The following is a 220,940-nucleotide window of genomic DNA, read 5'->3' as shown; positions in this document are numbered from 1 at the left end:
AGACAATGGCGGTTACCGTATCCTCGGAGCGCGACACCGTCGCCTCCCCCGTGCAGCGCGCATTTCGTGAGGCGCTCTATGCCGGTGCCATCTCGCTGGGCCTGTTCGTTCTGTTCATCGGCCTGAAGACCGACCAGAACATCAGCAACCAGTTGATCCTGGTGACGCGCTGGTGGCTGCTCATCACCGTGGTCGTGCTGACCATGCTTGGCCGCTTCTTCTACATTGCCTATGGCCAGCCCTTCATGGCCAATCAGAAGATCGCCAATGTCGCCACCGGCCTGTTGCCGGCCAGCGTGGCGTCGCGCTTCTTCCTGCTTCCGGCCTTCATCGTGGCCATCGTGCTGGCAGCGATACTGTTTGTGTTCGGCGGCGCCTTGCCGGGGCTGGTAGGTGATGGTCTGGCCGGCTATCTGCAGTTCCTGCGTGCGCTGGCCGTCATCTATGCGCTGGCCTGTGTGATCTTTTACTTCCGCGCCTACATCCACGATAATTTCACCAAGCTCGGGGTCACCGCATTGGTGCTCTATCCGATCCTGGTCGTGGGGGTGTTGTCGCTGATGTCGTGGTCGTTCGTCGGCGGGCTGCAGGGCTCACTGAAGTGGATCGACAATTTCGGCATCCAGATCCTGATCTATGTGATGCTGGCCTGGGGGCTGAACATCGTCGTCGGCCTCGCCGGCCTGCTCGATCTCGGTTACGTCGCCTTCTACGCGGTCGGCGCCTATGCCTATGCGCTGCTCGGCTCTCACTACGGCCTGTCGTTCTGGATCCTGCTGCCGGCGGCCGGCGCCATGGCCGCCTTCTGGGGCGTGATGCTCGGCTTTCCGGTGCTCCGACTGCGTGGCGACTACCTGGCGATCGTCACTCTGGCCTTCGGCGAGATCATCCGCCTGGTGCTGATCAACTGGCGTGAAGTCACCAACGGCTCGGCCGGCATCTCTGGTATTCCGAAGGTCACGTTCTTCGGCCTGATGACGTTCAATTCGACGGACCCGAACTATATCGGCAAGGTGCTGCACATCGCCCAGTCGAGCGCCTACTACAAGATCTTCCTCTACTATCTGATCCTGGCGCTGGCGCTGTTGACTGCCTTCGTCACGATCCGGCTCAGGCGCATGCCTGTCGGCCGCGCCTGGGAGGCACTGCGCGAGGACGAGATCGCCTGCCGCTCGCTCGGCATCAACACCACCACCACCAAGCTCACCGCCTTTGCCACCGGCGCCATGTTCGGCGGTTTTGCCGGCGCCTTCTTCTCCGCACGGCAGGGCTTCGTCAGCCCTGAATCCTTCGTCTTCCTGGAATCGGCGATCATCCTGGCCATCGTTGTGCTCGGTGGCATGGGCTCGCTGGTCGGTATCGCGGTCGCCGCAATGGTGATGATCGGCGGCACCGAGGCATTGCGGGAGCTCGACTTTCTCAAGCAGGTCTTCGGCAAGGACTTCACGCCGGAGCTTTACCGCATGCTTCTGTTCGGCATGGCCATGGTCATCGTCATGCTGTGGAAGCCGCGCGGTTTCGTCGGTAGTCGTGAGCCGACTGCCTTCCTCAAGGAGCGAAGAGCGGTCTCCAGTTCCTTCACCAAGGAAGGACACGGCTGATGAATGCGAGTTCGATTCAAAAGGCCAATCCGGGCATGAAAGACGCCATTCTCCAGGTCGAGCATCTGTCGATGAAGTTCGGCGGCCTGGTCGCCATCGGCGACCTGTCGTTCCAGGCCAAGCGCGGCGAGATCACCGCGCTGATCGGACCCAACGGCGCCGGCAAGACCACCGTGTTCAACTGCATCACCGGCTTCTACAAGCCGTCGGAAGGCATGATCACGCTCAACGGTGCCGACGGCTCGAGCTTCCTGCTCGAACGGCTGCCCAATCACGAAATCCCGGCGCGCGCCAAGGTGGCACGCACCTTCCAGAACATCCGCCTGTTCTCGGGCATGACGCTGTTGGAGAACCTCTTGGTTGCCCAGCACAACAAGCTGATGAAGGCATCGGGCTATACGATCCTGGGCCTGTTCGGGATCGGCGGCTACCGCAGGGCCTCGGCCGAATCGGTGGAGCTTGCCAAGCACTGGCTGGAAAAGGCAGATCTCGTCGATCGCGCCGACGATCCGGCCGGCGATTTGCCCTATGGCGCACAGCGGCGCCTCGAGATCGCGCGCGCCATGTGCACGGGGCCCGAGCTTCTGTGCCTCGACGAGCCGGCGGCCGGTCTCAATCCGAAGGAATCGGCCGCGCTCAATTCGCTGCTGATGGACATCAAGAGCAGCACCTCGATCCTGCTGATCGAGCACGACATGTCGGTGGTCATGCAGATTTCCGACCATGTCGTGGTGCTCGAATATGGCCGCAAGATTTCCGACGGCAGCCCGCAATCGGTGCGCACCGACCCACGCGTCATCGCCGCCTATCTCGGCGTCGACGACGAGGAGGTCGAGACGGTGCTGACCGAGGTCGGCGATGAAGACGTCATCGAGCAGTTGGACATAGGGCCTGATACGGCACACGGACCAGGCACGTCGTCTTCCTATCTCGCCGGCCCGGTGAGCGACACGATCGGCCACAGCGAGGGCGAGCGGGTCACGGTGTCGAAAGGCGCCTCGAAGGCAGCTCAATTCGATGCAAAGGCCAACGTCGCGCCGAGAAAACCAACCGAGCGGGCCACGGCCAAGCCCGCCGGGAAATCCCCGACATCCAAGCCGCGCGGAGGGCGTAAGTGATGGCCGAGACAACGTTGCTCGACATCAAGGGCGTCGAGACCTACTACGGCAACATCAAGGCGCTGAACGGCGTCAATGTCCACGTCAACCAGGGCGAGATCGTCGCGCTGATCGGCGCCAACGGCGCCGGCAAGTCGACGCTGATGATGACCATCTTCGGGGCGCCGCGGGCCCGTTCCGGCACCATCACTTTCGCCGGCACCGACATCACCCAGATGCCGACGCACGAGATCGCGCGCATGCGCATCGCGCAGTCGCCGGAAGGCAGGCGCATTTTCCCGCGCATGACGGTGATGGAAAACCTGCAGATGGGCGCCGGTCTCGACAACCTCAAGCACTATGACGAGGATGCCGAGAAGGTGTTCACACTGTTCCCGCGCCTCAAGGAGCGCATTGCCCAGCGTGGCGGGACGCTGTCGGGCGGCGAGCAGCAGATGCTGTCGATCGGACGCGCGCTGATGGCGCGGCCGAAGCTGCTCCTGCTCGACGAGCCGTCGCTTGGCCTAGCGCCGCTGATCGTCAAGCAGATCTTCGACGCCATCCGCGAGCTGAACCGCACGCAAGGGCTGACCGTGTTCCTGGTCGAGCAGAACGCCTTCGGCGCGCTCAAGCTCGCCACGCGCGGCTATGTCATGGTCAACGGCAACGTGACCATGAGCGGCACCGGCAAGGAATTGCTCGCCAATCCGGAAGTGCGCGCGGCCTATCTCGAAGGCGGCCATCACTGAGTTTGGAGCGGAATCTATGCATACAGTATTCCGCTCCAATTTGTTTGTTTGTCGCATGACCTTTGTCCGAAAAGTCTGCAACTTTTCGGGATCATGCTAGGGAGTCTTCACCATGCAAGGCATTCTTCACGAGGAACCTTCCATCTGGCAGTTCTTCTTCGTCACCTGTCTGCTCGGCGGCTGGGCGGCATGGATGACCGGCAAGGCAAGCGCCCAGACATGGCGCAGCCTGCCGGCGCTGTTCGCCTACCTGCTGGGGCTCGGCATCGGCATAAGGTTCATTCATCATGCCCTGTTCGGCGGCACGATGTTTTCGCTGCAATACTATGTCGTGGACACAATCGTGCTCATGATATTGGGGTTTGTCGGCTATCAATACACGCGCACCAACCAGATGGTGACGCAGTATAATTGGCTTTACGAACGTGCTTCGATCTTAAGCTGGAAGCCGAAAGGTTGACGTTCACCATTAACGCCGTCTCGGGGATGAATCGGCGTGACAAGGGCCTGAAAATCGGCAAAGTACGCTTTCTGCGATAAGGGTGGGCATCGCATGAAAGTATCATCCACGCCCACCTCGTAAATGGGAGCGTTTAAATGAAGAAATCACTTTTGTCCGCCGTTGCCCTGACCGCGCTTGTCGCGTTCGGCGGTAACGCATGGGCTGACGTCCTCGTCGGCGTCGCCGGTCCGATCACCGGCCCGAATGCGGCCTTCGGTGCGCAGCTGCAGAAGGGTGCGGAAGCGGCTGTCGCCGATATCAACGCAGCAGGCGGCATGAATGGCGAGCAGATCAAGCTTGAAGTCGGCGACGACGTCTCCGATCCGAAGCAAGGCATCTCGGTCGCCAACAAGTTCGTCGGCGACGGCGTCAAGTTCGTGGTTGGCCACTTCAACTCGGGCGTCTCGATTCCTGTGTCGCAGGAAGTCTACGTCGACAACAATATCGTCGAAGTGACCCCAGCGGCGACCAACCCGAAATTCACCGAGCGCGGCCTGTGGAACGTGTTCCGCACCTGCGGACGCGACGACCAGCAGGGCGGCATCGCCGGCGCCTATATTGCGGCCAACTTCAAGGACGCCAAGGTTGCCGTCATCCACGACAAGACCCCCTACGGTCAGGGCCTTGCCGACGAAACCAAGAAGGCGATGAACGCAGCCGGCCTGACGGAAGTCATGTATGAAGGCGTCAATGTCGGCGACAAGGACTTCTCGGCGCTGATCGCCAAGATGAAGGACGCCGGCGTCACCCTGATCTATTGGGGCGGCCTGCACACCGAAGCCGGCCTGATCATCCGCCAGTCGGCTGACCAGGGCCTCAAGGCTACCCTGATGTCGGGCGACGGCATCGTCACCGACGAGCTGGCTGCGATCGCCGGCGACGCGGTTATCGGTACGCTCAACACCTTTGGTCCGGATCCGCGCCTGATCCCCGAGAACAAGGCACTGGTCGAGAAGTTCCGCGCCCAGGGCTTTGAGCCGGAAGCCTACACGCTCTACGCCTATGCCGCCATGCAGGTCATCGCCGAAGCCGCTGCCGTGGCCAAGACGAACGACCCGGTGGAAGTGGCCAAGGCCTTGCATGAGAAGGGTCCGTTCAAGACCGTTCTGGGCGACCTCGCCTATGACGAGAAGGGCGATCCGAAGCTCCCGGGCTACATCATGTACGAGTGGAAGAAGGGTCCGGATGGCAAGATCACCTGGCTGCCGAAGTCCTGATCGGATAACGCAATCCCTACGAAATGCCCGGCGCTTGCGCCGGGCATTTTTCTTTAACCTGCCGGAGCGCGTAGCGACGGCATTGGCTAAAAAAGAACCATTAGCCGGGAGCGGATTGTGCGCGGGATGACAATTCGCGTCACTTGGCGACGCCATTCGCACGCAGTCTCTCGCTTTGCAGTGCTAGAATCTATTTAAATCGGTTTAATCGCCTCCCGATTTTGGTTGCACTGCAGCATTTTCGCGTTAATCATTGCTGAGCCCCCATCCCTCCCTGTCCGGAGCCTTCTTCCTTGGCCATCACGAAGATCCTCGTCGCCAACCGGTCCGAAATTGCCATTCGCGTGTTTCGCGCGGCCAACGAGCTCGGCCTCAAAACCGTGGCGATCTGGGCCGAGGAGGACAAATATTCGCTGCATCGATTCAAGGCCGATGAAAGCTACCAGGTCGGGCGCGGGCCGCATCTGGCCAAGGACATGGGGCCGATCGAAAGCTATCTGTCGATCGAGGAAGTGATCCGCGTCGCCAGGCTGGCCGGCGCCGACGCCATCCATCCGGGCTATGGCCTTTTGTCGGAAAGCCCTGAATTCGCAGATGCCTGCGCCGAGGCCGGCATCACCTTTATCGGCCCGAAGCCAGACACGATGCGCCGGCTCGGCAACAAGGTCGCCGCGCGCAATCTCGCCATCGAGGTCGGCGTGCCGGTGATCCCGGCAACCGACCCGCTGCCGGACGACATGGACACGGTCAAGAAATTGGCCAAGGAAATCGGCTATCCGGTGATGCTCAAGGCATCGTGGGGCGGTGGCGGGCGCGGCATGCGCGCCATCCGCGCCGAGGCTGATCTGGTTCGCGAAGTCACCGAAGGCAAACGTGAGGCCAAGGCCGCGTTCGGCAAGGACGAGGTCTATCTCGAAAAGCTGATCGAGCGCGCCCGCCATGTCGAGGTCCAGGTGCTTGGCGACACGCACGGTAATGCCGTGCATCTGTTCGAGCGCGACTGTTCGATCCAGCGCCGCAACCAGAAGGTCGTCGAGCGGGCGCCGGCGCCCTACCTCAGCGAGGCATTGCGCCAGGAGCTTTGCGGCTATGCGCTCAAGATCGCGCGCGAGACGAGCTATATCGGCGCCGGCACGGTGGAATTCCTGCAGGACGCCGACACCGGCAAATTCTACTTCATCGAGGTCAATCCGCGCATCCAGGTCGAGCACACCGTCACCGAGCAGGTGACCGGCATCGACATCGTCAAGGCGCAGATCCACATCCTGGACGGCTTTGCCATCGGCACGAAAGAGTCGGGCGTGCCGGCGCAGGCCCACATCAGGCTGAACGGCCACGCCCTGCAGTGCCGCATCACCACCGAGGATCCGGAGCATAGTTTCATTCCGGATTACGGCCGCATCACCGCCTATCGCGAAGCCGCCGGTTTCGGCATCCGCCTTGACGGTGGCACCGCCTATTCGGGCGCGGTCATCACCCGCTTCTACGATCCGCTGCTGGAGAAGGTGACGGCCTGGGCGCCGACACCGGCCGAGGCGATCGCCCGCATGAACCGGGCCTTGCGCGAATTCCGCATCCGCGGCGTGGCGACCAACCTCACCTTCCTTGAGGCGATCATCAATCACCCGCGCTTCGCCGACAATTCCTACACGACCAGGTTCATCGACACGACGCCGGAGCTATTCGCGCAGGTCAAGCGCCAGGACCGCGCCACCAAGCTGCTCAACTATCTGGCCGACGTCAGCGTCAACGGCCATCCCGAAACCCGCGGCCGTCCGATGCCGAAGGCCGATGCGGCAGCGCCCGTCGTGCCCTATCTCAACGGCAATGTGCCGGGCGGCAGCAAGCAGAAGCTCGACGCGTTGGGGCCGGAGAAATTCGCTGCCTGGATGCGTGAGCAAAAAGAGGTGCTGGTCACCGACACGACGATGCGCGACGGCCACCAGTCGCTGCTCGCCACCCGCATGCGCACGCATGACATTGCCGGGATTGCCGGCACCTATGCGCGGGCACTGCCGCGGCTGCTGTCGCTGGAATGCTGGGGCGGCGCCACTTTCGACGTCGCCATGCGCTTCCTCACCGAGGATCCGTGGGAGCGGCTGAGCAAAGTGCGCGAGGCCGCCCCCAACCTTTTGCTGCAGATGCTTCTGCGCGGCGCCAACGGCGTCGGCTACACCAACTATCCCGACAATGTCGTGCAGCATTTCGTCAAACAGGCAGCGGCTGGCGGCGTCGACCTGTTCCGTGTCTTCGACTGCCTGAACTGGGTCGAGAATATGCGTGTCGCCATGGACGCGGTGGGCGCCGAGGGCAAGCTGGTCGAAGCGGCGATATGCTACACCGGCGACATCCTCGATCCGGCGCGCGCCAAATACGATCTCAAATACTATGTCGGGCTGGCGAAGGAATTGCAGGCCGCGGGCGCCCACATCATCGCCGTCAAGGACATGGCGGGGCTGTTGAAACCGGCCGCCGCACGCGTGCTGTTCAAGGCGCTGCGCGAGGCGACTGATTTGCCGATCCACTTCCACACCCACGATACGTCAGGCCTGTCGGCGGCGACGGTGCTGGCGGGCGTGGAAAGCGGCGTCGATGCCATCGATGCGGCGATGGATTCTTTCTCCGGCAACACCTCGCAGCCTTGCCTCGGCTCGATTGTCGAGGCGCTGAAGGGAACCGAGCGCGATCCCGGCCTCGATCCGCAATGGATCCGCAACATCTCGTTCTACTGGGAAGCGGTGCGCAACCAGTACGCCGCCTTCGAAAGCGACCTCAAGGGGCCGGCCTCGGAAGTCTATTTGCACGAAATGCCGGGCGGCCAGTTCACCAACCTCAAGGAACAGGCACGCTCGCTCGGGCTGGAGACGCGCTGGCACGAGGTGGCCCAAGCCTATCACGACGTCAATCTGATGTTCGGGGACATCGTCAAGGTGACGCCGTCATCCAAGGTGGTCGGCGACATGGCGCTGATGATGGTGAGCCAGGACCTCACCGTCGCCGACGTCGAAAACCCGGCCAAGGACATCGCCTTCCCGGACTCGGTCATCTCGATGCTGCGCGGCGATCTCGGCCAGTCGCCCGGCGGCTGGCCTGCGAAGCTGCAGAAGAAGGCACTGAAGGAAAGCAAACCGATCACCGTGCGGCCGGGCTCGCTGCTCAAGCCGGCAGACCTCAAGGCCAGCCGCAAGGAAATTGAGGAGAAGCTGGAGCGCAAGCTCTCGGAATACGAATTCGCGTCCTGGCTGATGTATCCGAAGGTGTTCACCGACTTTGCCGCCGCGCAGGAGACCTACGGGCCGGTCAGCGTGTTGCCGACGCCGACCTATTTCTACGGCATGAAGTCCGAGGACGAGATCTTCCTGGACATCGAGAAAGGCAAGACGCTTGTGGTGCGCTGCCTTGCCATCGGCGATGTCGATGAGAAGGGCATGGTCACCGTGTTCTTCGAGCTCAACGGCCAGCCACGCCGCGTCCGGGTGCCGGACAGGGCGCATGGCGCCTCGGCGGCCAAGGCACGGCGCAAGGCCGAGCCCGGCAACGAGGCGCATGTCGGCGCGCCGATGCCGGGCGTGGTCTCCGCGCTTGCGGTTGCCGCCGGCCAGGCGGTCAAGGCTGGTGACGTGCTGCTCTCCATCGAAGCCATGAAGATGGAGACGGCGCTGCATGCCGAACGCGACGGCACGATCGCCGAAGTGCTGGTCAAGGCCGGCGATCAGATCGACGCGAAGGATCTGCTGATCGCCTTTGGCTAAGGCGTACTGATATTCAGGTGAGGCCGGGCCTGCAAACGGCGGCTTCCTGCGCTTCCGGTGCTCACGTACTTTGAGTACGCTCCGCTCCGGTTCTCGGAAGCCACCATTTTCGGCTCGGCCTGACCTAAATCTCAACACGCCTTAAGGCGTGCGGAACTCTTCATGCCGCATCGATAATGGCTTGACCCGCCGCGCCCGCTCGGGCATCGAACCCGCTCCAATTTTGCCGCGCCAGAATCGCGGCGCCTAAAAAGAAGCGGAGAAAAACATGGCCGACGACATCACCGAGACCAGCCAGACTGTTGCCGCCGGCCAGTTGCGCGCCTTCATCGAGCGCATCGAGCGGCTCGAGGAAGAAAAGAAGACCATCGCCGACGACATCAAGGAGGTGTTCGCCGAAGCCAAGGGCACCGGCTTCGACACCAAGGCGATGCGCTCGATCATCCGGTTGCGCAAGAAGGACCAGGCCGAGCGCCAAGAGGAAGAATCCATCCTCGACCTGTACAAGGCCGCGCTCGGCATGGTGTAAGGCCGGGGGCAGCCTCCGGGCGTCGATAGCGGCGCCTTTCGACGGGTTGAACCATGAGCGAATTCGACTTTGGCGCCCGCCGCGCCTCTGAATTCCGCCAACGCAGCTTCTGGGCGCTGTTCGCCGAACGGCATCCGGAGGAACGCGCCTCCATGGCGCGGCGCGGACCCTGGTTCTGGCAGCGCGGGCTGCCGGACTTCGCCCTGGTCCTGTCCATGTATGTCGCGCCGGCGCAAAACCATGTTGGCGTCTTCTTCGGCCGCAACGCGAAGTTCGGCGCCACTGAAGCCTGGTCGCGGCTGAAGCCTTTCCAGCCGGCGATCGAAGGCAGGCTGAAACTCAGGCCCGAACAGAGCTGTGAGGGGCTCGGCATCAATTCGATGTGGCAGGTGAACTGCTACGCCGAGGACAATTGGCCGGCCATGGCCGACTGGCTGGTGACCGAATGCTCCCGTTTCGAGCGCGCCGTCACCGATGTGCTGGGACAGAGGTAGGTCGCCCATGTCCGCCGTCGGATACTTCTTTGGCTCCCGCTGGCACGGTGCCGTGTCGCTCGATCGTCTGTTCTGGCGCGACCTGGTCGTTGTCGGCACTGCGATCAACGTCGCGTCGTCGGTGGTCGCGCTCATCCTGCTCGGGCTGAAGCTGCCGCTGGCCGTGGTGCTGGCCGTGCATTTCGCGCCGGTACCCTACAACATATTCCTGACCCTGGCCGTCTGGCGAGTCGCGGAAAAGGCCGGCGGCGCCAAGGCCTCGCTGATGATGCTCGGTTCCGCGCTATGGTTGATCCTGGTGGTCGTTGCTTGAGACGTCGGCAGGGCACGAAAAAGGGCGGCCGGAGCCGCCCTTTCCAAGAGATGATGACCGCGCTGCGGTTTAAGCCGCCGGCTCGAATTTCAGCGCCACGCCGTTGATGCAATAGCGCAGGCCGGTCGGCGGCGGGCCGTCCTCGAAGACATGGCCGAGGTGGCTGCCGCAGCGGGCGCAGTGGCATTCGGTGCGGACCATGCCGTAGCTGCGGTCGACGGTGTTTTCGACCGAACCCGGCACCGGGTCGTTGAAGCTCGGCCAGCCGGTGCCGCTCTCGAACTTCAGCTTGGATTCGAACAGCGGCTGGTCGCAGCCGACGCAGGAAAAGGTGCCGGCGCGCTTTTCGTAGAGCAGGGCGCAGCTTCCGGGCCGTTCGGTGCCGTGGCCGCGCATGACGGCATACTGCTCCGGCGTCAGCCGGGCACGCCATTCGGCGTCAGTGCGGGTAACGGGGTAGGTGTGGGTATCCATCCAATCTCCTCAGCCTTGGCGGCTTGTTGTTGGTTGCAGCCAGTATTCGCACCAACATAAGCATTTGTTACACGCCTGCCCAGCGCAGAGGCGTGTTTGGGGCTCAATGCTTGCGTGAGAGCTGCTTGGTCGCGGCTTCGAGCCCGGCCAGCGTCAGCGGGAACATGCGGCCGCCGAAGATATCGCGGATCATCGCGATCGAGTGGGTGAAGCCCCAGTTCTTCTGGTTTTCGGGGTTCAGCCAGACCGCGTTCGGCCATTGTTGCAGCAGGCGGCCGAGCCAGACGGTGCCGGCTTCCGGGTTCCAGTGCTCGACCGAGCCGCCGGGATGCGCAATCTCGTAAGGGCTCATCGAAGCGTCGCCGACGACGATCACCTTGTAGTCTGGACCGTATTTGTGAAGCAGGTCGAAGGTGGGGATGGTCTCGGCGTGCCTGCGGCGGTTGTCCCTCCACACGCCCTCGTAGAGGCAATTGTGGAAGTAAAAATATTCGAGCTGGCGGAACTCGGCGCGGGCTGCCGAAAACAGCTCCTCGACGCTTTTGATGTGGTCGTCCATCGAGCCGCCGACATCGAAGAACATCAGAAGCTTCACAGCATTGCGCCGTTCGGGGCGCGTCTGCACGTCGAGATAGCCGTGCTCGGCGGTGGCATGGATGGTGCCGGGCAGGTCGAACTCTTCCTCCGCGCCCTCGCGCACCCAGCGGCGCAGCCGCTTCAGCGCCACCTTGATGTTGCGGGTGCCGAGCTCGACGGCGTCGTCGAAATTCCTGAACTCGCGCTTGTCCCACACCTTCACCGCACGGCGGTTGCGGCTTTCGTGCTGGCCGATGCGCACGCCTTCGGGATTGTAGCCATAGGCGCCGAAAGGCGAAGTGCCGCCGGTGCCGATCCATTTCGATCCGCCCTGGTGCCGGCCTCTTTGTTCATCGAGCCGCTGCTTCAGCGTCTCCATCAACTTGTCGAAACCACCGAGCGCCTCGACCAGTTTTTTCTCTTCCTCGGTCAGGTGCTTTTCGGCGAGCCGGCGCAGCCACTCCTCGGGGATGTTGGCGACATCGACCGCATCCGGTCCGCCCAGAGCTTCAATGCCCTTGAAGACATGCGCAAACACCTGATCGAAGCGGTCGATATGGCGCTCATCCTTCACCAGAGCGGCGCGGGCGAGGTAATAAAAACCCTCGACGTCATAATCGACCAGACCGGCTTCCAGCCCCTCCAGCAGCGACAGATATTCCCTGAGCGAAACGGGTACCCGCGCGGCCTTCAGTTCGAGGAAGAAGGGCATGAACATGGGCTATCTACAGCAGATCGTACTCGATGAAGCCAGTCCGCCGGGCAACGCCGTCGTAGAGCTTGCGCGCGGTGGTGTTGGTTTCGTGGGTCATCCAGTAGACGTTCTTGACGCCGATCTTGCCGGCCTCCTGCTTTACCGCTTCGATCAGCGCCGCACCCACGCCCTTGCTGCGCACATCAGGGTCGGCGAACAGGTCCTGCAGGTAGCAGTTGTTTTTTTCGGACCAGCCGGAGCGATGGTACAGATAGTGGGTCAGGCCGACCGCCTTGCCGTCGAGCGTGGCGATAAAACCCTTCGGCTCGAATTCTCCGTCAGTGAACAGCCGTTTCCAGGTGATGTCATACACCTCGTCCGGCAGCTTGGTTTCGTAGAAGGTGAGGTAGGCGGTCCACAGACGCCGCCAGTCGGCATGGTCGGCCTGCGCCAGCGGGCGGACGGTGATCTCTGTCATTTAGGTTCCTCCAAAGCCCGATCCCTTGCGATGGAATCAGATCGCACAGCTTGGCCTAGGCAGCCGCAGAATTGTACTCGCGAAATGCGGTCGCCAGCACATACAGGGCCTCGCGCGCCCGCGGCGCCAGCGTGTGTGAATGCAGGACCACTTCGGACGGGTCAAGCGGTGGCAGGCCAAGCTTGCGGCCAACCTCGACCAGGCCGGGAGGAACGACCCGGTGGGCCAGCGCCGAAATGGCAAAGCCCGCCGATACAGCAATGTTGACGGCCGCCCCGCCGCCGCCGACGAAGGCCTCTTCCCAGGCTATGCCTGCCTTGTCCAGCGTCTCGACCGCCCGTACGCGATCCGGGCAGCTGCATATCGTGCTTAGAAGCGCCAGGCGTAACGGCGTTCCGCGCTGCCATTCGAAGGAAGGCGATGCGAACCAGCCATAGTGGTTGCGCGACAAGGTCCGGCCCGGACGGCTGTCGCCTTCGCGGTGTACGATGATCGCATCCAGTTCGCCGCGATCGAACGCTTCCTTCAGAATGGTGCTGGTGTCGATCCTCAAACTGAGCGTGAGCGAGGGATCGTGCGCATGGAGCTGGGCAATCAGGACGGAAAGCTCGGGGCCGGCGACATGATCGACAAAGCCGAGCGCGAGCCGGCAAGGTGCTTCGGCAAACTCAGCCATGGCGCGCTCATGCGCGGCCAGGAAGTCGCGCGCGGAGGGCAGGAAAACGGCGCCCTTCGCCGACAGGCTGACGCGGCGCGGCGTGCGTTCGATCAGCCGCGCTCCGAGCTTTTCCTCGAGACGGCGCAGCTTGACACTGATCGTGGCCTGGGTGCTGCCGAGCGCTGCGGCGGCACGGGTGAAGCTCTGCAGGTCGGCCACCATCACGAAGGTGCGGACCGCATCGACATCAAGGCTGGTCATTTACAAGCTCCCATTGGGCAGCATGCCAATTTGTCATTTCTGATATAGCCAACCATAGCCTTTTTCATGATCAAGTCTCCTCTATCTCAACCTGATCGCGGTTTGAAGAGCGCCGCCCCGTGTTCCGATGGAGAGAGATCGATATGCCGTTGCCCATTCAACGAAACACCATTGCGCTCACCGGCGTGTGCCTGGCCTCGCTGCTGTTCGGGCTCGAAATCTCCAGCGTGCCGGTGATCCTGCCGAAACTGGAAAGCGTGCTCGCCGCCGACTTCAAGGATTTGCAGTGGATCATGAATGCTTACACCATTGCCTGCACCACGGTGCTGATGGCCACCGGGACGTTGGCCGACCGGTTCGGCCGAAAGAGCGTGATGGTGATCACCACCATTGCCTTCGGCCTCGCCTCGCTGCTGTGCGGCCTGGCTCCCAGTGCGCCGCTGCTGATCGCCGCCCGTTTCCTGCAAGGTCTTGCCGGCGGCGCGATGCTGACCTGCAGCGTCGCCGTCCTGTCGCACCAGTTCCAGGACGGACGTGAACGTGGCAAGGCTTTCGTCGCCTGGAGCGTCGTCGCGGGCATCGGGCTTGGCTTCGGTCCCGCCATCGGCGGCCTGATCGTGGCACTGTCGAATTGGCAGTGGGTGTTCCTCATCCACGTGCCGCTGGCGATCCTGGCGCTCGCCTTCATCGGCGCCGGTGTCACGCAATCGCGCGATCATAATGCCCAGACGCTCGACTGGGCCGGCATGCTGACGCTTTCAGCCGCAGTGTTCGGCTTCTCTTATCTGATCACGCAAGGTGCGGACCTCGGAGTCAGCGCCCGCATCGGCGTGATTGCCGCGTCGGTGGCGGCCTTCATTGCTTTTCTCGTCGCCGAGAGGGTCAATGCCTATCCGATGTTCGATTTCTCGGTCTTCCGCATCCGCCAGTTTTCCGGTGCGATCATGGGCGCGATCGGCATGAATTTCAGCTACTGGCCGTTCATCATCTATCTGCCGATCTATTATTCGGGCGTGCTCGGCTATGACAGCACGACGACCGGTCTTTTGCTGCTCGTTTACACGCTGCCCTTCATGGTGATGCCGCCAATCGCCGAGCGCATCCGCGCACGCTACCAGGCGCGGATTGCCATCCCGCTCGGCCTTTTGACTTTGGGGATCGGTTTCATCGCCATGTGGATCGGCTCCGGGCTCGAAGGGGCGACCTGGCTGACCATGCTGCCCGGCACGCTGATCGCCGGCATCGGCATTGGTCTCACCAATTCACCGACCACCAACACCACGACCGGCGCGGTGTCGCCGGATCGCGCCGGCATGGCGTCCGGCATCGATATCAGCGCACGCCTGATCACGCTCGCCATCAACATTGCGGTGCTCGGCCTGTTGCTGACGCAGGGTATCGTCTCTTATCTCAGCAGCGCACTTGGCACAGCTTTGAGCCCAGGCGCGGTGCGCGCGCTGGCGGAAAGGATCGCCACCGGCAATCTCCACGACCTTGCGCAAGGGACGCCTGAGCTCGCAACCCTCGACCCCTCCGGCGCCATCGTGCACGACGCTCTGGTCAATGGCTTCGGCTGGGTCATGCTCTATTGCGGGATTGGTGTTCTTGCCCTGTCGGTCATCGGCTTTGTCATCTTCGGACCGAAGCGCGTCGCGCCGCAGGAGACAGAGTTTGCTCCCGCCGAGTGAGCGGTGGAAACCGGCTCACAGCTGTCAACTCGGCCGAATGATCCTCATCCCTGCCGCCTGGCCATGAAAGCCAGGCGTTCGAACAGATGCACATCCTGCTCGTTCTTCAACAGCGCGCCGTGCAGCTTGGGCAGCGCGTTCTTGGGGTCGGCGCGCAGATCCTCGGGTGCTATGTCGTCGGCGACCAGCAGGCGGATCCAGTCGAGCGCTTCCGAGGTCGACGGCTTCTTCTTCAGGCCGGGCACCTCGCGGATTTCGTAGAACTGGGTGAGTGCCGCGCGCACCAGATTCTGCTTGATGCCGGGATAGTGCACGTCGACAATTTTGTGCAGCGTGTCGACGTCGGGGAAGCGGATGTAGTGGAAGAAGCAGCGGCGCAGAAAGGCGTCCGGCAGTTCCTTCTCATTGTTGGAGGTGATGATGACGATCGGTCGGACCGCGGCGCGGATCGTTTCGCCGGTCTCGTAGACGAAGAACTCCATCCGGTCGAGTTCCTGCAGCAGATCGTTGGGAAACTCGATGTCGGCCTTATCGATCTCGTCGATCAGCAGCACGACCTTCATGCCGGCCGCGAACGCCTCCCACAGCTTGCCGCGCTTGATGTAGTTCCTGATGTCGTTGAAGCGCTCGTCGCCGAGCTGGCTGTCGCGCAGCCGCGAGACCGCGTCATATTCATAGAGCCCTTGCTGCGCGCGCGTCGTCGACTTGACGTGCCATTCGATCAGGTCGAGGCCGAGTGCCGCCGCCACTTGCCTGGCAAGTTCGGTCTTGCCGGTACCGGGCTCGCCCTTGACCAGCAAGGGCCGCTCCAGCGCGATCGCCGCATTGACCGCCACCATCAGATCCTTGTCGGCGACATAGGCCGCCGTGCCTTCAAAACGCATGCTTGCTCCTCGGTTGGTCATCGCGACCGTAAGGACGCCGCCCGGCCTGTGCAAGGGCGAGCCAGTCGCGTCGAAAAGGGCGTGCATCCGAAATGGAAACATCGGCTCGTGTCACTGGCGCTGGACCGACCAGCGGCCTATATTGGGGGCGACGATCTGTGCTTCCCGGCAGGAGGACATTTTCCCCGGGGCCTTAACGATCCTTAGGGAGCTGTCCCTGGGAAGACCCGTGGGTTTTCTCATACGGCGCCCACCTACTTTGTAGGTTCCCGGGATCGCTCTCTCCACCGGTTGTGTGGATCGTCACTCACACGCTGGGGTTCACTGACATTTCGGTGGATCGTGCGGTAGAAAACGTCGCTACTGACACTCCGCTCAAATCCGACCTTTTCTACCTTGGCTCCATGACCTCTCTGAAAGAACTCAAAAAACATCTCCGCAAGGAAGCCCTCGGTCGCCGCGATGCGCTGAATGCGTTCTGGCGGGTGGAGGCCGCGCTGGAAATGGCCGAGACGGCGCGCGATCACCTAGCGGTCGAGCCGGGCCAGATCGTCTCCGGCTTCTGGCCAATGCGCTCGGAGGTCGACGTGCGGCCGCTGATGTTCGCTTTGCGCGAGCAAGGGGCAAGGCTTTGCCTGCCGGCCATTCTCGACAAGACCACAATCGTCTTTCGCGAGCTGGTGCGCGGCGCGCCGATGGTCGAGATGGGTTTTGGCACGGTCGGTCCGCATGAGGAAGCCGAGGTTCTCGATCCCGCGGTGATGTTGGTGCCGCTCGCTGCTTTCGATGCCCGCGGCCATCGCCTTGGCTACGGCGCCGGCCACTATGACCGGGCGATCGCGCGCCTGCACGCCATGGGGCGCCAACCCCGATTGATCGGCATCGCCTTCGACTGCCAGGAGGTAGCGCGGGTTCCCGACGAGCCACATGACGTCGTCATTCCGGAAATACTCACCGAGAGCGGCTTACGCCGCTTCGATATCGCTTAAAAAGTCGCGATCCGCTTAACGCGTTTCCAAGACATGCCGGGGTAGTATTTTGCTCAATACGACCCGAGTCGATGGCGGCCATGATGTTTGTCTTATCGCGCTTCCTGCTGATGCCGTTCGTCCTCATCGCGGTGACGCTGTTCGCGATGGGCTTGCACATTGTCGGAACCGCCCTGCATCACCAGTTCGCCTGGCATCAGACGGTTGCCACCGTGACGGACGTCAGCTCCTATACCGAAACGCAGAAAAACGGCATGGCCACGAAAGGCATCAATGTCGCCATCGGCTATGTCGCCAACGATGCGCCGATGAGCTGGTCCGGCAAGGGAAAGGACGTTGGTCTCTACACCGCGTCCAAAGGCGACCAGGTGGAACTGTACTACGACCCCACCGATCCATCGTCCCTCGATACCGCCGCAATGAAGGGCTGGCGCGGCGGGTTGCTGCTCTTTGCCGTTACGGGCGGGTTCACCGCTTTCTACGTCTGGTTCTTCTGGCTGCGCGGACGCAACGCGCCGCCGGTGTCGCCGATGATGCCGCCACCTGTCCGCGTTGCGGGCGCGAACACAAAGCCGTCTCAACAGCAGCGTGATACTTTCGGCCGGCGTTAGCGCCAATCGCCCGGGTAGCGCTTGCCTAGCGTCCGTGCCTCTGGATAGAAGTGGGCATGAGACTTCTCTTCCTCGGCGACATGGTGGGCAAATCGGGACGTACGGCAGTGTGGGAACAACTGCCCGGCCTGATCTCCGATTTCAAACTCGATTTCGTCATCGTCAATGGCGAGAACGCCGCCGGCGGCTTCGGCATCACCGAAGACATTTTTCGCGACACCATCGCGGCCGGTGCCGATGTCGTTACCACTGGCAACCACGTCTGGGACCAGCGCGACGCGCTGATCTTCGCGCCGCGCGAGGAGCGTTTTCTTCGCCCGTCCAATTTCCCCAAGGGCACGCCGGGGCGCGGTTCCGGCGTCTACATCGCCAGGAACGGCGCGCGCGTGCTGGTCGCCAACATTATGGGGCGGGTGTTCATGCATCCCGAGCTCGACGATCCGTTCCAGGCCGGCGAGCGCGAGTTGGCGGCGTGTCCGCTGGGTGAGCAGGCCGATGCGGTGGTCATCGACTTCCACGCCGAAGCGACCTCGGAGAAAATGTGCTTCGCGCATTTCGTCGACGGGCGCGCCAGCCTTGTCATCGGCACCCACACGCACCAGCCCACCGCCGATCATCAGATCCTCAATGGCGGTACCGGCTACATGTCCGACGCCGGCATGTGCGGCGACTATGATTCCTCGCTCGGCATGGACAAGGAAGAGCCGCTCAACCGGTTCCTGTCGAAAGTGCCGAAAGGCCGCTTCGAGGCGGCGACCGGACCGGCGACATTGTGTGGCATCGGCGTCGATATTTCCGACCGCACCGGCCTGACCGAGAAGATCGCGCCGTTTCGTCGCGGGCCGCGGCTTGAAGAAACCGCACCATCCTTCTGGTCATGACATTGATATGCTGGACTATAGTACCTAACTGGCGACGAAACTGCTCTAGATCGTAGAGGGGACGACCTCCATGCAGCTCGTTGAATTCCTGGCGCCACATTTTCAATTTGTCTCTGACCCCACCGCCTGGGTCGCGTTGCTGACGCTGATCGTGCTCGAGGTCGTGCTCGGCATCGACAATTTGATCTTCATCTCGATCCTGACCAACAAATTACCGGAAGCGCAGCGCGCCCGCGCCCGCCGTCTCGGCATCTCGGCGGCGCTGGTCATGCGGCTGGTGCTGCTTGCCACCATCTCGATCATCGTCCAGCTGACGACGCCGGTGTTCACCGCTTTCGGCCACGGCTTTTCCTGGCGCGACCTGATCCTGATCGCCGGCGGCCTGTTCCTGGTGTGGAAGGCGACCAAGGAAATTCATCACACGGTCGACCCGGAAGACCACAAGGACACGATGATGGGCGAGACACTACAGATCTCGCTTGCCGGCGCCATCTTCCAGATCTTGCTGCTCGACCTCGTCTTCTCGATCGATTCCATCATCACCGCCGTCGGCATGACCGACGAGATCGCCATCATGTATATCGCCGTGATCGTGGCGGTGAGCGTGATGATGCTGGCGGCCGGGCCGCTGGCCAATTTCATCGCCAAGAACCCGAGCATTGTCATGCTGGCGCTGGGCTTCCTGCTGATGATCGGCATGACGCTGATCGCCGACGGCATGGGCTACCATGTGCCCAAGGGCTACATTTACGCCGCGATGGGTTTTTCGGCCTTGGTCGAAGGCCTCAACATGCTGGCGCGGCGGCGCAGGAAATCCGGTGGTGGGCATTGAAGCTGCTCGCCGGGGCGCTGTGAACGCGGTGTCTGGACGAATTGAGCCGATTTATCTATAAGCCGGCCATTCCGACAGAGAACGCCGTAAGCCTTCGCAGGCATGCGAGAGACGTTCCGAATTTAAATTCGAGCATTTGCGGGAAGGCCGGGTATCGTCGCCTCGCTTCGCGATGCTCTAGCCGAAGACGACAGGGGTGCCATGGCTGGCCATTCACAGTTCAAGAACATCATGCACCGCAAGGGCCGCCAGGACGCGGTGCGGTCGAAAATGTTTTCCAAGCTGGCGCGCGAAATCACCGTCGCCGCCAAGAGCGGGACGCCGGATCCGTCGATGAACCCGCGCCTGCGCCTAGCCATCCAAAACGCCAAGGCGGTGTCGATGCCGAAGGACAATATCCAGCGCGCCATCAACAAGGCGTCGATGGGCGATGCCGAGAATTACGAAGCGGTGCGCTACGAAGGCTATGGGCCGGGCGGCGTGGCGCTGATCGTCGAGGCGCTGACCGACAACCGCAACCGTTCGGCCTCGAACGTACGTGCCGCCTTCACCAAGGCCGGCGGGGCGCTCGGCGAAACCGGCTCGGTGTCGTTCATGTGGAACCGCGCCGGCGAAATCTACTATCCGGCCTCCGTCGGCAGCGCCGACAAGGTCATGGATGCGGCGATCGAGGCCGGCGCCGATGACGTGGAATCGGACGAGGAAGGCCACACCATCTATTGCGCCTTCGAGAGCATGGGCGAAGTGTCGAAGGCGCTGGAAGCCTCGCTCGGCGAGGCCGAATCGGTGAAGCCGATCTGGCAGCCGCAGAACAATGTTCCGGTCGACGAAGAACGCGCCCAGTCGCTGATGAAGCTGGTCGCGACGCTCGAGGACGATGACGACGTGCAGAGCGTCTACGCCAATTTCGAGGTCGACGACGAGACAATGGCCAAGCTCAGCGCGGCGTGATCGAAACTCGGACATGAGCCAGCTGCCCACCATCCGCATCACCTATTGCACGCAGTGCCAGTGGCTGTTGCGCGCCGGCTGGATGGCGCAGGAACTGCTCTCGACCTTCGGCACGGATCTGGGCGAAGTGACGCTGGTGCCGGGCACCGGCGGCATCTTCACCATTTCCTGCAACGATCAGCTGGTCTGGGATCGCAAGCGCGACGGGGGTTTCCCGGAAGCAGCAAAACTCAAGCAACTGGTTCGCGATGTGATCGATCCGGACCGCGATCTCGGCCACTCCGATCGCAAGGGTCACACCTCAAAGGACCCCACGCAAAAAGACCCCGCCTGAGCGAGGTCTTTTGCATTTGCAAAGTGCCATCTTCACAGCAATGCGAAGATGAAGCAGGCCATCGACACGATGGCGGTGATGGTGCGGACGTGGTTCCACATCACCCATTGGTTCAGATGGTTCGCCCACACGGCGGCGCCATTGGCGCTGGCTGGGTCGACGGCGGCAAGCGCATCGTTGAGCGGCACATTGAAGACCATGGTCACGATCGGGTTGCCGATCAGATAGATCACCGCGCCGGCAAGCAACCAGTACGAGCCGGACTGGCTCCAGCCCATGATGGCGGCGGCGATAAGCACCAGGCAGAGCAGGCCGGTGCCGAACAGCGCCGCCATGAAGGTCGGGGTGATCACCGTGATGTTGATCGAATTCATCGCCGCAATGCCTTGAGGGACGGGCAGCCGGGCAAGCGCCGCCATGACGAAGTTGGAAAAGGCGAAGAACACGCCGCCGACGACGCCCGAACCGATTGCGGCAATGATGGTGAGGGTGGGAAGAAGCTTGATCATCTCAGTTGCTCCACACGCCGGTTGCGGCGGTTTCATGTGCGTAGGCGGAAAAGTCTTTCGGCGCACGGCCGAGCACACGCTGGACGCCATCGGTCAGCGTCTCGTTGCGGCCGTCAAGCACTTCGGTGAACAGCTCGTTGAGCAGCCAGGCGAATTCGGGCGGCAAGTCATGCGCCGCGACAGAGGTGGTGAATTCGTCATGCGAGACCTTGACGTAACGGATGTCGCGCCCGGCCGCCTTGGCGATCTCGGCGACCGCGTCGGCGAAGCTCAGCAGCCGCGGCCCGGTCAGCTCATAGAGCTGGCCGACATGGCCCGGCTCGGTCAGCGCAACGAAGGCGGCATCGGCGATGTCGTCGGCATCGATGAAGGGCTCACCGACAGTACCGACAGGCAGGGCAACTTCGCCCGCGAGCAAAGACTCGATGAGAAAGCCTTCGCTGAAGTTCTGCGAAAACCAGGCACAGCGCAGGATCGTCCAGTCGGCGCCCGAGGCTTTGACCATCTCTTCGGCGCGCTGGGCCTCCGTCTCGCCGCGTCCGGAGAGCAGCACCAGGCGGGTGATGCCGCTGGCCACTGCAAGCCTGGCGAAGGCGTCGACGGTCTCGGCCGCGCCCGGCACGGCGATGTCGGGATAGTAGCTGATGTAGACGGCACGCACGCCTTGCAGGGCCGGCCCCCAGGTCGCCGGAACCTCCCAATCGAAGCGTGGGCTGCCGGAGCGCGAGCCGATGCGCACGGGAACGCCCTGTACGGTCAGCCGCTCGGCGAGGCGACGGCCGGTCTTGCCGGTGCCGCCGAGGATCAGGATTGGTTTGGTGTCAGTCATTGTGGTTTTTCCTCTGTTAATATGAGTAATCCTCACATTTGCAAAACGTGATAAACCCTCGTATTTTGCGAGTCAAGCCGTTGTTGGCAATTTTCTCGAGACCGGAGACAGTCATGGAAGACACAGCAGCGCCCGCATCTGCCCAGGAGCAGGTCGCATCGCCGCGGCGGGCGCCGACGCAGCAACGCAGCCGCGAGCGGGTCGAACGGATGCTGGCCGCAGCCTCTGCTTTGATTGCCCAACAAGGCAGCGACGCCATGCGCATGGGCGAGGTGGCAGAACGGGCCGGGGTGTCGATCGGTTCGCTCTACCAGTTCTTTCCCGACAAGCGGGCGATCGTCTGGGCGCTGGCCGAGCGTTACACCGCCGAAAGCCAGGCCTGCATCTCCTCGGCACTCAAGGATGTCACCGACGCCGAAGGCCTGCGGCAGGCGTTTTCGGAGCTGGTCGATATCTACTACCGGCTGTTCCTGGCCGAGCCGGTGATGCGCGACATATGGTCGGGTACCCAGGCCGACAAGGCGCTGCGCCAGCTCGAACTCGCCGACAGCCGCGCCAATGCCGAATTCCTGACCGCGGTCCTCAAGCGGCTGCAACCCGGCGCCGATCCGGTCGCACTGGAGACGACGGCGTTTCTGGTCTGGCAGATGGGCGAGGCCGCAGTGCGGCTGGCGATCTCGGTCGACCGGCAGGAGGGCGACAGGCTGGTGGCCGCCTACAAGCGCATGGCGCTACGGGAGTTATTGGAAGGGTAGTGACGACCCGAGCTTGGGCTTGTACGGCAGCGCTGGCGATTGGCGAAACCATAGGCGAGAGCGCCCCTCTCCCCGTCACTATACGGGGAGAGGATGCCGGCAGGCAGGTGAGGGGCAGCGCTGACCTATGATTTGACGTCGCTTCGTCGCAAACCGTCACTGAATTTCTCAGGCCGGCTATTTTGCTGATGATCAAACTTGCCAATGCTGGCACTGCCCCTTGTGTCTCTAGAATCATGCAGGATTGGGCTGGCGGGTGATCCGGATCACGACCGGATCACCCGCTGCGACGGAAGCCCGTATACCCCTTGGTATAAGCCCGTGGATGAGCAAGGAGCTCCGCCGCATCTTCCATAGCCCGAACGGTTGCAAGGGATTCGACCCCGCACCAGCAAGGAAGGGATCAGAAGATGACACAAATTGCGCTTCATGTCGGCATCGATGTAGCCAAGGATCGGCTGGACATAGCCATTCTGGAAACAGGGGAGTTGTTCACGCTCGACAATGACGAAGCCGGTCATGCGGCCTTGATCGAGCGGCTGTCGGGTAGCGCGATCGACACGATCGGTCTCGAGGCGAGCGGCGGCTATGAACGGGCCGCGCTCAAGGCGCTATGGCGGGAGGGCCTTCCGGTGCGTCGCATCAACCCGCACAGGCTGCGCCAGTTCGCACGGGCAGCCGGCATCAACGCCAAGAATGATCGCATCGATGCACGTCTGATCGCTCGCTTCCTGGCGACACTGCCGGTCCACCCGACCGATCTCGACCCTCGCCTTGAGCTGGTGACCGAACTGGTCACGGCACGGCGCCAGCTCCACGCCGAACTCGGCCGCGTCAACAACCAGCTTGAGCATGTGCGCGATACGGCTCTCCAGCGCCTGGCCAAGCGGCGTGCGACCCGGCTCCATGCCGATATCCTGCTGCTCGACAAACGGATCGCACAGGCGATCGCGGGCGACCGCAGCTTGGCACATCGCGACCGCCTGCTGCGTTCCGCACCCAGCGTCGGCCCGGTTTTAAGTGCCACTCTGATTGCGCTGCTACCCGAACTGGGTCGCTTGTCCAATCGGCAGATCGCCGCTTTGGTCGGGCTTGCTCCCTATGACCACGACAGTGGCAAGCTCAAAGGCAAGCGATCCATCTGGGGCGGCCGAGAGTCCGTCCGCAACGTCCTCTACATGGCTGCGCTCAGCGCCGGAGTGCATAATCCCGTCTTCGCCACCTTCCGCCGGCGCCTGCGTGAAAACGGCAAGCTGGCAAAGGTCGCCATCGTCGCCGTCATGCGAAAGCTCATCACAACCCTCAACGCCATGGTCCGAGACAACAAACCCTGGAGCCCAGCTTCAATCTGAAACACGGTTGCTCATCCGCCTGCCGGCACCTTCTCCCCGTATAGTGACGGGGAGAAGGGGGCTGTGGCCAATAAAAAACCCGCCTTTGGGGGCGGGTTCTTTAAATTATTCTGCAGGGCTTGTCCGGCTTAGAGGCCGAAACCTTCGAAGCGCTTCTTGAACTTCGACAGGCGACCACCGCGGTCGAGCAGGGTCTGCTGGCCGCCGGTCCAGGCCGGGTGCGTGGTCGGATCGATATCGAGGTTCATCGTATCGCCTTCCTTGCCCCAGGTCGAACGGGTCATGTATTCAGTGCCATCGGTCATGACGACCTTGATGGTGTGGTAATCGGGATGGATGTCGGCCTTCATTGTCGTGCTTCCTGGCTTGTGGCGCTGCCGACGGGCCCGTGGCCTGCGTCGATGCGCCCCTTTTTAAAACTCGAAGCCGCAGCTATTGAAAGGCCACGGCTTCTAAAACGGTCGGCGAGCCTATACATCAGCCGGAATTGAATCACAAGGCCGCGGCAGGCGCATATTGAAAGCGCCCACCTGGAAGCGGCCAGAGGAAACGGTCATGGCGGATATCAGCGGCGGACAGGACGAGCGCAGACGCTCGCTCGGACCGCTCAGGCGCCTCTCTCCCTACATCGCCCGCTACCGCAAATTGGTCATCGGCGCCGTCATCTCGCTGGCCATCGCGGCGGCGACGACGCTCACCCTGCCGCTCGCCGTGCGGCGCATGATCGACCACGGTTTCAGCGCGTCCAGCACCACCTTCATCGCCGAATATTTCGCGGCCCTGGTGGCGATGGCAGCCATTCTGGCGGCGGCATCGGCCGGCCGCTATTATTTCGTCATCACGCTCGGTGAACGGGTCGTCGCCGACATCCGCAGCGATGTGTTTTCGCATGTCACGACGCTGTCGCCATCCTTTTTCGACACCGCGCAGTCGGGTGAGATCGTCTCGCGGCTCGCGGCCGATACGACGCAGGTGAAATCCGCCGTCGGCGCCACCGCCTCGGTGGCGCTGCGCAATGTCATCCTCGGCCTCGGCGCGGTGGCGATGATGGTCGTCACCAGCCCGAAACTGTCCGGCCTGGTCATCGCGGCCATTCCAGTGATCGTGCTGCCGCTGGTCGCCTTCGGCCGTTCGGTCCGGCGCCGGTCGCGGCAGGCGCAGGACACGCTGGCGCAAGCCACCGCCTATGCCAGCGAGCAGATCGGCGCGGTGCGCACGCTGCAGGCCTTCACCAACGAGACGCTGGTCACCGGGCGGTTCTCGGCCGCAGTGGAAGCCGCGTTCCAGGCGGCGCGCTCGTCGATTTTCGCCCGCTCATTCCTCACCTTCTTTGCCATCTTCATGATCTTTTCCTCGGTCGTGGCGGTGCTGTGGTTCGGTTCGCGCGACGTACTTGCCGGCACGATGTCGCCCGGCACGCTCGGCCAGTTCCTGCTTTATTCGGTGTTTGCCGCTGGCGCGCTCGGCGCGCTGTCAGAAGTGTGGGGCGAGCTCTCCCAGGCGGCGGGTGCTGCCGAACGGCTGACCGAGATCCTGGACGAGACGCCGGCGATCCTGGCGCCTGCCAAGCCATTGCCGCTGCCGGCCAAGGCGAAAGGCGCGATCAGTTTCGACGACGTCTCCTTCTCCTATCCGGCGCGGCCCGACCGCGCCGCCGTCCATGGCTTGAGCTTCCAGGTGAAGCCGGGCGAGACGGTGGCGATCGTCGGCCCCTCGGGCGCCGGAAAAAGCACTGTCTTTTCGCTGATCCTGCGTTTTTACGACCCCGAGGCCGGCCGCATCGCCATCGACGGTGTCGACGTGCGCGAGGCCGATCCGGCCGATGTCCGGGAGCGCATCGCCATCGTGCCGCAGGATGTCACCATCTTTGCCGCAAGCGCACGCGACAATATCGGCTTTGGCCGGCCGGGTGCGTCAAATGCCGAGATCGAGGCAGCCGCCAGGAATGCGCTGGCCGACGAGTTCATCCTCAGGCTCGACAAGGGCTATGATGCCCAAGTCGGCGAGCGCGGCGTGACCTTGTCCGGCGGCCAGCGCCAGCGCGTGGCGATCGCCCGGGCCATCCTGCGTGACGCGCCGATCCTGTTGCTCGACGAGGCGACCTCGGCGCTCGATGCCGAAAGCGAAACACTGGTGCAGACGGCTCTGGAACGGTTGATGCAGGGCCGCACCACCATCGTCATCGCCCACCGTCTTGCAACGGTGCTGAAGGCCGACCGCATCCTGGTCATGGATGGCGGCCGCATCGTCGAGGAAGGCACGCATCAGAGCCTGGTTGCCAAGGGCGGTATCTACGCGCGGCTGGCCAAGCTGCAGTTCGAAACCGGAGCCAGCGCGTTCAGGGGTGCCGCGGAGTAGGTGCTGCGGCGCAAATTGAGTTCAGCCGCGGGCAGGCTGGCGCCGGCCACGCCGGACAGCGATGAATACCGGGACGCCGACGAACAAGGTCAACAGGAACATGCTGGCGATGACCTGTCGCTGTTGCGTGTCCGGATCGCTGACCTTCACTTCGGCGGGCGGCGGATCGATGTAGGTAAAGTCATACTGCCACTGAACGTCCTTTGAGATGTCCTCGACGGATTTGAGATAATCCGCAATCGCCGTGGCAGGAACTTCCGTCGCCAGTGTCAGCAAATTCCATTCCACCCGGAATTCGGTTGCCGTGTTGCTCCACGACGTCTTCAGCGACACATATGGTGTCGCGATGTTCTTTATTTCCTCGCCGGAAAACCTCGCCTTGAGGTTGCGCACCGTCACGCTGTGGCGACGGTAATACGGAGTGCCGAGCGATATCGGGCCGCGACGGCCGACGATGGTCGGGGCCGGGAGATAGTTGCCGAGATCCGCCGCCTGGATAGGGAAATTCTTGGCAAGATCGTTGGCCGCCAGCGCCTGCGCCGGCAATGAATAGCTTTCTTTAACGCTGACGACGTTGCCGTCGCGTTGATCCAGGATTTCCAGCTTTGCGACGCTTTGAATGCCCGGATACTGCTTGCTGTAATATTTCAGATAGTTGTCCGACAGCTCGGTCAGCGACTGGCCAGCCAGCCTGTTGCGCATCGAGTCGGCGTCGGCGCCTTCGTACATGGAAAAGACCGTCAGCGACAAAGGATCGCCCGGCTTCTCGGGAAAGTCGAATTCTTCGGCGACCTGGATCGACGGGCTGGTCAGTTCCGGGGTCGGCATCTTCTCCAATCCGCCGGTGCTGGAAAGCGGCAGTGCGAACCCATAATCGGCCTGCGCAAGGTTGTATGCCTTGCCGCCCTGAAGGTCGTTGGTGGCATCCAGCCAGTATGTCTGGCTTCCGATCTTCGCCTTGACGATGGCGTGGTCGAAATCGCGCAGCGCCGGCAGGTGCTGGTCGAGAGCCCGCCCATGGTCGAGATCGGCCAGGGCGACTTCGGCAGAAATGCCAAGTCGCACAAGCGACGAGGCAAGCAGCAGTGCCTTGTCCTTGCAATCGCCAAACCCGCTTTGCAGGACAGTCGCCGGATCGCGTGGAATGTAGGATCCTGCACCGATCGACAGGCTGACATAACGGATCTGGTCCTGCACCAGCCGCGTCGCGTGGATCATCCGGTCTTCGGCCACGGGATGCTTGACGGCGATGTCGTCGAGCCTGGCTGCGAAGTCGGCGGGAAAATCGGTCACCGGCCTGTAGTGGGGCGCAATGGCGTCGACGACGCTTTGCCAGTCTGCGGTCGAGGCCACGTCGACGGAGCCCCAGGCCGGATATTGCACCGGCAGGTTGTCCTCGACCTTGACCGGTTTCGGATTGCGGATCTCCCACAAATAGACTGTGTCCGATCCCGACGACGAGATTCCTGGCTTGAGTTCCGTTCCTCTTGCCTTGATCTGAAGCGGCTGACTGGCGGGCCAGGTGATGTTTGCGCGGATGAGTGCCACCGGCTCTTCCCACTCGGTCGCAAAGCTGAAAAAGAAAAGATCCTTGCCGACGAGCGGCGTGATTTCGTAGGTCGTCGCATAGTCGACAATGTCGCCGACACGCACATCTTCGACGTTGACATGGGCCGTCAGCCAGCCGTCGTACAGGCCTTTCTCGGCATCCTTCTCCTGCCTGAAAATATCGAATTTCGTGCTTGCCAGCCGGTCGATCACGGCGCCATCGCGGATGATGTGCAGATGGTTCAAGGTGACTTTGTGCCGCGACGGATCGAACTGCAGGTTGATTCCGGCGCCCTGCTCAAGGCCGGGCCGGTCGACGATCTTATAGACCGTGCGGGAGTATTGGTCGTAGCCGCCGGTGCGGTGCACGATCTGGTCGTCCGAGAGCAGCCACGAGATGCCGTTCCTGATCTGGTCGGATCGGGTGGCGTCAGCCGAGGGAACGTCGATCAGCCTGGTCCAGGCCGGCGCTGGTCCGATAAGGACGACGTCGTCGGACAGGGCGGGAGAACTCAAGCTGACCAGAAACAGGGCGAAAGCAATGAGCCGCCAGTAAGATTTGATCACACAAAAATCAATACAGACCGACATCCCAGTTTCGCCAGCGCCCCAAAGAGCCCCTTTTGTCAAAGGCTTTCCGGCAGAAGTAAAGACCATGCCCTATGTTTTTGGATGCCGTGCCAGCCGAAATGGCTCAAGCCCCGTATCGCTGCTGCAGGTGACGGGTGAAATGCGCGGCGTTGAGTTTCTCGCCCGTGGCGCGTTCGAGCAGTTCGGGCGTCGACCAGTGTGAGCCCTGCGACCAGATCTTGTCGCGGCGCCAGCCGTTGATGGCCTCGAAGTTTCCCTTCGCAAGGTCGTCGTCGGCGGAAGGATGCTTGCTGGTCAGGGCCGCCCACTGCTGCGCTGCCATCATGGCGCCCAGCGTATAGGACGGGAAATAGCCGAAGGCCGCACCTGGCCAATGCACGTCCTGCATCGGTCCGTCGGCCGGGTTGTCGATGGTCGACAGGCCAAGATACTCCCGCATCTTGGCGTCCCACGCCTCGGGCAGGTCGGCAACCTGCAGTCGCCCCGAGACAAGCTCCTGCTCCAACTCGTAGCGCAGGATGACATGCAGCGGGTAGGTGACCTCGTCGGCGTCGACGCGGATCAGGCCGCGCTCGACCCGGTGTACATGGGGCAGGATGTCGTCGAGCGACCAGGCTTCGCCGAGATGCTTTTCGACCACGGGCAGCGCCCAGCGCCAGAATTCGGGGTTGCGGCCGATCTGCTTCTCGACGAACAGGCTCTGGCTTTCATGCACCGCCATGCCGCGCGCCTTGCCCAGCGGCCAGTGCGCCCAGGCCTTCGGCAGGTTCTGTTCGTAGAGCGCGTGGCCGGTCTCGTGCAGCACGCCCATCAATGCCGACAGGAAATCCGAGGTCTTGTAGCGGGTGGTGATGCGCACGTCGCTCGGCACGCCGCCGCAGAAAGGATGATGCGACACCGACAGCGAGCCATGGGTGAGGTCGAAGCCGACCGCCGCCATCATGGCGAGGCCAAGCTCGCGCTGCCGGTCTATCGCATAGCTGCCCGAGAGCGGCTTAAGCGGATGGCTGGCCAGCCGCGCTTCCTGCACGGCCAGCGCCTCAGGCACGAAGCCTTTCAGGAACGTCTTCAACTCAGTGAAGACCGGCGTAATGTCGGCGGCGCGGTTGCCGGGATCGTATTGCTCCATCAGCGCGTCGTAGGGATCAAGGCCGAGCGCATCGGCGCGCAGTGCGGCCTCCTCGCGGACCAGCGCGATGACACCTTCGAGTGCCGGCAGGAAGCCGGCCCAGTCGTTCTTGGCGCGCAGGTCACGCCAGAGCTGCTCGGAGCGCATGCGCGCCACCGTCTGGTGCTCGACGAACTCGACCGGCAGGCAGGTCAGGTTGGTGTATTGCCGGCGCAATTCCCGGACCGCCGCCTGCTGCTCCTCGTTCAGCACCTCCTGTTCGGCGGCAGCGAGCCAGTCGGCGATTTCCGGCGCCGTTGCCCGGGCATGCAGCATGCCGGCCAGGGAAGACATGGCTTCGGCGCGCTTCTCACCGCCACCGACGGCCATGTGGGTCGCCTCGTCGGCGCCGAGGATGGCGAGCGCATGTTCCAGCGCTTCGAGCTTGTGGCCGAGATCATCGAGTTTCTGAAAGGACATGGCAGGTTCCGCGTTTTGGACGGCGGGAAAAGATACCAATGCGCCAGGCTTGGCAACCCTGCACAAGTGTCGGTCAATGGGGGCAAGGCGGCGCAAGCTTGCACGCCGTGGCGGGCGTGCTCAATATGGCCCGACGGCGTGATGCCGCCTGGGGGAGAAAGACATGATCGCCAACATACTGGTCGGGCTGGTGGCGCTGATCCACTGCTACATCGTCTATCTGGAGATGGTGGCGTGGGACACGCCACGTGGCCACAAGGCGTTCAACCTCAAGCCGGACTTTGCCAGTGCCTCGAAAGTGCTTGCCGCCAATCAGGGGCTCTACAACGGCTTCCTTGCCGCCGGGCTGATCTGGGGCCTTTATCTCGGCGCGGACGGATTCCAGATCAAGGTGTTCTTCCTGCTTTGCGTCGCCACCGCCGGGCTCTATGGCGCGGCGACCGCCAGCAGGAAGATCCTGTATATCCAGACCGTGCCAGCGGTGGTTGCGCTCGTCGCGCTCTTGCTCGGCTGGTAAAAAGACGCCCCCGGACCAGATCCCGCGGGCGTCAGACTGTCCCGTCCCCATTCTTTGGATATCCGAGGATATCGCAGCGGGTTCTCAGCCGTTCGGATAATTGCCGCCGTCGGAACCGTCACCGATCATGAAGCCACTACCGGTATCGGACATCAGAGCTTGATCGACATTGTCGAGCCGGCGCAGCAGGTCGTGATATTGCGCGGCCGGGATCCGGCCATGATCCGAGCCAGCGACCCGTTCGGCGGCCTGGCTGATATGCGCCGCGCGCAGATGCAGCCGATGCGCTTCGGCCGATGTGATCGCGTTGGCCTGCCTGGCATCAGTGATGCCCTGGTCGATGCCCTGTATCTGCTCGATCAGGCCAGTCACGCGCGGACCGGTCATGTCGGTCGGGTCGCTGGCGTCGAGGGCGCCCTTGTGATGATGTCCGGCGGCATAGGCGCCGGCGAGCGGAACGGCGATCAGAAGTGTCGTAAGGGCTGCAGTCCTGAGAGTCTTCAAAGAACGCATGATGTGCGTCTCCTCCTGCTTTGGAAGGGGTAAGCGCTTTCGCTCCGCCTTCCCGACGCGGGCCGTCGGGTTCCGTCGCGTCGCGATGGGAGGCATCGCCGGCGGTTCTCGGCCCTGCGCGGCAAATTAGGAGCCCAGAAACGTGAAGTGTAATTAAAAAAAGATAATGTTTTCAGGCCTTGCCGAGGCTGCCTTGCGCCCTAGAGTTGAGACGTCGAACAAATTCGCGTGACCAACAATCAACGTTCGGTGAGCTTCAGTTCAATGCGGCGGTTCTTGTTGCGGGCCTCTTCGGTGTCGGCGGGGTCGAGCGGCTGAAATTCGCCGAAGCCGGCGGCGACCAGCCGATTGGCGGGCACACCATTCTCGATCAGGAACTTGACCACCGACGTCGAGCGCGCCGTCGACAACTCCCAATTGTCGCGGTAGCGGCCGGTGCCCGACAGCGGCTTGTTGTCGGTGTGGCCGTCGACGCGCAGCACCCAGTTGATCTCCGGCGGAATTTCCTTTTGCAGTTCGATGATGGCGTCGGCGAGCTTCTTCATCTCGACTTTGCCGGCATCGTTGATCACTTCGGAGCCGGTCGGAAACAGCACCTCCGACTGGAAGACGAAGCGGTCACCGACGATGCGGATGTTCTCGCGGTCGGCGAGGATTTCGCGCAACCGGCCGAAGAAGTCCGAGCGGTAGCGGTTCAGTTCCTGCACGCGCTGCGCCAGCGCGACGTTCAGCCGACGGCCGAGATCGGCGATCTTGGTGTTGGAATCGCGGTCGCGGGTTTCAGAGACGTTGAGGGCGTCCTCGAGCGCGCCGATCTGCTTGCGCAACGCCGCGATCTGCTGGTTGAGGATCTCGACCTGGCTCAGCGCCTGCTGGCTGATCTGGCGCTGGTTGTCGAGTTCGCCGCCCAGTTGAGCCGCACGCTGGTTGGCGGCGTCGCCGGCACCCGCACCTTGCGCCAGCAATTGCTCCAGCCGGCTCTTCTCGGCTTCCGCCGCCGACAGCGAGGCCTGCAGATTGGCCAGCGAATCGTCCTTGTCCTGCGCGCTCGATCGCTCCAGCGCCAGCAACTGCGTCAGTTCGTTGATCTGCGAGTTGAGGCGCGAGAGCACGGTGTCTTTGCCGGAGAGTTCGCGGCCGAGCAGGAACTGCGCCAGCACGAAGACGGTGAGCAGGAACATGATGGCGAGCAACAGCGTCGACAGTGCGTCGACGAAGCCCGGCCAATAATCGATGCGGCGGTCGGTGCGACGGCCCCTGGCGAGCGCCATGCTAGTGCACCCCGGGCTTCTTCAGCGCGTCGGCGATCTTTTCCAGCGTGTTGCGCATCGCCTTCTGCTCGTCCGACTGGGCTTCGACCCAGTCGCGCATGATCTGCTGCTCGGAGCGCATGTTCTTGACCAGGCCGGAAATGCCGTCGGCGAGATTGGCCATCGCGGTGGCGACGCGCGGATTGGAGCCGCCGCCGTTTTCCTGCATGCTGCGCAGCCGCTCCGACAAAAGGCGGATCTCGTCGGAAGGCTCGTTCTTGGCCGGATCGGCAACGACGATGTCGGAGGAGAGATCGGTGACCGAGGACAGCCAGTTTTCAAGCTCGGTGTAGAAGCGGGTCTGAGCGCGGCCGGCCTGCAGGTCGAGGAAGCCGAGCACCAGCGAACCGGAAAGGCCGAACAGCGAGGACGAGAAGGCCGTGCCCATGCCGGCCAGCGGCGCCGACAGGCCCTGTTTCAACGATTCGAGCACGGCGGCGGCGTCGCCGGTGCCGGGATCGAGCGATTCGATGGTCTCGCGGATCGAGCCGATGGTGTTCAAAAGACCCCAGAAGGTGCCGAGCAGGCCGAGGAACACCAGCAGGCCGACGAGGTAGCGCGAGGTGTCGCGGCTTTCGTCGAGGCGGGTGGCGATCGAATCCAGCATGGTGCGCATCGAGGAGGTCGAGAAGGCAACGGTCGATGAACGGCCGATCATCGCCTTCATTGGCGCCAGCAGCACCGGTTCGGTGGTTTCGGAGCCGGCGCGGAAGGAATTGACCCAGCGCACTTCGCGAAACAGCCGTCCGACCTGGGCGAAGGCCAGCAGGATGCCGACCGCCAGCACACCGATGATAAGGCCGTTGAGGCCGGGATTGGTGGTGAAGGCGCTGGAGATCTGGCGGGTGAGGATGGCGGCGATGAAGGCGACGATGAACAGGAAGATGACCATGGTCAGGAGGAAGACCTGTGGGCTCGACAGCTTGTGCGGATCGTACATCAGGACATCAGAGCGCCTGCCCACGCCGAAAGATCTGAGAAAAGCCATCCGTGCCCCGTTTCCGATGCTCTTTATTTGCCTTGACGCAATTCCGAACGGGAAACCGCTCACACTTTCCCGGAATTACTCCACTGCCGCCGATCACGTAATTCGCGACTCTAAACGGAATTGTGACCAAATTGAATGGCGCTTGGCAATATTGCCCGACAGATCGGGCCGCGCTCCGCCTTTCAGAGGCGGTTGATAACCAGGCAGTCGACCATGGCGGCAAGATGCAGCCCGGCACCGGTGATGACGAAGCCATGCCAGACGGCATTGTGGAAGCGCAGCCCCTTCCAGGCGAAGAAGATGACGCCGCAGGAATAGACGATGCCGCCGGCGACGATCAGCGCGATCGACGTTGTCGGCAATGTCTCGATCAGCGGCTTGACCAGAACGATGCCGCTCCAGCCGATGGCGAGATAGAAGACGATGGCCAGGCGGTCGAAGCGGCCGGGCAGAAATACTTTAATGGCGATACCGGTCACAGCTGCCGTCCAGACTAGGACAATCATCGGCAGCGCCAACGGCGAGCCGTCGAGCTGGGTCAGAAAGGGCGTGTAGGTAGCGGCGATCAGTAGGTAGATCGCTGCATGGTCGAAGCGCCGCAAGATCCATTTTGCCGGCGATGTCACCGGCCACAGATTGTAGGTGAGCGACACCGACAGCACGGTCAGCAGCGATACCACATAGAAGGCTACGGCGATGTATTCGCCCGGACCGGCATGGAAAGCGGCCAGCGCCAGCAAGGTCGAGCCCGCCGCTATCGCCAGCACGATACCGACCGCGTGCACAACGCCGTCGGCGATCATCTCCGCACGCGAATACTGCCAGCGCCCGACAAAGGGGATATCGATTGGCGTTTCTGGCGGGGATAGTGGCGGCATGCGCGAAGGTCCTTCGTCCCCCCTTTATCTGGGCGGTCGCCGGGCAGTATTTCAAGCTTTGGTTGCGGTTTTGCGACTGCGGCGCTTCAGCGCGCCGAGATCGGCTTCTTCACCGCCTTGAGCAGCGCGCGCTGGATGACCTCGTTGCCGGCAACGACCGAGCCGGCGTTGAGCATGTCCTGGCCGCCATCCATGTCGGAGATGAAGCCGCCGGCTTCGCGGACCAAGAGCAGACCGGCGGCAATGTCCCAGGCCGACAGGCCGGTTTCCCAGAAGCCGTCCATGCGGCCAGCGGCGACATAGGCGAGATCGAGCGCGGCCGAACCCAGGCGGCGCACGCCGGAGACCTCGGCCATCACATTGCGCAGCTCGACCAGGAAATTGCCGTGCTGGCCGCGGCCGAGATGCGGGATGCCGCAGCCGATCACGCAGTCGGTGAGCTTGATACGGCCGGCAACGCGCAGCCGGCGATCGTTCATGAAAGCGCCGCCGCCGCGCTCGGCGGTGTAGAGCTCGTCCATCGCCGGATTGTAGATGACGGCGGCGACGAGCTGACCCTGGCGCTCCAGCGCGATCGAGATGGAAAAGATCGGAATGCCATGCAGGAAATTGGTGGTGCCGTCGAGCGGGTCGACGATCCAGCGGTGCTGGTCGTCGTCGCCTTCGACCGCGCCGCGCTCTTCCATCAGGAAGGCATAGCCCGGCCGCGCCTTCGATAGTTCGGCAAACAGGATGTCCTCAGCCTTGCGGTCGGCCTGGCTGACATAGTCGCCTGGCCCCTTCATCGACACCTGCAGGTTCTGCACCTCGCCGAAGTCGCGCGACAGCGAGCGGCCGGCCTTCATGGCGGCCTGGACCATGACATTGAGAAGTGCTGAGCGTGCCATCGTGTTTCTTCCTGCTGCTGCGCCTTAAGATCAGTCTGCGCGGCGCATGTAGGTGAGCTCGTTGGTGTCGACGACGATGCGTTCGCCGGCGCCGATGAATGGCGGGACCAGCACGCGAATGCCGTTTTCCAGCACCGCCGGCTTATAGGAAGACGCAGCCGTCTGGCCCTTCACCACCGGATCGGCCTCGGTGATGGTCAGCGTCACCTGGTCGGGCAGCGAAATGCCGATCGGCCGGTCCTCATAAAGTTGGACGGTCACCATCATGCCGTCCTGCAGGAAAGCGGCGCGATCGCCGACGAAATCCTTCGCCAGTTCGAGCTGCTCGTAGCTCTGGGTGTCCATGAACACCAGCGCGTCGTCCTGTGCGTAGAGGAAGGAAAAATCCTTCAGGTCGAGCCGGATCTGCTCGACGGTCTCAGCCGAACGGAAGCGTTCGTTGAGCTTGGTGCCGTTGATCAGGTTCTTCAGTTCGACCTGGTTGTAGGCGCCGCCCTTGCCGGGCTTGACGGTGTTGGTCTTGACCGCCACCCAGAGGCCGCCATCGTGCTCGATGACATAGCCGGGACGGATTTCGTTGCCATTGATCTTGGCCATGATGATGTTGATCCGGGAATGAGATGGTCGCTGGACAAGCGATTTCGGGCTCCCAAGACCACAAATCACCCGAAGAGGCAAGGGAGCGGGCAGGTCGGCGCCGACCGGAAGGCATCGATACGCGCACGTCGGGCACCGGATACGGCGCCGACGCAGGCACGATCAGCCCGGCTGATTGACAACCGAGCCGACCGCGTCGGCGATGGCCTGGGCGACCTTCGCCAGCCGATGGATGTGCGGCGAGCGCAGGGCGACAACTTGCATGGACAGGTCGAGGCTCTTCGTCTCCACAAGTGTCACGCCCTGCGGCAGCTGCTTGCCGAAAAGGCGCATTGGCATCAGGCCAACACCATGGCCGCGGCGCACCCATTCCAGCTGCATGGTCGGGTCCTGGATTTCGGCGGCAATGGATAGTCTGCGGCCGTCATCGCCAAGAGCGGCAAGCAAAAGCTGGCGCGCATCGCACGGCGCCGGGCTCAAGATCCAGGCAGCATTTTTGAGGTCGGGTATCTGCCGCGCCTGCTCGTTCGTCACGATGCCGAGACGTTCGATGCCGATGCAGGCATCGCCGTCATCGTTGCCGCCTGCGCGCAGCACGATGGCAAGGTCGATCTGCCCGCGGTCGAACTGATCGACAAGTTCGGCGCTCCAGCCGGTCTTGAGCCGCAACGACACTTTCGGGAACATCGCCGCAGCATTGGCAATGGCCTCCGCCACGCCCCGGTCAGAAAGGCCATGGGCGAGGCCAAGGCGAAGCAGGCCTTCCGGCTCGGTCTTCCCGGCAAAGGATTTCAGTGCCTCCACGGAAGCGAGAATGTCGCGGCCGCGCGCCAGCACTTCCAGACCCACCGGGGTCAGTCGAGGCGGCTTTTGCCGGCGGTCGAGCAGCGTCGTGCCAAGCATGTCCTCCAGCCGCTGGATCTGCCTTGTCACGGCCGGCTGCGTCAGCGGCAGGCGCCGGGCGACTTTCTGGATCGAGCCTTCCTCGGCAAACAGGGCGAGCGTGCGCAGTTCCTCAAGCATCACCGCAACCATGTTCTGCAAGCATAATCATGTTGAACATTATGAATTTGAAATCCATCGCCTGACAAGCGATTTCCTTTCAAGGAAAGGACGACGAAAATGAAGGCAATCGAACTGCAGAGCCCCGGCGGCGTCGACAATCTCAAAATGGTCGAACGGCCAATGCCGGAACCCGGCCGTCAGGAGATGATCATCAGGGTCAAGGCGACGGCCCTCAACTACCGCGATGTCGAGATCGCGCGCGGCAGCTATCACACGACATTCCCCTTGCCGCTGGTACCGCTTTCCGACGGCGTCGGCGAGGTCGTTGCGCTTGGCTCCGAGGTCAGCCGCTTCAAGGTCGGCGACCGGGTCTGCGGCACGTTCTGGCAGCGCTGGGTCGGCGGCAGCTTCGCCATCGCCGAACCTTCCTACCAGCGCGGCGGTCCGATCGACGGTTTGCTGAGCGAATTCGCCCGGCTGGACGAACAGGCGGCTGTCATCGTCCCGGCGCATCTCAGCGACGCCGAGGCGGCGACATTGCCTTGCGCTGGCGTGACCGCCTGGCATGCGCTGTTCACGGAAGGCAAGCTCAAGGCAGGCGAAACCGTGCTCAGCCTCGGCACCGGCGGCGTGTCGCTGTTTGCCGTGCAGTTCGCAAGGGCCGCCGGAGCGCGCATCATTGTTACGTCGAGCAGCGATGAGAAACTTACCCGGGCGAAAGAGCTAGGCGCGCATGACGGCGTCAACTACCGCGACAATCCGGACTGGTCGTCGGCCGTGCTGGCGCTGACCGATGGCCGGGGCGCCGATCACATCATCGAAGTCGGCGGTCCGCAAAGTTTCGCGCAGTCGCTGAAGGCGTCGGCGCGCGGCGCCCAGATCAATGTCATCGGCTATCTCGGTGGCAGTGAAGGAGCGATCAATCCGCTCGACATCTTCCACCGCCAGGTGAAAGCACGCGGCATTCCGGTCGGCTCGCGCGAATCCTTCGAGGCCATGAATCGGGCGCTTGCCGTCAACCGGCTGCGGCCGGCAATCGACCGGGTCTTTCCCTGGGCAGAGGCGAAAGAAGCCTTTCGGCATCTCGAACACGGCTCGCCCTTCGGCAAGGTCGTGCTCGATCATGTCGGGTGACATCGCCCGTCAAGGCAGGCGGTTTGCCTTCTGCAAGGCCTGCTTGGTCTGGTCGTCGGTCAGCCCTTGCAGGAAATCGTCCATCTCCGGATCGATAAGGCCGGCGCGGCGGGCGACCACGTACCAGGCTCCAGCCAGGATCAGGTCGGGATCGGTGCCGATGCCGCCCATGTAAAGCTTTGCCAGCCGGTTCTGGGCGGCGACGTTGCCGCCTTCGGCCGCCTGCTTCATCCAGTTAAAGCCGGATTTCAGGTCGCGGACACCGCCGCGGCCCTCGATCATCCAGGCGGCAAGATCGATCTGCGCGGTGTCGTAGTTCTGCCTTGCGGCCTGCGCCAGCAGGCGGCGTGCCTGGGCATCGTCGTGCGGCTTGCCGCCGACGCCATTGGCATAGACTTGCGCCATCGCATACTGGGCGTCGGCAAGGCCGGTCGCCGCGGCGCGCTCATAATAAGGCATGGCTCTGGCAATGCCGGCATCGCCCGGATCCTGCTGCACAAGCAGCTGCGCGAAGTTGAACTGCGCCAGGCGATTGCCGGCTTCGGCGGCGGCCTGCATCAGGGCGTAGGCTCCCTTCTCGTCCTTCTTGACGTAGCGGCCGTCGAGCAGCATCAGCGCGTACTGGAACTGCGATTCCGGGATGCCCTGTTCGGCGGCCTGCGCATACCATTTGGCGGCCTCCGCCGGGTTGAGCGGCACACCCAGCCCGCGCGACAGGATCTCGGCCACCAGCGTTTGTGCCGCCGGGTCGCCATTCTGGGCCCGTACCAACGCCAGATTGTAGGCGGTCTTGTAGAGGCCGCGCTGGAAAGCGCCATAGGCCGGGTCCGCCGGCTTGGCGCCGAAACGCTCAGGATTGATGGCGTCGGCCGACGGCAGCGGCGCGGTCGTCGCAGGCTGCGGCAGCGGGGTGTCGATCGGCTTGTCGACATGAACGCCAGAACCCGTGGCGCCGGTGTTTGAGGCGCCGGCCTTTGCGGCAGCCGCATCGGGGGCCTTCGCATCCGGTGCGCTGATGTCGGGTGCGCTGGTATCAGGCCTGGGCTGCGGCAGCGGAATGGGTTCCGCCGCCATCGCCGCCCCGCTCATCAAGGCCGCAACGAAAACCGCGATAGCAAGTCCTGGTCGGCGCACGTCAGTCCTCGAAGCGCGGCGCGGTTTCGTCGAGCAGCGCATTGGCGGCAGCAATCGCCGCTTTCGGATTGGCGCCGTCGGCGAAGACAGCGCTGGACAATGCCACGAATTCGGCGCCGGTATCCGCCACCGCCTCGACCGAGGCCAGGTCCGACCCGGCCATGACGATGCAAGGGATCTGGATCATGTCGGCCCACCAGCGGCCGAGTGACAGATTGCGCGGATGCGGCTCCGGCTTGTTGTCGTAGCCGAAGCGGCCGAAGAAGATGTAGTCGGGCCTGGTTTCGCCGAGTTCCAGCGCGTCGTCGCGGGTCTTCGCGCCACCGGCGCCGACCATCATCTTGCCCTCGAAGTGTTCGATGGTCTCGGCGAGCGCGTCCTTGGAGACCTCGACATGAATGCCGTCGGCCTGGACGCGGCCGGCAATGCGGGTGTCGCCGGCGATGATGACGGCGATGCCGGCCGCCTGCGCCACGGGTACGATCTGTTCGGCAAAGGCCTGGAAGGCAGCCTCGTCCATGCCGTTTTCAGGCAGGATCAGCGAAGCGACGTCGCCGCCCTCGAAGGCAGCTGTAATGCGCTCGGCCGGTGCGTTCTTGGGCGCGATCAGCACGATGCGGCAGCGATTGGGGGGTGTTGCGTCGTTCATTGGCTTTCGATCCCGGAATTCGCCTATGCCGGGCGAAGATGGTTGCATTGCGGCATAGAGCAAAGCGCCCGCCTTGAACAGGCGGGCGAGGATCGATGCGATGGCTTGGTTTACGATCGCCGGCGAGCGGCCGGTCTGCGGCTCATTTGACGGCTTGCGGGCTTTCGGCCGGCGATTTGGCCTTCCACAAAGTCCAGCCGAGATTCATGCCGGCGGCGGCAATCAGGATGGCGGCGGCGCCGACGAGCTGGGCCGGATGCAGCCGGTGACCGAAAGCAACGACATCGACCAGGATCGCCACGACCGGATAGATGAAGGACAGCGACCCCTGCACATGCGTCGGCAGTTTCTGGATGGCGCCATACATCAATATGTACACCAGGCCGGTGTGGACGACGCCAAGTGTGACCAGCATGGCCCAGCTCCAGCTATCGGCGGGCAAATGGGCGAGGTTGGCAAAGGGCGCCAGCATGACGACGCCGACGCAGACCTGGATCAGCGCGATCAGGTGCGGCGGGGTGCCCTTCAGCTTCTTGGCGACGATGGCCGCGACGGCCCAGAAGAAGGCAGCACCCAGCGCCATGCCGATGCCGGTGACATAATCGCTGCCGACGATGCCGGAACCCGCATCGGGCCCTGTCTGCACGATCAACAGCATGCCGGCGAAGGCGATGCCGAGCCAGGTCAGCTTGGTCAGGGTCAGCCGCTCGCCGAAGAACAGCGCGCCGAAGCCGACCAGCATAAAGGGCTGGGTGTTGTAGACCGCCGTGGCGATCGAGATCGAGGCTCGCGAGAAGGCGCTGAACAGCAACAGCCAGTTGATGACGATGGCCGCGCCGCCGAGCGCGGCGATGGCAACGATGCGCAGCGTCAGCTTGCCGCGCAGCAGCCCGAGTGCTGCGCAGGTGATGAGCAGCGCCACCGCACCGAAGGCGCAACGCCAGAACACCACGTCCATGACGGGCTGGCCCGACATGACAACGAACCAGCCGATGGTGCCGATGATTGTCATCGCCGCCGTCATTTCGATCGTGCCGCGCACCGTGCTGTCCATGACAATACCTCTGATATCTCTTGAGGCGAGATAATCTCATGCGATCCCGAGGGTTTATATGACTTCTGAAAGGTGATATGTGGTCGCAACCTAATTTACTAAGGCGATCTCTGCCTTTTGCGAGGAAATGAAAAATGCTGGACGAGCTGGACAGAAAGCTTCTCGATATCCTGGTCAAGGATTCCCGGACCTCATTGAAGGATCTGGCGCAGCAGGTCGGGCTGTCGTCGCCCAGCGTGTCCGAGCGGCTGCGGCGGCTCGAGGAGCGCGGGGTCATCCGCGCCTTCACTGTCGAGATCGACCCGGAGGCGCTGGGCTATCCGCTGCAGGCGATCGTGCGTATCCGGCCATTGCCGGGCAAGTTGCATATCGTGCAGCAGCTGATCGAGGAGATCCCCGAGTTCGGCGAATGCGACAAGGTCACCGGCGACGATTGTTTCGTGGCGCGACTTTATGTGCGTTCGATGAGCGAGCTCGACAAGCTGCTCGACCGCATCGCCGACAAGGCCGAAACCAGCACCGCCATCATCAAGGCGCAGCCGATCCGGCGCCGCCCGCCGCCGATGGGAAATGCTTAGAGTTCCAGCTTGTAGCCGATGTGGCTGGCCTTGAAGCCGAGCCGGTCATAGAAGCGGTGCGCGTCGTGGCGGCTCTTGTTGGTGGTCAGTTGGACAATTTTGCAGCCGCGTGCACGGCATTGTTCGACCGCCCATTCCAGCAGGCGCTGTCCCAGCCTTTCACCGCGCCGGTCGGCGGCGACGCGGACAGCCTCGATCTGGCCGCGCCAGGCGCCCTGCAGCGACAGGCCGGCAAGATAGCTGATCTGCAGCGTGCCGATGACGCGGCCGCCGTCCGTCATCACGGCCAGAAGCAGGTTGGGGTCGGCGTTCACAGCCGCAAAGGCGTCGCGATAGGCTTTGGCCAGCGGTTCGCTTGCGTCTTCGCGGCTGCGGCCGAGCGGATCGTCGGCAAGCATGGCGACGATGGCCGGCAGGTCAATTTCCTCGGCGCGGCGGATCTGGACTTCGCTCATTCTCGAAACCTCATGCGGGGACGGTGCCTTATGCATCGACGGCAATCGTGCCGCAAATCCGACGCCGGTGCCTTACGCACAATTGATCGCCACAGCCGGCATTTTCATGGTCGCGGTGCACGGGTTTCTGGGCTATTGCAGCGCCAGTCTTCCCTCCAGCCTCCCTCACTTCATGTCAGGTCTGCTCGCCGATCCGTGGTTCTATGCCGCCGCCATTCCGGCGGTGATCCTTGTCGGCCTGTCGAAGGGCGGCTTCGGCGGCGCTGTCGGCTTTGTCGGCGTGCCTTTGATGGCGCTGGCCATGCCGCCGGTGCAGGCGGCCGCCATCCTGCTGCCGATCCTGTGCCTGATGGACATCGTTTCGGTGTGGACGTGGTGGGGCGTCCATGACCGCAAGATGCTGGTCGACATGATGCCTGGTGCGGTGATCGGCATAGGGCTGGGCTGGCTGACGGCAGCGCTCGTCACCGAAGAGATGGTGCGGCTGATCGTCGGTGCCGTCGCGCTCATCTTCGTGCTGCGCTGGCTCTATCTGCAGTTCCGCCATGGTTCCGACCATGCGGCGGCGCCAAACCGCATCGCCGCCGCCTTCTGGGGCACCGTCGCCGGCTTCACCAGCTTCGTCGCCCATGTCGGCGGCCCGCCCTTCCAGGTCTATGCGCTGCCGATCCGGCTCGATCCGAAAGTGCTGTCGGGGACATCGGCGATTTTCTTTGCCGCCACGAACGCGCTGAAGCTGATCCCTTATTTCGCGCTCGGCCAGTTCGACACCGCCAATCTGACGGCGTCCGCCGTGCTGATGCCGCTGGCACCGCTGGCCACCATTGCCGGCGCCTGGCTGGTACGGCGCATGCGGCCGGAGATCTTTTATCCCTTCACCTACGCGACCGTGGCCGTGGTCGCGGTCAAGCTGCTGTGGGACGGGATCGCCGGCCAGCTGTAAAGCAGCGCGAGGCGGCCGTACGGTCGCCTACATATTCTCGGTGTTAGATAGCGCTCGGCACGAGACGGCGACTGCCGCCAAAGGCCAGTGCGGCGCCGGCGATGACGACCAAAATCATGCCGGCGAGAATGCCGATGTCGTGCTCGGTCGGTTTGAGCACCATGTCCGCGACCACGACCAGCATCACTGCATAGTCGAAGCGTGCCACGCTCATCATGCGCTGGCCCATGGCAAGGACAGCAGGTGACATTCCCTCCTTGGCGACCACCGCTCCCATGCGCTCGCCGATTGGTTTGAAGACGAACATGCCGATCGAAAAGGTCGTGGCATAGCCGACGAGACCGATGACAATCCACAAATCTGCGAATCCCACCCAGAAGCTGCACATGATCAGGCCGAAGATCAGCGTCAGCATCGACATCGGTGCGAAAAACCTGCCGCCCAGTTGTCCGCTGCCACGGATCGCCTGCAGCTTTTCCTCGATGTTGCCGGCGCGCTCGGCAAGCATGCCGAGCAGGAACAGCACGAACCCACCTCCGACCCACAAAATGGCTGTGACGACGTGGAGGAATTTGACGATCGAATACCAGTCCATAGGTTGCTCCTGGGCAGTTCCGGTGGGTTGCGGCGGCACGGATCTGTGCGCGACGGTGTGAGGAACGGGCGTTTAGCGCAACGCGTGTTTCGGAACGATGTCGCGTCGGCGCTCCAGTCTGTTACCGCGGTTTGATCATTCATTTTGGTGGCAAGCCGCGGCGACGGGCGGCTGTCATGGCAAAAGAGGACAGGTTCTGCGGCATGATCCTGAAACGTCCCGAGATTAAGCCGCTCGCGACCGACGTTCCATTCTGGCCGCGCGCGATCGAACCAAGTCTGCGGCAATCAACGAGGGCATCCCATGCAAGGCGTAGCACGAAATTTCTTCACCCTGGCCGTCATCTACGCGCTGTGCGGCATGGCTTTGGGCCTGCACATGGCGATCACCAATGACCATGGCAGATGCCGACCCACGCACACACCATGGTGGCGGGCTGGCTGATGTCGGCGGTGTTCGCTTTCTTCTATCATTTGTTCCCGGCCATCGGGCAAAAGACGATTGCCGTCATCCATTTCTGGCTGACGGCAGTCAGCGGCATCGCGCTGATGATCGGGCTCTATTTTGAACTTGCGGGCCATCCGGAGATCGAGCCGGTACTGGCCTCTTCCTCGATCGGTTTTTATGCGGGAATGCTGTTGTTCGCCTTCATTTCCTTGCCGGCGATCTGGAAGAAGGCTGGAGCAAGCTGACGATCAGGTTCTGAGGGCCGTTGTGCTGATACGGCACAGAACGGCAGCGGTCGATCAAGAAATATCCGCTCCGTTAAGGGTTCATTAAGCTTTACAGGTGTTTACTATGTCCATCCAGTTATCTGGATTCTTACCGAGTGGTTGGAGCCACTTCGTTTGACGCCTCCCTGTTAAACTCCTGAGAGCCGCCTTATCCGCGGCTCTTTTTTTGTCCGCATTTTGGGCTGCCTCGCGCCCATCCGCCGGCGTTAACCGTTTGTTAAACATGTGCTTGCCTTCAACGGCGGCGAAGCGCATTTTCAAGCTTCAGTCATCTAGGGTGCCGGCGTGACGGCGAAGAAGCCGAATCAGCCGACGGGGTAGTGCAGGGGCGTATCGATGAACGAGCCTTCGAAGGGCATCGCGAAAACCATCAAACTGGCGGAACGCCGGGTTTTCTCCCAATCCTTCAAACCGCTTTACCAGGAAGGCATGGGCCTGGTTGAGCAAGCAGCCGAATATCTCGACGGCAAGGGCCGGGCCGAGGCCAAAAAGTTGTCCAGGCTGGCGGCGACGCTCTATGCGGCCGAATCGATGCGGCTGACCACCAGGCTGATGCAGGTTGCCTCCTGGCTGCTTTTGCAGCGGGCGGCAAACTCCGGCGAGATGACCCGCGACCAGGTTGCTTCGGAAAAATCCAAGGTTCGCCTCGACACCGCGTCGGCGCATGACGAGGCGGCCGGCTGGAACGAACTGCCGAAGGATTTCCTCGATCTCGTCACACGCTCGCTGCGCCTCCAGGCTCTGGTGCGCCGTATGGACGAGGAGATCTATGGCGGCGCGTTTACCGAGACGCCGTCCGCCGTCCGCCGCGTCAATCCGGTTTCCGACCAGATCACGCTGCTCAACACGGCTTTCGCCCGGGGTTAAAACGCCTCCCGTTTCCGGTTTGTTCACATTTCGCTGGCATCGCTGTCCGCCGGAGGTAAACTTGGCGGATGGGGGAAGCGATTCGCATCATCGGTATCGACCCGGGGCTGAGGCGCACCGGCTGGGGCATCGTAGAAAGCCTCGGCAATTCGCTGCGCTTCGTCGGCTCCGGCACCGTGCGCTCCGACGACAAGGCGGCGCTTGCGACACGGCTTTGTCAGTTGCATGACGGGCTGGCCGAGATCCTGCACGCTGCCATGCCGCAGGAGGCGGCCGTCGAGCAAACCTTCGTCAACAAGGATGCAGTGGCGACGCTGAAGCTCGGTCAGGCGCGCGGCATCGCCATGCTGGTGCCGGCGCGCGCCGGCCTTGTCGTCGCCGAATATGCCCCCAATGCCGTCAAGAAAGCGGTGATCGGCGTTGGCCATGGCGACAAGAAGCAGATCCACATGATGGTCAAGGTGCTGTTGCCGAAAGCCACTTTCGACACCGAACATGCCGCCGACGCACTGGCCATCGCCATCTGCCATGCGCATCACCGGCAAAGCGTCGCCTACAGGATGGCGGCTTTGGCATCATGAAAGGCTATTGAGCATGATAGGCAAGCTCAAGGGCACGCTGGACGAGATCGACGAGGATTTCTGCCTCGTCGACGTGCATGGCGTCGGCTATGTCGCTTATTGCTCGGCGCGCACTCTGGCCTCGCTGCCTTCGCCGGGCGAAGCGGTGGTGCTGTTCATCGAGACCTATGTGCGCGAGGACATGATCCGGCTTTACGGCTTTCAGTCGATACTGGAGCGCGAATGGTTCCGGCTCTTGATGACCAATGTGCAGGGCGTCGGCGCCAAGGTGGCGCTGGCGATCCTGTCGACATTGGCGCCGGCCGACCTCGCCAACGCGATCGCACTGCGCGACATCGCCATGGTCAGCCGCGCGCCCGGCGTTGGCAAGAAGGTGGCCGAGCGCATCGTCACCGAATTGAAGAACAAGGCGCCGGCCTATGCCGGAACCGCCTCCGGCACGATCGGCCTGAAGCAGGAGCTCGGCGAGGGTGTGGCACCGGCGCCGATCACCGACGCCGTCTCGGCGCTGGTCAATCTCGGCTATTCGCGCGACACAGCAGCCAATGCCGTGGCGGCGGCGCTGAAGACCGCCGGCGAGGATGCGGATGCCTCGAAGCTCATTCGTTTCGGGTTGAAGGAATTGGCGCGGTGAGCGGTTGCTTGCCCCCTCCTTTACCCTGTGCGAGGAAGGCGGCATGAGCCTTTCCCCTCGCCTCATTGCCCCGGAAAAGCGCGGCGAGGATGCCGAGCAGACTTTGCGGCCGCAGACGCTCGCCGATTTCGTCGGCCAGGCGGCGGTCAGGGCCAATCTCAAGGTCTTCATTGAGGCCGCAAAAGGCCGCAGCGAGGCGCTCGACCATGTGCTGTTCGTCGGGCCGCCTGGGCTTGGCAAGACGACGCTGGCGCAGATCATGGCGCGCGAGCTCGGCGTCAATTTCCGTTCGACCTCGGGGCCAGTGATCGCCAAGGCCGGTGACCTCGCGGCGCTGCTCACCAATCTCGAAGACCGCGACGTGTTGTTCATCGACGAGATCCACCGGCTGAACCCGGCGGTGGAGGAAATCCTCTATCCGGCGATGGAGGATTTCCAGCTCGACCTGATCATCGGCGAAGGCCCGGCGGCGCGCTCGGTCAAGATCGACCTTGCCCGCTTCACGCTGGTCGCCGCAACGACAAGGCTTGGCCTTTTGACCAATCCGCTGCGCGACCGTTTCGGCATTCCGGTCAGGCTCAATTTCTATTCCGTCGAGGAACTGGAGCAGATCGTGCGCCGCGGCGCACGCATCCTGCAAATGCCGCTCGGCGACGACGGTGCTCTGGAGATCGCGCGCCGCGCCCGCGGCACGCCGCGCATCGCCGGCCGGCTGCTGCGCCGGGTGCGCGATTTCGCCTCCGTTGCCGGTGACGGCCATGTCGACAGGCAGATTGCCGATGAAGCCCTCACCCGCCTTGAGGTCGACGCGCTCGGCCTCGACGCGCTCGACCGCCGCTATCTCTCGATGATCGCCCGCAATTTCGGCGGCGGGCCGGTCGGTATCGAGACCATCGCCGCCGGCCTGTCCGAGCCGCGCGATGCTATTGAGGACATTATCGAGCCCTATCTGATCCAGCAGGGTTTCATCCAGCGCACGCCGCGTGGCCGCGTGCTGACCGCCAATGCCTGGCGCCATCTCGGCCTCGACGCGCCGAAGGACCTGGCCCAGCAGCAGATCAACCTGTTCCAGGAAGAGTAACGGAGATTTGTTCTTCGGAACGGTTTGTCTGCGCAGAATTTCCTCAAGCCTGCCAGCGTGAAGGCGCATTCCTGGATTTTATCGTGCGTCTTAATGTCGGCGCGGAACCGCTCCGATCAGGGTCGGAGCGGGGAAAGTGATCACCAGACGCGGGTTCCTGAAATTCGTCGGCGGTTCGTTCCTCTCGCTGGTTTCGCTCAGCGCCTATGCGGTTGGCATCGAGCCGATGCTGCTGACGCATGTGAAGCGCTATCAGCTGACGCCGCCGCATTGGCCTGCGGGTTTGAAGCTGCGCGCCGTCGTGCTTTCCGACATCCATGCCTGCCACCCCTGGATGACGCCGGAGCGGATCGCTTCGCTTGCGGCCGAGGCGAATGCGCTCAAGCCGGATGTGATCCTCATGCTTGGCGACTATCCGGCTGGCACTCGAATAGTGACGGGCTGGGTGGATGCCTCGGAATGGGCGCCGGCACTTTCCGGCCTCAAGGCGCCACTGGGCGTCTGGTCGATCCTCGGCAACCATGACTGGTGGGAAGACCGTACCGCCCAAAGGGTTGGCGTCGGACCGACGATTTCACGCAAGGCGCTGGAGACCGTCGGCATTCCGGTGCTGGAAAACGATGTCGTACGCCTGGAAAAGGACGGGCACGGCTTCTGGCTCGCCGGTCTTGCCGATCAGTTGGCGTTGCTCCCCGGCCGGGCCTGGGGCCGCAGTCACTTCAAGGGCCTGGACGATCTCGACGGCACGCTGGCCAAAGTCAGCGACCAGGCGCCCATCATCCTGCTCGCCCACGAGCCGGACATTTTCCCGAAAGTGCCGTGGCGGGTTTCGCTGACGCTGTCGGGCCACACCCATGGCGGACAGGTCAGGCTGTTGGGCTATTCGCCGGTGGTGCCGTCCCGCTTCGGCAACCGTTTCGCCTATGGCCATGTCGTCGAGAATGACCGCAACCTGATTGTGTCGGGTGGACTCGGCTTCAGCATCGCACCGGTGCGGTTCGGCATGCGCCCGGAGATCCTGCAGATCGATCTTGGTTCCACATAGACCTCGCCTTCAGTGAAGCGACCGGATCGCATCCATCACGGCAGGCTCGGCCTTTTCGCCGTTGAAAGCGTCGACGATGCCGAAGGCGCCACCAAAACTCCACACCGACCATGAGAAGCCATGCGCCTCGGCGCGCGCGATCACGTCCTTGACGTAAGCCGCGCGGTATTGCGGCGGCATGACATAGGGGTTGCCATACTCCTGGCGGATCATGCCGAATTCGCCCAGCGTGATGTTTTCCGGCTTGATGCCGTTGGCCTTGGCCCAGGCCTCGACCTTTTCGAACGGCGCATCCATAACGCCGAGCAGCTTCTCGTCCGTGTCCATGCTGGCCACCTGTTCGTCGAGATAGGCGAGCAGGCCGCTTCGCCTGGTCCACGGCGCCTCAGCCTTCATCTTGGCGCGGATCGCGTCCAGTTTTGCATCGAGCTCGGCGCGCGGCACCGCGGTCAGCGGATAGGGCAGGCCGGTGACATAGGGAATGAAATCGCCGGCCCAGGTCGCGCCCTGATGGGTGAGCAGGAAAGGGTCGTAGGAGTGGAAGGTCCAGATGATGTTGTCGTCGGGGATCGTCTTCGGGTCTATCCTGACCAGCGAGGCCGCATTGGAATAGCAGGCGCCGGTCAGGATCAGCGTCAGCCTGGTGGCGGAGGCGCGCGCGGCCGCGAACAATTTCTGCTGGCGCTCGGGCCACAGGCTGGTGCCGTCGCTATCGCAATCGACGATCGGCTCGTTCATCGGCTCGAAAGCGACCTGCGTCGGGTCCTCAGTGGCAAGCGTGCGCGCCATTTTGCGGATGACCTCGACATAGGCGTCGAAAATGGCGGGATCGTCCATCACCTGGCCCATGCCGATCTCGCGGCCGCCCCCGGCGGGGATGAGGTGCATGTCGACGATCACTTTCAGGCCAGCGCGGTTGATCATGCGGGCCGAGTCCCGCACGCTGGCATAAAGGTCGTCGCGCAGCGCCAGCGTCTGGTCCGACATAAACGGCGAGGGGTCGACCGGCATGCGCAGGAAGTCGAAACCGGCGGCCTTCAGCGCCTTGAGGTCGTCCTCGTTGAGAAACTTGCGCCATTCCGGATAGGGCAGGATGGCCTTGGGATCGTTCCATTTGTCTTCCCCGACCCAGGTCGTCCACTGGTCGAGGTTGAGGCCGCGCTTCATCGAAAAGCTCGCGGCGTGGCCGGGCAGCGCAGACGCCGCCAGCACCAGCAGCGCCGCCATCAAGGTCTTGATCATCGCCTTCAACAGTGCCATCCGGTTTGCTGCGCTGGTGATTTTGACAGGACAGGTGCCCCGCCAGGGGCAAAAAGGAAAGCGCGATGGACGATCATGGTAAATCGGCGGCACTCACTGCCGGGCTTTCCGGCGCGCTGACGGAATTCGGCCATCGGCTGATGGCACGGGTCTATTATGCCGACACCGACTTCTCCGGCGTCGTCTACCACGCACGCTATCTCGAATTCTTCGAGCGCGGCCGCTCGGACTATCTAAGGCTCGCCGGCGTCCATCACACCGAACTTCACCAAGGCAAGCACGGCGAACGGATCGTCTGGGTGGTGCGGCGCATGGAGATCGATTTTCGTTCGCCCGCCCGCATGGACGATATCCTTACCATCGACACTCGCACCGAAGACATTTCCGGCGCCCGCATCGTCATGGCACAGCAATTGAAGCGCCGCGCCGAGGTGTTAGTCGAGGCGAAGGTCCAGGCGGCGATCATCGGTGAGAACGGCCGGCCGAAACGCTTTCCCAAGGAATGGATCGCGGCCTTCATACCGAGAGCAAGTTGATACCAGGGCCTACCAGCCTGCAACGAGCGGCCTGATTGGCAGCGTTTTCGATCGTTGTGAACAGCCTGCCCGCGTGCCGAGGCGCGGCAATGCGCCGCGCCATATTTCCTAACCCATCCTTAACCATAACGGTTCATGAAGAGATTGGTGAAGATTGGAAGAATCCGCGCGCCTTCCTTTCACCAATATTTGCCCTGAAAAGGCCGCTAACGGTGCATTTTGGGGTAATCCGCAAGCCTAGCGCGAACGGACCACAAGGGATGCCCATGGGCCAGCCGCCAGCGATGCCCGGAAAATCTTAAGGACTTGAACGATGGAAAATATCGCACTCGCCGACCCGGCAGCGCATTTGTCGATTTGGGCGCTGTTCATGCAGGCCGGCTGGGTGGTCAAGCTGGTGATGATAGGGTTGCTCTGCGCTTCGATCTGGACCTGGGCGATCATCGTCGACAAGCTGGTCAGCTATGCCCGCATGCGGCTGTCGCTCAACCGCTTCGAACAGGTGTTCTGGTCGGGACAGTCGCTGGAGGAGCTTTACCGGACGCTCGCGGACCGCAAGACCACCGGCATGGGCGCGATCTTCGTCGCAGCCATGCGCGAATGGAAGAAAAGCTTCGAGAAGGGCGCCAAATCGCCGCTCGGCCTGCAGACCCGTATCGACAAGGCGATGGATTTGGCGCTGACGCGCGAGATGGAGCGGCTGGAGGGACGGCTCGGCTTCCTCGCCACCACCGGTTCGGCGGCACCCTTCATCGGCCTGTTCGGCACCGTCATCGGCATCATGACGTCTTTCCAGGCCATTGCCGCGTCCAAGAACACCAGTCTTTCGGTGGTGGCGCCCGGCATCGCCGAGGCGCTGCTGGCAACGGCCATCGGCCTGCTCGCCGCCATCCCGGCCGTTATCGCCTACAACAAGCTGTCATCGGACGCGAACAAGATCGCGGTGCGCATGGAAGGGTTCTCGGACGAGTTCTCCGCCATACTCTCGCGCCAAATCGATGAAAAAGTCGCACCGAAGGCCTGAGGAGCAGCAAGATGGGTATGTCCGTAGGCATCTCGGGACGCGGCGGGCGCGGCCACAGGCGGCGCGGCCGCCATCACGCGCTGATATCGGAAATCAATGTCACGCCGATGGTCGACGTGATGCTGGTGCTGTTGATCATCTTCATGGTCGCGGCACCCTTGCTGACGGTCGGCGTGCCGATCGACCTGCCGGACACGCAGGCCAAGGCGATGAATGCCGACACGCAGCCGATCACAGTCTCGATCAATGCCGCCGGCCAGATCTACCTGCAGGAAACCGAAATCCCGATCGAGGAACTGGTGGCCAAGCTGCAGGCGATTTCCAAGACCGGCTATGAGGAACGCATCTTCATCCGCGGCGACAAGTCGACCGACTATGGCACCGCCATGAAGGTGATGGCCCGCATTTCGGCCGCTGGTTACAAGAACATCGGCCTGGTTTCACTGCAGGAACAGGAACAGTAGCACCAAGATGCGGACCGGCCTCACCACATCGGTGATCTTGCACACGGTAGCGTTGGCCTTCGGGCTGTTCACGCTGTCGTCGCCGCCTGCCATGCCCGCGTCCGATGCCGAATCAGTTTCGGTCGCAATCGTGCCGATGGAGGCCGTCGCGCAGACGTTGCAGGGCGACAAGAAAGCAGTGATGCGCGAAAAGCCGGCGCCCACCCCGACCAAGCGCCCCGATATCGTGCCCGAAGCACAGAAGATCGGTGAGAACAGCGCCGACACCGACAAGCCGGTGACGGACGAGGCCAAGCCGAAGCCGGTGGAGCTGGCGTCGGCCCCGCCGCCGGCGCCGACACCGAAAGAGAAGCCTAAGACCGAGGACGCGCCGAAGCCGAAGGAAGAGCCGAAGCCGACACCGGCGACGGAAGTGGCGCCGGTGCCGCAGCCGAAGGAAGAGGTCAAGCCCGAGCCGGTCAAGCAGACGGAACCGAAGCCCACCCCGGCGAAGGAGCCGGCGCCAGCGCCACAACCGGACACGACCGCAGCCATCGAACCGAAGCCTGAGGTCAAGCCCGACGCGGTAGCCGAGGCCATATCGGAACAGCAGCCTCCGGAGGAGGCGCAGCTGCCGAATTCCGCACCCGCGCCCGAAGCGCGACCGAAGCCGCAGCCGGCGCAGGCTGAAAGCGCCAAAGCGCCGGATCGCAAGGATGCGGACAAGCCGGTCAAGGAAGCATCGTCCAAGCCGAAGTCCGAGGACAAGCAGTTCAACGCTGACGAGATTTCAGCTCTCCTCGACAAGCAGAAGCCATCCGGCGGCGGCGCCAAGCGCTCGACGCAGCAGGCGTCGCTCGGCGCCGACAAGACCCAGGGCCAGAAGCTGTCGCAAAGCGAAATGGGCGCTTTGTCGGATCAGCTCGGCGGTTGCTGGACCCTTCCCGTGGGGCTCGAGGGTTCGGAAAACTTCGTCGCCGTGGTCCTGTTCAACCTCGACGCCTCCGGCAAGCTCGATGGCCGGCCGACCGTCGAGAAATCGAGCGGAAACCAGCAGTTCGACGAGAGTGCGGTGCGTGCCGTCCAGAAATGCAACATGGCCGGCCTGCAGGTTCCTGCCGGCAAGCAGGATATCTGGGCCCAGGTTCGGGTCACTTTCGATCCCAGAGAGATGCTTGGGCTTTAAGTCTGGCGTCCACAAAATCAGTTAAGAGAAGCGAGACGACATGAAATCCATCCTCAAGCCGCTCCTGACGATTGCAGCCATGGCGCTGGGCATGACTGCCGTTGCCACCTTGCCGGCGCGAGCACTCGTCGAGATCAACGTCAACAAGGGCAATGTCGAGCCGTTGCCGATCGCGATCACCGATTTTCAAGGTGAGATTGGCGCCCAGATCTCCGATATCGTCAGCGCCGATCTGAAACGCTCCGGTCTGTTCGCACCGATAGACAAGAGCGCCTTCATCGAGAAGATCGCCAATCCGGATGCGCAGCCGCGCTTCGACGACTGGAAGGTGATCAACGCGCAGGCGCTGGTAACCGGCAGCGTCGGCAAGGAGGCGGACGGCCGCATCCGCGCCCAGTACCGGTTGTGGGACACTTTTGCCGGCCAGCAGATGTCCGGCGAGCAGTTCTTCGCCAACGATGCCAACACCAGGCGCGTCGCCCACATCATCGCCGACGCGATCTATGAGAGGCTGACCGGAGAGAAAGGCTATTTCGATACCCGCGTCGTCTTCATTGACGAGTCCGGCGCCAAGAATGCGCGCAAGAAGCGGCTCGCCATCATGGACCAGGACGGCGCCAACGTCCGCTATCTCTCGGACGGCAAGTCGATCGTGCTGACGCCGCGTTTCTCGCCGAACCGGCAGGAAATCACTTACATGTCGTACGAAAGCGGCCAGCCGCGGGTCTATCTGCTGCAGATCGAGACCGGGCAGCGCGAACTGGTCGGCAATTTCCCCGGCATGACCTTTGCTCCGCGCTTCTCGCCCGACGGCCAGAAGGTGATCATGAGCCTGCTGCGAGATGACGGCAATTCCAACATCTTCGCCATGGACCTGCGCAGCCGCTCGACGACGCGGCTGACCAACTCGACCGCCATCGATACCTCGCCGTCTTATTCGCCGGACGGCAGCAAGGTGGTCTTCACGTCCGACCGCGGCGGCCGCGCGCAGATCTATGTGATGGGCGCCGACGGTTCGGGCCAGACCCGCATCTCCTTCGGCGACGGCGTCTATTCGACGCCGGTGTGGTCGCCACGCGGCGACCTCGTCGCCTTCACCAAGCAGACCGGCGGCGAATTCCAGATCGGCGTGATGAAGACCGACGGCTCTGGCGAGCGCATCCTGTCGTCCGGCTTCCAGCAGGAAGGACCGACCTGGGCGCCCAACGGCCGCGTGCTGATGTTCTTCCGCGACTCTGCCGGTGGCCCAAAACTGGTTTCCGTCGATCTCACTGGCCGCAACGAACAGTCGATCCCGACGGCGAACTTCGCTTCCGATCCTGCCTGGTCGCCGCTGCTCGAATAAACCAAGTTTTGGCCCAGCCTTCGCTTGCCACGTTGCAACTTGGCAACAGTGCCCTAAAAGCCCCGTTTTGGGGCTTTTTTCACGCCGAAGTCGCCTTTTGGCCGCATTTCCGCCTACGGTCCGCGACCATTGTGGCATCAGGTTATTTCGGCTGCGGACGGGCGCTGAAACCAAATTTTAACCGTGTTTCTTGAATGCCGGTTAACCCAAACGTGGTTACTGGGTGATCAACGAAATCACTCGAATACGAAGGAGAGGCGGCATGGGCCGTATCGCAGCACTTACCAGAAACCCGGCGATGATTGCGCTGATCGCGATGCTCGCCATCACCGGTTGCGCCTCGAAGAAGACCCCGAACAGCGCCGCCGACCTCGGTCTCAATGGCGCGGGTGCCGCAACGCCGGGCTCGGCGCAGGACTTCACTGTCAACATTGGCGATCGCATCTTCTTCGATACGGACTCGTCTTCGATCCGCGCCGATGCGCAGACGACGCTGTCGCGCCAGGCGCAGTGGCTCAACCAGTACAAGCAGTATGCCATCGTCGTCGAAGGCCACGCCGATGAGCGCGGCACGCGTGAATACAATCTGGCGCTCGGCGCCCGCCGCGCCGCCGCCACCCGCGACTTCCTGGTTGCCAGGGGTGTTTCGGCAAGCCGCCTGAAGACGATTTCCTACGGCAAGGAACGTCCGGTCGCGGTTTGTGACGACATCTCCTGCTGGTCGCAGAATCGCCGCGCGGTCACCACGCTCTCCGGCGCCGGCTCCTGATAGGCAAGACGGCGACGCGCCTATCCTGACGCAATTCCGGACGGAAAACCGTGTCACACTTTTCCTGGAATTGCTTGTGTCGCAAAATTGCAACACCTCCATGCGAAAGGCGGCCATTGGCCGCCTTTTTCAGTTCCAGGCCCGGAAACAAAATTGGGAAACAAAATTTGGCCGAAGTCTCGCCTCCTGCTAAGAGCCGAGGGCGTCTGGCTGGTTCCTGTGATTGGAAGGCGCGAACAGGCTCACGAATTACACGGCGAGAGGCACATGCATTTCAGATCGATCTTGAGCGGCACGCTTGCGCTGCTGCTCGTATCAGGCTTCGCGGCTACTGCGAGCGGCACCGGACAACCCGCGGATAGCGGCTTTTCCTTCCATCTGCCGACGCTCGGCATTTTCGGCAACAAAGAGAAGCCGGACCAGCAACAGATCGCACAGCAGCAAGACGGCACCACCGCCGCCAGCCTCGAAGAACAGCTGCGCCAGATGAACGGCAAGATCGAGGAACTCAATTTCCAGGTCCTGCAGATGCAGGAGCAGATGCGCAAGCAGCAGGAAGACAACGAGTTCCGCTTCCAGCAGTTGGAAGGCGGCTCTAGCGGGCAGCCGCCGGCGCAGAAGAAATCGGAGGCGGCGCCGCAGGATGGCGATACCGGCAACAGCGTCGCCGAGGCCCCGGCAAGCCAAGCGCCGGCCGATTCGGGTGCACAATCGGATGGCGGCCAGAGCGTCGGCGAAGTGATCGTCGAATCGCAGACCGGCGATCCCGGCAAGGTGATCACCGGCACTCCGCCAAAGACGTTCGGCACCATCACTGTCGACAAGAACGGCAATGTGGTCGACGCCGGCGGCAACACGCAGGCGACCGCGCCGGCGGAAGGTGCGGCTCCCGCCGCCGAAGCGCCGGCGACCGGTCCCAAGACCGGCAAATCCGACGGCACGGTGGTGGCGGCGCTGCCTGCCACGAACAACCCGGAAGAGATCTACCGCAACTCCTACCAGTTCATCCTGTCGGGCGATTACAGCACCGCCGAGCAGGGTTTTCGCGATCACATCGCCCGCTTCCCCAAGGACGCCAAGGCGGCAGACGCGCATTACTGGCTGGGCGAATCCCTGCTTGGCCAGCAGAAATACCACGACGCGGCCGAGGTTTTCCTCTCCGCCAGCAAGGACTATCCGAAGGCCAAGAAGGCGCCCGACATGCTTTTGAAGCTCGGCGTGTCGCTGGTCGGCCTCAAGCAGAAGGATGTCGCCTGCGCCACCTTCGGCGAGATCGGCAAGCGTTATCCCGATATTTCGGCCGCGCTCAAGGAACGCGTCAAACAGGAAAGGGCGCTGGCGGCGTGCTAGTCTTCCCCTCGCATGTCGGCGTCCGGGAACCACTTTTGGGCGACATGCATTGATGCTCGATACCGAGCCTGACCTTTCGGATTTTTCAACGATCGACTTTTCCAACGGCGCTGTTGCAGCCGTGTCCGGCGGGAGCAACTCGACCGCCCTCCTTCTTCTCCTCAAAGCTCACCTCGACCGCAGCGCCCCGACAGCCAGGCTGCTGGCGGTGACGATCGACCACGGTTTGCGTCCGGAAGCGGCGGCGGAAGCACGCGCCGTTGCCAAGCTCTGTGCCGAGCGCGGTATCGCGCACCGCATACTTAGCTGGTCCGGCGACAAGCCGTCGACCGGTCTGCCCGCGGCGGCGCGCGAGGCACGCTACCGGCTGCTGGCCGAGGCCGCGCGGGCGCGGGGCATCGGTGTGATCGCGACCGGCCACACCGCGGACGACCAGGCCGAGACCGTGCTGATGCGAGCCGCGCGGAATGATGGCCACGAGCTTGGTGAAACGGCAGGCCGCGGGCTCGCCGGCATGGCGCCGGCCACCCTCTATGACTGGCGGATCTGGATCACGCGGCCGCTGCTCGGCGTACGGCGCGCGGCATTGCGGGCCTTCCTGCGGCGCGAAAATGTCGGCTGGACGGAGGACCCGACCAACACGGACGCGCATTTCGAACGGCCGCGCATTCGCGCCGTGCTCGGCGAAGACCGGGGCGGCCAGCGTTTTGCCGAGGCGATCGGCCTTGCTGGACGGGCGGCCAGCGAGCGCGAGCAACTCGGACGCCGCGCCGCCGCGCTGATCCGGCAATTTGCCAGCCAGCCGGCACCGGGTCTCATCCGCCTCGAACCCGGTTTCGCCAACGCAGACGACACGCAAGCCGCGGTCTATGGGCTGCGTGTCCTGCTGGCGGCGACGGGCGGTGTCGCCCTGTTGCCGGACCAGGCGCGTAGTGAAGCGCTGTTCCAGCAAATGCAGGCCGGGCCGCTTTGCGCCACATTGTCGCGGACGGTCGTCGATACCAGGCGCACCGGCATCTTCCTGTACCGTGAATCGCGCGACCTGCCTGCTGCCGCACCGTTGGCGGTCGGACTCTGGGACGGTCGCAGGCGGATCACCGAAGCAGAGGCAATCACATTGGGCGACAGTTCTGGTGCATTGTTGATCGCGCCGCTCGGCGCGGCTGCCGCGGCCAAACGGAGTGCCGGGAATGGCGCGCCAGCAAGCCTTGTCCGCGTCGCTTTGGCTGCGGAACCGGCGCTGTGGCGCGGCGGCGAATGCCTTGGTTTTGCAGGCGATGTAACGACGGCGCCGGCAATCGCCCTCAGCCCGGCCGTCGCGCCTTTTGCACGCTTCCTGCCCAGCTTCGATCTGGCGCTGGCCGGGGCCGTCGCCGAACTGACCGGCGCGCCGCCCATCCCGGCCTTGCCTTCCAGCCGCCACAGTGCCGGTTGATGGTGGCGCGAAAGCTTAACCCAGACGTGCTGTTATGCTTGGCAAGGGGAGGCGCTCTCCCTATGTTAGGCCCAAGTTTCCTCTCATACGCGTGCCCCACAGGGTGCCAACGGGACAATTGATGAATCCGAATTATCGCAACCTCGCGCTCTGGGCGATCATAGCGGTCCTGCTCATCGCTCTCTTCAATCTGTTCCAGACGCCGCAGACGCGTGGAGCCTCGCAAGACGTTCCCTACTCGCAGTTCCTGCAAGAGGTTGCGGCCGGCCGGGTCAAGACGGTGACCATCGCCGGCGACCGCATCATGGGCACCTACACTGACAACGCGAATGGCTTTCAGACCTATTCGCCCGGCGATCCGCAGCTGGTCTCGCGGCTTCAGGACAAGAACGTCGTCATCAATGCGCGTCCTGAATCGGACGGTTCCACCTCGCTGTTCAGCTATCTCATCTCTTACCTGCCGATGATCCTGATCCTCGGCGTGTGGATATTCTTCATGCGCCAGATGCAGTCCGGCTCCGGGCGCGCCATGGGCTTCGGCAAGTCGAAGGCCAAGCTTCTGACCGAGGCGCATGGCCGTGTCACTTTCCAGGATGTCGCCGGCGTCGACGAGGCCAAGGAAGATCTGGAAGAGATCGTCGAGTTCCTGCGCGATCCGCAGAAGTTCCAGCGCCTGGGCGGCAAGATTCCGCGCGGCGTGCTGCTCGTCGGTCCTCCCGGCACCGGCAAGACGCTGCTCGCCCGTTCGGTTGCCGGTGAAGCCAATGTGCCCTTCTTCACCATTTCGGGTTCGGACTTTGTCGAGATGTTCGTCGGCGTCGGCGCGTCCCGTGTCCGCGATATGTTCGACCAGGCCAAGAAGAACGCGCCCTGCATCATCTTCATCGACGAAATCGACGCCGTCGGCCGCCATCGCGGCGCCGGCCTCGGCGGCGGCAATGACGAGCGCGAGCAGACGCTGAACCAGCTGCTGGTCGAGATGGACGGTTTCGAGTCCAACGAGAGCATCATCCTGATCGCCGCCACCAACAGGCCCGACGTGCTCGATCCGGCGCTGTTGCGTCCGGGCCGCTTCGACCGCCAGGTGGTGGTGCCGAACCCCGACATCGTCGGCCGCGAGAAGATCCTAAAGGTGCATGTGCGCAACGTGCCGCTGGCCCCCAATGTCGACCTCAAGGTGGTCGCGCGTGGCACGCCGGGCTTTTCCGGCGCCGATCTGATGAATCTGGTCAACGAATCCGCTCTGATGGCGGCGCGCCGCAACAAGCGCCTCGTCACCATGGCCGAATTCGAGGACGCCAAGGACAAGATCATGATGGGCGCCGAGCGCCGCTCGTCGGCCATGACCCAGGCCGAGAAGGAGCTCACCGCTTACCACGAGGCCGGCCACGCCATCCTGGCGCTCAACGTGCCGTCCGCCGACCCGCTGCACAAGGCGACCATCATCCCGCGCGGCCGTGCGCTCGGCATGGTCATGCAACTGCCGGAAGGCGACCGCTATTCGATGAGCTACAAGTACATGGTCTCGCGGCTTGCCATTATGATGGGTGGCCGGGTCGCCGAGGAGTTCAAGTTCGGCAAGGAGAACATCACTTCGGGCGCTTCCTCCGACATCGAGCAGGCGACCAAGCTGGCGCGCGCCATGGTTACGCGCTGGGGCTTCTCCGACAAGCTCGGCCATGTCGCCTATGGCGACAACCAGGAAGAGGTTTTCCTCGGCCATTCGGTAGCGCGCACGCAGAACATCTCGGAAGAGACCGCGCAGATCATCGACGCCGAAGTGCGCCGGCTGATCGACGAGGCCTATGTCTCGGCCAAGTCCATCCTGACCAAGAAGAAGAAGGAATGGATTGCGCTGGCACAGGGCCTGCTCGAATACGAGACGCTTTCGGGCGAGGAGATCAAGCAGCTGATTGCTGGGCAGAAGCCCGCACGGGATTTGGGGGATGATACCCCTCCGAGCCGTGGCTCAGCCGTGCCGAAGTCCGGCCGCCGCAAGAAGGGCCCGGAGCCCGAAGGCGGCATGGAGCCTCAGCCGTCTAGCTGAGCTGAAATCACTCGATTTAAGAAAACGCCGCGGCTTCAATCCGCGGCGTTTTGCTATTCAGGGTTGATCAAAGAACGTGTGGTGCGATTGCACTGGCTCTGCCGGGGCGCACACCGTCAGACCGGCCAGCATGTTGCTTGCCCCATCTGGCCAGCGGGATCAGGGCATTGTCCAGCTCGATGCCGAATTCGGTGATCGAGTATTCGACCCGGGGCGGCACTTCGGGGAAGACTTCGCGGTGAACGATGCCGTCAGCCTCCATTTCGCGCAGCTGTTGGATCAGCATCTTTTCGCTGATGTCAGGCACCAGCCGCTTCAACTCACCGAATCGGGCCGGCGCCTTGTGAATCTGCCAGAGCAGTAACGCCTTCCATTTGCCGCTGATGACCTCCAGCGCCGGCCCCAATCCGCAACTATCTGGCTGTTTCTTTCCCATGTTTCATCCAATTCTGAGCAATCGGTGGGTAGCTTACATTTTTGTCGGTACTTGAGAAAAACCAAGCCGGTCCATAGCTTCAAACCAGCTCGCCGGCATTGGCGAACACCACAACATCATATCGGTACCTCGCTTCGACCTGCAAAGGCCGTCGGCGGCCGGATTTTGTCAAAAAAGGGATGGATCATGACACGATACGCAAACAAGAAGGCCGTTGTCATCGGCGGGACGCACGGCATGGGGCTCGCCGTCGCCGAAGCTCTGATCGAAGGCGGCGCCGAGGTCCTGGTCACCGGCCGCGACCAGCGCAACATCGAGGCCGCCCGCAGAGAGCTGTTTTCGCGAGCTCATGTCGTGCGGTCCGATATCAGCGACATGGCCGATATCGTCACGCTCGGTGCCGAAGTGGGGCAGAAGCTCGGCCAGATCGACTTCCTTCACATCAATGCCGGGGTGGCCAATCTCGAACCCGTGGAGCGGGTCACCGAGGACAGCTACGACCGCGCCTTCAACATCAATACCAAGGGCGCCTTTTTCACCGTGCAGCGCCTGCTGCCGCTCATCAGGGATGGCGGCGCCATCGTCTTCACCTCGTCGATCGCTGACGAATCCGGCACTGGCGGCATGAGCGTCTATTCCGGTTCGAAGGCGGCACTTCGCGCCTTCGCCAAGGTGCTCGCCGCGGAACTCCTGCCGCGCCTGATCCGGGTGAATGTCGTCAGTCCCGGTTTCATCGATACGCCGACCATGGGAGTGGCCGGCGCATCCGCGGAAGAACGGGCAGCCTTCATGAGCATAGGCGATGCGGTCACCCCCATGAAGCGTCATGGCACGGTCGAGGAGGTGGCGCGTGCAGTACTGTTCCTGGCGTTCGACGCGACCTTCACCACGGGCGCGCGGCTGACCGTCGACGGTGGCCTCGGCCAGGACCTGAGCCCGATGCCGGCGTAACCGCGCAACCAAACGAAGGAGCAGCAAGATGAGCGAAATAACTGTAATCGGCCTTGGCGCCATGGGTACGGCGCTTGCCGAAGCCTTTTTGAACCAGGGTTATTCGGTGACGGTGTGGAACCGTTCTCCGGCTAAGGCTGAAGCTTTAGCAGCCAAGGGTGCCATCGTGGCCGCGAGTGTCGAGGAAGCCGTCAGGTCGAGTCCGCTGATCGTGACGTGCCTGCTTGTCTATGACACTGTTCGTGAGGCGCTCGGCCCCGTAGCGGCTGCTTTGTCGGGTCGCACAGTGGTCAACCTCACCAACGGCACGCCCAAGCAGGCGCGCGAGATGTCCGACTGGGCGGTAAGCCACGGCGCCGACTATATCGATGGCGGCATCATGGCGGTGCCGCCGATGATCGGCGGGCCGCACGCCTTGATCCTCTACAGCGGCTCGAGCCAGGCGTTCGACGCCTGTTCAGGGCAGCTCGGAGCGCTCGGCACCAGCAAATATCTCGGTGAGGATGCTGGCCTCGCGCCGCTCTACGATATCTCGCTTCTGACCGGCATGTACGGAATGTTCGCGGGCACTTTGCAAGCGTTGGCATTGACGGGCGCGGCCGGGATCCCTGCCGGCGCGTTCATGCCACTGCTGGCCTCCTGGCTCCAGGCGATGCAAGGCCTGCTGCCGAAATGGGCGGAACAGATCGACAGTGGCGATCACACCAGCGATGTCGTTTCCAATCTGGGCATGCAGGCTGATGCCTATGTCAATCTGATCGACGCCAGCAGGTCCGCTGATGTCAGCACGGAACTCGTCCTGCCGATGCAAAGCCTGATGAAGCGCGGGGTGGCTGTCGGCCAGGCCAATGCCGATCTTTCAAGCCTAGTCGCGCTCCTGCGGCTCTCGAAACAAGGCGCTTGAGGCTGGCAAGACCTCAACAAAAGCCCGCCAACCATGAGGTTGGCGGGCTTTTCGATCTTCAAACGCTGCTGGCCGATCAGCTCTTCAGCTTGGCATTGCAGAGGCTGTAATAGCCGCCGCCCTTCTGGATCCAGCGAAGGCCGTTCAACGTACCTGCGTCCTTGTTGCCGTGGTAACCCTGCAGGCAGGTCTTCATCCGCGCCTTCGCGGGCTTTTCGGTCTTGAACTCGGCGGCGAGGGTGGTCGGGAATGTCACGCCCGCCGGCGCTACAGCGGGGGCGACCGCCGCGCTGGTTTCCGTCTTCGGCTGCGGCTCGGTTTTGACCGTATCCGCGCTGGCACTCTCCGCAGCTGACGTCGCGCACTTCTCCGTGCGGAAAGCGGTCCAATCCATGCCGTTCAGAGTGCCGCCTTCCTTGGCTGTGCGATAGGCCTCGCCGCATTCCTTCATCGTCAGTGCGCTTGCAGGGGCGACGCTCCAAGCAACCCATGCCGTCACAGCCAATGCCGCCAATTTCAATCTGGACATAAGACCCTCCTTGGTTGACAAAAGTTCGATGTCCTTTTGTATACTGTTTGTTCCGTATATGTTCAATTGGAATCTTTGCGTACCACCGATAAGTCTGGCGGTGGGCAGTGTGGGCGAATAGATGATGCCGACAGCTTCCGCGGTATGTAGACCGCGAGCAAACCGGGCGTCTTCGAGCGCAACAAAAAGGCCCGCGCATGTTGCGATGCGCGGGCCTTTGTCTGGAGAAAATGGCTACGCGATCAGCTCTTCAGCTTGGCATTGCAGAGGCTGTAGAAGCCGCCGCCCTTCTGGATCCAGCGCAGGCCATTCAGCGTGTCGGCATCCTTGTTGGCGTAGTAGAGCTCGAGGCAGGTATGCATGCGGCCCTTGGCCGGCGTCTCGCTGGCGTATTTCTTCGAGATGGCGGTCGGGAACTTCACGCCCTTGGGAGCGGTGACCGAGGGCTTCTCGGGCTCGCTGGTATAAGTCGCCTCGCTCGGAGCCGGGACGGTGTCGTCGTCATCGGCGCCGGCGCCGCACTCGGCCTTGCGGAAGTCGTTCCACTTCTTGCCGCCCAGTGTGTTGGCAGACTTGGCCGCCTGATACTTGGCGCTGCAATCGGCCATGCTCAGACCCTTGCCGCTGCTGTCGGCAGCTGCCTTGGTCGTGGCCTTGGCCGGTTTTGCCGCCGCGGATGCGCCAGCGGCGCATTCGGTCTTGCGGAAGTCGTTCCACTTCACGCCGTTGAGCGTGCCAGCGGCCTTTGCCGCCTGGTATTTGGCGCTGCATTCCTTGGCCGTCAGGCCCTTGGCGCCATCGTCGGCTGCGGTTGCAGCCTTGGTCGTGGCCTTGGCGGGTTCTGCCGTGGCGCTGGCGCCGGCGGCGCATTCGGTCTTGCGGAAATCGTTCCACTTCACGCCGTTGAGCGTGCCGGCAACCTTCGCAGCCTGGTATTTGGCGCTGCATTCCTTGGCCGTCAGGCCCGTGCCGCCGTCGTCGGCGGCAGCAGCGGCCTTGGTCGTGTCCTTGGCCGCGGCGGCCTTCTTGGCCGGCTTGGCGGTCTCGGTGGTGGCGGCCGCGTCGGTGCCGCATTCGGCCTTACGGAACTGGTTCCAGGTCTGTCCGTTCAGCGTGCCGCCGTCTTTGGCGGCATTATACTTGGTACTGCACTCGGCCATGGTAAGCGCGTTGGCGGGCGCCGCCATGAACAAGGTTGCGACGGCAAGACCCGTCAAGGTTGCAAGTTTATGGATGAGCATGGCGTTTCTCCCGTTGCTGCGCCGATGGTGTCCCTTTGGTGAATCAATAGCTCTCAACGCTAGGCTGCGCCAGACGCTAGCTCAGGCCGATACCCTCGCAAAGCGCGTCCTCCCGACAAGGTGATGAAATCATTGCGATCTACGGCCTCGAAAAGAAGGGTTACCGGACAACCTGCGCAGAGCGGCTTAGTGTGACTGCTATATTGCGGCAAGACCGTGTCACCGTTTTAGGTTGTGGAAACACTTGAACAGATCGCTACAATGATTTTCTAAGGATTGGTAACATACGATCATACATTGTGATGATTTGTGGTGCCCAATTTTGTGGCATTACGGGCAGCTGAAAAACCGACGGGGATTCTGGCTAGCATGGCAGGGCACTATTTCGGCACCGACGGCATTCGCGGGCGCGCCAACAAATTTCCGATGACGGCTGAGATCGCGATGCGGGTCGGCATGGCCGCCGGCCTGTCGTTCCAGCGCGGCAGCCACCGCCACCGCGTCGTGCTCGGCAAGGACACGCGGCTGTCCGGCTACATGATCGAGAATGCGATGGTGGCCGGCCTTTGTGCCGCCGGGATGGATGTTTTCCTGCTCGGCCCGATTCCGACGCCGGCGGTGGCCATGCTGGTGCGCTCGCTGCGCGCCGATATCGGCGTCATGATCTCGGCCTCGCACAATCCTTACTTCGATAACGGCATCAAGCTGTTTGGGCCTGATGGCTACAAGCTCTCCGACGAGATCGAGGAGCGGATCGAGAGCATGCTCGACAAGGACATCGAGCTGGCGCTCGCCGATTCCGACGGGCTCGGGCGCGCCAAGCGCGTCGACGGCGTGCATGACCGCTACATCGAATTCGCCAAGCGCACGCTGCCGCGCTCGATGTCGCTGTCGGGTCTCAGGATCGTCGTCGACTGCGCCAATGGCGCCGCCTACAAGGTGGCGCCGGCCGCCCTTTGGGAATTGGGCGCCGAGGTCATTGCCATCAATGTCGAGCCGAACGGCTTCAACATCAACAAGGAATGCGGCTCGACCCATCCGGCCGGCCTGCAGAAGAAGGTGCATGAAGTGCGCGCCGACATCGGCATCGCGCTCGACGGCGATGCCGACCGCGTCGTCATCGTCGACGAGAACGGCACGATCGTCGACGGCGACCAGATCATGGCGCTGATTGCCGAATCCTGGCATCAGAACGGGCGGCTCGCCGGCGGCGGCGTCGTCTCGACGGTGATGTCCAATCTCGGCCTCGAACGCTTTCTCGGCGACATGAAGCTGCAGCTGCACCGCACCAAGGTCGGCGACCGCTATGTCGTCGAACATATGCGCGCGCATGGGTTGAATGTCGGCGGCGAGCAATCGGGCCACATCGTGCTGTCCGATTTCTCGACTACCGGCGACGGGCTCGTCTCGGCGCTGCAGGTTCTCGCCTGCATCAAGCGGCAGAACCGCCCGGTGAGCGAATTGTCGAAGAAGTTCGAGCCCGTGCCGCAGCTGTTGAAGAATGTCCGCATCGCCGGCGGCAAGCCGCTTGAGGAAGCCCCGGTCAAGGCGGCGATCGAAGATGCGCGCAACCGTCTCGGCAGGGCCGGTCGACTGGTCATCCGGCCCTCCGGCACCGAGCCGCTGATCCGCGTCATGGCCGAGGGCGACGACCCGCAGCTGGTCGAAGCCGTGGTCAACGACATTGTCGACATCATCTCGGAAACGCGCAGCGCCGCCTGATCGCGCCGCCTCCAGCGGCAGGCGCGAACTGCCGGCTCGAAGACCTCAAGGCCCGCCTCCAGGCGGGCTTTTTGTTTCGGGCGGGGTGGCCCCAGCATGATGCCGGCAGAGACTGTTTGCTAAAATATCGAGAATTCGTGGTTAATCGACAGGGTTAAACGCGTTTTAACTTTTGCAATTCATTATCCACAACTGAGGTCAATCATATTCGGGCGGGTTGGATTTTTCCCGACGGTTCTCAGGGGTGACAAGCATGTTCAATACAGCAAAAATGGCTCTCCTTGCCGCGCTGTTCGCAGGCGTGGCCGGGCCGGTTTTCGCCGCCGATCTGGCGGAACCGCCGGTGGTCGAGGAAGCGCCTCCGCCGGTTGCCTATGAGCCGCCCGCCGATTTCGGCGGCTGGTACATCCGCGGCGACATCGACTATCATAAGTCGGATTTGCGCGGCATCGACTATATCACCTACGGGCCGCCTCCCGGCAGCAATGTTTTCGATTCCGGCGAGCTTAAGGGCGGCTTCTCACTCGGCGCCGGCATTGGCTACAAGATCAACGATCATTTTCGTACCGACCTGACAGCCGACTATTGGTTCGCTTCGGACTTCAACGGATCAACCAACGATGGCGTTACGACATCGGTCGAAGTGTCGAAAATGAGCGCATTGCTGCTCTTGGCCAACGCCTATTACGATATCGGCACCTGGCACGGCATCACGCCTTATGTTGGCGCTGGCATCGGCGGCGCGCACGTCAAATGGGATACCGTCCACGACCCGAACACAACCGAGACCAACCCCGGGTCGAAGAATTGGCGCTTTGCCTACGCGCTCATGGCCGGCGCGTCCTATTGCCTTACCGACAGGGTGATCCTGGATGCCGGCTATCGCTACTCTCACATTGAGGGAGGCCGCATGTTCGACTTCGACGTGAGCAGTTCCGGGCCAGGCTTCGACCATGGCATCAACACACATGAGGTACGCGGCGGTCTGCGCTATCAGTTCGGCGGCAATAATGGTTGCACATCGCCGGAACCCTACGTTCCCGAGCCGGAGCCGATCTACACCAAGTAGTCGCTTCGAAATCCTGGAATTCGCGAACCGCCCGGTTATGCCGGGCGGTTTTCGTTTGGCGATTGCGGTGCATTTCCATCCGCCGCCTGCGCTGAAGAAAGCCTGCCGAAATCAATTCGGTAACGCCGCGTTATCCTTAACCCGCACTTAACCACTATGGTTAACAATGCCTACTGAAACGGCGCTTGCAATCAAATGACGCGCGCCAATTTCAGGAGCCGGGGACCCATGAATTTCAAATCGCTGACAGCGCCGGCGCTAGCCGCACTCGTGCTTGCTCCGCTGACGCCCGCGCAGGCCGCCGACTACGATCCGCCGGTCTATGTCGATCAGGCGCCGGACTATCAACCGGTCGAGGTCGGTTCGGGCTGGTATCTGCGCGGCGACGTCTCCTATCTGGCGCAGAAGAGCTACCAGGATCAGGATTTCACCTTCGCGCCTTCGCCGCCAGGGAGCTTCAGCGAAAAGCAGGATCCGGCCTTTGCCAGCATCGGCTTCGGCTATCATTTCAACGACTATCTGCGCGCCGATATCAATCTCGGCTATCTGCCGGGCAACAAGGTTGGCATCCACTATGACGACACCGCGACCGTGATACCGCCGGCCACGGCAACGGTGGCGTCGGCGTCCCTGGAGAATTATTCCCTGTCGGGGATGGTCAATGGCTATGTCGATCTTGGCACTTATGTCGGGATCACACCCTATTTGGGTGCCGGCATCGGGCTGGTCCGGAGCAAATACAAGCTGTCGGCGAGTTACTTCACCGACAATCTCGACGCCACCGATGATTTCGTCCGGAGCGACAACAAGACCCAGTATGCCTTGGCCTATACGCTGGATGCGGGCCTGGCCTATCAGATCACCAAGAATGTCTCCGTCGATCTCGGCTATCAGTATTTTTCGGCGCCGGATGCCGAATATGTCACGGCCGCGAGCCTGACGTCGTATCCGATCCGAAAGGGCATCAGCAATCATCAGGTCAAACTCGGGCTGCGTTACGACCTCTGGTAGGCTCGCTATAGACACGAAGCCTGACGGCGGATCTTTTCGATCCGCCGTTTGCGTTTGGGCTCACGACATCCTGATCGCGGATCGCTTGTATCTTGTCCGCGACAAAAACTTTCCTCTTGACGCCTGATGGCTGAACGCATATCGCCGTCCGTGGGCCACCCCTCCCCAACGAGGGGCCACTATCTGGAAGGATAGACCACGATGACGACGCATACGAAGCCCGGACTCCGTCCGGCAAACCCCAATTTCTCCTCAGGTCCCTGCGCAAAGCGCCCCGGCTGGTCGGTCGAGGCGCTGAAGAACGCTGCGCTCGGCCGTTCCCACCGCGCCAAGATCGGCAAGACCAAGCTCGAACAGGCGATCGAGCTGACGCGGGAAATTCTCCAGGTCCCAGCGGACTACCGCATCGGCATCGTGCCAGCGTCGGACACCGGTGCCGTCGAGATGGCGCTATGGTCGCTGCTTGGCGAGCGCGGCGTCGACATGGTCGCCTGGGAAAGCTTTGGCTCCGGCTGGGTGACCGATGTCGTCAAGCAGCTGAAGCTCGCCGATACCAGAAAGATAGAAGCGGGTTATGGCGAGCTGCCTGATCTGGCGAAGATCGATTTCGACCGCGACGTGGTCTTCACCTGGAACGGCACGACCTCAGGCGTTCGGGTGCCGAACGGCGATTTCATTCCGGCCGACCGCAAAGGGTTGACGATCTGCGACGCGACCTCGGCCGCATTCGCCCAGAGGCTCGATTTCCAGAAGCTGGATGTCGTCACCTTCTCCTGGCAGAAAGTGTTGGGCGGCGAGGGCGCGCACGGCATGCTGATCCTCAGCCCGCGCGCCGTCGAGCGGCTGGAAACCTACAAGCCGGCGTGGCCGCTGCCAAAGATCTTCCGCCTGACGTCGGGCGGCAAGCTGATCGAAGGCATCTTCAAAGGCGAGACCATCAACACGCCGTCTATGCTGTGCGTCGAGGATTATCTCGACGCGCTCAATTGGGCGAAGTCGATCGGCGGTCTCGACGCGTTGATTGCCAGAGCGGATGCCAACGCCGCTGTGCTCGACGGCTTTGTCGACAGATCCTCATGGCTCGGCCATCTCGCAGTCGATGCGGCGACAAGGTCCAACACTTCCGTGTGTCTGTCCTTCACCGACGCTCAAGTCGCGGCACTCGATGCCGACGGACAGGCGGCTTTCGCCAAGGGGCTCGTGTCGGTGCTCGACAAGGAAGGCGTTGCCTATGACATCGGCGCCTATCGCGACGCACCGCCCGGCCTGCGCATCTGGTGCGGCGCGACTGTCGAGACAGCCGACCTCGAAGCGCTGCTGCCCTGGCTCGACTGGGCCTTTGCCGCGCAGAAGGCGTCGCTGAAAGCGGCGGCCTGAGATTTCTTGCGGCGGCCTTCGGGCCGCCTATTCCCACGGATCAAATTCCATTTGAAGGAGGTCGCCATGGCGCCCCGCGTTCTCGTCTCAGACAAACTCTCCACCACCGCCGTGCAGATCTTCAAAGACCGCGGCATCGAGGTCGACTACCTGCCCGATCTCGGCAAGGACAAGGAAAAACTGCTTGAAGTCATCGACCAATATGACGGTCTTGCCATCCGCTCGGCGACCAAGGTCACCGAAAAGCTGATCAACGCCGCCACCAGGCTGAAGGTCGTGGGCCGTGCCGGCATCGGCGTCGACAATGTCGACATCCCGGCGGCGAGCCGCAAGGGCATCATCGTGATGAACACGCCCTTCGGCAATTCGATCACCACCGCCGAGCATGCGGTGGCAATGATCTTCGCGCTGGCCCGCCAGATTCCGGAGGCCAACGCCTCCACCCATGCCGGCAAATGGGAAAAGAACCGCTTCATGGGCATCGAGATCACCGGCAAGACGCTGGGTGTCATCGGCTGCGGTAACATCGGGTCGATCGTCGCCACGCGCGGCGTCGGGCTGAAGATGCATGTCATTGCCTTCGACCCGTTCCTGTCGGACAGCCGCGCCGAGGAGCTCGGCGTCGAAAAAGTAGAGCTCGACGAGCTGTTCGCCCGCGCCGACTTCATCACCTTGCATACGCCGCTGACCGACAAGACGCGCAACATTATCGACGCCGCCGCGATCGCCAAGATGAAGACCGGCGTGCGCATCATCAATTGTGCGCGTGGCGGGCTCATCGTCGAGGCCGATCTGGTCGCGGCGCTGAAGAGCGGCAAGGTGGCAGGCGCCGGCATCGACGTGTTCGAGATCGAACCGGCGGAGAACCACGAATTGTTCGGTATGGAGAATGTCGTGGCAACGCCGCATCTCGGCGCTTCGACCACCGAAGCGCAGGAGAATGTCGCGCTGCATGTCGCCGAGCAGATGTCGGACTACCTGATCAAGGGTGCCATTTCCAACGCCATCAACATGCCGTCGATCACCGCCGAGGAAGCGCCGCGGCTGAAGCCTTTCGTCAAGCTGGCCGAAGTGCTCGGCGCCTTCGTCGGCCAGGTCACCGAAGATCCGATCAAGGAGGTCGAGATCCTGTTCGACGGCTCGACCGCGACGATGAACACACGCGCGCTGATCAGCGCCACGCTTGCCGGCCTGATCCGGCCGCAGGTCTCCGACGTCAACATGGTGTCGGCGCCGATCATGGTGAAGGAGCGCGGCATCATCGTTGCCGAGGTCAAGCGCGACAAGTCGGGCGTGTTCGACGGCTACATCAAGCTGACGGTCAAGACCGAGCACATGACGCGCTCGATCGCCGGCACCTGCTTCTCCGACGGCAAGCCGCGTTTCATCCAGATCAAGGGCATCAATCTCGACGCCGAAGTCGGCCAGCACATGCTCTACACCACCAACGCCGATGCGCCCGGCATTATCGGCCTGCTCGGCACGGTGTGCGGCGAGAACGGCGTCAACATCGCCAATTTCCAGCTGGGACGTAACCGGCCAGGCGGCGACGCGATTGCGCTGCTCTATCTCGATGCGCCGTTCCCGGAGAATGTGCTGGAACAGGTCAAGGCGCACAAGTCGATCGACTCGGCCAAACGGCTGCAGTTCGACGTCAACGCGATGTGATCCTGACGTAGCGACGGAATCGAAGGCGCGGGCTTTGTTGGGCGCAATCCCAAGGGAAAGCGCTGCGCGCTTTTTCCCGGGAAAACCGGTTCCCACTTTCCTGGGATTGCTCTAGTCCGCGCCTTCTTCGTTTAAGACCAGCGGCAGGTCCGCCATCTTGCGCCCGCTATATTCGGCGAGCGAGATGCCGCCCAGCACCAGGACGAGCGCCAGCGCCTGGTAGAGCTGGAATGTCTCACCGACGATCAGCACGGACAGCAGCGTGCCGAAGATCGGCACCAGGTTGATGAACAGGCCGGCCCGGTTGGCGCCGATCAGTTCGTTGCCCCTGATGTAGAGGATCTGCGAAATGACCGAGGCGCCGACCGCGGTGTAGACAATGATCAGCCAACCGCTGACATCGGGGACGATGACCTTGCCAGCCGCGGCTTCCCACAGGACAAAAGGCAGCGAGGTGATCAGCGCTGCGATCGACAGCGCCAGCATCAGGCTTTGCCAGCGCATCTCCGGTTTCAGCCGCAGCCCGACCGAATAGCCGCTGTAGAGGATGACGGCGATCAGCATGATGGCGTCGCCGAAATTGAGTTCCAGCGTCAGCAGCCGGCGCGGGTCGCCGTGGCAGGCGGTCAGCACCACGCCCGCTATGGTCAGCACGACGCCGGCGACCTGCGCCCAGTTCACCCGCAAGCGGAAAAAGATGAAATTGGCGACGATGATCACGATCGGCATCGCCGCCTGTTCGATCGAGACGTTGATCGCGGTCGTATAGTTGAGCGCCGTGTAGAAGATGGTGTTGAACAAAGTGAAGCCGCAGGCGCCAAGCACGCCGAGCAGCAGCCAGTGTTTGCGCACCACCGGCCAGTCTTCACGGATCGTGCGCCAGCCGATCGGCAACATGATCGCCACCGCCAGAACCCAGCGCAGGAAGACCAGCATCATCGGCGAGACATGATCGATCGCCAGCTTGCCGGCGACGGAATTGCCGCCCCACAGCAAGGTGGTGATCAGCAGGAACAGGTAGGCGCGTCGATGCATGGCAGATTCCGGCAGCCGCAGAAGCTGCGGTGTTGCCGGCCTAAGGCTCCCGCCAGCCCAAGTAAATGATGTCAAAGCCGAAAATTGTTGTGCCTCAGGGCATTTTCGGCGGCAAAGAAAGGTCGCACTTGCGAGGTCTTGACGCTATAGAGGCCTGTCGTTTCGAACCATATCCAGGCCGCCAGGGCGGCATTTCAAGGGAAAAGAAACATGGCCAATGTGGTGGTCGTCGGCTCGCAATGGGGCGACGAAGGCAAGGGCAAGATCGTCGACTGGTTGTCGGAGCGCGCCGACGTGGTCGTGCGCTTCCAGGGTGGCCACAATGCCGGCCACACGCTGGTCGTCGACGGCAAGGTCTACAAACTGTCGCTGCTGCCGTCGGGCGTGGTGCGGCAAGGCAAGCTGTCGATCATCGGCAATGGCGTCGTCTTCGACCCGCACGCCTTTGTCGCCGAAGTGGCGAAACTCAAGGCGCAAGGCGTCGAGGTGACGCCGGACCGCCTGAAAATAGCCGAAAACACCGCGCTTATCCTGTCGCTGCACCGGGAACTGGACGGATTCCGCGAGGACGCCGCCTCCAATTCCGGCACAAAAATTGGCACGACCCGTCGTGGCATCGGCCCCGCCTACGAGGACAAGGTGGGCCGGCGCGCGGTTCGGGTGATGGATCTGGCGGATTTGGAAACGCTTCCCGTAAAGGTCGACAGGCTGCTGACGCATCACAATGCGCTGCGTCGCGGGCTTGGCCATGCCGAAGTCACCCATGAGGCGATCATGACCGAGCTGACCTCGGTCGCCAATGAGATCTTGCCCTATATGGACCGCGTCTGGAAAATCCTCGACGACAAGCGCCGCGCTGGCGAGCGCATCCTGTTCGAGGGCGCGCAAGGCACGTTGCTCGACATCGACCACGGCACCTATCCGTTCGTCACCTCGTCCAACACCGTCGCCGGCCAGGCCGCGGCCGGTTCGGGCGTCGGCCCGGGCGCCATCGGCTATGTGCTGGGCATCACCAAGGCCTATACGACGCGTGTCGGCGAAGGCCCGTTCCCGACCGAGCAGAAGAACGAAATCGGCGAGTTCCTCGGCACGCGCGGCCACGAATTCGGCGTCGTCACCGGCCGCAAGCGCCGCTGCGGTTGGTTCGATGCCGTGCTGGTGCGCCAGGCCGTCGCCGTCAACGGCATCAAGGGCATCGCGCTGACCAAGCTCGACGTGCTCGATGGTCTGGACGAAATCAAGGTCTGCACCGGTTACCGGCTCGACGGTGAAATGATCGACTATCTGCCGGCCAGCCAAGGCGCGCAGGCGCGCGTCGAGCCGGTCTACGAGACGCTGGAGGGCTGGAACGGCACCACCGCCGGCGCGCGCAGCTGGAACGACCTTCCGGCGCAGGCCGTCAAATATGTCCGCTACATCGAGGAGCTCATCGGCGCACCGGTCGCGCTCCTTTCCACCAGCCCGGAGCGGGACGACACAATACTTGTGACCGATCCGTTTCAAGACTAGTTTTCTGAAGCCTTTCCGGGCATCGCGGCTGATTTGCGGGGGCCGGCGCGGAAACAAAATACAGGTCGACTGAAGCATGGCAGATTTCGTTGCTATTCTGAAAAGGGCGCTCGACAAGCACGGCGACGAGACGCCCGAAAAGCGTACGCGCATTTATGACAGCGTTCGTACCATGCTGGCGAAGAAGCTTGCGGACTATTCGCCGCCGCTGGCCACCGAAGCCATAACCACGCAGAAACGCTCCCTGGAAGACGCTATTGCAAGTGTCGAGCGCGACTATGCCAAACCGGCGCCGGCATCCGATCCGCTGGCCGAGCTCGAGCACATCTTCTCCTCCATCGACCGCAACAAGAACCAGTCCAGCCATGTCAAGCCGCTCGCCGCGCCTGCACCTGCCTGGCAGCCGGCGAAACCCGTGCAGCCGGCGCCTGCCACCCGGGCGGAGCCGAGCTGGCAGCGGCCCGCGCCGACACCGCCGCCGCCTGCGGCGCGTGCAGAAACCATCAACGAGCAAGCCGCGGAGCTGGATGCCGAAGACGATAGCGCCGATGCGTTTGCCAATGACGAGCAGCCGGCCGCGGATACGTTCCAGCGCCTGCGCCCAGCCGAGCGCAAGCGCAGCTATGGCGGGCTGATCGCCGCTGTCGTCGCACTGCTGGTTGTCGCCGGCGGCGGCTATGGCATCTGGCTGAACAAGGATGCGTTTGGCTCGATGCTCGGTCTTGGCGACACCAAGACTGTTTCGACCGAGCCGCTGGTCAAGCCGGCGCCGGCCAAGCCCACGGCCGAGGCGCCCGCACCGGCAGCTGCCGGCGAAGGAACGAAATTCACGCAGCGCCTTACGCCCGAAGGCGGTGAGACCGACCCCGGTCCCGCGGCCGGTCAAAGCGGCATTGGCGAGGGCGAATCCGTCGCCGCGCTGACCACGCCACCGCCTCCGGCTCCGGCACCTCCGGCTCCGGCCCCTGCGGCGCCAGCGCCGGCGACCCCAGCGCCCGGCGATACCGCAGCCACGGTGGCGCCCGCCACGCCGGCGCCTGACGCTTCCGCCACGCCACCGGCAACGCCGCCAGCCGATGGCGCCGCGCCGCCGGCCAATGGGGCAGCACCGGCTGATGCCGTGGCCACGCCGCCAGCGCCCGCAACCGGCACGCCGCCCGCGGCACCGACGGCCGCCGCTCCGGAGCCAACCGTTGCGGTCGGCCAGAAGGCGATCTTCTATGAGGAACGCACCTCGACCGCGCAGGGCTCGGCCGAACCCGGCAGCATCGTCTGGTCGCTGGTGCAGGAATCGCCCGGCGGGGACCTGCCGCCGGAACCGGCGATTCGCGCCGAAGCGAGCATTCCCGGCAAGGACATCCAACTGCGCATGACCATCCGCCGCAACACCGACCAGACGCTGCCGGCCAGCCACATCATCGAGATGATCTTCCTGACACCCGAGGGCTTTGACGGCGGCGGCGTCGACAACATCCTGCGCGTTGCCATGAAGAGCTCGGAGCAGGATGCCGGCAGCCCGTTGATCGGCATCCCGGCCAAGATCGCCGACGGCTTCTTCCTGGTGGCGCTCAACGACACCAAGGCCGACGAGGACGCCAATCTGACCTTGCTTCGCGGCCAGGACTGGATCGACGTGCCGGTGGTCTACAAGACCGGACGCCGGGCGCTGCTGACCATGGAAAAAGGCATCCCCGGCGAGAAGGTGTTCGACGAGGCGCTGAAGGCCTGGCAGGCGAAGACTGCGGGCTGATGGGGCAGCGTTAAAGCTGCCTGCTCTTTCCCCGAGCGGCGAGCGGGCCTAGCTCAAAACGGGCGATGCTTGGCTAGCGGCAGCCCGTTTCGCCTGACGTAGTCGTTCCAGCTTTCGATGGCATCCTTGTTTTCTTCTTGCCATCGGCGTGTCTTTTCCGCAGCGATCACCTTTGCAAGGCCGGTCTCGGCGGCGCGACCGATGTCGATCCCCAAGGCCCTCGCTTCTTCGATCAATCGGAGGTCAATGGAAAGTTTGAGCGATTTTCGCGACGACTGAGCATCAGCCATTTGAACAGCCCTATCCATACCTACGGACAAGAGCATGGCAGCGCGCTTGAAAGACTGCAAGCTCAGCCTTCCATCTCCTCGCGCAGCATTTCCAGTTCCAGCCATTCCTCCTCGAGTGCTGCCAGCGTGGCGCGTTCCTTGTCGAGGGCGGCGATGGTTTTCTGGAATGAGGCGGGGTCGCGCTCGTAATAGGCGGGATCGGCGATGTTGTTCTCCAGCCGCGAGATCGAGGCCGTCACTGCCTCGATTTTCTTGGGCAACGTTTCCAGCGCGAATTTCTGCTTGAACGACAGTTTCTTCGCGGGGCCTTTCGGTGCTGCCGCCTCGCTTTTGGCTGATGTCGGCGCTTCGCCAACCTCAGCCTTTGGCCTAGCCTTGCGGTCGTCGAGCCGGGTGCCGCCGCGCTGCGCCAGCATGTCGGAATAGCCGCCAGCATATTCGATCCAGCGGCCGCCACCATCCGGCGCGATGATGCTGGTGACGGTGCGGTCGAGGAAGTCGCGGTCGTGGCTGACCAGGATGACGGTGCCGGCAAAGCCGGCGACCAGTTCCTGCAGCAGTTCCAGCGTCTCCATGTCGAGATCGTTGGTCGGCTCATCCAGCACCAGAAGGTTCGCCGGCCGCGCCAGCACGCGGGCCAGGATCAGCCGCGCCCGCTCGCCGCCGGACAGCTCACGCACCGGCGTGCGCGCCTGTTCGGGCTTGAACAGGAAATCCTTCATGTAGGAGACGACATGGCGCTGCTCGCCATTGATGACGAGGTTCTCGCCGCGTCCGTCGGTGAGATATTGCGCCAGCGTCTCCTGGGGATCGACCGCCTCGCGCTTCTGGTCGAGCGTGGCGATCTCCAGATTGGTGCCGAGCCGCACCGAGCCGGCATCGGGCTTCATTTCGCCGGTCAGCATCTTCAACAGCGTCGTCTTGCCGGCGCCGTTCGGTCCGACCAGGCCGACACGATCGCCGCGTTGGATGCCGGTCGAGAAGCCCTTGACCACCGTGACGTCGCCAAAGCTCTTCTCGACGTTCTTCGCCTCAATCACCAGTTTGCCGGATTCGGCGGCGTCGCTGGCCACCATGGTGGCCGAGCCTTCGGCGCCGCGATGGCCGCGAAAACGCTGGCGCATGGTCTGGAGTTCGCCGAGGCGGCGCATGTTGCGCTTGCGCCGCGCCGTCACGCCGTAGCGCAGCCAGTGCTCCTCGCGCACGATCTGACGGCCAAGCTTGTGCTGCTCGCGCTCTTCCTCTTCCAACACCTGGTCGCGCCATTCCTCGAAATGGCCAAAGCCCTTGTCGAGGCGGCGGGTCTGGCCGCGGTCGAGCCAGACGGTGGCGCGCGAGACGCGTTCGAGGAAGCGACGGTCGTGCGAGATGACGATTAGCGCCGACGAGGTGCGGACAAGCTCCTCTTCCAGCCATTCGATCACCGACAGATCGAGATGGTTGGTCGGCTCATCAAGCAGCAGAATATCAGGCTCCGGCGCCATCACACGAGCAAGCGCGGCGCGGCGCGCCTCGCCGCCGGAGAGGTCGTTGGGGTTTTCCGTGCCGGCGAGGCCGAGATGCTCCATCAGATAGGTGGCGCGGTAGGGATCGTCGGCCGGCCCAAGCCCGGCCTCGACATAGGCGCGCACATTGGCAAAGCCATCCATGTCGGGCATTTGCGGGAGATAGCGAACCGTTGCCGAAGGCTGGCGGAAGACTTCGCCGTCCTGCGGTTCGATCAGCCCTGCGGCGATCTTGAGCAGCGTCGACTTGCCGGAGCCGTTGCGGCCGACGAGCGCAATCTTGTCGCCGGCGGATGCGGTGAGTTCGGCGCCGTCGAGCAGCGGCGTGCCGCCGAAGGTCAGTCTTATCCCGTCGAGGTTGAGAAGGGGCGGGGCCATGTCAGCTTTCAGGCAAGGGATAGGGATGAGCGAGCAACAGCGCGCGGCCATGGCCAAGTGCGATTTCGAGCCGGCCCCCGGTCTTCTCTGACTTGACCTCGTTGGAGATGGTGAGCGACGAGCCGAAGGCAACCTCGACATGGTCGAGCGGCCATTTGGCGCTGGACACGGTCAGGCCCGAAAGATCGGAAAAGCCGAGCACGGAAAACAACGTGCCGTCGGCGTAGTCGAAGCCGGCCTTGCCCGGCAGCAAGGGAACCCCCTCCTGCGCGCCGCTGGTCAACAGCACTTTCGTGCCGGTCTCGGCCAGCCGCAGGCTGAGCGCCAGATGAAGGTACGCATGGTCGGCGCGCTTGCCACCGAAAGCGCCGGCCAGCACCAGGCTGGTGGCGCCGCGCTCCAGTGCGGCGGCGATGGCCAGCTCCCCGTCGGTCTTGTCCTTTTCGGGCGGAAATACCTGGCGCGGCACGGCGGCGAGATCGACGGGAAGCTCCGCGGGCACGGAATCGAAGTCGCCCACCCAAAGCTCCGGCATCAGGCCGAGCATCCGGGCATGGCCGATGCCGGCGTCGGCGGCGATGACGCGCGCGCCTTCGACCTGGCGGTCGAGCCGCGGCGTGCGGATGAGATCGCCGCCAAGCAGGATGGTGAATGTGCTCATATCCGGTGGCCCTTACCAGCCCCGCCGGCGAAACGGAAGGCCGAGCCTTGGCTAGCTTTTTGTTGGAGCATGATCTCCGGACAAAACGGTTCCCGTTTGTCCGAGAAAACCGGTTCCCACTTTTCGGATCATGCTCTGGCAAAGTTCCGCTTGCGTGGCACCTTGGCCGGCCCTATGTGTCGAAACGCTCTAACGGGGTGCCGAACGCGATGTTTCGCGGGTCGGCTGAGAGGCAGTCTCGCCAACCCGCTGAACCTGATCCGGTTTGTACCGGCGGAGGGATTAGACGCTTCGGACAGACCGACGCCTCAATTCCTTTCAAACACGAATGAAGGAGGTGCCGATGCGCATGTTTTTGTCCCGTCTTGTCCCAGCCCTGGGTCTTGCTTTTTCGCTTCTCGCCGTGCCTGCGTCCGCGCAGGAAAAACTCACCGTCTACACCTATGAGAGTTTCACTGCCGATTGGGGCCCGGGTCCTGCGGTGAAGAAGGAATTCGAAGCCGAATGCGGCTGCAGCGTCGACTTCGTCTCGGTCGCCGACGGCGTCGCGCTGCTCAACCGCGTCAAGCTCGAGGGGGCGTCGACCAAGGCCGATATCGTGCTTGGCCTCGACACCAATTTGACTGCCGAGGCCAAGGCCTCCGGCCTGTTTGTCCCGCATGGCGCTGTGGCTGAAAACAGCGTGCCGGGCGGCTGGAGCGACGATACTTTCGTCCCCTATGACTATGGCTATTTCGCTGTCGTCTATGACACCGAGAAGCTGAAGAACCCGCCCAAGAGCCTGAAGGAACTGGTCGAAGGCGATGCCGCCGACAAGATCGTCATCCAGGATCCGCGCACCTCGACGCCGGGCCTTGGCCTGCTTCTGTGGGTGAAGTCGGTTTATGGCGACAAGGCGCCGGAAGCCTGGGCCAAGCTCAAGCCAAAGGTGCTGACGGTGACGCCGGGCTGGAGCGAAGCCTATGGCCTGTTCACCAAGGGCGAGGCGCCAATGGTGCTGTCCTACACGACGTCGCCGGCTTACCACATGGTGGCCGAAAACACCGATCGCTACCAGGCGGCATCCTTCGAGGAAGGCGAGTATCTGCAGATCGAGGTCGCCGGCATCACCACCACGGGTGCGAAAAACCCCCTGGCGGCAAAGTTTCTCGCCTTCATGACCGGGCCGAAATTCCAGAATGTCATTCCGGAGACCAACTGGATGTTCCCGGCGGGGAAAATCGACAAGCCGCTCAATCCGGCCTTCGACAAACTGGTCAAGCCGGTGAAGACGCTGCTGTTCAGCCCGGAAGAGGTTGCGGCCAACCGCAAGGCTTGGGTGGATGAGTGGCTGGCGGTGATGAGCAAGTAGATTTGGCTGGATGATCGGAAGATGACCGCTCTACGGCGCCCCCCTCTGTCCTGCCGGACATCTCCCCCACGAGGGGGGAGATTGGGTGTCGCCTCGGCTTTCGCCAACCTCCAACGTTTTGAGCGGAGCGCGGAAACTGCTGATCTCCCCCCTCGTGGGGGAGATGTCCGGCAGGACAGAGGGGGGCGCGAAGGAACGCGACGCCCGCCAAAGATCTTTTGGGCGGTCCGGCGTGCAACGCTCTGACCCCCGCGTCACCGCCGGCATTGTCGCGCTCGCGGCAATCGCGCTGCTGATCGGCGGCGCCTTTGCCGGGCTTATCCGCGAAGGCGCGCACGACCTCCGCGGTGCTGCGTCCGCCTTCGATCTCTATCTCCTGCGCGTTGTCCGCTTCACGCTCTGGCAAGCAGTCCTTTCGACGCTGCTTTCCGTCGTGCCGGCGCTGTTCGTGGCGCGTGCTCTGTCGCGGCATCCGCGCTTCTTTGGCCGCGGTTTCATCCTGCAACTGTTCACCGTGCCGCTGGCACTGCCGGCCATTGTCGCGGCGCTCGGCATACTGGCGCTCTATGGCCGGGCCGGCTACTTCGCCGCGATCGGTGGTCAAAGCTGGCCCGATATCTATGGCCTGTCGGGCATCCTCGTCGCTCATGTCTTCTTCAATCTGCCGCTGGCAACACGGCTGTTCCTTGAGGCACTGGGCACGGTGCCTGCCGATCAATGGCGGCTGGCAAGCCAGCTCGGCATGGGGGCGAGACCAGCCTTCCGGTTGATCGAATGGCCGGTGCTGCGATCGGCTCTGCCGGGCGTCGCCGGCCTTGTCTTCATGCTTTGCATCACCTCCTTCACCATCGTGCTCATCCTCGGCGGCGGGCCGGCGGCGACGACGCTGGAGGTCGCCATCTACCAAGCGCTGCGCTTCGATTTCGATCCCGCGCGGGCAGTTACACTGACAGTGCTGCAAATTGCCCTGACCTTTGCCGTCGTGCTGGCGCTGACGCGGCTTGGCGCCAATGTGACCGGGGATGCGAACCTGCCTGTGGCGCGGCGCCGCTATCTCTCGGCCGGCCCGGTCGAAACGGCGCTTAATGTCGTATTGATCGCGCTCGCTTTGCTGTTCGTCGCCGGGCCGATGGCGGCAACCGTCGCATCCGGCCTTGGCGCCGATCTCGGCCGGCTGGCCGGCGAGAGCGCGGTGCGCCAGGCGACGCTGACCAGCGCCTGTCTCAGCCTCCTGGCGGCGCTGCTTTCGGTGTCGCTATCGCTGTCGCTGATCATGGCACGCCGGGCGCTGTCCCTACACCGCCGTGGCGGCGCCCGCTCGCTGCTCGAACATGCCACCGACACCGGCGCCGGTTTTGTCCTCGTCGTGCCGCCCATCGTCATCGGCGCCGGCTGGTTTCTCCTGCTGCGCACGGTCGCCGATGTCTTTGCCATCGCGCCGGTCATGGTCGTCGCCGTCAACGCGGTGATGGCGATGCCCTTCGCCATCCGCGCGATGCGTCCGGCCTATGATGCGGCAAGCGAACGCCATGAAAAGCTGTGCGCACAGCTCGGCATTTCGGGCTGGAGCCGGCTGCGGCTGGTCGACTGGCCGTCGCTGCGGCGGCCGCTGGCCACCGGCTTTGCCTTCGCCATGGCGCTGTCGCTCGGCGATCTTGGTGTCATCGCACTGTTCGGCAGCGATTCAGTGCAGACATTGCCCTATCTCCTCTTGGCGCGCATGGGCAGCTACCGCACAGCCGACGCCGCCGGGCTGGCTTTGCTGCTCGGGGCGGTCTGCCTGGCTCTGGTGGTCGCCGCGGATTGGTTGGGACGAGGAGAAAGATCGTGACTTCCGCCGTGGAAAAAGGCGCGGTCGTGCGGCTGGACAAGGTCTCGTTCAGCTATGGCGAGGCGCCGTTCCTGTTCGATGTCGAATTCGCTGCCTCGAAAATCACCGCCATCATGGGGGCGAGCGGTTCGGGAAAGTCGACCCTGCTCAACCTGGTGGCCGGCTTCGAGACGCCACAATCCGGCCGCGTTCTGATCGGCGGCGCCGATGTCGGCGCTTCCGCGCCATCGGCGCGACCGGTGTCGATGGTGTTCCAGGAAAACAATCTGTTTGCCCATCTCTCTGTCGAGAAGAATGTCGGGCTCGGCCGCTCGCCGTCGCTTAGCCTGACGCAAACCGACCGCGCCGCAATCGCCGAGGCCCTGAGCCGTGTCGGCCTTGCCGGCAAGGAAAAGCGCCTGCCGCGAGAACTCTCCGGCGGCGAAAGGCAGCGTGTGGCGCTCGCCCGCGTGCTGGTGCGCGACCGGCCGGTGCTGTTGCTCGACGAGCCGTTCGCCTCGCTTGGGCCCGCACTGCGCGACGACATGCTCGACCTCGTGGCCGGCGTCCATGCCGAGCGGGCGATGACGGTGTTGTTCGTCACGCATCAGCCAGAAGACGCGCGCCGCATCGGAGAGCAGATGGTTTTTCTGGACAATGGCAGGGTTGCCTCAACGGGATCTGCCGCCGATTTTTTCGACGGCACTGGTCCCGAAGCGTTTCGGCGCTATATCGGCGCAAGTTCGGGCGGATCACGCGATATTGCCCGGAAGCGGACATAATTTACGACCAAACCGGCGACAGGTGATGTGGCGCTTGCTTGCCATGGTCCAACTGATGTGGCTAGGTCCGCCCTGTATTGGTCCGGCACGAGCCGTGATTTGCCCCCTACAGCGCCGCATCCATCCGGATGCGTAAAACGCTGTAGGTTTTTTGATTTGTGCAGGATTGCCACCGAAAAATTCGATTTTCGCTGGCGCGGACCCCTGGGTCCAGGTCATGCGCCGAGAGCTGAAGGGACGCCGTACTGTCGACCGGCACTGATACTTTGAGACGCAGGCCGCTGGCGCGCTTCCTCGCGCTGGCCGGCCTTGCCGTGGCGCTGGCCAGTTGCCAGATGTTCACGCCTCCGGAAGTGCAGGAATCCGGCTTCCAGCCGTCCGACAAGCCGATCACGGTCGACAATGTCGCCGCCAACAGCAAGCTCGCCGAACTCGCAAAGGCGCAGCATCCGCGCATCCTCGCCACCTATGGCGGGGAATATTCCGACCCCAAGCTCGAGCGCATGGTGGCCAAGGTCGTCGGCAGCCTGACCGTGGTGTCGGCCAATCCGACCCAGACCTATCGCATCACCATCCTCAATTCGCCCAACGTCAACGCCTTCGCGCTGCCGGGCGGCTATCTCTACGTCACCCGCGGCCTCTTGGCGCTGGCCAATGATTCGGCCGAACTCGCCGCCGTCATCGCGCATGAGATGGGCCACGTCACCGCCAACCATGGCCTGCAGCGCCAGCAGCTCGAGGCCGAGGAAGGCCTAGCCACCAAAGTCGTCTCGGATGTGCTCGGCGACAGTCCGACCGCCAAGGCGGCCCTGATCCGCGGCAAGCTGAGGCTGGCGCAGTTCTCGCGCAACCAGGAGCTGGAGGCCGACGCCATCGGCATCAAGTCGGTCGGCGAAGCCGGCTACGATCCCTATGCCGCCGGCCGCTTCCTGCAGTCGATGTCGGCCTATACCGATTTCCGCTCGATCAGCGGCGCCACCGATGCCAGCCTCGACTTCCTGGCCACGCACCCCAACACGCCGCAGCGCATCGATCTGGCGCAGCGCCACGCCCGCCAGTTCGGCGCGCCGGGCGTCGGCACACGCGACCGCGATTCCTTCCTGGCTGGCATTGACGGCCTGCTGTACGGCGACACGCCGGAAGAAGGCTATGTGCGCGGCCAGACCTTCCTGCATCCGGGGCTCGGCGTATCGTTCACCGTGCCGGACGGTTTCATCATCGACAATACGGCCGCGGCGGTGACGGCGACCGGCCCCGGCGACATGGCGGTCCGCTTCGACGGCGTGTCGATCGACAAGGATCGGGCGCTGACCGACTATATCAGAAGCGGCTGGGTGGCCGGTCTCGACGAGACCAGCGTGCGCCAGGAGACGATCAACGGCAACGAGGCGGCGACCGCGCATGCCGGCGCCGACGGCTGGCAGTTCGACATTGCGGTGATCCGCGCCGGCGGCCAGGTCTACCGGTTGCTAACGGCGGCCCCCTCAGCCAGCACCACGCTCGATCCGGTGGCGCGTTCCGTCAGCGGCTCGTTCCGTATCCTGAGTGCGGCCGAGAAGGCGGCGCTGAAGCCACTGCACATCCGTGTCGTTACCGTTCAGGCTGGCCAGACCATGGGTTCGCTGTCGGCGCAGATGGTCGGCGTCGACCGCAAGCTCGATCTGTTCAGGGTGCTCAACGCGATGTCGCCGGGCGCCTCGGTTTCGGCCGGCGACAAGGTCAAGATCGTTACGGACAAGTAGCAGCGCAGTCCGGTTTCGATGGCGCCTGCCCGTGCGAAGCAGGACTGCGGTCACTGCCACTCTCAGAGGTTGCTGTCGGTGTTCGTGTCGGTATCGGTACCGCTGTCGGTGCCTTCGCTACTGGTGTTCTCACCACCACCAGGATTTGAAGCACGGCGCTCGGAACCATCACCGTTGTTGCCGCTCCAGGCCGCCCGGCCGGTTTGCGGCACGGGTTTCGGGGCCTTCGGTCTTGGCGCGGGTATGGGAACCACCTTTATTTTCGTGATGATTTTCGGGGGCCGGACCTTGCACGCCGGAATCGCCAAGGCGACCCGCTTCGGGGTGCTGAGAACACCCAGGGAATACATCTCTTGCCGCTCCATTCCGGCTCTGAAGAAGGCGAGCGCGCGGTCCGGATCAGCTGGAACACCATTGCGACCTTCCATGAAGATCGATGCGAGATCGTTTATGGCATCGATATGCCCCATCGCCGCCGATTTGAGCAGCAAGTCCAACCCCTTGGCGGCATCGCGCTGGACGCCACGCCCATTGAACAGGGTGCGTCCCCACGCGGTCATGGCGTAGGGGTCACCCTTTTCGGATGCTTCTGAATAGAAGCGGTTGGCCTGTTTAGGATCCGCGACCGTCCCTATTCCCGACGAGACGATGGAGCCGAGCGCGAAAGCCGCGCGGACGTATCCCTTGTCGGCGGCCTGCTGGATTGCCTGCCTCGCCTCATTGACCTTGCCCGAGGCCAGCAACGCCCGTCCGAGTTGGTAATGGAAGCGGGCAATCTCTGGATAGGTCTTCACCGAGGCCTGGCAGAGCTCGACCGCGTCGTCGCCAATCTCGTTCGCCAACCGGCCCGGGACAACGCCTTGCAGGTCGAGAGGTTCGCCCGCCGCTCGATCGCAGGGATCGACGCTTGGCGACAGCTTCAGCGTCGCCTGCTTCGATGCGTTGTCGGCACGGATCTGAAAGCCGATCTCGACCGGCGTCGCGGAGCCGATCTGCGCCTCGTAGCGCAATTTGTCGACATCGTCGGCCATTAGACTCGATTGAGGCGACAGAATGCGGTCCGGCAGGGAAAGCGTCCCGGTTGCCGGATAGCTTGCGAGCCTCAAGCTGATCGACGGGTCCTTGGCCGGGAAATCCAGCTTGAGCGGAATCGGGCCGACGCCGACGGGGATTTCGATGTCGCGGTTTTCGATCGCTTCGGCGGCGCCGGCGATACGAATGCCGCGCTCAACCACCGCCTGCTTTTGCTCGGCGGCGATTGAGGCCATGAGTTGCTTGCCCTCGGCGCCCGCGCCGTTTCTGATCCGCAACAACAGAACGCCTTGGGATTCGCCACCCCACTCGTTGTGCGTGGTGTAGGCCAGCGTATCCACCTGTTCCTGCCAACCCGCCAATTCGGGGGCGTCCATGCGCAGACGCGGCAGGTCGGTACCCTCGATCCTTTCGCCCATGGCCAAGGGCTTGCCATCAAGCGTCAGCCGTCCGAGTGCCGGCAGGCTTTCGATGCTGACGCTGACCGCGCCACCATCGACGTCTACTGGCGCCGGCAGATCCAGCGCGACTGGCCCGATGCCGGACGGCACGATTTTCTCCAGCACCGGCGGCAGCGCCGGGCGGTTGGCGCGAGGCATCAGAAAGACATCGTCGAGAAGCGAGGAATTTTCCCATGGAACCTGCTTGCCACCGGTTGCCTTGACCACATCGCGGCGCACGGCGGCCATGACAGCCCTGATCTCCTGGTTCGGCGCCAACGCACGACGGGAGAAGGCGGAGGAAAATGGGCTGAGATTGCCGCGCCCGTCATAGGCAACGGCCCCCGGCTCGGTGGCAAAGGCGATCAGCGCGTTCTCAGACCCCTTCACCTGCGCCAACCCGCTACCGCTGGCGACGATCAGCTGGTCGCGAAGCCAATAGTTCTTACGCGGAAAAGGGTTGTTGCGGCAGGCGTCGAGGATGATCACCTGGATTTTCGATTTCGAGCGCAACTGCTGCAACATGTCGTCGAGCTTGATTGCCTGGACTTCCACGTCGGCCGCATCCTTAAGCGTGGCGTCGACCGGGATGAGAAAGTTCTCGCCGCCGATCTGGAAGCCGTGACCCGAATAATAGACCACCGCGAGATCAGCGCCGTCGGCCGCCGCGAGATAGGTGCGGAAGCGCACCTCGAACTGAAGCCTGGTCAAATCCTTGGCGACGAAAACGTCGAAGCCGGCCGTCCGGAACGTGTTTGCGATGTCTCCGGCGTCCTTGTCCGGGTTCTTGAGCGCCGGAAGCTCCCGGTATTCGGAATTGCCGATCACAAAAGCAACCTTTCGATCGGCACTAGCCTCTAAAGTCGTCAGGGTCACAAGGATCAAAGCTGCAAGAAACACGCAGAGTCGCGACATGGCAAAATCCTCATCCGCTATGATCTGGTGAACCCCAACAAACACCCTGCAGCTCAGCAGGTCTGTTAAAGAATTCACAATCTGCGAATGAGAGGCGAGGAAATCTGATGTGCTGGTCTTATATCCTGATCGGAAAATATCTTAATACTGCTGCCAACCGGAAATTTCAGGCTGCCTGCGTCTGAAATTCCGGGTTCTGCTTGACCAGCGCGACCTTCAGCTTTTCCATGGCGCGGGCCTCGATCTGGCGGACACGCTCCTTGGAAATGCCGAGCGTCTCGCCGAGCGCTTCCAGCGTAGCGCCCTCGTCGGTCAGCCGGCGTTCCTCGATGATCCTGAGTTCGCGGGCATTGAGCGCGCCAAGCGCTGCTCTCAGCCAGAGCAGGCGGCGTTCGAAATCGATGGTATCGCTGGCGACTTCGTCCGGCAGCGGATCGTCCGAAATCAGGAAGTCCATGCGCTCGGTGGTGCCGCTGTCGTCGGCGAGCGGCGCGTTGAGCGAGGAGTCAGGCGCGGAGAGCCTGGAATCCATCATCGCCACGTCGGCCTCGGAGACGCCGAGCGCTACCGAGACTTCGCGATAGAGCGTGGCGTTGGAGATCGGCTCGGCGCCATTGGCCAGCCGGGCGCGCAAGCGCCGCAGATTGAAGAACAGCGCCTTTTGCGCCGACGAGGTGCCGCCGCGCACGATCGACCAGTTGCGCAGGATGTAGTCCTGCATCGAGGCGCGGATCCACCAGGTCGCATAGGTCGAGAAGCGCACCTCGCGCTCCGGCTCGAAGCGCGCCGCCGCTTCCAGCAGCCCGACATGGCCTTCCTGGACCAGATCGCCGAGCGGCAGTCCGTAGTGGCGGAATTTCGAAGCCATGGAGATGACCAGCCGCATATGCGCGACGGTGATCTGGTGCAGCGCCTGCTGGTCCTGGTCTTCCTTCCAGCGCAGGGCGAGAACATGTTCCTCGTCGCGCTCGAGATAGGGGGCCTTCATCGCCGCGCGGACCATGGTCCGTCCTGCCGTGTCTTCGATCATGCCGCGCTCCTGCTCCCGGACATTTTCGGACGGCCTGCCGGCCGCTGGCTCTATCTTGACGCAATGCCGGACGGAAAACCGGTTTCCCACTTTTCCTGGGAATTGCTTTGGGTCTGGCGCAGCTAGGGTTCTTGAAATGGAAACGCAGCGCCCTACAACAGGGCATGAACGTGCCACACCGGGGATTGGTTCCGCCGCCGATGGTGGTTGTTTTATGCTATCCGACAGCGCGCGCCGACAGCACAAAACGGGGCGATCGGCACCAATCTGAGTTACTTTGAGAATTCTGATTTCTGGATCGCCATTTTTTTGAAATCTGGTTCCTTATTTTGCGGCTCTCTATCTGTCAGTTTCCGGCTCTCACAAGCGCCGGACACCGGCCATCGACGGGATCACAGAAAAATGAAATGGCTCAATTCGCTCATCGTCGCCGGAACGCTGCAGGTTCTGGCTGTCACAGCCGGCCATGCCGGCGCCAACCTCGATCAGATCAAGCAGGCCGGCACCATCAAGGTCGGCACCGAAGGCACCTACGCACCCTTCACCTACCATGATGATGCCGGCGCGCTGGTCGGCTTCGACGTCGAGATCGCCAAGGCGATCGGCGACAAGCTTGGCGTGAAAGTCGAGTTCCTCGAAGGCAAATGGGACGGGCTGATCGCCGGTCTCGACGCCAACCGCTACGACGCTGTCATCAACGAGGTCGGCATCACCGACGCACGCAAGGCCAAGTACGACTTCTCCGATCCGTACATCGCTTCCAAGGCGGTGCTGATCGTGCGTGGCGACGACACCGCCATCAAGACCTTTGCCGATCTCAAGGGCAAGAAGGCGGCGCAGTCGCTGACCTCGAATTTCGGCAAGCTCGCCGAGACCAACGGCGCCGAACTCGTCGGCACCGACGGCTTCGACCAGTCGATCCAGCTTTTGCTCACCGGTCGCGCCGATGCCACCATCAATGACAGCCTGTCCTTCCTCGACTTCAAGAAGCACAAGCCCGACGCCAATGTGAAGATCGCCGCGCAGGAAGAAAACGCCGACTATTCCGGCGTCATCGTGCGCAAGGGCGATCCGGAGCTGGTGGCCGCGATCAACAAGGCGCTGGCCGACATCAAGGCCGACGGCACCTACAAGAAGATCGCCGACACCTATTTCGGCCAGGACGTTTCGCAGTAACGAAGGTCTCCCGGCGGTTTGCCGGCAATGACACAATACAGCGGCGGGCCGTCTTTGATGGCTCGCCGTTTTTCGCATGATATGACAACCGCACAATTGCACTGCCGGACCGGTCTAGACGGCGTTTGCAAGGAGAGGAGCCGCTCGTGCCGCACTGGCTGCAACTGATGCTGGACTCGTTGCCGACGCTGTTGTGGGCGGCGCTGATCTTCACCGTGCCGCTGACTCTGCTGTCGTTTGCGCTCGGCCTGTTCGTCGGCCTGGTTGTCGCTTTGGTGCGGCTGTTCGGGCCGAAGCCGCTGGTCGCGGTGGTGCGCTTCTATGTCTGGATCTTTCGCGGCACGCCGCTTCTGGTGCAGCTGTTCCTGATCTTCTACGGCCTGCCCTCGGTCGGCATATTGCTCGACGCCTTTCCGGCGGCGCTGATCGGTTTCACCCTCAACATCGGCGCCTACAGTTCCGAAATCATCCGCGCCGTGATCGGCTCGGTGCCGAAGGGCCAGTGGGAGGCAGCCTATTCGATCGGGATGACCTGGAGCCAGGCGATGCGGCGCACCATTCTGCCACAAGCCGGCCGGGTCGCGGTGCCGCCGCTGTCCAACACCTTCATCTCGCTGGTCAAGGATACGTCGCTGGCTGCGGCCATCACCGTGCCGGAAATGTTCCAGGCAGCGCAGCGCATCGTCGCCACCACCTATGAGCCGCTGATCCTGTATGTCGAGGCGGCGATCCTCTATCTGGCAATGAGCTCGGTGCTGTCTGCCCTGCAGACGCGGCTGGAGGAACGGCTCAACCGTTACGGCGGCTTCCTGGAGGCGCGCTCATGATCGGCCTCACCGACATCGAAAAGCGCTTCGGCGACAATCTCGTGCTGAAGGGCGTGACGGTCACAATTGCCGAGGGCAGCGTCACGGCGCTGGTTGGTCCGTCCGGCGGGGGAAAGAGCACGCTGCTGCGCTGTATCAACCTCCTGGAGATCCCGACCTCGGGCACGGTGCGCATCGGCGACGAGGCGCTGGAATTCCGTCCCGGCATCAAGATCCCCAGTCGGGACATCCAGCGCCTGCGGCTGCAGACCGGCATGGTGTTCCAGAATTTCCAGCTGTTCCCGCACCGCACCGCCATCGAGAACGTCATGGAGGGGCTGGTGACGGTGCTGAAATGGCCAACGGCAAAGGCGCGTGAGCGGGCGCTGGCGCTGCTCGAGAAGGTCGGCATGGCGCACAAGGCCGATGCCTGGCCGGCGACTCTGTCGGGCGGCCAACAGCAGCGCGTGGCGATTGCCCGCGCGCTGGCGCCGTCGCCCAAGGTGCTGCTCTGCGACGAGCCGACCTCGGCGCTCGATCCTGAGCTGGCACAGGAAGTCGTCGACGTGCTGGGAAAACTCGCCAGCGAAGGCACGACAATGGTGATGGCGACGCACGACCTGCGCCTCGCCTCGAAGATCGCTCAAGAAGTGGTGTTTCTCGACGCTGGCGTGGTCGTCGAGAAGGGGCCGTCCGCCGTGGTGTTCAGCAATCCGGAGCGCGAACGGACGAAGCGCTTTATCGCAACACTGAAGCAGGAAGCGGCGAAGGAAGCCGGGGGCTGAGCCCTCTACCTCCCCTTGTGGGGAGGTCGGACCGAAGGTCCGGGTGGGGGCCGTGCCGCACCTCAGGCCCAAAAACAAAAACCCGGCGCGAGGCCGGGTTTTTCATGAATTCAAATGTGAAAGCGATCAGGCAGCTTCTTCCTGTTCGGATTCCTCATTGTCGGCCTTGGCGCCGCGCTTAGGGCCCTTGTTGAGGTTGACCTCGATCAGGCGCACGGCTTCGGTTTCCGACATGCGGTTGACCGCGGCGATCTCACGGGCCATGCGGTCGAGTGCCGCCTCATAGAGCTGACGCTCGGAATAGGACTGCTCCGGCTGGTTGTCGGCGCGGTAGAGGTCGCGCACGACTTCCGAGATCGAGATCAGATCGCCCGAATTGATCTTGGCATCATATTCCTGGGCGCGGCGCGACCACATGGTGCGCTTGACCCGGGCGCGACCCTGCACGACCTTCAGCGCGCGCTCGACATAATCCTCTTCCGACAGCTTGCGCATGCCGATGGAGGTCGCCTTGGCGACCGGCACTTTCAGCCGCATCTTGTCCTTCTGGAAGTCGATGACGAACAGTTCCAGCTTGTGGCCCGCAACTTCCTGCTCGTCGATCGAGACGATCTGGCCGACGCCATGCGCCGGATAGACGATGTACTCGCCGGTCTTGAAACCGTGACGTGCCGCGGTGGACTTCTTCTGCGGGGTGATCGTAGCCATTACGCCCTGAACTCCTTGTTGTGGCACCGGCGGCCTGCCGGTCCGAACGCGTGCGATCGGGGACGCCGATCGTTAGCCGCACAACAGATGAACCCATCGGAAAAAGCCGGGACCGGCAAACCGCATACATAGCGACTGCCTGGCCCAGATCGCTCTGGTCCGATTGGGGAGTTCACCTTTCAGTGATTTGGGGCGCTTGCGCCATAAATCGACGTTGTGTCACCGGCATGTTTCAGCAGATGTAGCACAAAAAGTAGGAAGAATCAAGGTTTTGCTGCAAACGCGAAGGTCGAGCGACATCACCGCCTGTCAAGGCCGTTGATGTATGATGCGCGTTACGCTGCGTTATGACGGCCAAGTCGGCCGTAGCATCAGTCGCCTTCGCCTGGCTCAGCGGAGAAATATTTCTCGAACTTGCCGGCCTCGCCATCGAAGGTCTTGGCGTCTGCCGGAGGCTCCTTCTTGGCGGTGATGTTGGGCCACTTCTCGGCGTATTCGGTGTTGACCTGCAGCCATTTGTCGAGACCCGGTTCGGTGTCGGGCTTGATCGCATCGGCCGGGCATTCCGGTTCGCAGACGCCGCAGTCGATGCACTCGTCGGGATGTATGACGAGCATGTTCTCGCCTTCGTAGAAGCAGTCGACCGGACAGACCTCGATGCAGTCCATGTACTTGCATTTAATGCAGTTGTCGGTCACGACATAGGTCATTGGTCGGCTCCGGGACGTCCCGTTCTTGTCAGGCTTTTTTGGTGAGGTAACCCCTTTGCCTGCCGCTTGCAAGGGCGGCTGTGCCTGGCGCGACCGGCGCTTCCGAAATGGGATTGCAGATCAGCGGCATGGCAAACACCGACAAGGCTTCAGTCTTCGCCGAACAGGCGGTCGGTTTGCCTGCGCTCTTTCTTGGTCGGACGGCCGCTGCCGGCCTCGCGCAGCGCGGGAATGGCATCGGCAACAGCCTCGCCTTTCGGCGCCGGCGGCGGGGACAGATCCTCATAGAGCGTGCGCGCTTCCTCGGCCGGGCCGCGTCGCGCACCTGTAGCCAGCACCTTCCAGACGAAGATGCGGCGCTCGTGCGTGATGGTCAAAACATCGCCGGCCTTGACCAGATCCGACGCCTGCGCTGCTTTGTCGCTGTTGATGCGGACGCGTCCGGCGACCACCAGCTTGGCCGCCAGCGAGCGCGATTTGACCGCGCGCGAGAAGAACAGCCATTTGTCGATGCGCTGGCGACCCTCAGCAACCATCGAACCGTGCCGGGCCTACTTCTTCAGCTGGTCGCGCAAGGCGGCGAGCTTGGCGAAGGGCGAGTCCGGATCGAAGCGCACCGGCCGTTCCTCCCGCGGCTTGGCCTGGAAGGCCGGCTTGCCGCCCTGCGGACCGCCTTTGCCTTCCGGCCTGCCGCCCTTCCAGTCGGGCCGGCCTTCGCGACGCTCGCCTTGCGGCTTGCCATCGCGGCGCTGTTCGCCTTCGGCCTGCGGCTTGGGCTTGAACTTCGAGCGGTCGAAGCGCGGCTTGGCCGCACCGTCGCGCTGGTCGCGCCGGCCCTGATAGGCCGGCCGCTCGCCCTGTGCCGGCTGTCCCGCGGCATCGGCAGGCGCACCGGTGCGGGCAGCCTGGCCGTTGCGCGGGCGATTGTCCCTGCGGTTTTCGTGGCGATGACGCGGGCGCTGCTCGAAACGGCCCTGCCGCCACAACAGGATTGGTTTTGGTTCTTCAGCCTCTGGCGCGGCTTCGCCAGTTCCACCCTCCCCCTCGTGGGGAGGGTCGGCGCGCAGCGCCGGGGTGGGGGTAGCGCCGGCGTCGCCGGTTGCATCTTCAGCGTCGGCGGCGTCAGCACGACCTGCTTCGTCAGCGCCGTCACCCCCACCCGCGTCGCTTCGCGCCGCGACCTCCCCCATCGAAGGGGAGGTAAGGGCATCGGCGCCTTCGGTGACAGTGACGTCGGCAACAGCTTCTGTAACGGGCGGGACTTCTTCCGCGATTTCCGCGGGAGCTTCGATTTGCTCTTCAGAAACAGCCTCCGCTGCCGGTTGGGCGACGGACTCTGCGGTATCCTCTGACGTAACTTCTGCGGCGGTAGCTTCAACAGCCGCATCCGGCTCCGCACCCTCGGCCGGTGCTTCGGTGACAGCATCCGCTGCGGCGGCTTCCGCCGCAGCCTTTGCAGCCGCTTCCGCCAGCTTTGCCGCAGCCGCTTCCCGCGCCGCATTATCCTGCGCTTCCAGCCGCGCCTTCACCTCTGCAGGCGGCTTCGGCTCGGCGCGGTAGCCGAGACCCTTCAGGATCTCTTCCATGTCGTCGGCGGTGGCGCCGAGGATCGACATCATCGGCGGCGTCACCATGAAGGACTGGCCGTCATAGGCGCCATCCGGGCGCTGGCCGAGGCCGGGCTTCCAGTTGGTCGCGGGGCGGATCAGGTCGGCCAGCCGTTCCAGGATGTCGATGCGCACGGCGCGGCGGCCGAGATTGCGGTAGCCGGCGAGCTTGTAGAAGGTCTTGTCGAAAGCCGGGTCGATGACCACCGAGGTGCGGCCGGAGGCCAGCGCGTGCACCACGTCGCCGAAGCCGGGCTTGTCCTTGCCGTCATTCTTCAGCGCCCACAAAAGCGTAATCAGGCCGGCGGGTGCGGGCTTGATCAGCGCCGGCACGAAGACGTGGTAGGCGCCAAAACGCACACCGAGCCGGCGCAGGGCAGCGCGTCCCTCCTGGTCGAGCGATTTCATCTCTTCGGCGATGTCGCGGCGGTTGATGAGGCCGAAATGCTCGACGAGCTGGAAGGCGATGCCACGGCCGATGCCGGTGATCTGCTCGGCATTCTTCAAGTCGACCAGCGGCTTCAGCAGCGACTCGATCTGGAAATTGACGAAACGCTCGGCGCGCGCAGCAACCTTGTCGCGGGCGGGGCCGGTCAGCTGCTCGTCGGCCAAAAGCACCAGGCGCGGCTTCAGCGCGTCCTCACCGGCAACCAGCGTGCCGATCGGCGCGCCGATCCAGCGCAGCGTGCCGTCGGAGCCGAGCGCCAGGTCGCCATTGGCGCAGGCGCCGAAGCGTTCGGCGCGCGCCTCGAACTCGGCGGCCAGCGCCTTTTGCGCTGCCGTGCGCACGGCCTTGGCGTCTTCGCCGCCGGCGCTCTGGTCGGCGGTGAAGCGGAACCCTTGCAACTCGCCGACATGATGGCCTTCGACAAGGACGGTTCCGGTTGGAGTGATTTCGGCTTCAGGCATTGTATTTTCTCTAAGGCGCCGCATGAGGACGGAAGTCCTGCGGTCTACAAACCGTTTCGTCAACCGCTCATGCAGCGCATCCGACAATCTGTCTTCGATTTCGCGCGTCTTTTCCTGCCAGTGTGCCTGATCGGCCAGCCAGCCAGGCCGATTGGACACGAATGTCCAGGTGCGGATCTGGGCGATCCGGTGCGACAGCGTGTCGATATCGCCTTCGGTCGTGTCGGCCCGGCGCACCTGCTCGGCCATGTAGTTCTCGTCGACATGGCCGTGTTTGGCGAGGTCCGTGTAGATCGAGGCGATGAGGTCGGAGTGCTGGGCCGGCGCGATCTTGCGGTAGTCCGGCAGCGCGCAGGCTTCCCACAGCAGCGCCACCCGCTTGGCGTTGGTGGCGAGCGCGCGGATGTCCTCGTCGCGGGAGAGATGTTCGAGCGCCTGCGCATCGACCGCCGGCAGCGCCCGCGTCAGCCCTTCGACCGGGGCGTTGGTCTCGATCGAACGCTTCAGTGCGTCGAGGCTGGCGAAATCGAAATGCGCGGTGCGCCATTGCAGCACCTTCACCGGGTCGAACTCATGGCCCTCGATGCGCTTGACCAGTTCCTCGTCCAGCGGATCGACCTGGCCGGTGACGCCGAATGTGCCGTCACGCAAATGCCGGCCGGCGCGGCCGGCAATCTGGCCGAGCTCAGCCGCCGTCAGATTGCGGTACTGGTAGCCGTCGAATTTGCGGTTCTGGGCAAAGGCGACATGGTCGAGATCGAGGTTGAGACCCATGCCGATGGCGTCGGTGGCAACGAGATAATCGACGTCGCCCGCCTGGAACATTGCCACTTGGGCGTTGCGGGTGCGTGGGCTGAGGGCGCCGAGCACGACGGCAGCGCCGCCCTGCTGGCGGCGGATCAGTTCGCCGATGGCGTAGACCTCGTCGGCGGAGAAGGCGACGATGGCGGTGCGACGCGGCAGGCGGGTCAATTTCTTCGAGCCTGCATAGGCGAGGTGCGACAGCCGCGGCCGCGTCACCACCGAAACGCCCTTCAGCAGGCGCTGCAGAATGCCATGCATGGTGGCGGCACCAAGCAGCAGCGTTTCCTGGCGGCCGCGCAGGTGCAGGATGCGATCGGTGAAGATGTGGCCGCGTTCGAGGTCGCCGGCAAGCTGCACCTCGTCGATGGCGACGAAGGCGGCGTCGGTCTCGCGCGGCATGGCCTCGACGGTGCAGACCGAATATTTCGCGCCGGGCGGCTGGATTTTTTCCTCGCCGGTGATCAGCGCCACCTTGTGGGCGCCGACCTTTTCACAGACGCGGGCGTAGACTTCTCGCGCCAGCAGCCGCAGCGGCAGGCCGATGATGCCACTCTCATGCGCGACCATGCGCTCGATGGCGAGATGGGTCTTGCCGGTGTTGGTCGGACCCAGCACGGCGGTCACGTCGCGGCCCGACAGGATCAGCGGCTGGGTGTGTTTCGGCTGGATGTTCATCGGCCCGGAAATGAGGCTTTCTGCATCGTGTTGTCGGGAGCGCGCCTCGCATGGCGCGTATGACACGCGACACATAGGGATTTCGGGCGCGAAGCGAAAGCGGAATGTTCCGGCCGTCAGTTCGCGAGTCTCGTTCGAGGTCCGGATTCGCTCCCGATTAACAGTTGGAACGAGTCTGGAACGAATCGGCTACGAATCAGTGACTCCAGCAGATTCAGCTTTTGTTCACGGCTACATGTGGATTTTGCGACCGGGAGTCTCACCACATGCTGAATCCATTGAACTGGCCCGATTCATGCAGGGCGGGCCTTGCCATTAACCTTCGCCAGCGAAGAATGGCCACTGCTCAGCGGTCATTGGCCAAGGTTATGAAATTATTGTCTTTTCTTAACCCAGCTTTAATCATTTGGCAGAGCTTTTCGGCCTTCGCCCCTAACGTTTCGGTCAAAGCCGGAACGAATCGGAGACGAATCAGCGATGGGCGGGTTTTCCCGATTTGTTCACCCCAATATGTTGTGTTATCCACAGCTTGCCCACCGAGAATTCACAGCTTGTGAAGCGAGTTTCGCACAGCCTGAGCCGGCGCCGTTAATCTTTGCGTGCCGGAACGGGGCAGTGCCGACATGGAAGCCTGAGAGCGTTGCCTGTCGACGACGAAAAAACGGGCGCGAGCCGGCCCGTTTTTTCTCTCAGGCGAAATGCTGTCGCTCAGGCGAAGTACTGGCCGCCATTGGCGGTGATGGTCGAGCCGGTGATGAAGCCGGCGTCCTCGGAGGCGAGGAAGACGACGCAGCGCGCGATCTCTTCCGGTTCGCCGAGGCGGCCGACCGGGATCTGCGGCAGGATGCGCTCGTTGAGCACCTTCTCGTCGATCGCTTTGACCATCTCGGTGGCGATGTAGCCGGGGCAGATGACGTTGACGGTGATGCCCGCGCGAGCGCCTTCCTGGGCAAGCGCCTTGGAGAAGCCGATGTCGCCGGCCTTGGCGGCGGAATAGTTGACCTGGCCGGCCTGGCCCTTCTGGCCGTTGATCGAGGAGATGGTGATGACGCGGCCGAACTTGCGGTCGCGCATGCCGCCCCACAGCGGATGCGTCATGTTGAAGACGCCGGAGAGGTTGGTGTCGATGACTTCTTTCCACTGCTCGCGCGTTAGTTTGTGGAACATGGCGTCGCGGGTGATGCCGGCATTGTTGACCAGCACCGAGACCGGGCCGAGATCGGCCTCGACCTGTTTGATCCCGGCGGCGCAGGCATCGTAGTCGGCGACCGACCATTTGTAGGTCTTGATGCCTGTTTCCCCGCTGAACTTCCCCGCAGCCTCGTCATTGCCGGCATAGTTGGCAGCAACCGTGTAACCCGCATTCTTAAGGCCGATCGAAATGGCGGCGCCGATGCCTCGCGATCCACCGGTGACGAGCGCTACTTTGGTCATGAAGTTCCTCCTCCCTAAAGTTTTTGGTGAATGGTCAATTTGGTGAATGGTCAATTTGGTGAATGGTCAATAGTGAATGGTGAATGGCGAGCGATGTGCCGCCTTCGACCATTCACCATTGCCTATTCACCATTCACTCTTTTCACAGCGCTTCCACGCACAAGGCGACGCCCATGCCGCCGCCGATGCAGAGCGTGGCGAGGCCCTTCTTGGCGCCGCGGCGGCGCATCTCGAAAACCAGCGTGTTGAAGACGCGCGCGCCGGAGGCGCCGATCGGATGGCCGATGGCGATGGCGCCACCATTGACGTTGACGATCGACGTATCCCAGCCCATGCCCTTGTTGACGGCACAGGCCTGTGCGGCGAAGGCTTCATTGGCCTCGACAAGGTCGAGGTCCTTGACCGACCAGCCGGCCTTCTCCAGCGCTCGCTTCGAAGCGGGAATAGGTCCGGTGCCCATGATCGCCGGATCGACGCCGGCGGTCGCCCATGACGCGATGCGCACCAGCGGGGTGATGCCGCGCCGCGATGCTTCGGCCTCGGTCATTAGCAGCGCGCCGGCGGCGCCGTCATTGATGCCGGAAGCGTTGGCAGCGGTCACCGTGCCGTCCTTGTCGAAGGCCGGCTTCAGCTTGGTCATGGCGTCGATGGTGGCGCCGTGGCGGATGTATTCGTCCTGGTCGACAATGGTGTCGCCTTTCCTGCCCTTGATGGTGACGGCGACGATCTCGTCCTTGAATTTGCCGGCCTTCTGTGCGGCCTCGGCCTTGTTCTGCGAGGCCAGCGCGAACTGGTCCTGATCGTCACGGGTGATCTGGAACTGGCGGGCGACGTTCTCGGCGGTGTTGCCCATGTGGTAGCCATTGAAGGCGTCCCACAGGCCGTCCTTGATCATGGTGTCGATCATCTTGTAGTCGCCCATCTTGACGCCGGCGCGCAGGTGCTCGGCGTGCGGCGACAGCGACATCGATTCCTGGCCGCCGGCGATGATTACCTTGGCGTCGCCGGTGGCGATCTGCTGCATGCCGAGCGCGATGGCGCGCAGGCCGGAGCCGCAAACCTGGTTGAGGCCCCAGGCGGTGGTCTCCTTGGGCAGGCCGGCATTGATCGACGCCTGGCGGGCTGGGTTCTGGCCCTGGGCTGCCGTCAGCACCTGGCCAAGAATGACCTCGTCGACTTCGCCCGGCTCGACGCCAGTGCGCGACAAAAGCTCCTTGATGACGACGGCGCCAAGCTCATGCGCCGGGGTGGCGGCGAAGGCGCCGTTGAAGGAGCCGACAGCGGTGCGCGCCGCACTGGCGACGACGATTGAATTGGAAGCGGACATGTTTCTCTCCAGACTTCGAGGTCGTATTCTCTAGTGTTGTTGGGACTTTTCTTGCCCGTTCCACACCCCAAGTCAAACCGGAAATGGGCATGCCGGCCATGCGCCGCAAGCAGGGCGCGAGCGGCCAGCGCGGTCGCCGGGCCTTTGCTGCGCAGCATATTTAGCCTGCCATGCAGCATTAAATGATGCCGCACTGCACAAACCGCTTGGAATTATGGAGCTTTTGCGGATATCCTTAAAAATGGCGCAATCGTTACCGGCGGCTTACTCAGGCACGCCGGTGTCCCGGGAGGATGCTGATGGCCGCGAAAGACGACCCAATCATTATCAAGAAATATGCCAACCGCCGGCTCTACAACACCGGCACCAGCACCTATGTGACGCTCGAGGACCTGGCCGAAATGGTCAAGAAGGGTGAGGAGTTCACGGTGCAGGACGCCAAGACCGGCGACGACATCACCCATCCGGTGCTGACCCAGATCATCTTCGAGCTGGAGAACAAGGACGGGCAGAACATGCTGCCGATCCCGTTCCTGCGTCAGCTGATCGCGTTCTACGGCGACCAGATGCAGATGATCGTGCCAAGCTTCCTCGAACAGTCGATGATCGCCTTCTCCAAGGAGCAGGAGCGCTTTCGCGAGCAGATGAAGGGCGCGATCGGCAAGTCGCCGCTCGATGTGATGAAGATCGCCACGCCGATCAAGGCGCTGGAAGAGCAGACGCGGCGCAACATGGAAATGTTCCAGAACGCCATGCGCCTGTTCACGCCGTTCCCGCCAGCCGCCTCGAATGGCACTGCCGCGGCTGCGCCCGAGCCGGCCCGCAAGGAAGTGCCGGAAAAGAGCGGCGACGACCTTCAGGAGTTGAAGGAACAGATCGCCGCCATGCAGCGCAAGCTCGACACGATGTCGTAAGACGGGCGCGGCCTGGCCTGACCGGCCCTACCGGTCGGGGCCTTGCCCTCACGGGTCGATTTTCAGCTGCCACGATTCCCAGATCTCGTCGGGCTGCCCGCTGAGTGAGCGGTAGAAGGCCTTCGCCGGCATGTTGGATTTCAGCACCGTCCATTTGATGGCGGACGCGCCGATGCCGGCGGCGTATTGGCGAAGCTGTTCAACAAGCGCATGGCCGACCGCCAAGCCGCGCGCTGCCTCGGCGACGTAGAGTTCCTTAAGCCAGACAACCGGCTTCAGGTCGTAGGTCCACGGGATGATGTAGTGGACGGCGATGCCGACGATCACGTTCTCTCGCTCTGCCACGAGCACGCCGAACCGGGGCGATGGCCCCAGCCCGTGTTCGACAAGGTCCGCTTCGGTGAGGTGGAACTTGTCGTCATAGCCCTCGAAGATGGCCAGCGCCCGCATAAGCGCGAGCACCGCGCCAACATCCTGCCGTCCGAACGGACGGACCATAATCGCCGCCATGTGCATTCTTTCGCTTGTCTGCAAGGTCGACCATATCGCGCACACGCTCCCGCGCCAGCCTAGAGCATGATCCCGAAAAGTGGAATCCGGTTTTAGGAAAAGATCATGCTCAAACAAAGAGATAGAGTGGTTCGGCGTTTCCGTGAAACGATGAACCGCTCTGGTGCTGAACCAAGGCTCATGCGTGCAAGACGCCTGGCTCCTTGCCGGAAGTGAAGGGGAGTTCCTCGTCCTGCCAGCCGGTAATGCCGCCGATCATGATCTTCACGGGACGACCGAGGCCGGCCAGCTTGAAGGCGGCTCGATCCGCGCCATTGCAATGCGGTCCCGCGCAATAGACGACGAACAGCGTCTCTACCGGCCACTCTGCCATCCGTTCGGCCGATATTTCGCGGTGCGGCAGACGCAGCGCGCCCGGCACGTGCCGGCGTTCATAGGCTTCCGGCGAACCGACCACATGCAAAAGGACAAAATCTTGATCGCCGCTGCGCAGCGCCGCGGCGACGTCGGAACAGTCGGTCTCGACGGAAAGCCGGCGCAGGAAATGGTCACGGGTGATTTCCGGCGATGCCGCCGGAATGTCTGTCACGTAGCTCATTCGCGTATCTCCATTGCTGATGGGTTGGAGATAAAGCAGGAAGCAGAGCGATTGCAGCTGGCAGCTTTGCCATATATCGTCAAGATCATGCCAAATATGCCTTCCGCCAATCCGCGCCCTGCGAACCCTCTCGTCGTTGCCATTGCCTATGACGGTCTGTGCACGTTCGAGTTTGGCGTGGCGGTTGAGATCTTCGCCTTGCCCCGGCCGGAAATGGGAACGGATTGGTACCGTTTTGCCGTTGCCGGGATCGATGCCGGCGAAATGCGCGCGCTGGGCGGTGTGCGCATCGTTGCTGACGGCGGGGCTGATCTGATCGGCCAGGCCGACACGGTGATCGTGCCTGGCTGGCGCGGATCGGAGGCGCCGGTGCCGCCGGCGCTGATCGAGGCGCTTCGCAAGGCGAACGAGCGCGGCGCCCGCATTCTTTCGATCTGCTCGGGCGTGTTCGTGCTTGCCGCCGCGGGCCTGCTTGCCGGCAAAAGGGCGACAACGCATCGGCGCTATGGCGATAAGCTGACGGAGATGTACCCAGACATCACCGTGGTTCCAGATGTTTTGTACATCGATGAGGGAAATGTCCTGACATCGGCCGGGAGTGCCGCGGGCATCGACCTTTGCCTGCATCTGGTGCGGCGCGACTTCGGTACCAAAGCGGCAAACATGGTGGCGCGTCGTCTGGTGGTGCCGCCGCACCGTGACGGCGGCCAGGCGCAGTATGTCGAGAGTTCCGTTCCCGAGCCGCATGAGCGCAGCCGGCTCGGGCCTTTGATCGACAGAATGCGCGCCGATATTTCGGCCGACTATCCCGCCGCCGTCCTGGCCGAACTAGCCGGGATGAGCGAGCGGACATTTCTGCGCCGGTTCGCGGCCGCAACCGGCGTTACGCCGGCGCGCTGGCTGCTCTCGGAACGGCTTTCGCGGGCGCGCACGCTGCTGGAAGACACCGCCATGCCGATCGAGCGGATTGCCGAGACCGCCGGCTTCGGCGCGGCAGGCACGTTGCGGCATCACTTCCGTCAGCAGTTCGCCACGACGCCCGTCGCGTACCGTGCGCGGTTCGGGAGCACTTCCAGGTCGGGCTGAGGGGGTTCTATTTTACGCAATTCCGGACGGAAAACCGCTTCACACTTTTCCTGGAATTGTTCAGGTCAAAGACCTTCATAGCGGCCACGCGGCCTGATGATGCTGCCGCTCATGATCTGCTCGACCGTATGCGCGGCCCAGCCGACGCTACGCCCAAGCGCAAACAGCTGGAATGGTGCATCGCGCGGCAGGCCAAAACTACGCGTCAGCGCGGCCAGGGCGAAATCGATGTTCGGGTGCGTGCCGGTCGCGGCGATAGCGGCCTTTTCCAACTGTTGCAGCGTCTCGTCGACGGGGATGACTGCCAAAAGTGCGGTGGCACGAGGATCGCCGTCGGGATAGAGCGGATGGCCGAATGCCGGCAAGGGCCGGTCGTGGCCGAGCCAGCGCCGGATCGCCGCCTCGGCGCCGTGCCGAGCCGCATCCTCCGCCAGCTGCATCACCGCTTCGCCGGCGCCGCCATGGCGCGGGCCGGTCAGCGTCGCCAGGCCAGCCAGCAGGCATGCGGCGGGCGAGGCCCCGGTCGAGGCCGCGACGCGGGCAGTGAAGGTCGATGCGTTGAGTTCATGATCGGCAAGCAGGACAAGGGCGCAGCGGATCGCCTCCGCGCCGATATCGTCCGCCGACCAGCCCCGCGCCAGACGCCGATGCATAGGCGCCGTGCCGCCCGCGGCGCCTAGTGATTGCGCCAGCGCCCCTATTGTGTGCGCGGCCTCGGTACACAGCGAGGCGGCGCTGCGTCCGAGCGACGGCCGCCCCTGGCTTGCAAGCATGGCAAGCTGCGCGAAAGCCGAAGCGCGACCGGCTGGATGAGGCGCCTCAGACGATGGTGTTTTGAAAGCCACCGGTTCGGGCAGGGCCCAGAGCAGAGCGGCGGTTTCCTCCAGCGTGGCGGATTTGGACAGCGCGACGGCATCCTGCCCCCGGTAGATCAGGCGACCGTGCACCACGGTCGAAATCGCCGTTGCGATCGACGGCTCGCCCCAGGCGATCGCACTCTCGGCGATGGCCGAGGGACTGCGGCCGCGCGCCCGCCGGGTGGCAAGTGCGGCGATGTCGTCAAGGCGATACTTGCTGCGGCGCGGGTCGGTCTCATCGGGGCGCATGCCGATGCGGCCACGGCTGACATAGGCGTAGAGCGTCTGCGGCCGGACCTTGAGCCTTTCCAGCGCCTCTTCCCGCGACAGCCATTCGGACATTTTGATCCCTGATATTGATTATGTTGATCAAGATTGATGAGCGCGTGGTCAACTTTTATATTTCACTGGGCAAAGCTGCAAGGAGATGAGACATGACGAACGGGCTCGATGATGTGGTGGCGGCGGAGACGGTGCTCTCCGATGTCGATGGCCTCGGCGGCCATCTGACGATAAGGGGCCATGCCTTGCCGGAATTGGCCGGCCGGCGGCGCTACGCGCAGGTGGTTCGCCTGCTGCTGGACGGTTTCTTCGACGATCTGCCAAGCGATGCGGAACTGGCGGCAAGACTGGGCGAAGCTCGCGTCGAGGTGTTCGAGCGGCTCAAACCTTCGCTGCCGCTTCTGGCGCCGCTTGACGTCTACAGCGCCATGCGCGCCGGCATGGCGCTGCTGCCGGACGGCGAGAGCCTGACGGATGCTTTGCGGCTGATCGCGGCGCCCACGGTGCTGACGCCGGCCCTGCTGCGCTTCAAGCGCGGCGAGCAGCCGATCGCACCGGACGCCAAGGCCGATCATGCAGCCGACATGTTGCGAATGCTCAAGGGGGCGGTCCCGTCGCCGGCTTTGGCAAAAGCGCTCGACACTTATCTGGTGACCGTCTGCGACCATGGCCTCAATGCCTCGACTTTTGCTACCCGCGTCGTCGCTTCGACGCAGGCCGGGCTGACATCTTCTGTTTTGGCCGGACTAGGCGCGCTCAAGGGGCCGCTGCATGGCGGCGCGCCCGGCCCGGTGATCGAGATGCTCGATGCAATCCAGGCGCATGGCGATGCCGCCACCTGGCTGCGCGACGAAGTCCAGCATGGCGAGCGCATTATGGGCTTCGGCCATCGCATCTACCGCGTGCGCGATCCGCGCGCCGATGTGCTGAAAGCGGTGGTGCGGCAACTTGGCGGTGAAGGCGATACCGGTCGCCGGCTGGCCTTTGCCGAAAAGGTCGAGCAGACCGCGCTCGAGGTGCTTCGCATCGCCAAGCCGCAACGCTCGCTACAGACCAATGTCGAGTTCTACACCGCGTTGGTGCTGGAGGCGGCGGGCTTTCCGCCTGCGGCGTTCAGCAATGTCTTTGCTGCCGGGCGCGTCGCCGGCTGGATCGCGCATGCGCGCGAACAGCAGATCACGGGCCGGCTGATCCGGCCGCAGTCGCGCTATGTCGGGCCGGTGCCGAAGCTTGTTGCCTGAGGCTCCGGGTTTCGGAAGAACATGGCCTCTCCGCCTCACGGCGGAGAGGCCTTTCTTTTATGACCAAAATTTCATGTGATCACGCGACCGTGTTCGTGTTCTTGCATCGGCCATCCCTTATATGCTGCACTGCAACATAAGTCCGCTGCATTCGAACCCGCCCGATTCCCGGGCGGAATAAGGCAGTAGCGACCAAACCGATACAGGAACGCCATGACGAAGAACGGCAAGGCGGAGGAAACCAAGAAGATCAACATCGCGCTGCAGGGCGGCGGCTCGCATGGGGCTTTCTCCTGGGGCGTGCTCGACCGGCTGCTGGAGGATGGCAGGCTCGACATTGCAGCGGTGTCCGGCACCAGCGCCGGCGCCATGAATGCGGTCGCGCTGGCCGACGGCTTCGTGCGCGGCGGCGTCGACGGCGCGCGGCAGAAGCTCGACGATTTCTGGCGTGCGGTGGCGGCGAAAGGCCGCTTCAGCCCGGTGCAGCGCATGCCGTGGGACGTCGCCTGGGGCAACTGGTCGATCGAAAACACGCCCGGCTATTTCTTCTTCGACACCATGTCGCGGGTGTTTTCGCCCTATGTCGCCAATCCGCTCGGGCTCAACCCGCTGCGCGACGTGGTCGAACAGGAGATCGATTTTGCCAATGTCCACGCCTGCAAGTCGATGGAACTGTTCATCTCGGCGACCAATGTCGAGACCGGACAGTTGCGCGTCTTTTCCGACGGCGAGATCGATCTCGACACGGTGATGGCCTCGGCTTGCCTGCCGCAATTGTTCCGCGCCGTCGAGATCAAGGGCGTGCCCTATTGGGATGGCGGCTATGGCGGCAATCCGGCACTGTATCCGTTCTTCAAGACGGCGGCGACCGAGGACGTGCTGCTGGTGCAGATCAATCCGGTGGTGCGCGAAGGCACGCCGAGAAGCGCCAACGAGATCCAGAACCGCATCGACGAGATCACCTTCAATGCCGGGCTGCTGAACGAATTCCGCTCGATCGCCTTCGTCAAGGAACTGATCGCCGCCGGCCGCCTGCCGCCTGGCGAATACCGTGACATCCGCATGCATCGCATCGATGCCGACGAGGCGTTCAAGGATCTGTCGGCGTCGTCGAAGGTCAATGCCGAATGGGCTTTCCTGACCTATCTGCGCGATCTTGGCCGCATAGCGGCGAGCGACTGGCTGGAAGAGAACTACGAAGCCGTCGGCAAGCGCCCGACGCTCGATCTTTCCGGCGAGCTCGACGACGGCTTCAAGCCGGTGCGCGGGCCGGCGCCGGGTCGGCGGGTCAAGGAATTCCTCGCCGCGCGCAAGAAGCCCGAGGCAGAGCGCCGTCAGGCCTGAAGGGCGAGGTCGATCACCTTGACCAGCGCGGCCACGGCCGTGCGCTGTTCGTCCGGGTCGCTGATGCGCGCCTTCATGCCTTCCAGGCCGTCAAGCAGCATGTCGGAGAGCAGCCGCGCCGACAGGCCCTTGGCCGCCAGGTCGGTGCCATTGCGCCTGGCCTCGTTCTCGATCGCCGTGCCGATATGCGCGCCAAGGCCGTCGCGCCAGCAGCCGACGAGATCGGCAAGGCTCGACTTCATGTCGAGCAGTTCGGCGCCGTGCGGCGAGGCAATGACGGTGCGCATCATCGAGATCAGGGCTTCGTCAATGGCTTGCGTCATCCGCTCGGCGAAGGCGCGATCGCCGGCCAGCGCCACTTTTGCCGCCTCGACCGATCGCGACAAAATCATCATCGCTATGGCGCGAAAAATGTCGGTCTTGTTCTTGAACAGCAGATAGAGCGCCGGCCGCGACATGTCGGCGGCGCGCGCAATGTCGTCCATGGTGGTGCGCGAAAAACCATAGGCCAGGAATACCTTCAAGGCGCCGTCCAGAATGCGGGTGCGCCTGGGGTCTGTGGTGGTGATGTCTTCGATCTGATTCACGGCTGCGACACTATCTGCGGAACCTCTATTGACAAAATTACGAAATTTGTCAACTTGTAAGGCGAGATGGCAGTCGATCATTTCGTCCGGGCTATGGACGACAACGAAGGGTATCCCCATGCGCCTCACAGTCGACGGCCAGTCGTTCGACATCGATGCCGATCCCGAAATGCCGCTGCTGTGGGCGCTGCGCGATCTCATCGGCAAGACCGGGCCGAAATTCGGCTGCGGCATCGCCGCCTGTGGCGCCTGCACGGTGCATGTCGACGGCCAGCCGGTGCGTTCCTGCTCGCTGCCGGTCGGCCAGGCGACAGGCGCCATCACCACCATCGAGGGCATCGGCACGCCCGGCAAGCTGCATCCGGTGCAGCAGGCCTGGCTGGAGGAGCAGGTCGCGCAATGCGGCTATTGCCAGGCCGGCCAGATCATGAGCGCGGTGGCGTTGCTCGACGAAGTCGCCGATCCGACCGACGCCGACATCGACAATGCCATGGGTGGCAATCTCTGCCGCTGCGGCACCTATCCGAAGATCCGCGCCGCCATCAAGAAGGCGGCCGTCCTCAAGACGGCGGGGCTCTGATCATGGCCAGTGTCGGAAAGATCGCGCGGCGCAGCTTTCTCATCGGCGCGGCTGCCATCGCCGGTGGCGTCGCCGTCGGCTATTATTATTACCGCAAGCCCTACCCGAACCCGCTGGAAAGCGATCTCGCCACCGGCGAGGCGACTTTCAATCCCTATGTGAAAATCGGCGCCGACAACACGATCACCATCGTCGCCCCGCGCGCCGAGATGGGACAAGGCATCTCGACCACACTTGCCGTCATGGTCGCCGAAGAGCTCGATGTTGGTCTCGAACAGGTCAAGGTCGAACACGGCCCGGCCTCCTACGCCTATTACAATGCGGCGATCCTGGAAGAGGGCGGCCCGTTCGCTTTCTTCGACGAGAGCATGACCGCGGAGGCGGTGCGTTCTGGTCTGGGTGTGGTCGGCAAATTCCTCGCTTTGCAAGGCACCGGCGGCTCGGCCTCGACGCGCGATGGTTTCAATAAGATGCGGCAGGCGGGCGCCGCCGCGCGGCAGATGCTGATCGCGGCGGCGGCGCAGAAGCTTGGCGTCACTGCTGCCGATCTGGAAACGGCCAACGGTTCAATCCTGCACAAGGCCTCAGGCAAGTCGTTGACCTATGGCGACGTGGCCGCCAGTGCTGCCGCGATGGCGCCGCCGGCGGAAGTCCGGCTCAAGGACAAAGCCGATTGGAAACTGCTGGGCAAGCCGCAAAAGCGGATCGACATGCTTGCCAAGGTCACCGGCGCGCCGATCTTCGGAATCGACGTCAGCCTGCCGGACATGGTCTATGGCACGGTGAAGATGAGCCCGCGCTTTTGGTCGAAGCCGGTCAGCGCTGACCTCGCCAAGGCCGAAAGGATGCCTGGCGTGATCAAGATCGTGCCGCTCGAAACCAACTATGGCCATGGCTTCGGCATCATCGCTGAAAATACCTGGGCAGCGTTCAAGGCGGCCGACGCAATCGACGTCAAATGGGCCGATGCCGAATATCCGCCGGACAGCGCAGCGATTGCCGGGGTGCTGAAGCAGGCGCTTGGCGCCGAGGGCTCGGCGATGCGCGACAATGGTGATGTCGCCAAGGCCTTTGCCGGCGCACCGCCCGAAAAAATCATCGAGGCCGACTATGCCGTGCCCTATCTGGCGCATGCAACGATGGAGCCGATGAATGCGACGGCGCGGCTGAAAGACGGCGTGCTCGACATCTGGTGCGGCAACCAGGCGCCAACCTTGGTGCGCCAGCTCTGCGCCAATATCCTCGGCATCGAGCAGGACAAGGTGACGGTTCACACCACCTTCATGGGCGGCGGCTTCGGCCGCCGAGTCGAGATGGACTATGCATTGTGCGCGGCGCTGATGGCGAAAGCGACCGAGGGACGGCCGGTCAAGGTGACGTGGATGCGCGAAGAGGACATGCGCCACGACGCCTATCGGCCGGCGGCTGTCGGCAAGTTCCGGGCGCGGCTCGGCGATGACGGCCTGCCGGTCGCCGTCGACATGACGATCGCCTCGCCATCGGTGATCGCTGGCACCTTGCGCCGGCTGTTCCCTTCGATATCGCCGATCGGGCCAGACAAGACCATCGTCGATGGCGCCTACGACCAGCCCTACACCATCCCGAATTACCGGGTGAGCGCCATTGCCGCCCCGGTCACCATCCCTGTCGGCTCGTGGCGCTCGGTCGGCAGTTCGATCAACGGGTTCTTCCACGAAGGATTTCTGGACGAAATCGCGGTGGCCGGAAAGACCGATCCGGTCGCGTTGCGCAAGACACTGATGGCCGCCTATCCGGCGGCGGTTGCGGTGGTGGAGAAGGTCGCCGCGATGGCGAAGTGGGATGAGGCGCTGCCGCCCGGCAAGGCCAGGGGTATGGCCTTCTCGCTGTCCTTCGGCAGTTGGGTCGGCGAGATCGTCCAGGTCGCCGACACGCCCGCCGGCATCCGCATCGAGAAGATGTGGATCGCCGCCAATGTCGGTACCGCGCTCGACCCAGGCATCATCGAGGCGCAGCTTATCTCGGCCGCCATTTACGGGCTGTCGGCGGCCATGGGTCAGGAAATCACCTTCGCCGATGGCATGGTCGAACAGTCGAATTTTCACGACTTCGATGCCATGCGCATCTTCCAGTGCCCGGCGTTCGAAGTCGCGATATTAGAGAATTTCCACAAGATGGGCGGTGTCGGCGAGATCGGCACACCGCCGGCGGCGCCGGCACTGGCCAATGCCATTTTCGCGCTCACCGGCAAACGCATCCGGACGCTGCCGCTATCGAAGGCGGTGGCCTTCGCATGAAAAAGCTCCTCATCATCCTGACGTCTGTTGCCACCCTATTGTCAGCGGCGCTCTTCGCGACCGCACAAGAAAGCCAGACACCGGCGCCGATGGCGGTCGACCCTGCCAAAGGCTTGCCCGAATGGGACAAGATCTACGCCGTGTTCTCGCATCCGCGCTGCGCCGACTGTCATGTCGCCGACGACCGGCCGCGCTGGTCCGGCGCTCATTATGGCGGTACGCGCGTTCATGCCTTCAACGTCCAGCGTGGCGCCGACGGCTCCGGCTTCGGCAATCCGGGCCTGCGCTGCACCACATGTCATTTCGCCAGCAATTCCAGTGCATTGCACGGACCGCCCGGTGCCGAGAACTGGCATCTGGCGCCGGCCGAGATGGTCTGGTTTGGCAAATCCTCGGCGGAAATCTGCGCCCAGATCAAGGATCGCAACCGCAATGGCGACCGCAGCCTGGAGGATGTTGCGCTGCATGTGCGCGACGACAAACTGGTCGCCTGGGGCTGGGCGCCAGGTGCCGATCGTGAGCCGGCGCCCGGCTCGGCCGAAGCGACCTATCAAGCAATCGAGAACTGGATGGCGGCAGGCGCGCCGTGTCCCTGACGCAATGATCGCGCAACTTTTGTGACTATATTGCGCTGCAACTTTGATGTAGAAGCACGCTTCGCCGTTCACGGCAAATTGAAGACGGCCTGACGCGCACCCATATCGGCGACGCGCCCGAGTTGGAAGACACGATAGCCCCTCAAAAGACGGGCCTTGTTAGAAAACGGTCTGGCCGAACCTCACAGTGGAAAAACGATGATGCCGAAAATCAGGTTTCACAAGCTTGCCGCTATAGTCGTGCTCATCGGCTTCGCCGCCTGGATGGGAACAGGTGCGTTCTCGTCTGTTGGCAGCGCCGCTGTCGAAGGCGCAGCCAAGCCAGGCGATCAGGTTAAGCCAGACGATCAGGCCAAGGCGCCGGATGCAGCCAAGTCGAAGGCCGCCGAGGCCGAACCGAAGGCGCCGCTGCGCACCGTCGCGGTGGTGACGCCGCCGCGCAAGACCTATGCCCGCGCGATCCGCATTTCCGGGCTGACCGAGGCCGACAAGCGCGCCGTGCTTGCGACGCGCGTTGCCGGTGTCATCGAAAAGCTGCCGGTCAAGCAGGGCGATCACGTCAAGACCGGCGATCTGGTGCTGATGCTGGCGGCGGAAGAGAAGATCTCGATGGTCGACAACGCCAAGCAGCTCGTAGTGCAGCGCCAGGCCGAACTGGACGCATCGCTGCGGCTGATGAAGTCAGGCAATTTGCCTAAGCTGCAGCTCGACACGGCGCGCTCGAACCTGACCGCGGCGCAGTCCCAGCTGGAAACAGCGCAGGCGGAGCTCGACCGCAATCTGGTCAAGGCGCCCTTCGATGGCGTCATCGACCGGGTGCCGGTGGAACTCGGCAGTTCCGTCATGCAGGGCGGCGAAGTCGCCACCATCCTCAAGCTCGATCCGGTGATTGCGCGTGGCGAAGTCAGCGAGCGCGACCTCGGCTATCTCAAGCTCGGCGACAAGGCCACTGTCCGGCTGGTCAGCGGCCAGATCGTCGAAGGCACCGTGCGCTACATCAGCCGCGACGCCTCGTCGGCAACCCGCACCTTCCGCGTCGAGATCGCCATTCCCAATGGTGACGGCTCGGTGCCGGCCGGCATGACGGCCGAGATTGCGCTCAGCGCGCTGCCGACCGACGCCGTCATGCTGCCGCGCTCGGTGGTGACGCTCGGCGACAAGGGGGACCTCGGCATCCGCGCCGTCGACAAGGACAACAAGGTGGTGTTCTTCCCGATCGACCTGGTCGACGATTCACCGAAGGGCCTGGTGCTTGGCGGAATTCCCGCCGATGCCCGCGTCATCGTCGCCGGCCAGGAACTGGTCAAGGAAGGCGACATCGTCAAGCCGGTCGAGGCCGACCAGGCGACCATCCAGAAACTGTTGGGCGAAGCGACAACGCAGTAGCGCCGGGATGGCCCCGGGCGGGGACAACCGGCCGCAAATGCGGCTCCTGAAATCTTGAGAACAGGCGTTAGCCATGGATATCGTCAAACTCGCGATCAACAATGCCCGCCTGACCATTTCGGTCCTGGTCTTCCTGCTGCTGGCGGGCTGGGTCGCCTATGAGTCGACACCGAAGGAAGCGGAACCCGACGTTCCGATTCCGATGATGTATGTCAGCCTGATCTATCAGGGCATTTCGCCTGAGGATTCCGAACGCCTTCTGCTGCGTCCGATGGAAAGCAAGCTGAAGAGCCTGAAGGGCCTCAAGGAAATGCGCTCGGCCGCCTTCCAGGGCGGCGGCTATGTTCTGGTCGAGTTCCAGCCGCAGACCAACCTGGCGACAGCATTGCAGGACACGCGCTCCAAGGTGCAGGACGGCAAGGCCGACCTGCCGCAGGCGGCCGAAGAGCCTGTCGTCACCGAGGTCAACATTTCCGAATTCCCGGTGCTGGTGGTGACGCTGTCGGGCGAATTGCCCGAGCGCGTGCTGACTGCCGCCGCGCGCGAATTGCGCGACCGTATCGAAGAAGTGCCCGGCGTTCTCGAAGGCTCGCTGCAGGGTTCGCGCGACGATCTCGTCGAAGTCGTCATCGATCCGATGAAACTGTCGTCCTACGGCCTGCAGCTAGACCAGCTGATCGGCGCGGTCGGCGCCTCCAACAGCCTGGTCGCGGCCGGCAACATCGAGGGCTCGGAAGGCAAATACGCGGTCAAGGTGCCGTCGCTGATCGAGACGCCCGAGGATGTCGCGTCCCTGCCGGTGGTCGCCGGACCCAATGCCGTTGTCCAGGCCAAGGACATCGCCACGGTCCGTTCGACCTTCGCCGACGCCGAGACGATCACCCGCCTCAACGGCAAGCCGGCCATCGCCATCGAAGTCAAGAAGCGCATCGGCGCCAATCTGATCGACACGCTGGCCAAGGTGCGGGAAGTGTCCGACGCCTACGTCAAGACCATGCCGGAAGGCATGAATATCACCTACACGCAGGACAAGTCCGTCTTCGTCAACCAGCTGCTGGGCGACCTGCAGAACCACGTGATGATTGCGGTCATCCTGGTGTTCATCGTCATCCTCTATGCGTTGTCGGGCCGCGCCTCGCTGCTGATCGGACTTGCCATTCCGTCATCCTTCCTGATCGGCATCCTGTTGCTCGCGATGATGGGCTACACGATCAACATGATCGTGCTGTTCAGCCTCATCCTGGCGGTCGGCATGCTGGTCGACGACGCCATCATCGTCACCGAATTCGCCGAACGGCGCATGGGCGAAGGCATGCCGAAGGCCGAAGCCTTCGCGCTTGCCGCCAAGCGCATGGCCGGTCCGGTCATCGCCGCGACCATGACGCGCATCGCGGCCTTCTCGCCGCTGCTGTTCTGGCCCGGCATCATCGGCGACTTCATGAAATACATGCCGATCACGCTGATCGTCACGCTGTCGGCCTCGATGCTCTACGCGCTGGTCTTCGCGCCGACGCTGGGCGCGATCTTCGCCAAGGCGCCGGAACATCACGAGGACGACAATCGCGACGGCTGGTACATGGCGCTGGTCAGGCAGGCGGTGCGCTTCCCCATCACCGTGCTGGTGCTCACCGCCGTCCTGTTGACCGGCGTCGGCTTCGCCTATTCGAAATATGGCGCCGGCGTCGAGTTCTTCCCCAGCGTCGAGCCCGATTACGGCCTGCTCTATGTGCATGCCCGCGGCAATCTTTCGCTGGACGAAATGGACACCGCAACCAAGATCGCGGAAAACCGGCTGCTCGGCTGGCCCGGCGTGAAATCGGTCTACACCCGCGTCGGCAAGACGCAAGGTGGCGGTCAGGATGTGCCCGAAGATGTCGTCGGCGTCATCCAGTATGAGTTCATCGACTGGCGCGAGCGCAAATCGGCGAACCAGATCCTGGACGAGTTGCGCGCCGTCATGGCCGGCATTCCCGGCGTTGATGTCGAGGTGCGGGTTCCGGAAGCCGGTCCGCCCACCGGCAAGGCGATCCAGCTCCGGCTTTCGGCCATCGATCCCAAGGGGCTCGACGACCAGGCCCGTGCCGTTGCGGCGCGCATCGCCAAGGTGCCCGGCGTCATCGATATTTCCGACGGTCTGCCGCCGCCCGGCGTCGACTGGGCGCTCGAGGTCGACCGCGCCAAGGCGGCGCAGTACGGCATCAGCCCGACCTCGGTCGGCACCGTGGTGCAGTTGGTGACCAACGGCTTGAAGCTGTCGGAATATAGGCCGGCCGGCGCCGACGATGCAGTCGACATCCGGCTGCGCCTGCCGGAGGACCGGCGCACGCTGTCGACGCTCGACGAGCTCAGGGTGCAGACCTCGCAAGGCTCGGTGCCGATCTCGAACTTCGTCGTTCGCAAGCCGGAGCCGACGGTCGGCATCCTCAACCGCATCGACGGCGCCCGCACCGTGGTGGTGCAGGCCAACGTCGCCGCCGGCACGCAGGTTGCGGCGGTGCAGGCGGAGGTGGCCAAGGCGGTCACCGACATGAAGCTCGACAGCGGCATACGCTGGAAGCTCGCCGGCTCGAACGAGGACAGCGCCGAAGCCAGCGCCTTCCTCGGCAAGGCCTTCGGTGCGGCGATCTTCCTGATCTTCCTGGTGCTCTTGATGCAGTTCAACAAGTTCACCAGCGTGCTTCTGGTGCTGTCCTGCGTGGTCATGGCGACGATCGGCGTGTTCTTAGGCCTGCTTCTGACAGGCGAGGCGTTCGGCATCGTCATGTCGGGCATCGGCGTCATCGCGCTGGCCGGCGTGGTGGTGAACAACAACATCGTTTTGATCGACACCTATGACCGGCTGCGTGAGGAAGGCTGGGACAAGATGGAGGCGGTGCTGCAGACTTGCCGCGAGCGTGCTCGCCCGGTCGTGCTGACGGCGGTATCGGCCATCCTCGGCGTGCTGCCGATCGCCTTCGGCCTTGGGCTCGAAATCTTCCACCACGAGACGACGATCAACGCGCCGTCGACGCAATGGTGGATATCGCTGTCCTCGGCGATCGTCTTCGGCCTGTCCTTCGCTACTTTGCTGACGCTGGTGGTAACGCCATCCATGCTGATGATCTTCACGCGCAGCAAGAACAGCCGCTTCTATGCGTTCTTCCGCAGGATATCCGGCCGCGACAAGAAACCCGATGCCCCCTCGAGTCAGAGACCCGGTCCGCTCGACGAGCCGGCAATCGCCTTCCCGAAAGCCGCCGAATAGGCCAGCTTCGGTCAGTCGGACAAAAGGCCGTCCGGAACAACCGGGCGGCCTTTTGCATTGTCCCATCATATCCGCATTTCGCGGCGAGGGATTCTTAATGACCGTCAGCACCATCCTCATCATTGTTTTGATCCTGATCCTGATCGGCGCCGTGCCGGCCTGGCCGCACTCCCGCTCCTGGGGTTATGGCCCCTCGGGCATCGCCGGCATCGTCCTAGTGGTGCTGCTGATCCTGGTGCTGATGGGCAGGATTTGATTGGAGGCAATCGAGGTAGCGGGTCTCTATGCAGCTAAGCCGGAGGCAGCATGGTTCGCTGCAGACGACAAGCACGCGCTACGCCCCCTTGGCCGGGTAGCTCCCTTGTGTATACGCTGTCCGCAGGACAATCATCGAGGGAGCCATCGAGGTGAACGCAGACGCCGCCAGCCCGCCAAGGCCTCTCGCCGAGATCGCCAGCTATCACGCCCATATCTACTATGACGGGCCGGCCGAGCGGCAGCATGCCGAATGGCTGCGCCTGCGCATCGGCGAACGTTTCCGCGTGCGGCTGGGAAATTGGCGCGACGAGCCGGTCGGCCCGCACGAGCAGGCCATGTACCAGGTCTCCTTCGCCACCGAGATTTTCGCTACGCTGGTTCCATGGCTGATGCTGAACCACGGTGGTCTCAGCATCCTCATCCATCCAAACACGACAAACCCCAAGCGCGACCACCTGGTCGACCCGATCTGGATCGGCCGACCGCTGGGGGTGCATGGCGAGGTGCTGGGCGAGGAGGATGAGGCGGAAGAGGCGCTGGAGGTGAATACCGAGCCGACGCTGGGGGCTTAGGGATAGGCAGCATTCGGCGTGTAACGGCTCGGCCTTGGATTGTATTCGCCCAGAGGCCGAGGGGCCTTGGCTGCGGCGGCACAGGTTCCGCGCTGAACCTACCGAGCGGCTATAAGTCCCGACAGGTTTTAGAAGGTGGTAAAAATTTCGATCTATCACTCACTTGAATGAACCATTTGTCGCCTACACCCCATACATTGAGAAAACCGGGGCGATAAATGTGTTGCAGGAAGCTAGAGGGCTGCGCGGTGGATCTGAGCGAAGACGAAGCGCGGCTTGCTGAACGCTATCGCCTTCTTTGCAGCCAGAACGATGCGTCTTCAGGTTATAACCTGGTCGCCCTGATCGCCCTGCTTGCAGGCGGCGTGTTTATCGTCACCGCGCTATTCTTTGGTGGCGGAGAGGAAGGCGACCCTCTCTTCATACTCGGTGTCGGCTTATGCTGTCTTATCGGTGGCGGCGGCCTTTGGTTCCAAAGGCGCCAGGCCGAGAAGCGCCGCTGGAAGGAAATCAAGTCGATCATTCACAGGTTTCGCAGTCGCGGGCTTGGCGTCCAGTTGAACGGCCAAGTGCATCGCCTGTTCGGATAGCAATGCAGCAGCGCGGTTGCAGAGAACCTGCACACCACGCGTCGTGGCGGTACCTTAGGCCGAATGAGCACGGCCGTTCTACTGCGCCGTGTTATGTGCCTTGAACGCCGCGCGAAGGCTTAGTGCCTCTGGGCTGGTACTGCCCAGCTTGGTGTCCCCGTTCTGTGATCCCCACGCATAGGCAAAATCAAACACGGGATTGGGTGAGTAAACGGCCCAGCGCGCGAATATCTGGTTCGCCTGGTCCGGTGTCGGTAGTTCATAAACGTCCATGGACGCGCCGGTATAGGTCTTCCATTTGCCGCCGCCGAAGGCTTGGAACACAGGCACAATTCTGTCGATCGGAATGCCGGCAGCAACGGCCGCCTCGACGGTCCGGTCGATGAAATCCAAATCGAAAGCTTTGCCGCGTACGGGATATGGATCAAGACCGAAGAAATCGATCCCGGTGTTGGCCGGATTAAATGTGTTCATGAAACCGGGGGCATCGAAAGACCCCATGTCCATAAGGGTGATAAACGTCACCGCTCCTGGGACATTGGCCTTTATCCACTCGGCTTCGGCCTTGAGCGCGGCCGGGCTAACTGCCGGAGGATGATACTTGCCGGTGATATCCGGCTCATCACAGAGGCGAAAACCAAACAGCCTCGGGTTGCCTATAAAGGGCTTGACCTTCGCGATAAAGCGCGGCGTCACTCCGCCGGATTCGTCCAGCCATATCAGTCCCTTCATTCCCGCAGGCAGGGCATTGAGCTGCTCGACATATTGTACGTCAGCGAGGTTGAAGCCTGCGGTCACGATTGCAGCTCCTGAGCCGCCAGAGGTGTAATGAAGGGTCTTGTCGTGCTCCTCAGCGGACAGGGTGGATTGGCCGTAAATCAATATGATGAGCAATGCCGATACGCACAGCTTGCTCATGCGTGTGAGCGTTGATGGCAGCGTTGTTGGCATGGCACGTGCCTATTTTCTGGTCCGCGCGGGTGGGGACGCCGAGGAATGCCTGCAGGTTGAGCTAGCGGCAGGCCTAAATTATCCAGCAATTCGTCCCGCATCGTTCGCCTTATAGTCTGTGCGAACGAACCCGGCTTCATCTGTTCGGCCGATGGCTCAACTTCGGGCGACTCCTGCCCTTCCAAGACAAAGTTTGTGCTAGCCATCTGGCTTCGCCTCTCATGGGCGCTGGCGATGAATGGCACGACAAACAGATCGGCGCGCAGAGTAGGTCATGTACAAGATCACCTTCGCGACCGGGACTGCAGTACGGGTCAAGCCGTCGGCGCTGCGCTGCGCCGCTCGAGCGCGGTCTTGCGAATGATCTCCGCGATCTCCGGGCTGCTGCTGCACAGCATCTGGAAATCCACCGCGTGCAGCGACAGGAGGGAGACCGCCGTTGCGGCGCTGACGGTCGCCATACGCGGTTCGCCGCTGATCAGCGCCATCTCGCCGAAGAAGGCGCCAGGGCCAAGCTCCACCGGCTTCGGCGTCGCGACGGTGACGCGACCCTCCACGACGAAGAACATTCGATCACCGGGCTCGCCAACGCGGCAGATCACGGCGCCCGCCGGCACCGTGCGAGGTCTTAACGCGGCCACGATCTCGACCAGCACGGCCGGGCCGAGCTTCTGAAACAACGGCACGCCGGCGACCAATTGCCAATTGCGGACGAATTCCCCGCGACGAACTTCCTGATAGAAGCCCGTGGCAAGAATGCCGGCCCAGAGCGCGAAGATGCCGATGCCGCTCATCATGACCGCCCCGGCTAGGACGCGGCCGGCGAAGCTTTGCGGAATTTCGTCGCCATAGCCGGTGGTGGACAGCGTGACCACCGCCCACCACATTGACTGGGGGATACTGCCGAACTTTTCCGGTTGGATGCCGCGCTCGATGACATAGCCCGCGAGCGCGACACCGAACAGAACGACGCCGAACAGCGTGGTGACACCGATCAGGTTGCGCGCTTCGTTGGCCAGCACCCTGCCCAGCACCGGGAAGAAGGTCGAGTCGCGCAGCGGTTTCAGCAGCCAGACGGCACAGTAGAGGCTCCAGTCGGGCGTGCCGACGAGCACAAATGCCGCGAGTGGAACCAGGACCGCGAGCACATCGATGGCGATTGCCGGCGTCCTGTCCTGAAGGTCTCCCGCCCGGCGCTTGAGCAGCGTCGCGACCATCTGCACGAGATAGGCGCCCCAAATGACAGCGAGCAGGGCAACCAGGGCCAGTCTGGTTCGTCCCGAAATGTTCGGTGTCGTGAGCGCAGCCACCGCCAGGAGCCCGGGCGCAGCCAGCGCCGCGTTCAGCGGTGCGTAAATTCTCAGGAAAGGCAGTACCGACATTTCAAGCCCACAACCGGCCACTACCCTGCAGAATAGGATGGCTTCAAGGCAAGCGCAAAGGTGCATGCTGCCGCCGCGATGCGCATCACCAACGCTGAGATAAAATCCGCGCCGGAACCGTGCTAGGATGCCTGCCGCACGCGACTTGGCGTGCTTCACATTGGCCAGGAACGATTGTCATGCTCAATCCGATTTCCATCATGGCCGACCGGCTCGGCGACCATCTGTCGGAACTCTATCTGCAGTATTTCTCGCATCGCAATTCGGAGTATGCGGCCTACATAGGCGGCGCGGCCCGCCTTGTCCTGGAGCGCATCGGCAATTCGAACGCCCTCTATCACAACATCGAGCACACGCTGATGGTTACGCTCGCCGGCCAGCAGATCATCCGCGGCCGGCTGCTTTCGGAGTCCCTGACCCCCGATGACTGGCTGCATTACACCTGTGCGCTGCTGGTCCACGACATTGGCATGGTGCACGGCATATGCCCGGGCGACACCGACGACAGCTTCGTCATCAACGAGGCCGGCGAGCGCCATACGCCACCACGCGGCGCCTCCGACGCGGTGCTCGCGCCTTATCATATCGAGCGCGCCAAGATCTATGCGCGCCAACGCTTTGGGTCCTCGAAGTTCATCGACGAGGAGCGCATTGTCGCGGCGATCGAGATGACGCGCTTTCCGGTACCGGACGATCCGGCCTACCAGGCCACCGACACCGAGCCGGCGCTGGTCAGGGCCGCGGATCTCATCGGCCAGCTCGCTGATCCCTTCTACCACCGCAAGCTGCCGGCGCTGTTTGCCGAGTTCTCCGAGACCGGGATGGTGGAAAAGCTCGGCTGCAAGACCGCCGCCGATCTCAGCGCCATCTTCAGCGATTTCTTCACGCTGAAGGTCGAGCCCTATATTGGCGACGCGATCCGCTATCTGGAGCTGACGACCGAAGGCAAGCAGTGGGTCGCCAACCTCCACAGCAACCTCTTCCAGTCCGGGCACCGCCCTGCCAGGATCGGCCCGTTCCCCGGCGTGTTGCAGCCGGCGAGCCTTTCAGTGGTGACTTAAGCGCCGGGGGTTGTTTCCTTTCCGCCGGTTCCGGCTGGCAGAACGCCGGCGCCGAGGTACCTTACCCCGATTCCCGGCGCCCAATTGGCACGACAAACAGGTCGGCCCGCATGAGCAGGCCATATGGGCCAGGTCTCCTTCGCGACCATTGCGGATTGTTATACTGGTTCCCAGAAGCAGACGTCATAATTCCTTCGAATTGCCCGAGAGCCTCGGGCAGAGGCGCTTGATAGACGTCAGACTCGTTTCTCCCACGTGATGATCTGTGTTGGTGCCGGGGTGTGGGCCGATGCAACGCCGGAAAGCGGCGTCACGATCACTCCCGAGTCAGAGATCTTCGACGGCTGGGGTTTCGATGAATTCCATATCCTGCGTCAGCCCTCGCCGCGACGTTCGTGATCTTCCGCTGTTGGTGGAAATGTCGAGGATGACCGGCTGTCCATGAAAAATCTCGATCGGGTGCTTCTACGCGGTTCAATTCAGAACTGTCACCGGCTTTATCTGTATCTGATCTGCTGATACATAACCCGTGTGACGAGTGCGGGCCATATGTCGAATGAAATCATGGTTGTCGATCCGCTTGAGCGGCTCGACTTATTGAAGAGCCTTGCGAGCGAGGTCCGGGTCAGGATTCTCGATCTGCTGCACCGCAAGGGGCCGAAAAACGTCAATCAGGTGGCTGAAGAATTGGGTCTTCCGCAATCGACAATTTCCGCAAACATCCAGGTTCTTGTCGATGTCGGTTTGATCGAGACGAAATCACAGAAGGCGCGCAAGGGAAGCCAGAAGGTCTGCTATTCGACCTTCTCCGAGTTGGTTGTCGTCTTTAAGGACCGCACCCCGGCGCAGGATCTCGGCGTCATAGAAGTGGCGATGCCGCTTGGACTCTACACGAGATGCGAAGTTTCCGCCCCCTGCGGCCTGTGTTCAAAGGACGGCGTCATCGGACTTCTCGATGTGCCCGACACCTTCCTAGATCCTGACCGTATGCGGGCTGGGCTGCTGTGGTTCACGCGCGGCTTCGTCGAATACCAGTTTCCCAACAATGCGACGCTTGCCAATGCCAAAGTCGGCGGGTTGGAGCTGGCGATGGAGCTTTCGTCCGAGGTGCCGGGCACCTCGAAGGATTGGCCATCGGACATCACGGTCGCGATTAACGGACACGAGATAGATACCTGGACGGCGCCGGCCGACTATGGCGACAAGCGCGGCAAGCATACGCCCGGCTGGTGGAAGCTAGCCGGATCGCAGTATGGCGACCTCGTACACTGGCGCGTCACGAATAACGGCACCTATCGCGGCGATGACAAGGTTTCCAAATGCTCGCTGGCTGATCTGGAACTCGAGCGGCACCGCTCGATCCGGATACGAATCGGCGTGAAGGAAGATGCGCGTCACCCAGGCGGCATAAACATCTTCGGCAGCGGCTTCGGCAATTACAGCAACGACATCGTTCTGCGCCTGCTCAAGGCTTGAGAGCATACTGGACCCTTGACGGGCGGATGAACTCCGCCCTTAACTGACCCACGACCCGGATACAAACCGGAAAGTCGGATTGATAGTCCGCAGTGGGAGGGATCATGAAAGCCAGAGTCACGGCGAACGCGGCCTACGCCGTCGCGGATATCGACAAACGTCTTTACGGATCGTTTCTCGAGCATCTTGGCCGGGCGGTCTATACGGGCATCTATGAGCCCGGACATCCGCAAGCGGACGCAGAGGGGATGCGCAAGGGCGTGATCGAGTTGGTGCGTGCGCTCGACACTCCGATCTGCCGTTACCCGGGTGGCAACTTCGTGTCCGCCTACAATTGGGAAGACGGCATAGGCCCAAAGGAGAACCGCCCACGGCGCCTCGATCTTGCGTGGCGCACCACGGAGCCGAACCTGGTTGGAATCCACGAATTCGCCGACTGGGCCGAAAAAGTCGGCACCGAGATGATGCTTGCGGTCAATCTCGGTTCCCGCGGCCTCGACGAGGCGCGGGCCTTCGTTGAATATGTCAACCACCCGGGCGGCAGCTACTGGTCCGACCTGAGGGTCAAGAATGGACGCACGCAGCCCTGGAACTGCCGCCTCTGGTGTCTCGGCAATGAAATGGATGGTCCCTGGCAGGTCGGCCACAAGTCGGCGAGCGAATACGGCCATCTCGCCAACGAGACCGCCAAGGCGCTGCGCGGCCTCGATCCGACAGTGGAACTGGTCGTCTGCGGCTCGTCGCATTCCAATATGCCGACCTATCCGCAGTGGGAAGCAACAGTGTTGGAGGCGACCTACGAGCAGGTCGATTACATCTCTCTCCACATGTATTTCGAGAATTACGAGAAGAATACGGCCGAATATTTGGCTCTTTCAGCCAAGCTCGACCGCTACATTGGCACGGTCGCGGGCATCATCGACTACGTGAAGGCCAAGACCCGCTCGAAGCGGGACGTGAAAATCTCCTTCGACGAGTGGAACGTCTGGTACCATCAGCGAAAGCTGGACGCCGAGCGTATGCGCGCCTGGGACTGGCCGGAAGCGCCCAGGCTTTTGGAAGACATCTACAATTTCGAGGACGTGCTGCAGGTCGGCTGCATCATCAACACCTTCATCCGACGGTCGGATATTGTTCGCATCGCCTGCATTGCGCAGCTGGTGAACGTTATCGCGCCGATCATGACCGATCCCGGCGGCGGCGCCTGGCGGCAGACGATCTACTGGCCTTTCATGCTGGCCTCCAAGCATGGCCGCGGCACTGCGCTGCAGCTCGCGGTCGAGGTGCCTACCTATGATGCGGCCGCGGCCGACAAGGTGCCATGGCTCGACATTGCAGGCGTGCATGATTCGAACGCCGGCACGCTGACCTTCTTCGCAATCAACCGGCATGGGTCCGAGACGATAGAGGCCGACGTCGCCCTCGAGCGGTTCGTCGCCAAGTCCATCGAGCATACGATCATCCGTCATGACGATCTCGAGGCCTGTAACACCAAGGACGCGCCGGACAACGTGTCACCAGTCAAAGGCAACGGGGCAGCGCTCAGCAGCAAGGGAATGACGTTGAACTTGCCGCCGCACTCTTACTCGATGGTGCGTGTGACACTCTGAGTTAATATCCGACTATCAGATATATACCGTAAAATCCGTTGCAGGGGGTTTGGTTTGGTGTAGCATTGAAACGTTCAAGGCGGATCTAACCGCCGTACTCGGGAGGAAGCTGAGATGAACTTTCGCAGGATAATGGCCATAGCGGTGGTTGCGGCCGGAGGATTTTGGGCCGTCGCGGCCCAGGCCGAAGAAACCGTCATATGGTGGGATTTCCTCGGCGGCGGTGACGGTGTGCGCATGAAGCAGATGATCACCGACTTCAACACCGCCCACGCTGGCAAGATCAAGATCGACGCCACGACGCTGGAGTGGGGCACGCCCTTCTACGCGAAGGTGCAGACCTCGGCCGCGGTCGGAGAGGCGCCAGACGTCATGACCTATCATGCCAGCCGCATCCCCTTGGCGGTGAGCCAGGATATTCTCGAAGAAATCACAGCCGACGACATGAGCAAGATGGGCCTCTCGGCCTCGGACTTTGCCCAGACGACGATGGGCGCCGTGACGGTCGACGGCAAGCAGTACGCAGTGCCGCTCGATACCCATCCAATCGTCCTGTACTACAATCGCGCCCTCCTGAAGAAGGCAGGCGTGCTCGGCGACGACGGTCGTCCCGTGGGCATGGGCAACAAGGAGGAATTCACCGCAACACTGCAGAAGTTGAAGGACGCCGGCGTCGAGTTCCCGCTGGGCAGCGTCACCGCCGACGGCAACTTCATGTACCGCACCATTTACTCCGCTGGTGTGCCAGCAAGGTGGCGAGCTTCTGACGGGCAACGAGTTCCTCGCCGGCGACAACGCTGAAAAGCTGGCGAAAGCGTTAGCGGTTCTGCAAGGGTGGACGAAAGCTGGGCTGCAGTCGACCTATACGGACTATCCCGCAACCGTCGCCCTATTCACCTCAGGCAAGGCCGCAATGATGATCAACGGCGTCTGGGAAGTTCCTACGATGACCGACCTCGCCAAGCAAGGCAAGCTGTTCGACTGGGGCGCCGTCGAGATCCCGGTGATCTTCGACAAGCCATGCACCTATGCGGACAGCCACTCGTTCGCGATCCCGAAGAACAAGGGCAAGGAGATCACTCCTGAAAAGCGTGCCACCGTTCTCGAGGTGATCTCATGGATGGACAAGCACTCGCTTTTCTGGGCCACGGCAGGCCACATCCCGGCCTACAGGCCAGTCACCGAGACGGCGGAATACAAGGCAATGGGGCCTAATGCGACCTACTCGACGCTGACGGCCAACATGATCTTCGATCCGAAGTCGCCCAAGGCTGGTGTCGCCGGGCCGATCTTCGACATCATGTCCAATTATTTCGTGCCGACCCTCAATGGAGAGATGGACCCGGGCGAGGCGGTGAAATCCATCAAGGAAGAGCTGAACAGCATGTAGGGCTCAAAGGCTGGGACCGCCTCGCCCAGGACGGTCCCAGCCATATTTGAGGAAGAGCCATGCTTCGCAACTCCCGAACTGAACGTCTTGTCGCGCTGGTGCTGGTCGCTCCCTTCCTTGCGATCTACTTGCTGGCGTTCGTCTATCCGACGGTTCAGATGTTTCGCATCTCCTTCACCGATGCGCCGCTGATCGGCGAGGGTCGGTGGGTTGGTCTCGACAACTACCTGCGGCTCGACAACGACCCGATGTTCCGGCGCGCGGTCTGGAACACCGCTTACTTCGTGCTGATGACGGTCGTCCCGGGAACACTCATCGCCCTGCTGATCGCGCTTGGCGTGTCACGCCTCAAGGGCCGGTTCCAGGCGACCGTGCTGGCGCTGTTCTTCCTGCCCTACATCCTGCCGGTGTCCGTGGTCTATTTGATCTGGGACTGGACGCTGAATTTCCAGTTCGGGATTGCGATGCATGTGCTGGACTGGCTGGGAATCCCGCGCGTACCGGTCTTTAAGTCGCGCGCCTGGTTCCTGCCGGCGGTGGCCGGGGTGACGATCTGGTGGACCGCAGGTTTCTCGATCCTCCTCTTCCTCGCCGGACTACGGTCCATACCAGTGGAGATCTACGAAGCCGCGGCGCTCGACAACTCGACGCGATGGACCACGTTCCGGCGTATCACCTGGCCACTGCTATGGCCGATCACCTCGCTGGTATTGACCATCCAACTCATCCTGCAGCTCAAGATTTTCGATCAGGTCTATCTGTTCTCGATCGGCGGCCGGCCGAACGACAATATGGTGCTCGTCTACTACGTCTTCCAGAAGGCCTTCCAGCAGAACCAGGGAGGCAGGGCTGCGGCTGTCGCCGTCACCCTCTTCGTGCTTGTGGTCGTCGTCTCGGTCCTGCAATTCCAACTGCTCCGGCTCGCCGAAAGGCGGCGCCGATGAACGCCATGGCTGCGCAGCGCTGGAACTTTTGGGGCGGGATAATCACGGCACTGACGCTCGTCTGGGCCATCCTATGGGCATTCCCGCTTTATTGGGGTGTGATCTCATCGCTCAAACCGGACGACGAAGTCGTCCGGCCTTACATCGAACTCTGGCCGGAGACGCCGACGCTGGAGAACTATATTTCCGCCGTGACCACCACACAGATCGGCACCTGGTACATCAATTCGGTGGCGGTCGCGGTCGGCGTAACGGTCATCACCATCTTCATCTCGATGCTGTGCGGCTACGCGATCTCCCAGTTGCGGTTCCCGGGGCGGATCGCGCTATGGTGGCTGATCCTCGCCTCCTTCATGGTGCCAACTTCGGCGCTGATCATCAATCATTTCGTGCTGGTCGCCAACCTTGGCCTGCTCAACAGCTGGGCTGGAATCATGTTGCCGCAGCTCATCCATCCCGTCATCATCATCGTGTACAAGCAATTCTTCGATCAGGTCCCGAAGGACTTCCGTGAGGCCGCGGTCATGGACAATGCGTCTGAATTCGGGATCCTCTTCAAAATCTACGTGCCGATGAACTGGGGGGTAACGACGGCGCTGTCGATCGTCTGCTTCATCTGGACGTGGAACGCGTTCTTGTGGCCGTTCCTCTCTGTTACCCGCACCGAGATGATGACGATCACCGTCGGCATCACGCAGGTCAATGACGCCTTCGGCGTCTACTACGCGCGCCAGCTGTCGGCAGCTGTACTGGCCGGCCTTCCCGTGGCACTGGCCTACCTCTTCTTCCAACGCCGAGTAACCGAAGCGATAACGCTCTCAGCAGGCATCAAGGGCTAGCCTCGGCCCGCAAGCGAAGCGCAATGCCAGGGGGCACGACCCCGGTCGGCGGATTCAGGCCCGGTCAGCGCGCGTGCCAGGTCGATCCGTCCGCGGCGAAAAGATGGAGGGCGGCGGTGTCGAACTTCAGCCGAACGGCGTCGCCCGGTTTGACGCTCGAGAGCCCGCGATCCTGTGCTGTAACCTGCGTCCCATCCGCGAGCCGCGCATAGACGAGCGTTCGCTCGCCAAGGCGCTCGACAACCGTGGCCGTGGCGGATGTATCACTGCCCTCGGAGACGACAGTCAGCGATTCCGGCCGCACTCCCAGTTCGCGCCAATCCATGTTGACCGGCGCGCCGGGAAGGTCGACGAGCGATCCATCCGTCAAGCGCGCCTTGAGCCTGTCGCCTGAGCCTGAAACCGTAACAGGTAGAAGGTTCATCGCTGGAGACCCGACGAAGGTCGCGACGAATCGCGATGCCGGACGTGCATAGACCTCGTCGGGTCTTCCCATCTGCTCTATCCGGCAATCGTTGAGGATCACGATACGGTCGGCGAGGGTCATCGCTTCCACCTGGTCGTGGGTGACGTAGATCATCGTCGACTTCAAACGCTGATGCAGTTCGGCAAGCTCGACGCGTGTACGAGCTCGAAGCGCCGCGTCCAGATTGGAGAGTGGCTCGTCGAACAGGAATGCCTTGGGCTCCTTGACGATCGCACGCCCGATGGCCACGCGCTGGCGCTGCCCGCCGGAGAGTTGCGACGGCCGCCGGTGGAGCAACGCTTCGATCTCCAAGATACGCGCAGCCTCAGCGATCCGTTGGCGTATAACATCCGGGGCGACCCGAATGTTCCTCAGCCCAAAGGCCATGTTCTCCGCGACTGTCATATGTGGGTAAAGCGCATAGTTCTGGAAGACCATCGCAACGTTGCGCCTGCCCGGCGCCAGGTTCTCCGAGCGCACCCCGTCGATCGTCAGCGTGCCCTCGTCAATGCTTTCGAGACCGGCGATCATCCGGAGCAGCGTCGTCTTGCCAGAACCGGACGGGCCGAGAAACACGACCAGCTCTCCTGGCTCAATGTCCAGGCTAACCTCGCGGATCACTTCGACTGCGCCAAAGTGCTTTGATACGCCCGACAGCGCGATTCCCGTCATGCCTGCGATCCTTCTTTCCTCCATAATTTCGGATAAATACCCGATGTCAAGGAACGTGGGGAGCTATGGCACAAGGTTTCCAAGCTATCTTGCCAAAAGCCGACCGTCTCCAGTCGGTCCCATTCACGACGTTTCGAGACCTTGATGCTAGGCTATGGTGGCCCCGACATTACCCCCCAGAAAGCTGATGCGTCCGAACGACAGGACGGAGCCATTCCCTGGTTCGAAATGAAGAAGTGCTCATTCTCGGAGGAACGCCGCCGGAGGTATTGCGACGAGCACCAGGCAATCCTGGATTGTCTGGTTCGCCGCGCTCCGGAATGTGCGAAAAATGCGATGCTGGCGCAGCTGAAAACCGTCGAACAAAATCTACTGGGGCGGTAAGCCGGCGCATCGCCGCAGACCTGCAGCAAGAGGCCGATGAGCCCGCAGCGCGGACGCCGCTCGGTTCGCACTGGTAGTAGGGCGGCTGGACGACCGCGCCCCCCGGGTTCATGGCAGGCGAGTGCGGTGCCGATTGTAGGGCCCCATCAAGCGACGGCGGCCAACTTCGCGCCTAGCCCCCTACCGAAGCTGCTCCTTACCTTCCGATTTGCGACGCGACCGACATCATCGCCTCAGAGTTCGGGCGGGCGCCCAAGCCGCCATCGAAAACCTCGGAGAACGTCCAGCGAACGACGCCGTTGCGGTCGAGCAGGAACTGGCCCATGAGCTGGCCCACGCCGGTCGCCATCATTTGCTGGTCCGCTTCAGTGATATCGTAGTTGTCTTTTTTGTTCAGATATTCGAGCGTGGCAAACGGATCCATCGGCTCAGGCATTTCGCCCGGCACGTTGAGCCGCATCGCCTTCACATCGCTCATTGAGGCCTTGTGCGGCCATGCGCTCTCGCCCTCGGTGATCTGCATATTGGGGAGCCCAAAAGCGCGGTGTGAAGCCCGCTCAGGATCAGACGCCGCGAGCAGAGCCGGCATCGGATGATAACGGAGATAAAGGCGTGCCCGTTCGATGGGCGTGTTCACCACCGTCAGGGTTTCGATGCCCTTTGCGTTAAGGGCTGGTGTGAGCAGCGAAACCGTCGCGATATGACGCCTGCAAAAAGGACAATGGAGACCTCGATACAGTCCGACCAGCACTGGCTTCTCGCCGCGGAAATCGTCGATAGCTATCTTGCCCTCGCGAGTAATCGCGTCGAGCACGAAATTGGGCGCCGTTTCGCCAAGTTGCAGCGGGCCTATGTCGAGACGCTCTGACATGCTGATCACTCCTCGCGGGCCAATCGACAACAGATGTGCGGGCGGGTGGCTTGAGCCCATGTTGCGGCACATACGTCTTTCGGCCTGCTGAAATGGCGGTCGGCCTAGGGCGGCGTCGACAATCCATTTATAGCACGGAGGCACCGCCTTTACACTAGATGGCGCCCCACGAACGCTGCACCTTCTCGGGCAGACGATCCCACAGCCAACTGCTGGCCTCGTCACTCCATAACTCATTTCAAGTGCGCACCCGGCCGATATCCATTCTCACGGCCGCTCTCGCCCCAAAGCCCAAATCGCTCCGAAAGGCAAAGTTCGACGACAACGATGACCTCATTGTCCGCATCGCGAATGGCAGCAAACGGTACTAGAGGGCCTGTCAGCTTTGCGCCGCATGTCGGCCGTTGAGGCGAACTTTGCCTCCGCCCGGAAGCAGACACTGCAATTGACCACGGTGAAGGTCGTGGTCGCGCCAGAGCCTGCAAAGGCGCAACTCGGTATACGAGGGCGACCATGCCTGCGCGGAAACACCTTGTAGAAACGCGTCGCTGCCCATACCATGTCAGGTCATGGTGAAATCTGATCAGGAGGTCAGTGGAATCGGTCGGGTTTTTGAGCCAGTGCAAGGTAGGGAGGATAATAATTATGGCTTCCGAAGTACAGGCAAACAACGGCGTTAACGTAGAGGCGCTGCTCGCCGCAAAAGAAGCGCTTACCAACGCCCCGGAGGCTGCGCAGTTCAAGTGGCGCGCGGCCTGCGAATGGAAGGACGGCACCCACAGCCACTCGACGGTCGAGAGTTTTTACGGTCTCGGCCAGGATCAGCATCGCAAGACCACCTTCGCATTCGACGCCGACCATCCGGAGGTCTTCGCTTCCCTGGATCAGGGCGCCACGCCGGTCGAATACGTGCTGGTCGGGCTGGCGAGTTGCCTGACCGCCGGCATCGCCGCGGTTGCCCAGAACCGGAACATCCAGTTGAAGTCGGTGAAGGCGACCATCGAAGGCGACATGGATATCGCTGGGATACTTGGTATCGACAGCGACGTCCGCAACGGCTTCAGTGGCATCACGGTGAAATACAACATCGACGCTGACGCCAAGCAAGAAGACATCGAGGCGCTCGTCGCCCAGTCGCAGAAGCGGTCGGCGGTCTATGACATTGTTACCAATCCGACGAACGTCACGGTCGTGGTGAATTGAAAGGCGCTTCGAGCCGTAGACTCTCCCGATGAGAGGGCGCGATTAGTTCCGTCACCACAGTGATCGTCGGCGCAGGGCACGCGGGGCTCGCGATGAGCCGCTGCCTGGCGGAGCGCTCTATCGACCATGTGCTGCTGGAGCGCGGCGAGGTCGCCCATACCTGGCGCACAGAGCGATGGGATTCGCTGCGGCTGCTCACCCCGAACTGGCAGAGCCGGCTGCCGGGCTTCCGCTATGACGGCGACGACCCCGACGGCTACCGGACGATGCCTGAAGTGATCGACTTCCTCGGGAACTATGCCAGGGCGATCTCGGCTCCGGTCAGAACCCACACGACCGTTACCTCGGTTCGCAGCGACGGGGCGGGATATCTCGTACGCACCGACCGCGGCGAGTGGCGGTGTCGGACCGTCGTGCTGGCGTCGGGCGCGTGCAACATCGCGCGCCTGCCCGACGTCGCCACCCGCGTGCCGCCGTCGGTCGCCATGCTGACGGCACAGTCCTACCGCAATCCGCGTCAGGTCGCCGACGGTGGCGTGATGGTGGTGGGCGCGTCGTCGAGCGGCACCCAGATCGCACAGGAGCTGCAGCGTTCGGGGCGTCAAGTGACCCTGTCGGTGGGCGAGCACATAAGGGCGCCCCGCGTCTATCGCGGCAAGGACCTCGAATGGTGGATGGACGCCGCCGGCGTGCTCGACGAGCGTTACGACGAGGTCGACGACATCAGGCGGGCGCGACGGGTTCCTTCGCTGCAGCTTGCCGGCACTCCCGACCGCACCACCCTCGACCTCAACGCGCTCGACGACCTCGGCGTCCGGCTCATCGGTCGTCTTGCCGGCATCACCGAAGACGGCAAGGCCCAGTTTGCGGGGTCGTTGCGCAACATGTGCGCGCTTTCCGACCTCAAGATGGCCCGGCTGCTCGACCTCATCGACGAATGGGCGCGCGCCAACGGCCTGGACGCTACGGTCGGGCCGCCGGATCGCCCGCCGCCGACCCGTGTCGAGGACAACCCGCCGCTCGGCCTCGATCTTGCCGGAGGCGCTATCAGGACGATCATCTGGGCCACCGGCTACCGGCCGGACTACTCCTGGCTGGAACTGCCGGTCCTCGACCGCAAGGGCCACGTCCGTCACGACGGCGGTGTAGTGGAACATCCGGGCCTGTACCTGATGGGGACGCAATTTCTGCGCCGCCGCAAGTCTTCGCTGATCGACGGCGCCGGCGACGACGCGCGTGATCTCAGCGACCATCTGGCATCGCACCTCAGGCAAAGTACTATCGCCTAGCCAACGCAGGCCCGTAGCAGCAGTTGCACAAGATACCCTCGAATCAGGGCAGCGGGATCGGCTTGTCGCTGAGTGTGCGCAAGTAGGCGATCAGGTTGACCCGTTCGGTGTCGTCCGGGACACCAGGAGTCTCCATCTTGACGCCCGGCGTGGTGAGCATGGGCCCGAAGAGATATCTGTTCAGGTCCTCGTACGTCCATACACCCTCCCAGCCCAGCAACGTGTCGGAGTAACGCATATTTGCCACAGATGCCTTGTCGCGGCCGACGACGCTCCACAAGTTCGGTCCTATTTTATTCCCTCCCTGTGGCTCGGCGTTGTGGCAATTGGTACACCGGCCGGTGAAGTAGGTTCGGCCTTTCTCGACATCGGCAGAAGCCAACTTCATTGAGATTGGGGCTGGTGTTGGCAAGACGACGCCGTGCGACAAGAGATAGTCGGCAACTTCGCGTTGCCCCCTGCTTTTTACCAGATGGAGGGGTGTCTTGCCGTCCATTGTCTTCGCATTCACGTCTGCGCCGGCCTCGACCAGTGCCTTCACGCAGTCGAAACAATCGAGAGCGACGGCGACATGAAGGGCGAATTCGCCACCACGGTTGGTATTTGGATCTGCGTCCCGCTCCAGCAACAGCTTTAACAGATCGATCTTGCCTGGCCCGACGGCCGCCATCAGCGGGGGACCCCCAGTCGTCTGGGCGTTGACGTCCGCCCCACGTTCTATGAGCAGTTTTGCCGCTTCGATGTGGCCCATCCAGACCGCAAGATAGAGCGGCGTCGCAGTTCCATCACTCTCATCTATACCGGCGCCTGCATCGAGCGCCGCCGTGATCGCCGCGACATCGCCCGCCATGGCGGCGTCGTGAATGTCGGCGGCATGCGATACAATCGGTGCAAGCAGCAGTGGAATGAAGAGCAAGGGCATGCGCATTTGGCATCTCCCAAGGCAAACCGTGGTGTGTCACGCTTTCAAGCCGACAAAAGTACCACGACTGCCTGATCGTAGCCACTTCCAACCAGTGCCTAACAGATTGTGGAAGCCCCCGAGAGAATGAAAGTTTTCAGCAAGGCCGGCCATGTCCTTGCTGGCCGTCTGGTAACGGGCCGTAAGGTCTCATCCGGATCGTGAGCGCATGTTGCGCCAGACGTCCGCTTTGAGAGCGAAAACAACCCCGAATTCTGCGCCCCTGCAATCATATCCCCAGGTGCAACTTAGGCTTCCAGAAGGGGCGGAACAACTCAATCTTGGGACAGCGGTTCATCACCACTTTCAAGCCCGCTTCCTCCGCCAACTGGGCGGCAGCGTCATCGCGCACCCCAATCTGACCCCACAGAACCTTGGCATTGATTGCGATGGCCTCCTGTGCAACTTCCAACAGATCTTCGGAGCGGCGAAAAACCTCAACCATGTCCACAGGCCGGTCGATGGCCGCTAGTGACGCGTACACCTTAAGCCCTCGAATCTCATCCAGACCGGGACTGGGGTTGACCGGGATCATGTCGTAGCCGACTTCGTGCAGCACCCTGAGTACCCCATAGGAAAATTTGGTCTTATCGGGGCTGGCCCCCACCATCGCGATGGTTTTGACCGATTTCAGAATGTCTTGCAGATAAGCCTCCGAATAGGGCTCATCATGATTCATATGGGTCATTTCTTTGCTTCCAGCGGGGTCGCAATATCGGCTTTCAATTCATGAGCGGCCAGCGGGTCAAGGAAAGGGTTGCGATAGAGCTTGTCGTGGCTCTCAACGCCGACCTCCAGCGTGCAGTCGCTCATAGGGCGGGCGACGCAGAGGATTATATAGCCATTGTTGATCTGACGGTTGTTCAGCGCTCGCTGCGCTTTTTGATCGACTTTGCCGCTGATTATTTTGGCTGCACAGGTTATGCAGCCGCCATACTTGCACCCATACGGCAGATCCACGCCCTGCTCGCGCAAGCTTTGCAAGAGGGGCTTGCGGTGATCGACGTCAAAGGCCGCACCGCCTTGATTGGCGAGAGTGATGGTGAAGCTGGTCATACCCAGATGTCACTCGTGCAATCACCGCCGGGATAACGGGTTTCGTGGCAGCGGCTTGGTCCATTTGGTTCCTTACCAAAATCAACAACGAATAGCGGATCGATTTCCATGCCGCCGTTTTCCGTATCGCAATTGACCATTAGCATGCATCCGCCATTGGTGCGGATTTCCGGATAGAACTGATTATCCCACGTCGAGAAGAGTGAGGTCGTCACATAGAGGCGCTTGCCGTCGAGGCTGAGCTGTATCATCTGAGGCCCGCCAGTCACTTTCACGCCATTGACCTCAGGCGCACGGCCGAGAAGTCCGCCCATCCACACTTGTCCGGTAAGCTTGGCGTTATGAGGGTCAGAGATGTCGTATTGACGAATGTCGCCATGCAACCAGTTGCACAGATAGAGGTATCTATCGTCCATGCTGAGCAGAATGACCGAGATCACGCCCGGTATTGGTATCGGCCAATCGGGATGCGGCTCATTGCCGACGTCGATAATTTTTTCCCATTGCCAGTCACCCGCCGCGTCCTTCCACCAATGGATGATATTTGCAGAAAGGGCAGCGCCAACAAAGCCGTGACTGCTGTCGGGATTGTGATGGAATCGCACTTCCAGTGGGATCAAGCCATCTTCACCGAGATAGAATGTTTGCTTTGGCTCCTTCTTTTCAAAATCCCAGAAATGGATCTCTCGGCCATATTTCAGATGACCAACCTCTTCCAGGTCAAAGCCAGGCATGAAGGTATTGGGCGCGGCCCATTCCGAACTGACCATTACGTTGTGTCGCGGCTGGTACCAGAAATCATAACCAAACTTGATACTGCCCATGGAGTTTTCCCAGCGGCCGACAACCTCGAACTCCTTGCTGAGTTGCAAATAGCCGCCGGGGGCATTGCCCTGGGCGTCACCAAGCATGGAAACGATGATGTCCGAGCCGAGGCAATGCACCGTGTGTGGCGCCGACAGGTTGGTCCTAGCTTTGATTTCAGCGCCGTCTATCACCTTGAACAGTGTCGGGCGGCGCGGATCGGTACCGCAATCGACAATATGCAGATTTGACGAGCGCACACCCGGCACGATCAGATATTTCCGCTCCATGCTCGCATCGCCATGGCACGACGAACAGGCATTCCAGCCCGAGTGATGAAGCTCATCGCCAATGCCCGGCATTTGCAAACGCGAAATCACCTGGCTGTAAGTCGAACTCTCCGGGTCGACATCGATGGTGCACAGATAGTCCGGCTTCTGAATGCCCGTGCCGGTGTAGATGGCAATCGTATAGAGCAGCTTTTCGCGAGGTGCCGTCATCGCCTCGGCTGGAGAAGCATAGCCCGGTCCACAGCAATGATTGGTCATGGGTACTTCCCTTTGAACAGATCACTGGCCAGCCCCAACGGGGTCGAGTTGGAATGTTAGTGCATGGTTGGCATTGGCGCTATGGCCGGGGTGGCTTGTGAAGTGCGCACGTGATGTACAACTTGGCGACAGAGCCCCCGTGGGACGCCACGTATTGACCGCCCGAGGGTTTGAGAACCCTTGCAGCGGCCCGGCGCTTAAAGGTCCGCTTCTGGCCTTCCGAGCCTCGAAGCCGCCGGAAGAGTCTAACACCTCGGTCCCAGGCCAATTTTCCGCCTGCTGCGCTCCACGTTATTGCAAGACGTTCAAATTTGAGCTTCCGCACTCATGCTTTGTCGAGAGAATCTCCTGTAATCATTTAAACCTTCTGCGTCGTAATTTTTAGCCGTTCTGAATCGCCGCAGCGACGATGACGACGAAATAGGAGAACGCAATGACTCGCAATCACGTTGAACGTCTTGAAGAGTTTAGGGAAATCCTGGTCGCAACTCGACGCGAAGGAGTCCGTAACGTGCACCATACTCGCGACGCAATGCGGGCAAGTGGCTTTCAGATCGGGGACAGCGATGGCTCCAGCTACGGAGCCGAGCTGAAGGCGCTCCAAGAGGAAATCGAGGCAGTAGATCGCGCCATCGAAGAAGAGAAGCGGTTGGCCTTGGTCCTCGAGAGCGCGGCTCAATCCCGCCGATCGACTAAACCGAGAATTGTGAAGCGAGCATAGGGTCAGGTACGGCCCTTTGGCGCCTGTCGCTTCGATCGCCTGCGGTCGGGTGTCGGGCTTCCCGCCGCCGTGGCGGTGCAGGCGACGGTGACGGTGGAGACCACCGCGATCACGGCTGAGAATGCCAAGCAACTGATGGGGAAGTGAGGGACGGAACCGCTCTACGGCAGCGTTTGATACGGCAAGGCCCGCGAGGGGCCTTGTTGCGTTCCGGCAAGTTACGGTGAATGGCCGCTTCGCGCCTCATGTCCGCCACTGATGGCTCCTTCGTCGTCTCCCGAAAGCAGGCATTCGGCTCAGGCGGCATGATGGTCGGGTTTGACCCAAACATTCAAAACCCGGTCCTAGACAGGCTGTCTCCCCTGGTGGATCATGCGTGGGTAGGCAAGCCAGGGGCGCCACCATGGACGTCGGAGGTTGGCTGCGGAGGCTTGGCCTTGAACAGTATGAGGCCTCCTTCCGCGAGAATGAGATCGACGACACGGTCCTGCCGAGGTTGACGGCCGAGGACTTGAAGGATCTTGGTGTCGGATTTGTCGGACATCGTCGTAAGCTGCTCGACGCCATCGCAGCCTTGCGCGCTCAAGTAAGCGCACCAACATCGCTGTTATCCGATGCGCCTCAGGCAATCGAAAACGCCGCGAAAGACACCGCCGAGCGCCGCCAGGTCACCGTGATGTTCTCGGACCTTGTCGGCTCGACTGCACTCTCCGCGCGAATGGACCCTGAGGATTTGCGTGAGGTGATTGCGGCCTATCAGAAGTGCGTTGCCGAGGCCGTGCGTCGCTTTGGCGGGTTTGTGGCTAAATACATGGGCGACGGCGTGCTGGTGTATTTTGGCTATCCGAAAGCGCATGAGGACGACGCAGAGCGAGCCGTGCGCGCGGGGCTGGCGGTCGTTGATTCGATCGCAAGGCTCGCGACCCCGGCACAAGCGGCGCTGGCGATACGTGTCGGCATCGCAACGGGGCTGGTGGTGGTGGGCGACCTCATCGGCGAAGGAGCGGCGCAGGAGGAAGCGGTGGTCGGCGAGTCGCCAAACTTAGCGGCTCGGCTGCAAGCATTGGCGGCGCCCGGCCAGATCGTGATCCCGCTCGCGACGCGCCAACTACTCGGTGGGCTGTTCGAGTTCGCCGACCTGGGCCTGCACGACCTGAAAGGGTTCGACGCCCCGATCCGCGTGTGGCGCGTGCTTCGCGAGAGTACCGCCGAGACCCGGTTCGAAGCGCGCGCGACGAGCGGCCTCGCCCCCACAGTTGGGCGCGAGCACGAGCTTGCTCTGCTCGCGGAGCTCTGGGGCAAGGCCACGTCCGGCGAGGGGCAGGTGGTCCTGCTCTCCGGCGAGCCCGGCATCGGCAAGTCGCACCTGATTCAGGCGCTCCGCGAGCGCCTGCGGGACCGGTCGCACATCCGCATCCGCTGCCAGTGCTCGCCGTTCCACGCAAATAGCGCCCTTCGCCCGTCGATTATCCAGCTCACCCGCGCGGCTGGCTTCCATCCAGACGATTCGCCGAGCGTAAAACTCGACAAGCTAGAGCGTCTCTTGGCACGGTCCACAGACAAGGTCCGGGAAGTCGCCCCTTTGTTGTCGGCGTTTCTTTCGCTTCCGGTAGGCAGCCGCTACGCACCCCTGAACCTCAGCCCTCAGCGCCAGAAGGAGCTGATCCTCGATGCTCTGGCCCGGCAGCTTATTGGCTTAGCGGCCCGCCAGCCCGTACTGATGGTTTTCGAGGATATCCACTGGATTGATCCAACTTCGCTAGAGCTTCTCGACCGATTGGTCCAGCAGATCCCCCGCCTTGCAGTACTGGCGATCTTCAGTTTCCGCCCTGAGTTCGAGCCGCGGTGGATCGACCACCCGCAGGTCACCTCGCTCACGCTGAACCGCTTAAGCCGCCGACAGGGCGTGGCCCTGGTGGAGCGGTTGACCGGGGGCAAGGCGCTTCCGGGCGGGTTGCTCGAGCAGATGGTGGCCAAGACAGACGGCGTGCCCCTGTTCCTTGAGGAGGTGACCAAGGCCGTAATTGAATCTGACGTGCTGACCGATGAAGGCGACCGCTACACACTCTCGGGCCCGCTGCCACCGTTGGCGATCCCTGCAACCCTGCAGGATTCTCTGCTGGCGCGGCTCGATCGGCTAATGACGCCAGCGCGGGAGGTCGCGCAGATTGGCGCTGCCATCGGCCGCGAATTTTCTTATGAGCTGCTGGCGGCGGTTGCGCAGCGCGAGGAACAGGAACTGCATGGCGCACTCGACCAACTAATCAGCGCCGAACTCGTGATCGCGCGCGGTCGGCCGCCGAACGCGACGTTCATCTTCAAGCACGCATTGGTGGGAGATGCCGCCTATTCCACCTTGCTGCGCAGTCGCCGCCAGCAGCTGCACACCCGGATCGCCCACGCGCTCGAGCAGCATTTCGGCGAGGTCGTCGAACACGAGCCCGAGATCGTGGCTCAGCACTATACGGCTGCAGGCCTCTCCCTTCAGGCCATCAGCTATTGGCAGCGCGCGGGAGAGAGCGCCAACGACCGTTCGGCCAACGATGAGGCCCAGAGCCATCTGCAGAAAGCGCTGAACTTAATCGAAACGCTCCCCGCGGGCCCGGAGCGCAAGCGACGGGAGCTCGCAGCGCTAACGGTGCTGGGCCGCGTGCTCACCGCCAAGAATGGCTACGCAAATGCCGAGGTCGAGCCGATTTATTCTCGCGCGCGCCGCCTTTGCGAGGTGATGCCAGAAGATGCGGTTGTCTTCCCGGTTCTGCTCGGCCTGGCCATCTACTCGGCCACGCGCGCCGAACTCACGGCGGCGCACGAGCTGAGCGGACGGCTTCTCGACCTTGCCCTGCAGAGTAACGATCCCGTGTGGGTGGTCGAAGCGCATTATGCTCGGGGGGTCAGCTGTTCTTGGCGCGGCGACTTCAGGGAGGCACGGAAACATCTAGAGCTGGCCTCCGAAGCGTATCGCCCACAGCGACATCGAGCTCATCTCGCCCTCTACGGCCAGGATCCCGGACCGATTTGCTTATGTCGTGGGTCAGCGGTGCTTTGGCACCTCGGCTACCCCGACCAGGCGCTGACCCGGATGGAAGACGCCCTTGTCTTGGCCGAGCGATTGGCGCACCCCTTCAGCCGCGCTTACGTGCTGGTATGGGCAGCGTGGTTACGAATTTTCCGACGCGAGGTGGCCGAAGCCGAGGAGCGGATCGACCGTGCGCTCACTTTCGCGACCGAGCAGGCGTATCCCTTCTGGGTTTCCATGGCCGCCCAGCAGAAGGGATGGCTCTCGGCGAAGCAGGGCCAGAAGGAGCGAGCGATCGCCCAAATTGAGGATAGCCTGGCCCGGATGCAGGCCGTCGGAACGCAAGTGACGCAGGCGTACACGATGGGATTCCTCGGGGAGGTGCTCGGGAGTGTCAATCGCGCGTCGGACGGCGTGCGCCTGATTGATCGGGCTCTCGACCAGGTGAGCCGGACCCGCGAGCAGTGGTGCGACGCCGAATTGCTGCGGCTCCGAGGTGCTATATTGGCTGCCGCGGAACCAAGCGATTGCCAGGAGGCTGAAATCTCGTTCCGCCATGCGATCGAACGGTCTCGCAAGCAAGGTGCCAAATCCTGGGAGCTGCGCGCCGCCACATCGCTTGCGCGCCTTTTGGCCGAACAGGGCAAGCGCGCCGAGGCGCACGACCTGCTCGCGCCGACCTACGGCTGGTTCACCGAAGGCTTCGACACGATCGATTTGAAAGAGGCTAAGACCTTGCTCGACAAGCTGCGGGCATGATGACGCACATGCTAGACATGCAATGTCCGGTCCAGGCGCAAAACAGCCGCCGATGTGCTGGGCGCGAAGGTGGGCTTTCAGTTCAATCCGCCCAAAAGCGGTTCTTCCGCTTCCGTGAAGAGTTTCGGGCGCCGGCAGGCGTACGAAAGTCCCCGAGGAAGGAACCCGTGGGCCACAGTCGATGGCTATGGGGATTTCGATTTGCGGCTGGTGTCGGCGACGGCGCGACCGCCGCCGGCAAGCGTCGGTTTTGATGTGGACGGACCGCTTCGCCTTTCAGCCACGCGGTATTGTCGGCTCGGCGCGCGGCCGGACGCGACCCGTTCGGCGTCGATGATCACCATGGACACGCGTGGGTCCGTTGCCGGAGGCTGGGCGCCTGCGGCTGAACGCTGGAGCATGCCATGCCGGGTCATGGAGAGTTCTCCCGGTTCGTCGCGGTGGTGTCCGGCGGTCCGCGCGGCTGTCGCCACCGTTCGAACGTCTCGATGATGATCATGCTTCCGCCGCAGCATCGGCATGGCGGACGGAAGTCAGTCGGTTCTACCGAGTTGTCGTCCTCCGACGGCGCAGCAACGTTCAGCAGTTCGCGGGCGCGTGCGAGGCTGCCTTTGCGGGAGCCGCCGGCGAGCAGGCCGTAGTGACGGATGCGGTGGAAGCCGCGCGGCAGGATGTGGAGCAGGAATCGGCGGATGAACTCGTCGGTGGCGAGTGTCATGACCTGCTGCCGATCGGTGCCGTCACGACGATAGTCCTTGTAGCGGAACGTGACCCCTGCTTCATCGAACCGGATGAGGCGGCGGTTCGAGATCGCAACCCGGTGGGTATAGCGGGACAGATAGGCGAGCACTGCCTCCGGCCCGGCGAACGGCGCCTTGGCGTACACCACCCAGCGCTTCTTGCGGACCGGCGACAGGTGCCGCACGAATGCCTGCCGCGCGGACAGGTGCGCCATAAATCCGAAGAAGGCGAGCCGTCCTGCGTCGTGCAGAGCGACCAGCCGGGTGAGGAAGAGCCGTCGGAACAGCTTGCCGAGTACGCGCACCGGAAGCAGGAAGGCCGGCCGAGAAGATATCCAGCGGCTTCCGTCCGGCGCGATGCCGCCGCCCGGCACGATCATGTGGACATGCGGATGGAGCGTCATCGCCGAGCCCCAAGTGTGAAGGACGGCGGTGATGCCGATGCGCGCGCCGAGATGCTTTGGATCCGCCGCGATCGTCAGCATCGCCTCCGCTGCCGCCTTGAACAGCAGGTCGTAGACGAGCGCCTTGTTCTGGAACGCGATGTCGGCGACCTCGGCGGGCAGCGTGAACACGACATGGAAGTAGCCGACCGGCAGCAGGTCGGCCTCGCGCTCGGCCAGCCACGTCCGCGCCGCCGCGCCCTGGCACTTCGGGCAGTGCCGGTTGCGGCAGGAGTTGTAGGCGATCCGCCATTGGCCGCAGTCCTCGCAAGCCTCGACGTGACCGCCAAGGGCTGCGGTGCGGCAATACTCGATCGCCGACATGACCTTGAGCTGCTGCAGGCTCAGATGACCTGCGTGGGCGGCCCGGTAAGCGGGTCCGGCAGCACGGAAGACGTCGGCAACCTCGATCGAGGCGCGCACGCTCAGCCGTCGGATGAGATCTCTTCCGGCTTGAACAGGCCAAGCTTGTCGAGCGGGCTCGTGACCGTGCGCACCGTTCGGGTCGCCACCTTCGCGTAAAGGGCGGTGTTGTTGAGCTTGGCATGCCCGAGCAGGACCTGGATGATCCGGATGTCGGTGCCGTCCTCCAGCAGGTGGGTGGCGAAGCTGTGGCGCAGCGTGTGCGGCCCGACCCGCTTGGCGATGTCGGCGGCCTGGGCCGCCTCGACGACGATGCGATAGAGCTGCCGCGTGCTGATCGGCTTCATCGCGTGCTGTCCGGGGAACAGCCAGCCGTCACGGTGCATCACGCCCTGCTGACGTCCGACCTTCCACCACTCACGCAGAAGCGTGAGCAGGTCCTCCGAGAGCATGGCATTGCGATAGCGCCCGCCCTTGCCACGCTCGACGCGCAGCAGCATGCGCTCGCTGTCGACGTCGGCAACCTTCAGCATCGACACCTCGGCGACACGCAGGCCCGCGCCATAGGCGACTGACAATGCGGCCTGGTGCTTGAGACACGTGGTGGCGTTGAGCAGCCGGGCCACCTCGTCGCGGCTGAGCACCACGGGCAGGTTGCGCGGATGCGCCAGCCGGACAAGCCTGCGCGCCAGGTCCGGGCGGTCGAGCGTGTGGGTGAAGAAGAAGCGCAGTGCCGACACGATGCTGTTCATCGTTGGCACGGGAACGCCGTCCTCCTGCTGCTCGATCTGGAACCGGCGCAGGTCGTCGGCGGTAGCGGTGTCTGGTGAACGCCCGAGGAATGTCGCCAGGCGTCCGATGTCGCGGAGATAGTTGCGCTGCGTCTCGCGTGAGAAGCGCCGCATGTTCATGTCGTCGATCAGCCGCTGGCGCAGCGGGCTGACGGGTGCATCGAGAACGGGATGGTGCATGGTCAGGCTCCTTGTTGAAGAAGCCCGCCATGCTCTGCCGCTGCCGAACCACCCTCAATGCGAGCGCGACGTCCGGGTCGTGATCGCTACCTCACCCCACGCGCCCATCCCGCGCAGCGGGTTCGTTCTCCGGCCCAAACCACGACGTTCGAGGCCTTGATGCTAGCCGATGGCGGGGCGGTCCCGTCACCCCCCAGCCAGCCGCGGCAGCAGAAAAATCTCCGCCCCCTGTGGCAATTCCTTCGACCAGGTATCGCGATAGATCGTCCCGTCGATGGCCACCGCGATGCCCTTCTCGATCCAGGGCTCTATGCCGGGATACTGTTCAGCCAGCTTCCTGAACAGCTCCCTTATGTCCTTGGCCTCGACCTCGACCTTGCTCTGGCCGCCGGCGAGCTGGCCGAGGGCGCCCCAGAGGGTGACTTCGACCATTGCGAGACCTCGCTCTAACCTTGCCGTTCCGCCTCGATCGCGGCGAGCACGCGGGGCGGCGACATCGGGATGTGGGTCATGCGCACGCCGGCGGCATTCGACATCGCATTGGCGATCGCCGCCAGCGGCGGCACGATCGAGGTCTCGCCGACGCCGCGCACGCCGTAGGGGTGGTTGGGGTTGGGTATTTCCAGGATCTGGGTGTCGATCATCGGCAGGTCCGAGCAGACCGGGATGCGGTAGTCGAGGAAGCCGGCGTTCTGGAGACGCCCGTCTTTGCCGTAGATGTACTCCTCGTTGAGCGCCCAGCCGATGCCTTGCGCGGCGCCGCCCTGGTACTGGCCCTCGACATAGGTCGGGTGCACAGCCTTGCCGGCATCCTGGATCACCGTGTAGCGCACGACGCGCGCAGCGCCGGTCTCGGGGTCGACCTCGATATCGCATATATGGGTGGCGAAGGAGACGCCGGCGCCGTCGGCGACGAGCTCGCTGTGGCCGGCGATCGGCCCGCCCGTCTTGCCGGAAGCGGCCGCGATCTCCTTCAGCGACAGTGCTGCGAGGTTGCCGTATTTCTCGCCCTTGGCGATGGCGTGGCCGTTTTCCCAGACCACGTCGTCGACCGGGATGTCCCACATCTGCGCGGCGCGGTCGCGCAGGATTTTGATCGCGTTGCGGGCGGCCGAGATGGTCGCCATCGAGGACGAGAAGGTGCCGCGGCTACCATCCGTCATGTCGTTGTAGCCGAGGGAAGACGTGTCGGCGACAACAGCCTTGACCTGCTCATAGGCAATGCCGAGCTCTTCCGCCGCCACAAGCGACAGCGACGCGCGGGACCCACCGACGTCGACGGTGCCGACGGCCAGCGACACCGAGCCGTCCATGCCGATGTTGAGGTCGGTGCAGGTCTGGCCGCCGAAGTTGAACCAGAAGCCGCAGGCCATGCCGCGGCCCTGGTTTTTGGCCAGCGGCGCCTTCATGTGCGGATGGGTCTTCGCCGCCTCCAGCGTCGGGCCGATGCCGATCGGGCCGTAGACCGGGCCGTAGGAGGATCTCGTGCCTTCCTGCGCGGCGTTCTTGATGCGGAACTCGACCGGATCCATGCCGAGCTCCTTGGCCAGCTCGTCGACGGCGCTTTCCACGGCGAACGCCGCCATGGGTGCTGACGGCGCGCGGTAGGCGGCGGTCTTCGGCCGGTTGACCAGCACTTCGAAGCCGACGGTTTTGACGTTATCGAGCTTGTAGCAGGCAAACGCCGTCATGGCGCCGATCTCGGCCCAGGTGCCGGCATAGGGGCCGCTGGAATAGCGCAGCGTCGCCTCTGCCGCGGTGATGGTGCCATCCTTGCGGGCGCCGATCTTCACGTCGATCGAGGTCGCGCTGGTCGGGCCAGAGGCGCGGAACACTTCATCGCGGGTCATGACGAGCTTGACCGGCCGGCCTGCCTTGCGCGACAAAGCCAGCGCCACCGGTTCTGCCCAGACATGGGTCTTGCCACCAAAGCCGCCGCCGATCTCCGACGAGGTGACGCGCAGCTTCGAGGCTTCCAGCCCGAGCAGCTGGGCGCAGTGCTGGCGGTAGACGAAATGTCCTTGCGTGCAGACCCAGAGGTCCGCGGTGCCGTCGGACGAGACGTTCGCCACGCAGGCATGCGGCTCGATATAGCCTTGATGCGTCTGCTCGGTCTTGAACGAGCGCTCGACGATGAAATCGGCATGTCCGAAACCCTGATGGACATCGCCATGGCCGAACTGGCTGCGCTTGGTGACGTTGGACGGTTTTTTCGGCTTTTCCTCGAGGCCCTCGGTGAAGATCGTGTCGTTGATCAAGGGGGCTGTGTGCTTCATCGCCTCGTCGACATCGGTGACATGCGGCAAAAGCTCGTAGTCGACCTGGATGAGCTTCAGCGCCTGCCGCGCCGTGCGGGCATCGACGGCCGCGACCGCGGCCACGGCATGGCCGTCATAGAGCGCCTTCGTGCGCGCCATGCAATTGTCGAGGACGTCAAACATGGCGGCGTCGCCATCGGTGAGATCGGGCAGGTCGGCGGCGGTGATCACCGCTTTCACGCCGGCCAGCTTTTCCGCCTTCGAGGTGTCGATCTTCAGGATCTTTGCGTGGGCATGCGGGCTGCGCAGAACACGCCCGACCAGCTGCCCCGCCATGTTGAAGTCGGCGCCGTAGCGCGCACGTCCCGTCACCTTGTCGATGCCGTCGGGCCGGATAGGGCGGGTGCCGACGGATGCGAATTTGCGGCCTGAAAAGCGCGGATCGAAATTCATGGCTTACGCTCCCTTCATCACATTAGCCGCGTCCTGGACGGCGCGCACGATCTTGTCGTAGCCGGTGCAGCGGCAGAGATTGCCGGCGAGGCCGAAGCGGATTTCTTCCTCGGACGGATCGGGGTTCTTGGCCAGAAGGTCCTTCGCCGCGATCAAAAAACCCGGCGTGCAGATGCCGCATTGCAGGGCCGCATGCTCGAGGAATTTCTGCTGCAGTGTGTGCAGCTGGTCGCCATGCGCCATGCCCTCGACGGTCTCGACAATTCGGCCCTCGGCTTCCGCGCCGAGCACCAGGCACGAGCAGACCAGCCGGTTGTCGAGGATAATGCTGCAGGCGCCGCAGTCGCCGGTGCCGCAGCCTTCCTTGGCGCCGGTCAGCCCGAGCCGGTCGCGCAGGACGTCGAGCAACGTCTCGTCGGGTTGGCAAAGGTACTCGACGTGATCGCCGTTGATTGTCGTTGAAACTGCTACACCGGCCATCATTTGCCTCCTGCACGTGCATAGGCGGTCGTCGCGGCTCTCGTAGCCAGCACGCCCGCAACTTTCCGTCTGAACTCGATGGTGCCGCGCTTGTCGTCGATGGGCCGGCAGGCCCCCGCGCAGACCTTGGCCAGCCGCTCAAGCGCTGCTTCGTCGAGCTTCCTGCCGATGAGAGCCTCGGCTGCCTCTTCGACCAGAAGCACGGTCGGGGCCGCGGCGCCAAGCGCCACGCGGGCGGCTGTGATGACACCATGTTCGTCGAGCGTCAGGTTCACGCCGGCGCTGACCACCGCAATGTCCATCTCGGTGCGCGGAATGAATCTGAGATAGGCATCGCCCGAACGCGGCGCTTGGCTGTCGAGCAGGATCGCCTCGATGATCTCGCCCTTGGCGAGCGAGGTCTTGCCGGGCCCGATCGGCACGGCCTCCACGGCAATGGTGCGCTTGCCCGAAGGACCGGCAACCACAGCCCTGGCGCCGGCGGCCACCAAAGCCGGGACGCTGTCGGCGGCCGGCGAAGCGTTGCACAGATTGCCAACGATGGTGCAGCGTCCCTGCACCTGCTTCGAACCGATCAGCTTCGCCGCTTCGACGACGCCGGGCCAAGCCTTCTTCAGAGCTGAGTTCTCGCCCAGCACGGCGCAAGGAACAGTCGCGCCGATGCTGAAGCCGTCGGCGGTCTGCCGGATCTCGCTCAAGCCTTCGATTGCCTTGATATCGACGATCAGGTCGGGCTCGACGAAGCCGCCCTTCATCCTGACGAGGAGGTCGCTGCCTCCGGCTAGAATGGCTGATGTGCCGGAAGAGCCGGCCAGCAGGCCAACGGCATCTTCGATTGAAAGCGGACGTATGTAACGCATCGTCTCCCCTTGGTCATCGTGATCTCGCCGACCGTTATAAACAGTCTCCTCACAATGACCATCCGGTTGCTCATTTCCGCGATTGGGCCAGGTGCGAGTTGGGTTCCATACCAAGCGTGGCTGACGCCCTACACTGTATGCCTACGCTGCGTCTTTTGCACGAGGGGCGGTGATGCCGATGTCATCGAGCGCCTCTGCCACAGCCTGATCCAACGGGGTGTGCGGAATCTCGCCGATGATGCCTTCCAGCCGGTCGGACACGAGCCGGTGCGGTTCGAAGCGGAGATAAGACATCGAGACGATCTCGCGCCACATTGCCACGAACGAGCTGCCGGCGCGCAGCACCCACCAGGGCATGAAGGTCAGTTTCAGCGGACGTCCCAGCGCCTTCTCGGCGGCTTCCTTGATGTCCATGTCGGTGACGGCATGGCCGGGGAAGTTGAGCGCTTCGTAGAAGCCGAGCTTGTCCAGATTGCGCGCCAGGCCGACGAAGCCGACGGCGAAGTCCGGCAGGTAGGCCCATTCATGCACGAGGTTGGCCGGGCCGGGCGCGGTATAGACGCCCTTGTTCATCTTTGCGGCGACGACGAGGTCGAACCACGATCCGCTGCCGGTGCCGCCGAAGAAATCGCCGGCCCGCAGAATGATGGTGCGCACGCGGCCGGCATCCGCCTCGCGGCCAAACAGCGCTTCCATGGCGCAGCGGATGCGGCCCTTCTCGGTGGTCGGGCGGAACGGCGTATCTTCTGTCACCACCGGAGGCATCGGTGAGCCGTAGTTGTAGACGGTGCCGGGGAAGAGATGCAGCGCGCCGTTGGCATGGCAGGCGGCCATGACGTTTTCGGCCATCGGCAGGCATTTGCCCCAGTCGGTGTAGATCGGGTTGAGGCCGTTGAATACGATGTCGACGCCCTCGGTCGCGCGGATCAGCGACTGGCGGTCCATGGCGTCGCCCGCGACGGCCGCCGCGCCGTTCAGTTCGGCTGGCACCCTGCCGGTGCGGGTGACGGCGCGGACGTCGAAGCCGGCGTCGATGAAGGCCTTGCCAACCACGCGGCCGAGCCGGCCATTGGCGCCCAGAATTGCGATCTTGGTCATTTTTCGTCTCCGTGTTTGTGTCTGCAGGTCGAATATGATGCCTCCACATTCGAATGAAAATTGACTACGGATGCAGTTTTGATATTCATGAATGAATGACAGAGATCGACTGGAACCTGATCAAGAGCTTCGTCACCGTGGCGGAAACCGGCAGCCTTTCGGCCGCCGCGCGAAAGCTGTCGGCCAGCCAGCCGACGCTTGGCCGTCACATTGGCGAGCTCGAACAGGCGCTCGGCGTCACGCTGTTCCGGCGCGGACGGCGCGGCTATGCGCTGACGGAAGCCGGCGCCACGCTGTTCGAGCGCGGCAAGGTGGTGAGCGAGCAGGCGAGCGCCTTTTCGCTACTGGCGCTGGGCTCGGTCGAGGCGATCGAAGGCACGGTGCGCATCGCCGCAAGCGAGGTGGTGGCCGCCTATGTGCTGCCGAAGATGACGGCGCGGCTCGGCATCGAGGAGCCGGGCATCGAGGTCGAGATCGTCGCCTCCAACCAGGTCGAGAACCTGCTAAGGCGCGATGCCGACATTGCCATCCGCATGGTCAAGCCGGCACAGAACGAGCTGACGGCGCGCAAGGTCTGCGATATTGCGCTGTGCTGCTGCGCGGCCAAATCCTATCTCGACCGGCGCGGCCGCCCGCTCAAGCCCGCCGACCTTGTCGACCATCCGCTGATCGGCTTCGACCGTAGCGACGAAATGATCCGCGGCTTTACCCAGTTCGGCATCCCGGTCACCCGTGGCAATTTTCGTTTCAGGACCGACAATCAGATCGTCCTGTGGGAGGCGTTGCGGGCGGGAAACGGCATTGGCCTCGGCCAGGAGCCGCTGGCCGACAGCGACCCATTGCTGGAAAAACTGCTGCCGGGCATGCCGTTGCCCAGCCTGCCGGTGTGGCTGGCCATGCATCGCGACGTGCGCACCAGCGTGCGCATCCGTCGCGTCGCCGATTTCCTCTACGAGGAGCTGAAGCGCTATTCGGCGGGAGCGGCCGCGAATTCGGCGCGGTGAGCGAGCCCGGCCATCAAGAGCACGACGATCAATAGCCCCGACATGGCGACAAAGATCGGCCCAAAGCTCAAATGCTCGGCGACGAAGCCGATCGCCGACGGCGCCACCAATATGCCGGAATAGCCCATGGTGGTGACGACGCTCATGCCGGTGCCCGACGACATGCCTTCCTGGTTGCCGCCGGCCGAGAAGATGATCGGCACCATGTTGGCGATGCCGAAGCCGCAGAGAGCAAAGGCCGCGATGGCGACCCAGGGCGAAGGCGACAGGCCGGCGATCAGCATGCCGGCGGCGGCGACGATGGCCGAGCCGCGCAGCGTCGCTACCGCGCCGAAGCGGTTGCGCACGCCGTCGCCGAAAAAGCGCATGATCGCCATGACACCGGAGAAGGCGGCGTAGGCAAGACCGGCAATGGCAAGGTCGGCGCCAAGCTCTTGGCGGAGATAAAGCGCCGCCCAGTCAAGCACGGCGCCTTCGGAGATCATGGTCAGCAGCGCCATCAGGCCGACCAGATAGACCAGCGGGTTGGCCGGCAGCGCAAATTTATGATGCTCGGCGGCCTGCGGCTTGTCCTCGGCGATGAGGTAGCCGACCGCCACGGCTATGACGGCAAAAGCGATGACCGTGACGACAGCCGCATGGGCGAGATGGCCATAGGTCTGTATGGCGTAGCCGCCCAGGCCGCCACCGGCGAAACCGCCAAGGCTCCAGAAGCCATGCGACGACGACATGATGGCGCGGGACAGCCTTCTTTCCACCACCACCGCATTGGCGTTCATGGCGACATCCATGCCGCCGATCGAGCCGCCGAAGATGACCATGGCGATCGCCGCCAGCGGCACGTTGGGCGCCAGCGCCACGACCAGCAGGCCGAGGCTGCCGCACAGGCCGAACCAGCGCAGCACCGTGCGCGAGCCATGTTTCGAGATCAGATGGCCGCACCAGCTCATGGCCGCGACCGCGCCGACGCCGAACAACAGGATCAGCAGGCCGAGCGTGAATTTTGTGATGTCGAGCCGGGTCAGGAACACCGGAATCTGCGGCGCCCAGCTGCCAGTCAGGAAGCCGTTGGCGAGGAAGATGGCAGCTACGGCCCATCGCCCGCGAATGGCGCCCTGCATGGTGTTTTGCGCGTCCATGGGTTCGAATCCGGTCAAAAATGGCTTCGCGCGGCAAATTAGATCGATTCAATTTGCAGTCAAGCGCTGTGGTTGAGGAAATGCTTGGACCAAAGCGGCAATGGAGTCGGTACCGTTCGGTGGACCATCAGACGTTGGAGATTGGCGAAAACGCCCCATCCCTTCGTCATCCACGGGCGGAGCAAGGAGCGTAGCGACGCGGCGCAGACCCGAGGATCCATTCCGTGCCGTCTGTGCGATGCGACGGCGCAGAATCAGGCCTGGTGGGCGCAACCATCATTCTGAGCCGCTGTGTCCGTGCCGGCCCCTCGCGGCATGGATCCTAGGGTTTCCGCGACGTCGCTGCGCGACTGCTCCACCCTAGGATGACGAAGTCGCGTAGGGCTCCGCCAATCGCGGGCGCGTGGACGCCTATAAGCGTTGCCCGCCGGGCGCTAGTGATCCCTCGGCCGCCTCGCCTCGAACTCGGCCTTCTTGGCGTCCGAAGCCTCTGTCTGGTTGAGCGCCTGCCAGTCGGCATAGGGCATGCCGTAGACGATTTCGCGCGACTGATCCTTGCCGAGGTCGACGCCCTCGGCATTGGCGGCCTCGCGATACCAGTTCGACAGGCAGTTGCGGCAGAAGCCGGCGAGGTTCATCAGCTCGATGTTCTGCACATCGCTGCGTTCGCGCAGATGCTCGATCAGCCGGCGGAAGGCGGCGGCTTCGAAATCGCGTTTCTGTTCGTCGCTGAGCTCGGTCATGTCTTGATCCTCACAGCGGCCCGGTGCGCGAGCCGAACATTTTCACCTGATGTATATCGGGACGACGATCGATGGCGTCAACGATCGGCGCCAGCCGTTCAGCCCACGCGATCGCACCCTTCTGATCAGCGATCAGGTCCTGACGGATCTCGATCAGCGCATGGGGAAAGCCGTTGACGATGGCGTGCTTGAACATGGTGTCGCCGCGCAGCGCGCCATCATAGGGTTCGTTGTCGCCGACGACGAGGTTTGTGTCCTGCGCCAGCATGTCGATCAGCGGCCGCGCCACGCGGTCGTCGAGGTCCCAAAGGATGCCGACATGCCAGGGCCTCGCAATGCCTTGCATGGCCGGGGTGAAGGAATGCACCGAGAAGATGAAAGGCGCTTTGCCTGAAGCCTGCGCCACCGAGGCGATCATGGCGCCGACCGCGTCGTGATAGGGCCGATAGAAGCCGTCGAGCCGCCTTTCGCGTTCTTCCGATGCCATCGGGTAGTTTCCCGGCACCACGGTGCCGTCATAGAGCTGACGGATCAGCGTCGGGTCGTCCTCGCCGCGATTGGGGTCGATCAGCAGGCGCGAATAATTGGCGATCACCGCCGGCACGTCGAGCGCTGCCGCCAGTTCGCGTATCACCGTCTCGACGCCGATGTCGTAAGCGATGTGACGCTCGAGTTGTGCCGCCGGCAGGCCGAGGCTGCCATACTCCTCCGGCAGGTCGCGGCGGGCATGGTCGGCGACAAGCACGATGCCTCGCTTGCGGTCGCCTTCGACAAGATCGAAAGGCGCGAAAACTGTGGATCGGGTCATTGGCTGAAAAGGTCTGTTCGCTGGCTTCCGGGGAGGGTGGTATCGTCATTCCACGAAGAGGACGCTGGCGCAATGCCGTTGTTTGGCCACGGTTTCTGCGAAAATCCGGTCACGCGCGGCAGATTGCGTGTCGGGGGCCTTTCTAAATCGATTGGAATTGGACAGAACGGCGCGTTGACATGCGCCCGGACTTTTCCGAAAAGGGGCGTTGAGAGATGCAGATGACGTTGTTGAGGGGTTTCGGGATGGGTTCCGCCGGCAGGCCGCGTGCGCGCAGCGCCTTTGCCGTGCCGCTCCTGGCCTTGACGGTGGGACTTACCGCGCTGGTCGCGGCCTCGCCCGCCCGCGCCGATTTCCGCGTCTGCAACGCCACGCAGAACCTGGTCGGCGTCGGCATCGGCTACCGCGCCAAGGCCGGCTGGATCACCGAGGGCTGGTGGCACATCGAAGGATCGAGCTGCAAGACGCTGATCGAAGGGCCGCTGTCATCAAGGTTTTACTATCTTTATGCAGAAGACGCCGAGCGTGGCGGGCGTTGGGATGGCCCGATCAACATGTGCGTGGCCGAAAAAGAGTTCAAGATCGCCGGCGTTACCGATTGCGTCGCCCGGGGCTTCCAGCGCGCCGGATTCCAGGAATATGACACGGGCGAGCAGGCAAGCTGGATGGTCCAGCTGACCGATGAGTCCACAACGGGAGGCGCACCAGCCGCCCCGGGAACAAACAGTCAATGAGACGTAGCCGCAAGGTCAAGATCCTCGCCACCATCGGTCCAGCCTCCTCGTCCGAGGAGATGCTGCAGAAGCTGTTCGAAGCCGGCGCCGATGTCTTCCGCATCAATATGAGCCACACCGACCACGAGCTGATGCGCACGCTGGTCGCCCGCATCCGCGCCGTCGAGGAAAAGGTCGGCCGTCCGATCGGCATCCTGGCCGATCTGCAGGGGCCGAAGCTGCGCGTCGGCAAGTTCGCCAACGGCAAGGAGGTGCTGACGGCTGGCCAGACCTTCACGCTCGACAACAATCCCGAGCCCGGCAATTCGACCAGGGTCTACCTACCGCATCCCGAAATCCTGAGCTCGGTCGAGGCCGGCCACCGTCTGTTGATCGACGACGGCAAGCTGGAGCTCAAGGCTCTGAAGAGCGACGGCAAGTCGATCACCTGCACGGTCGTCGCCGGCACGACGATCTCCGACAAGAAGGGCGTCAGCCTGCCCGACACCGACCTGCCGGTCGGTGCGCTGACCGAGAAGGACCGCAAGGACCTCGATGCGGTGCTGGCGGCAAGCGTCGACTGGGTGGCGCTGTCCTTCGTGCAGCGGCCGGAGGATCTCGCCGAAGCCCGCAAGATCGCGCGCGGCCGGGCGCTGATCATGGCCAAGATCGAAAAGCCGCAAGCCGTCGCCCGGCTGGCCGAAATCATCGAACTGTCCGACGCGCTGATGGTCGCCCGCGGCGATCTCGGTGTCGAAATGCCGCTCGAAGCGGTGCCCGGCATCCAGAAGCAGATCACGCGCGCGGCGCGCCGCGCCGGCAAGCCGGTGGTCGTCGCCACGCAGATGCTGGAATCGATGATCACCGCCCCGGTGCCGACCCGCGCCGAAGTCTCCGACGTGTCGATCGCCGTGTTCGAGGGCGCCGACGCCATCATGCTTTCAGCCGAGTCGGCGGCCGGCGCTTATCCGGTCGAGGCGGTGGCGATGATGAACCGCATCGCCACCAAGGTCGAAACCGACCCGACCTATGCCGGCATCATCAACGCGCAGCGCTCGGAGCCGGAAGCGACCGGCGCCGACGCCATTTCGCTCGCCGCGCGCGAGATCGCCGAGACGCTGAAACTGTCGGCGATCATCACCTATACGGCGTCGGGCACCACGGGCCTGCGCGCCGCGCGCGAGCGGCCGCAAGTGCCGATCATCGCGCTGTCGCCGATCCTCAACACGGCGCGGCGGCTGTCGCTGCTGTGGGGCACACATTGCGTCGTCTCGCCCGATGCCGTTGATCTCGACGATATGGTCGACCGCGCCTGCCGCATCGCTTTCGAAGAGGGGTTCGGCCAGCCGGGCGACCGCGTCATCATCACGGCCGGCGTGCCGCTGAGGACGCCGGGCTCGACCAACATGCTGCGCATCGCTTATGTCGGATCGGACGCGCAGGTCAGCCGCAACATAGGCTGAGAGAGGCTTCAACGCGTCACAGTTCGCAGCGCTCTTGCCGCGGCTTCGGCGTGATCGAGGCGCCGAAGGAAGTGGCGAGCCCGGGGAACGGGGTCGTGCAGGTACTGGTCCGGACCCAGTATCTTTCGCCGGTTGAGTTCGACCGTGTCGAGCAGATCGAAATCGACCCTGGTGATTGCGCAGTGCCATCCGGGGCTGTGCGATGCCCAGCCTCTTCCATGGTGTTCCAGCAGCCGCTCACGGGCTGAATAGCCATGGTAGTCGAACGCGATAACGCCGTTGGTCACATAGATATGGTTCCCGGAAAAGCCCTCGCCTGGAAGGATACGTTCGCCGTAAAATCCTTCCAGAGGAGGGTGCTCGAGAAAGGCGCCTGCGAGAATGGCGCAGCCGCCATGGCCGAAGAAGACGCGGTCCGGCAATGCCCATCGCTTCTCCGGGTTTTTCTTGATGCCGTGTTTCAGGACGTACATGAGGCGATCAGGTCGGGGCGAGTTCCGCGTCGGGCACCGTGATGTCGGGGCATTGCCCCTCATTGTAGGCGTCGCCGGCGATCCGCGTCTCCACGGTTTTTGCCAGCGCCTTGAGGTCGACGTCCTTGCCGGCGACTTTCTCGATGGCGCCGACGACGAGGTCTGGTGCGATCCAATCCGGCTTGTGGCCGAGATTGTGGACCCAGATCAGCTCGGCGCCCGGAATGTCCTTGACCAGGCCGACCGAATGGATCGAGGCATAGACCACCTTGTCACGATCGCCCGAGATGACGATCGTCGGCGCCTTGATGTCGCGGTAATGCGGCGCGGCCCTGAGCGCATAGTCGTAGAGGCCGGCGACATCGATGGCATTGGCGCGAAAAGCGCCGGGACGCAGCACCAGCGGGATCGAGGCGTTGCCGACATAGAAGTCCGGCACCTTGTTGGGCGAAAACACGCAAGCCGTGGCGCCGTTCATCTGCAGTGTGCCGGCCGGATAGGCCAATGTCTCCGAGAACAGCCAGCCAATGATGGGGGTGGCGGTCAGCTTATAGTACCAGGCGGTCGCGCCGCCCGGCCAGGGGTGGCTGACCGGCGACAGGAAGACGAGGCCGAGCGTCTTGTCGGGGTGCTCGCGACCAAAGGCGGCGGTGACCACGCCGCCGAAGGAATGGCCGACGATGATGGCCTTCTGAATGCCGAGGCGGTCCATCAGCTTGGCGATGGCGTTGGCTTGCGCCGACGGGCTTTCATTGTTGCCGGGGCCGCGTTCCGACCAGCCGAACCCCGGCCGGTCGACGAACACCATTTCGGCGCGGCCCTCGAGCAAAGGCCGGATCGGCAGCATTTGATCCCTAAGGTTGGCGCTGGCGCCATGGATGAAGACGATCGCCGGCAACTCGGCATTTCGTGGCGCCGGCACGTGGACATAGTGGATGCGAGCGTCGTCAATGTCGGCAAATTCGCCGGCAGGCGGATTGCGCCACTCGATCAGCCATGCGCCGGCGCGGGTGACACCGGCAAGGGCAAAGACGAGCGCGAGGAGAAAGGCACAGGCGGCGTAGATGAGGTTCATGAGGAGAGGTACGGGGGTGGAGGGGGATAAGTTTTGGGCAGTAGGGCAGTAGGGCAGTAGGGCAGTAGGGCAGTAGGGCAGTAGGGCAGTAGGGCAGTAGGGCAGTAGGGCAGTAGGGCAGTAGGGCAGTAGGGCAGTAGGGCAGTAGGGCGAGCCATTCCCGGCACTTCACATACTGCCTTACTGCCCTACTGCCTTATTCCCCTGACTCAAATGCCTTCGCCGGCAAGCTCTTCCGAAAGGGTTGCGACCTGGTCCTGGGCGCTGCGCATCATCGGGTAGATGGCCAGCACCTTCTGCCAGGCTTCGAGCGCCGATTGCTTGTGGCCGGTGGCGGCCATGATCTGCGCCAGGCCAGAAAGCGCGCCGAAATGGCGTGGTTCCAGCTGCAGCGTCTGGTCGATGTCGGACATCGATTTCCCGAAATTTCTCATCATGTAGTGCACGGTGGCGCGCCGGTTCCAGCCTTCGGCATATTTTGGCTGCAGGGTGACGACCTGGTCGAGGAAGTCGAGGGCGACGTCGAACTTCTGGTCATCCATCGCCTTTTGCGACCATTGCATCATCAGGTCGATCGAGGCGCTGCCTGACTGGAACCATTCGCCCCAGATGCGCCCGGCGATGCGCTCGGCAGCCTTTTCGTTGCGCTCGCGCTTCAGGTCGGCAAACAGCTGGTCGAGCCGGGCTTCCTTGGTCACGGCAACCGGCGGCGTCGTGGCGGCCGGTGGATCATCCGCTCGCACTGCTGTGGCGCTGAACAGGAAGAGGGTCGCGAAAAATGCAAAAAGAATCCGCATCGCCGGAATCTAACCCCGGACGGCGGATCGTCAAACTGAAATTAGCGTGAAAGTGCCGGATCTCCGGCAAATAACATCACAGGGACGGAGGCAACGAGCCTCCGGCCGAAAACTCAGCCCTGGCGCGCCTTGTAGCGCGGAGCGGTCTTGTTGATGATGTAAATGCGGCCCTTGCGGCGAACCAGCTGGTTGTCGCGGTGACGCGCCTTCAACGCCTTGAGCGAATTCTTGATCTTCATGGTCTTGCCCGTCGGTCTGGGCCCTGTCCGGGCCGAATTATTAAGGCGCGCCAGAAGACGCGCCTTTGAACTTGCGTGGCTCATAAACGAGGAGCCTTGCCCGTGTCAACCGCAAGCGTGCCGCATAGAGGCTGAGAACGGCTTTGGCCATCAAATATCCGCCATCTCGGCTCGACGCCATTGCGCCGCCGAAGGCGGGCTGGAATGGTGCGGCGCCCGCAAGCTGATTTGGAGAGGTCCGTGCGCCTGTTGTTTGTGTTCGCCTGCCTTGCCGTTCTGGCAGCGGCCTCCACCACACAGGCGCAGGAATGCGACCGCAACGACGACAGCCAGCAGATGATGAACATCTGTGCCGGCGAGGACTATCAGGCGGCTGACGCCAAGCTCAACCAGGCCTACAAGGATCTGATCAGCCGCAACGACGACAAGAGCAGGAAGCTGCTGCAGGTCGCGCAGCGCGCCTGGATCGCCTTCCGCGACGCCGAATGCGCCTATACCACGACAGACAGCGAAGGCGGCTCCATCCATCCGATGGAGGTTTCGCAATGCCTGACCGAACTGACGGAGCAGCGCACCAAGCAGCTGACGTCCGGCGCCAATTGCCAGGAAGGCGACGCGAGTTGCGCCAGCCCCGATGAAGACGGGGATCTGAACAACGAGCTGCAATAGGGTCCACGCCCCTCAGGCAAAGCGAGCGCGCTTTCCTGGAATTGCTCAGCTACGCCGGCTGATGCGGGTGAAATGGCCCATCTTGCGGCCTGGGCGGGCTTCCGCCTTGCCGTAGAGATGCAGCATCAGTTCGGGCTCGGCGAGCAGAGCGGGTACGCGCAGGACGTCGTCGCCGATCAAATTCTCCATGACGCAGTTGGAATGCCGGCCGGGGTTGCCCAGCGGCAGGCCGGCAATGGCGCGGATGTGCTGCTCGAACTGCGAAACGATGCAGGCAGCTTCCGTCCAGTGGCCGGAATTGTGCACGCGCGGCGCCATTTCGTTGGCCAGCAGCGAGCCATCGGCGAGGGCGAAGAACTCGACGCCGATGACGCCGACATAATCGAGGGCCGACAGGATTTTTGCCGCCGCCGCTTGCGCCGCCGCCGCCGTTTCCAGCCTGATCTGGGCCGGCAAAGTGGAAGTGTGGAGGATGCCGTCGCGGTGGACATTCTCGGCCGGATCGTAGGCGGCGACAGCGCCGTCCGGCCCGCGCGCGGCGATCACTGAAATCTCTCGCTCGAAAGCGACGAACGATTCCAGAATCAGCGGCACATTGCCCATGGCCTCGCAGGTGCCGGCAAAGCCGCCGGTCTCCATGTTGCGGAAGACACGCTGGCCCTTGCCGTCATAGCCCATGCGGCGCGTCTTCAAGATGCCGCTGCCCGAGAACTCTCGCAGCGCCGCGGTCAGCTCGTCGTCATTGTCGACAGTGCGGAAATCCGCGGTCTTGATGCCGATGCCATTGAGGAATTGCTTCTCCGTGACCCTGTCCTGCGCCACCTCCAGCGCCCTGGGTGGCGGATAGACCGGAACCTTGGCGGCAAGCGCGCTGGCGGCGGCCACCGGCACGTTCTCAAATTCGTAGGTGACGACGGCGCTAACCGCTGCCAGTTCGGCAAGGGCGGTGGCATCGTCATAGGCTGCCGTGATCTGCCGGTTGGCGAGCTGGGCCGCCGGGCAGTCCGCCTGCGGCTCGAGGATCACGGTGCGGTAGCCGAGGCGCGCGGTGGCAACAGCCAGCATGCGGCCGAGCTGGCCACCGCCGATGATGCCGATGGTCGATCCCGCCGGCAGGCTCACGGCGCGTCCGTCGGTTCAGCGGCGACCTTGGCGGTCTGGGCGGCGCGCCAGGCATCGAGCCGGGCGGCGAGCCGCTCATCGTTGAGCGCCAATACGGCGGCTGCCAGAAGGGCGGCGTTGGCCGCACCCGCCTTGCCGATGGCCAGCGTGCCGACCGGGATGCCTGCCGGCATCTGGACGATGGAGAGCAGCGAATCCTGACCGGACAGCGCCTTCGATTCGACCGGCACGCCGAACACCGGCAGCGGCGTCATTGCCGCCGTCATGCCGGGCAGGTGGGCGGCACCGCCGGCGCCGGCGATGATCACCTTGTAGCCGGCCGCCTTGGCGCCCTTGGCGAAATCATAGAGCCGGTCGGGGGTGCGGTGGGCGGAGACGATCAGGCGCTTGTGCGGGATGCCAAGCGCCTCAAGCGTTTCGGCGGCGTGGCGCATCGTCGCCCAGTCGGACTGGCTGCCCATGATGATGGCGACGTCGGCGCGGTGATCGGTCAAGCGCATGCTCCCGGCGGCAAAGGCGCGCCTTAGCGGAATTCGGCATCGACGGCAAGGATGCGCGGCGCCTGGTAGTGTCTCAGTTTGAAATTCCGATCTTCGACCATGGAAGATTCGCTATGCCGTCTCGCCGGGTGTAGGGTGCCTTGTAGTCCGATCTACGGAGCAATTCACGGAGCATAGCTATGCGTGGTTTGATCCTTGGCCTGGCTGCCATTGTGGTCACCTCGCCATTTGCGCAGGCAGGAGGAGGCGACAGCACCGCCGGCCAGACGGTCATGGTGAAATGCCAATCGTGCCACGGCAAGGATGGCCTCGGCAAACTGTCTTACGTGCCCAATATCGCCGGGCAGAAGTACGACTATCTCGTCGCCTCGCTGTGGGGTTACAAGGTCGGACAGCGCAAGAGTCAAATGATGTCGGCGGTCGTCAAGAGCCTGAGTGATGAAGACATCGCCAATGTTGCGGCTTACTATGCCGCGATCAAGTTTACCGTCGAAGCTCCGCCTTAGGCCCCTTTTTGTATGGTCCGCGCGGACCCGGCTTAGGCGCTACGGCGTCCACCTTCTCGCAAAGATCGTCCATCGACCAAAGCGTTCCGTCCCCATGCTTTCCGCTAAGCATGGGCGGTTTCGCCTAGGGCTTCAAACGTGACCGGCGATTTTCTGGATTTCAAACTGAGACACTACCCGGGGCCTGGTGTCTTTTGGTGATGTCAAAACCGGCCGTTAGCTACCGGAACGTTCGACCTGCGGCGCCGAGACCAGCACGGCCGAAGCGGCGTTGGCGGCGGCGAGGGCCACCCGCATGGCCTGTCCCCTGGCTAGGGCTGCGGCCAGCGCACCGACGAATTCGTCGCCCGCGCCATGCGTGCTGACAACCTTGACCGGAATGGCAGGGAGCGCGAAGGCTTCGCCGCTCCGCTCACAACAGGCGACACCTTCGCCGCCTGCCGTGACAATTGCCGTGGGGCAGAGATCGACAAGGCGTCGCGCTGCCTGCGCGGCACCGTCGAGCGTTTCGACCACCGCCATGCCGGCCAGGAATTCGGCCTCAATGGCGTTGACGATGAGGATGTCGACCAGCGCGATCAGATCATCGGAGAGTTTGCGGGCCGGAGCCGCGTTGAGCACGACCTGGCCGCCCCTCGTTTTCACCGCGCGCGCGGCGGCGATGTTGGCGGCCTCGGGCACTTCGTTCTGCAGCAGCAGCACCACCGTTTGGGCCACCATTTCGGAAGCCGAGGCAATGTCGGCCTCGCCCAAAGTGAGGTTGCTGCCCGAGACGATCACTGCGCCGTAGTCGCCTTCTGCGTCGAAGATCGCGACGCTCATGCCGGAGCCTGTATTCCGCACCACCCGCACACAGCTGTGGTCGACGCCGGCGCGCATGAGATTGGCCAGCAGAGCCGTGCCGAAATCATCGTCGCCGACGGCTCCGATCATCGCCGCACGCACGCCGGCGCACGCCGCCGAAACCGCCTGGTTGCCGCCCTTGCCGCCACATTTCGGGTGCCAGGCATGGCCGGTTACGGTCTCGCCCTTGCGTGGCCTATCAGGCGCATCGACCATGATGTCGTAATGCAGGCTGCCAAACACGGTGACCAGTGGCGGATTGCTCATGAGCCGCGGTCTTTTCGTTTTGATTTAACCGCCGACATGGTGCGGCCAAGATTGCGCTCCGCCGACTGGGAATCGCGCTGCGCTACCGCCACGAACAGCGCGTCGAGAATATTGAGCTGTGCAATGCGTGCCGCCGCATTCTCTCCCATCAATGGCGAGCCCTGCGCGGTCGAGCACAGCACGATGTCGGCTAACCCAGCGAGTGGGGACGTGTCGTAGTTGGTGATGGCCAGCGTGCGTGCGCCGTTGCTGCGGGCCAACTGGATGGCGTCGATCACGGCCGACGTGTTGCCGGAATGAGAGAAACCGACGGCGATATCATCGGCGCCCAGCAGCGAGGCCGACATCAGCATCATGTGCGAATCGTCATAGACGGACGCGCGGATGCCAATGCGCAGGAATTTGTGCGAGACGTCGCGCGCGATCTGCGCCGAACCGCCGACCCCATAGAAGTCACGGTTCCTTGCCCTGTAGAGCAAATCAGCGGCACGGTCGAATTCTGCGATATCAAGGATCGCCAGCGTTTCCTCCAGAGCCTGGATCGAGGTGCGGAACACTTTTTGCACGATTTCCGCAGGGCCGTCGTCCAACGACAGCTCGCGGTGCATCTCCGCTGTCGGCAGGCGGCTGTATTCATAAACGGCAGTGCGGAACTCGCGATAACCGGAGAAGCCCAGCTTTTTGGCAATCTTGACCACCATCGCCTCGGACACGCCCGACTCCCCGGCAATCTCCTTCAGGGGAATGCTCTCGTCGAAGCGGCGCCGGCCGAAGACGGTCTCCACCACCTTCGCTTCCAGCGGGGTGAGGTTCGGCATCATCATGCGGATGCGCGGACCTACCGCTTTCAGGTCCATCCCGCTCAGGCTCATGTGTCCGGTCCGAGCATGATTTCTTGGATGATGGCCTGCGATGTCACCGCGTCCTGGCTGCCTATCGCGGCGGACAGACGGTTGTCGCGGTCGATCCGGTCGACGATGTGCAGCATGCGTTTGACGGTGGCGATGTTGACTTCGCATTCGTGAACCGGATCGAGCCCCGTCATGTCGGGGAACGTGTCGAAATAGATTGCGCCGACGTAGCCGTCGCGGCGGATCTGCCTCAGAAGTTCGATGGTCTGCAGCGTATGCACGGCGCCAACCATCAGCCCATCGTCGCGCTTGGCGTAGCCGTCGTTGAGATGCACGCCGAGCAGCTTGCTATGACGCGCCACCAGCGCGGCGGCAAAGGCCGGTTGCTCGTCGGCATAGAGCACATGGGCGAAGTCGAGCGTAACGCCGAGATTGGGAAGGCCGACATCGCGGATCGCCAGCAGTGTCGTCGCCGCATCCGGCATCAGGCTGTAGGAGCGGGGTTCATTGGGTTTGTATTCCAGGCTTATCTGGCAATCCGGATCATGTGCGGTGACTTCACGAATTCCATCGATTTCGTGTTGCCACATCGCCGCATAGTCGGCCTGGAAGGCGTAGTCGAAGCCGTCCTGGCCAAGCCAGAGCGTCATCAGGCTGGCGCCAGCCTCACGCACTGCATCGATGCCGGCCTTGGTCATGTCGATGGCCTCGCGGCGCACCGCCGGATCGGGATTGGTGAAGGCGCCGAGCTTGAAGGCCGGATTGGAATAGTAGCGCATGGCAAAGCCGTTGATGCCTAGGCCGAGCTCGCGGAGCCTTCGTGCAATTTCAGCAGGCTTTTCGCCGACATGGTCGGGAAAATTCAAATCGACGTCGGTCAGCCCGGCAACCTTCGCGGCGCGCGCCGCCATCTGCATCAGGGACGGCTTTCCGGTGAGGCCGGGCCACTCCGCCTGTGGGCGCGAAGCAAAGGAATTCAGGCGCGTGGCGAAACGACTGGCTGTCATGGTCGACCCTTTTGGCGATCGTGACTTCACACAAACGAAGAATTTTGTAAAGTTTCAATTTGGCGTCACACCGCTGCCTTGCGGAAGCGGGCGACGAAATCGTCGAGCTCGGGGCGCTCCATGTCGGAGATCGCCCAGTAGGAGAAGGCGCCGTCGCTCCAGTGCACCATGGAGAAGCCGCCCGAGGAAACGTCCTTCGGTTCGGTGACGCGACCGCCTTGCTGCGGCTCGGCCACCAGCGTGATCAGGTGCTCGCGGTGGCGGTAGACCAGCGCCGGAACCGGACGGCCCGAGACCACCTCGACCCGGCCGCCGATCAGCGCGAAGCCATCCGTGGCAAGATCGGGCGCCGGCGGCGACACACCGATGCGGGCATCGAGCCATGGCTTCACCGTGTGGCGGTCGGACGAGACGATGTCGATCGGGCTGGCAGCGAGCAGGCTGCGGCGATGGTCGCCGGCGATCTCTGCTGCGACGCTGTCCGATGCGGCATTGAACATCACCCATTGCGTGGTGCCGCTGGCCAGCACTGCGGTCATGACAATCGACGCCGCCATGGCGCGCCAGTCGAAGGAGCCGAAGCGGCGCACCCTTGGCGATGGCCTCGCCTGGGAAGGCCGCGTATCGGTGGCTCGCCGTTGCTGGGCTGCACCGGCGATCAATCCCGGCAGCGCCGACGGTGCCTCGCCCTGCGGCCGTTGTGCCGATGCCGTACCGCCGCGATGCGGGCCCGAAAGGCATCGCTGACATCGGGGCGCGGCAAGCGGCCGACCGCGCCTTGCAAGGCAAGGATGCGGGCATGCTCGGCGGCAAGCGTCGGATCGGCGGCGATGCGGCGTTCCACGGCAAGTGCGGCGGCCGCATCGAGTTCGCCATCAACCAGAGCGTGGATCATCAGCCTGATGCCTTCGGGATCGTTGGGCAGTCCGTCATCATGGGCGGTCATGGCGCTCTCCCCAGTTCGGACGCAAGCAGGCCGCGAGCCCGCGCCAGCCGTGACATCACCGTGCCGATCGGCACGCTAAGCATGGCCCCTATTTCACGATAGCTGAAGCCGTTGATGTCGCGCAGCACCAGCGTCTCGCGGAACGGCTGCGGCAGCGCGGCGACCGCGGATTCCAGCGCTGCCGTATTGGCCTTGGCGATCAGGCTCGCCTCTGGACCTTCCTCGTCCGGCATACTCGTGCCGTGTGCAGCCGCCATCTCGTCGAGATCGCCGAGGTCGCCGACGGCCATCATGCCGCGCGGCCGGTTGCGTGACATCCAGGTGTAGGCGGTGTTGCGCACGATGGTCAGCAGCCAGGCGCGCGTGTTGCCGCCGGCATAGCCTGACATGCCGGCATGCGCCTTGATGCAGGCGTCCTGCACGACATCTTCGGCGTCGGCGGCATTGCCGGTCAGCCAACGCGCCAGCGCAAGCGCGTCGCCGAGATGCGGCAGCACCACTTCTTTGAAGCGTTCGGCCAAGGCCCTCTCGCTCAAGGCAGCACCATGATCGGACACTCCAGGACGAACAGGCCTTGCGCTCTCAGCCAGTGCCGGTCTCGCCCTGCTTGTGCGGGCGAACCCCGCAGAAACAGGCAAAGCCGCCTGCAGTAGCGAAAGTGAATTCATCTGCGTCACCGGTGTCAAGCGCCATGGAAAGGAGACTGGTGACGCTCATGCGGTCCAGCGCATGACGACGGCTGGTGCCGTGGCCATGATCGCGATCCCAGTAATGATGCGGCATATCCGTCTCCTCAACGCCAGCGATGGCGTATGCCGAGAAGACCTGCTTTGACGGCGGTTTATTCCCGCAGTGTGCAAATCCGGCTGTTCACAGTCGCGTGATCGGCCGGAGTGCATGAGCTTTGTTTGGCCTCGTTGGCGATCAATCCGGCCAGCGCAGAGCGCCGGACAAATCCTTTCGCGGCTGTTTCATTGCATCCGCCGGCCGCTCGACCGCCGTCAGCACGGCGCGCAGGCGCTCGGCGACGATCTCGGCCTCGCCGGGGTGCAGATTGCACGGGTCGAGGAAGAAATGGCCGCGCTCGACCTCGTGGTTGCGCACGATGATCGGCGGCGAGCCTGCGGCAAGTGCCGAGGCAAGGCCGGCGGCGGTGAAGCGGCTTTCGGGCGAGACGAAGATCTGCAGCCGGTCAAGTGGATTGGCGGTCGGGTCGGGAATGATGTGGGCGGCTATGCCCGGTATCCCTTGCAGCGCACCCTTCCAGAGATTGAGCGCCGCTTCCTCGCGCCGGCGGATGCCGGCATGGTCGCGCTTTTCCCAGGCTTCCAGTGCCGCCATGGTGCCGGCGATGCTTTCCTTGCCGACCTTCATGGCGCGGGCGACGCCGCGGTTCTGCAGATAGGCGGCGCGGACAAGATCCTTGCGGCCGGTGACGATGCCGCTGGTCGGCCCCGAGAGGAATTTGTGGCCGCTGTAGACGACGATGTCGGCGCCGCGCGCTAGAAAACTGCGCAGATCATATTCGGAAGCCGCGTCGACGATCACCGGCACGCCCCTGGCGTGGCAGATCTCGCTGAACTCCTCCAGCGACAGCATGCCGTATTGCACGGTGTGGTGTGCGACGACGTAGAGCGCCGCCGCGGTGCGCTCGTTGATCGCCTCGCGCACATGGTAGTCCTGGGTGACGCTGACCGTGCCCGCCGGAATGACCTTGGCGCCGGCGACGCGGATCGACTGGTCGATCGGCGCGCCGTAATTGACGATATGGCCAAGCTGGATGACGACTTCGGACTTCAGCCCTTCGGTATCGTCGGGCAGCCGTTCGATCGCCAGCAAATTGGTGCCTGTCATTGCCCCGGCGATCGCCATGGTGATGCCTGAGGCGCAGCAGGCGGTGATGAAGCCGGCCTCGCCGCCGGTCAGCCGGGCGGTGATCACGCTCGCGGCGCGCTGCAGATCGTCCATTTCCACCCATTGCGAGGCGATCTCGGCCATGGCGCTGATCGCCTCGGGAACGATGATCGAGGCGCCCAGCGTCGTCATCGTGCCGGAGACGTTGATGATCGGCCGCAGCCCCAGCCGTTCGCGGATCGTGGTGTTGGAGCCGGTGTCGGAATAGGTTTTCATGTTGAGCAAATCCCTTGACTGTCAGGCAGCGATCTCGACCACCGCTTCGATTTCGACGGTGATGTTTCCAGGCAGCGAGCCGACGCCGATCGCCGAGCGGGCATGGCCGCCGATCTTGTCGAAGACGTTGGCGAACAGATCCGAGCAGCCATTGACGACTTTCGGGTGGTCGCTGAAGGTCGGCGTCGCATTGACGAAGCCGAGCAGCTTGACGACGCGCACGATGCGGCCGAGATCGCCGGCGGCGGCATGCATGACGGCCAGCAGATTGAGGCCGGTGAGCTGTGCATGCTCATAGGCCTGCTCGACGGTGACGTCCTCGCCGACCTTGCCGGTGCACAGCGTGCCGTCGGCGCGCAGCGGCCCCTGACCTGAGAGAAAGATCAGCCGGCCGCTTTCGGCATGGGTGACGAAATTGGCGATGGGTGTCGGCGGCTCGGGCAGCGTCAGGCCGAGTTCGGCGAGCCGGATGTAAGGCGTCATGGAAGAATTCTCCTTGGGGCGGCTTCAGCCGCCCACGTCAGAACTGCGAGGCGCGGAACCGCGCCAGGAAAGTGCGCAGGCGCTCATTGGTGGTCTCTTGGGCGAGGATTTCCTTCGGCGGGCCGACAGCGCTGACACCGCCATCGGCCATGAAGACGATGCGGCTCGAAGCGTCGCGGGCAAAGGCCATCTCGTGGGTGACCATCACCATGGTCATACCGTCTTCGGCGAGGCTGCGCACAACGGCCAGCACCTCACCGACCAGCTCGGGGTCGAGCGCGGAGGTGATCTCGTCAAGCAGCAGGATTTTTGGTTCCATCGCCACCGCACGGGCAATGCCGACGCGCTGCTGCTGGCCTCCGGAGAGTTCCGCCGGCAGGCTGTCGGCCTTGTGGGCCAGGCCGACGCGGCCCAGCCAATGCTCGGCGATCTGGCGCGCCTCGGCCTTGCTCTTGCCGCGCACCTTGATGAGGCCGAGCATGATGTTGCCGGCGGCGGTGAGGTGCGGAAACAGGTTGAAGCTCTGGAACACCATGCCGGTCTCGGCTCGCATGGCGGCCAGGTCGCGCTCGCTGCGCCGCTGGCGCGCGCCGGCTTCGCGAAAACCGACCTCCTTGCCGTCGATACGGATCGAGCCTGAGTCATAGCTTTCGAGGAAGTTGACGCAGCGCAAAAGGGTCGTCTTGCCGCTGCCCGAAGGCCCGATGACGGTGACCACCTCGCCCTTCTCAACCTTGAGGCTGACCGAGCGCAGCACCTCGACCGAGCCGAAGGCTTTCGAGACCCCGGCAATGTCGAGAAGGGCTGTAGTGTCGTTTAAGCTTGTGGCCATCGTGCTAGTCCCGGATGAAGGCGAAGCGCCGTTCCAGCCGCCGGCTGGCGTAGGAAAGCGCATAGTTGACGGCGAAGTAGATCAAGGCGCCGAGGATATAGAGCGGCATCGCCTCATAGGTGCGGCCGATCACCTGGTTGATCGCCTGCATCAGGTCGGTGATGCCGAGCAGCGAAACCAACGCGCTGCCCTTGACCGCATCGGTGACGCCGTTGATCCACGGCGGCAGGAAGCGGCGGAAGGCCTGGGGAAAGATGACGGAGGTGAGCCGCTGGCGAAAGGTCAGGCCGATCGCCATCGCCGCCTCGGACTGGCCTTTGGGAATGGAGCCGACGGCGCCGCGTACATACTCCACGACCTGCGCCGTCTTGAACAAGGTCAGCGCCAGCACCGCTGCCCAGAAGGATTCCAGATGCAGACCGGCCGCGGGCAGGCCGTAATAGACGAAGAACATCAGCACCAGGATCGGGATGCCGCGGATGGTGTCGGAGAAGATGCGCACCGCCCAGCGCAGCGGCGCCGGGCCGTAGACCAGGCCGACGCCGAGCGCGACGCCGGCAATCAGCGACAGCACCACGACCAGCAGCGATACCCACAAGGTCACGGCGAAACCCTGGGCGAGGAACGGCAATGCGTAGAGGATCTGGCTAAGCATGTCAGCGCGCCGTCCTGAACCGTCGCTCGACCAGCCGCAGCCCGAAGAGCAGCGCGTAGCCGGTCACCAGATATATCGCCGTCGTCACCAGATAGACCTCGACGATGCGGAACGTGTTGAAGTTGATCCACTGGGCGCCATAAGTCAGTTCGGGCACCGAGATGACCGAGGCGATGGACGTGTCCTTGAACAGCGAGATGAAGGTGTTGGAGAGCGCCGGCAAGGTGATGCGCAGCATGGTCGGAAAGCGCACGTGAACCAGCCGCTGCCAAGGTGTGAGCCCGATCGCCTTGCCGGCATCGAGCTGCCCGCGCGGCACGGCTTCGAGGCCGGAGCGGAAAACCTCGACCAGATAGGCGCCGCTGTAGACCGACAGCGTCAGCACGAACGAGGTCGGCGCGTCGTAGGCGAGATCAACCACGGTCGGCACGCCGTAGAAGACGAGATAGACCAACAGGATCAGCGGCACGTTGCGAATGAACTCGACGTAAGCCGCGATGATGGCGCGCACCACGCGTCCGGCCGAGACATACCAGACCGCCAGCACCAGGCCGATGACGATGCCGATGGCGATCGAGATGACGGCGAGCTCAAGGCTGAGCAGCAGGCCGCCCCATAGCTTGTCGAAATGCCGCCAGATCAGGTTGAAGTTGAGCGTATAGCCCATGCGTCTCCCGCAATGCCGAGGAACGTCAAAGAAGAGGGTGGAAGGGTGCCGGGCACCCTTCCACAGGCTGCGTCAGATGACCGGGAAACCAGGATGCCGCGCCGGCGGCTCCAACCCGAAATAATCCTTGAATGCCGCGTCGTAGAGCGCCGTTTCATGACCGAACATTGCGGTCGCGAAGGTCGTGTTGACGAAGGTCAGCCAGTCGAGATCGCCTTGCCGGAGTGCGGCGCCGTAAAGCATCGAGAACCAGCTCTTGCCGGCATCGAAATACTTATCGGGATTGCGCGAGGCGAGCCAGCGGACCGTCGAGAGATCGACGGCGGCCGCGTCGACGCGCTTCGATTCCAGCGCCTGGAGCACATTGGCCTGGGTGTCGATCTGCATCACCTGCGACTGCGGCAGGACGAGATGGACATTCTGTTCGGCATCGACGTTCTGCAGGATGGAAATCCGTGTCGCCGAACCGCCGGCGAGCAGCTTGTCGAATGTCTTGTTCTCGGCTGTCGGAAGCGTCAGCAGCGCGACACCCTCGACGTAGTACGGCCTGGAGAAGTTGATCAACTGCGAGCGCTGGGCAGTCATGGTCATGAACTGGATGGTGATGTCGACCTTGTTGGTGGTGACATTGGGGATGCGCTGCGCCGGGTCCTGCATGACGAACTCGACCTTGGTCGGGTCGTCGAAAAGACCCTTGGCCAGGATATGGCCCATGGTGATGTCCATGCCGACGAGTTCGCCGGCATCGTTCTCGAAATGCCAGGGCGCGTTGGTGCTGCCGGTGCCGACGATCAGCTTGCCACGCTCCAGAACGGTGCGCAGCAGGCTGTCCGGTGCGGCCTGTGCCGCCGCCTTCTGAACGTCGACCGAGGCGGCTGCGCCTATGACTCCGGCCGTGGCGAGCCCGGCCATTCCTAATTTCAGAAAATCACGTCTCTTGGATGTGTCGTTCACTGCGACCTCCTTTCGTGTGTACCCCTTTTTTAGGTCCATGCTCTTTTTTGCAATTTGTCTCTTACAAAAGACACATGTACCTTGTACAAGACAGATACTAACATCAGGAATCAGTAATGCAAGACGACATTGGCGTTAAAGATCGGCCCGACGTCAGCCCGACCGAGGACAAGACCCCCGGCTCTCGCGAGAAGGGTCTCAACCGGGTGCTCGAGATATTTGAGTTCCTGCACACCACGCAGCGTGCGATCGGCATTGGCGACCTCGCCAAGGGCGTCAACGCGCCGCGTTCGACGACCTATACGCTGGTGCGCTCGCTGGTCGATGCGGGTCTCCTGGAGATGGAGGGCGACGGCAACCGGGTCTATTTCGGTAAGAAGCTCTACCTCTACGGAATGGACTATGTCAGGGGCAACGACCTGCTCCGCAGAGGCCGGCAGGAGGTCGACAATCTGTCGCGCGAGACCGGCGAGACCTCCGAATTGTGCATGCTGCAAAGCGGCCGCTATACGATCGTCCATTCCAGCCCAGGGACCAGGCCGTTCCGCATCAGCTCCGCCACCGGCCTGCAGATCCCGCTGCCATGGACGGCATCAGGGCGGCTGCTTCTGGCCGGGTTTGAGAGGGCTACTATCCAGGACATGGTGTCGGACGACGACCTTTTGCTGCCCGATGGCCGCAGGCTGCAGCTCGACGATTTCATCGACGATATCGCGACGGCCAGGACGACCGGCTATTGCATCACGTCGGGGCTGGTCGACGCCTATACCAAATGCCTGGCTGCCCCGGTGTTTTCCGTCACAGGCAAGGTTGAGGCAACGATGTGCCTGGTGGTTCCGATCGACACCGCGAAGGAAAAAACCGACGAGCTTGTTGCGCTATTACGTGAACGCGCCGCAAGGCTTTCGATCCCGGGGTAAGGGGTCAGGCTCCGAGGCTATCGCTCAGGCGATGATGTCCGGAATGATCTTGTCTTCCAGCGCCATCAGCCGGTCCTTGAGGAACAGCTTCTTCTTCTTCATGCGCTGGATCTGCAGGGGATCACAGCCCATGGCGATCATCGCATTGATGGCCGCGTCGAAATCGGCATGCTCTTGTTTCAGCCGAGAAAATTCGAGGCGGATATCAGCCTGTTCCTGTTCGGACATTATCTACCGTCTGCACGTCTGCGGCGCCCAATGATGGGCCTGATTGGGCGGGACCGGCGGGGTTTTGTAGCCGGCGCGCAGCCAATACCACATTTCACATTGTCGTGGAATGCTACCACGCAGCATTCGACATCGCCGCCAGATGGTGGCAGAGTGTCATGGTGCCGTCACAGAACGACCTGCGGTGGACGTGCCTTTGACGGCTGCAATCGAGGAAACCATGAAAGGGAGAACCAATCATGTCTCTTGCATCCCATCTTGATGAGTTGCAGCGGAAACACGGTGATATCGAACGCGAAATCGACGATGCAATGAACCATCCATCGGTCGACGACCTCGAAATCGTGAATCTCAAGCGACGCAAGCTGGCACTCAAGGACGAGATTGAAAAACTGAAGGCGAAACCGACGACACACTGACGCCCTTCCTGGATTAGACGCGCCGTTCAGGCGCGTATCCATCGCTCCGGCAGCGACACGCCGCCGGAGGTTTGTTCTTGTTACTGATTCCGACACTGTTGGCCGGTCGACACCGTCTGTGACGGGTCGCCGCGCCGCCGTGATTTGGCGACTCTGCCCGCCTGTCGCCATTGACAAGCCATCTTTGCTCCTCCACCTCATGCCCGGACCTCAGCGCAACGCGCTGACAACTGTTTGAGCGTACCTTGTGCGTCAAGACGGATGCACGTCGCTCCGGAGACAAGAGGCTGCCGGCATGACCGGATATTTTTCCTCCCCCTTTCCGCGCCGCACCTCGGTCGGCGTCGATGTCGGCGGCGTGATCGTCGGCGGTGGCGCGCCGGTCGTCGTGCAGTCGATGACCAACACCGACACGGCCGATATCGACCAGACCGTCGCGCAGGTTGCGGCGCTGCATCGCGCCGGCTCCGAGATTGTGCGCATCACTGTCGACCGTGACGAGAGCGCTGCCGCCGTGCCGCGCATCCGCGAACGGCTGGAACGGCTCGGCATCAATGTGCCGCTGGTCGGCGATTTCCATTATATCGGCCACAAGCTGCTCGCCGATCATCCGGCCTGCGCCGAGGCGCTGGCCAAATACCGCATCAATCCCGGCAATGTCGGCTTCAAGGACAAGAAGGACCGCCAGTTCGCGGCGATCGTCGAAATGGCGATCAAGCACGACAAGCCGGTACGCATCGGCGTCAATTGGGGCTCGCTCGATCAGGAGCTTTTGACGCGGCTGATGGACGAAAACCAGCGCCAAGGCTTTCCGCTGACTGCGCAGGAGGTCACCCGCGAGGCGATCGTGCAATCGGCGATCCTGTCGGCCGAAATGGCCGAAGAAATCGGCTTGGCCCGCGAAAAGATCATCCTGTCGGCCAAGGTCAGCGGCGTGCAGGATTTGATTGCCGTCTATACCGAGCTTGCAACGCGCTCCAACCATGCGCTGCATCTCGGCCTCACCGAAGCCGGCATGGGCTCCAAGGGCATTGTCGCCTCGTCGGCCGCCATGGGCATCCTTTTGCAGCAAGGCATTGGCGACACCATTCGCATCTCGCTGACGCCGGAGCCGAATGGCGACCGCACGCGCGAGGTGCAGGTGTCGCAGGAGCTCTTGCAGACCATGGGCTTTCGCCAGTTCGTGCCGATCGTCGCCGCTTGCCCCGGCTGCGGCCGCACCACATCCACCGTGTTCCAGGAGTTGGCGCAGAACATCCAGGCAGACCTGCGCAAGAACATGCCGGTGTGGCGCGAAAAATATCCCGGCGTCGAGAATCTCAAGGTCGCGGTGATGGGCTGCATCGTCAACGGCCCCGGCGAGTCCAAGCATGCCGACATCGGCATATCGCTGCCCGGCACCGGCGAGACGCCGACGGCGCCGGTTTTCGTCGACGGCAAGAAGTCGGCGACGCTGCGCGGTCCCTCGATCGCCGCGGATTTCGAGAAAATGGTCGCGGACTATATCGAGCAGCGGTTTGGACAGCACGGCAAGGCCGCGGCCGAATAGGCCGATGCGCGCGTTACTCAAAGCCGGTGTGATCCTGCTCTGTGGGCTGGGTTGCGCCGGACAGGCACTCGCCGATCCACCACAATCGCGCTCTGCGGCGAAACGACTGATCGGCCGCGTTTGCGACCTGATCGAGGCGCATGCCGAGCAGAACGGCCTGCCCAAGGATTACTTCGCCCGGCTGATCTGGAAGGAAAGCCGGTTCGATCCCAATGCGGTGAGCCCGGTCGGCGCTGAAGGCATCGCCCAGTTCATGCCGGGTACGGCCAAGATGCGTGGCCTTGCCGATCCCTTCGACATCGACCAGGCGATCCCGGCCTCGGCGAAGTATCTCGCCGAGATGAAGGTCAGCTACGGCAATCTCGGCCTGGCGGCGGCCGCCTACAATGCCGGCGAGAACCGGGTGTCGCGTTGGCTCGGCTCCGGCGGCTTCCTGCCGATGGAAACCGAAAGCTATGTCTTCGACGTCATGGGCGAGCCGGTCGACAAATTCTCCGACAGCGCCTACGCCGGAACGGTCGCGCCGCTCGATCCCAAGACCAGCTTTGCCGTCGCCTGCCGCAAGCTGCCGGTGATCATGTCCAGAACCGTGGCGATGGCTTCGATCAATGTGAAGCCGTGGGGCGTGCAGGTGGCAGGCAATTTCCGCCGCGGTGCTGCGATCAATCAGTGGCTGCGGGTCAGGAGCCGGTTTCCGGGGCTGCTTTCCGGGCATGATCCGGTGGTCAGCCGGGTGCGTACGCCAATCGGCCGGCGGGGGATTTATGCCGTCAGGATCGGCGTCGACGACCGCACTGCGGCCAATGCCATCTGCCAGAAGCTGCAAAGCATCGGCGGCGCCTGTATCGTCGTGCGCAACCGGTAGGCACGAGGGTGACGATATGACTGCCAAAATCGCCCTGCTCAATGGTGTCGGCAGCGCCGGCAAGAGTTCGATTGCCAGAGCCCTGCAGACGATCACCGCCACGCCCTTCCTGCATGTCGAGATGGATGCCTTCATCGACATGCTGCCGGAGGCGCTTCAGGATCATGCCGACGGGTTTTCCTTTGAGACCGTGCTGGAAGACGGCAAGCCGTCGGTGGTGATCAGGAGCGGGCCGGTCGGCGCGCGCGCCATGCGTGGCATGCGCCACGCCATCGCCGCCATGGCCGGGCAAGGCAACAATCTCATCGTCGACGATGTGATCTTCAGTGACGGGATAGCGGAGTATCGCGAATTGCTGTCAGCTTTCGACTTACATGTCGTCGGCGTCATGGCGCCACTGGAGGTGCTGGAAGCGCGCGAGGCCGCGCGTGCCGACAGGCTGCCCGGCCTGGCGCGCTGGCAATATCACCGCGTCCACAAGGGTGTCGACTACGATCTCGAAGTCGACACCAGCCAACTCACGCCGCTCGAATGCGCCCGTCGCATCCAGAAAAAGTTCGGACTATAGCGCCTGGCGTCTTTGCCACGATCGTAGCTTCTGCCGAGCTACCAAGACCCGATAGTCATCTCTAATGTTCAAGGTCGCGTCGACCGAATATTAATGCGCCACACTGTAGTAAGATGGGTCGATATCTCGGGCGAGAGCTTTGGGATCGTAAAAAGGGGGCATCATGCCGGTGGCAAATTTCCTGAGAAGAGTCGTCGGTGAGCTGGAAACGCCGCGCGCCAAGCGCCCGTTCGGTTCCGGCTGGCTGTCCGGCTCGATTGCCTTGCTTGCCGGGGTCACCGCCCTGTTGATGGTTGTCGTGCTGCGCTATCCGTCGCTGACGTCGATGCCGGATCTGGCGCCCATCCATCAGATGCTGTTCTTCAAGCCGGTGCTCTACTTCGTTCTGATCTCCGGCTATATCCTGGCCATACTGAGCATGATGCTGCGCAGGCAAAAGACGCTTGGCGCGGCGGCCATGTTCACCGTGCTTCTGGCGTCGCTGATCGGCATGCTTCCGGTGCATCATCAGCTGAATATCGACGGGGTGTTCTTCGGCCTCGATTTCTTCATCTTGAACGCCCTGTTCATGGGCGTGCTGTTTGTCCCGCTTGAGCGCCTGTTCGCCCGCAACAAGGATCAGACGGTGTTTCGCGACGAATGGCGCGAGGACCTGTTCTACTATCTGGTCTCGTCGCTGCTGGTGCAGATATTGACCTATCTGACCTTGGCCCCATCCAATCTCGTCAATGCCCAGGGCGGTCTCGGTTCCGTGCGTGCCTGGGTCCACGACCTGCCTTGGCTGGTGCAGTTGCTGGCGGTGATGTTCCTGACCGACCTTGCTCAGTATTGGGTGCATCGGGCTTTCCATCGCATCCCCTGGCTGTGGAACTTTCACGCGGTCCACCATTCAGCCAAGTCCATGGACTGGATTGCCGGCGCGCGCATGCATTTCCTGGAAATCATCGTGCTGCGCAGCCTGACCGCCACGCCGATGTTCGTGCTGGGTTTCGATGAATCGGCGATCCAGACCTATATATTGATCGTCTACGTCTATTCCTCCTTCATCCATTCCAACATCGGAACCAGTTTCGGCCCGGTCGAAAAGCTGCTGGTGTCGCCGCGCTACCATCACTGGCATCACGGCCTCGAGAAAGAAGCGATCGACGTCAACTTCGCTATTCATTTCCCGCTGCTCGACCGGCTGTTCGGCACCTATCATATGCCTGAAGGACGGTGGCCGAAGGGCTATGGCATTCATGGTCACCCGGTGCCGAACGGATATTGGCGCCAGTTCCTCTATCCATTCCGGCGCGGCTAAAGCGGTTCTACGAAGCGCCCGCATGTGAATGTGGCGGTCGCGTCCAGATGCGATTTGGGCTATTGGGCAACCGTGTTTCAGCTGGCTCTGACCTGGATGGGTGCGGATGTTCGACGCCTACATCATGTGCGGCACGCCGCGCACCGGAAGCACTCTGCTGTGCGGTCTTCTGGCGTCGACCAGGATGGCCGGCGATCCGCACTCATTCTACCGGCGGCAGGATGTTGCGGAATGGGCCGGAGAGTGGGCTTTGCCGCATCCGGATACGATGAGCGCGCATGACTTCGATGTCGCCTATCTCCAGGCGGCGATCAGGGCTGGGAAGGGCGGAACAGCCATCTTCGGCCTGCGCCTGATGCGGGAAAATCTGGATGTGCTTTCGGCGATCCTCGACGGGATTTTCCCCGCACTGCCATCGGACAAAGCGCGTTTTGAAAATGCCTTCGGCCGTGTCCTCTACATCCACCTGTCGCGCGAGAACAAGCTGGCGCAGGCGGTGTCGCTGATCAAGGCGGAGCAGACCGGGCTTTGGCATATTGCGCCTGACGGAACCGAGATCGAACGCGTCGCGCCGCCGCAGGAACCCCGCTACGATTTCGAGCGGATCCAGCATGAACTCGCCAAAACTCGAAGCCTATGACGCGGCCTGGAACACATGGTTTGCGGAGCAGGGGATAATGCCGCTGCGGATTGGCTATGAGCGGCTTTCAGGCGATCCGGCGGCTACGTTGACGGCCATCTGCGCAGCGCTCGGCGTTCAGGCGCCGAACGCGGAGGATGTGAAGCCTGGCGTCGCAAGGCTCTCGGACGAAACAAGTCTCAACTGGATGCGCCGCTATCGTCTGGACGCGGCGATTTGATCAAGCCGTCTTCGCCGCCACCGTCTCGCTAAGCCATGTGCCGATCTTGCTGCCGAGGCGGTCGGGCGAAACGGGCTTGGGCAGATAGTCGTCCATGCCGGCCTCGATGCATTTGTCGCGGTCACCCTTCAGCGCGTGCGCGGTCACGCCGATGATCGGCGTATGGTTGCCGGTCCCCGCCTCCGCCGCCCGGATGGCGCGGGTCGCCTCATAGCCGTTCATCTCCGGCATGGAGACGTCCATCAGGATCAGCTTCGGCCGCAGCGCCCGGTACATCTCGACGGCGGTGCGGCCATTGCCGGCGATGCGGTAGCTGAGGCCAAGCCCGTTGAGGATCTGGCCGAACACAAGCTGGTTCACGTCATTGTCCTCGGCAATGAGGATATCGATCGGGCCGTTCGGCGTGGTCATCGATTCGGGCACTGTGGCGGCAGGCATCACCGGGCCGCGAATGACGGTGAAGGCCGGCGGCGCCACGGGCGCTGCCTGCGCGACCACGGGCTCGCGAACGAAGTGGGCCTTGCCGATCTGGGCTCGCGCCTTCTGGATGACCGAGATGACGGTGCCGAGCAGGATGGCCGAGCGCGCCGGCTTGGTCAGATGCGCGGCGATACCGAAATCGATGACCATCTTGCCGAAATCGACCTGGTCGACCGAAGTCAACAGCACCATCGGGATGGCGGAGAGACGGCTGTCTGCGGCAATCGCCTTGGCGACGTCGGCGCCGTTCATGCCGGGCATCTGGTAGTCGAGGATAATGCAGTCGACCGCGGCACCCAGCTGGCTGGCCCGATCGAGGAAGGCGAGGCCGACCGCGCCGCTTTCGGCAGCCGCGCAGTCGAAGCTCCAGCTTCTGAGCTGCTCCAGCAGGATCTCGCGGTTGACCGGGTTGTCGTCGATGACCAGCACGCGGGCGCCGGTGACGTCGACCGGCACGATCTCGTCGCGCGAGTCCTGTCGATGCGCCGGCAGCGGCACGGCGAACCAGAACACCGAGCCGCGGCCGATCTCGCTTTCGACGCCGATCTTGCCGCCCATCAGGTCGACAAGGCGGGCGGCAATCGCAAGGCCGAGCCCCGTGCCCTCATGGCGGCGCGTCGACGAGCCGTCGACCTGGGCGAATTTCTCGAACACGTTCTCCAGCTTCTCGGCCGGAATGCCGATGCCGGTGTCCTCGACGCGGACCTTGAGCTGGACCAGGCCGTCGACCACCTCGCCGCCGACATCGATCAGCACGTGGCCTTTTTCGGTAAACTTAACCGCATTGCCGAGCAGATTGGTGACGATCTGCCGGAAGCGTCCGGCATCGCCGACGACATGGGCCGGCAGGCGCGGGTCGACACGCACGATCAGCTCGAGGTTCTTTTCAGCGACGCGCGCCGACACCAGCGTGGCAACGTCCTCGACCGCTTCGGCAAGCCGGAAGGGCGCCGGATCGAGCGTCAGCTGGCCGGCATTGATTTTTGAGAAATCGAGAATGTCGTTGATGATGGTGAGCAGCGCATTGCCGGATTTGACGATGACGTCGGTGAACGTCTTCTGGCGCGGGGTCAGGTCGGTCTTGGCGAGCAGCTCGGCCATGCCCAGCACGCCGTTCATCGGTGTGCGGATCTCGTGGCTCATATTGGCCAGGAATTCCGATTTGGCGCGGTCGGCCGCTTCGGCCTTGAACAAGGATGCGGCGGATTCGGTGAAAGCGCGGCGGATCGCCTTTTCCATCGGCCGGAAGATCCACAAGGCGGCAATGGCAAGAACCGCGAACAAAAGGCCGCTTGCCCACAAAAGCAGCCGGTCGCTGGAGGCGTCGGCCAGATGGCGTTCACTGTCCATGGCGGTGCGCACCCGCACCAGCATTGGCTGGACGAACAGATCGTTCTGGTTGAGGATTTCGCGCGAACTCCATTCGTCGGTCTTTTGCGCCGCCGACATCAGGTTGAAGTTGCGCACCATATCGCGTGACGACCAGAACAGATCGCCGTTGACGGAAGCGGAGGAGAGTTCGTTGAGAGTCCTGGCCGACAGGCTCGGCTTGATCGCGGCAAGCTGGGCCGAGAGCGTTTCGATCTCACCGGTCAGGCGTTGCGAATGGCCGCGCGCGGCGGCGGCAAGGCCGTCACGGGTTTCCGTGCGCCATGCGGTGCTGGCGGTTTCGGCAAAACTGGAGGCGTTGCGCAGATCGCGGGTGAAGACGACGAGATTGCTGCTCACCGCGTCGACGTCGTGACGAAAGGAATTGACGCGATTGAGCGCAAACATCACGGCGGCGGAGGCCAGCGCGAAGATCAGCAATCCCGAGATATAGCGGATCCGGATCGAACGGATGAAGGAAGAGTATTCCGGCATGCGCAACCCCAACACATACGCATCATTTTAATGGTCGGGATTACGCTTGATTTACATTAAAATTTCGTTCGCGCCGGATCCTTTGCATTCATATGTGCCAAGCACGGACTGGATGCGATATCCCGAACTCAGGCGTCCTTAGCCCGGTAGGCATCCGGAATGACGAAGACTTCGTCTGCGCGACCGTAGCCTCCGTCGGCGACTTCCTCGATCAGCACCATTGTGTAGGGGCGAACGCCTTCGCCGAAATACTCGACGAACATTTGCGTGGTCCTGTGAACGAGTTCTTCCTTCTGTGTCTTCGTTAGAGCGGCTTGCGGTGTCTTGAAGTTGGCAAACGGCATTTTCAGTTTCCTTCAGGTTGAATGCTGCAGGAATGGATATAGCCTGCCACGTTATCCGAATAATCGGCGACATCTTGACAGCAGTATTCGGACGTAGCGAACAATACGCTATGGATCGACTCGACAGGATGCGGCTGTTCGTTCGCGTGGTGGAACGGCGCAATTTCACAGCGGCGGCGGCCGATCTCGGCTTGCCGCGTTCAACCGCGACCGAAGCAATCAAACACCTGGAGGATCATCTCGGGACGAGGCTGTTGGACAGGACCACGCGCCACGTGGCCACGACGCTTGATGGACAGGCCTATTACGAGCGCTGCCTCTCGATCCTGGGTGAAGTGGAGGATGCCGAGGCGGGATTCCGCAGCGCCGAACCGCGCGGCCTGTTGCGCATCGACGCGCATCCGCTGCTCACGCAGAGGTTCCTGTTGCCGGAGTTGCCTGCGTTCCTCGAACGCTATCCCCAGATCGATCTTCATATCGGCCAGGGCGACCGGCTGGTCGATCTGGTACGCGAAGGGGTCGATTGCGTCATCCGTGCGGGCGAACCACAAGACAGTGGCATGATCATGCGACGGCTGGCGATGATCGGCGAAATCACCTGCGCCAGCCCGATCTATCTGAAGCGCCAGGGGATGCCCGCATCGCCTGACGCCCTGGAAGGCCACCAGGCCATCGGTTTCGTCTCCTCGCGCACAGGCGAAGTCCTGCCGCTGGAGTTCACGATCGGCACAAGGGTGCATCGGGTCACGCTGCCGGGCCGGGTGAAGGTCAACAATTCGGACACCGCGGCCGCGCTGGCGCGCCTGGGCTTCGGGCTTCTGCAAGCACCACGCTATCGGCTCGAAAAAGATCTGGCGGACGGGACACTGGTCGAGGTGCTGCAGGATTTTCCCCCGACGCCGACGCCATTATCGGCGCTCTATCCGCAGAACCGGCAGCTTGCTCCCCGGCTACGCGCTTTCCTGGAATGGGCGTCCCGCATCTTCGCCGAGGCGACACTGTGAAGCTCGGATCGGCGTCATCCCCTGCGCCAATCTCAGCTGTTGCGCAAAAAAATCTGGCCTGATGTCACACCAGCCGATCCTGTCTCGTCATGAGAGTGTACCCAACAACAAGGACTGCAATCATGACCGCCAAACTGGACCTCTTCGCCGCTGCCCCTGCGTTGATCAAGCAATGGCAGCGCGCATCGACGGAGCTCTCGATCGCCGCCGGGCTTGAGCACAGCCTCAACGAGCTGGTCAAGCTTCGGGCGTCGCAGATCAATGGCTGCGCCAACTGCATCAATCTGCATGCGACCGAAGCACGCGAGAATGGCGAGACCGAGCAGCGCATCTACCTGCTGCCGGCCTGGCGCGAGGCGCCCTGCTACAGCGACCGCGAACGTGCCGCGCTCGGCTGGACCGATGCGCTCATGCGCCTCTCGGAAGAACAGGACCGCGAACGCGCCTATGATGATCTGAAGGCGCATTTCACTGACGAGGAGCAGGTGAAGCTCACCGTGTTGATCAATATCATCAATGGCTGGAACCGCATCGCCGTCGGCTTCGGGCTTTACACTGATGCAGCAGCGATACGCTCCAGCGCCAAGGCGGCGGCCTGATGACGGAGGCCGCTCCTGAAGATACGGCAGCGGGCTTCGGCCCGCTGCGGCCGAAGCTGATGCGGGTCGCATACCGCATGCTCGGTTCGGTGACCGACGCCGAGGATGTCGTGCAGGAGGCCTTCATTCGCTGGATGGGAACCGACCGGTCGCAGGTGCGCGAGCCCGAAGCGTTCCTGCGCCGTACCGTGACGCGGCTTTGCCTCGACCAGCTCAAATCCGCGCGGCGCCAGCGCGAGACCTATATCGGTCCTTGGCTGCCCGAGCCGATCGTGGAAGAGGACGACCTGGAAGACGTCACCTTGCCGCTGATGCTGGTCCTGGAGCGGCTTTCGCCGCTGGAGCGGGCGGCCTTTCTGCTGCACGATGTGTTCGGGCTGGAATTCGAGGAGGTCGCGACCGCTATCGAGCGCGACGCAGCCGCTTGTCGCCAGCTTGCCGCGCGTGCCCGCGCCCATGTCCGCCAGGCCCGGCCCCGCTTCAAGGTGGAGAAGCAGCGTGGCCTCGAGATCGCCGAGGCTTTCTTTGCGGCCTCGCGCAGCGGCGACATGCAGGCGCTCGGCGCGCTGTTGACGGAAGATGTCAGCGCCCATGCCGATGGCGGTGGCAAGCGTCCGGCAGCCATGCAGCCATTGCTCGGCTTCGATGCCGTCATGAAGCAGTACGAGCAAGTCGCGGTCTGGCTGCGCGAGAACGGCTCGACGCTGGTTCGCGTCGGCTTCATCAACGGATTGCCAGGGTTCATCACGCTGGAAGCCGATGGCGAATTGCAGACGACCGCGCTCGACATTGAGGACGGCAAGATCGCGGCCATCTATGTCATGCGCAACCCAGACAAGCTCCGGCATCTGCACTAGCTTGTAAACTCATAGGCCCTGAATCAGAATCCGGCGCAATGTGAAAGCAGCCAGTCGGCAAACGGCCTCATTCCGGCTATTGGTCATTCGTGCCAACAGGGCAACCAGAGGACAGACAGTCACTGCACATGTGGTCAAACCACTCGGGAGAGCGGCAACTCATGCATAGCGACCAGGTGCGCATCGAAATCGACCTTGCACGAGACCTGATCCGCGATCAGTTCCCTCAGTACGAAGATCAGAAGATCGTGCCGCTCGTAACAGCAGGTACCGTCAACGCAATTTTCCGCATCGGCTCGAAATACGCCGCACGCTTCCCCTTGCGAATGATGGACCAAACCGCATGCACCATCCTGCTGAGGGCGGAAGCGGCTGCGATGAACGAACTGAAGGAATATTGCCCGTTTCCAACTCCTCAACCGATTGGGCTAGGCAGGCCGAGCCCAGCCTACCCCATGCCCTGGCTCGTACAGAGTTGGATAGAGGGCGAAACGGCGACGCCCAACGGGCTGAGCGGCTCAACAGCCTTCTCACTCGATCTTGCCCGTCTCGTGACCTCGCTTCGCAGGGGAGACGTGAAGGGGCGACGTTTCGATGGGCGAGGGCGAGGCGGGAACCTCTCAGATCATGATGATTGGATGGAGGTCTGCTTCTCCAATAGTGAAGACCTTCTCGACGTCGCGCGTCTCCGGCACCTATGGGCTGTCCTACGCAAACTGCCTCCTGCAGGTTCCGAGGTAATGAGCCATAAGGACCTCATCCCGGCAAACCTCTTGGTACAAAGGGAAAGTCTGGTCGGAGTTCTTGACGGTGGCAGCTTCGGCCCAGCCGATCCGGCGCTCGATCTGGTCGTTGCATGGCACCTACTCGACCGTGCCCGTCGGGCAGCCTTTCACGAAGCTATTCAGGCCGGTGAATTGGAATGGAGGCGCGGCGCCGCATGGGCTTTCCAGCAGGCGATGGGTCTCGTTTGGTACTATCGGGTGACCAATCCGACCATGAGTGCTCTGGGGCGAAGCACGATCTCGCGTCTGCTTGAGGATCTCGCGGTCTAGTCCGCGAAATTCGGTTTCAGTAGCCGCATCTGGCCGGTTCGCTCGCCAGCTGACCGACCGCTCCCCACCAATCTCAGTTGTTCGCGTTTATGGGTTCACGGCCTAGTCTAGGATGCCTTCCCACCCTCAGGTGCCTGGATCAGCCTCCGCGCCGCATCTGTTCCTGCGGCAAGGATGCGATCCGACAATTCCGTCCCTGCCACCGCGCGGGCCAGTTGAAGCGTGCCGATGAGGGTCGCAAAGACACCCATGGCGGCGCCTTCCGGATCCCTGGTCTGCGGAAGCGCTGCAGACAACTGGCGCACCAAAACCAGCAAGCGTTCGGTGTAGACTTCGCGCGTTTCGAGCGGCTGACGCGCGAGTTCCGGCAGCAGCGCGGCGGACGCGCAGCCCGTTCCCGGATTATCCCGGTGCTCAGCCGACAGATACGCCGCTATGCCCATCTCCGGACCACCGGCGGCCAATACCTCGTGCAGCTGCTGCGACTGGGTCTCCATGGCCGCAACCAGGCTTTCGCGCACAAGCTCCGCCTTGGATTGGAAATGCGGATAGAAGGCTCCGTTCGTCAGCCCCGCGTCGCCCATGATGGTTGCCAGTCCCGACGCGGCGATGCCGTCACCCCGAAACCGCTGGGCGGCGACCTCCACGATCCGATCGCGGGATGCGTCCTTTCGGCCCTTTTCGTAGCGCATGGCGGCTTTTCCTTTCTGCTATTGCATTATGCTCGTAATGTGATATTATGATCGTAATTCAACCAACGGCAAAAAGCTAGCCCTCATGTCTCCGGAGTATCAAATGAGTACCCTTTCGGGAAGAACCGCGATCGTGACCGGAGCCTCCTCGGGCATCGGCCGCGCCAGCGCCGAGGCCTTGGCGCGGGCAGGATTTGCCGTCTTCGGAACAAGTCGCAGCAAGGCCGGCAACGGCCCGAAGCAGGTGTCCATGCTGACATGCGACGTGACCGATGGTGACGCCGTCGGCGCCCTCGTTTCAACCGTGCTGGCGCAGACCGGCCGGATCGACCTCTTGGTCAACAATGCCGGTGTCGGCCTGCTTGGCGGCGCCGAGGAATCCTCGGTCGCACAGGTGCAGGCCCTGTTCGACGTCAATCTGTTCGGTGTCATCCGCATGACCAATGCTGTGCTGCCGTCGATGCGGCGGCGCGGCGAAGGTCGCATCATCAACATCGGCTCGATTCTGGGATTGGTACCTGCGCCATACGCAGCTCATTATTCGGCAGTCAAGCATGCGCTCGAGGGCTATTCGGAATCGCTCGACCACGAGGTGCGTGCCTTCAATATTCGCGTCTCGGTCATCGAGCCGGCATACGTGCGTACCGTCTTCGACCAGAACGGCATCGAGCCAGATTCCGTATTGAAAGAGTACGATCAGGCCCGAGCCGGGGTCGGCGCGCTGCTTCGCGACGTGATGCCCAAAGCCGATCGGCCGGAAGTGGTGGCGGATGTGGTCGTCAAGGCGGCGACCGATGCCCGTCCGCGACGGCGATATACCGCCGGCAAGGCAGCGCGCCAGGTCAGCATGCTGCGTCGCTTCGCTCCGGCAGAGATGTTCGACAAGACCTTGCGCAAGCAGTTCCGCCTACCGGTCTGAACCACAGCGAGGGAGTTCACGCACATGAGACTGGCAGCCACAACACAATTGGTCAGGCGCCACAGCTCGGAGGTGTCCAACATGGCACATACATTCAATCAGTCGCACTATTCACGGCTATCGTTTCAAGATGCGCCAACGCGCTCTGTGGATGTCGGCGGCACGGCATTTGTTTACCGGGAACTCGGACCCAGGACCGGCGTGCCGGTGATCCTGCTCAATCATCTGGGGGCTCAGCTGGACAACTTTGATCCACGCATCGTCGATGGTCTCGCTGCGACCCGGCGGGTGATTGCCTTCGATAACAGAGGCATCGGTGCTTCGGCTGGCAAAACGCCGTCAACCATCTCCGGGATGGCGCGCGATGCCGTCGCCTTTATCAGGGCGTTGGGGTTCGAAGAAGTAGATCTCTTCGGCTTTTCACTCGGTGGCTTCGTGGCGCAGGAGATTGTGCTGACCGAGCCCAGGCTTGTGCGGAAACTCATCCTGTCCGGCACCGGGCCGGCCGGCGGCCAAGGCATCGACAAGGTGACGCCGCTGACGATCGTGGACATGATCAAGGGCGCGCTGACCTTTCGGGATGCGAAATACTATCTCTTCTTCACAAGGACGGCGAATGGCCGTCGTGCCGCAAACGCATTTCTGGAGCGGCTGAAAGAGCGCAAGAGCAACCGTGACAAGGCGATTTCGCTGCGCGCGTTCGGCGCGCAGCTGAAGGCGATCAAGGCCTATGGGCTGCAAACGCCGCAAGATTTGAGCACCATCCGCATTCCTACTTTTGTTGCGAATGGCGATCAGGACAGGATGGTGCCGAGCGCCAATACCTATGATCTCGCCAGGCGTATCCCGGGCGCACAACTGGTGATCTACCCGGATGCCGGGCATGGCGGGATCTTCCAGAATTACGCCGACTTCGTCCCGAAGGCCCTGTCCTTCCTCGAGGGCTGAGACCTTTCCCACAGGGCGGCTTTGCTGCCGAAAACGCCGGTTTGTTTCATTCAGGAACACCGATAAACACTTTTAGAAAGTCACTGCCATGAAGGCATTCGTTGTCGATAAATATAGCAAGAAGGGCATTCTGCGGCTGGCCGAGATGCCGGAGCCGGAGCTCGGGGACAATGATGTCCTGGTCGAGATCCATGCCGCAGGGGTGAACCTGCTGGATTCCAAAATCAGAACCGGCGAATTCAAGCTCATCCTGCCCTATCGCCGGCCCTTTATCCTGGGCCACGACGTGGCTGGGAGGGTTGTCAGGGTGGGCTCGAAAGTCCGCAAATTCAAACCCGGCGACGCTGTCTATGCGCGGCCGCGCGACGGTCGGATCGGGACATTTGCCGAATTCATCGCAATCGATGAAGCCGATGTGGCCCTGAAGCCCGCAAACCTCAGCATGGAAGAAGCGGCTTCAATCCCTCTGGTGGGTCTGACCGCCTGGCAAGCTCTCATCGAGAGGGCAGGGCTGAAGAAGGGCCAGAAGATCTTCATCCAGGCTGGCTCCGGCGGCGTGGGGACATTCGCCATCCAACTGGCAAAGCATCTCGGCGCGACCGTTGCGACAACGGCGAGCGCGGCGAGTGCCGACCTGGTCAAGGGTCTCGGCGCCGATGTCGTCGTCGACTACAAGAAAGACGACTTCGAGAGCGTCTTATCGGGCTACGACGTCGTCCTGAACAGCCAGGACGCCAAGACGCTTGAAAAATCCCTGAATGTGCTGAAGCCGGGCGGCAAGCTCATCTCCATTTCCGGTCCGCCGGATCCCGAATTTGCCAGGAAGCAGGGACTGAACGTGGTGCTAAGGCTCCTGCTGCGCCTGCTGAGCCGCGGTATCCGGACCAAAGCCAAGCGCCGAGGCGTGGAATTTTCGTTCCTCTTCATGGGGGCGCAAGGTGATCAGCTGAGCAAAATCACGTCCCTCGTCGAAGATGGGGCGATCCGCCCGGTTGTCGACAGGGTCTTTCCCTTTGAAGCGACCAATGAGGCGCTGGCTTACGTCGAAACAGGACGTGCCAAGGGCAAGGTCGTCGTCAACGTCAGATAGCGCACCCACGGAAGCGCCCAAAACCTCAGTTGTTGCGGATTGCCACGAAACTTGCCGCAGCCTTCAGCAGGGCGGCCTGTTCGCCGTAAGGCTCAAGCAATTCATGCGCCTGCTTGACCAGGCCATGGAGCTGGCTGCGGGCCCAATTCGTGCCGTGCAGCGCCACCAGCGTCGCCTTGCCGGCGGCGGCGTCCTTGCCGGTCGCCTTGCCCATCTGGCTGGCATCGGCGGTCAGGTCGAGGAGATCGTCGGCAAGCTGGAAGGCAAGCCCGACCGCCGAGCCGAATTCGGCCAGCCGATCACGGTCCTGCGGGGCGGCGCCGGCAATGATGGCGCCGGCTTCGCAGGCGAAGCGGATCAGCGCGCCGGTCTTCATCGCCTGCAGCCGGATGATGCCGGCCTCATCCGGCCGGCTGCGCTCGGCTTCGAGGTCGAGCGTCTGGCCGCCGACCATGCCACCGGCGCCGGCGGCACGGGCCAGCGCCAGCACCAGGGCTGCCCTGCGCTCCGCCGGCAAGGCCGTCGCCTCATCGGCGAGGATATCGAAGGCAAGCGTCAACAGCGCGTCGCCGGCCAGGATGGCGGTGGCCTCGTCGAAGGCCCTATGCACGGTGGGCTGGCCGCGGCGCAGATCGTCGTCATCCATGGACGGCAGGTCGTCATGGATCAGCGAATAGCAATGCACGCATTCGAGTGCGGCCGCCACGCGGAGTGCCGCCTCGCTATCGGCGCCGAAAAGCGCGGCACTTTCCATGACCAGGAAGGGGCGCAGCCGCTTGCCGCCGTTCAGCACGCCATGCCGCATGGCCGCCATCAGACGCTCCGGCCGGGCGATCTCGCCGGCAAGCGTACGGCCGAGCAACAGCCTGAGCTCGGTCTCGATCGCCGCCGCCCGCACCAAAAGTGCGGCTTCAAAGGCCATGTGCTCGTCTTTCGTCATGGCCGGGAGCGGTAGCCGACACTCAGACGTTGCGCAAGAAGCCTCGCGCCATTATGCCGGAGGCGGGAGAGTGGCGCGGGTGGGCGGCTTGACGGAACCGATCGTCGATCATGAAACCGAAGGGCTGGACATGGCGCGACCGAGGCGCGTGAACCGCGCCGGTCTGAAGCGCATGGCTCGGCGCTGCCTGGTCGTCGTCGCCGTGCTGGCGGCGATACCCATTGTGCTCACGTTCCTTTACCTGCCGTCCTTCGTGCATCCGATATCGACCTTGATGGTGAAGGACCTGGCGACGATTTCCGGCTACGACCGGCGCTGGGTGTCGATCGACGATGTTTCGCCGGTGCTGGCCAATTCGGTGATCATGTCGGAGGACGGGCAGTTCTGCTTCCATCGCGGCGTCGACGTCGGCGAATTGCGCGGCGTCGTCGACGATGCGCTGGCCGGCGAGGCAACGCGCGGCGCCTCGACCATCACCATGCAGACGGTGAAGAACCTTTTCCTGTGGTCACGGCCGCTGGGCTCGGTGCGCAAGGTGGTCGAACTGCCGCTGGCCGTCTATTTCGACGCGGTGATGTCGAAACGGCGGATCATGGAGATCTATCTCAACATCGCCGAGTGGGGACCGGGCATTTACGGCATCGAGGCCGCCGCCCAGCATCATTTCGGCGTTTCGGCAAAACGGCTGTCGCGGCGGCAGGCCGCCCTGCTCGCGGTGTCGCTGCCCAATCCGATCGCCCGCAATCCGGCCAAGCCCGGTCCGGGTCTGCGGCGGCTGGCGTCGCTCATCGAACGCCGCGCCGGTCGTTCCGGGGCCTATGTCGGTTGTCTTGATTAGGATGAACCGCTGCCGGCTCAAAAAAATTCGCCGCAGTGCTGGCCAAAACGGCGCAGGGCGTGTATAGGCACCCGACTTTCTCAGATTATGGCCCTGACGCGGCCCTTTCACGAGGGCTATCGGGGCATTTTGACCATGTAGTGGAGCATATCCATGGCCGTTCCGAAACGAAAAACCTCTCCGTCCAAGCGCGGCATGCGCCGCTCGGCCGACGCTCTCAAAGCCCCGACCTATGTCGAGGACAAGAATTCCGGCGAAATGCGCCGCCCGCACCACATCGACCTGAAGACCGGCATGTATCGCGGCCGCCAGGTTTTGACGCCCAAGGAAAGCTGAGACCAGCTTTTCGACGGTTTGAATTGGCGAAAGACCGGCCAATGGCCGGTCTTTTTGCGTTTGGCGGCCTCCTGGCGTCAAGCCGAGCGCCTTCTATGCCAAAGGCCGGGGTGTCCGTGGCGATACTCGCTGCGACGGCAGTGCTGTATTGGGTCCGCATGCCTTGTCGCGGCGCTTCCGCGCGGCGACCGACCGGTTTTGGAGGACAAGCATGACCAAGCTCACCACAGCACCGCGCGATGTCTTCCAGACCTTCATGAATTTCCCGCTGGTCGAGGATCTCGATGCGCTGAAGGCCGATGTCGCCATCATCGGCATGCCTTACGGCAGTCCCTACACGATCGACGAGCTGATCAACGACCAGACCAACGCGCCGACCGCGGTTCGGCGCGCCTCGCAGCGCATCAGTCTCGGGCTCGACCGTTATGATTTCGACATTGGCGGGACCCTGTTCGACGGACAGGACGTCAAGGTGGTCGATGTCGGCGATGTCCCCGGCGATGCCGCCGGCGGCCACTACGGGCGGGCAGAAGCGGCGATCCGCAAGATCCGCGCAGCCGGCGCCTTGCCGATTACCATCGGCGGCGATCACGGCATTCCGATCCCGATCTTCCGGGCGTTTGATGGCGAAGGGCCGATCACCCTGGTGCAGATCGATGCCCATCTCGACTGGCGCGACAATGTCAACGGCGTCAGGGAAGGCTATTCCAGTCCCATCCGCCGCGCTTCCGAGATGGCGCATATCGCGGAGATTTTCCAGCTCGGCATCCGGGGACAGGGCAGCGCCCGGCTTGAGGAGGTCGAGGCGGCCCGCGCCTACGGCTCCAACATCATCACCGCCGATGAATGGCAGGATATCGGAACGACGGCGCTGCTCAAGCGCATCCAGGATGGCGGCCGCTACTACCTGACCATCGACGCCGACGGTCTCGATCCCGCGGTGATGCCGGCAGTCGAAGGACCGGCGCCTGGCGGCATCAGCTACCGGCAGACGATCGAGTTGATCAAAGGGCTGTTCGCCAAGGGGCGCGTCGTCGGCATGGACATCGTCGAGATCGCGCCGGCGCGCGACGTCAACGAGGTCACATCGATGACCGCCGGCCTTTTCATCCTCAATGCCATCGGCGCTGCCGTGCGCTCCGGGCAGTTCAGGCGCTGAGCCGGGTGACACGGTTGTTGCACCCGGTCTTCGACCGTGTTCACGGCTGTCAGCGAAAAATCTTGACGGCGTGCTTGCGGGGCATTCTACAGAAGGTGCCCCCATTGTTTTACGCAATTCCGGACCGCTCACACTTTCCTGGAATTGCTAGAGGAGACGCCTGATGTTCGGTGCTATCCCGCTGCTGATCGTGCCCTTCGTGGCCTACAATCTCGGACTCCTCGGAATATTCGGCAGCGGCGACGATCCGTGGGCCACCGAAATCTTCTCATTCCGCATGATGTCTGGCGGGGTGTTTTCGATGACGCTCGGCGACCTGATGGTGGTGATCGGGCTGATCTTCCTGTTCCTCGAAATGGTGAAATCGGTGCGCACCACGAACGCCTCGATCATGGACCATCTGTTGTCGACGCTGGTCTTCGTGGCGTTCCTGGTCGAGTTCCTGCTGGTGAAGGGCGCGGCGCACTCCGTCTTCTTCACGCTGATGGTGATCGCGCTGTTCGACGTGCTGGCCGGTTTCTCGGTCTCGATGCGGTCTGCGAGCCGGGATATCAACCTGAACTAGCCGAAGCCTCAGCCCGGGTCGGCGGTGAAGCCGGCGGCCTCGATGCCGGCAATGGCGGCGGCTTCGTCATTGTCCGACGTATCGCCCGAAATGCCGACGGCGCCGATGACGGCGCCTGTATGATCGCGGATCAAAACACCGCCGACGACCGGCAGGACGCGCCCGCCAGAGACGTCGGAAATGCCGGCGACGAGATGCGGCCGCTCCTTGGCGAAGGCCTCGACGCGGCGCGAGCCCATGCCGATGGCTAGCGCGCCATAGGCCTTGCCGGCCGACATTTGCGGGCGCAGGAACGAGGCGCCGTCCTGACGCTGGAAGGCGACGAGGTGAGCGCCGGCATCGAGCACGGAGACGCCGAGCGGCTTCAGCTTCAGCTCGGCGCCCTTGGCGAAAGCGGCGTCGATTATGTGCTTGGCCTTTTCGAGGGTCAGTGCGGTCATGGCTGTCTCCTGTTCAAAACGCGTCAATCATCGGCCTGACACGCGAGATGCGAAATCCCGGTTGCGGTTGAAATTGCTTCGCGTGGGAAAGCGGGATGGCAGGCGGGGGCGTGGCCGATATGCTCAGCCGCTTCCAGTCTGCCATCGACCATGGGAATCGTCAGGCGATTTTTTTCTTGGCCCGCGCCGGCTTCTTGACCGGGGCGGCAGGTGCGTTGGCGAGATCTTCGGCTTCCTTGGCAAGGCGCAATGCCCGGAGCTTGTTGGTCTTGGCCTGGCGGGCGTCGGCCTCGGCGACATACTCCGCCATCGCCTTTTGCCGCACCGTGGCTGCATCTTCCTGCTTCTTGAAACGCATATCTGCCCGGGCGCGGGCAGTATCCTTAGAGTTCTCAACCAAGAGCGTTATCCAATCCCATAAATTATGTTTTTCAGCCCCTTGATAGCAGAGCCGCCCCATAAATGGGAAAATAAGTTGGTCAGGAGGCGGCGGCCTGGCCGGCGCTCGACGCCTTGCGAGCGACCACCGCCTCGTATCCGGCCTGCAATGTGGCGCGGACGGAAGGCCGCCTCGCCGCTGCAACTGGCGTCCCCAGATGGTCGTGGCGCAACTCGTCCATGAACTGCTCCCACATTGGCGGGCCGCCCTTCTCCAGCAGTTCGGCGCGGATCGACAACTCCTCGCTGACTGGCAGCCAGACGCGGCCCCAGGCACCGAGATGCGCCATGATCGGCACCAGCGTGATGGCCATCTCGGTCAGGCTGTAGATCGCCTTCTGCTTGTGCGAGGGATCGTCAGCCTTGGTCAGCATGCCGAGTTCCATCAGCCGCTTCAGCCGGTCGGCCAGGATGTTGGAAGCGATGCCCTCGATCGAGCCGTTGAGCAGCTCGCGAAAGTGGCGTTTGCCACCAAAAATCATGTCGCGCAGGATGATCAGGCTCCAGCGGTCGCCGAATACTTCCAGCGACAGATTGATCGGGCATCCCGAGCGGTGTTCGGTTTTCATCCGACTCTCCCCAAAAAAACCGGTTGCATTGTCGTATCAGTTTTATTATCGTGCAACCGATTGCAAAATGCAATCAGTTTGAAGCTTAAGCGAGGAGATTCCCATGACAAAGGCCGCAGCACCCGAAATCGTCTCCCAGGCGTTTGGCGACCCCCGGGATCCAGCCATGCTGCTGATCACGGGCGCCATGGCCTCGATGCTGTGGTGGCCGGAGGCGCTTTGCAAAAAACTTGCCGGCGAAGGCCGTTTCGTGATCCGCTACGACAACCGCGACACCGGCCTGTCGACCAAATATGCGCCGGGTGAACCGCCCTACACGTTCGACGACATGGCGGACGATGCCGTGCGCGTCCTCGACAGCCACGGCATCGGGAAGGCGCATGTGGTGGGGATGTCGATGGGCGGCATGATCGCGCAACGGCTGGCGCTGAGACACCCCTCGCGTGTCATCACATTGACGGTGATCAGCAGTTCGCCGGTGGGGATCGATACATCGCATCTGCCGGGGACGGCCGAGGCCTATATGGAGCACTCGGCCGACGGCGCCAAGGTCGACTGGTCGAACCGCGAGCAGGTGGTCGGCTTCGTCGTCAAGGACGCCCACGCCATCGCAAGCACCGCGCATCCGTTCGACGAGAAGGCGATGCGGGCATTTATCGAACAGGACTATGACCGATCCGGCGATTTTTTGAGCGCGACCAACCATTTCATGCTGAAAGGCAGCGAGGATCTGAAAGGGCGCCTGCACGAGATCAAGGCCCCGCTGCTCGTCATCCACGGGACGTCAGATCCGATCTTTCCAGTTGAGCATGGCGCGGCCCTCGCCGATGCCATCGCCGGCGCACGGCTTGTCCGCATCGAAGGCGGTGGCCACGAACTGCATCCCCAGGATTGGGACACGATTGCAGCAGCTATCATTGCCCATACCAAGCCCTGACAGAGGCTTGACAGGCTCCTCTGCGGAAAAGCCAGGTGACATTTCGGTGTTGTCAGGCAGTGTCAACGAATTCGAAAACAAGCGAGCAAAGCATGTCCCTGACGTTCCATTTTCATCCGCTGGCTTCGTTCTGCTGGAAGCCGCTGATCGCGTTCTATGAGAACGAGATCCCTTTCACGCCGGTCATCGTCGATCTCGGCGACGAGCAATCGCGCGCGGCGTTCCTGAAAGTGTCTCCGACCGGCAAGATGCCGGCGCTGCGTGACGATGCGCGCAAGCGCACGGTGCTGGAATCGACCATCGTCATCGAATATCTCGCCGCGCACTATCCAGGCCCGGTCGAACTCATCCCCACAGACATCGATCTGGCGCTGGCCGTCCGCCAGGCCGACCGTTTCTATGATTTCTACGTCCAGGCGCCGATGCAAAAGATCGTCGGCGACAGGCTGCGGCCGCAGGACAACACCGATCCGTTCGGGGTCGAGGAGGCGCGCGCGCAACTGCGCAACGCCTACGCGATCGTCGAGGAGGAGATGCGCTCGAAAATCTGGGCGGCCGGCCATAGCTTCACCATGGCCGACTGTGCGGCCTCGCCGGCGCTCTTCTACGCCAACAAGGTCGAGCCGTTCGGCGACAAATATCCGGCCGTGAAACGCTATCACGACCGCCTGCTCAAGCGGCCCTCTTTCGCCAGGGTGATCGAGGAGGCGCAGCCCTTTTTCAAGTTCTTTCCCTACAATAACGGCTGATCTGAACGATCTCGCCTAGGGTGCGATCAGCTTCTCGCGCCCTTCCGGCTCCACCATCTTGAGCCGGGTTTCGGGCCCGTCGGCTTCGAGGATGATATAGCTCACATCATCGCCGCCGACGAAGCTCAACCCGGCGCTGGCGGTCGAGGCGGCGATCTTGACCGAGGGCTGGCCGTTTGGTGGGATCAGCCGAAACAGCACCGTCTCGGCCTCGCCTGCCGCCGCCGGCAGAATGGAAATGCTGGACCGCAGCCGGCCTTCGCCATCAACGATCTCAAGCCCGCTGCCGCGCAGGATGCCTGCGCCGTCTGCTTCGGCCGGCAGAATTTGCATCAGACCGGTTGCTGCGAACAAAATCAAATTGACCGCAGTCACGGCACCAAGAAGCGTTTCGCGTCGCATTGGTTGGTCCTCCTGTCATTAAATCAGGGAGCAAGGACCGGTTGCATTTTCCGCGTTGCGCCCCGCCTATGCTTCCCAGAACTGATCAAGCCAAATATTGAGCTTGAGGAAGCCGGCACTGCTGACCGTATAGACCCGCCTCGTGCCTTCGGCCTTGGCCTGAACCAGACCGGCGTCCAGCAACACTTTCAAATGCTGGGACACGGCCGGGCGAGAGACTGGCAGGCCCGAAGCCAGTTCGTTGACGGTTTTCGGGCCGCGCCGGAGCTCTTCCAAGAGATAGCGCCGGTTGGGATCGGCAATCGCCATGAAGGCGTCAGAAAAGATCATGCCTATACTTGTGGGGCAAAGTTTTTCAAATCTCAACCGTCAGCTTCCGCTTTTCTGAGCCGCAATGCTTCAGGGGTGACCGAGCGGTCGGCCGGCTGGGTCTTGAAGGCATCGCGGTCTTCGATCGGCACCGGCGCGCGGCGGCTGATGCGCAGCAGCGTGTAGGCGGCGAGGCTGAGATGCGCCAGAGCGGTGGCCAGGAACAGGCCTTCGGGGCGGAACCAGCCCATCAGGGCGGCGGCCAGCAAGGGCCCGATCATGGTGCCGAACCCGTACAAAAGCAGCAGGCCGCCCGAGACCTTGACGAAATCCTCGGCGCGCGCGTGGTCGTTGGCATGCGCCACCGCGATCGAATAGAGCGTGTAGGCGAAGGCGCCATAGGCGGCGGTGAGCACAATGACGAGAACCGAGGAGTGCGGTTCGAACAGGAAGATCAGGATGGCGAACAGTGCGGCGCCGAAAGCGGCGCCCGCCAGCACGAAACGACGGTCGGTCTTGTCGGAGAGGCGCCCGGCCGGAAGCTGCATGGCGGCACCGGCAACAACCACAAGGCTCATCATCAACGCAATCTCGGCCGTGGAAATGCCGATGCGCGCGCCATAGACGGCGCCCAGCGTGCCCCAAGCGCCGTTGGCGATACCGACCAACAGGCAGGCGACCGCCGACACCGGTGAGTTGGCATAAAGCCCTTTGACGTCGAGCTTAACGTCCTGCAATGGCTTGGGAGACGAGGCCGATGACACCGCAGTCGGGATCAGCGACAGGCAGAACAATATGCCGGTGATCATGAACAGCGATGCCGATTTGACGTCGCCGCCGGCAACGATCATCTGGCCGCCCATGATCGAGGCATAGGTGACCATCATGTAGAGGCCGAAGACGGTGCCGCGGTTCTCATTGGTGGCCTTTTCGTTCAGCCAGCTTTCGATGACCATGAAGGCGCCGGCCATGGTGAAGCCGGTGAAGGCGCGCAGCAGGATCCAGACATATTCGTCGATGATCAGGCCGGTGAGCAGGGCGACGATAGCGCCCGACGCGGCAAAGGCACCGAACGCCCTGACATGCCCGGCGCGGCGCACCAGGCGCGGTGCGAAGAAGCAGCCGGTGACGAAGCCGCCGGCCCAGGCGGTGCCCATCAGGCCGAGCGATGCGGTGGAAAACCCTTCGATCTGGCCGCGCAAGGGCAGCAGCAGGCCGTGCAATCCCGAAGCCGCGAGCAGGAAAGCAGTGCCGCGAAGCAGCGAGAGGATCGGTCTGTAACTTGCAAACATTGTTTGATCCGGCTGGAGGGGAATGTCATTTCTGAAGACGGGAGCAGCTCTGAAGACAGGCGCATTCGGGCTTTTCGGCGGCGGATGCTCCGATGCCGAAACGAACGCGAAAACTAGCCGCGGCGAAACAGGGCTTCGGCCGCCGATTTGGTGCTGCCCTTGGTCTGCAATTCGGCTTCCAGCCGGGCGATCTCGTCGCGCAGGATGCCGATCCGCTCGTTCAGGTCACCGACCGAAAGCAGCGACAGATCCTGTCCGATTTCATGCGGCCTGGATTTCTTTTTGGGTTCGTCGTCGAAGATCGCCATCGTCGCTCCTCCCTGATTCAGCATTTGGCCGATCCAGCATCGGCCTGATTCAGCATTTGCCTGATCCGGCAATCAGCATACATAGGGCAGGGGTGCTGATGCAAACAGCCGGCAAGAAACTGGCAGCCGGCGACAGACCGGCAGGATCGGGATGGAAAACTTCATGGCGAGCGGACATAAAATTCCGACCAGGATGACGGCCATTGCAATTTCGCAACCGGGCGGACCGCGGGTGCTGAAACCGGAAACGCGCGACGTGCCGGTGCCCGGCCCCGGCGAAATCCTGATCCGGGTGCGTGCGGCCGGCGTCAACCGGCCCGACGTGCAGCAGCGCAAGGGCGCCTATCCGCCACCGCCCGGCGCCTCGGACCTGCCCGGCCTCGAGGCATCGGGCGAAGTGGCAGCCCTTGGCGACGAGATTTCGCGCTGGCGCCTCGGCGACCGGGTCTGCGCGCTGACGCCTGGCGGTGGTTATGCCGAATATGTCAAGGTTCATGCCGGCAGCGTGCTGCCGCTGCCTGCCGGCTTCACCCATACAGAAGCGGCCGCCGTGCCGGAAAACTATTTCACCGTCTGGCACAATGTGTTCGAGCGCGGCGGCCTGAAGAAAGGCGAGACATTGCTCGTGCATGGCGGCTCGTCGGGTATCGGCACCACGGCGATCCAGTTGGCGTCGGCCTTCGGCGCCTATGTCGTAACCACCGCCGGCAGCAAGGAGAAGTGCGACGCCTGCCTGAAGCTCGGCGCCGACCGGGCGATCAACTACCGCGAGGAGGATTTCGTCACCGCGGTCAAGGATGCCACCGGCGGCAAGGGCGCCGACGTCATTCTCGACATGGTCGGCGGCGACTATGTCGCGCGCAACTACGAGGCGGCGGCGGTCGAGGGCCGGATTGTCCAGATCGCCGTCCAGGCCGGCGCGGTGGCGAGCGCCGATTTTTCAAAAATCATGGTCAAGCGGCTGACCCATACCGGCTCGACGCTGCGGCCCCGCACGGTCGAGTTCAAGGCAGCGATAGCTGCGGCGCTCGAAGCGCAGGTGTGGCCGCTGCTCGGCACACGCAAAGTGTCGCCGGTCATGGACATGATCTTCCCGCTGGCCGACGCCTGGCGCGCGCATGAGCGCATGGAAGAGGGCGAGCATATAGGCAAGATCGTTCTCGACGTCGGCTAGGGCATATCGATTTTCAGGTGAGGCCGGTCTGCAAATGATGGCGTCCTGCGCTTCCGGTGCTCACGTACAAAAAGTACGCTCCGCTCCGGTTTCTCGGACGCCACCATTTTCGACTCGGCCTGACCTGAATCTCGACACGCCCTGGGCGTGTATCCGCTGCCAGCAAGATGAACAGAACCTTAATGGTGCAATGCAGCATTTGCATTGCGGCTATGCAAAGACGTCTGTTCAATTCGTGTGCAGCACTGCCTATCTAAGCGTCATCGAAACGATTTGATCCAACAACTGGAGGAATACCATGAACCCGATCCGCGCTTTCCGTAACTGGCGTATGTACAACGAAACCGTGCGCGAGCTGAACAAGCTCAACGCCCGTCAGCTCAGCGACCTCGGCATCAGCCGCGGCGACATCGAGCGGATTGCCCGCAAGGCCATCTAATTCGAAGCATGGCCGGCCGTAAGGCCTGGCCATGTGCTAGAAGCAAGAGCCGCAGCAGACGTTTACCGTCGCCGGTTCCGAGCCCGCTGGACCCTGTCCGGCGGGTTTTGTCGTTTTGGACCCTCTTTTTATGACTCGGCATCAACGATCGCCGAGGCCGAGGCTTTTCCGACCTCCACGCAGTCTGCGTCCGGCGGGCACCCTGCGCCAAAAACATTGCGAAACGGCGGCGGAGCGGTTATACAGGCCGCGAATTTCCCATTTTGGTGGCTCTAAACCACCGCCCGCGCGGGAACGCGGGCGAACGAGAAGGATTTTGGAAATGGCCAATACGCTGCTGATGCCCAAGGCGACCGCCGTCTGGCTGGTCGACAACACCGCGCTCTCCTTCGAGCAGATCGCGCAGTTCTGCGGACTGCATCCGCTCGAGGTCAAGGCGATCGCCGACGGCGAATCGGCGCAAGGCATCAAGGGCATGGACCCGATCATGACGGGACAGCTGACCCGCGACGAGATCGCGCGCGCCGAGAAGGATCCGAACCAGCGCCTGAAACTGTCCGACCCCAAGGTGCGGGTGCCGGAATCCAAGCGCAAAGGTCCGCGCTACACGCCGCTGTCGAAGCGCCAGGACCGACCCAATGCCATCCTGTGGCTGGTGCGCAACCACCCGGAATTGAAGGACGCGCAGATTTCCCGCCTGGTCGGTACGACCAAGTCGACGATCGAACAGATCCGCGAGCGCAAGCACTGGAACTCGGCCAATCTGCAGCCGATGGATCCGGTGACGCTGGGTCTCGCCTCGCAGATCGACCTCGACATGGAAGTCAACCGCGCCTCGCGCGGCCGCGAACACGCGCAGCCGGTCGGTGACACGCTGCTGCCGGCGGCCCTGACCGAGCGGCTGGTGCCGGCGCCGGAGAAGCCGAAGGATGAGGATGCAGAGCTCGACGCCAACGCCGTGTTCGCCAAGCTCTCGGCGCTGAAGTCGAAGGACGGCGACACCAACGACGACGAGTAGGGTTCGCGACGAGTAAGGTTCCCATGCCAATAAAAAGCCCGCTTCGCGCGGGCTTTTTGCTGGTGGCTGCCGTTAGCTCAGCTGCGCGCCGCCCGATCCGGCGTCATGCCGTAATCCTCGGAGCGTTCGACCGCGCGGTAGAAATCGGCAAGCTGCTTGCCGCGCTCCGGCTTGAAGATACGGCCGGCGATGACCACGGAGCCGATGCGGTCGATGCGGAAGGCGCGGAAATCGTCGCGCATCTCGCACCAGGCGACCAGCGTCCATACCTTGCCCCAGAACCATAGGCCGAGCGGACGGATATCGCGCGCGGTGCCGCGACCGGCCTCGTCGCGATAGTCGATGGTCAGCACCTGGCGCTTCTCGACGGCGCGCTCGATCAGGTCGATCGCCTCGCGGGCGGCGTCGCTCACCACCCACATCGGCGTGTGGATCTCGGTGCGGGCGATGCGGTCTTTCTCGGCGTCGGGCAGCACGGCGCCGATCTTGACCAGCGCCTCGTCAGCGGCACGCGCCATGGCCGCACCACCAAAGGCGCGCACCATGCGGGCGCCTGCGACCAGCGCGACGATCTCGTCACGCGTGAACATCAGCGGCGGAAGGTCGAAACCCTCCCTCATCATGTAGCCAACGCCCGCCTCGCCGTCGATCGGCACCCCGGTCGACTGCAGGTCGGCAATGTCGCGGTAGATGGTTCGCTCGGAAACCTCGAGCCAGGTGCCGAGCTTCTGGGCGGTGACCAGCCGGCCACCGCGCAGATGCTGCACGATCTGGAAGAGCCTGTCGGCACGGCGCATCGTATGGTCCCTCGGCTGCTTTGCTATGAATGTCGTGGTCCCCAAACCGGTTCCGGGCGACATCCACTATGGTTTCAATCCTTCGCGCTTGCGCTGCGCGGCGACGAATTCCGCGCCGAAGGACAGTTTCTTCGTCGTCGGCGCGTTGGTGTCGAGCACGCGCCAGAACGGCGCAATCGCTGACAATTCCATGCCGCACTCGAGATCCTCATTGGCGGCTTCTGCAACAGTGCCCAGATGATAGCCGATGGTGACCGGACATGTCACTTGCGCCCCGTGCTCGATGGCGAGAGCGGTGCGCAAGGCGCGGACGTCCATCTCGACGCCGTTGGGTATGGAGCGGATGAAATCATCGACCTGGCGGGCCGTCGGCACCAGCATCGGCTGACCCTCGACGACGTCACCTATCGTGCGCAGCGTCGGTTTCACGCCATTGATGCCCGACGTGTTCAGCCTTTCGTTCCAGCTTTTCACCATTCATGTCTCCTGACACATTTATGTCATGGTGCTCCTGACAGCATTCTGTCAGGAGCCTTCAGCATCGTCGGTAGCGAGCACAAAAAGGTTTGCGCCAGCCCGGGGCATTGCTGGCCGAGTTTCATGTCAATGATCCGGGCGTTGCAGGGGCCGCATCCAAGCATTGTCATGAAAAAAAGCCTCAGACCTCGCGAATGCGGCTGCGACCCTCATACATATCGGGCCAGCCAATGTCCTTGCGGATGTCCGCTGGCAGGGAGTTCAAGAAGCGCTGAGTACGGACTTCATTGCGCATCGTGCGGATCTTGCCGACATAGTGCTGTACGCTGTTCAAAATACCAAAGCTGTTCATGACCGTCTCCTCTTCTCTGATGGAGACACTATCGCACACCCCTCCTGACAGCAGTCTGTCAGGAGCCTGTCAGGTCGCTGAAGAAAGCTGCGAGGTGCGTTGCGAGTGGCTCGGAAACGAGCCTTTTGTCAGGAATGGCTGGATTGGCAAAGACCATGCAAGAAGCGCTTTGACAGCCGTCCGCGATGCTGGTCAAAGGCAGCATGTCGAAACTGCTCGCCCTTGTCATCATCGGCATGATGGCCATCCAGCTGATCAAGCCGCTCGGCTGGCCAGGCTTGAGGCGGCGCGGCGATTTCTGGAAGCTGGCGCTGCTCGCCATGGCTGCCATCGCGCTGGCCGGCGCGCTGGGACACTGGACATAGCACCGCCCTTGCCGAAGCAGGCCAGCTTGTGTCAGGTCGGATCGACCGTGCCCATGGCGATCATGCGAATTGCGGTGAGGCTGGGGACGAAGAAGTAATCGCCACCGCGCGTCGTCACGAATTCAGGCAGGTTCGCCGCGATGAAGGGCGTGGCGTTGGCCGGCCCGGCCGGAATGACGTGCTTGCTGGATTCGGCCCGGTTGCCGGTCAGCGGGCAGGTGTCATTGCCGGCTTCGAAATCCAGGCCGTAGCTCATCCATTGCTGCTGGATGAATTCGAACTGCCGGAAAATGCTTGAACAGATCGCCATCATGATCACGCCCTGTTCGCCATCGGGATCGGCATAGGGCAGCCCGCGGCGCAGGATGCGGCGGCGGTTGGTGAGCGTGCTTGCCCCATGCGTCTCGCTCAGCAGCGGGTCGAGCATGTCGCGCGGATTGGCGCGGCGTATATGGGCGCCGAACGGGCATTTGGCGCCGATCGGGGTCATCGCCGTAACGGAAGCCGGTGAGCAGCCGGGCAAAGGCGGCCAGCCGTTCCTGGTGCCTGGCGTCGTCGCGCGGCTTGCGCAGCGCGGGGTCGATGCAATCGGCCCATTCGGCCATCAGACGCTGGTGATCGGCCCAGCACGGCGCGGCCAGCAGCGGAATGCCGGACCGCCAGCGGCCGACCAGCTTGGCCGAGACGGTCTCATAGGCCTCCACGTCGTCGGCGATGCCGGTAACCTGCTTCCACAGGGCCGCCTGCCGCCGCATCTCGGCCTCGAACCCAGGCACGTCCTGGCGCAGCTTGCGCCAGACCATGAAGGTGCCGTTGCGGGCAAAGCCGGGCGGCTGCGTGGCGACCGGAAATTCCTGGCCCTCGTCGACCTGACCGAGGATGAACTCGCCGGTCTCGAGTGCTTTCCAACTGGTCTTGGGATCGTAGGGGCCTTCAGCGATCTTGCCAGCGCCGATGACGGCGCGCGCCTCTGCGTCGGCCTGGAACTGGCCGCGAAAGACCGGATCGCTGATGCCGTCGGTGAAGCCGAAGGGCTCCTTCGGCTGCGGGATCATCGTGCCGTCAGGACCGGGTTCCATCAGCGCGGCGGAATCCTGCCAAAGGGCTTGTCCGTCAGCTCCGTGCCCTGCGAGCAGAGCAACGCCACTATTGGACTTTGCCACAAGCTCCTGCAGCCATGCGGTCCATTGCCCGAGTTCAGGCAGCGGCGTGCCGTCGGGATTGGCGCCGACATTGAGCGACACCCAGACATGGGCCGGGCGAGTGGTCCCGTCGAGATGCGAGCGCCACACGGGGTCCCAGTGTTTTGGTGCGCTGCCTTCGACGTCGCCGAGGATGTCGGCGCGGCAGCCCATGCCGTCAATGAACTCGTCGGGCAACAATCGCAGCGTGCGGGTCGGCAGATCGAGTGCGCGCAGGCCGAGAAAGGTGAAGCCGATGTTGAGCGTGATCGGCGGCTTGCGCAGCAGTGTGGGTCCAGCGCCACCAGCCTCGGACTTTCCCCATGGCTCGGCCGTGGTGATGCGTGGCCGGATGCCTTGCACGAACAGCCGGCCGGCGGCAGCATCGGCGATGGTGAAAAACAGGTGCCGGCTGTGTGGAAAGCCAAAACGGCCATAGGGGCGATGGATGTTGCCTTGGGTGTCGGGAAGGTCGAGTTCGATCATCGCGCCCACTCCGCCGCCGGCGCCCGGATTTCACCGGCCTGCTGTGTTGGTTCCGCCGGATCGTCCGGCTTACGGCGCCGAGAAAGGCACCGAAGCGGGCGTGAAGTGCTGTGTCGTCAAGGCCCTGCGCCTCGATAGCGAAACGGGTGAAATGCTGCTGGATGAACAGCGACTTCAGGACCGAAGGCAGGTCGGCGCCGGGTGCGGTTGGAAACGGCGTCATGCCCTGTTGGAAGACCTTGCGATACAGGCTCCAGGCCGTGAGCAACGTCACGATGACCAGCAGTGAAACCACGGCGACGCCCCATGTGGCTGCCGTCGCGATCCATTGCGCAAAAGCATTGTGAACGCCGAAGACGGCGAAGATGCTGTGCAGGAGGAGGATCGCCAGCCATATTGCGATCGCGCCTGCCGCGGCGATGCCGACCGGCTTGAGCGCGCCGATCTCCAGCGTCTTGTCTTTGACGTCGAGGCCGTCCGGCCAGTAGTCGTTGAACGGCATCGTCGTCTCGATCTGGCAGCGTTTGATATAGGCGTGAAACCCGTCCGCGGAATCGATGCCGTCGAAGTCGACGCAATGGCCGAAGATGATCACCAGATCGCGTTTCATCGTCGCCCACAATTGATCGGTGTAGGCGCGTAGAGCATCGCCTTCGGCCTGTGCGTCGATATCGGCCGCGAACAGCAGAAAAGGCGTACCCAGCTGATCTACGGGCTGCGGCGCCAGCGGATTGACGGCACGCACGGCGCTGACCAACGCATCGCTCGAAATGCGCCCGTTGAAGGCTGGTTCATGGATGATGACGAACCGGGCGAGGTGGTTCAAAGTGTTGAGTGAGAAGGGCGAGGGCCGCGCATTGGGCGGCGATTCCGCCGTTTGCTTGCCGGTGGCCAGCAACGCCAGCTTCTGCGCCAGCAGTTGACGGTGCGAGCGCGAACGGCCGATCTCGTCGGGGTCGATCATAATGTCGACTCGGATCGGGGCGAGGACCGTCAGGAAATAGTGGCCACCGTCAAGGTTTGGCATTGGCCGCCCCACGCTTCTTTTCGAGCATGTCGATGAATTCGTTCCGCGCCTTGTCGGCCTTGCGCGTCGCTACCGAGGCGATCGGTGCAAAGCCCGGCGATGCCAGCGAATTGGCCACCTTCACAAGCGCTTCCCTGTAGGCCTGCGCAAAGGCCTTCGGGTCGCTGCTGGCGTGGATCCTGGCGAGCTTCAGCACCTCGTTGCGGACACGCAGCGCTGCCTTGATGTCGCGCTGTGCTGCCCCGGGCGTGGCGTTGTAATAGTAGTTGGTATGGATCTGGTTGGCGCCGATATAGTCCTTGAAACTCGAGATCGGGATCGAGTGCGGATATCTGGTGCTGGCATACCAGAACATGTCCAGGCCGCTCGGGATGCCATCGGCGAAGGCGTCGATATACTGATCCCAGGTGCCGTTGAAATTGGACAGGAACAGCATGTAGTCGTTCTGGATGGCCTGCTTGCCCTGGCCGAGATCAGGCCATTGGTCGCGCCGGATGATCACCCAACGCGCGAAATGAATGAGCTTCAGCCCAAGCAAGCCCGACAGCTGCGCAGGCCCGGCGCGCGCCACCATGAAAATCAGGTGCTGGATCCAAGTCCACCGAGGCCGCATCGGTGTCAGCACATTCATTGCATATGCTTTGCCGGCAATGTTCGACATGCCACCCCACACCCCTTGCCCAATGGCAGAATGACCCAGCAGTCCTGAATCCGCAAGGTGGCATTGCAGAAGTAACGCCGGGCTGGCGCATTCATGTTGTTTTGACTTGGAATATTCTTCCTCCAATTCATTGGAGGGATGCCGAAATCAACAGTATTTCGAAAATAATCGATCCAGTTCTCCGAAACCGGCTAGCCCGAACCCGTGCGCGATCTGGTCAATCGGCGAGGACCTGTCCAACCAGGTGTTCGGCCCAGGCCCGATACCCGGCTTCCGAGGCATGAAAACCGTCGGAGGCGAAACCCTCTTCGGGATTGGGGATCGGCAGGCGCGGCGCGGGTACGGCGCCGCGCTCGAAACACAGGCGCTCGCCCATGCGGTTCATTGCGGTGGCGCGGATCTCAAGGATTTTGCCGAGCAGCGGCGGCATGGCCGGCGCACGGGTGAACTCCAGCACCGGCGACCAGACGACACGCGCCTCCGGCCATTTGGCCCGAAGTGCGTAGAGCAGGCCGCCGAATTCTTTCTTGAAGCGCGGCACGGAGTGGAAATTCTTGGTGTCGTTGGTGCCGATGGCGAGCACGACATGCGTCCACGGGTCGGCGGAGAGATTGGGCAGGACATGGTCGCGGATCTGCCCCGACGTTGCCGAGTTGAAACCGGCGGCGCGCCAGCGCACGGCGTTGCCGGTGCGCTGAGCGATCATGACGGCAAGCTGCGCGGCAAGCCCGCGCTCGGAATTGCCGATGCCGACGGAGGCGGCCGAGGAATCGCCCAGCACCAGCAGCGAGATCGCCGGCGCCCTGCCCGAGATCTCGTGCATGACCGGCCCTTGCGCCGGGAGCATGCGGGTGGTGCGGCGGCGCACGCCGAGCCCCTGCCAGACATAGACGGGGTAGGCGAGCCAGGTGAGGAGGGCCGGGAAGCGCATGGCGATACCGTTATAGATTGGCGGCAGGCTTAGCGCATGTTCGGGCTGAGGTGAACGCCTTCAATCGTCGCAGCAGTTCGGCTTGTCCGCGTGCCTGTCCTGATATTCGTCATGCAGCCGCACCCAGTCCATCAGGTTTTGATAGGGGCCATTTTCGTCGCGGCCTTTCGGCGTCATGTCGAGATAATCGTAAGTGCCGATCTGAGCCTCGCCGCCACGGGCGCGCGACGTGAAGGTGAGGAAGATGTCGCCGTTCTCGTCCTTGTAGAAAACACTGGTGCCGGGAAGATCCTTCGATGTCCGTGGACGTGTCTCGAAATTGTAGGTGGTGTCGCCGGCCGCGATCTGCTTGTCGGTGAACGAGACCTGCATGTCGAAATTGAAATCCGAGGCGTAGGACGACACCCAGTCGAATTTCCAGCCCATGCGCTGCTTGTAAGGCAACAGCTCCGCCAGTGGCGCGCGCGCAACCACGACCAGAGACACGTCGTGATGCCTCAGATGCTGGTCGGCGCCGTCTATATGGTCGGCAAGGAACGAGCAGCCTTCGCAGCGATGATCCGACCCTGGCGTCATCATGAAGTGATAGACGATGAGCTGGCTGCGGTTGACGAACAGCTCCGCCAGGTTCTTCGGGCCTTGCTCTGTCTCGAAGACGTAATCTTTCCGGATCTTCAGCCAGGGCAATTCACGCCGCTCGGCGGCGATGCGCTCGCGAAACCGCGTCAGTTCCTTCTCGCGCGCCAGATGCGCCTTGTGCGCCTGGAACCAGTCTTCGCGCGAAACCACCTTGTTGCTAGGCATGAACTTCTCCCTGTCTGTCATCCCAAGGACGTTCGGGATGGGCAGGAACCGACATCGCCGTCAGCTTTTGCCGAAGGGGAGATAAGGATGGACGAGCTCCATCCCAAGACCAGGCTCGCCACAAACAAAAACCCGGGCGCATCGGCCCGGGTTTGTATGACAACGGGAGGACTGCGCTCAGGCAGCCTGTTCGAGGCTCGCCTTCCATGTCCCCAGCGCCGCCAGATGGTTCATGTGGGCGCGATGAGTGAAGGCGGCCTGACCGGCGGCGACGTTCGATGCCTTGCCGCTCCAGGCTTTTTGCGGGGCGGCCTGCAGGGCGCGGCCGTAGGAGAAGGTCAGCTTCCACGGATGCGGGCCGATGGCGTTGATGGCGTTTAGGTTGGCGGTCGCTTCCTCGTCGGACTGTCCGCCCGAGAGGAAGGCGATGCCCGGCACTGCTGACGGTACCGTCTCGCGGAACAGCTTTATGGTCTTTTCAGCGATTTCCTCGGGGCTGTTGGTCTTGCCGGATTTCTTGCCTGCAATGACCATGTTGGGCTTCAGGATCGAGCCTTCCAGCACCACGCGGGCCGCGTAGAGTTCGTCATAGAGCTTCATCAGCGTCGCCTTCGAGACCGCGTAGCAGGTGTCGATGTCGTGGGCGCCGTCCATCAGCACTTCCGGTTCGACGATCGGCACAATGCCGGCTTCCTGGCAAAGAGCGGCATAACGGGCCAGCGCATGGGCATTGGAGGCGATCGAATTGGCCGAAGGCACGCCCTTGCCGGTGTCGATGTCGATCACCGCGCGCCATTTGGCGAAGCGAGCGCCGAGCTTGTAATAATCGGCAAGGCGTTCGCGCAGGCCGTCGAGGCCTTCGGTGATGGTATCGCCGGGAAAGCCGGCCAGCGGCTTGGCCCCAGCGTCGACCTTGATGCCGGGAATCGCGCCCGCGGCCTTGATGATATCGACTAGCGGCGTGCCGTCGGCGGCCGTCTGGCGGATGGTCTCGTCATAGAGGATGACGCCGGAAATGTATTTGGTCATCGCGTCCTTGGCGCGAAACATCATCTCGCGGTAGTCGCGGCGGCTGTCGGCAGTCGATTCGACGCCGATGACGTCGAAGCGCTTCTTGATGGTGCCGGAGCTTTCATCGGCGGCCAACAGGCCCTTGCCACCGCCCACGATCGCGGCGGCAATGTCTTCGAGACGTTCGCTCATTCTTGCTTCTCCTGAAGGGATCTGTTCCGCGCTTAACGGAAGTCTACCGCCAAAGGAATGGCATCGGAAAGCTTGAATCGATTGAAAGTTCCTGGCGTCCGCTTTTGCGCCACCGATCCGGTCAGGCCTGTTTCCTCAGCACGTCGACGCCGGGCAGCGGCTTGCCTTCCATCCATTCCAGGAAGGCGCCGCCGGCGGTCGAGACATAGGTGAAGTCGTCGGCGACGCCGGCATGGTTGAGTGCGGCCACCGTATCGCCGCCACCGGCGACCGAGACCAGCTTGCCGGCCGCGGTGCGGGCCGCCGCATGCTTTGCCGCTGCCACCGTCGCATGGTCGAAAGGTTCGATCTCAAAGGCGCCGAGCGGGCCGTTCCAGACCAGCGTCGCGGCGCGGTCGATCCATTCGCCGATCGCCTTCACGGTCTTTTCGCCGACATCGAGGATCATGCCGTCGGCCGGCACGTCCGAGATGGCGACGGTCTCGCAGGCGGCGCCCGCTTTGAATTCTCTGGCGACGACGCCGTCGACCGGCAGGATGATGGCGCAGCCAGCCTCGGCGGCCTCTATCATGATCTGCTTGGCGGTCGGGGCAAGGTCGTGCTCGCACAGCGACTTGCCGACAGCGGTGCCGCGCGCGGCAAGGAAGGTGTTGGCCATGCCGCCGCCGATCACCAGCGCGTCGACCTTCTTCACCAGGTTCATCAACAGGTCGATCTTGGTCGACACCTTGGCGCCGCCGACAATGGCAACGACAGGGCGGACCGGATTGCCCAGACCTTTCTCCAGTGCCTCGAGTTCGGCCTGCATGGTGCGGCCGGCATAGGCAGGCAACAGCCGCGCCAGGCCTTCGGTCGAGGAGTGCGCCCGGTGCGCGGCCGAAAAGGCGTCGTTGACGAAAATGTCGCCATTGGCGGCAAGCCTTTCGGTGAAGGTCGGGTCGTTCTTTTCCTCGGTCTTGTAGAAGCGAGTGTTTTCGAGCAGCAGCACGTCGCCCTTGTTCATGGCGGCGACTGCACTTCCCGCCGTGTCGCCAACGCAATCCGAGGCAAAGCCAACGGGACGGCCGAGCACCTCGGCTGTGGCCTTGGCGATCGGCTCCAGCGAGAATTCGGGTGAGGGACCGTCCTTCGGCCGGCCGAAATGGGCGAGCAGGATGACCTTGGCGCCCTTGCCGGACAGCTCGGCGATGGTCGGCGCAATACGTTCGATGCGGGTGGCGTCGGTGACCTTGCCGTCGGCGACGGGCACATTGAGGTCGACCCGCACCAGCACGCGCTTGCCGCTGATATTGCCGATATCGTCGAGTGTCTTGAAGGCGGCCATGCTGGTTCCTTTCCGTGAAAATCGCCGGGACCATACCTCGCATCAATGACGATGCAAGGCTTGAGCTTGGGCAGGAAACAAATTTTGAGGCGACGGCATTAGTACGGCATTAGTAAAGATGGGACGAACTTTCGTTCGGTCAGCGCCGCCCCTCATTGCCCTGCCGGGCATTTCTCCCCGTATAGTGACGGGGAGAAAGGTCGCTGTCATCGATGGTTTCGCCAATCGCCTGCATTGCAGAGTGGGCGCCAAGCCTGTTCCCTTCTCCCCGTCACTATACGGGGAGAAGGTGCCGGCAGGGGATGAGGGGCGGCGCGGACGGTTGCCTTGTCAGCTCTCCGTCGTTGCCTTTTCCGGCTCCGGTGCCGGCTTCTCGTCAGCCCGCGCCTCTGCCGTTTCCGTCGGCTTGCGCCAGTTGCGGATGAAGGCGGAGACGCGGTCGCCGATCTCGCCGGCGCTGAGGAACACCGGCACCCGCGCCACCGGCGCGGTCGGCTCGAAGGACAGTCCGAGGCCTGTGATCTTACCCTTGTCGTCGACGTCGCGGACGATCAGCTCGATCGGCCCGATCAGCACCCGGTCGGCATATTCGGCGTGGCCGCCGAGCCTTGCCGTAACCAGCGCGCCGACGGTGAGCTTCTGCTCGGCTTCGGTCAGGCCCGGCGTGTAGGCTGCTTCCAACTCGGCGGCGGAGCGCGCCGGATCGACGGCGAAGGCGCCGAAGAAATCGGCATCCTCGGGGTCGACCACGGCGCGGCTGGCGAACAGCTTGTCGAGCAGGCGCGGATAGCGGTCAGGCACGAAGATATAGACCTGGTCGCCGGCAGCGAGCCGGCCCATGTCCTGGAAGCGCATCGAGCGGCCGTCGCGCAGCACCAGCGAGGGCCTGGCCCAGCGCGGGATGCGCTCGCCGCGCGCCACCGGGCTGCCGGGCGCGACGCGATAGGCGAGAAGCTCGTGATGGGCCGAGCCCGGCAGTTCGAGCTCGACCTTGTCCAGCGGACCGAGCCTCGCCGGCACGATCAGGCCGAGGCGGCGTGCCAGCGGCCCGACCGTCCAGCCCTGCACCACCAGCGAGACCAGCACGATGATGAAGGCGGTGTTGAAGATGACGCGGCCGTTCTCAAGCCCGCCGAGCAGCGGGGTGATGGCGAGCAGGATGGAGACTGCGCCGCGCAGGCCAACCCAGGACACGAAGGCTACCTCGGGGCGCGGCAGGCGGAACGGGATCAGGCAGAGCCAGACTGCGACCGGGCGGGCGACAAACATCAGGAACAGGCCAAGCAGCACCGCAGGCACCAGGATCGTCGGAAATTGCGACGGCGTCGCGAACAGGCCGAGGATCAGGAACATGATGATCTGCGCCAGCCACGACATGCCGTCCTGGAAGCGTTTCAGGATGGTGACGGCACGGATGTCGGAATTGCCGGCAATCAGACCGGCGAGATAGACCGCCAGGAAGCCGGAGCCGCCGATGGCGCCGGCTGCGGCGAACACCATAAGCGACAAGGTCAGCACGAAGATCGGCAGAAGGCCGTGGTCGAGATTGAGCCGGTCGACGAGGCGTACGATGGCAAGGCCGCCAAGCACACCGACAATGGCGCCGAGGCCCATATTGAGCACGAAGCCGAGGAACAGATCGGTGACCAGCACATGGGTCTCGGGATTGGCGTGGGCGGCGATGACCTCGACCAGGGTGATGGTCAGGAAGATGGCGATCGGGTCGTTGGTGCCGGATTCAACTTCCAGCGTGGCGCGTACGCGCTCGCGTAAATTGATTTCGCCAGCGCGCAGCAGGAAAAACACCGCGGCCGCGTCGGTCGAGGCGACAGCGGCACCGAGCAGGAAGGATTCCAGCCAACTGAGGTCGAGCAGATAATAGGCGGCGGCGCCGAACAGGCCGGTGGTGATAAGCACGCCGAAGGTCGCCAGCGACAGCGCCGGCCCGGCGGCCTGGCGAAGCGCATTGAGCGGGGTGCCGAAACCGGAATCGAACAGGATGACGGCCAGCGCCAGTGAGCCGGCAAAATAAGCCACGCGCGCATTGTCGAATTCGATGCCGAGACCGTCAGTGCCGGTGGCGAGACCGATGCAGAGGAACAAGAGCAGCAGCGGAGCGCCGAAGCGGAAGGCGATCAGGCTCGAAAACGCGGCGGCGACGACGAGCGCTGTGCCGACCAGCGTGACGAGATAGATCGCATGCTCCATCCGTGACTTGCCCCTCGAATTCCTCTTTCTCCCGATTTACGGGAGAGTGGGGCGAAGGCATGGCCAGTGCAAGGCGGGAGGGTGGTTTTTTGCCCTATGCCGCTGATTTTCCGGCATTTGGCGGCCCAGCGCGCCTCTGACGAAAAACGCCCGGGCAAAGCCGGGCGTTTGAAGCTGTCAGACGTGGGTCTGCGATCAGGCGATGGTCTTGCCGAAGGCGACCGAGGTGTCGGCCATGCGGTTGGAGAAGCCCCACTCATTGTCGTACCAAGACAGCACCGAAACGAAGTTGCCGTCCATGACCTTAGTCTGGTCGAGCGCCATGATCGAGGAACGCGGATCATGGTTGAAGTCGATCGAGACGTTCGGGTGATGGGTGACGCCCAAAATGCCCTTGAGCTTGCCGTTGGAAGCGGCGATCACCGCTTCGTTGATTTCCTGCACGGTGGTGGCGCGCTTGGCGATGAACTTGAAGTCGACGACCGAGACGTTCGGGGTCGGCACGCGGATCGAGATGCCGTCGAGCTTGCCCTTGAGGTCGGGCAGCACCAGACCGATCGCCTTGGCCGCACCGGTCGAGGTCGGGATCTGCGACAGTGCGGCGGCGCGGGCGCGGTAGAGGTCCTTGTGCATGGTGTCCAGCGTCGGCTGGTCGCCTGTGTAGGAGTGGATCGTCGTCATCATGCCCTTTTCGATGCCGACGGCCTCGTGCAGGACGGCTGCCAGCGGCGCGAGGCAATTGGTGGTGCAGGACGCGTTCGAGATGACGATGTGGTCCTTGGTCAGCTTGTCGTGATTGATGCCGTAGACCACGGTGAGGTCAGCACCTTCGGCCGGCGCCGAGACGACGACGCGCTTGGCGCCGGCGGTCAGATGCGCCGCGGCTTTGTCGCGGGCGGTGAAGATGCCGGTGCATTCGAGTGCGATGTCGACGCCTAGATCCCTCCACGGCAACTGCGCCGGGTCCTTGATTGCGGTGACCTTGAATTTTTCCTTGCCGACGGTGATCTGGTCGCCATCGACGCTCACTTCGTGCGGGAAGCGACCATGCACGCTGTCATAGCGCAGCAGATGGGCGTTGGTCTCGACCGGGCCGAGATCGTTGACGGCGACGACGTCGATATCCTTGCGGCCGGATTCATGGATGGCGCGCAGGATGTTGCGGCCGATGCGGCCAAATCCGTTGATGGCAACTCTGACGGTCATTTTACTCTCCCTGGGAGCTCGAAAGGCGGCAGATGGGTCCGCAGCTTCATAGCTGCGGATGGCACAAGAATCCAGCCGTAGAAGGCCGAATTTAAATCGATTAGCTTGGTCCAGTCCCGCGAAACCGCCTTTGCGGTTCGCGGGACTGACCGGGATCACTTGCTGTGCAAGTGACCCTGGATATCACTTGCTGTGCAGGCGGGCTTCCGCTGCCTTGGCTGCCGCTTCGGCGGTGATGCCGAAATGCGGGTAGAGCTGCTCGATGGTGCCGGAGGCGCCGAAGCCGTGCATGCCGACGAAGATGCCGTCGGAGCCGATCAGGTGATCCCAGCCCTGGCGGATGCCGGCCTCGATCGCCATCTTGATCGGCGCGTCGCCGATGGTCTTCTTGCGGTAGGCGTCGCTCTGCTGGTCGAACAGTTCGAAGCAAGGCACCGAGACGACGCGGGTCGGATGGCCGTGCTTTTCAAGCAGGTCGCGGGCGCCGAGAGCGACCTCGACCTCGGAGCCGGTGGCGAAGATCGTCACCGCGGCGTCACCACTGGCCGCGGCCAGTTCATAGCCGCCCTGGCTGCTCAGGTTCTTGGCCGAGTATTCGGTGCGCACCGTCGGCAGGTTCTGGCGGGTCAGCGCCAGGGTCGACGGCGTCTTTTCCGTCTCAATGGCGATCTGCCAGCATTCGGCGGTTTCCACCGCGTCGGCCGGACGGAAGACATTGTGGTTGGGGATGGCGCGCAGCGCCGCCAGATGCTCGACCGGCTGGTGGGTCGGGCCATCTTCGCCCAGACCGATGGAATCATGGGTCATGACGAAGATCGAGCGGATGCCCATCAGCGACGCCAGCCGCATCGACGGGCGGGCATAGTCGGAGAAGCACATGAAGGTGCCGCCATAGGCGATGAGGCCGCCATGCAGCGTCAGGCCGTTGAGCGCGGCGGCCATGCCATGTTCGCGGATGCCATAGTGGACATAACGCTGGCCGTAATCGTCCGGCGTGATGTTCTTGGTCTGGCTGGTCTTGGTGTTGTTGGAGCCGGTGAGGTCGGCCGAGCCGCCGATGGTTTCGGGCACGGCGCCGTTGATGACTTCCAGCGCCATCTCCGACGATTTGCGGGTGGCGACCTTCGGCTTATCGGCCGACAGCTTCTTCTTGTAGTCGGCGATGACGGCATCGAAGTTCGACGGCAGCTTGCCGGCGAGGCGGCGCTCGAACTCGGCCTTCAGCTCGGGCTTGGCCTTGGCAAGGCGGCCTTCCCAGTCGGTGCGCGGCTTGGCGCCGGCTTTGCCTGCGGTGCGCCAGGCGTCGAGGATGTCGGCCGGAATCTCGAAGGGCGGCGAGTCCCAGTTGAAGAATTTGCGCGCACCGGCGATTTCGTCGGCGCCGAGCGGTGAGCCGTGCGCCTTGTTGGTGCCGGCCTTGGTCGGGGCGCCGAAGCCGATGGTCGTCTTGCAGGCGATCATCGTCGGCTTGTCGGAATGGCGGGCAGCTTCAATGGCATAGGCGATCGCTTCCGGATCGGTGCCGTCAATGTGGCTGGCGTTCCAGCCGGAGGCCTGGAAACGGACGACCTGGTCGGTGTTGTCGGCCAGCGAGACCGGGCCGTCGATCGAGATGTTGTTGTTGTCCCAGAAGACGATCAGCTTGTTCAGCTTGAGGTGGCCGGCAAGCGCGATGGCTTCCTGCGAAACGCCTTCCATCAGGCAGCCGTCACCGGCCAGAACGTAGGTGTAGTGGTCGACGAGGTCGTTACCGAAGGCGGCGTTCATGATGCGCTCGCCGAGCGCGAAGCCGACCGAATTGGCGAGGCCCTGGCCGAGCGGGCCGGTCGTCGTCTCGATGCCGGTGGCATGGCCGTATTCGGGATGGCCGGCGGTCTTCGAGCCGAGCTGGCGGAAATGCTTGATCTGGTCGATCGTCATGTCCTCGTAGCCGGTCAGGTGCAGCAGGGAATAGAGCAGCATCGAACCGTGGCCGGCCGACAGGATGAAGCGGTCGCGGTCGGGCCAATGCGGGTTCTTCGGATCGTATTTCAGGAACTTCGTGAACAGCACGGTGGCGATGTCGGCGCAGCCCATGGGCAAGCCTGGATGGCCGGACTGGGCCTTTTCGACAGCGTCCATGGCGAGAAAGCGGATCGCATTGGCCATCCGGTCATGTTGTTCACGCGACGTCATGGTACCTCCGGGGTGGGGATTTGCGGGCTTGGCAGAGCCCTGGAAAGGGTGCGCGACACATAGCAGGCGCGGGCTTTTAGTCAACAAATCGCCTGCACATTTGCCGGTCTTGTGATGCCTGCGGCAGGCCCACATTAGCGTTAGCAGGGGACAGTCGCGAGAGCTTTGTTGACGTTGCCTTCACCCGGTGCCTAATGTTTCCGGGATAACGCGTTCTGAACGCGAGCGATTCGGTGATGGGCAGGGCACAGGACGAAGGCCATGACCGGGGAAACCACACTCAAGGAAGTCATCCACAGGCTGGGCAAGGCCATCGAGGGGCTGGAAAACGCCGTCGCGGCCAAGCTCGAGCACGAGCGCGACTATTCCGAAGCCGAGGCTGAAGTGCAGCGCATGAACGCCGACCGTTCCCGGCTGGCGCAGGAACTCGACAATTCCGAAGCCCGCGCCGAAAGGCTGGAAGATGCCAACAAGGAAGTGTCGCGCCGCCTGGTGACCGCCATGGAAACCATCCGCGCGGTGTTGGACAGATAGGAGCTGCAGGCCATGGCACAGGTCACGGTTTCCATCGACGGCAAGCAATACCGCATGGCTTGCGACGAGGGCCAGGAAGAGCATCTGATCGACTTGGCCGAACGCTTCGACCGTTATGTCTCGCATCTCAAGGATTCGTTCGGCGAAATCGGCGACCAGCGGCTGACCGTGATGGCCGGCATCATGGTGATGGACGAGCTGTCGGAGCTGCAGAAGCGTGTCAAGGGTATGGAGACCGAGGTGCAGACGCTGCGCAAGACGCGCGACGAGGCGCTGACCAAGGCCGACAAGAACGACACCGTGTTGACCAGCGCGCTCGGTGCGCTCGCCCAGCGCATGGAAGATCTGGCCACGTCGCTGGTGGTCAACAAGGCCTGAGCGCACCCTTTTCTCGCAGAAACGAAAGATTGTCGGGCCCAACGCTGGGTCCGTAGCACGAAAGTGCTCGTTCCACCGCCGACAAGAGTTTCCTATTATCTCCCAGCCGCGATTTATGCGCTAATATGCGGCAATGCCGGAGCGTGGCGCCGCCTTGGTGCCGCTCCTAACGACATCTGTTGCAGGGGAAATGTGCCATGAGCCTTCGTATCAACGACATCGCGCCCGACTTCACCGCCGAAACAACACAAGGGACGATCAATTTCCATGACTGGATCGGCGACGGCTGGGCGATCCTTTTCAGCCACCCGAAGAACTTCACCCCGGTGTGCACGACCGAACTCGGCACGATGGCGGGTCTGGCGGGCGAATTCAAGAAGCGCAACGTCAAGGTCATCGGCATTTCCGTCGATCCTGTTGCGAGCCATGACAAGTGGCAGGCCGACATCAAGACGGCGACCGGCCAGACGGTGAACTACCCGCTGATCGGCGACAAGGACCTCAAGGTGGCCAAGCTCTATGACATGCTGCCTGCGGGCGCCGGCGAGACGTCGGAAGGCCGCACGCCGGCAGACAACGCCACGGTGCGATCGGTCTATGTCATCGGGCCGGACAAGAAGATCAAGCTGGTGCTGACCTATCCGATGACCACCGGCCGCAACTTCGACGAGATCCTGCGCGCCGTCGATTCCATGCAGCTGACCGCCAAGCACCAGGTGGCGACGCCAGCGAACTGGAAGCAGGGCGAGGACGTCATCATCACAGCTGCCGTCTCCAACGAGGATGCGATCAAGCGCTTCGGCGCTTTTGACACGGTCCTGCCCTATCTCAGGAAGACCAAGCAGCCGTCCGCCTAGGTTTTCTCGACCCGGGCGTTATCGATTTTTGTCCTGTTCCGGCAGGGTGTGCTTGACGGGTGCGCCTTGCTGGATGACCATGCTCCTGGTTCATTCCGGCAGAGAAAATCATTCCTGCCGGAGCGAGGGGCAGGGGGCCGGAAATTGGACGCAGCTTTGGCTAAGCCGCTGGTCAGCGGCTTCTACGACAAGCCGACCGGAGCCATACAGTATGTCGTCGCCGATCCGGCGACGAAGCGCTGCGCCATTATCGATCCGATCCTCGATTTCGACGAAAGGTCCGGCGCGACGGCGACGAAAAGCGCCGATGCCTTGCTGGATTTCATCCGGGCAAACGGACTGGAACTCGAATGGATCCTGGATACCCATCCGCATGCCGATCATTTCTCGGCGGCTCGTTATCTTCATGAGAAGACCGGAGCGCCGACGGCGATCGGCGACAGGATCGTCGAGGTCCAGAAGCTGTGGAAGGCGATCTACAACTGGCCGGATTTTCCCGCCGACGGGTCGCAGTGGGACCGGCTGTTTGGGGAAGGCGAAACGTTCCTGATCGGCAGCCTTCCGGTCAAGGTGCTGCTCTCGCCGGGACATACGCTCGCCTCAATCACCTATGTCGTCGGCGATGCCGCCTTCATCCACGATACGCTGTTCATGCCGGATAGCGGCTCGGCAAGGGCAGACTTTCCTGGTGGCAGCGCGGCGCGGCTGTGGCGCTCGATCCAGGGTATTTTGGCACTGCCTGACGAAACGCGCGTATTCGTTGGCCACGACTACCAGGAGGGTGGCCGTGAGGCGCGTTGGGAGAGCACCGTCGCTGAGCAAAGGGCGAAGAATATCCACCTCGTTGCTGCGCACACCGAGGCCGAATTCGTCGCCTTGCGTGAGGGACGCGACAAGACATTGCCGATGCCGCGGCTGATCCTGCATGCGCTGCAGATCAACATGAACGGCGGACGGCTGCCGGAGCCGGAAGCCAATGGAAGGCGATATCTGAAGTTTCCGCTGGATGGGCTTTGATAGCACGGTTAGTCCCTTCTCCCCGTCACTATACGGGGAGAAGGTGGCGGCAGCCGGATGAGGGGCGGCGCCAACGTTTGTTGTGATCGCGCCGCTGCTCCTGTGGTGGCAAAGCCGAAATCTGGCGCTGCCCCTCATTGTCCTGCCGGACATTTCTCCCCGTATAGTGACGGGGAGAAAGGGCTGTCGCGCCGGTTTCGCCAATCGCCAGCGGACACAAAAAGGCGGCGCCGGTTTCCCGACGCCGCCTTGATGTTTTTCGTAACCGACCCCGACCTTAAGCCGCGGGCTGCGCCTCAATTGTGCGCAGGGCCTGCGTCTGGCGCTTGGCGGCGGCCTTGACCGCGTCCTGCACCTTCTCGAAGGCGCGCACCTCGATCTGGCGCACGCGCTCGCGGCTGATGTCGAACTCGGCCGACAGCTCTTCCAGAGTCAGCGGCTCTTCGGCGAGGCGACGCGCCTCGAAGATGCGCCGCTCGCGATCGTTGAGCACGGCAAGGGCGCCCGACAGCATGCCGCGCCGGTTTTCCAGCTCGTCCTGCTCGATCAGCATGTCTTCCTGGCTTTCGTGGTCATCGACCAGCCAGTCCTGCCATTCGCCGGATTCGCCTTCGCTGGCGCGGATCGGCGCGTTGAGCGAGGCGTCGCCCGATAGGCGGCGGTTCATCGACACGACTTCGGCTTCGGAGACGTTCAGCCTGGTGGCGATCTCGGTGATCTGTTCGGGCTTAAGGTCGCCATCGTCCAGCGCCTGGATCTTGCCCTTCACCTTGCGCAGGTTGAAGAACAGGCGTTTCTGATTGGCGGTCGTGCCCATCTTGACCAGGCTCCACGAACGCAGGATGTACTCCTGGATCGAGGCCTTGATCCACCACATGGCGTAGGTCGCGAGGCGGAAGCCACGCTCGGGTTCGAATTTCTTGACGGCCTGCATCAGGCCGACATTGCCTTCCGAGATCACCTCTCCGATCGGCAGGCCGTAGCCGCGATAGCCCATGGCGATCTTGGCGACGAGCCGAAGGTGGCTGGTGACGAGCTTGTGCGCAGCGGAAGTGTCTTCATGCTCGGCGTAACGCTTGGCGAGCATGTACTCTTCCTGCGGCTGAAGCATGGGAAAGCGGCGGATTTCTTCCAGGTAGCGGCTGAGGCCGCCTTCGCCGGAAACGATACTGGGTAGTGACTGGGCCATGATAGCGCCCCCTCTCTATTGGAGTGATGCCCCCGAAACGCGGCGGGCATATGACGCGAGCACCAAAAGGCTCGCCCGCGACAACCGATTTATATAGGAACAAAACCAGAAAAGACAGGCATTTGTTCAACACGAAACAGTGTGTCACGCTAAAGTGAACAATGCCGCTCAGGTTTTAGATGGCGGGTTCAGAGTTTGCGAAAGCCGCCGACGAGTTCCTCCATGTCCCCCGGTATCGGCGCCTCGAACCTCATCGGTAGATGGGTAGTCGGGTGACGAAATGCAAGGAGCCAGGCATGCAAAGCCTGCCGGGAAAATGCCTTGACCTGGCTTTTCAGCGGCTCGGGCAGCCGGTTGGCCTTGGTGCGGAAGGCCTGGCCGTAATCGGGGTCGCCGATGACGGGATGGCCGATATGAGCCATGTGGACGCGGATCTGGTGGGTGCGGCCGGTCTGCAGCCGGCATTCGACCAGGCTGGCGGTGGCGAACTCCTGCTGGTTTTCGCCGAAACGCTCCTGCACGGTGAAATGGGTGATGGCGTGGCGGGCGTCGTCGCGGCCCTCCGGCACCACGGCGCGGCGCACCCGGTCGGCGGCGCGGCCGAGCGGCGCGTCGACCGTTCCCGTCGGCCGCGGCGGGATGCCCCAGACCAGCGCCAGATAGGCACGTTCGAGGTCGCCGGTGCGGCCATGGTCGGCAAAGGCCTCCGACAGCGCCTTGTGGGCGCGGTCGGTCTTGGCCACCACCATGACGCCACTGGTCTCCTTGTCAAGGCGATGGACGATGCCCGGGCGCCTGACGCCGCCGATGCCTGAGAGACTGTCGCCGCAATGATGGATCAGGGCGTTGACCAGCGTGCCGGTCCAGTTGCCGGCGCCGGGATGAACGACCAGCCCAGCCGGCTTGTTGATGACGATCAGCTCGTCGTCCTCATAAAACACGTCGAGCGCGATGGCCTCGCCTTGCGGCTCGGCCGGTTCGGGTTCGGGCATGACGACCGATACGCGCTCGCCAGCACTCATCTTGCGCTTGGTCTCGTCAACCGGTTTGCCGTCGATTGTGACAGCGCCCTGTTTAATCAGCATCTGCACGCGGCTGCGCGACATGTCAGGGCCAAGGCTCGCCGCCAGCCACTGGTCGAGGCGCTGGCCGGCCGCTTCTGCGCCGGCTTCGAGTACGGTTGGCTCCGCCTCTATGAATTGTCTGGTCTCTTCGCTATGAGCGCTCATCGAAAAAAGTTCCGGAATGTTCTGCCATGGCCCGGCCCGTTGCCGACGAAGAAGAAAAGCCGCTCGATCCCGAGATCGAAAAGGTGCGCGGCAGGCTCATCCGCTTCATGGCCATCAATCTCGGCCTGCTTTTGCTGGCCCTTATGGTGGTGATCGCGGCCATTGTCTACAAATCGCGCAAAGCGCCGCCCACAACCCCGCCGCTCGCCAACGACATTCCAGTGCCGCCCGGCGAGCCGCTCGCGGCCGACATCGTGCTGCCGGTGGGCGCCAAGGTGATCAGCCAAGCCCTGTCAGGCAATCGCATCTCGATCGACGCCGAGCTTGCCGACGGCAGTCGCGCCATTTTCATCTACGACATCGCCGAGCGCCGCATCATCGGCCGCTTCGCCATCCGCAACAAGTGAGCCTGCATGACCGGGTTTGCCAACCATCGCCGGGTCGCGACCGTCACGCTCGTCGTCGCCAGTTACGATGAGGCGATCGCCTGGTATGTCGAACGGCTGGGCTTTCTGCTTACCGAAGATGTCGATCTCGGCGGCGGCAAGCGCTGGGTGACGGTGGCGCCGGCCAACGGGCAGGGCGCGAGGCTGCTTCTGGCTGAAGCTGACGGCGAGGCGCAAGAGAAGAGCATCGGCAACCAGACCGGCGGCCGGGTCTTCCTGTTCCTCGAAACCGACGATTTTGCCCGCGACCACAGAGCGATGCTGGAAAAGGGCGTCGGCTTCCGCGAAGCGCCGCGCTTGGAGCCTTACGGCACGGTGGCGGTTTTCGCCGATCTCTACGGCAATCTGTGGGACCTGATCGAGCCGAAAGGCTAGGTCCGCAAACCTACATTCCATAGAAGCGGTCCGGCCGCTCGAAGCCCAGTTGCTTTTTCCAAACCGTCAGCCTATATCGCCGGTTCTTGAACGCGCCCATCGTCTAGCGGTCAGGACACCGCCCTCTCACGGCGGGAACAGGGGTTCGATTCCCCTTGGGCGTACCAGGGATTTCAATCACTTAGCGGCTTTTGCCATATTGCGTCGAATGTCGGACAAATGAACGCCCGCGAATTTGCATGAACGCAACCTGATTGATTTCGCCCGCGTTCCTGCGACTATCGGCAAGTCCGTGCGACATGAACGCAACATGAGTCCAGCAATGGAACACCTAGTCAGCCTTCTTCAGTCCGCACTCGGGTTAACCGCAAAGCAGGGATGGACATGGCTCATCGCAGGCGCCTCCGTCCTCACCTTAAATGGGTATGAGTTCGGCCCGTTTGCAAAGCTCGGCGGCACTTGGCTTGCGGTCGCCGGCGGGGTTGCAGTGTTCGGCGCAGCGATCCTGCTGGTTTCGTTTGGTAGTTACCTGATCGCCGAAGGGGCCAGGCGGAAGAAGGCTCGGGGGCGAGCCAAGGGGCGCGAAGGCGAATGGAACTTCATAAACGAGGAGGCCTTCAGGAACCTCGATATCCTCAATGAGCCCGAACAAGCCGCCTTGGCGTGGATCATCCGCAACGGGCACCAGCGCTTCCTATCCGACGGTTTCCATATGGATGGAGACTTGCGTTCGAAGCACATCATCGGCGGTCCGGTCGGCCAGACCCGCGATGTGTATCAGGTGATCGATAGCGTTTGGGCGATCAAAGACGAACTCGACAAGAGGTATCAGAATATTCGGACATACGATGAGCCGCCGTGGTCGCTTCGCTTTGTGGGAAGAATATGAACGGGAGGATCATGAAAGCACTTTTGTTGGCCACTGCTGCCTTGTCGGCCGGATGCTCCGAAAGTGGCGGTCAGTACGAGACCGTTTCCGGCTCCATCGCATTGTATGGATCTCGCACCGAGGGGCAGCCTATACGGTGATGATCGACAGGAAGTCTGGAAGAACTTGGTTCCTGTGGCGTCCGGAGAGGTGACTTGGCTTCCACTTGGCGACCCGATGAAATAGAAAAGCCCGCCACCCTGAGGCAGAGGGCTGATTGTTTCGGCTACGGAATGATCAGCCCCGGCCCTCCTGGCTTGAGAGAGCTTCGTGGGCGGGGTCCAGCAAGGCATATGCCAGCTTAGGCCCCGACCCTATGGCGTCGGCGAGCCCCAGGGCACGTCCGAGATCTTGCTGAGAAGTCAGGCGTGCACAGGAATACCGTGACGAGAATCGAGACTGAGGCGACAACGCCGGGGCATTCAATCGCCGCAGTTCAAAAGGCTTTCGAATCTGCCGACGTCGAGTTCATTCCCGAGAACGGCGGCGGCGCCGGGGTGCGGTTGAGGAAGCCGTGAAAGCGGTAGGCATGCCGAGTACTGAAAGCTGCTGCTGCCGGTGCAGCGGGCAGCCCTAAAAGGGGAAATATATGATGGACGACGATGTCTATGTACAAGCCTACCGGGACGGCGGGTTGAATGCCGTCAACAATCTTCTCAAGGAGCATTTCCCGGCCGACCGCGATCGGGTGTTGGTCATGGAAGGTCTTCAGGACACCGGCTATTGGGCGATCACCTGGCATGAGAAGAAACACCCGGACGGCGGAATGTACCGCGATTTCGGACGTGTGAAGGCGTACCTCGGCGACGGGGACGAATAGGATCATCCGGCCGCTTCATGCCCTTTGGCGCCGGCCCCCTATCGGCCGATACGCCTTCGCAACTGCCTTAGAGGGGCAGTCCAACGCCAACTCTTCGAGCGCTTGAGCGCCTCCATCTCCACCTTCAAAGCGTCCCTTTCTATCGCGAGAGCCTGTACTTCTGCCGCAAGAGCCTCCGCTCGGCCATTATCTGGGGCAGCGGGCGGAGGTGGTGTGGGCGGCGGGTCGGGTCTAACCAGGTTTTCGAGACGGTCGACCGCAAGTCGGTTAACGGCATCGGCTGCTGCTTCGCGAATGATTGCGGTCCAGCCATCGGGATCGACAGACATGATGTCCCAGAAGACCTTTTGTTCCATGTGTCCTGTCGGAATGGCGACCCGCAGCGGCGCTGGATACCAGATCGATTTCTCACACGCGTTGATAAATCCCGTCAGCCTCGGATTCCCGGAGTCTCTGAGGTTTTTCCACTTAGCGGAGAAATGCAGGCACGTCGGGAGGCGAAGGTAGCGCACGGCGGCGAAGCCCTTGGTGAGCACGATGCGACGCCAGATCTCCCAGTCTCCCGCCCCGTTCACATCTTCTGGCCACACCGTCCGCTCCGCAAGAGCGCTGGCGCGATATACGACGCCTGAGGCCGCTATCGTGTTCCCTCTCGCCATGAATTGACGCCGCTCTTCGGGAAAAAACAGGTTGGTAAGATCAGGACCGCAAATGCCGTCGGTCGAGACCCAGAGGACCTGGCCGTAGACAAGCGCCACCGACGGATCGACGAACTGGCCGCGCATGAGGGCAAGATGATCCTGCATCATCAAGTCATCGTCGGCGGCGAAGGCTATCAATTCCCCGCGTGACGATCGAAGCGCCAGATTTCGATTGGCATAGCCAAAGTGAGGCGCCTTGGGGAAATCAAACCAACGAATGCGCGGGTCGGAAAAGCTTTTCACGACCGCTTCGGTCTCGGGCGCTGCGCCGTCGCCAACGACCAGAAGCTCGAACGATTGCTCCGTCTGCGCCAGCACCGACTGGATCGCATAGGCAAGAGAGTCGGGACGATTATGGGTCGGCATCAGGACGCTGAAGAACGGCGGAGCGTCTACCATCCCTTGAGGCCGCCAAAGTCGACCGGGATCAAATCGGTATCCAGCGGCAGCCGGTATTTGTCGGGATTGGCGTGGTCATATTGCATTGTAGGAAAATTGATTGCCCTAACGTCCGTCGTGCCGATGTTGTGGTCCGCATGCCAGACGAATCTGGGAATATTCATCAGACGGGGCTGGGCTGAAGACAGAACAATCCGAAATACCTGTCCGCAAGTGCTCGACTCGGGCCTTGGGTCATACAAGACGACCTCCATTTCGCCATCGACAACGAAGTATCGATCCTCGTGAAGCTTGTGCAGCCCCCAACCCTTCACCGTTCCCGGTCGGATGGTAAACATGTAGCAAAAGACCAGCGGATCGGGGTGCCAATTCCAGCGGGTGTCGTAGATTTCGGTGACGCTTCCCCTGTCGTCGACATGAGCGGTCATGTCGTGGAACGACAGGCCATCGGGAACCTTGGCAATCGGCTTGCCGGATCGAACCGTCTCCTGATCCTTCTGCGCGCCTGCCAACGTCTTTTCGAGAATACTCTGCGTCATAGGGCTCATCCAATCTAACTAGCTTTGGCGGTCCCTCTTATTGCCCTTCTTTCAACTGTCTTTCAACGGCAGTCGTGGAAGGCCACGTGACGATATGTGCACGAATGCCCGCGCCCGGCATGTCGCGCCCGTCCATTCGATTGAAGTTTCAGAATCGGATCATTCTCACCTTTGAGAGTGACTATTCTGTGAAGCTTTGGCCAGTCTGTTGGTTCAGATGTCCGGCGCCAGCTGCCTGATCGTCCGCGACGTACGAGAGCACCAGATGCGTGCAGTGTTTCTCTGCCACGGCGGGAACAGTTGTTCGATTCCCCTTGGGCGTACCAAATAACGGCTGGGCCGTTTCTTCCCCCACTACTTCTGACAAGCTCGAACGTGGATCGCGTTTTGACCGCGAGGGTCGGCGGCATCAGCGAAACCCGGCCAGTCGGTGCACACGGATACACCCAATTTAAGTCAGGCCGCGACGCTTGAAAGCGTAGCAATCTCTGTTACTTGCGGTGCGGGGCAGCATCTGCGGCAGCGCGGATTTGGGTCGGGTAAAGCAGGTATGAGTTCGGTGAAAATGACATGCCCGCACTGCCTCGGCAGCGGGAAGATTTTCGATTGTTCCAGATGGCGCGCGTCAAAGGGGCACTGCTGCCGCAAGGGACGCATCGAGCCGGTTGCCCGGGACATACGATGGCGTGCGCCGAATGCGCGAGCCTCGGCACGCTGGCGGAGGCCGAGTTCAGAGCCGTCGCTTAGCCGAGGTTTTGCAACCTTAACCTCTGGCTCTTTTCACTGCCACGCAGCGGCGTCGCTTCTGGCGCGTCGCTGCCAATTGCACTAGCATCATTGCACGACGCCGTTACGGCGCGCAGAACGCCGGGGAACGGATCGGGAAAAGCCGTCAGGCATGCACATCCGCCGCGCGCATGGCGTGCGGCGATGGTATGATTTGGCAAGATCCAAGTTCGCACAAGAAGGCGAGGGGTCGGCGGGGAGGAGACCGATGCAGAAACTGCAATCGCAGGGCGTCCATCACATCACGCTGGTCGGCGCTGGCCGCCAGACGTCGATCGATTTCTGGGAGGGCGTGCTCGGCATGCCGTTCATCTTCGAGCAGCCGAATCTCGACAAGGCCAGCGAAAGCCATCTCTATTTCGATCCCGGCGACGGAAGGCTGATCACCGTCTTCACCGACGAGAGCCGCACGCCGGTCCAGCGGCGCACGCCGACAGAGCCGGGCTGCGTCCACCACATCGCCTTTGCCGTGTCGCGCGTTACCTTTCTGCAGGCGGTCGCCCGGCTCGACGAGCGCGCCATCAAGCACAGCGGCGTCAAGGATCGCGGCTTCATGGACTCGATCTATTTCGAGGATCCGCTCGGCCTGTTGATAGAGCTCGCGTCCTACCGCTTCGAGCCGCCGGCGGGCTTCACCCATGCCGACGTCTTGATGCAGGCACACAAGCTGCGCGTCGCGCGCGGCGACTACAACATCGCCGAAGTGCATCTCGCCGACGCGATCCAGACGCTGGTCGAATGGTCACGCGCGACCTTGTCGGACGACCGGACACCGAAGAATCCATACTGACGGCCACAAAAAGGGGAGAACCATAATGGCAAAGACTGCAAAGAGCGCCGGGAAATCTGCGGCCAAGGCCGCGCCGAAAACCGCCGCCAAGCCGGCAGCAAAAGCGGCTGCCAAGCCTGCGGCGAAGGCATCCGCAAAGCCGGCTGCGAAAGCCGCGGCGAAGCCGGCCGCCAAGAAGTCCGCGCCGAAGACGGCCAAGGCTGCGAAGAAGCCGGCCTTGAAGATCAGCATGCTGAAGCCGAGCGTCAACAACATGACCGTTCGGGTGTTTGCGCGCGCGGCCGGGTTCGACCCCGCCGAGACCGACGCCTGGGGCCACACGCGTTCGCCCGAATATATGGCGCGTAACCCCGCGCATCTGACACCGATGATCGAGGACAAGGGTCTCCCCAGAGGCGTGCTGTGGGAAAGCTGCGCCATCATGCAGTATCTCGCCAACAAGCACGGGCTGGAGAAATTCTATCCCAAGGCGCCGGCCAAGCGGGCGATGGTCGACAGCGCCATGTTCTATCTGATCGGCACGCTCTATCCCTACGTGGCGCGCGCGACCTATCCGGCGCTCGGCTTCCCGCAATATGCCGGCGAGGTCGGCCACAGTGACGCCCATCCGGACAAGAAGTCCGAGGCGCAGAAGGCCGCGATGGCGGCAATTGCC

At 62.9% G+C, this 220,940-nt stretch carries 223 protein-coding genes, 1 tRNA gene, 1 other RNA gene, 4 pseudogenes and 1 riboswitch (2 of these 230 cut by a window edge); of the genes and pseudogenes, 120 read left to right on the top strand and 109 right to left on the bottom strand.

The features are described from left to right. The 10 genes and pseudogenes from ACYHH6_RS02280 to ACYHH6_RS02235 form a co-directional block, all read left to right on the top strand. On the top strand, nt 1 holds a 1-nt sliver of the coding sequence (locus ACYHH6_RS02280; protein ID WP_112559711.1) for a branched-chain amino acid ABC transporter permease. It extends 902 nt beyond the left edge of the window; just 1 of its 903 coding nucleotides falls inside the window; its start codon lies off the left edge, out of view; the stop codon is cut by the window's left edge — 1 of its three bases falls inside, at nt 1. Nucleotides 2-5: 4 nt separating this feature from the next. Continuing rightward, nucleotides 6-1,601, top strand: coding sequence for a high-affinity branched-chain amino acid ABC transporter permease LivM (livM, locus tag ACYHH6_RS02275; protein ID WP_352592626.1), 1,596 nt, complete (start codon nt 6-8; stop codon nt 1,599-1,601). Beyond that, nucleotides 1,601-2,707, top strand: a pseudogene (locus ACYHH6_RS02270) (ABC transporter ATP-binding protein); the annotation flags it as partial. The gene livM and the pseudogene ACYHH6_RS02270, both read left to right, overlap by 1 nt. Before the next feature lie 11 nt (nt 2,708-2,718). Continuing rightward, a complete protein-coding gene (locus ACYHH6_RS02265) occupies nt 2,719-3,447 on the top strand; it encodes an ABC transporter ATP-binding protein (protein WP_352592623.1) in 729 nt (242 codons plus the stop codon). A 112-nt stretch (nt 3,448-3,559) separates the two neighbouring features. Next, nucleotides 3,560-3,907, top strand: coding sequence for a DUF6867 family protein (locus ACYHH6_RS02260; protein ID WP_023668719.1), 348 nt, complete (start codon nt 3,560-3,562; stop codon nt 3,905-3,907). A gap of 137 nt (nt 3,908-4,044) precedes the next feature. Then, nucleotides 4,045-5,166, top strand: coding sequence for a branched-chain amino acid ABC transporter substrate-binding protein (locus ACYHH6_RS02255; RefSeq protein WP_181057728.1), 1,122 nt, complete (start codon nt 4,045-4,047; stop codon nt 5,164-5,166). 293 nt (nt 5,167-5,459) lie between these two features. Continuing rightward, nucleotides 5,460-8,918 (top strand): pyruvate carboxylase, encoded by a 3,459-nt coding sequence (pyc, locus tag ACYHH6_RS02250; RefSeq protein ID WP_352592619.1) that lies wholly within the window; start codon nt 5,460-5,462, stop codon nt 8,916-8,918. 268 nt (nt 8,919-9,186) lie between these two features. After that, nucleotides 9,187-9,447, top strand: a complete 261-nt coding sequence (locus ACYHH6_RS02245) for a DUF2312 domain-containing protein (RefSeq protein WP_023719653.1) — start codon at nt 9,187-9,189, stop codon at nt 9,445-9,447. Nucleotides 9,448-9,500: 53 nt separating this feature from the next. Continuing rightward, the gene (locus tag ACYHH6_RS02240) at nt 9,501-9,941 is read left to right on the top strand and encodes a hypothetical protein (protein WP_352592616.1); all 441 of its coding nucleotides are present in this window, start codon (nt 9,501-9,503) and stop codon (nt 9,939-9,941) included. A gap of 7 nt (nt 9,942-9,948) precedes the next feature. Beyond that, entirely contained in the window at nt 9,949-10,254 is a 306-nt protein-coding gene (locus ACYHH6_RS02235) for a hypothetical protein (RefSeq protein WP_352592613.1), read from the top strand. 69 nt (nt 10,255-10,323) lie between these two features. Here ACYHH6_RS02235 and msrB read toward each other — a convergent pair whose 3' ends face one another. The 4 genes from msrB to ACYHH6_RS02215 form a co-directional block, all read right to left on the bottom strand. Then, entirely contained in the window at nt 10,324-10,728 is a 405-nt protein-coding gene (msrB, locus tag ACYHH6_RS02230; protein ID WP_013529102.1) for a peptide-methionine (R)-S-oxide reductase MsrB, read from the bottom strand. Between the two features lie 103 nt (nt 10,729-10,831). Next, complete coding sequence (locus ACYHH6_RS02225) at nt 10,832-12,022, bottom strand: vWA domain-containing protein (protein WP_352592610.1); 1,191 nt, start codon at nt 12,020-12,022, stop codon at nt 10,832-10,834. Nucleotides 12,023-12,029: 7 nt separating this feature from the next. Further along, on the bottom strand, nt 12,030-12,476 hold the full coding sequence (locus ACYHH6_RS02220; protein ID WP_352592607.1) for a GNAT family N-acetyltransferase: 447 nt from the start codon (nt 12,474-12,476) through the stop codon (nt 12,030-12,032). A 55-nt stretch (nt 12,477-12,531) separates the two neighbouring features. After that, nucleotides 12,532-13,395: a LysR family transcriptional regulator gene (locus ACYHH6_RS02215; protein ID WP_352592605.1), complete on the bottom strand. Its 864-nt coding sequence runs from the start codon at nt 13,393-13,395 to the stop codon at nt 12,532-12,534. A 143-nt stretch (nt 13,396-13,538) separates the two neighbouring features. Between ACYHH6_RS02215 and ACYHH6_RS02210 the strand changes: the two genes are divergently transcribed. Then, nucleotides 13,539-15,083, top strand: a complete 1,545-nt coding sequence (locus ACYHH6_RS02210; protein WP_352592602.1) for an MFS transporter — start codon at nt 13,539-13,541, stop codon at nt 15,081-15,083. A gap of 44 nt (nt 15,084-15,127) precedes the next feature. Here the strand turns inward: ACYHH6_RS02210 and ACYHH6_RS02205 are convergent, their stop codons facing one another. After that, complete coding sequence (locus ACYHH6_RS02205) at nt 15,128-15,967, bottom strand: AAA family ATPase (protein ID WP_352592599.1); 840 nt, start codon at nt 15,965-15,967, stop codon at nt 15,128-15,130. A 150-nt stretch (nt 15,968-16,117) separates the two neighbouring features. Between ACYHH6_RS02205 and ssrS the strand changes: the two genes are divergently transcribed. The 7 genes from ssrS (at nt 16,118) to ACYHH6_RS02170 (ending at nt 20,565) form a co-directional block, all read left to right on the top strand. After that, a non-coding RNA gene (gene ssrS, locus ACYHH6_RS02200) (6S RNA) lies at nt 16,118-16,273 on the top strand. Nucleotides 16,274-16,371: 98 nt separating this feature from the next. Beyond that, nucleotides 16,372-16,956: a 5-formyltetrahydrofolate cyclo-ligase gene (locus ACYHH6_RS02195; RefSeq protein ID WP_352592596.1), complete on the top strand. Its 585-nt coding sequence runs from the start codon at nt 16,372-16,374 to the stop codon at nt 16,954-16,956. Nucleotides 16,957-17,027: 71 nt separating this feature from the next. Continuing rightward, the gene (locus tag ACYHH6_RS02190) at nt 17,028-17,567 is read left to right on the top strand and encodes a DUF3592 domain-containing protein (protein ID WP_352592593.1); all 540 of its coding nucleotides are present in this window, start codon (nt 17,028-17,030) and stop codon (nt 17,565-17,567) included. 56 nt (nt 17,568-17,623) lie between these two features. After that, nucleotides 17,624-18,448 carry a TIGR00282 family metallophosphoesterase gene (locus tag ACYHH6_RS02185; RefSeq protein WP_352592590.1) on the top strand — a complete coding sequence of 275 codons (825 nt, stop codon included), beginning with the start codon at nt 17,624-17,626 and terminating at the stop codon, nt 18,446-18,448. Nucleotides 18,449-18,518: 70 nt separating this feature from the next. Further along, the gene (locus tag ACYHH6_RS02180) at nt 18,519-19,280 is read left to right on the top strand and encodes a TerC family protein (protein ID WP_352592587.1); all 762 of its coding nucleotides are present in this window, start codon (nt 18,519-18,521) and stop codon (nt 19,278-19,280) included. A 201-nt stretch (nt 19,281-19,481) separates the two neighbouring features. Further along, complete coding sequence (locus tag ACYHH6_RS02175; RefSeq protein WP_112559692.1) at nt 19,482-20,231, top strand: YebC/PmpR family DNA-binding transcriptional regulator; 750 nt, start codon at nt 19,482-19,484, stop codon at nt 20,229-20,231. A gap of 13 nt (nt 20,232-20,244) precedes the next feature. Next, nucleotides 20,245-20,565 (top strand): Rdx family protein, encoded by a 321-nt coding sequence (locus ACYHH6_RS02170; RefSeq protein WP_352592584.1) that lies wholly within the window; start codon nt 20,245-20,247, stop codon nt 20,563-20,565. Between the two features lie 32 nt (nt 20,566-20,597). Here the strand turns inward: ACYHH6_RS02170 and ACYHH6_RS02165 are convergent, their stop codons facing one another. Together ACYHH6_RS02165 and ACYHH6_RS02160 are read right to left on the bottom strand one after the other, a co-directional pair. Further along, nucleotides 20,598-21,074: an anthrone oxygenase family protein gene (locus ACYHH6_RS02165; protein WP_352592581.1), complete on the bottom strand. Its 477-nt coding sequence runs from the start codon at nt 21,072-21,074 to the stop codon at nt 20,598-20,600. A 1-nt stretch (nt 21,075) separates the two neighbouring features. After that, nucleotides 21,076-21,903 carry an NAD(P)H-binding protein gene (locus ACYHH6_RS02160; RefSeq protein WP_352592578.1) on the bottom strand — a complete coding sequence of 276 codons (828 nt, stop codon included), beginning with the start codon at nt 21,901-21,903 and terminating at the stop codon, nt 21,076-21,078. A gap of 113 nt (nt 21,904-22,016) precedes the next feature. Here ACYHH6_RS02160 and ACYHH6_RS02155 point away from each other — a divergent pair, with 113 nt between their 5' ends. Then, nucleotides 22,017-22,658: a TetR/AcrR family transcriptional regulator gene (locus ACYHH6_RS02155; RefSeq protein WP_352592575.1), complete on the top strand. Its 642-nt coding sequence runs from the start codon at nt 22,017-22,019 to the stop codon at nt 22,656-22,658. A 410-nt stretch (nt 22,659-23,068) separates the two neighbouring features. Continuing rightward, nucleotides 23,069-24,010, top strand: coding sequence for an IS110 family RNA-guided transposase (locus ACYHH6_RS02150; protein WP_352593346.1), 942 nt, complete (start codon nt 23,069-23,071; stop codon nt 24,008-24,010). A 128-nt stretch (nt 24,011-24,138) separates the two neighbouring features. On the opposite strand, the gene rpmE is transcribed toward ACYHH6_RS02150, so the two are convergent. Further along, complete coding sequence (rpmE, locus tag ACYHH6_RS02145; RefSeq protein WP_112559687.1) at nt 24,139-24,360, bottom strand: 50S ribosomal protein L31; 222 nt, start codon at nt 24,358-24,360, stop codon at nt 24,139-24,141. Between the two features lie 205 nt (nt 24,361-24,565). Between rpmE and ACYHH6_RS02140 the strand changes: the two genes are divergently transcribed. Further along, nucleotides 24,566-26,368, top strand: a complete 1,803-nt coding sequence (locus tag ACYHH6_RS02140) for an ABC transporter transmembrane domain-containing protein (RefSeq protein WP_352590099.1) — start codon at nt 24,566-24,568, stop codon at nt 26,366-26,368. A gap of 21 nt (nt 26,369-26,389) precedes the next feature. Here the strand turns inward: ACYHH6_RS02140 and ACYHH6_RS02135 are convergent, their stop codons facing one another. Together ACYHH6_RS02135 and ACYHH6_RS02130 are read right to left on the bottom strand one after the other, a co-directional pair. Beyond that, nucleotides 26,390-28,483, bottom strand: a complete 2,094-nt coding sequence (locus ACYHH6_RS02135; protein ID WP_352590096.1) for a DUF3857 domain-containing protein — start codon at nt 28,481-28,483, stop codon at nt 26,390-26,392. A gap of 127 nt (nt 28,484-28,610) precedes the next feature. Next, a complete protein-coding gene (locus tag ACYHH6_RS02130; RefSeq protein ID WP_352590093.1) occupies nt 28,611-30,095 on the bottom strand; it encodes a carboxypeptidase M32 in 1,485 nt (494 codons plus the stop codon). A gap of 163 nt (nt 30,096-30,258) precedes the next feature. Between ACYHH6_RS02130 and ACYHH6_RS02125 the strand changes: the two genes are divergently transcribed. Further along, complete coding sequence (locus tag ACYHH6_RS02125; RefSeq protein WP_352590090.1) at nt 30,259-30,612, top strand: DUF1304 domain-containing protein; 354 nt, start codon at nt 30,259-30,261, stop codon at nt 30,610-30,612. An 84-nt stretch (nt 30,613-30,696) separates the two neighbouring features. On the opposite strand, the gene ACYHH6_RS02120 is transcribed toward ACYHH6_RS02125, so the two are convergent. The 7 genes from ACYHH6_RS02120 to ACYHH6_RS02090 form a co-directional block, all read right to left on the bottom strand. After that, entirely contained in the window at nt 30,697-31,125 is a 429-nt protein-coding gene (locus ACYHH6_RS02120) for a hypothetical protein (protein ID WP_352590087.1), read from the bottom strand. Between the two features lie 239 nt (nt 31,126-31,364). Further along, on the bottom strand, nt 31,365-32,396 hold the full coding sequence (locus ACYHH6_RS02115) for a peptidoglycan -binding protein (RefSeq protein WP_352590084.1): 1,032 nt from the start codon (nt 32,394-32,396) through the stop codon (nt 31,365-31,367). A gap of 1 nt (nt 32,397) precedes the next feature. Beyond that, nucleotides 32,398-33,423, bottom strand: a complete 1,026-nt coding sequence (locus tag ACYHH6_RS02110; RefSeq protein ID WP_352590081.1) for a MotA/TolQ/ExbB proton channel family protein — start codon at nt 33,421-33,423, stop codon at nt 32,398-32,400. Nucleotides 33,424-33,605: 182 nt separating this feature from the next. After that, nucleotides 33,606-34,301 carry a PAQR family membrane homeostasis protein TrhA gene (gene trhA, locus ACYHH6_RS02105; protein WP_352590078.1) on the bottom strand — a complete coding sequence of 232 codons (696 nt, stop codon included), beginning with the start codon at nt 34,299-34,301 and terminating at the stop codon, nt 33,606-33,608. A gap of 86 nt (nt 34,302-34,387) precedes the next feature. Further along, nucleotides 34,388-35,188, bottom strand: coding sequence for an inositol monophosphatase family protein (locus ACYHH6_RS02100; protein WP_352590075.1), 801 nt, complete (start codon nt 35,186-35,188; stop codon nt 34,388-34,390). Nucleotides 35,189-35,218: 30 nt separating this feature from the next. After that, nucleotides 35,219-35,785: an elongation factor P gene (gene efp / locus ACYHH6_RS02095; protein WP_112559678.1), complete on the bottom strand. Its 567-nt coding sequence runs from the start codon at nt 35,783-35,785 to the stop codon at nt 35,219-35,221. A 162-nt stretch (nt 35,786-35,947) separates the two neighbouring features. After that, nucleotides 35,948-36,820 (bottom strand): LysR family transcriptional regulator, encoded by an 873-nt coding sequence (locus tag ACYHH6_RS02090; RefSeq protein ID WP_352590117.1) that lies wholly within the window; start codon nt 36,818-36,820, stop codon nt 35,948-35,950. A gap of 87 nt (nt 36,821-36,907) precedes the next feature. On the opposite strand from ACYHH6_RS02090, the gene ACYHH6_RS02085 reads away from it, so the two are divergent. Then, entirely contained in the window at nt 36,908-37,924 is a 1,017-nt protein-coding gene (locus ACYHH6_RS02085; protein ID WP_352590072.1) for a zinc-dependent alcohol dehydrogenase family protein, read from the top strand. 9 nt (nt 37,925-37,933) lie between these two features. Here the strand turns inward: ACYHH6_RS02085 and ACYHH6_RS02080 are convergent, their stop codons facing one another. From ACYHH6_RS02080 to ACYHH6_RS02070, 3 genes are all read right to left on the bottom strand, one after another. Next, nucleotides 37,934-38,998, bottom strand: a complete 1,065-nt coding sequence (locus ACYHH6_RS02080; protein ID WP_352590070.1) for a tetratricopeptide repeat protein — start codon at nt 38,996-38,998, stop codon at nt 37,934-37,936. Nucleotides 38,999-39,059: 61 nt separating this feature from the next. Further along, nucleotides 39,060-39,707, bottom strand: coding sequence for a thiamine phosphate synthase (locus ACYHH6_RS02075; protein WP_352590068.1), 648 nt, complete (start codon nt 39,705-39,707; stop codon nt 39,060-39,062). 142 nt (nt 39,708-39,849) lie between these two features. Further along, nucleotides 39,850-40,761, bottom strand: coding sequence for a DMT family transporter (locus tag ACYHH6_RS02070; protein WP_352590066.1), 912 nt, complete (start codon nt 40,759-40,761; stop codon nt 39,850-39,852). Between the two features lie 134 nt (nt 40,762-40,895). Here ACYHH6_RS02070 and ACYHH6_RS02065 point away from each other — a divergent pair, with 134 nt between their 5' ends. Continuing rightward, nucleotides 40,896-41,339 (top strand): Lrp/AsnC family transcriptional regulator, encoded by a 444-nt coding sequence (locus ACYHH6_RS02065; protein WP_352590063.1) that lies wholly within the window; start codon nt 40,896-40,898, stop codon nt 41,337-41,339. Here ACYHH6_RS02065 and ACYHH6_RS02060 read toward each other — a convergent pair. After that, the gene (locus tag ACYHH6_RS02060; RefSeq protein ID WP_352590060.1) at nt 41,336-41,794 is read right to left on the bottom strand and encodes a GNAT family N-acetyltransferase; all 459 of its coding nucleotides are present in this window, start codon (nt 41,792-41,794) and stop codon (nt 41,336-41,338) included. The genes ACYHH6_RS02065 and ACYHH6_RS02060 overlap by 4 nt on opposite strands. A 172-nt stretch (nt 41,795-41,966) precedes the next feature. On the opposite strand from ACYHH6_RS02060, the gene ACYHH6_RS02055 reads away from it, so the two are divergent. Then, nucleotides 41,967-42,737 (top strand): sulfite exporter TauE/SafE family protein, encoded by a 771-nt coding sequence (locus ACYHH6_RS02055; protein WP_352590114.1) that lies wholly within the window; start codon nt 41,967-41,969, stop codon nt 42,735-42,737. Between the two features lie 43 nt (nt 42,738-42,780). Here ACYHH6_RS02055 and ACYHH6_RS02050 read toward each other — a convergent pair whose 3' ends face one another. After that, on the bottom strand, nt 42,781-43,332 hold the full coding sequence (locus tag ACYHH6_RS02050) for a DUF2269 family protein (RefSeq protein WP_352590057.1): 552 nt from the start codon (nt 43,330-43,332) through the stop codon (nt 42,781-42,783). 303 nt (nt 43,333-43,635) lie between these two features. Between ACYHH6_RS02050 and ACYHH6_RS02045 the strand changes: the two are divergent. From ACYHH6_RS02045 to ACYHH6_RS02020, 6 genes and pseudogenes are all read left to right on the top strand, one after another. Further along, nucleotides 43,636-44,024: pseudogene (locus ACYHH6_RS02045) on the top strand (hypothetical protein). A 378-nt stretch (nt 44,025-44,402) separates the two neighbouring features. Further along, entirely contained in the window at nt 44,403-44,933 is a 531-nt protein-coding gene (gene rcdA, locus ACYHH6_RS02040; RefSeq protein ID WP_192258715.1) for a protease adaptor protein RcdA, read from the top strand. Between the two features lie 68 nt (nt 44,934-45,001). Beyond that, nucleotides 45,002-45,514, top strand: coding sequence for a crossover junction endodeoxyribonuclease RuvC (ruvC, locus tag ACYHH6_RS02035; RefSeq protein WP_112559670.1), 513 nt, complete (start codon nt 45,002-45,004; stop codon nt 45,512-45,514). A 13-nt stretch (nt 45,515-45,527) separates the two neighbouring features. Continuing rightward, nucleotides 45,528-46,148, top strand: a complete 621-nt coding sequence (gene ruvA, locus ACYHH6_RS02030; RefSeq protein WP_112559669.1) for a Holliday junction branch migration protein RuvA — start codon at nt 45,528-45,530, stop codon at nt 46,146-46,148. A 43-nt stretch (nt 46,149-46,191) separates the two neighbouring features. Continuing rightward, on the top strand, nt 46,192-47,229 hold the full coding sequence (gene ruvB / locus ACYHH6_RS02025; protein WP_112559820.1) for a Holliday junction branch migration DNA helicase RuvB: 1,038 nt from the start codon (nt 46,192-46,194) through the stop codon (nt 47,227-47,229). Nucleotides 47,230-47,365: 136 nt separating this feature from the next. Further along, nucleotides 47,366-48,274, top strand: a complete 909-nt coding sequence (locus ACYHH6_RS02020; protein WP_352590054.1) for a metallophosphoesterase — start codon at nt 47,366-47,368, stop codon at nt 48,272-48,274. A 9-nt stretch (nt 48,275-48,283) separates the two neighbouring features. Here the strand turns inward: ACYHH6_RS02020 and ACYHH6_RS02015 are convergent, their stop codons facing one another. After that, complete coding sequence (locus ACYHH6_RS02015) at nt 48,284-49,534, bottom strand: glycoside hydrolase family 5 protein (RefSeq protein WP_352590051.1); 1,251 nt, start codon at nt 49,532-49,534, stop codon at nt 48,284-48,286. A gap of 65 nt (nt 49,535-49,599) precedes the next feature. Here ACYHH6_RS02015 and ybgC point away from each other — a divergent pair, with 65 nt between their 5' ends. The 9 genes from ybgC (at nt 49,600) to ftsH (ending at nt 59,669) form a co-directional block, all read left to right on the top strand. Beyond that, nucleotides 49,600-50,070 (top strand): tol-pal system-associated acyl-CoA thioesterase, encoded by a 471-nt coding sequence (gene ybgC, locus ACYHH6_RS02010; protein ID WP_488500396.1) that lies wholly within the window; start codon nt 49,600-49,602, stop codon nt 50,068-50,070. 313 nt (nt 50,071-50,383) lie between these two features. Continuing rightward, nucleotides 50,384-51,094: a protein TolQ gene (tolQ, locus tag ACYHH6_RS02005; RefSeq protein WP_142869706.1), complete on the top strand. Its 711-nt coding sequence runs from the start codon at nt 50,384-50,386 to the stop codon at nt 51,092-51,094. An 11-nt stretch (nt 51,095-51,105) separates the two neighbouring features. Continuing rightward, the gene (tolR, locus tag ACYHH6_RS02000) at nt 51,106-51,558 is read left to right on the top strand and encodes a protein TolR (RefSeq protein ID WP_181057782.1); all 453 of its coding nucleotides are present in this window, start codon (nt 51,106-51,108) and stop codon (nt 51,556-51,558) included. Nucleotides 51,559-51,565: 7 nt separating this feature from the next. Further along, nucleotides 51,566-52,723 carry an energy transducer TonB family protein gene (locus tag ACYHH6_RS01995; protein WP_352590045.1) on the top strand — a complete coding sequence of 386 codons (1,158 nt, stop codon included), beginning with the start codon at nt 51,566-51,568 and terminating at the stop codon, nt 52,721-52,723. Between the two features lie 40 nt (nt 52,724-52,763). Further along, nucleotides 52,764-54,068, top strand: a complete 1,305-nt coding sequence (tolB, locus tag ACYHH6_RS01990) for a Tol-Pal system beta propeller repeat protein TolB (RefSeq protein ID WP_112559662.1) — start codon at nt 52,764-52,766, stop codon at nt 54,066-54,068. A gap of 262 nt (nt 54,069-54,330) precedes the next feature. Beyond that, a complete protein-coding gene (pal, locus tag ACYHH6_RS01985) occupies nt 54,331-54,837 on the top strand; it encodes a peptidoglycan-associated lipoprotein Pal (RefSeq protein WP_112559660.1) in 507 nt (168 codons plus the stop codon). A gap of 267 nt (nt 54,838-55,104) precedes the next feature. Next, nucleotides 55,105-56,187: a tol-pal system protein YbgF gene (ybgF, locus tag ACYHH6_RS01980; protein ID WP_352590042.1), complete on the top strand. Its 1,083-nt coding sequence runs from the start codon at nt 55,105-55,107 to the stop codon at nt 56,185-56,187. A 52-nt stretch (nt 56,188-56,239) separates the two neighbouring features. After that, entirely contained in the window at nt 56,240-57,622 is a 1,383-nt protein-coding gene (gene tilS / locus ACYHH6_RS01975) for a tRNA lysidine(34) synthetase TilS (RefSeq protein WP_488500395.1), read from the top strand. 121 nt (nt 57,623-57,743) lie between these two features. Next, entirely contained in the window at nt 57,744-59,669 is a 1,926-nt protein-coding gene (ftsH, locus tag ACYHH6_RS01970; protein ID WP_112559657.1) for an ATP-dependent zinc metalloprotease FtsH, read from the top strand. A gap of 67 nt (nt 59,670-59,736) precedes the next feature. On the opposite strand, the gene ACYHH6_RS01965 is transcribed toward ftsH, so the two are convergent. Continuing rightward, nucleotides 59,737-60,105: a winged helix-turn-helix transcriptional regulator gene (locus ACYHH6_RS01965; protein WP_112559656.1), complete on the bottom strand. Its 369-nt coding sequence runs from the start codon at nt 60,103-60,105 to the stop codon at nt 59,737-59,739. Between the two features lie 186 nt (nt 60,106-60,291). Between ACYHH6_RS01965 and ACYHH6_RS01960 the strand changes: the two genes are divergently transcribed. Together ACYHH6_RS01960 and ACYHH6_RS01955 are read left to right on the top strand one after the other, a co-directional pair. Continuing rightward, on the top strand, nt 60,292-61,056 hold the full coding sequence (locus ACYHH6_RS01960; RefSeq protein WP_112559655.1) for an SDR family oxidoreductase: 765 nt from the start codon (nt 60,292-60,294) through the stop codon (nt 61,054-61,056). A gap of 19 nt (nt 61,057-61,075) precedes the next feature. After that, nucleotides 61,076-61,960: pseudogene (locus ACYHH6_RS01955) on the top strand (NAD(P)-dependent oxidoreductase); the annotation flags it as partial. Between the two features lie 76 nt (nt 61,961-62,036). On the opposite strand, the gene ACYHH6_RS01950 reads toward ACYHH6_RS01955, so the two are convergent. Further along, nucleotides 62,037-62,489 carry a hypothetical protein gene (locus ACYHH6_RS01950; RefSeq protein WP_352590111.1) on the bottom strand — a complete coding sequence of 151 codons (453 nt, stop codon included), beginning with the start codon at nt 62,487-62,489 and terminating at the stop codon, nt 62,037-62,039. Between the two features lie 242 nt (nt 62,490-62,731). Next, entirely contained in the window at nt 62,732-63,730 is a 999-nt protein-coding gene (locus ACYHH6_RS01945) for a hypothetical protein (RefSeq protein WP_352590036.1), read from the bottom strand. Between the two features lie 369 nt (nt 63,731-64,099). On the opposite strand from ACYHH6_RS01945, the gene glmM reads away from it, so the two are divergent. The 5 genes from glmM (at nt 64,100) to serA (ending at nt 70,577) form a co-directional block, all read left to right on the top strand. Continuing rightward, on the top strand, nt 64,100-65,452 hold the full coding sequence (gene glmM / locus ACYHH6_RS01940; protein WP_112559651.1) for a phosphoglucosamine mutase: 1,353 nt from the start codon (nt 64,100-64,102) through the stop codon (nt 65,450-65,452). Nucleotides 65,453-65,705: 253 nt separating this feature from the next. Next, nucleotides 65,706-66,521 (top strand): outer membrane protein, encoded by an 816-nt coding sequence (locus tag ACYHH6_RS01935; RefSeq protein WP_352590033.1) that lies wholly within the window; start codon nt 65,706-65,708, stop codon nt 66,519-66,521. Between the two features lie 228 nt (nt 66,522-66,749). Next, on the top strand, nt 66,750-67,532 hold the full coding sequence (locus ACYHH6_RS01930) for an outer membrane protein (protein WP_352590030.1): 783 nt from the start codon (nt 66,750-66,752) through the stop codon (nt 67,530-67,532). A 201-nt stretch (nt 67,533-67,733) separates the two neighbouring features. Then, the gene (locus ACYHH6_RS01925) at nt 67,734-68,909 is read left to right on the top strand and encodes a phosphoserine transaminase (RefSeq protein ID WP_352590028.1); all 1,176 of its coding nucleotides are present in this window, start codon (nt 67,734-67,736) and stop codon (nt 68,907-68,909) included. Between the two features lie 66 nt (nt 68,910-68,975). Beyond that, complete coding sequence (serA, locus tag ACYHH6_RS01920) at nt 68,976-70,577, top strand: phosphoglycerate dehydrogenase (RefSeq protein ID WP_352590025.1); 1,602 nt, start codon at nt 68,976-68,978, stop codon at nt 70,575-70,577. Nucleotides 70,578-70,688: 111 nt separating this feature from the next. Here serA and ACYHH6_RS01915 read toward each other — a convergent pair whose 3' ends face one another. Then, on the bottom strand, nt 70,689-71,612 hold the full coding sequence (locus tag ACYHH6_RS01915) for a DMT family transporter (RefSeq protein ID WP_352590022.1): 924 nt from the start codon (nt 71,610-71,612) through the stop codon (nt 70,689-70,691). Nucleotides 71,613-71,822: 210 nt separating this feature from the next. Here ACYHH6_RS01915 and ACYHH6_RS01910 point away from each other — a divergent pair, with 210 nt between their 5' ends. Beyond that, on the top strand, nt 71,823-73,121 hold the full coding sequence (locus ACYHH6_RS01910) for an adenylosuccinate synthase (RefSeq protein WP_352590019.1): 1,299 nt from the start codon (nt 71,823-71,825) through the stop codon (nt 73,119-73,121). 76 nt (nt 73,122-73,197) lie between these two features. Next, nucleotides 73,198-74,871 (top strand): hypothetical protein, encoded by a 1,674-nt coding sequence (locus ACYHH6_RS01905; protein WP_352590016.1) that lies wholly within the window; start codon nt 73,198-73,200, stop codon nt 74,869-74,871. A gap of 53 nt (nt 74,872-74,924) precedes the next feature. Here the strand turns inward: ACYHH6_RS01905 and ACYHH6_RS01900 are convergent, their stop codons facing one another. From ACYHH6_RS01900 to ACYHH6_RS01890, 3 genes are all read right to left on the bottom strand, one after another. Then, entirely contained in the window at nt 74,925-75,161 is a 237-nt protein-coding gene (locus ACYHH6_RS01900; RefSeq protein WP_352556679.1) for a type II toxin-antitoxin system CcdA family antitoxin, read from the bottom strand. A 62-nt stretch (nt 75,162-75,223) separates the two neighbouring features. After that, nucleotides 75,224-77,044 (bottom strand): ABC-F family ATP-binding cassette domain-containing protein, encoded by a 1,821-nt coding sequence (locus ACYHH6_RS01895; RefSeq protein WP_352590013.1) that lies wholly within the window; start codon nt 77,042-77,044, stop codon nt 75,224-75,226. Between the two features lies 1 nt (nt 77,045). Further along, nucleotides 77,046-77,705: a thiamine diphosphokinase gene (locus ACYHH6_RS01890; protein ID WP_352590010.1), complete on the bottom strand. Its 660-nt coding sequence runs from the start codon at nt 77,703-77,705 to the stop codon at nt 77,046-77,048. Between the two features lie 183 nt (nt 77,706-77,888). Continuing rightward, nucleotides 77,889-78,004, top strand: a riboswitch (TPP riboswitch). 44 nt (nt 78,005-78,048) lie between these two features. On the opposite strand from ACYHH6_RS01890, the gene thiB reads away from it, so the two are divergent. The 4 genes from thiB (at nt 78,049) to ACYHH6_RS01870 (ending at nt 83,390) form a co-directional block, all read left to right on the top strand. Next, nucleotides 78,049-79,056: a thiamine ABC transporter substrate binding subunit gene (gene thiB, locus ACYHH6_RS01885; protein ID WP_352590007.1), complete on the top strand. Its 1,008-nt coding sequence runs from the start codon at nt 78,049-78,051 to the stop codon at nt 79,054-79,056. Between the two features lie 232 nt (nt 79,057-79,288). Next, nucleotides 79,289-80,887 carry a thiamine/thiamine pyrophosphate ABC transporter permease gene (thiP, locus tag ACYHH6_RS01880; protein ID WP_352590005.1) on the top strand — a complete coding sequence of 533 codons (1,599 nt, stop codon included), beginning with the start codon at nt 79,289-79,291 and terminating at the stop codon, nt 80,885-80,887. After that, nucleotides 80,884-81,648 (top strand): thiamine ABC transporter ATP-binding protein, encoded by a 765-nt coding sequence (thiQ, locus tag ACYHH6_RS01875; RefSeq protein WP_352590002.1) that lies wholly within the window; start codon nt 80,884-80,886, stop codon nt 81,646-81,648. The genes thiP and thiQ overlap by 4 nt, the downstream gene beginning before the upstream one ends. 335 nt (nt 81,649-81,983) lie before the next feature. Continuing rightward, nucleotides 81,984-83,390, top strand: a complete 1,407-nt coding sequence (locus ACYHH6_RS01870) for a M48 family metalloprotease (RefSeq protein ID WP_352590108.1) — start codon at nt 81,984-81,986, stop codon at nt 83,388-83,390. 62 nt (nt 83,391-83,452) lie between these two features. Here ACYHH6_RS01870 and ACYHH6_RS01865 read toward each other — a convergent pair whose 3' ends face one another. Next, nucleotides 83,453-85,777, bottom strand: a complete 2,325-nt coding sequence (locus ACYHH6_RS01865; RefSeq protein ID WP_352589999.1) for a caspase family protein — start codon at nt 85,775-85,777, stop codon at nt 83,453-83,455. A gap of 166 nt (nt 85,778-85,943) precedes the next feature. Beyond that, a complete protein-coding gene (locus ACYHH6_RS01860; protein WP_352589996.1) occupies nt 85,944-86,807 on the bottom strand; it encodes an RNA polymerase factor sigma-32 in 864 nt (287 codons plus the stop codon). A 402-nt stretch (nt 86,808-87,209) separates the two neighbouring features. Here ACYHH6_RS01860 and ACYHH6_RS01855 point away from each other — a divergent pair, with 402 nt between their 5' ends. The 3 genes from ACYHH6_RS01855 to ACYHH6_RS01845 all read left to right on the top strand — a co-directional run bounded on the left by ACYHH6_RS01855 (nt 87,210) and on the right by ACYHH6_RS01845 (nt 89,574). Then, nucleotides 87,210-87,983, top strand: coding sequence for an amino acid ABC transporter substrate-binding protein (locus ACYHH6_RS01855; protein ID WP_352589994.1), 774 nt, complete (start codon nt 87,210-87,212; stop codon nt 87,981-87,983). A gap of 146 nt (nt 87,984-88,129) precedes the next feature. Then, nucleotides 88,130-88,810 (top strand): amino acid ABC transporter permease, encoded by a 681-nt coding sequence (locus ACYHH6_RS01850; protein WP_192247526.1) that lies wholly within the window; start codon nt 88,130-88,132, stop codon nt 88,808-88,810. Then, nucleotides 88,807-89,574 carry an amino acid ABC transporter ATP-binding protein gene (locus ACYHH6_RS01845; RefSeq protein WP_352589992.1) on the top strand — a complete coding sequence of 256 codons (768 nt, stop codon included), beginning with the start codon at nt 88,807-88,809 and terminating at the stop codon, nt 89,572-89,574. The genes ACYHH6_RS01850 and ACYHH6_RS01845 overlap by 4 nt, the downstream gene beginning before the upstream one ends. A gap of 126 nt (nt 89,575-89,700) precedes the next feature. Here ACYHH6_RS01845 and ACYHH6_RS01840 read toward each other — a convergent pair whose 3' ends face one another. The 6 genes from ACYHH6_RS01840 to ACYHH6_RS01815 all read right to left on the bottom strand — a co-directional run bounded on the left by ACYHH6_RS01840 (nt 89,701) and on the right by ACYHH6_RS01815 (nt 97,748). Continuing rightward, nucleotides 89,701-90,282 carry a CarD family transcriptional regulator gene (locus ACYHH6_RS01840; RefSeq protein WP_112559634.1) on the bottom strand — a complete coding sequence of 194 codons (582 nt, stop codon included), beginning with the start codon at nt 90,280-90,282 and terminating at the stop codon, nt 89,701-89,703. Between the two features lie 371 nt (nt 90,283-90,653). Then, entirely contained in the window at nt 90,654-90,992 is a 339-nt protein-coding gene (fdxA, locus tag ACYHH6_RS01835; RefSeq protein ID WP_027031582.1) for a ferredoxin FdxA, read from the bottom strand. Nucleotides 90,993-91,141: 149 nt separating this feature from the next. Next, on the bottom strand, nt 91,142-91,528 hold the full coding sequence (locus ACYHH6_RS01830; RefSeq protein ID WP_352589987.1) for an RNA-binding S4 domain-containing protein: 387 nt from the start codon (nt 91,526-91,528) through the stop codon (nt 91,142-91,144). Nucleotides 91,529-91,543: 15 nt separating this feature from the next. Further along, complete coding sequence (locus tag ACYHH6_RS01825; protein WP_352589984.1) at nt 91,544-94,987, bottom strand: helicase-related protein; 3,444 nt, start codon at nt 94,985-94,987, stop codon at nt 91,544-91,546. A 708-nt stretch (nt 94,988-95,695) separates the two neighbouring features. After that, complete coding sequence (phbB, locus tag ACYHH6_RS01820; RefSeq protein ID WP_203280765.1) at nt 95,696-96,421, bottom strand: acetoacetyl-CoA reductase; 726 nt, start codon at nt 96,419-96,421, stop codon at nt 95,696-95,698. 142 nt (nt 96,422-96,563) lie between these two features. Beyond that, on the bottom strand, nt 96,564-97,748 hold the full coding sequence (locus tag ACYHH6_RS01815) for an acetyl-CoA C-acetyltransferase (RefSeq protein WP_352589981.1): 1,185 nt from the start codon (nt 97,746-97,748) through the stop codon (nt 96,564-96,566). A 299-nt stretch (nt 97,749-98,047) separates the two neighbouring features. Between ACYHH6_RS01815 and phaR the strand changes: the two genes are divergently transcribed. Continuing rightward, entirely contained in the window at nt 98,048-98,662 is a 615-nt protein-coding gene (phaR, locus tag ACYHH6_RS01810; protein ID WP_352589978.1) for a polyhydroxyalkanoate synthesis repressor PhaR, read from the top strand. Nucleotides 98,663-98,710: 48 nt separating this feature from the next. Here the strand turns inward: phaR and ACYHH6_RS01805 are convergent, their stop codons facing one another. Together ACYHH6_RS01805 and ACYHH6_RS01800 are read right to left on the bottom strand one after the other, a co-directional pair. Next, nucleotides 98,711-99,172, bottom strand: a complete 462-nt coding sequence (locus ACYHH6_RS01805; RefSeq protein ID WP_352589975.1) for a GNAT family N-acetyltransferase — start codon at nt 99,170-99,172, stop codon at nt 98,711-98,713. Nucleotides 99,173-99,350: 178 nt separating this feature from the next. Continuing rightward, nucleotides 99,351-99,770, bottom strand: coding sequence for a rhodanese-like domain-containing protein (locus tag ACYHH6_RS01800; RefSeq protein WP_192247550.1), 420 nt, complete (start codon nt 99,768-99,770; stop codon nt 99,351-99,353). An 87-nt stretch (nt 99,771-99,857) separates the two neighbouring features. Between ACYHH6_RS01800 and ftrA the strand changes: the two genes are divergently transcribed. Then, on the top strand, nt 99,858-100,856 hold the full coding sequence (gene ftrA / locus ACYHH6_RS01795) for a transcriptional regulator FtrA (RefSeq protein ID WP_352590105.1): 999 nt from the start codon (nt 99,858-99,860) through the stop codon (nt 100,854-100,856). A 65-nt stretch (nt 100,857-100,921) separates the two neighbouring features. On the opposite strand, the gene ACYHH6_RS01790 is transcribed toward ftrA, so the two are convergent. Next, nucleotides 100,922-102,055, bottom strand: a complete 1,134-nt coding sequence (locus ACYHH6_RS01790) for a citrate/2-methylcitrate synthase (RefSeq protein ID WP_352589972.1) — start codon at nt 102,053-102,055, stop codon at nt 100,922-100,924. Between the two features lie 92 nt (nt 102,056-102,147). On the opposite strand from ACYHH6_RS01790, the gene ACYHH6_RS01785 reads away from it, so the two are divergent. Both ACYHH6_RS01785 and ACYHH6_RS01780 read left to right on the top strand, forming a co-directional pair. Beyond that, entirely contained in the window at nt 102,148-103,236 is a 1,089-nt protein-coding gene (locus ACYHH6_RS01785; RefSeq protein WP_352589969.1) for a citrate synthase/methylcitrate synthase, read from the top strand. A gap of 213 nt (nt 103,237-103,449) precedes the next feature. Further along, nucleotides 103,450-104,580 carry a patatin-like phospholipase family protein gene (locus ACYHH6_RS01780; RefSeq protein WP_352589966.1) on the top strand — a complete coding sequence of 377 codons (1,131 nt, stop codon included), beginning with the start codon at nt 103,450-103,452 and terminating at the stop codon, nt 104,578-104,580. Here the strand turns inward: ACYHH6_RS01780 and ACYHH6_RS01775 are convergent. Continuing rightward, on the bottom strand, nt 104,571-105,167 hold the full coding sequence (locus tag ACYHH6_RS01775; RefSeq protein ID WP_352589963.1) for a TetR/AcrR family transcriptional regulator: 597 nt from the start codon (nt 105,165-105,167) through the stop codon (nt 104,571-104,573). The genes ACYHH6_RS01780 and ACYHH6_RS01775 overlap by 10 nt on opposite strands. A gap of 118 nt (nt 105,168-105,285) precedes the next feature. Here ACYHH6_RS01775 and ACYHH6_RS01770 point away from each other — a divergent pair, with 118 nt between their 5' ends. The 8 genes from ACYHH6_RS01770 to ACYHH6_RS01735 all read left to right on the top strand — a co-directional run bounded on the left by ACYHH6_RS01770 (nt 105,286) and on the right by ACYHH6_RS01735 (nt 114,669). Continuing rightward, entirely contained in the window at nt 105,286-105,747 is a 462-nt protein-coding gene (locus ACYHH6_RS01770; protein ID WP_142869292.1) for a (2Fe-2S)-binding protein, read from the top strand. Between the two features lie 2 nt (nt 105,748-105,749). Beyond that, complete coding sequence (locus ACYHH6_RS01765) at nt 105,750-108,023, top strand: xanthine dehydrogenase family protein molybdopterin-binding subunit (RefSeq protein ID WP_352589958.1); 2,274 nt, start codon at nt 105,750-105,752, stop codon at nt 108,021-108,023. Continuing rightward, entirely contained in the window at nt 108,020-108,619 is a 600-nt protein-coding gene (locus ACYHH6_RS01760) for a hypothetical protein (RefSeq protein ID WP_352589955.1), read from the top strand. The genes ACYHH6_RS01765 and ACYHH6_RS01760 overlap by 4 nt, the downstream gene beginning before the upstream one ends. A 201-nt stretch (nt 108,620-108,820) precedes the next feature. Further along, nucleotides 108,821-110,005 carry an efflux RND transporter periplasmic adaptor subunit gene (locus ACYHH6_RS01755; RefSeq protein ID WP_352589952.1) on the top strand — a complete coding sequence of 395 codons (1,185 nt, stop codon included), beginning with the start codon at nt 108,821-108,823 and terminating at the stop codon, nt 110,003-110,005. A gap of 73 nt (nt 110,006-110,078) precedes the next feature. Then, nucleotides 110,079-113,249, top strand: coding sequence for an efflux RND transporter permease subunit (locus tag ACYHH6_RS01750; protein ID WP_352589949.1), 3,171 nt, complete (start codon nt 110,079-110,081; stop codon nt 113,247-113,249). A gap of 97 nt (nt 113,250-113,346) precedes the next feature. Then, nucleotides 113,347-113,505: a DUF3309 family protein gene (locus ACYHH6_RS01745; protein ID WP_352556654.1), complete on the top strand. Its 159-nt coding sequence runs from the start codon at nt 113,347-113,349 to the stop codon at nt 113,503-113,505. Nucleotides 113,506-113,656: 151 nt separating this feature from the next. Continuing rightward, nucleotides 113,657-114,079 (top strand): DOPA 4,5-dioxygenase family protein, encoded by a 423-nt coding sequence (locus tag ACYHH6_RS01740; protein ID WP_352589946.1) that lies wholly within the window; start codon nt 113,657-113,659, stop codon nt 114,077-114,079. A gap of 248 nt (nt 114,080-114,327) precedes the next feature. Beyond that, nucleotides 114,328-114,669, top strand: coding sequence for a hypothetical protein (locus ACYHH6_RS01735; RefSeq protein WP_352589943.1), 342 nt, complete (start codon nt 114,328-114,330; stop codon nt 114,667-114,669). A gap of 78 nt (nt 114,670-114,747) precedes the next feature. Here the strand turns inward: ACYHH6_RS01735 and ACYHH6_RS01730 are convergent, their stop codons facing one another. Both ACYHH6_RS01730 and ACYHH6_RS01725 read right to left on the bottom strand, forming a co-directional pair. Next, complete coding sequence (locus ACYHH6_RS01730; RefSeq protein WP_352589940.1) at nt 114,748-115,620, bottom strand: hypothetical protein; 873 nt, start codon at nt 115,618-115,620, stop codon at nt 114,748-114,750. A gap of 314 nt (nt 115,621-115,934) precedes the next feature. Then, nucleotides 115,935-117,002 (bottom strand): cyclic nucleotide-gated potassium channel, encoded by a 1,068-nt coding sequence (locus ACYHH6_RS01725; RefSeq protein ID WP_352589937.1) that lies wholly within the window; start codon nt 117,000-117,002, stop codon nt 115,935-115,937. A 179-nt stretch (nt 117,003-117,181) separates the two neighbouring features. Here ACYHH6_RS01725 and ACYHH6_RS01720 point away from each other — a divergent pair, with 179 nt between their 5' ends. From ACYHH6_RS01720 to ACYHH6_RS01695, 6 genes and pseudogenes are all read left to right on the top strand, one after another. Beyond that, the gene (locus ACYHH6_RS01720) at nt 117,182-118,063 is read left to right on the top strand and encodes a metal-dependent phosphohydrolase (protein ID WP_352589934.1); all 882 of its coding nucleotides are present in this window, start codon (nt 117,182-117,184) and stop codon (nt 118,061-118,063) included. A gap of 549 nt (nt 118,064-118,612) precedes the next feature. Then, complete coding sequence (locus tag ACYHH6_RS01715) at nt 118,613-119,539, top strand: ArsR/SmtB family transcription factor (RefSeq protein WP_192247587.1); 927 nt, start codon at nt 118,613-118,615, stop codon at nt 119,537-119,539. A gap of 104 nt (nt 119,540-119,643) precedes the next feature. Further along, entirely contained in the window at nt 119,644-121,149 is a 1,506-nt protein-coding gene (arfA, locus tag ACYHH6_RS01710; protein WP_352589931.1) for an arabinosylfuranosidase ArfA, read from the top strand. Nucleotides 121,150-121,263: 114 nt separating this feature from the next. Further along, nucleotides 121,264-122,539, top strand: a pseudogene (locus ACYHH6_RS01705) (extracellular solute-binding protein). Between the two features lie 59 nt (nt 122,540-122,598). Beyond that, nucleotides 122,599-123,483, top strand: a complete 885-nt coding sequence (locus ACYHH6_RS01700) for a carbohydrate ABC transporter permease (RefSeq protein ID WP_352589928.1) — start codon at nt 122,599-122,601, stop codon at nt 123,481-123,483. Further along, nucleotides 123,480-124,322 carry a carbohydrate ABC transporter permease gene (locus ACYHH6_RS01695; RefSeq protein WP_352589925.1) on the top strand — a complete coding sequence of 281 codons (843 nt, stop codon included), beginning with the start codon at nt 123,480-123,482 and terminating at the stop codon, nt 124,320-124,322. Before ACYHH6_RS01700 ends, ACYHH6_RS01695 begins: the two co-directional genes overlap by 4 nt. Before the next feature lie 64 nt (nt 124,323-124,386). Here ACYHH6_RS01695 and ACYHH6_RS01690 read toward each other — a convergent pair whose 3' ends face one another. Beyond that, nucleotides 124,387-125,460: an ABC transporter ATP-binding protein gene (locus tag ACYHH6_RS01690; RefSeq protein WP_352589922.1), complete on the bottom strand. Its 1,074-nt coding sequence runs from the start codon at nt 125,458-125,460 to the stop codon at nt 124,387-124,389. Nucleotides 125,461-125,604: 144 nt separating this feature from the next. On the opposite strand from ACYHH6_RS01690, the gene ACYHH6_RS01685 reads away from it, so the two are divergent. Then, the gene (locus tag ACYHH6_RS01685) at nt 125,605-125,844 is read left to right on the top strand and encodes an FCD domain-containing protein (RefSeq protein ID WP_352589919.1); all 240 of its coding nucleotides are present in this window, start codon (nt 125,605-125,607) and stop codon (nt 125,842-125,844) included. Between the two features lie 196 nt (nt 125,845-126,040). On the opposite strand, the gene ACYHH6_RS01680 is transcribed toward ACYHH6_RS01685, so the two are convergent. Beyond that, nucleotides 126,041-126,715, bottom strand: a complete 675-nt coding sequence (locus tag ACYHH6_RS01680; RefSeq protein WP_352589916.1) for a peroxiredoxin-like family protein — start codon at nt 126,713-126,715, stop codon at nt 126,041-126,043. A 594-nt stretch (nt 126,716-127,309) separates the two neighbouring features. Here ACYHH6_RS01680 and ACYHH6_RS01675 point away from each other — a divergent pair. Both ACYHH6_RS01675 and ACYHH6_RS01670 read left to right on the top strand, forming a co-directional pair. Beyond that, nucleotides 127,310-127,918, top strand: a complete 609-nt coding sequence (locus tag ACYHH6_RS01675) for an OsmC family protein (RefSeq protein ID WP_352589913.1) — start codon at nt 127,310-127,312, stop codon at nt 127,916-127,918. A 59-nt stretch (nt 127,919-127,977) separates the two neighbouring features. Continuing rightward, nucleotides 127,978-129,207, top strand: coding sequence for an NAD(P)-binding domain-containing protein (locus ACYHH6_RS01670; protein WP_352589910.1), 1,230 nt, complete (start codon nt 127,978-127,980; stop codon nt 129,205-129,207). A 43-nt stretch (nt 129,208-129,250) separates the two neighbouring features. Here ACYHH6_RS01670 and ACYHH6_RS01665 read toward each other — a convergent pair whose 3' ends face one another. From ACYHH6_RS01665 to ACYHH6_RS01650, 4 genes are all read right to left on the bottom strand, one after another. Next, nucleotides 129,251-130,135, bottom strand: coding sequence for an ankyrin repeat domain-containing protein (locus ACYHH6_RS01665; RefSeq protein WP_352589907.1), 885 nt, complete (start codon nt 130,133-130,135; stop codon nt 129,251-129,253). A gap of 262 nt (nt 130,136-130,397) precedes the next feature. Next, nucleotides 130,398-130,847 carry a CoA-binding protein gene (locus tag ACYHH6_RS01660; protein WP_352590102.1) on the bottom strand — a complete coding sequence of 150 codons (450 nt, stop codon included), beginning with the start codon at nt 130,845-130,847 and terminating at the stop codon, nt 130,398-130,400. 5 nt (nt 130,848-130,852) lie between these two features. Continuing rightward, on the bottom strand, nt 130,853-131,224 hold the full coding sequence (locus ACYHH6_RS01655; RefSeq protein WP_111543472.1) for a 2Fe-2S iron-sulfur cluster-binding protein: 372 nt from the start codon (nt 131,222-131,224) through the stop codon (nt 130,853-130,855). After that, the gene (locus ACYHH6_RS01650) at nt 131,221-132,576 is read right to left on the bottom strand and encodes a selenium-binding family protein (protein ID WP_352589904.1); all 1,356 of its coding nucleotides are present in this window, start codon (nt 132,574-132,576) and stop codon (nt 131,221-131,223) included. Before ACYHH6_RS01650 ends, ACYHH6_RS01655 begins: the two co-directional genes overlap by 4 nt. A 433-nt stretch (nt 132,577-133,009) precedes the next feature. Here ACYHH6_RS01650 and ACYHH6_RS01645 point away from each other — a divergent pair, with 433 nt between their 5' ends. After that, complete coding sequence (locus tag ACYHH6_RS01645; protein WP_352589901.1) at nt 133,010-133,297, top strand: hypothetical protein; 288 nt, start codon at nt 133,010-133,012, stop codon at nt 133,295-133,297. Nucleotides 133,298-133,700: 403 nt separating this feature from the next. After that, entirely contained in the window at nt 133,701-137,075 is a 3,375-nt protein-coding gene (locus tag ACYHH6_RS01640; protein ID WP_352589899.1) for an AAA family ATPase, read from the top strand. A 185-nt stretch (nt 137,076-137,260) separates the two neighbouring features. On the opposite strand, the gene ACYHH6_RS01635 is transcribed toward ACYHH6_RS01640, so the two are convergent. The 8 genes from ACYHH6_RS01635 to ACYHH6_RS01600 all read right to left on the bottom strand — a co-directional run bounded on the left by ACYHH6_RS01635 (nt 137,261) and on the right by ACYHH6_RS01600 (nt 144,741). Continuing rightward, nucleotides 137,261-137,491, bottom strand: coding sequence for a hypothetical protein (locus ACYHH6_RS01635; RefSeq protein WP_352593662.1), 231 nt, complete (start codon nt 137,489-137,491; stop codon nt 137,261-137,263). Then, nucleotides 137,488-138,681 carry an IS91 family transposase gene (locus ACYHH6_RS01630; protein ID WP_352593664.1) on the bottom strand — a complete coding sequence of 398 codons (1,194 nt, stop codon included), beginning with the start codon at nt 138,679-138,681 and terminating at the stop codon, nt 137,488-137,490. The genes ACYHH6_RS01635 and ACYHH6_RS01630 overlap by 4 nt, the downstream gene beginning before the upstream one ends. A 2-nt stretch (nt 138,682-138,683) precedes the next feature. Then, nucleotides 138,684-139,592, bottom strand: a complete 909-nt coding sequence (locus ACYHH6_RS01625; protein ID WP_352593666.1) for a tyrosine-type recombinase/integrase — start codon at nt 139,590-139,592, stop codon at nt 138,684-138,686. A gap of 186 nt (nt 139,593-139,778) precedes the next feature. Continuing rightward, nucleotides 139,779-140,024 carry a MoaD/ThiS family protein gene (locus tag ACYHH6_RS01620; protein ID WP_023712829.1) on the bottom strand — a complete coding sequence of 82 codons (246 nt, stop codon included), beginning with the start codon at nt 140,022-140,024 and terminating at the stop codon, nt 139,779-139,781. A gap of 14 nt (nt 140,025-140,038) precedes the next feature. Beyond that, nucleotides 140,039-142,303 carry a xanthine dehydrogenase family protein molybdopterin-binding subunit gene (locus tag ACYHH6_RS01615; protein WP_352593538.1) on the bottom strand — a complete coding sequence of 755 codons (2,265 nt, stop codon included), beginning with the start codon at nt 142,301-142,303 and terminating at the stop codon, nt 140,039-140,041. Nucleotides 142,304-142,306: 3 nt separating this feature from the next. Further along, nucleotides 142,307-142,783, bottom strand: coding sequence for a (2Fe-2S)-binding protein (locus ACYHH6_RS01610; RefSeq protein WP_352593541.1), 477 nt, complete (start codon nt 142,781-142,783; stop codon nt 142,307-142,309). Next, the gene (locus ACYHH6_RS01605) at nt 142,783-143,643 is read right to left on the bottom strand and encodes an FAD binding domain-containing protein (RefSeq protein WP_352593544.1); all 861 of its coding nucleotides are present in this window, start codon (nt 143,641-143,643) and stop codon (nt 142,783-142,785) included. Before ACYHH6_RS01605 ends, ACYHH6_RS01610 begins: the two co-directional genes overlap by 1 nt. A 141-nt stretch (nt 143,644-143,784) precedes the next feature. After that, nucleotides 143,785-144,741, bottom strand: a complete 957-nt coding sequence (locus tag ACYHH6_RS01600; RefSeq protein ID WP_352593547.1) for an SDR family oxidoreductase — start codon at nt 144,739-144,741, stop codon at nt 143,785-143,787. Nucleotides 144,742-144,836: 95 nt separating this feature from the next. On the opposite strand from ACYHH6_RS01600, the gene ACYHH6_RS01595 reads away from it, so the two are divergent. Next, nucleotides 144,837-145,745 carry a LysR family transcriptional regulator gene (locus ACYHH6_RS01595; protein WP_352593550.1) on the top strand — a complete coding sequence of 303 codons (909 nt, stop codon included), beginning with the start codon at nt 144,837-144,839 and terminating at the stop codon, nt 145,743-145,745. On the opposite strand, the gene ACYHH6_RS01590 is transcribed toward ACYHH6_RS01595, so the two are convergent. The 3 genes from ACYHH6_RS01590 to ACYHH6_RS01580 form a co-directional block, all read right to left on the bottom strand. After that, the gene (locus ACYHH6_RS01590; RefSeq protein ID WP_352593553.1) at nt 145,709-146,884 is read right to left on the bottom strand and encodes an MFS transporter; all 1,176 of its coding nucleotides are present in this window, start codon (nt 146,882-146,884) and stop codon (nt 145,709-145,711) included. The two genes, ACYHH6_RS01595 and ACYHH6_RS01590, sit on opposite strands and share 37 nt — an antisense overlap. Before the next feature lie 434 nt (nt 146,885-147,318). Continuing rightward, complete coding sequence (locus ACYHH6_RS01585; RefSeq protein ID WP_352593555.1) at nt 147,319-147,627, bottom strand: DUF1244 domain-containing protein; 309 nt, start codon at nt 147,625-147,627, stop codon at nt 147,319-147,321. 10 nt (nt 147,628-147,637) lie between these two features. Beyond that, nucleotides 147,638-148,435: an N-formylglutamate amidohydrolase gene (locus tag ACYHH6_RS01580; protein WP_352593558.1), complete on the bottom strand. Its 798-nt coding sequence runs from the start codon at nt 148,433-148,435 to the stop codon at nt 147,638-147,640. Between the two features lie 245 nt (nt 148,436-148,680). Between ACYHH6_RS01580 and ACYHH6_RS01575 the strand changes: the two genes are divergently transcribed. Next, nucleotides 148,681-149,169 (top strand): DUF1036 domain-containing protein, encoded by a 489-nt coding sequence (locus ACYHH6_RS01575; protein WP_246501904.1) that lies wholly within the window; start codon nt 148,681-148,683, stop codon nt 149,167-149,169. Beyond that, a complete protein-coding gene (gene pyk, locus ACYHH6_RS01570; RefSeq protein ID WP_352593561.1) occupies nt 149,166-150,611 on the top strand; it encodes a pyruvate kinase in 1,446 nt (481 codons plus the stop codon). The genes ACYHH6_RS01575 and pyk overlap by 4 nt, the downstream gene beginning before the upstream one ends. A gap of 8 nt (nt 150,612-150,619) precedes the next feature. On the opposite strand, the gene ACYHH6_RS01565 is transcribed toward pyk, so the two are convergent. From ACYHH6_RS01565 to ykgO, 4 genes are all read right to left on the bottom strand, one after another. Further along, nucleotides 150,620-151,084 (bottom strand): hypothetical protein, encoded by a 465-nt coding sequence (locus ACYHH6_RS01565; RefSeq protein WP_352593563.1) that lies wholly within the window; start codon nt 151,082-151,084, stop codon nt 150,620-150,622. A 7-nt stretch (nt 151,085-151,091) separates the two neighbouring features. Then, the gene (locus ACYHH6_RS01560) at nt 151,092-152,159 is read right to left on the bottom strand and encodes an alpha/beta fold hydrolase (RefSeq protein WP_352593566.1); all 1,068 of its coding nucleotides are present in this window, start codon (nt 152,157-152,159) and stop codon (nt 151,092-151,094) included. Nucleotides 152,160-152,368: 209 nt separating this feature from the next. Continuing rightward, entirely contained in the window at nt 152,369-152,956 is a 588-nt protein-coding gene (locus tag ACYHH6_RS01555) for a tetratricopeptide repeat protein (RefSeq protein ID WP_352591436.1), read from the bottom strand. Nucleotides 152,957-153,069: 113 nt separating this feature from the next. Continuing rightward, nucleotides 153,070-153,195, bottom strand: a complete 126-nt coding sequence (gene ykgO / locus ACYHH6_RS01550; protein ID WP_006203764.1) for a type B 50S ribosomal protein L36 — start codon at nt 153,193-153,195, stop codon at nt 153,070-153,072. A gap of 240 nt (nt 153,196-153,435) precedes the next feature. On the opposite strand from ykgO, the gene ACYHH6_RS01545 reads away from it, so the two are divergent. Further along, a complete protein-coding gene (locus ACYHH6_RS01545; RefSeq protein ID WP_352591433.1) occupies nt 153,436-153,864 on the top strand; it encodes a lysozyme inhibitor LprI family protein in 429 nt (142 codons plus the stop codon). A gap of 45 nt (nt 153,865-153,909) precedes the next feature. Here ACYHH6_RS01545 and ACYHH6_RS01540 read toward each other — a convergent pair whose 3' ends face one another. Together ACYHH6_RS01540 and purE are read right to left on the bottom strand one after the other, a co-directional pair. Further along, complete coding sequence (locus ACYHH6_RS01540; RefSeq protein ID WP_352591430.1) at nt 153,910-154,986, bottom strand: 5-(carboxyamino)imidazole ribonucleotide synthase; 1,077 nt, start codon at nt 154,984-154,986, stop codon at nt 153,910-153,912. After that, nucleotides 154,983-155,480 carry a 5-(carboxyamino)imidazole ribonucleotide mutase gene (purE, locus tag ACYHH6_RS01535; protein ID WP_181057916.1) on the bottom strand — a complete coding sequence of 166 codons (498 nt, stop codon included), beginning with the start codon at nt 155,478-155,480 and terminating at the stop codon, nt 154,983-154,985. Before purE ends, ACYHH6_RS01540 begins: the two co-directional genes overlap by 4 nt. A 185-nt stretch (nt 155,481-155,665) precedes the next feature. Here purE and ACYHH6_RS01530 point away from each other — a divergent pair, with 185 nt between their 5' ends. Then, a complete protein-coding gene (locus ACYHH6_RS01530; protein WP_352591427.1) occupies nt 155,666-155,992 on the top strand; it encodes a c-type cytochrome in 327 nt (108 codons plus the stop codon). A gap of 216 nt (nt 155,993-156,208) precedes the next feature. Here the strand turns inward: ACYHH6_RS01530 and ACYHH6_RS01525 are convergent, their stop codons facing one another. From ACYHH6_RS01525 to ACYHH6_RS01465, 13 genes are all read right to left on the bottom strand, one after another. Next, nucleotides 156,209-157,102 (bottom strand): ribokinase, encoded by an 894-nt coding sequence (locus ACYHH6_RS01525; RefSeq protein WP_352591424.1) that lies wholly within the window; start codon nt 157,100-157,102, stop codon nt 156,209-156,211. Further along, nucleotides 157,099-157,974: a MurR/RpiR family transcriptional regulator gene (locus ACYHH6_RS01520; RefSeq protein WP_352591421.1), complete on the bottom strand. Its 876-nt coding sequence runs from the start codon at nt 157,972-157,974 to the stop codon at nt 157,099-157,101. Before ACYHH6_RS01520 ends, ACYHH6_RS01525 begins: the two co-directional genes overlap by 4 nt. After that, nucleotides 157,971-158,960 (bottom strand): sugar phosphate isomerase/epimerase family protein, encoded by a 990-nt coding sequence (locus tag ACYHH6_RS01515; protein ID WP_352591418.1) that lies wholly within the window; start codon nt 158,958-158,960, stop codon nt 157,971-157,973. The genes ACYHH6_RS01520 and ACYHH6_RS01515 overlap by 4 nt, the downstream gene beginning before the upstream one ends. Before the next feature lie 65 nt (nt 158,961-159,025). Next, the gene (locus tag ACYHH6_RS01510; protein WP_488500394.1) at nt 159,026-159,622 is read right to left on the bottom strand and encodes an anti-sigma factor family protein; all 597 of its coding nucleotides are present in this window, start codon (nt 159,620-159,622) and stop codon (nt 159,026-159,028) included. Further along, a complete protein-coding gene (locus ACYHH6_RS01505; RefSeq protein ID WP_352591412.1) occupies nt 159,619-159,906 on the bottom strand; it encodes an anti-sigma factor family protein in 288 nt (95 codons plus the stop codon). Before ACYHH6_RS01505 ends, ACYHH6_RS01510 begins: the two co-directional genes overlap by 4 nt. After that, on the bottom strand, nt 159,903-160,442 hold the full coding sequence (locus ACYHH6_RS01500; RefSeq protein ID WP_352591409.1) for a sigma-70 family RNA polymerase sigma factor: 540 nt from the start codon (nt 160,440-160,442) through the stop codon (nt 159,903-159,905). The genes ACYHH6_RS01505 and ACYHH6_RS01500 overlap by 4 nt, the downstream gene beginning before the upstream one ends. A 46-nt stretch (nt 160,443-160,488) precedes the next feature. Next, on the bottom strand, nt 160,489-160,689 hold the full coding sequence (locus ACYHH6_RS01495) for a hypothetical protein (RefSeq protein ID WP_352591406.1): 201 nt from the start codon (nt 160,687-160,689) through the stop codon (nt 160,489-160,491). 141 nt (nt 160,690-160,830) lie between these two features. Further along, nucleotides 160,831-162,036 (bottom strand): aminotransferase class V-fold PLP-dependent enzyme, encoded by a 1,206-nt coding sequence (locus tag ACYHH6_RS01490; RefSeq protein ID WP_488500393.1) that lies wholly within the window; start codon nt 162,034-162,036, stop codon nt 160,831-160,833. Nucleotides 162,037-162,057: 21 nt separating this feature from the next. After that, entirely contained in the window at nt 162,058-162,519 is a 462-nt protein-coding gene (locus ACYHH6_RS01485; RefSeq protein ID WP_352556624.1) for a RidA family protein, read from the bottom strand. A gap of 37 nt (nt 162,520-162,556) precedes the next feature. After that, nucleotides 162,557-163,351, bottom strand: coding sequence for an amino acid ABC transporter ATP-binding protein (locus tag ACYHH6_RS01480; RefSeq protein ID WP_352591400.1), 795 nt, complete (start codon nt 163,349-163,351; stop codon nt 162,557-162,559). A 4-nt stretch (nt 163,352-163,355) separates the two neighbouring features. Continuing rightward, a complete protein-coding gene (locus tag ACYHH6_RS01475; protein ID WP_352591397.1) occupies nt 163,356-164,006 on the bottom strand; it encodes an amino acid ABC transporter permease in 651 nt (216 codons plus the stop codon). Between the two features lies 1 nt (nt 164,007). Next, nucleotides 164,008-164,673 (bottom strand): amino acid ABC transporter permease, encoded by a 666-nt coding sequence (locus ACYHH6_RS01470; protein ID WP_352591394.1) that lies wholly within the window; start codon nt 164,671-164,673, stop codon nt 164,008-164,010. A gap of 72 nt (nt 164,674-164,745) precedes the next feature. Beyond that, nucleotides 164,746-165,627, bottom strand: a complete 882-nt coding sequence (locus tag ACYHH6_RS01465) for a transporter substrate-binding protein (protein WP_112559570.1) — start codon at nt 165,625-165,627, stop codon at nt 164,746-164,748. A 116-nt stretch (nt 165,628-165,743) separates the two neighbouring features. On the opposite strand from ACYHH6_RS01465, the gene ACYHH6_RS01460 reads away from it, so the two are divergent. After that, the gene (locus ACYHH6_RS01460; protein WP_352591391.1) at nt 165,744-166,547 is read left to right on the top strand and encodes an IclR family transcriptional regulator; all 804 of its coding nucleotides are present in this window, start codon (nt 165,744-165,746) and stop codon (nt 166,545-166,547) included. 24 nt (nt 166,548-166,571) lie between these two features. Here ACYHH6_RS01460 and ACYHH6_RS01455 read toward each other — a convergent pair whose 3' ends face one another. Beyond that, nucleotides 166,572-166,775, bottom strand: a complete 204-nt coding sequence (locus tag ACYHH6_RS01455) for a YdcH family protein (protein WP_112559568.1) — start codon at nt 166,773-166,775, stop codon at nt 166,572-166,574. Between the two features lie 239 nt (nt 166,776-167,014). On the opposite strand from ACYHH6_RS01455, the gene ACYHH6_RS01450 reads away from it, so the two are divergent. The 7 genes from ACYHH6_RS01450 to ACYHH6_RS01420 all read left to right on the top strand — a co-directional run bounded on the left by ACYHH6_RS01450 (nt 167,015) and on the right by ACYHH6_RS01420 (nt 172,336). Continuing rightward, complete coding sequence (locus ACYHH6_RS01450) at nt 167,015-167,194, top strand: YdcH family protein (protein WP_095487303.1); 180 nt, start codon at nt 167,015-167,017, stop codon at nt 167,192-167,194. Nucleotides 167,195-167,489: 295 nt separating this feature from the next. Continuing rightward, complete coding sequence (gene ispG, locus ACYHH6_RS01445) at nt 167,490-168,743, top strand: flavodoxin-dependent (E)-4-hydroxy-3-methylbut-2-enyl-diphosphate synthase (protein ID WP_352591388.1); 1,254 nt, start codon at nt 167,490-167,492, stop codon at nt 168,741-168,743. Nucleotides 168,744-168,747: 4 nt separating this feature from the next. Then, entirely contained in the window at nt 168,748-169,608 is an 861-nt protein-coding gene (locus ACYHH6_RS01440) for a transglycosylase SLT domain-containing protein (protein WP_352591385.1), read from the top strand. Nucleotides 169,609-169,624: 16 nt separating this feature from the next. Next, nucleotides 169,625-170,176, top strand: coding sequence for a chloramphenicol phosphotransferase CPT family protein (locus tag ACYHH6_RS01435; RefSeq protein ID WP_352591382.1), 552 nt, complete (start codon nt 169,625-169,627; stop codon nt 170,174-170,176). Between the two features lie 163 nt (nt 170,177-170,339). Further along, nucleotides 170,340-171,476, top strand: a complete 1,137-nt coding sequence (locus tag ACYHH6_RS01430; RefSeq protein ID WP_192259283.1) for a sterol desaturase family protein — start codon at nt 170,340-170,342, stop codon at nt 171,474-171,476. 106 nt (nt 171,477-171,582) lie between these two features. Further along, a complete protein-coding gene (locus ACYHH6_RS01425) occupies nt 171,583-172,116 on the top strand; it encodes a Stf0 family sulfotransferase (protein ID WP_352591378.1) in 534 nt (177 codons plus the stop codon). Beyond that, nucleotides 172,088-172,336 carry a Stf0 family sulfotransferase gene (locus ACYHH6_RS01420; RefSeq protein WP_352591374.1) on the top strand — a complete coding sequence of 83 codons (249 nt, stop codon included), beginning with the start codon at nt 172,088-172,090 and terminating at the stop codon, nt 172,334-172,336. Before ACYHH6_RS01425 ends, ACYHH6_RS01420 begins: the two co-directional genes overlap by 29 nt. Here ACYHH6_RS01420 and ACYHH6_RS01415 read toward each other — a convergent pair whose 3' ends face one another. Both ACYHH6_RS01415 and ACYHH6_RS01410 read right to left on the bottom strand, forming a co-directional pair. After that, nucleotides 172,337-174,679: a response regulator gene (locus ACYHH6_RS01415; RefSeq protein ID WP_352591371.1), complete on the bottom strand. Its 2,343-nt coding sequence runs from the start codon at nt 174,677-174,679 to the stop codon at nt 172,337-172,339. A 128-nt stretch (nt 174,680-174,807) separates the two neighbouring features. Next, complete coding sequence (locus tag ACYHH6_RS01410; RefSeq protein WP_112559562.1) at nt 174,808-175,023, bottom strand: tautomerase family protein; 216 nt, start codon at nt 175,021-175,023, stop codon at nt 174,808-174,810. A 110-nt stretch (nt 175,024-175,133) separates the two neighbouring features. Here ACYHH6_RS01410 and ACYHH6_RS01405 point away from each other — a divergent pair, with 110 nt between their 5' ends. The 4 genes from ACYHH6_RS01405 to ACYHH6_RS01390 all read left to right on the top strand — a co-directional run bounded on the left by ACYHH6_RS01405 (nt 175,134) and on the right by ACYHH6_RS01390 (nt 178,538). Continuing rightward, the gene (locus ACYHH6_RS01405; protein WP_192259287.1) at nt 175,134-176,027 is read left to right on the top strand and encodes a LysR family transcriptional regulator; all 894 of its coding nucleotides are present in this window, start codon (nt 175,134-175,136) and stop codon (nt 176,025-176,027) included. A gap of 122 nt (nt 176,028-176,149) precedes the next feature. Continuing rightward, the gene (locus tag ACYHH6_RS01400) at nt 176,150-176,626 is read left to right on the top strand and encodes a carboxymuconolactone decarboxylase family protein (protein ID WP_352591367.1); all 477 of its coding nucleotides are present in this window, start codon (nt 176,150-176,152) and stop codon (nt 176,624-176,626) included. Then, nucleotides 176,626-177,483, top strand: a complete 858-nt coding sequence (locus ACYHH6_RS01395) for a sigma-70 family RNA polymerase sigma factor (RefSeq protein WP_352591364.1) — start codon at nt 176,626-176,628, stop codon at nt 177,481-177,483. The genes ACYHH6_RS01400 and ACYHH6_RS01395 overlap by 1 nt, the downstream gene beginning before the upstream one ends. Nucleotides 177,484-177,644: 161 nt before the next feature. Beyond that, nucleotides 177,645-178,538, top strand: coding sequence for an aminoglycoside phosphotransferase family protein (locus ACYHH6_RS01390; protein ID WP_352591361.1), 894 nt, complete (start codon nt 177,645-177,647; stop codon nt 178,536-178,538). A gap of 107 nt (nt 178,539-178,645) precedes the next feature. Here the strand turns inward: ACYHH6_RS01390 and ACYHH6_RS01385 are convergent, their stop codons facing one another. Continuing rightward, nucleotides 178,646-179,230 (bottom strand): TetR/AcrR family transcriptional regulator, encoded by a 585-nt coding sequence (locus ACYHH6_RS01385; protein ID WP_352591358.1) that lies wholly within the window; start codon nt 179,228-179,230, stop codon nt 178,646-178,648. Between the two features lie 103 nt (nt 179,231-179,333). Here ACYHH6_RS01385 and ACYHH6_RS01380 point away from each other — a divergent pair, with 103 nt between their 5' ends. The 3 genes from ACYHH6_RS01380 (at nt 179,334) to ACYHH6_RS01370 (ending at nt 182,187) form a co-directional block, all read left to right on the top strand. Continuing rightward, complete coding sequence (locus ACYHH6_RS01380; protein ID WP_352591355.1) at nt 179,334-180,149, top strand: oxidoreductase; 816 nt, start codon at nt 179,334-179,336, stop codon at nt 180,147-180,149. Nucleotides 180,150-180,230: 81 nt separating this feature from the next. Next, entirely contained in the window at nt 180,231-181,097 is an 867-nt protein-coding gene (locus tag ACYHH6_RS01375) for an alpha/beta fold hydrolase (protein WP_352591451.1), read from the top strand. Nucleotides 181,098-181,185: 88 nt separating this feature from the next. Further along, nucleotides 181,186-182,187 carry an NADP-dependent oxidoreductase gene (locus ACYHH6_RS01370; protein WP_352591352.1) on the top strand — a complete coding sequence of 334 codons (1,002 nt, stop codon included), beginning with the start codon at nt 181,186-181,188 and terminating at the stop codon, nt 182,185-182,187. 25 nt (nt 182,188-182,212) lie between these two features. Here ACYHH6_RS01370 and ACYHH6_RS01365 read toward each other — a convergent pair whose 3' ends face one another. Further along, nucleotides 182,213-183,127 (bottom strand): polyprenyl synthetase family protein, encoded by a 915-nt coding sequence (locus tag ACYHH6_RS01365; RefSeq protein WP_352591349.1) that lies wholly within the window; start codon nt 183,125-183,127, stop codon nt 182,213-182,215. Between the two features lie 79 nt (nt 183,128-183,206). Here ACYHH6_RS01365 and ACYHH6_RS01360 point away from each other — a divergent pair, with 79 nt between their 5' ends. From ACYHH6_RS01360 to ACYHH6_RS01345, 4 genes are all read left to right on the top strand, one after another. Next, a complete protein-coding gene (locus ACYHH6_RS01360) occupies nt 183,207-183,965 on the top strand; it encodes a biosynthetic peptidoglycan transglycosylase (protein ID WP_352591346.1) in 759 nt (252 codons plus the stop codon). Nucleotides 183,966-184,118: 153 nt separating this feature from the next. Next, complete coding sequence (rpmF, locus tag ACYHH6_RS01355; protein WP_008834724.1) at nt 184,119-184,301, top strand: 50S ribosomal protein L32; 183 nt, start codon at nt 184,119-184,121, stop codon at nt 184,299-184,301. Nucleotides 184,302-184,512: 211 nt separating this feature from the next. Beyond that, on the top strand, nt 184,513-185,460 hold the full coding sequence (locus ACYHH6_RS01350; RefSeq protein WP_352591343.1) for an agmatinase: 948 nt from the start codon (nt 184,513-184,515) through the stop codon (nt 185,458-185,460). Between the two features lie 163 nt (nt 185,461-185,623). Then, nucleotides 185,624-186,025 (top strand): hypothetical protein, encoded by a 402-nt coding sequence (locus ACYHH6_RS01345; RefSeq protein ID WP_142869343.1) that lies wholly within the window; start codon nt 185,624-185,626, stop codon nt 186,023-186,025. Nucleotides 186,026-186,033: 8 nt separating this feature from the next. Here the strand turns inward: ACYHH6_RS01345 and ACYHH6_RS01340 are convergent, their stop codons facing one another. From ACYHH6_RS01340 to ACYHH6_RS01330, 3 genes are all read right to left on the bottom strand, one after another. Continuing rightward, nucleotides 186,034-186,465, bottom strand: coding sequence for a GlcG/HbpS family heme-binding protein (locus ACYHH6_RS01340; protein ID WP_112559550.1), 432 nt, complete (start codon nt 186,463-186,465; stop codon nt 186,034-186,036). Nucleotides 186,466-186,625: 160 nt separating this feature from the next. Further along, the gene (locus ACYHH6_RS01335) at nt 186,626-186,865 is read right to left on the bottom strand and encodes a hypothetical protein (RefSeq protein ID WP_352556605.1); all 240 of its coding nucleotides are present in this window, start codon (nt 186,863-186,865) and stop codon (nt 186,626-186,628) included. 79 nt (nt 186,866-186,944) lie between these two features. Further along, nucleotides 186,945-187,472, bottom strand: coding sequence for a winged helix-turn-helix transcriptional regulator (locus ACYHH6_RS01330; RefSeq protein WP_352591340.1), 528 nt, complete (start codon nt 187,470-187,472; stop codon nt 186,945-186,947). Nucleotides 187,473-187,575: 103 nt separating this feature from the next. On the opposite strand from ACYHH6_RS01330, the gene ACYHH6_RS01325 reads away from it, so the two are divergent. Both ACYHH6_RS01325 and ACYHH6_RS01320 read left to right on the top strand, forming a co-directional pair. Continuing rightward, nucleotides 187,576-188,409: an alpha/beta fold hydrolase gene (locus ACYHH6_RS01325; RefSeq protein ID WP_352591337.1), complete on the top strand. Its 834-nt coding sequence runs from the start codon at nt 187,576-187,578 to the stop codon at nt 188,407-188,409. A gap of 92 nt (nt 188,410-188,501) precedes the next feature. Next, complete coding sequence (locus ACYHH6_RS01320) at nt 188,502-189,158, top strand: glutathione S-transferase family protein (protein ID WP_352591334.1); 657 nt, start codon at nt 188,502-188,504, stop codon at nt 189,156-189,158. 15 nt (nt 189,159-189,173) lie between these two features. Here ACYHH6_RS01320 and ACYHH6_RS01315 read toward each other — a convergent pair whose 3' ends face one another. From ACYHH6_RS01315 to ACYHH6_RS01300, 4 genes are all read right to left on the bottom strand, one after another. Beyond that, nucleotides 189,174-189,560: a hypothetical protein gene (locus ACYHH6_RS01315; RefSeq protein WP_352591331.1), complete on the bottom strand. Its 387-nt coding sequence runs from the start codon at nt 189,558-189,560 to the stop codon at nt 189,174-189,176. A 66-nt stretch (nt 189,561-189,626) separates the two neighbouring features. Then, nucleotides 189,627-189,890, bottom strand: a complete 264-nt coding sequence (locus ACYHH6_RS01310; RefSeq protein WP_023706277.1) for an ArsR/SmtB family transcription factor — start codon at nt 189,888-189,890, stop codon at nt 189,627-189,629. Nucleotides 189,891-189,922: 32 nt separating this feature from the next. Beyond that, a complete protein-coding gene (locus tag ACYHH6_RS01305) occupies nt 189,923-191,308 on the bottom strand; it encodes an MFS transporter (protein WP_352591448.1) in 1,386 nt (461 codons plus the stop codon). Beyond that, the gene (locus ACYHH6_RS01300) at nt 191,275-191,469 is read right to left on the bottom strand and encodes a DUF1192 domain-containing protein (protein WP_352591445.1); all 195 of its coding nucleotides are present in this window, start codon (nt 191,467-191,469) and stop codon (nt 191,275-191,277) included. The genes ACYHH6_RS01305 and ACYHH6_RS01300 overlap by 34 nt, the downstream gene beginning before the upstream one ends. Nucleotides 191,470-191,632: 163 nt before the next feature. Between ACYHH6_RS01300 and ACYHH6_RS01295 the strand changes: the two genes are divergently transcribed. The 3 genes from ACYHH6_RS01295 to ACYHH6_RS01285 all read left to right on the top strand — a co-directional run bounded on the left by ACYHH6_RS01295 (nt 191,633) and on the right by ACYHH6_RS01285 (nt 194,100). Next, nucleotides 191,633-192,643, top strand: coding sequence for an NAD(P)H-quinone oxidoreductase (locus tag ACYHH6_RS01295; protein ID WP_112559802.1), 1,011 nt, complete (start codon nt 191,633-191,635; stop codon nt 192,641-192,643). Nucleotides 192,644-192,941: 298 nt separating this feature from the next. Beyond that, entirely contained in the window at nt 192,942-193,082 is a 141-nt protein-coding gene (locus ACYHH6_RS01290; RefSeq protein ID WP_023670143.1) for a DUF1127 domain-containing protein, read from the top strand. 322 nt (nt 193,083-193,404) lie between these two features. Beyond that, nucleotides 193,405-194,100, top strand: a complete 696-nt coding sequence (locus ACYHH6_RS01285; protein WP_352591326.1) for a DUF1013 domain-containing protein — start codon at nt 193,405-193,407, stop codon at nt 194,098-194,100. A 77-nt stretch (nt 194,101-194,177) separates the two neighbouring features. Here the strand turns inward: ACYHH6_RS01285 and ACYHH6_RS01280 are convergent, their stop codons facing one another. The 3 genes from ACYHH6_RS01280 to ACYHH6_RS01270 all read right to left on the bottom strand — a co-directional run bounded on the left by ACYHH6_RS01280 (nt 194,178) and on the right by ACYHH6_RS01270 (nt 195,726). Next, complete coding sequence (locus ACYHH6_RS01280; protein ID WP_192259305.1) at nt 194,178-194,897, bottom strand: helix-turn-helix transcriptional regulator; 720 nt, start codon at nt 194,895-194,897, stop codon at nt 194,178-194,180. Nucleotides 194,898-194,963: 66 nt separating this feature from the next. After that, the gene (locus ACYHH6_RS01275) at nt 194,964-195,374 is read right to left on the bottom strand and encodes a hypothetical protein (RefSeq protein ID WP_352591323.1); all 411 of its coding nucleotides are present in this window, start codon (nt 195,372-195,374) and stop codon (nt 194,964-194,966) included. Between the two features lie 181 nt (nt 195,375-195,555). Beyond that, nucleotides 195,556-195,726 (bottom strand): hypothetical protein, encoded by a 171-nt coding sequence (locus tag ACYHH6_RS01270; RefSeq protein ID WP_112559800.1) that lies wholly within the window; start codon nt 195,724-195,726, stop codon nt 195,556-195,558. Nucleotides 195,727-195,911: 185 nt separating this feature from the next. On the opposite strand from ACYHH6_RS01270, the gene ACYHH6_RS01265 reads away from it, so the two are divergent. After that, a complete protein-coding gene (locus tag ACYHH6_RS01265; protein WP_185970474.1) occupies nt 195,912-196,091 on the top strand; it encodes a hypothetical protein in 180 nt (59 codons plus the stop codon). 31 nt (nt 196,092-196,122) lie between these two features. On the opposite strand, the gene ACYHH6_RS01260 is transcribed toward ACYHH6_RS01265, so the two are convergent. The 10 genes from ACYHH6_RS01260 to tkt all read right to left on the bottom strand — a co-directional run bounded on the left by ACYHH6_RS01260 (nt 196,123) and on the right by tkt (nt 209,297). Beyond that, nucleotides 196,123-196,347, bottom strand: coding sequence for a hypothetical protein (locus tag ACYHH6_RS01260; protein ID WP_352591320.1), 225 nt, complete (start codon nt 196,345-196,347; stop codon nt 196,123-196,125). After that, nucleotides 196,313-197,758 (bottom strand): hypothetical protein, encoded by a 1,446-nt coding sequence (locus tag ACYHH6_RS01255; protein ID WP_352591317.1) that lies wholly within the window; start codon nt 197,756-197,758, stop codon nt 196,313-196,315. The genes ACYHH6_RS01260 and ACYHH6_RS01255 overlap by 35 nt, the downstream gene beginning before the upstream one ends. Nucleotides 197,759-198,771: 1,013 nt before the next feature. Then, a complete protein-coding gene (locus tag ACYHH6_RS01250; protein ID WP_352591314.1) occupies nt 198,772-199,446 on the bottom strand; it encodes a hypothetical protein in 675 nt (224 codons plus the stop codon). A 217-nt stretch (nt 199,447-199,663) separates the two neighbouring features. After that, nucleotides 199,664-200,377, bottom strand: a complete 714-nt coding sequence (locus tag ACYHH6_RS01245) for an SGNH/GDSL hydrolase family protein (protein ID WP_352591311.1) — start codon at nt 200,375-200,377, stop codon at nt 199,664-199,666. 60 nt (nt 200,378-200,437) lie between these two features. Then, nucleotides 200,438-201,181: a DUF899 domain-containing protein gene (locus tag ACYHH6_RS01240; RefSeq protein WP_352591308.1), complete on the bottom strand. Its 744-nt coding sequence runs from the start codon at nt 201,179-201,181 to the stop codon at nt 200,438-200,440. Nucleotides 201,182-201,358: 177 nt separating this feature from the next. Next, nucleotides 201,359-202,384, bottom strand: a complete 1,026-nt coding sequence (locus ACYHH6_RS01235) for a class I fructose-bisphosphate aldolase (protein ID WP_352591306.1) — start codon at nt 202,382-202,384, stop codon at nt 201,359-201,361. Between the two features lie 121 nt (nt 202,385-202,505). Continuing rightward, nucleotides 202,506-203,708 carry a phosphoglycerate kinase gene (locus tag ACYHH6_RS01230; protein WP_352591303.1) on the bottom strand — a complete coding sequence of 401 codons (1,203 nt, stop codon included), beginning with the start codon at nt 203,706-203,708 and terminating at the stop codon, nt 202,506-202,508. A 330-nt stretch (nt 203,709-204,038) separates the two neighbouring features. Next, entirely contained in the window at nt 204,039-205,916 is a 1,878-nt protein-coding gene (locus ACYHH6_RS01225) for a potassium/proton antiporter (protein ID WP_488500392.1), read from the bottom strand. 195 nt (nt 205,917-206,111) lie between these two features. Next, nucleotides 206,112-207,122, bottom strand: a complete 1,011-nt coding sequence (gap, locus tag ACYHH6_RS01220) for a type I glyceraldehyde-3-phosphate dehydrogenase (protein ID WP_352591298.1) — start codon at nt 207,120-207,122, stop codon at nt 206,112-206,114. Between the two features lie 183 nt (nt 207,123-207,305). Further along, on the bottom strand, nt 207,306-209,297 hold the full coding sequence (gene tkt / locus ACYHH6_RS01215) for a transketolase (RefSeq protein ID WP_352591295.1): 1,992 nt from the start codon (nt 209,295-209,297) through the stop codon (nt 207,306-207,308). A gap of 261 nt (nt 209,298-209,558) precedes the next feature. On the opposite strand from tkt, the gene ACYHH6_RS01210 reads away from it, so the two are divergent. The 4 genes from ACYHH6_RS01210 to ACYHH6_RS01195 all read left to right on the top strand — a co-directional run bounded on the left by ACYHH6_RS01210 (nt 209,559) and on the right by ACYHH6_RS01195 (nt 212,083). Next, the gene (locus ACYHH6_RS01210) at nt 209,559-209,831 is read left to right on the top strand and encodes a DUF4164 domain-containing protein (RefSeq protein ID WP_023670128.1); all 273 of its coding nucleotides are present in this window, start codon (nt 209,559-209,561) and stop codon (nt 209,829-209,831) included. Nucleotides 209,832-209,843: 12 nt separating this feature from the next. Further along, entirely contained in the window at nt 209,844-210,209 is a 366-nt protein-coding gene (locus tag ACYHH6_RS01205) for a cell division protein ZapA (protein ID WP_352591292.1), read from the top strand. 197 nt (nt 210,210-210,406) lie between these two features. Beyond that, nucleotides 210,407-211,066 (top strand): peroxiredoxin, encoded by a 660-nt coding sequence (locus tag ACYHH6_RS01200; RefSeq protein ID WP_352591289.1) that lies wholly within the window; start codon nt 210,407-210,409, stop codon nt 211,064-211,066. Between the two features lie 144 nt (nt 211,067-211,210). Next, the gene (locus ACYHH6_RS01195) at nt 211,211-212,083 is read left to right on the top strand and encodes an MBL fold metallo-hydrolase (protein WP_352591286.1); all 873 of its coding nucleotides are present in this window, start codon (nt 211,211-211,213) and stop codon (nt 212,081-212,083) included. A gap of 277 nt (nt 212,084-212,360) precedes the next feature. Here the strand turns inward: ACYHH6_RS01195 and rpoH are convergent, their stop codons facing one another. Both rpoH and ACYHH6_RS01185 read right to left on the bottom strand, forming a co-directional pair. Beyond that, a complete protein-coding gene (gene rpoH / locus ACYHH6_RS01190) occupies nt 212,361-213,272 on the bottom strand; it encodes an RNA polymerase sigma factor RpoH (protein ID WP_112559526.1) in 912 nt (303 codons plus the stop codon). Between the two features lie 188 nt (nt 213,273-213,460). Then, nucleotides 213,461-214,501, bottom strand: coding sequence for an RluA family pseudouridine synthase (locus ACYHH6_RS01185; RefSeq protein WP_352591283.1), 1,041 nt, complete (start codon nt 214,499-214,501; stop codon nt 213,461-213,463). A 26-nt stretch (nt 214,502-214,527) separates the two neighbouring features. Between ACYHH6_RS01185 and ACYHH6_RS01180 the strand changes: the two genes are divergently transcribed. The 5 genes from ACYHH6_RS01180 (at nt 214,528) to ACYHH6_RS01160 (ending at nt 217,070) form a co-directional block, all read left to right on the top strand. Further along, nucleotides 214,528-214,908, top strand: coding sequence for a fimbrial protein (locus tag ACYHH6_RS01180; RefSeq protein ID WP_352591280.1), 381 nt, complete (start codon nt 214,528-214,530; stop codon nt 214,906-214,908). Between the two features lie 6 nt (nt 214,909-214,914). Beyond that, nucleotides 214,915-215,322, top strand: coding sequence for a VOC family protein (locus ACYHH6_RS01175; protein ID WP_352591277.1), 408 nt, complete (start codon nt 214,915-214,917; stop codon nt 215,320-215,322). Nucleotides 215,323-215,414: 92 nt separating this feature from the next. Beyond that, nucleotides 215,415-215,489: transfer RNA gene (locus tag ACYHH6_RS01170), tRNA-Glu, on the top strand. Nucleotides 215,490-215,557: 68 nt separating this feature from the next. Further along, nucleotides 215,558-216,211, top strand: a complete 654-nt coding sequence (locus ACYHH6_RS01165; protein WP_352591274.1) for a hypothetical protein — start codon at nt 215,558-215,560, stop codon at nt 216,209-216,211. A 631-nt stretch (nt 216,212-216,842) separates the two neighbouring features. Beyond that, nucleotides 216,843-217,070, top strand: a complete 228-nt coding sequence (locus tag ACYHH6_RS01160; RefSeq protein ID WP_352591271.1) for a hypothetical protein — start codon at nt 216,843-216,845, stop codon at nt 217,068-217,070. 38 nt (nt 217,071-217,108) lie between these two features. Here ACYHH6_RS01160 and ACYHH6_RS01155 read toward each other — a convergent pair whose 3' ends face one another. Together ACYHH6_RS01155 and ACYHH6_RS01150 are read right to left on the bottom strand one after the other, a co-directional pair. Further along, nucleotides 217,109-218,170 carry a glycosyltransferase family 2 protein gene (locus tag ACYHH6_RS01155; protein WP_352591268.1) on the bottom strand — a complete coding sequence of 354 codons (1,062 nt, stop codon included), beginning with the start codon at nt 218,168-218,170 and terminating at the stop codon, nt 217,109-217,111. Next, complete coding sequence (locus tag ACYHH6_RS01150) at nt 218,164-218,682, bottom strand: cupin domain-containing protein (RefSeq protein WP_352591265.1); 519 nt, start codon at nt 218,680-218,682, stop codon at nt 218,164-218,166. The genes ACYHH6_RS01155 and ACYHH6_RS01150 overlap by 7 nt, the downstream gene beginning before the upstream one ends. Nucleotides 218,683-219,703: 1,021 nt before the next feature. Between ACYHH6_RS01150 and ACYHH6_RS01145 the strand changes: the two genes are divergently transcribed. Together ACYHH6_RS01145 and ACYHH6_RS01140 are read left to right on the top strand one after the other, a co-directional pair. Next, on the top strand, nt 219,704-220,285 hold the full coding sequence (locus ACYHH6_RS01145; RefSeq protein ID WP_352591263.1) for a VOC family protein: 582 nt from the start codon (nt 219,704-219,706) through the stop codon (nt 220,283-220,285). A 25-nt stretch (nt 220,286-220,310) separates the two neighbouring features. Beyond that, a protein-coding gene (locus ACYHH6_RS01140; RefSeq protein ID WP_352591260.1) for a glutathione S-transferase family protein crosses the window boundary here: on the top strand, nt 220,311-220,940 show its 5' portion. Its footprint extends 255 nt past the window's final position; 630 of the gene's 885 nt are visible here — the first part of the coding sequence; the start codon lies at nt 220,311-220,313; its stop codon lies beyond the right edge, outside the window.

The sequence above is a fragment of the Mesorhizobium sp. P171375 genome (genome assembly GCF_057786075.1).
The sequence above is the reverse complement of the archived record's forward strand: the minus strand, read 5'-3'. Positions and strand labels throughout refer to the sequence as shown.

What these genes read in the sequence shown, in the direction of transcription:
- livM (WP_352592626.1), top strand. Translation starts at nt 6, where the DNA reads ATGGCGGTTACCGTATCCTCGGAGCGCGACACCGTCGCCTCCCCCGTG.
- ACYHH6_RS02265 (WP_352592623.1), top strand. Translation starts at nt 2,719, where the DNA reads ATGGCCGAGACAACGTTGCTCGACATCAAGGGCGTCGAGACCTACTAC.
- ACYHH6_RS02260 (WP_023668719.1), top strand. Translation starts at nt 3,560, where the DNA reads ATGCAAGGCATTCTTCACGAGGAACCTTCCATCTGGCAGTTCTTCTTC.
- ACYHH6_RS02255 (WP_181057728.1), top strand. Translation starts at nt 4,045, where the DNA reads ATGAAGAAATCACTTTTGTCCGCCGTTGCCCTGACCGCGCTTGTCGCG.
- ACYHH6_RS02245 (WP_023719653.1), top strand. Translation starts at nt 9,187, where the DNA reads ATGGCCGACGACATCACCGAGACCAGCCAGACTGTTGCCGCCGGCCAG.
- ACYHH6_RS02240 (WP_352592616.1), top strand. Translation starts at nt 9,501, where the DNA reads ATGAGCGAATTCGACTTTGGCGCCCGCCGCGCCTCTGAATTCCGCCAA.
- ACYHH6_RS02235 (WP_352592613.1), top strand. Translation starts at nt 9,949, where the DNA reads ATGTCCGCCGTCGGATACTTCTTTGGCTCCCGCTGGCACGGTGCCGTG.
- msrB (WP_013529102.1), bottom strand. Translation starts at nt 10,728, where the DNA reads ATGGATACCCACACCTACCCCGTTACCCGCACTGACGCCGAATGGCGT.
- ACYHH6_RS02225 (WP_352592610.1), bottom strand. Translation starts at nt 12,022, where the DNA reads ATGTTCATGCCCTTCTTCCTCGAACTGAAGGCCGCGCGGGTACCCGTT.
- ACYHH6_RS02220 (WP_352592607.1), bottom strand. Translation starts at nt 12,476, where the DNA reads ATGACAGAGATCACCGTCCGCCCGCTGGCGCAGGCCGACCATGCCGAC.
- ACYHH6_RS02215 (WP_352592605.1), bottom strand. Translation starts at nt 13,395, where the DNA reads ATGACCAGCCTTGATGTCGATGCGGTCCGCACCTTCGTGATGGTGGCC.
- ACYHH6_RS02210 (WP_352592602.1), top strand. Translation starts at nt 13,539, where the DNA reads ATGCCGTTGCCCATTCAACGAAACACCATTGCGCTCACCGGCGTGTGC.
- ACYHH6_RS02205 (WP_352592599.1), bottom strand. Translation starts at nt 15,967, where the DNA reads ATGCGTTTTGAAGGCACGGCGGCCTATGTCGCCGACAAGGATCTGATG.
- ACYHH6_RS02195 (WP_352592596.1), top strand. Translation starts at nt 16,372, where the DNA reads ATGACCTCTCTGAAAGAACTCAAAAAACATCTCCGCAAGGAAGCCCTC.
- ACYHH6_RS02190 (WP_352592593.1), top strand. Translation starts at nt 17,028, where the DNA reads ATGGCGGCCATGATGTTTGTCTTATCGCGCTTCCTGCTGATGCCGTTC.
- ACYHH6_RS02185 (WP_352592590.1), top strand. Translation starts at nt 17,624, where the DNA reads ATGAGACTTCTCTTCCTCGGCGACATGGTGGGCAAATCGGGACGTACG.
- ACYHH6_RS02180 (WP_352592587.1), top strand. Translation starts at nt 18,519, where the DNA reads ATGCAGCTCGTTGAATTCCTGGCGCCACATTTTCAATTTGTCTCTGAC.
- ACYHH6_RS02175 (WP_112559692.1), top strand. Translation starts at nt 19,482, where the DNA reads ATGGCTGGCCATTCACAGTTCAAGAACATCATGCACCGCAAGGGCCGC.
- ACYHH6_RS02170 (WP_352592584.1), top strand. Translation starts at nt 20,245, where the DNA reads ATGAGCCAGCTGCCCACCATCCGCATCACCTATTGCACGCAGTGCCAG.
- ACYHH6_RS02165 (WP_352592581.1), bottom strand. Translation starts at nt 21,074, where the DNA reads ATGATCAAGCTTCTTCCCACCCTCACCATCATTGCCGCAATCGGTTCG.
- ACYHH6_RS02160 (WP_352592578.1), bottom strand. Translation starts at nt 21,903, where the DNA reads ATGACTGACACCAAACCAATCCTGATCCTCGGCGGCACCGGCAAGACC.
- ACYHH6_RS02155 (WP_352592575.1), top strand. Translation starts at nt 22,017, where the DNA reads ATGGAAGACACAGCAGCGCCCGCATCTGCCCAGGAGCAGGTCGCATCG.
- ACYHH6_RS02150 (WP_352593346.1), top strand. Translation starts at nt 23,069, where the DNA reads ATGACACAAATTGCGCTTCATGTCGGCATCGATGTAGCCAAGGATCGG.
- rpmE (WP_112559687.1), bottom strand. Translation starts at nt 24,360, where the DNA reads ATGAAGGCCGACATCCATCCCGATTACCACACCATCAAGGTCGTCATG.
- ACYHH6_RS02140 (WP_352590099.1), top strand. Translation starts at nt 24,566, where the DNA reads ATGGCGGATATCAGCGGCGGACAGGACGAGCGCAGACGCTCGCTCGGA.
- ACYHH6_RS02130 (WP_352590093.1), bottom strand. Translation starts at nt 30,095, where the DNA reads ATGTCCTTTCAGAAACTCGATGATCTCGGCCACAAGCTCGAAGCGCTG.
- ACYHH6_RS02125 (WP_352590090.1), top strand. Translation starts at nt 30,259, where the DNA reads ATGATCGCCAACATACTGGTCGGGCTGGTGGCGCTGATCCACTGCTAC.
- ACYHH6_RS02120 (WP_352590087.1), bottom strand. Translation starts at nt 31,125, where the DNA reads ATGCGTTCTTTGAAGACTCTCAGGACTGCAGCCCTTACGACACTTCTG.
- ACYHH6_RS02115 (WP_352590084.1), bottom strand. Translation starts at nt 32,396, where the DNA reads ATGGCGCTCGCCAGGGGCCGTCGCACCGACCGCCGCATCGATTATTGG.
- ACYHH6_RS02110 (WP_352590081.1), bottom strand. Translation starts at nt 33,423, where the DNA reads ATGGCTTTTCTCAGATCTTTCGGCGTGGGCAGGCGCTCTGATGTCCTG.
- trhA (WP_352590078.1), bottom strand. Translation starts at nt 34,301, where the DNA reads ATGCCGCCACTATCCCCGCCAGAAACGCCAATCGATATCCCCTTTGTC.
- ACYHH6_RS02100 (WP_352590075.1), bottom strand. Translation starts at nt 35,188, where the DNA reads ATGGCACGCTCAGCACTTCTCAATGTCATGGTCCAGGCCGCCATGAAG.
- efp (WP_112559678.1), bottom strand. Translation starts at nt 35,785, where the DNA reads ATGGCCAAGATCAATGGCAACGAAATCCGTCCCGGCTATGTCATCGAG.
- ACYHH6_RS02090 (WP_352590117.1), bottom strand. Translation starts at nt 36,820, where the DNA reads ATGGTTGCGGTGATGCTTGAGGAACTGCGCACGCTCGCCCTGTTTGCC.
- ACYHH6_RS02085 (WP_352590072.1), top strand. Translation starts at nt 36,908, where the DNA reads ATGAAGGCAATCGAACTGCAGAGCCCCGGCGGCGTCGACAATCTCAAA.
- ACYHH6_RS02080 (WP_352590070.1), bottom strand. Translation starts at nt 38,998, where the DNA reads ATGGCGGCGGAACCCATTCCGCTGCCGCAGCCCAGGCCTGATACCAGC.
- ACYHH6_RS02075 (WP_352590068.1), bottom strand. Translation starts at nt 39,707, where the DNA reads ATGAACGACGCAACACCCCCCAATCGCTGCCGCATCGTGCTGATCGCG.
- ACYHH6_RS02070 (WP_352590066.1), bottom strand. Translation starts at nt 40,761, where the DNA reads ATGGACAGCACGGTGCGCGGCACGATCGAAATGACGGCGGCGATGACA.
- ACYHH6_RS02065 (WP_352590063.1), top strand. Translation starts at nt 40,896, where the DNA reads ATGCTGGACGAGCTGGACAGAAAGCTTCTCGATATCCTGGTCAAGGAT.
- ACYHH6_RS02060 (WP_352590060.1), bottom strand. Translation starts at nt 41,794, where the DNA reads ATGAGCGAAGTCCAGATCCGCCGCGCCGAGGAAATTGACCTGCCGGCC.
- ACYHH6_RS02055 (WP_352590114.1), top strand. Translation starts at nt 41,967, where the DNA reads ATGTCAGGTCTGCTCGCCGATCCGTGGTTCTATGCCGCCGCCATTCCG.
- ACYHH6_RS02050 (WP_352590057.1), bottom strand. Translation starts at nt 43,332, where the DNA reads ATGGACTGGTATTCGATCGTCAAATTCCTCCACGTCGTCACAGCCATT.
- rcdA (WP_192258715.1), top strand. Translation starts at nt 44,403, where the DNA reads ATGAACGAGCCTTCGAAGGGCATCGCGAAAACCATCAAACTGGCGGAA.
- ruvC (WP_112559670.1), top strand. Translation starts at nt 45,002, where the DNA reads ATGGGGGAAGCGATTCGCATCATCGGTATCGACCCGGGGCTGAGGCGC.
- ruvA (WP_112559669.1), top strand. Translation starts at nt 45,528, where the DNA reads ATGATAGGCAAGCTCAAGGGCACGCTGGACGAGATCGACGAGGATTTC.
- ruvB (WP_112559820.1), top strand. Translation starts at nt 46,192, where the DNA reads ATGAGCCTTTCCCCTCGCCTCATTGCCCCGGAAAAGCGCGGCGAGGAT.
- ACYHH6_RS02015 (WP_352590051.1), bottom strand. Translation starts at nt 49,534, where the DNA reads ATGGCACTGTTGAAGGCGATGATCAAGACCTTGATGGCGGCGCTGCTG.
- ybgC (WP_488500396.1), top strand. Translation starts at nt 49,600, where the DNA reads ATGGACGATCATGGTAAATCGGCGGCACTCACTGCCGGGCTTTCCGGC.
- tolQ (WP_142869706.1), top strand. Translation starts at nt 50,384, where the DNA reads ATGGAAAATATCGCACTCGCCGACCCGGCAGCGCATTTGTCGATTTGG.
- tolR (WP_181057782.1), top strand. Translation starts at nt 51,106, where the DNA reads ATGGGTATGTCCGTAGGCATCTCGGGACGCGGCGGGCGCGGCCACAGG.
- ACYHH6_RS01995 (WP_352590045.1), top strand. Translation starts at nt 51,566, where the DNA reads ATGCGGACCGGCCTCACCACATCGGTGATCTTGCACACGGTAGCGTTG.
- tolB (WP_112559662.1), top strand. Translation starts at nt 52,764, where the DNA reads ATGAAATCCATCCTCAAGCCGCTCCTGACGATTGCAGCCATGGCGCTG.
- pal (WP_112559660.1), top strand. Translation starts at nt 54,331, where the DNA reads ATGGGCCGTATCGCAGCACTTACCAGAAACCCGGCGATGATTGCGCTG.
- ybgF (WP_352590042.1), top strand. Translation starts at nt 55,105, where the DNA reads ATGCATTTCAGATCGATCTTGAGCGGCACGCTTGCGCTGCTGCTCGTA.
- tilS (WP_488500395.1), top strand. Translation starts at nt 56,240, where the DNA reads ATGCTCGATACCGAGCCTGACCTTTCGGATTTTTCAACGATCGACTTT.
- ftsH (WP_112559657.1), top strand. Translation starts at nt 57,744, where the DNA reads ATGAATCCGAATTATCGCAACCTCGCGCTCTGGGCGATCATAGCGGTC.
- ACYHH6_RS01965 (WP_112559656.1), bottom strand. Translation starts at nt 60,105, where the DNA reads ATGGGAAAGAAACAGCCAGATAGTTGCGGATTGGGGCCGGCGCTGGAG.
- ACYHH6_RS01960 (WP_112559655.1), top strand. Translation starts at nt 60,292, where the DNA reads ATGACACGATACGCAAACAAGAAGGCCGTTGTCATCGGCGGGACGCAC.
- ACYHH6_RS01950 (WP_352590111.1), bottom strand. Translation starts at nt 62,489, where the DNA reads ATGTCCAGATTGAAATTGGCGGCATTGGCTGTGACGGCATGGGTTGCT.
- ACYHH6_RS01945 (WP_352590036.1), bottom strand. Translation starts at nt 63,730, where the DNA reads ATGCTCATCCATAAACTTGCAACCTTGACGGGTCTTGCCGTCGCAACC.
- glmM (WP_112559651.1), top strand. Translation starts at nt 64,100, where the DNA reads ATGGCAGGGCACTATTTCGGCACCGACGGCATTCGCGGGCGCGCCAAC.
- ACYHH6_RS01935 (WP_352590033.1), top strand. Translation starts at nt 65,706, where the DNA reads ATGTTCAATACAGCAAAAATGGCTCTCCTTGCCGCGCTGTTCGCAGGC.
- ACYHH6_RS01930 (WP_352590030.1), top strand. Translation starts at nt 66,750, where the DNA reads ATGAATTTCAAATCGCTGACAGCGCCGGCGCTAGCCGCACTCGTGCTT.
- ACYHH6_RS01925 (WP_352590028.1), top strand. Translation starts at nt 67,734, where the DNA reads ATGACGACGCATACGAAGCCCGGACTCCGTCCGGCAAACCCCAATTTC.
- serA (WP_352590025.1), top strand. Translation starts at nt 68,976, where the DNA reads ATGGCGCCCCGCGTTCTCGTCTCAGACAAACTCTCCACCACCGCCGTG.
- ACYHH6_RS01915 (WP_352590022.1), bottom strand. Translation starts at nt 71,612, where the DNA reads ATGCATCGACGCGCCTACCTGTTCCTGCTGATCACCACCTTGCTGTGG.
- ACYHH6_RS01910 (WP_352590019.1), top strand. Translation starts at nt 71,823, where the DNA reads ATGGCCAATGTGGTGGTCGTCGGCTCGCAATGGGGCGACGAAGGCAAG.
- ACYHH6_RS01905 (WP_352590016.1), top strand. Translation starts at nt 73,198, where the DNA reads ATGGCAGATTTCGTTGCTATTCTGAAAAGGGCGCTCGACAAGCACGGC.
- ACYHH6_RS01900 (WP_352556679.1), bottom strand. Translation starts at nt 75,161, where the DNA reads ATGGCTGATGCTCAGTCGTCGCGAAAATCGCTCAAACTTTCCATTGAC.
- ACYHH6_RS01895 (WP_352590013.1), bottom strand. Translation starts at nt 77,044, where the DNA reads ATGGCCCCGCCCCTTCTCAACCTCGACGGGATAAGACTGACCTTCGGC.
- ACYHH6_RS01890 (WP_352590010.1), bottom strand. Translation starts at nt 77,705, where the DNA reads ATGAGCACATTCACCATCCTGCTTGGCGGCGATCTCATCCGCACGCCG.
- thiB (WP_352590007.1), top strand. Translation starts at nt 78,049, where the DNA reads ATGCGCATGTTTTTGTCCCGTCTTGTCCCAGCCCTGGGTCTTGCTTTT.
- ACYHH6_RS01870 (WP_352590108.1), top strand. Translation starts at nt 81,984, where the DNA reads ATGTTCACGCCTCCGGAAGTGCAGGAATCCGGCTTCCAGCCGTCCGAC.
- ACYHH6_RS01865 (WP_352589999.1), bottom strand. Translation starts at nt 85,777, where the DNA reads ATGTCGCGACTCTGCGTGTTTCTTGCAGCTTTGATCCTTGTGACCCTG.
- ACYHH6_RS01860 (WP_352589996.1), bottom strand. Translation starts at nt 86,807, where the DNA reads ATGATCGAAGACACGGCAGGACGGACCATGGTCCGCGCGGCGATGAAG.
- ACYHH6_RS01855 (WP_352589994.1), top strand. Translation starts at nt 87,210, where the DNA reads ATGAAATGGCTCAATTCGCTCATCGTCGCCGGAACGCTGCAGGTTCTG.
- ACYHH6_RS01845 (WP_352589992.1), top strand. Translation starts at nt 88,807, where the DNA reads ATGATCGGCCTCACCGACATCGAAAAGCGCTTCGGCGACAATCTCGTG.
- ACYHH6_RS01840 (WP_112559634.1), bottom strand. Translation starts at nt 90,282, where the DNA reads ATGGCTACGATCACCCCGCAGAAGAAGTCCACCGCGGCACGTCACGGT.
- fdxA (WP_027031582.1), bottom strand. Translation starts at nt 90,992, where the DNA reads ATGACCTATGTCGTGACCGACAACTGCATTAAATGCAAGTACATGGAC.
- ACYHH6_RS01830 (WP_352589987.1), bottom strand. Translation starts at nt 91,528, where the DNA reads ATGGTTGCTGAGGGTCGCCAGCGCATCGACAAATGGCTGTTCTTCTCG.
- ACYHH6_RS01825 (WP_352589984.1), bottom strand. Translation starts at nt 94,987, where the DNA reads ATGAACATCCAGCCGAAACACACCCAGCCGCTGATCCTGTCGGGCCGC.
- phbB (WP_203280765.1), bottom strand. Translation starts at nt 96,421, where the DNA reads ATGACCAAAGTAGCGCTCGTCACCGGTGGATCGCGAGGCATCGGCGCC.
- ACYHH6_RS01815 (WP_352589981.1), bottom strand. Translation starts at nt 97,748, where the DNA reads ATGTCCGCTTCCAATTCAATCGTCGTCGCCAGTGCGGCGCGCACCGCT.
- phaR (WP_352589978.1), top strand. Translation starts at nt 98,048, where the DNA reads ATGGCCGCGAAAGACGACCCAATCATTATCAAGAAATATGCCAACCGC.
- ACYHH6_RS01805 (WP_352589975.1), bottom strand. Translation starts at nt 99,172, where the DNA reads ATGGCGGCGATTATGGTCCGTCCGTTCGGACGGCAGGATGTTGGCGCG.
- ACYHH6_RS01800 (WP_192247550.1), bottom strand. Translation starts at nt 99,770, where the DNA reads ATGAGCTACGTGACAGACATTCCGGCGGCATCGCCGGAAATCACCCGT.
- ftrA (WP_352590105.1), top strand. Translation starts at nt 99,858, where the DNA reads ATGCCAAATATGCCTTCCGCCAATCCGCGCCCTGCGAACCCTCTCGTC.
- ACYHH6_RS01790 (WP_352589972.1), bottom strand. Translation starts at nt 102,055, where the DNA reads ATGTCCGAATGGCTGTCGCGGGAAGAGGCGCTGGAAAGGCTCAAGGTC.
- ACYHH6_RS01785 (WP_352589969.1), top strand. Translation starts at nt 102,148, where the DNA reads ATGACGAACGGGCTCGATGATGTGGTGGCGGCGGAGACGGTGCTCTCC.
- ACYHH6_RS01780 (WP_352589966.1), top strand. Translation starts at nt 103,450, where the DNA reads ATGACGAAGAACGGCAAGGCGGAGGAAACCAAGAAGATCAACATCGCG.
- ACYHH6_RS01770 (WP_142869292.1), top strand. Translation starts at nt 105,286, where the DNA reads ATGCGCCTCACAGTCGACGGCCAGTCGTTCGACATCGATGCCGATCCC.
- ACYHH6_RS01765 (WP_352589958.1), top strand. Translation starts at nt 105,750, where the DNA reads ATGGCCAGTGTCGGAAAGATCGCGCGGCGCAGCTTTCTCATCGGCGCG.
- ACYHH6_RS01760 (WP_352589955.1), top strand. Translation starts at nt 108,020, where the DNA reads ATGAAAAAGCTCCTCATCATCCTGACGTCTGTTGCCACCCTATTGTCA.
- ACYHH6_RS01755 (WP_352589952.1), top strand. Translation starts at nt 108,821, where the DNA reads ATGCCGAAAATCAGGTTTCACAAGCTTGCCGCTATAGTCGTGCTCATC.
- ACYHH6_RS01750 (WP_352589949.1), top strand. Translation starts at nt 110,079, where the DNA reads ATGGATATCGTCAAACTCGCGATCAACAATGCCCGCCTGACCATTTCG.
- ACYHH6_RS01745 (WP_352556654.1), top strand. Translation starts at nt 113,347, where the DNA reads ATGACCGTCAGCACCATCCTCATCATTGTTTTGATCCTGATCCTGATC.
- ACYHH6_RS01730 (WP_352589940.1), bottom strand. Translation starts at nt 115,620, where the DNA reads ATGCCAACAACGCTGCCATCAACGCTCACACGCATGAGCAAGCTGTGC.
- ACYHH6_RS01725 (WP_352589937.1), bottom strand. Translation starts at nt 117,002, where the DNA reads ATGTCGGTACTGCCTTTCCTGAGAATTTACGCACCGCTGAACGCGGCG.
- ACYHH6_RS01720 (WP_352589934.1), top strand. Translation starts at nt 117,182, where the DNA reads ATGCTCAATCCGATTTCCATCATGGCCGACCGGCTCGGCGACCATCTG.
- ACYHH6_RS01715 (WP_192247587.1), top strand. Translation starts at nt 118,613, where the DNA reads ATGTCGAATGAAATCATGGTTGTCGATCCGCTTGAGCGGCTCGACTTA.
- arfA (WP_352589931.1), top strand. Translation starts at nt 119,644, where the DNA reads ATGAAAGCCAGAGTCACGGCGAACGCGGCCTACGCCGTCGCGGATATC.
- ACYHH6_RS01700 (WP_352589928.1), top strand. Translation starts at nt 122,599, where the DNA reads ATGCTTCGCAACTCCCGAACTGAACGTCTTGTCGCGCTGGTGCTGGTC.
- ACYHH6_RS01695 (WP_352589925.1), top strand. Translation starts at nt 123,480, where the DNA reads ATGAACGCCATGGCTGCGCAGCGCTGGAACTTTTGGGGCGGGATAATC.
- ACYHH6_RS01690 (WP_352589922.1), bottom strand. Translation starts at nt 125,460, where the DNA reads ATGACGGGAATCGCGCTGTCGGGCGTATCAAAGCACTTTGGCGCAGTC.
- ACYHH6_RS01685 (WP_352589919.1), top strand. Translation starts at nt 125,605, where the DNA reads ATGCTAGGCTATGGTGGCCCCGACATTACCCCCCAGAAAGCTGATGCG.
- ACYHH6_RS01680 (WP_352589916.1), bottom strand. Translation starts at nt 126,715, where the DNA reads ATGTCAGAGCGTCTCGACATAGGCCCGCTGCAACTTGGCGAAACGGCG.
- ACYHH6_RS01665 (WP_352589907.1), bottom strand. Translation starts at nt 130,135, where the DNA reads ATGCGCATGCCCTTGCTCTTCATTCCACTGCTGCTTGCACCGATTGTA.
- ACYHH6_RS01660 (WP_352590102.1), bottom strand. Translation starts at nt 130,847, where the DNA reads ATGAATCATGATGAGCCCTATTCGGAGGCTTATCTGCAAGACATTCTG.
- ACYHH6_RS01655 (WP_111543472.1), bottom strand. Translation starts at nt 131,224, where the DNA reads ATGACCAGCTTCACCATCACTCTCGCCAATCAAGGCGGTGCGGCCTTT.
- ACYHH6_RS01650 (WP_352589904.1), bottom strand. Translation starts at nt 132,576, where the DNA reads ATGACCAATCATTGCTGTGGACCGGGCTATGCTTCTCCAGCCGAGGCG.
- ACYHH6_RS01645 (WP_352589901.1), top strand. Translation starts at nt 133,010, where the DNA reads ATGACTCGCAATCACGTTGAACGTCTTGAAGAGTTTAGGGAAATCCTG.
- ACYHH6_RS01640 (WP_352589899.1), top strand. Translation starts at nt 133,701, where the DNA reads ATGGACGTCGGAGGTTGGCTGCGGAGGCTTGGCCTTGAACAGTATGAG.
- ACYHH6_RS01635 (WP_352593662.1), bottom strand. Translation starts at nt 137,491, where the DNA reads ATGACCCGGCATGGCATGCTCCAGCGTTCAGCCGCAGGCGCCCAGCCT.
- ACYHH6_RS01625 (WP_352593666.1), bottom strand. Translation starts at nt 139,592, where the DNA reads ATGCACCATCCCGTTCTCGATGCACCCGTCAGCCCGCTGCGCCAGCGG.
- ACYHH6_RS01620 (WP_023712829.1), bottom strand. Translation starts at nt 140,024, where the DNA reads ATGGTCGAAGTCACCCTCTGGGGCGCCCTCGGCCAGCTCGCCGGCGGC.
- ACYHH6_RS01615 (WP_352593538.1), bottom strand. Translation starts at nt 142,303, where the DNA reads ATGAATTTCGATCCGCGCTTTTCAGGCCGCAAATTCGCATCCGTCGGC.
- ACYHH6_RS01610 (WP_352593541.1), bottom strand. Translation starts at nt 142,783, where the DNA reads ATGGCCGGTGTAGCAGTTTCAACGACAATCAACGGCGATCACGTCGAG.
- ACYHH6_RS01605 (WP_352593544.1), bottom strand. Translation starts at nt 143,643, where the DNA reads ATGCGTTACATACGTCCGCTTTCAATCGAAGATGCCGTTGGCCTGCTG.
- ACYHH6_RS01600 (WP_352593547.1), bottom strand. Translation starts at nt 144,741, where the DNA reads ATGACCAAGATCGCAATTCTGGGCGCCAATGGCCGGCTCGGCCGCGTG.
- ACYHH6_RS01595 (WP_352593550.1), top strand. Translation starts at nt 144,837, where the DNA reads ATGACAGAGATCGACTGGAACCTGATCAAGAGCTTCGTCACCGTGGCG.
- ACYHH6_RS01590 (WP_352593553.1), bottom strand. Translation starts at nt 146,884, where the DNA reads ATGGACGCGCAAAACACCATGCAGGGCGCCATTCGCGGGCGATGGGCC.
- ACYHH6_RS01585 (WP_352593555.1), bottom strand. Translation starts at nt 147,627, where the DNA reads ATGACCGAGCTCAGCGACGAACAGAAACGCGATTTCGAAGCCGCCGCC.
- ACYHH6_RS01580 (WP_352593558.1), bottom strand. Translation starts at nt 148,435, where the DNA reads ATGACCCGATCCACAGTTTTCGCGCCTTTCGATCTTGTCGAAGGCGAC.
- ACYHH6_RS01575 (WP_246501904.1), top strand. Translation starts at nt 148,681, where the DNA reads ATGGGTTCCGCCGGCAGGCCGCGTGCGCGCAGCGCCTTTGCCGTGCCG.
- pyk (WP_352593561.1), top strand. Translation starts at nt 149,166, where the DNA reads ATGAGACGTAGCCGCAAGGTCAAGATCCTCGCCACCATCGGTCCAGCC.
- ACYHH6_RS01565 (WP_352593563.1), bottom strand. Translation starts at nt 151,084, where the DNA reads ATGTACGTCCTGAAACACGGCATCAAGAAAAACCCGGAGAAGCGATGG.
- ACYHH6_RS01560 (WP_352593566.1), bottom strand. Translation starts at nt 152,159, where the DNA reads ATGAACCTCATCTACGCCGCCTGTGCCTTTCTCCTCGCGCTCGTCTTT.
- ACYHH6_RS01555 (WP_352591436.1), bottom strand. Translation starts at nt 152,956, where the DNA reads ATGCGGATTCTTTTTGCATTTTTCGCGACCCTCTTCCTGTTCAGCGCC.
- ykgO (WP_006203764.1), bottom strand. Translation starts at nt 153,195, where the DNA reads ATGAAGATCAAGAATTCGCTCAAGGCGTTGAAGGCGCGTCACCGCGAC.
- ACYHH6_RS01530 (WP_352591427.1), top strand. Translation starts at nt 155,666, where the DNA reads ATGCGTGGTTTGATCCTTGGCCTGGCTGCCATTGTGGTCACCTCGCCA.
- ACYHH6_RS01525 (WP_352591424.1), bottom strand. Translation starts at nt 157,102, where the DNA reads ATGAGCAATCCGCCACTGGTCACCGTGTTTGGCAGCCTGCATTACGAC.
- ACYHH6_RS01520 (WP_352591421.1), bottom strand. Translation starts at nt 157,974, where the DNA reads ATGAGCCTGAGCGGGATGGACCTGAAAGCGGTAGGTCCGCGCATCCGC.
- ACYHH6_RS01515 (WP_352591418.1), bottom strand. Translation starts at nt 158,960, where the DNA reads ATGACAGCCAGTCGTTTCGCCACGCGCCTGAATTCCTTTGCTTCGCGC.
- ACYHH6_RS01505 (WP_352591412.1), bottom strand. Translation starts at nt 159,906, where the DNA reads ATGACCGCCCATGATGACGGACTGCCCAACGATCCCGAAGGCATCAGG.
- ACYHH6_RS01495 (WP_352591406.1), bottom strand. Translation starts at nt 160,689, where the DNA reads ATGCCGCATCATTACTGGGATCGCGATCATGGCCACGGCACCAGCCGT.
- ACYHH6_RS01490 (WP_488500393.1), bottom strand. Translation starts at nt 162,036, where the DNA reads ATGAAAACCTATTCCGACACCGGCTCCAACACCACGATCCGCGAACGG.
- ACYHH6_RS01485 (WP_352556624.1), bottom strand. Translation starts at nt 162,519, where the DNA reads ATGACGCCTTACATCCGGCTCGCCGAACTCGGCCTGACGCTGCCCGAG.
- ACYHH6_RS01480 (WP_352591400.1), bottom strand. Translation starts at nt 163,351, where the DNA reads ATGGCCACAAGCTTAAACGACACTACAGCCCTTCTCGACATTGCCGGG.
- ACYHH6_RS01475 (WP_352591397.1), bottom strand. Translation starts at nt 164,006, where the DNA reads ATGCTTAGCCAGATCCTCTACGCATTGCCGTTCCTCGCCCAGGGTTTC.
- ACYHH6_RS01470 (WP_352591394.1), bottom strand. Translation starts at nt 164,673, where the DNA reads ATGGGCTATACGCTCAACTTCAACCTGATCTGGCGGCATTTCGACAAG.
- ACYHH6_RS01460 (WP_352591391.1), top strand. Translation starts at nt 165,744, where the DNA reads ATGCAAGACGACATTGGCGTTAAAGATCGGCCCGACGTCAGCCCGACC.
- ACYHH6_RS01455 (WP_112559568.1), bottom strand. Translation starts at nt 166,775, where the DNA reads ATGTCCGAACAGGAACAGGCTGATATCCGCCTCGAATTTTCTCGGCTG.
- ACYHH6_RS01450 (WP_095487303.1), top strand. Translation starts at nt 167,015, where the DNA reads ATGTCTCTTGCATCCCATCTTGATGAGTTGCAGCGGAAACACGGTGAT.
- ispG (WP_352591388.1), top strand. Translation starts at nt 167,490, where the DNA reads ATGACCGGATATTTTTCCTCCCCCTTTCCGCGCCGCACCTCGGTCGGC.
- ACYHH6_RS01440 (WP_352591385.1), top strand. Translation starts at nt 168,748, where the DNA reads ATGCGCGCGTTACTCAAAGCCGGTGTGATCCTGCTCTGTGGGCTGGGT.
- ACYHH6_RS01435 (WP_352591382.1), top strand. Translation starts at nt 169,625, where the DNA reads ATGACTGCCAAAATCGCCCTGCTCAATGGTGTCGGCAGCGCCGGCAAG.
- ACYHH6_RS01430 (WP_192259283.1), top strand. Translation starts at nt 170,340, where the DNA reads ATGCCGGTGGCAAATTTCCTGAGAAGAGTCGTCGGTGAGCTGGAAACG.
- ACYHH6_RS01425 (WP_352591378.1), top strand. Translation starts at nt 171,583, where the DNA reads ATGTTCGACGCCTACATCATGTGCGGCACGCCGCGCACCGGAAGCACT.
- ACYHH6_RS01420 (WP_352591374.1), top strand. Translation starts at nt 172,088, where the DNA reads ATGAACTCGCCAAAACTCGAAGCCTATGACGCGGCCTGGAACACATGG.
- ACYHH6_RS01415 (WP_352591371.1), bottom strand. Translation starts at nt 174,679, where the DNA reads ATGCCGGAATACTCTTCCTTCATCCGTTCGATCCGGATCCGCTATATC.
- ACYHH6_RS01410 (WP_112559562.1), bottom strand. Translation starts at nt 175,023, where the DNA reads ATGCCGTTTGCCAACTTCAAGACACCGCAAGCCGCTCTAACGAAGACA.
- ACYHH6_RS01405 (WP_192259287.1), top strand. Translation starts at nt 175,134, where the DNA reads ATGGATCGACTCGACAGGATGCGGCTGTTCGTTCGCGTGGTGGAACGG.
- ACYHH6_RS01400 (WP_352591367.1), top strand. Translation starts at nt 176,150, where the DNA reads ATGACCGCCAAACTGGACCTCTTCGCCGCTGCCCCTGCGTTGATCAAG.
- ACYHH6_RS01395 (WP_352591364.1), top strand. Translation starts at nt 176,626, where the DNA reads ATGACGGAGGCCGCTCCTGAAGATACGGCAGCGGGCTTCGGCCCGCTG.
- ACYHH6_RS01390 (WP_352591361.1), top strand. Translation starts at nt 177,645, where the DNA reads ATGCATAGCGACCAGGTGCGCATCGAAATCGACCTTGCACGAGACCTG.
- ACYHH6_RS01385 (WP_352591358.1), bottom strand. Translation starts at nt 179,230, where the DNA reads ATGCGCTACGAAAAGGGCCGAAAGGACGCATCCCGCGATCGGATCGTG.
- ACYHH6_RS01380 (WP_352591355.1), top strand. Translation starts at nt 179,334, where the DNA reads ATGAGTACCCTTTCGGGAAGAACCGCGATCGTGACCGGAGCCTCCTCG.
- ACYHH6_RS01375 (WP_352591451.1), top strand. Translation starts at nt 180,231, where the DNA reads ATGGCACATACATTCAATCAGTCGCACTATTCACGGCTATCGTTTCAA.
- ACYHH6_RS01370 (WP_352591352.1), top strand. Translation starts at nt 181,186, where the DNA reads ATGAAGGCATTCGTTGTCGATAAATATAGCAAGAAGGGCATTCTGCGG.
- ACYHH6_RS01365 (WP_352591349.1), bottom strand. Translation starts at nt 183,127, where the DNA reads ATGACGAAAGACGAGCACATGGCCTTTGAAGCCGCACTTTTGGTGCGG.
- rpmF (WP_008834724.1), top strand. Translation starts at nt 184,119, where the DNA reads ATGGCCGTTCCGAAACGAAAAACCTCTCCGTCCAAGCGCGGCATGCGC.
- ACYHH6_RS01350 (WP_352591343.1), top strand. Translation starts at nt 184,513, where the DNA reads ATGACCAAGCTCACCACAGCACCGCGCGATGTCTTCCAGACCTTCATG.
- ACYHH6_RS01345 (WP_142869343.1), top strand. Translation starts at nt 185,624, where the DNA reads ATGTTCGGTGCTATCCCGCTGCTGATCGTGCCCTTCGTGGCCTACAAT.
- ACYHH6_RS01340 (WP_112559550.1), bottom strand. Translation starts at nt 186,465, where the DNA reads ATGACCGCACTGACCCTCGAAAAGGCCAAGCACATAATCGACGCCGCT.
- ACYHH6_RS01330 (WP_352591340.1), bottom strand. Translation starts at nt 187,472, where the DNA reads ATGAAAACCGAACACCGCTCGGGATGCCCGATCAATCTGTCGCTGGAA.
- ACYHH6_RS01325 (WP_352591337.1), top strand. Translation starts at nt 187,576, where the DNA reads ATGACAAAGGCCGCAGCACCCGAAATCGTCTCCCAGGCGTTTGGCGAC.
- ACYHH6_RS01320 (WP_352591334.1), top strand. Translation starts at nt 188,502, where the DNA reads ATGTCCCTGACGTTCCATTTTCATCCGCTGGCTTCGTTCTGCTGGAAG.
- ACYHH6_RS01315 (WP_352591331.1), bottom strand. Translation starts at nt 189,560, where the DNA reads ATGCGACGCGAAACGCTTCTTGGTGCCGTGACTGCGGTCAATTTGATT.
- ACYHH6_RS01310 (WP_023706277.1), bottom strand. Translation starts at nt 189,890, where the DNA reads ATGATCTTTTCTGACGCCTTCATGGCGATTGCCGATCCCAACCGGCGC.
- ACYHH6_RS01300 (WP_352591445.1), bottom strand. Translation starts at nt 191,469, where the DNA reads ATGGCGATCTTCGACGACGAACCCAAAAAGAAATCCAGGCCGCATGAA.
- ACYHH6_RS01295 (WP_112559802.1), top strand. Translation starts at nt 191,633, where the DNA reads ATGGCGAGCGGACATAAAATTCCGACCAGGATGACGGCCATTGCAATT.
- ACYHH6_RS01290 (WP_023670143.1), top strand. Translation starts at nt 192,942, where the DNA reads ATGAACCCGATCCGCGCTTTCCGTAACTGGCGTATGTACAACGAAACC.
- ACYHH6_RS01285 (WP_352591326.1), top strand. Translation starts at nt 193,405, where the DNA reads ATGGCCAATACGCTGCTGATGCCCAAGGCGACCGCCGTCTGGCTGGTC.
- ACYHH6_RS01280 (WP_192259305.1), bottom strand. Translation starts at nt 194,897, where the DNA reads ATGCGCCGTGCCGACAGGCTCTTCCAGATCGTGCAGCATCTGCGCGGT.
- ACYHH6_RS01275 (WP_352591323.1), bottom strand. Translation starts at nt 195,374, where the DNA reads ATGGTGAAAAGCTGGAACGAAAGGCTGAACACGTCGGGCATCAATGGC.
- ACYHH6_RS01270 (WP_112559800.1), bottom strand. Translation starts at nt 195,726, where the DNA reads ATGAACAGCTTTGGTATTTTGAACAGCGTACAGCACTATGTCGGCAAG.
- ACYHH6_RS01265 (WP_185970474.1), top strand. Translation starts at nt 195,912, where the DNA reads ATGCTGGTCAAAGGCAGCATGTCGAAACTGCTCGCCCTTGTCATCATC.
- ACYHH6_RS01260 (WP_352591320.1), bottom strand. Translation starts at nt 196,347, where the DNA reads ATGAGCTACGGCCTGGATTTCGAAGCCGGCAATGACACCTGCCCGCTG.
- ACYHH6_RS01255 (WP_352591317.1), bottom strand. Translation starts at nt 197,758, where the DNA reads ATGATCGAACTCGACCTTCCCGACACCCAAGGCAACATCCATCGCCCC.
- ACYHH6_RS01250 (WP_352591314.1), bottom strand. Translation starts at nt 199,446, where the DNA reads ATGTCGAACATTGCCGGCAAAGCATATGCAATGAATGTGCTGACACCG.
- ACYHH6_RS01245 (WP_352591311.1), bottom strand. Translation starts at nt 200,377, where the DNA reads ATGCGCTTCCCGGCCCTCCTCACCTGGCTCGCCTACCCCGTCTATGTC.
- ACYHH6_RS01240 (WP_352591308.1), bottom strand. Translation starts at nt 201,181, where the DNA reads ATGCCTAGCAACAAGGTGGTTTCGCGCGAAGACTGGTTCCAGGCGCAC.
- ACYHH6_RS01235 (WP_352591306.1), bottom strand. Translation starts at nt 202,384, where the DNA reads ATGAGCGAACGTCTCGAAGACATTGCCGCCGCGATCGTGGGCGGTGGC.
- ACYHH6_RS01230 (WP_352591303.1), bottom strand. Translation starts at nt 203,708, where the DNA reads ATGGCCGCCTTCAAGACACTCGACGATATCGGCAATATCAGCGGCAAG.
- ACYHH6_RS01225 (WP_488500392.1), bottom strand. Translation starts at nt 205,916, where the DNA reads ATGGAGCATGCGATCTATCTCGTCACGCTGGTCGGCACAGCGCTCGTC.
- gap (WP_352591298.1), bottom strand. Translation starts at nt 207,122, where the DNA reads ATGACCGTCAGAGTTGCCATCAACGGATTTGGCCGCATCGGCCGCAAC.
- tkt (WP_352591295.1), bottom strand. Translation starts at nt 209,297, where the DNA reads ATGACGTCGCGTGAACAACATGACCGGATGGCCAATGCGATCCGCTTT.
- ACYHH6_RS01210 (WP_023670128.1), top strand. Translation starts at nt 209,559, where the DNA reads ATGACCGGGGAAACCACACTCAAGGAAGTCATCCACAGGCTGGGCAAG.
- ACYHH6_RS01205 (WP_352591292.1), top strand. Translation starts at nt 209,844, where the DNA reads ATGGCACAGGTCACGGTTTCCATCGACGGCAAGCAATACCGCATGGCT.
- ACYHH6_RS01200 (WP_352591289.1), top strand. Translation starts at nt 210,407, where the DNA reads ATGAGCCTTCGTATCAACGACATCGCGCCCGACTTCACCGCCGAAACA.
- rpoH (WP_112559526.1), bottom strand. Translation starts at nt 213,272, where the DNA reads ATGGCCCAGTCACTACCCAGTATCGTTTCCGGCGAAGGCGGCCTCAGC.
- ACYHH6_RS01185 (WP_352591283.1), bottom strand. Translation starts at nt 214,501, where the DNA reads ATGAGCGCTCATAGCGAAGAGACCAGACAATTCATAGAGGCGGAGCCA.
- ACYHH6_RS01180 (WP_352591280.1), top strand. Translation starts at nt 214,528, where the DNA reads ATGGCCCGGCCCGTTGCCGACGAAGAAGAAAAGCCGCTCGATCCCGAG.
- ACYHH6_RS01175 (WP_352591277.1), top strand. Translation starts at nt 214,915, where the DNA reads ATGACCGGGTTTGCCAACCATCGCCGGGTCGCGACCGTCACGCTCGTC.
- ACYHH6_RS01160 (WP_352591271.1), top strand. Translation starts at nt 216,843, where the DNA reads ATGGACGACGATGTCTATGTACAAGCCTACCGGGACGGCGGGTTGAAT.
- ACYHH6_RS01155 (WP_352591268.1), bottom strand. Translation starts at nt 218,170, where the DNA reads ATGGTAGACGCTCCGCCGTTCTTCAGCGTCCTGATGCCGACCCATAAT.
- ACYHH6_RS01145 (WP_352591263.1), top strand. Translation starts at nt 219,704, where the DNA reads ATGCAGAAACTGCAATCGCAGGGCGTCCATCACATCACGCTGGTCGGC.